The 230,686-nt window shown below is 70.3% G+C and carries 201 protein-coding genes, 4 tRNA genes, 3 rRNA genes, 1 other RNA gene and 1 pseudogene (2 of these 210 running past the window's edge); 66 read left to right on the forward strand and 144 right to left on the reverse strand.

Annotated features, from left to right (window positions below; genetic code table 11):
• Positions 1-892, forward strand: the 3' portion of a protein-coding gene (locus tag QK288_RS13370; protein ID WP_281264785.1) for an ABC-F family ATP-binding cassette domain-containing protein. It extends 752 nt beyond the left edge of the window; only the last 892 of its 1,644 coding nucleotides appear in the window; the start codon falls outside the window, past its left edge; the stop codon is at positions 890-892.
• A gap of 20 nt (positions 893-912) precedes the next feature.
• Complete coding sequence (locus QK288_RS13375) at positions 913-1,815, forward strand: L,D-transpeptidase (RefSeq protein WP_281264786.1); 903 nt, start codon at positions 913-915, stop codon at positions 1,813-1,815.
• A gap of 30 nt (positions 1,816-1,845) precedes the next feature.
• Here the strand turns inward: QK288_RS13375 and QK288_RS13380 are convergent, their stop codons facing one another.
• From QK288_RS13380 to QK288_RS13390, 3 genes are read right to left on the reverse strand one after another with little or no spacing between them, the layout of a single operon-like run.
• Positions 1,846-3,294 (reverse strand): hypothetical protein, encoded by a 1,449-nt coding sequence (locus QK288_RS13380; protein WP_281264787.1) that lies wholly within the window; start codon positions 3,292-3,294, stop codon positions 1,846-1,848.
• 9 nt (positions 3,295-3,303) lie between these two features.
• Positions 3,304-3,810: a gluconokinase gene (locus QK288_RS13385; RefSeq protein ID WP_281264788.1), complete on the reverse strand. Its 507-nt coding sequence runs from the start codon at positions 3,808-3,810 to the stop codon at positions 3,304-3,306.
• Positions 3,807-5,309, reverse strand: coding sequence for an SLC13 family permease (locus tag QK288_RS13390; protein ID WP_281264789.1), 1,503 nt, complete (start codon positions 5,307-5,309; stop codon positions 3,807-3,809). The genes QK288_RS13385 and QK288_RS13390 overlap by 4 nt, the downstream gene beginning before the upstream one ends.
• A gap of 202 nt (positions 5,310-5,511) precedes the next feature.
• On the opposite strand from QK288_RS13390, the gene QK288_RS13395 reads away from it, so the two are divergent.
• Entirely contained in the window at positions 5,512-6,222 is a 711-nt protein-coding gene (locus tag QK288_RS13395; RefSeq protein WP_281264790.1) for an FCD domain-containing protein, read from the forward strand.
• A gap of 85 nt (positions 6,223-6,307) precedes the next feature.
• Here QK288_RS13395 and QK288_RS13400 read toward each other — a convergent pair whose 3' ends face one another.
• The 5 genes from QK288_RS13400 to QK288_RS13420 form a co-directional block, all read right to left on the reverse strand.
• Positions 6,308-6,934 (reverse strand): GNAT family N-acetyltransferase, encoded by a 627-nt coding sequence (locus tag QK288_RS13400; RefSeq protein ID WP_281264791.1) that lies wholly within the window; start codon positions 6,932-6,934, stop codon positions 6,308-6,310.
• 58 nt (positions 6,935-6,992) lie between these two features.
• Positions 6,993-7,679 carry a uracil-DNA glycosylase gene (locus tag QK288_RS13405; RefSeq protein WP_281264792.1) on the reverse strand — a complete coding sequence of 229 codons (687 nt, stop codon included), beginning with the start codon at positions 7,677-7,679 and terminating at the stop codon, positions 6,993-6,995.
• Positions 7,680-7,687: 8 nt separating this feature from the next.
• Entirely contained in the window at positions 7,688-8,407 is a 720-nt protein-coding gene (locus QK288_RS13410; RefSeq protein ID WP_281264793.1) for a Type 1 glutamine amidotransferase-like domain-containing protein, read from the reverse strand.
• Positions 8,404-8,934, reverse strand: a complete 531-nt coding sequence (locus tag QK288_RS13415) for a phosphoribosyltransferase (RefSeq protein ID WP_281264794.1) — start codon at positions 8,932-8,934, stop codon at positions 8,404-8,406. The genes QK288_RS13410 and QK288_RS13415 overlap by 4 nt, the downstream gene beginning before the upstream one ends.
• A gap of 91 nt (positions 8,935-9,025) precedes the next feature.
• The gene (locus QK288_RS13420; RefSeq protein ID WP_281264795.1) at positions 9,026-9,802 is read right to left on the reverse strand and encodes an SDR family oxidoreductase; all 777 of its coding nucleotides are present in this window, start codon (positions 9,800-9,802) and stop codon (positions 9,026-9,028) included.
• An 86-nt stretch (positions 9,803-9,888) separates the two neighbouring features.
• On the opposite strand from QK288_RS13420, the gene QK288_RS13425 reads away from it, so the two are divergent.
• The 3 genes from QK288_RS13425 to QK288_RS13435 all read left to right on the forward strand — a co-directional run bounded on the left by QK288_RS13425 (position 9,889) and on the right by QK288_RS13435 (position 13,991).
• Positions 9,889-10,980, forward strand: a complete 1,092-nt coding sequence (locus QK288_RS13425) for an acyltransferase family protein (RefSeq protein ID WP_281264796.1) — start codon at positions 9,889-9,891, stop codon at positions 10,978-10,980.
• A gap of 140 nt (positions 10,981-11,120) precedes the next feature.
• Positions 11,121-12,452 carry a bifunctional o-acetylhomoserine/o-acetylserine sulfhydrylase gene (locus tag QK288_RS13430; RefSeq protein ID WP_281264797.1) on the forward strand — a complete coding sequence of 444 codons (1,332 nt, stop codon included), beginning with the start codon at positions 11,121-11,123 and terminating at the stop codon, positions 12,450-12,452.
• A 339-nt stretch (positions 12,453-12,791) separates the two neighbouring features.
• The gene (locus QK288_RS13435; protein ID WP_281264798.1) at positions 12,792-13,991 is read left to right on the forward strand and encodes a homoserine O-acetyltransferase; all 1,200 of its coding nucleotides are present in this window, start codon (positions 12,792-12,794) and stop codon (positions 13,989-13,991) included.
• A gap of 124 nt (positions 13,992-14,115) precedes the next feature.
• On the opposite strand, the gene QK288_RS13440 is transcribed toward QK288_RS13435, so the two are convergent.
• Positions 14,116-14,871 (reverse strand): hypothetical protein, encoded by a 756-nt coding sequence (locus tag QK288_RS13440; protein ID WP_281264799.1) that lies wholly within the window; start codon positions 14,869-14,871, stop codon positions 14,116-14,118.
• Positions 14,872-14,985: 114 nt separating this feature from the next.
• Between QK288_RS13440 and QK288_RS18855 the strand changes: the two are divergent.
• The 3 genes and pseudogenes from QK288_RS18855 to QK288_RS13455 all read left to right on the forward strand — a co-directional run.
• A pseudogene (locus tag QK288_RS18855) lies at positions 14,986-15,255 on the forward strand (histidine kinase); the annotation flags it as partial.
• 58 nt (positions 15,256-15,313) lie between these two features.
• Positions 15,314-16,636: a hypothetical protein gene (locus QK288_RS13450; protein ID WP_281264801.1), complete on the forward strand. Its 1,323-nt coding sequence runs from the start codon at positions 15,314-15,316 to the stop codon at positions 16,634-16,636.
• A gap of 90 nt (positions 16,637-16,726) precedes the next feature.
• On the forward strand, positions 16,727-17,398 hold the full coding sequence (locus QK288_RS13455; protein WP_281264802.1) for a response regulator transcription factor: 672 nt from the start codon (positions 16,727-16,729) through the stop codon (positions 17,396-17,398).
• Between the two features lie 139 nt (positions 17,399-17,537).
• Here the strand turns inward: QK288_RS13455 and QK288_RS13460 are convergent, their stop codons facing one another.
• The 3 genes from QK288_RS13460 to QK288_RS13470 form a co-directional block, all read right to left on the reverse strand.
• A complete protein-coding gene (locus QK288_RS13460; RefSeq protein WP_281264803.1) occupies positions 17,538-18,803 on the reverse strand; it encodes an MFS transporter in 1,266 nt (421 codons plus the stop codon).
• Positions 18,804-19,055: 252 nt separating this feature from the next.
• A complete protein-coding gene (locus QK288_RS13465; RefSeq protein WP_281264804.1) occupies positions 19,056-19,274 on the reverse strand; it encodes a hypothetical protein in 219 nt (72 codons plus the stop codon).
• A 70-nt stretch (positions 19,275-19,344) separates the two neighbouring features.
• The gene (locus tag QK288_RS13470; protein ID WP_281264805.1) at positions 19,345-19,467 is read right to left on the reverse strand and encodes a hypothetical protein; all 123 of its coding nucleotides are present in this window, start codon (positions 19,465-19,467) and stop codon (positions 19,345-19,347) included.
• 156 nt (positions 19,468-19,623) lie between these two features.
• Here QK288_RS13470 and QK288_RS13475 point away from each other — a divergent pair, with 156 nt between their 5' ends.
• Positions 19,624-21,345 carry an ATP-binding protein gene (locus QK288_RS13475; RefSeq protein ID WP_281264806.1) on the forward strand — a complete coding sequence of 574 codons (1,722 nt, stop codon included), beginning with the start codon at positions 19,624-19,626 and terminating at the stop codon, positions 21,343-21,345.
• 788 nt (positions 21,346-22,133) lie between these two features.
• Here the strand turns inward: QK288_RS13475 and QK288_RS13480 are convergent.
• Positions 22,134-22,442, reverse strand: a complete 309-nt coding sequence (locus tag QK288_RS13480) for a thiamine-binding protein (protein WP_281264807.1) — start codon at positions 22,440-22,442, stop codon at positions 22,134-22,136.
• Positions 22,439-23,746 carry a hypothetical protein gene (locus QK288_RS13485; protein ID WP_281264808.1) on the reverse strand — a complete coding sequence of 436 codons (1,308 nt, stop codon included), beginning with the start codon at positions 23,744-23,746 and terminating at the stop codon, positions 22,439-22,441. The genes QK288_RS13480 and QK288_RS13485 overlap by 4 nt, the downstream gene beginning before the upstream one ends.
• A gap of 61 nt (positions 23,747-23,807) precedes the next feature.
• Here QK288_RS13485 and QK288_RS13490 point away from each other — a divergent pair, with 61 nt between their 5' ends.
• The gene (locus QK288_RS13490; protein ID WP_348639020.1) at positions 23,808-24,521 is read left to right on the forward strand and encodes a YceI family protein; all 714 of its coding nucleotides are present in this window, start codon (positions 23,808-23,810) and stop codon (positions 24,519-24,521) included.
• Positions 24,522-24,537: 16 nt separating this feature from the next.
• Here QK288_RS13490 and QK288_RS13495 read toward each other — a convergent pair whose 3' ends face one another.
• Positions 24,538-25,326 (reverse strand): glycoside hydrolase family 16 protein, encoded by a 789-nt coding sequence (locus tag QK288_RS13495; protein ID WP_281264809.1) that lies wholly within the window; start codon positions 25,324-25,326, stop codon positions 24,538-24,540.
• Positions 25,327-26,087: 761 nt separating this feature from the next.
• Entirely contained in the window at positions 26,088-26,933 is an 846-nt protein-coding gene (locus QK288_RS13500; RefSeq protein ID WP_281264810.1) for an ADP/ATP-dependent (S)-NAD(P)H-hydrate dehydratase, read from the reverse strand.
• 24 nt (positions 26,934-26,957) lie between these two features.
• Here QK288_RS13500 and QK288_RS13505 point away from each other — a divergent pair, with 24 nt between their 5' ends.
• The 4 genes from QK288_RS13505 (at position 26,958) to QK288_RS13520 (ending at position 31,228) form a co-directional block, all read left to right on the forward strand.
• The gene (locus tag QK288_RS13505) at positions 26,958-27,590 is read left to right on the forward strand and encodes an HAD family phosphatase (RefSeq protein WP_281264811.1); all 633 of its coding nucleotides are present in this window, start codon (positions 26,958-26,960) and stop codon (positions 27,588-27,590) included.
• The gene (locus QK288_RS13510) at positions 27,587-28,669 is read left to right on the forward strand and encodes an NADH:flavin oxidoreductase/NADH oxidase (protein ID WP_281264812.1); all 1,083 of its coding nucleotides are present in this window, start codon (positions 27,587-27,589) and stop codon (positions 28,667-28,669) included. The genes QK288_RS13505 and QK288_RS13510 overlap by 4 nt, the downstream gene beginning before the upstream one ends.
• 160 nt (positions 28,670-28,829) lie before the next feature.
• Positions 28,830-30,191 (forward strand): hemolysin family protein, encoded by a 1,362-nt coding sequence (locus tag QK288_RS13515; protein ID WP_281264813.1) that lies wholly within the window; start codon positions 28,830-28,832, stop codon positions 30,189-30,191.
• Positions 30,188-31,228 carry a hemolysin family protein gene (locus QK288_RS13520; RefSeq protein WP_281264814.1) on the forward strand — a complete coding sequence of 347 codons (1,041 nt, stop codon included), beginning with the start codon at positions 30,188-30,190 and terminating at the stop codon, positions 31,226-31,228. The genes QK288_RS13515 and QK288_RS13520 overlap by 4 nt, the downstream gene beginning before the upstream one ends.
• Positions 31,229-31,357: 129 nt before the next feature.
• Here the strand turns inward: QK288_RS13520 and QK288_RS13525 are convergent, their stop codons facing one another.
• Positions 31,358-32,797 carry a GuaB1 family IMP dehydrogenase-related protein gene (locus QK288_RS13525; protein WP_281264815.1) on the reverse strand — a complete coding sequence of 480 codons (1,440 nt, stop codon included), beginning with the start codon at positions 32,795-32,797 and terminating at the stop codon, positions 31,358-31,360.
• A gap of 144 nt (positions 32,798-32,941) precedes the next feature.
• Here QK288_RS13525 and QK288_RS13530 point away from each other — a divergent pair, with 144 nt between their 5' ends.
• Positions 32,942-36,664, forward strand: coding sequence for a multifunctional oxoglutarate decarboxylase/oxoglutarate dehydrogenase thiamine pyrophosphate-binding subunit/dihydrolipoyllysine-residue succinyltransferase subunit (locus QK288_RS13530; protein ID WP_281264816.1), 3,723 nt, complete (start codon positions 32,942-32,944; stop codon positions 36,662-36,664).
• A gap of 25 nt (positions 36,665-36,689) precedes the next feature.
• Here the strand turns inward: QK288_RS13530 and QK288_RS13535 are convergent, their stop codons facing one another.
• Positions 36,690-37,130, reverse strand: a complete 441-nt coding sequence (locus tag QK288_RS13535; RefSeq protein ID WP_281264817.1) for a GNAT family N-acetyltransferase — start codon at positions 37,128-37,130, stop codon at positions 36,690-36,692.
• Between the two features lie 111 nt (positions 37,131-37,241).
• Between QK288_RS13535 and QK288_RS13540 the strand changes: the two genes are divergently transcribed.
• Positions 37,242-37,823: a hypothetical protein gene (locus tag QK288_RS13540; protein ID WP_281264818.1), complete on the forward strand. Its 582-nt coding sequence runs from the start codon at positions 37,242-37,244 to the stop codon at positions 37,821-37,823.
• Positions 37,824-37,902: 79 nt separating this feature from the next.
• Positions 37,903-39,318, forward strand: coding sequence for a LamG-like jellyroll fold domain-containing protein (locus QK288_RS13545; RefSeq protein ID WP_281264819.1), 1,416 nt, complete (start codon positions 37,903-37,905; stop codon positions 39,316-39,318).
• An 11-nt stretch (positions 39,319-39,329) separates the two neighbouring features.
• Here QK288_RS13545 and QK288_RS13550 read toward each other — a convergent pair whose 3' ends face one another.
• Both QK288_RS13550 and QK288_RS13555 read right to left on the reverse strand, forming a co-directional pair.
• Positions 39,330-39,572, reverse strand: a complete 243-nt coding sequence (locus tag QK288_RS13550) for a zf-HC2 domain-containing protein (protein WP_281264820.1) — start codon at positions 39,570-39,572, stop codon at positions 39,330-39,332.
• On the reverse strand, positions 39,569-40,324 hold the full coding sequence (locus QK288_RS13555) for a sigma-70 family RNA polymerase sigma factor (RefSeq protein WP_281264821.1): 756 nt from the start codon (positions 40,322-40,324) through the stop codon (positions 39,569-39,571). The genes QK288_RS13550 and QK288_RS13555 overlap by 4 nt, the downstream gene beginning before the upstream one ends.
• A 111-nt stretch (positions 40,325-40,435) precedes the next feature.
• On the opposite strand from QK288_RS13555, the gene aroA (QK288_RS13560) reads away from it, so the two are divergent.
• The 8 genes from aroA (QK288_RS13560) to QK288_RS13595 all read left to right on the forward strand — a co-directional run bounded on the left by aroA (QK288_RS13560) (position 40,436) and on the right by QK288_RS13595 (position 52,259).
• Entirely contained in the window at positions 40,436-41,809 is a 1,374-nt protein-coding gene (gene aroA / locus QK288_RS13560) for a 3-phosphoshikimate 1-carboxyvinyltransferase (RefSeq protein WP_281264822.1), read from the forward strand.
• A 4-nt stretch (positions 41,810-41,813) separates the two neighbouring features.
• Positions 41,814-42,872 (forward strand): ribosome small subunit-dependent GTPase A, encoded by a 1,059-nt coding sequence (gene rsgA, locus QK288_RS13565; protein WP_281264823.1) that lies wholly within the window; start codon positions 41,814-41,816, stop codon positions 42,870-42,872.
• A 326-nt stretch (positions 42,873-43,198) separates the two neighbouring features.
• The gene (locus QK288_RS13570) at positions 43,199-44,362 is read left to right on the forward strand and encodes a hypothetical protein (protein ID WP_281264824.1); all 1,164 of its coding nucleotides are present in this window, start codon (positions 43,199-43,201) and stop codon (positions 44,360-44,362) included.
• Positions 44,363-44,382: 20 nt separating this feature from the next.
• Entirely contained in the window at positions 44,383-45,165 is a 783-nt protein-coding gene (locus QK288_RS13575) for an inositol monophosphatase family protein (protein WP_281264825.1), read from the forward strand.
• A 588-nt stretch (positions 45,166-45,753) separates the two neighbouring features.
• A complete protein-coding gene (locus QK288_RS13580) occupies positions 45,754-48,465 on the forward strand; it encodes an AAA family ATPase (protein WP_281264826.1) in 2,712 nt (903 codons plus the stop codon).
• 400 nt (positions 48,466-48,865) lie between these two features.
• Positions 48,866-50,647 (forward strand): glutamine--fructose-6-phosphate transaminase (isomerizing), encoded by a 1,782-nt coding sequence (glmS, locus tag QK288_RS13585; protein WP_281264827.1) that lies wholly within the window; start codon positions 48,866-48,868, stop codon positions 50,645-50,647.
• A gap of 134 nt (positions 50,648-50,781) precedes the next feature.
• Complete coding sequence (locus tag QK288_RS13590; RefSeq protein WP_281264828.1) at positions 50,782-51,498, forward strand: M50 family metallopeptidase; 717 nt, start codon at positions 50,782-50,784, stop codon at positions 51,496-51,498.
• 221 nt (positions 51,499-51,719) lie between these two features.
• Positions 51,720-52,259 (forward strand): NUDIX domain-containing protein, encoded by a 540-nt coding sequence (locus QK288_RS13595; RefSeq protein ID WP_281264829.1) that lies wholly within the window; start codon positions 51,720-51,722, stop codon positions 52,257-52,259.
• Positions 52,260-52,331: 72 nt separating this feature from the next.
• Here QK288_RS13595 and QK288_RS13600 read toward each other — a convergent pair whose 3' ends face one another.
• Entirely contained in the window at positions 52,332-53,570 is a 1,239-nt protein-coding gene (locus tag QK288_RS13600) for an amidohydrolase family protein (RefSeq protein WP_281264830.1), read from the reverse strand.
• Positions 53,571-53,669: 99 nt separating this feature from the next.
• On the opposite strand from QK288_RS13600, the gene QK288_RS13605 reads away from it, so the two are divergent.
• Complete coding sequence (locus tag QK288_RS13605; protein ID WP_281264831.1) at positions 53,670-55,112, forward strand: PLP-dependent transferase; 1,443 nt, start codon at positions 53,670-53,672, stop codon at positions 55,110-55,112.
• Positions 55,113-56,420 carry an LLM class flavin-dependent oxidoreductase gene (locus QK288_RS13610; RefSeq protein WP_281264832.1) on the forward strand — a complete coding sequence of 436 codons (1,308 nt, stop codon included), beginning with the start codon at positions 55,113-55,115 and terminating at the stop codon, positions 56,418-56,420.
• Positions 56,421-56,556: 136 nt separating this feature from the next.
• On the opposite strand, the gene QK288_RS13615 is transcribed toward QK288_RS13610, so the two are convergent.
• The 12 genes from QK288_RS13615 to QK288_RS13670 form a co-directional block, all read right to left on the reverse strand.
• Positions 56,557-58,224 (reverse strand): APC family permease, encoded by a 1,668-nt coding sequence (locus QK288_RS13615; protein WP_281264833.1) that lies wholly within the window; start codon positions 58,222-58,224, stop codon positions 56,557-56,559.
• Positions 58,225-58,351: 127 nt separating this feature from the next.
• Positions 58,352-59,125: a hypothetical protein gene (locus tag QK288_RS13620; protein ID WP_281264834.1), complete on the reverse strand. Its 774-nt coding sequence runs from the start codon at positions 59,123-59,125 to the stop codon at positions 58,352-58,354.
• A gap of 117 nt (positions 59,126-59,242) precedes the next feature.
• Positions 59,243-59,620: a transfer-messenger RNA gene (gene ssrA / locus QK288_RS13625) on the reverse strand.
• A 96-nt stretch (positions 59,621-59,716) separates the two neighbouring features.
• Positions 59,717-60,193, reverse strand: coding sequence for an SsrA-binding protein SmpB (smpB, locus tag QK288_RS13630; RefSeq protein WP_144765472.1), 477 nt, complete (start codon positions 60,191-60,193; stop codon positions 59,717-59,719).
• Positions 60,194-60,309: 116 nt separating this feature from the next.
• The gene (gene ftsX, locus QK288_RS13635) at positions 60,310-61,224 is read right to left on the reverse strand and encodes a permease-like cell division protein FtsX (RefSeq protein WP_281264835.1); all 915 of its coding nucleotides are present in this window, start codon (positions 61,222-61,224) and stop codon (positions 60,310-60,312) included.
• The gene (ftsE, locus tag QK288_RS13640; RefSeq protein WP_281264836.1) at positions 61,221-61,979 is read right to left on the reverse strand and encodes a cell division ATP-binding protein FtsE; all 759 of its coding nucleotides are present in this window, start codon (positions 61,977-61,979) and stop codon (positions 61,221-61,223) included. Before ftsE ends, ftsX begins: the two co-directional genes overlap by 4 nt.
• Before the next feature lie 61 nt (positions 61,980-62,040).
• On the reverse strand, positions 62,041-63,150 hold the full coding sequence (gene prfB / locus QK288_RS13645; protein ID WP_281264837.1) for a peptide chain release factor 2: 1,110 nt from the start codon (positions 63,148-63,150) through the stop codon (positions 62,041-62,043).
• A gap of 132 nt (positions 63,151-63,282) precedes the next feature.
• Entirely contained in the window at positions 63,283-63,645 is a 363-nt protein-coding gene (locus QK288_RS13650) for a hypothetical protein (RefSeq protein ID WP_281264838.1), read from the reverse strand.
• 9 nt (positions 63,646-63,654) lie between these two features.
• Positions 63,655-64,659 (reverse strand): alpha/beta hydrolase fold domain-containing protein, encoded by a 1,005-nt coding sequence (locus QK288_RS13655; protein ID WP_348639021.1) that lies wholly within the window; start codon positions 64,657-64,659, stop codon positions 63,655-63,657.
• Positions 64,660-64,833: 174 nt separating this feature from the next.
• Positions 64,834-65,997 carry an MFS transporter gene (locus QK288_RS13660; protein ID WP_281264839.1) on the reverse strand — a complete coding sequence of 388 codons (1,164 nt, stop codon included), beginning with the start codon at positions 65,995-65,997 and terminating at the stop codon, positions 64,834-64,836.
• 182 nt (positions 65,998-66,179) lie between these two features.
• On the reverse strand, positions 66,180-66,614 hold the full coding sequence (locus QK288_RS13665; protein ID WP_281264840.1) for a 2'-5' RNA ligase family protein: 435 nt from the start codon (positions 66,612-66,614) through the stop codon (positions 66,180-66,182).
• Positions 66,615-66,659: 45 nt separating this feature from the next.
• A complete protein-coding gene (locus QK288_RS13670; RefSeq protein WP_281264841.1) occupies positions 66,660-67,823 on the reverse strand; it encodes a cysteine desulfurase family protein in 1,164 nt (387 codons plus the stop codon).
• A gap of 59 nt (positions 67,824-67,882) precedes the next feature.
• Between QK288_RS13670 and QK288_RS13675 the strand changes: the two genes are divergently transcribed.
• From QK288_RS13675 to glgB, 3 genes are all read left to right on the forward strand, one after another.
• Positions 67,883-69,910, forward strand: a complete 2,028-nt coding sequence (locus QK288_RS13675) for a glycogen debranching enzyme (protein ID WP_281264842.1) — start codon at positions 67,883-67,885, stop codon at positions 69,908-69,910.
• A gap of 301 nt (positions 69,911-70,211) precedes the next feature.
• Positions 70,212-72,212, forward strand: a complete 2,001-nt coding sequence (locus QK288_RS13680) for a maltotransferase domain-containing protein (protein WP_281264843.1) — start codon at positions 70,212-70,214, stop codon at positions 72,210-72,212.
• On the forward strand, positions 72,209-74,881 hold the full coding sequence (gene glgB / locus QK288_RS13685; RefSeq protein WP_281264844.1) for a 1,4-alpha-glucan branching protein GlgB: 2,673 nt from the start codon (positions 72,209-72,211) through the stop codon (positions 74,879-74,881). The genes QK288_RS13680 and glgB overlap by 4 nt, the downstream gene beginning before the upstream one ends.
• 179 nt (positions 74,882-75,060) lie before the next feature.
• On the opposite strand, the gene QK288_RS13690 is transcribed toward glgB, so the two are convergent.
• Both QK288_RS13690 and QK288_RS13695 read right to left on the reverse strand, forming a co-directional pair.
• Positions 75,061-76,050, reverse strand: coding sequence for a tetratricopeptide repeat protein (locus QK288_RS13690; RefSeq protein ID WP_281264845.1), 990 nt, complete (start codon positions 76,048-76,050; stop codon positions 75,061-75,063).
• The gene (locus QK288_RS13695; protein ID WP_281264846.1) at positions 76,047-77,789 is read right to left on the reverse strand and encodes a hypothetical protein; all 1,743 of its coding nucleotides are present in this window, start codon (positions 77,787-77,789) and stop codon (positions 76,047-76,049) included. Before QK288_RS13695 ends, QK288_RS13690 begins: the two co-directional genes overlap by 4 nt.
• Before the next feature lie 187 nt (positions 77,790-77,976).
• On the opposite strand from QK288_RS13695, the gene QK288_RS13700 reads away from it, so the two are divergent.
• Positions 77,977-79,788 (forward strand): hypothetical protein, encoded by a 1,812-nt coding sequence (locus tag QK288_RS13700; RefSeq protein ID WP_281264847.1) that lies wholly within the window; start codon positions 77,977-77,979, stop codon positions 79,786-79,788.
• Positions 79,789-79,853: 65 nt separating this feature from the next.
• Here the strand turns inward: QK288_RS13700 and QK288_RS13705 are convergent, their stop codons facing one another.
• The 10 genes from QK288_RS13705 to QK288_RS13750 all read right to left on the reverse strand — a co-directional run bounded on the left by QK288_RS13705 (position 79,854) and on the right by QK288_RS13750 (position 88,639).
• Positions 79,854-80,648 carry an alpha/beta family hydrolase gene (locus tag QK288_RS13705; RefSeq protein WP_281264848.1) on the reverse strand — a complete coding sequence of 265 codons (795 nt, stop codon included), beginning with the start codon at positions 80,646-80,648 and terminating at the stop codon, positions 79,854-79,856.
• A complete protein-coding gene (locus tag QK288_RS13710; RefSeq protein ID WP_281264849.1) occupies positions 80,645-80,953 on the reverse strand; it encodes a hypothetical protein in 309 nt (102 codons plus the stop codon). The genes QK288_RS13705 and QK288_RS13710 overlap by 4 nt, the downstream gene beginning before the upstream one ends.
• A 15-nt stretch (positions 80,954-80,968) precedes the next feature.
• Positions 80,969-81,925 carry a lytic transglycosylase domain-containing protein gene (locus QK288_RS13715; RefSeq protein ID WP_281264850.1) on the reverse strand — a complete coding sequence of 319 codons (957 nt, stop codon included), beginning with the start codon at positions 81,923-81,925 and terminating at the stop codon, positions 80,969-80,971.
• Positions 81,926-82,056: 131 nt separating this feature from the next.
• The gene (locus QK288_RS13720; RefSeq protein ID WP_348639022.1) at positions 82,057-82,614 is read right to left on the reverse strand and encodes a DivIVA domain-containing protein; all 558 of its coding nucleotides are present in this window, start codon (positions 82,612-82,614) and stop codon (positions 82,057-82,059) included.
• 49 nt (positions 82,615-82,663) lie between these two features.
• Entirely contained in the window at positions 82,664-83,662 is a 999-nt protein-coding gene (locus QK288_RS13725) for a phosphatidate cytidylyltransferase (protein WP_281264852.1), read from the reverse strand.
• On the reverse strand, positions 83,662-84,216 hold the full coding sequence (gene frr, locus QK288_RS13730) for a ribosome recycling factor (protein WP_281264853.1): 555 nt from the start codon (positions 84,214-84,216) through the stop codon (positions 83,662-83,664). Before frr ends, QK288_RS13725 begins: the two co-directional genes overlap by 1 nt.
• Before the next feature lie 46 nt (positions 84,217-84,262).
• Positions 84,263-84,982 carry a UMP kinase gene (gene pyrH, locus QK288_RS13735; RefSeq protein ID WP_281264854.1) on the reverse strand — a complete coding sequence of 240 codons (720 nt, stop codon included), beginning with the start codon at positions 84,980-84,982 and terminating at the stop codon, positions 84,263-84,265.
• 120 nt (positions 84,983-85,102) lie between these two features.
• Entirely contained in the window at positions 85,103-85,930 is an 828-nt protein-coding gene (tsf, locus tag QK288_RS13740) for a translation elongation factor Ts (RefSeq protein WP_281264855.1), read from the reverse strand.
• 84 nt (positions 85,931-86,014) lie between these two features.
• The gene (gene rpsB, locus QK288_RS13745) at positions 86,015-86,935 is read right to left on the reverse strand and encodes a 30S ribosomal protein S2 (RefSeq protein ID WP_281264856.1); all 921 of its coding nucleotides are present in this window, start codon (positions 86,933-86,935) and stop codon (positions 86,015-86,017) included.
• Between the two features lie 261 nt (positions 86,936-87,196).
• Positions 87,197-88,639, reverse strand: coding sequence for a sugar porter family MFS transporter (locus QK288_RS13750; protein WP_281264857.1), 1,443 nt, complete (start codon positions 88,637-88,639; stop codon positions 87,197-87,199).
• A gap of 400 nt (positions 88,640-89,039) precedes the next feature.
• On the opposite strand from QK288_RS13750, the gene QK288_RS13755 reads away from it, so the two are divergent.
• Positions 89,040-89,600 carry a M23 family metallopeptidase gene (locus tag QK288_RS13755; protein ID WP_281264858.1) on the forward strand — a complete coding sequence of 187 codons (561 nt, stop codon included), beginning with the start codon at positions 89,040-89,042 and terminating at the stop codon, positions 89,598-89,600.
• A 168-nt stretch (positions 89,601-89,768) separates the two neighbouring features.
• Here QK288_RS13755 and QK288_RS13760 read toward each other — a convergent pair whose 3' ends face one another.
• From QK288_RS13760 to rplS, 9 genes are all read right to left on the reverse strand, one after another.
• Positions 89,769-90,722 (reverse strand): tyrosine recombinase XerC, encoded by a 954-nt coding sequence (locus tag QK288_RS13760; protein ID WP_281264859.1) that lies wholly within the window; start codon positions 90,720-90,722, stop codon positions 89,769-89,771.
• 54 nt (positions 90,723-90,776) lie between these two features.
• A complete protein-coding gene (gene dprA, locus QK288_RS13765; protein ID WP_281264860.1) occupies positions 90,777-91,940 on the reverse strand; it encodes a DNA-processing protein DprA in 1,164 nt (387 codons plus the stop codon).
• Positions 91,941-91,996: 56 nt separating this feature from the next.
• On the reverse strand, positions 91,997-93,529 hold the full coding sequence (locus QK288_RS13770) for a YifB family Mg chelatase-like AAA ATPase (protein WP_281264861.1): 1,533 nt from the start codon (positions 93,527-93,529) through the stop codon (positions 91,997-91,999).
• Positions 93,526-93,879 carry a YraN family protein gene (locus QK288_RS13775; protein ID WP_281264862.1) on the reverse strand — a complete coding sequence of 118 codons (354 nt, stop codon included), beginning with the start codon at positions 93,877-93,879 and terminating at the stop codon, positions 93,526-93,528. Before QK288_RS13775 ends, QK288_RS13770 begins: the two co-directional genes overlap by 4 nt.
• Before the next feature lie 138 nt (positions 93,880-94,017).
• Positions 94,018-94,368, reverse strand: coding sequence for an Lsr2 family protein (locus tag QK288_RS13780; RefSeq protein WP_281264863.1), 351 nt, complete (start codon positions 94,366-94,368; stop codon positions 94,018-94,020).
• Positions 94,369-94,477: 109 nt separating this feature from the next.
• The gene (locus tag QK288_RS13785; RefSeq protein ID WP_214978948.1) at positions 94,478-94,801 is read right to left on the reverse strand and encodes a DUF2469 family protein; all 324 of its coding nucleotides are present in this window, start codon (positions 94,799-94,801) and stop codon (positions 94,478-94,480) included.
• 54 nt (positions 94,802-94,855) lie between these two features.
• Entirely contained in the window at positions 94,856-95,560 is a 705-nt protein-coding gene (locus QK288_RS13790; protein ID WP_281264864.1) for a ribonuclease HII, read from the reverse strand.
• The gene (gene lepB / locus QK288_RS13795; RefSeq protein ID WP_281264865.1) at positions 95,557-96,303 is read right to left on the reverse strand and encodes a signal peptidase I; all 747 of its coding nucleotides are present in this window, start codon (positions 96,301-96,303) and stop codon (positions 95,557-95,559) included. The genes QK288_RS13790 and lepB overlap by 4 nt, the downstream gene beginning before the upstream one ends.
• A 109-nt stretch (positions 96,304-96,412) precedes the next feature.
• Positions 96,413-96,769 carry a 50S ribosomal protein L19 gene (rplS, locus tag QK288_RS13800; protein WP_144765525.1) on the reverse strand — a complete coding sequence of 119 codons (357 nt, stop codon included), beginning with the start codon at positions 96,767-96,769 and terminating at the stop codon, positions 96,413-96,415.
• A 167-nt stretch (positions 96,770-96,936) separates the two neighbouring features.
• Here rplS and map point away from each other — a divergent pair, with 167 nt between their 5' ends.
• Entirely contained in the window at positions 96,937-97,719 is a 783-nt protein-coding gene (gene map / locus QK288_RS13805) for a type I methionyl aminopeptidase (protein WP_281264866.1), read from the forward strand.
• Positions 97,720-97,873: 154 nt separating this feature from the next.
• Here the strand turns inward: map and trmD are convergent, their stop codons facing one another.
• The 8 genes from trmD to aroA (QK288_RS13845) all read right to left on the reverse strand — a co-directional run bounded on the left by trmD (position 97,874) and on the right by aroA (QK288_RS13845) (position 107,321).
• On the reverse strand, positions 97,874-98,566 hold the full coding sequence (gene trmD, locus QK288_RS13810; RefSeq protein ID WP_281264867.1) for a tRNA (guanosine(37)-N1)-methyltransferase TrmD: 693 nt from the start codon (positions 98,564-98,566) through the stop codon (positions 97,874-97,876).
• Positions 98,567-98,570: 4 nt separating this feature from the next.
• Complete coding sequence (gene rimM, locus QK288_RS13815) at positions 98,571-99,176, reverse strand: ribosome maturation factor RimM (protein ID WP_281264868.1); 606 nt, start codon at positions 99,174-99,176, stop codon at positions 98,571-98,573.
• Positions 99,133-99,369: an RNA-binding protein gene (locus QK288_RS13820; RefSeq protein WP_281264869.1), complete on the reverse strand. Its 237-nt coding sequence runs from the start codon at positions 99,367-99,369 to the stop codon at positions 99,133-99,135. The genes rimM and QK288_RS13820 overlap by 44 nt, the downstream gene beginning before the upstream one ends.
• 4 nt (positions 99,370-99,373) lie before the next feature.
• Positions 99,374-99,787 (reverse strand): 30S ribosomal protein S16, encoded by a 414-nt coding sequence (gene rpsP / locus QK288_RS13825; protein ID WP_281264870.1) that lies wholly within the window; start codon positions 99,785-99,787, stop codon positions 99,374-99,376.
• Positions 99,788-99,955: 168 nt separating this feature from the next.
• On the reverse strand, positions 99,956-102,079 hold the full coding sequence (locus QK288_RS13830; protein WP_281264871.1) for an FAD-dependent oxidoreductase: 2,124 nt from the start codon (positions 102,077-102,079) through the stop codon (positions 99,956-99,958).
• Between the two features lie 2 nt (positions 102,080-102,081).
• The gene (locus QK288_RS13835) at positions 102,082-102,912 is read right to left on the reverse strand and encodes an SDR family oxidoreductase (protein ID WP_281264872.1); all 831 of its coding nucleotides are present in this window, start codon (positions 102,910-102,912) and stop codon (positions 102,082-102,084) included.
• A gap of 87 nt (positions 102,913-102,999) precedes the next feature.
• The gene (locus tag QK288_RS13840) at positions 103,000-104,157 is read right to left on the reverse strand and encodes an acyl-CoA dehydrogenase family protein (protein ID WP_281264873.1); all 1,158 of its coding nucleotides are present in this window, start codon (positions 104,155-104,157) and stop codon (positions 103,000-103,002) included.
• Positions 104,158-104,162: 5 nt separating this feature from the next.
• Positions 104,163-107,321, reverse strand: a complete 3,159-nt coding sequence (gene aroA / locus QK288_RS13845; protein ID WP_281264874.1) for a 3-phosphoshikimate 1-carboxyvinyltransferase — start codon at positions 107,319-107,321, stop codon at positions 104,163-104,165.
• Positions 107,322-107,439: 118 nt separating this feature from the next.
• Between aroA (QK288_RS13845) and QK288_RS13850 the strand changes: the two genes are divergently transcribed.
• Positions 107,440-108,579, forward strand: coding sequence for a glutamate--cysteine ligase (locus tag QK288_RS13850; protein ID WP_281264875.1), 1,140 nt, complete (start codon positions 107,440-107,442; stop codon positions 108,577-108,579).
• 69 nt (positions 108,580-108,648) lie between these two features.
• On the opposite strand, the gene ffh is transcribed toward QK288_RS13850, so the two are convergent.
• Positions 108,649-110,199 carry a signal recognition particle protein gene (gene ffh / locus QK288_RS13855; protein WP_281264876.1) on the reverse strand — a complete coding sequence of 517 codons (1,551 nt, stop codon included), beginning with the start codon at positions 110,197-110,199 and terminating at the stop codon, positions 108,649-108,651.
• A gap of 93 nt (positions 110,200-110,292) precedes the next feature.
• On the opposite strand from ffh, the gene lipB reads away from it, so the two are divergent.
• Positions 110,293-110,982: a lipoyl(octanoyl) transferase LipB gene (lipB, locus tag QK288_RS13860; RefSeq protein ID WP_281264877.1), complete on the forward strand. Its 690-nt coding sequence runs from the start codon at positions 110,293-110,295 to the stop codon at positions 110,980-110,982.
• Positions 110,979-111,962 (forward strand): lipoyl synthase, encoded by a 984-nt coding sequence (gene lipA / locus QK288_RS13865; protein ID WP_281264878.1) that lies wholly within the window; start codon positions 110,979-110,981, stop codon positions 111,960-111,962. Before lipB ends, lipA begins: the two co-directional genes overlap by 4 nt.
• Positions 111,963-112,048: 86 nt before the next feature.
• On the opposite strand, the gene QK288_RS13870 is transcribed toward lipA, so the two are convergent.
• A complete protein-coding gene (locus QK288_RS13870; protein WP_281264879.1) occupies positions 112,049-112,207 on the reverse strand; it encodes a hypothetical protein in 159 nt (52 codons plus the stop codon).
• A gap of 58 nt (positions 112,208-112,265) precedes the next feature.
• Entirely contained in the window at positions 112,266-113,135 is an 870-nt protein-coding gene (gene ftsY / locus QK288_RS13875) for a signal recognition particle-docking protein FtsY (RefSeq protein ID WP_281264880.1), read from the reverse strand.
• 204 nt (positions 113,136-113,339) lie between these two features.
• Between ftsY and QK288_RS13880 the strand changes: the two genes are divergently transcribed.
• On the forward strand, positions 113,340-114,371 hold the full coding sequence (locus QK288_RS13880; protein ID WP_281264881.1) for a TerC family protein: 1,032 nt from the start codon (positions 113,340-113,342) through the stop codon (positions 114,369-114,371).
• A gap of 108 nt (positions 114,372-114,479) precedes the next feature.
• Here QK288_RS13880 and QK288_RS13885 read toward each other — a convergent pair whose 3' ends face one another.
• The 7 genes from QK288_RS13885 to QK288_RS13915 all read right to left on the reverse strand — a co-directional run bounded on the left by QK288_RS13885 (position 114,480) and on the right by QK288_RS13915 (position 123,659).
• Positions 114,480-118,223 (reverse strand): AAA family ATPase, encoded by a 3,744-nt coding sequence (locus tag QK288_RS13885; protein ID WP_281264882.1) that lies wholly within the window; start codon positions 118,221-118,223, stop codon positions 114,480-114,482.
• A 66-nt stretch (positions 118,224-118,289) separates the two neighbouring features.
• A complete protein-coding gene (gene mutM / locus QK288_RS13890; RefSeq protein WP_281264883.1) occupies positions 118,290-119,261 on the reverse strand; it encodes a bifunctional DNA-formamidopyrimidine glycosylase/DNA-(apurinic or apyrimidinic site) lyase in 972 nt (323 codons plus the stop codon).
• 3 nt (positions 119,262-119,264) lie between these two features.
• Positions 119,265-120,059 (reverse strand): ribonuclease III, encoded by a 795-nt coding sequence (rnc, locus tag QK288_RS13895; protein WP_281264884.1) that lies wholly within the window; start codon positions 120,057-120,059, stop codon positions 119,265-119,267.
• 13 nt (positions 120,060-120,072) lie between these two features.
• On the reverse strand, positions 120,073-120,276 hold the full coding sequence (gene rpmF, locus QK288_RS13900; protein ID WP_058728177.1) for a 50S ribosomal protein L32: 204 nt from the start codon (positions 120,274-120,276) through the stop codon (positions 120,073-120,075).
• Between the two features lie 85 nt (positions 120,277-120,361).
• Positions 120,362-120,889, reverse strand: a complete 528-nt coding sequence (locus QK288_RS13905; protein WP_348639023.1) for a DUF177 domain-containing protein — start codon at positions 120,887-120,889, stop codon at positions 120,362-120,364.
• Positions 120,890-120,947: 58 nt separating this feature from the next.
• Positions 120,948-121,439, reverse strand: a complete 492-nt coding sequence (gene coaD / locus QK288_RS13910) for a pantetheine-phosphate adenylyltransferase (protein ID WP_281264885.1) — start codon at positions 121,437-121,439, stop codon at positions 120,948-120,950.
• A gap of 30 nt (positions 121,440-121,469) precedes the next feature.
• Positions 121,470-123,659, reverse strand: a complete 2,190-nt coding sequence (locus QK288_RS13915) for an ATP-dependent DNA helicase RecG (RefSeq protein ID WP_281267597.1) — start codon at positions 123,657-123,659, stop codon at positions 121,470-121,472.
• A 139-nt stretch (positions 123,660-123,798) separates the two neighbouring features.
• Between QK288_RS13915 and QK288_RS13920 the strand changes: the two genes are divergently transcribed.
• On the forward strand, positions 123,799-124,362 hold the full coding sequence (locus QK288_RS13920; RefSeq protein ID WP_281264886.1) for an RsmD family RNA methyltransferase: 564 nt from the start codon (positions 123,799-123,801) through the stop codon (positions 124,360-124,362).
• Between the two features lie 243 nt (positions 124,363-124,605).
• On the opposite strand, the gene thiL is transcribed toward QK288_RS13920, so the two are convergent.
• On the reverse strand, positions 124,606-125,595 hold the full coding sequence (gene thiL, locus QK288_RS13925; RefSeq protein ID WP_281264887.1) for a thiamine-phosphate kinase: 990 nt from the start codon (positions 125,593-125,595) through the stop codon (positions 124,606-124,608).
• Between the two features lie 25 nt (positions 125,596-125,620).
• Between thiL and QK288_RS13930 the strand changes: the two genes are divergently transcribed.
• The gene (locus tag QK288_RS13930) at positions 125,621-126,106 is read left to right on the forward strand and encodes a DUF3515 family protein (RefSeq protein WP_281264888.1); all 486 of its coding nucleotides are present in this window, start codon (positions 125,621-125,623) and stop codon (positions 126,104-126,106) included.
• A 97-nt stretch (positions 126,107-126,203) separates the two neighbouring features.
• Here QK288_RS13930 and QK288_RS13935 read toward each other — a convergent pair whose 3' ends face one another.
• The 6 genes from QK288_RS13935 to leuC form a co-directional block, all read right to left on the reverse strand.
• Complete coding sequence (locus QK288_RS13935; protein WP_281264889.1) at positions 126,204-127,292, reverse strand: D-alanine--D-alanine ligase family protein; 1,089 nt, start codon at positions 127,290-127,292, stop codon at positions 126,204-126,206.
• 32 nt (positions 127,293-127,324) lie between these two features.
• A complete protein-coding gene (locus QK288_RS13940; RefSeq protein ID WP_281267598.1) occupies positions 127,325-128,338 on the reverse strand; it encodes an NAD(P)H-dependent glycerol-3-phosphate dehydrogenase in 1,014 nt (337 codons plus the stop codon).
• Between the two features lie 115 nt (positions 128,339-128,453).
• Complete coding sequence (locus QK288_RS13945; RefSeq protein ID WP_281264890.1) at positions 128,454-129,323, reverse strand: lysophospholipid acyltransferase family protein; 870 nt, start codon at positions 129,321-129,323, stop codon at positions 128,454-128,456.
• A 1-nt stretch (position 129,324) separates the two neighbouring features.
• On the reverse strand, positions 129,325-130,692 hold the full coding sequence (gene murA, locus QK288_RS13950) for a UDP-N-acetylglucosamine 1-carboxyvinyltransferase (RefSeq protein WP_281264891.1): 1,368 nt from the start codon (positions 130,690-130,692) through the stop codon (positions 129,325-129,327).
• Positions 130,692-131,288, reverse strand: a complete 597-nt coding sequence (gene leuD / locus QK288_RS13955) for a 3-isopropylmalate dehydratase small subunit (protein WP_281264892.1) — start codon at positions 131,286-131,288, stop codon at positions 130,692-130,694. Before leuD ends, murA begins: the two co-directional genes overlap by 1 nt.
• Positions 131,288-132,724, reverse strand: a complete 1,437-nt coding sequence (gene leuC, locus QK288_RS13960; protein WP_281264893.1) for a 3-isopropylmalate dehydratase large subunit — start codon at positions 132,722-132,724, stop codon at positions 131,288-131,290. Before leuC ends, leuD begins: the two co-directional genes overlap by 1 nt.
• Before the next feature lie 182 nt (positions 132,725-132,906).
• Here leuC and QK288_RS13965 point away from each other — a divergent pair, with 182 nt between their 5' ends.
• Together QK288_RS13965 and QK288_RS13970 are read left to right on the forward strand one after the other, a co-directional pair.
• A complete protein-coding gene (locus QK288_RS13965) occupies positions 132,907-133,974 on the forward strand; it encodes an FUSC family protein (RefSeq protein WP_281264894.1) in 1,068 nt (355 codons plus the stop codon).
• A 49-nt stretch (positions 133,975-134,023) separates the two neighbouring features.
• On the forward strand, positions 134,024-134,434 hold the full coding sequence (locus tag QK288_RS13970; RefSeq protein ID WP_281264895.1) for a GNAT family N-acetyltransferase: 411 nt from the start codon (positions 134,024-134,026) through the stop codon (positions 134,432-134,434).
• 44 nt (positions 134,435-134,478) lie between these two features.
• Here the strand turns inward: QK288_RS13970 and QK288_RS13975 are convergent, their stop codons facing one another.
• From QK288_RS13975 to QK288_RS13985, 3 genes are read right to left on the reverse strand one after another with little or no spacing between them, the layout of a single operon-like run.
• Positions 134,479-135,081, reverse strand: a complete 603-nt coding sequence (locus QK288_RS13975) for a histidine phosphatase family protein (RefSeq protein WP_281264896.1) — start codon at positions 135,079-135,081, stop codon at positions 134,479-134,481.
• Positions 135,078-135,452, reverse strand: a complete 375-nt coding sequence (crcB, locus tag QK288_RS13980; protein WP_281264897.1) for a fluoride efflux transporter CrcB — start codon at positions 135,450-135,452, stop codon at positions 135,078-135,080. The genes QK288_RS13975 and crcB overlap by 4 nt, the downstream gene beginning before the upstream one ends.
• Positions 135,449-135,958, reverse strand: a complete 510-nt coding sequence (locus tag QK288_RS13985) for a CrcB family protein (protein WP_281264898.1) — start codon at positions 135,956-135,958, stop codon at positions 135,449-135,451. The genes crcB and QK288_RS13985 overlap by 4 nt, the downstream gene beginning before the upstream one ends.
• 356 nt (positions 135,959-136,314) lie before the next feature.
• On the opposite strand from QK288_RS13985, the gene QK288_RS13990 reads away from it, so the two are divergent.
• The 3 genes from QK288_RS13990 to QK288_RS14000 are packed head-to-tail and all read left to right on the forward strand — an operon-like array spanning position 136,315 to position 138,751.
• The gene (locus QK288_RS13990) at positions 136,315-136,572 is read left to right on the forward strand and encodes a BatC protein (RefSeq protein ID WP_243561894.1); all 258 of its coding nucleotides are present in this window, start codon (positions 136,315-136,317) and stop codon (positions 136,570-136,572) included.
• Positions 136,569-137,816: a cupin domain-containing protein gene (locus QK288_RS13995; RefSeq protein ID WP_281264899.1), complete on the forward strand. Its 1,248-nt coding sequence runs from the start codon at positions 136,569-136,571 to the stop codon at positions 137,814-137,816. Before QK288_RS13990 ends, QK288_RS13995 begins: the two co-directional genes overlap by 4 nt.
• Entirely contained in the window at positions 137,813-138,751 is a 939-nt protein-coding gene (locus tag QK288_RS14000) for a sucrase ferredoxin (protein ID WP_281264900.1), read from the forward strand. Before QK288_RS13995 ends, QK288_RS14000 begins: the two co-directional genes overlap by 4 nt.
• Before the next feature lie 64 nt (positions 138,752-138,815).
• On the opposite strand, the gene QK288_RS14005 is transcribed toward QK288_RS14000, so the two are convergent.
• From QK288_RS14005 to QK288_RS14040, 8 genes are all read right to left on the reverse strand, one after another.
• A tRNA-Glu gene (locus tag QK288_RS14005) sits at positions 138,816-138,891 on the reverse strand.
• A gap of 36 nt (positions 138,892-138,927) precedes the next feature.
• A tRNA-Glu gene (locus tag QK288_RS14010) sits at positions 138,928-139,003 on the reverse strand.
• Between the two features lie 127 nt (positions 139,004-139,130).
• On the reverse strand, positions 139,131-139,760 hold the full coding sequence (locus tag QK288_RS14015; protein WP_281264901.1) for an MBL fold metallo-hydrolase: 630 nt from the start codon (positions 139,758-139,760) through the stop codon (positions 139,131-139,133).
• Positions 139,761-139,926: 166 nt separating this feature from the next.
• On the reverse strand, positions 139,927-140,931 hold the full coding sequence (locus QK288_RS14020) for a LacI family DNA-binding transcriptional regulator (protein WP_281264902.1): 1,005 nt from the start codon (positions 140,929-140,931) through the stop codon (positions 139,927-139,929).
• Between the two features lie 21 nt (positions 140,932-140,952).
• Positions 140,953-141,390 (reverse strand): hypothetical protein, encoded by a 438-nt coding sequence (locus QK288_RS14025; RefSeq protein ID WP_281264903.1) that lies wholly within the window; start codon positions 141,388-141,390, stop codon positions 140,953-140,955.
• Between the two features lie 5 nt (positions 141,391-141,395).
• Positions 141,396-142,316 carry a carbohydrate ABC transporter permease gene (locus tag QK288_RS14030; RefSeq protein ID WP_281264904.1) on the reverse strand — a complete coding sequence of 307 codons (921 nt, stop codon included), beginning with the start codon at positions 142,314-142,316 and terminating at the stop codon, positions 141,396-141,398.
• Entirely contained in the window at positions 142,303-143,277 is a 975-nt protein-coding gene (locus QK288_RS14035; RefSeq protein WP_281267599.1) for a sugar ABC transporter permease, read from the reverse strand. The genes QK288_RS14030 and QK288_RS14035 overlap by 14 nt, the downstream gene beginning before the upstream one ends.
• A gap of 144 nt (positions 143,278-143,421) precedes the next feature.
• The gene (locus QK288_RS14040; RefSeq protein ID WP_281267600.1) at positions 143,422-144,636 is read right to left on the reverse strand and encodes an ABC transporter substrate-binding protein; all 1,215 of its coding nucleotides are present in this window, start codon (positions 144,634-144,636) and stop codon (positions 143,422-143,424) included.
• A 365-nt stretch (positions 144,637-145,001) separates the two neighbouring features.
• On the opposite strand from QK288_RS14040, the gene QK288_RS14045 reads away from it, so the two are divergent.
• On the forward strand, positions 145,002-146,327 hold the full coding sequence (locus QK288_RS14045; RefSeq protein ID WP_281264905.1) for a glycosyltransferase: 1,326 nt from the start codon (positions 145,002-145,004) through the stop codon (positions 146,325-146,327).
• Between the two features lie 73 nt (positions 146,328-146,400).
• Here QK288_RS14045 and QK288_RS14050 read toward each other — a convergent pair whose 3' ends face one another.
• Positions 146,401-147,705 (reverse strand): glycosyltransferase, encoded by a 1,305-nt coding sequence (locus QK288_RS14050; RefSeq protein WP_281264906.1) that lies wholly within the window; start codon positions 147,703-147,705, stop codon positions 146,401-146,403.
• A gap of 161 nt (positions 147,706-147,866) precedes the next feature.
• On the opposite strand from QK288_RS14050, the gene QK288_RS14055 reads away from it, so the two are divergent.
• The 4 genes from QK288_RS14055 to QK288_RS14070 all read left to right on the forward strand — a co-directional run bounded on the left by QK288_RS14055 (position 147,867) and on the right by QK288_RS14070 (position 151,809).
• The gene (locus QK288_RS14055) at positions 147,867-148,040 is read left to right on the forward strand and encodes a hypothetical protein (RefSeq protein ID WP_281264907.1); all 174 of its coding nucleotides are present in this window, start codon (positions 147,867-147,869) and stop codon (positions 148,038-148,040) included.
• 93 nt (positions 148,041-148,133) lie between these two features.
• On the forward strand, positions 148,134-149,072 hold the full coding sequence (locus QK288_RS14060; RefSeq protein ID WP_281264908.1) for a beta-1,6-N-acetylglucosaminyltransferase: 939 nt from the start codon (positions 148,134-148,136) through the stop codon (positions 149,070-149,072).
• Positions 149,069-150,601: an oligosaccharide flippase family protein gene (locus tag QK288_RS14065; protein ID WP_281264909.1), complete on the forward strand. Its 1,533-nt coding sequence runs from the start codon at positions 149,069-149,071 to the stop codon at positions 150,599-150,601. The genes QK288_RS14060 and QK288_RS14065 overlap by 4 nt, the downstream gene beginning before the upstream one ends.
• A complete protein-coding gene (locus tag QK288_RS14070; protein WP_281264910.1) occupies positions 150,598-151,809 on the forward strand; it encodes a glycosyltransferase family 4 protein in 1,212 nt (403 codons plus the stop codon). The genes QK288_RS14065 and QK288_RS14070 overlap by 4 nt, the downstream gene beginning before the upstream one ends.
• 85 nt (positions 151,810-151,894) lie before the next feature.
• Here the strand turns inward: QK288_RS14070 and QK288_RS14075 are convergent, their stop codons facing one another.
• The 25 genes from QK288_RS14075 to otsA all read right to left on the reverse strand — a co-directional run bounded on the left by QK288_RS14075 (position 151,895) and on the right by otsA (position 187,067).
• Positions 151,895-152,911 (reverse strand): glycoside hydrolase family 16 protein, encoded by a 1,017-nt coding sequence (locus QK288_RS14075; protein ID WP_281264911.1) that lies wholly within the window; start codon positions 152,909-152,911, stop codon positions 151,895-151,897.
• Positions 152,908-155,310: a PIG-L family deacetylase gene (locus QK288_RS14080; RefSeq protein WP_281264912.1), complete on the reverse strand. Its 2,403-nt coding sequence runs from the start codon at positions 155,308-155,310 to the stop codon at positions 152,908-152,910. Before QK288_RS14080 ends, QK288_RS14075 begins: the two co-directional genes overlap by 4 nt.
• Positions 155,297-158,857: a glycosyltransferase gene (locus QK288_RS14085; protein ID WP_281264913.1), complete on the reverse strand. Its 3,561-nt coding sequence runs from the start codon at positions 158,855-158,857 to the stop codon at positions 155,297-155,299. Before QK288_RS14085 ends, QK288_RS14080 begins: the two co-directional genes overlap by 14 nt.
• On the reverse strand, positions 158,854-159,825 hold the full coding sequence (locus QK288_RS14090) for a glycosyltransferase family 2 protein (RefSeq protein ID WP_281264914.1): 972 nt from the start codon (positions 159,823-159,825) through the stop codon (positions 158,854-158,856). Before QK288_RS14090 ends, QK288_RS14085 begins: the two co-directional genes overlap by 4 nt.
• A complete protein-coding gene (locus tag QK288_RS14095) occupies positions 159,822-160,646 on the reverse strand; it encodes a glycosyltransferase family 2 protein (protein WP_281264915.1) in 825 nt (274 codons plus the stop codon). The genes QK288_RS14090 and QK288_RS14095 overlap by 4 nt, the downstream gene beginning before the upstream one ends.
• Before the next feature lie 343 nt (positions 160,647-160,989).
• The gene (locus tag QK288_RS14100; RefSeq protein WP_281264916.1) at positions 160,990-163,722 is read right to left on the reverse strand and encodes an AMP-binding protein; all 2,733 of its coding nucleotides are present in this window, start codon (positions 163,720-163,722) and stop codon (positions 160,990-160,992) included.
• Positions 163,723-163,927: 205 nt separating this feature from the next.
• Positions 163,928-163,999: transfer RNA gene (locus QK288_RS14105), tRNA-Gln, on the reverse strand.
• 45 nt (positions 164,000-164,044) lie between these two features.
• Positions 164,045-164,968 (reverse strand): NAD(P)/FAD-dependent oxidoreductase, encoded by a 924-nt coding sequence (locus QK288_RS14110; protein WP_281264917.1) that lies wholly within the window; start codon positions 164,966-164,968, stop codon positions 164,045-164,047.
• Between the two features lies 1 nt (position 164,969).
• On the reverse strand, positions 164,970-166,457 hold the full coding sequence (gene gltX, locus QK288_RS14115) for a glutamate--tRNA ligase (protein ID WP_281264918.1): 1,488 nt from the start codon (positions 166,455-166,457) through the stop codon (positions 164,970-164,972).
• A gap of 137 nt (positions 166,458-166,594) precedes the next feature.
• Positions 166,595-166,711, reverse strand: a 5S ribosomal RNA gene (gene rrf / locus QK288_RS14120).
• Between the two features lie 134 nt (positions 166,712-166,845).
• Positions 166,846-169,973 (reverse strand): 23S ribosomal RNA (locus QK288_RS14125).
• 427 nt (positions 169,974-170,400) lie between these two features.
• A 16S ribosomal RNA gene (locus QK288_RS14130) occupies positions 170,401-171,922 on the reverse strand.
• Together the 16S, 23S and 5S rRNA genes form the textbook arrangement of a ribosomal RNA operon.
• 511 nt (positions 171,923-172,433) lie before the next feature.
• Entirely contained in the window at positions 172,434-173,204 is a 771-nt protein-coding gene (locus QK288_RS14135; RefSeq protein WP_281264919.1) for a fumarylacetoacetate hydrolase family protein, read from the reverse strand.
• 30 nt (positions 173,205-173,234) lie between these two features.
• Entirely contained in the window at positions 173,235-174,344 is a 1,110-nt protein-coding gene (locus tag QK288_RS14140; RefSeq protein ID WP_281264920.1) for a branched-chain amino acid aminotransferase, read from the reverse strand.
• A 15-nt stretch (positions 174,345-174,359) separates the two neighbouring features.
• On the reverse strand, positions 174,360-175,427 hold the full coding sequence (locus QK288_RS14145) for a 3-isopropylmalate dehydrogenase (RefSeq protein WP_281264921.1): 1,068 nt from the start codon (positions 175,425-175,427) through the stop codon (positions 174,360-174,362).
• Between the two features lie 10 nt (positions 175,428-175,437).
• Positions 175,438-177,027: a phosphoglycerate dehydrogenase gene (gene serA / locus QK288_RS14150; protein WP_281264922.1), complete on the reverse strand. Its 1,590-nt coding sequence runs from the start codon at positions 177,025-177,027 to the stop codon at positions 175,438-175,440.
• A gap of 147 nt (positions 177,028-177,174) precedes the next feature.
• Entirely contained in the window at positions 177,175-177,552 is a 378-nt protein-coding gene (locus QK288_RS14155; protein WP_281264923.1) for a hypothetical protein, read from the reverse strand.
• Positions 177,549-178,013, reverse strand: a complete 465-nt coding sequence (locus QK288_RS14160) for a hypothetical protein (RefSeq protein WP_281264924.1) — start codon at positions 178,011-178,013, stop codon at positions 177,549-177,551. The genes QK288_RS14155 and QK288_RS14160 overlap by 4 nt, the downstream gene beginning before the upstream one ends.
• Positions 178,014-178,074: 61 nt before the next feature.
• A complete protein-coding gene (locus QK288_RS14165) occupies positions 178,075-179,265 on the reverse strand; it encodes a mannitol-1-phosphate 5-dehydrogenase (protein ID WP_281264925.1) in 1,191 nt (396 codons plus the stop codon).
• 213 nt (positions 179,266-179,478) lie between these two features.
• Positions 179,479-180,504, reverse strand: coding sequence for a ketol-acid reductoisomerase (gene ilvC, locus QK288_RS14170; RefSeq protein WP_281264926.1), 1,026 nt, complete (start codon positions 180,502-180,504; stop codon positions 179,479-179,481).
• A 46-nt stretch (positions 180,505-180,550) separates the two neighbouring features.
• A complete protein-coding gene (gene ilvN / locus QK288_RS14175; protein ID WP_144763790.1) occupies positions 180,551-181,051 on the reverse strand; it encodes an acetolactate synthase small subunit in 501 nt (166 codons plus the stop codon).
• Positions 181,048-182,871 (reverse strand): acetolactate synthase large subunit, encoded by a 1,824-nt coding sequence (locus tag QK288_RS14180; protein ID WP_281264927.1) that lies wholly within the window; start codon positions 182,869-182,871, stop codon positions 181,048-181,050. The genes ilvN and QK288_RS14180 overlap by 4 nt, the downstream gene beginning before the upstream one ends.
• A gap of 47 nt (positions 182,872-182,918) precedes the next feature.
• Complete coding sequence (gene ilvD / locus QK288_RS14185; protein WP_281264928.1) at positions 182,919-184,613, reverse strand: dihydroxy-acid dehydratase; 1,695 nt, start codon at positions 184,611-184,613, stop codon at positions 182,919-182,921.
• Between the two features lie 80 nt (positions 184,614-184,693).
• A complete protein-coding gene (otsB, locus tag QK288_RS14190) occupies positions 184,694-185,491 on the reverse strand; it encodes a trehalose-phosphatase (protein ID WP_281264929.1) in 798 nt (265 codons plus the stop codon).
• Positions 185,484-187,067 carry an alpha,alpha-trehalose-phosphate synthase (UDP-forming) gene (gene otsA, locus QK288_RS14195; protein WP_281264930.1) on the reverse strand — a complete coding sequence of 528 codons (1,584 nt, stop codon included), beginning with the start codon at positions 187,065-187,067 and terminating at the stop codon, positions 185,484-185,486. The genes otsB and otsA overlap by 8 nt, the downstream gene beginning before the upstream one ends.
• 137 nt (positions 187,068-187,204) lie before the next feature.
• On the opposite strand from otsA, the gene QK288_RS14200 reads away from it, so the two are divergent.
• Together QK288_RS14200 and QK288_RS14205 are read left to right on the forward strand one after the other, a co-directional pair.
• Positions 187,205-189,727 carry a hypothetical protein gene (locus QK288_RS14200; RefSeq protein WP_281264931.1) on the forward strand — a complete coding sequence of 841 codons (2,523 nt, stop codon included), beginning with the start codon at positions 187,205-187,207 and terminating at the stop codon, positions 189,725-189,727.
• Between the two features lie 78 nt (positions 189,728-189,805).
• A complete protein-coding gene (locus tag QK288_RS14205) occupies positions 189,806-190,777 on the forward strand; it encodes a magnesium transporter CorA family protein (RefSeq protein ID WP_281264932.1) in 972 nt (323 codons plus the stop codon).
• Between the two features lie 27 nt (positions 190,778-190,804).
• Here QK288_RS14205 and QK288_RS14210 read toward each other — a convergent pair whose 3' ends face one another.
• Positions 190,805-191,956, reverse strand: a complete 1,152-nt coding sequence (locus tag QK288_RS14210) for an SLC13 family permease (protein WP_281264933.1) — start codon at positions 191,954-191,956, stop codon at positions 190,805-190,807.
• An 86-nt stretch (positions 191,957-192,042) separates the two neighbouring features.
• Here QK288_RS14210 and QK288_RS14215 point away from each other — a divergent pair, with 86 nt between their 5' ends.
• On the forward strand, positions 192,043-192,234 hold the full coding sequence (locus QK288_RS14215; RefSeq protein ID WP_281264934.1) for a hypothetical protein: 192 nt from the start codon (positions 192,043-192,045) through the stop codon (positions 192,232-192,234).
• A 99-nt stretch (positions 192,235-192,333) separates the two neighbouring features.
• On the opposite strand, the gene QK288_RS14220 is transcribed toward QK288_RS14215, so the two are convergent.
• From QK288_RS14220 to QK288_RS14235, 4 genes are all read right to left on the reverse strand, one after another.
• The gene (locus QK288_RS14220; RefSeq protein ID WP_281264935.1) at positions 192,334-193,494 is read right to left on the reverse strand and encodes a mechanosensitive ion channel domain-containing protein; all 1,161 of its coding nucleotides are present in this window, start codon (positions 193,492-193,494) and stop codon (positions 192,334-192,336) included.
• A gap of 87 nt (positions 193,495-193,581) precedes the next feature.
• Positions 193,582-194,499, reverse strand: a complete 918-nt coding sequence (locus QK288_RS14225) for a glycine betaine ABC transporter substrate-binding protein (RefSeq protein ID WP_281264936.1) — start codon at positions 194,497-194,499, stop codon at positions 193,582-193,584.
• A 14-nt stretch (positions 194,500-194,513) separates the two neighbouring features.
• Positions 194,514-195,491: a proline/glycine betaine ABC transporter permease gene (locus QK288_RS14230; RefSeq protein WP_281264937.1), complete on the reverse strand. Its 978-nt coding sequence runs from the start codon at positions 195,489-195,491 to the stop codon at positions 194,514-194,516.
• Positions 195,488-196,813: a glycine betaine/L-proline ABC transporter ATP-binding protein gene (locus tag QK288_RS14235; RefSeq protein WP_281267601.1), complete on the reverse strand. Its 1,326-nt coding sequence runs from the start codon at positions 196,811-196,813 to the stop codon at positions 195,488-195,490. Before QK288_RS14235 ends, QK288_RS14230 begins: the two co-directional genes overlap by 4 nt.
• Before the next feature lie 429 nt (positions 196,814-197,242).
• On the opposite strand from QK288_RS14235, the gene QK288_RS14240 reads away from it, so the two are divergent.
• On the forward strand, positions 197,243-198,790 hold the full coding sequence (locus QK288_RS14240; RefSeq protein WP_281264938.1) for an amino acid permease: 1,548 nt from the start codon (positions 197,243-197,245) through the stop codon (positions 198,788-198,790).
• Positions 198,791-198,862: 72 nt separating this feature from the next.
• Complete coding sequence (locus QK288_RS14245; RefSeq protein ID WP_281264939.1) at positions 198,863-199,168, forward strand: hypothetical protein; 306 nt, start codon at positions 198,863-198,865, stop codon at positions 199,166-199,168.
• Between the two features lie 18 nt (positions 199,169-199,186).
• Here QK288_RS14245 and QK288_RS14250 read toward each other — a convergent pair whose 3' ends face one another.
• On the reverse strand, positions 199,187-200,098 hold the full coding sequence (locus QK288_RS14250) for an aldo/keto reductase (protein ID WP_281264940.1): 912 nt from the start codon (positions 200,096-200,098) through the stop codon (positions 199,187-199,189).
• Positions 200,099-200,176: 78 nt separating this feature from the next.
• On the opposite strand from QK288_RS14250, the gene QK288_RS14255 reads away from it, so the two are divergent.
• Positions 200,177-200,761, forward strand: coding sequence for a TetR/AcrR family transcriptional regulator (locus QK288_RS14255; RefSeq protein WP_281264941.1), 585 nt, complete (start codon positions 200,177-200,179; stop codon positions 200,759-200,761).
• A 104-nt stretch (positions 200,762-200,865) separates the two neighbouring features.
• Here QK288_RS14255 and QK288_RS14260 read toward each other — a convergent pair whose 3' ends face one another.
• From QK288_RS14260 to QK288_RS14305, 10 genes are all read right to left on the reverse strand, one after another.
• Positions 200,866-201,483: a PepSY domain-containing protein gene (locus QK288_RS14260; protein ID WP_281264942.1), complete on the reverse strand. Its 618-nt coding sequence runs from the start codon at positions 201,481-201,483 to the stop codon at positions 200,866-200,868.
• A gap of 48 nt (positions 201,484-201,531) precedes the next feature.
• Positions 201,532-202,584 (reverse strand): HAMP domain-containing sensor histidine kinase, encoded by a 1,053-nt coding sequence (locus QK288_RS14265; RefSeq protein WP_281264943.1) that lies wholly within the window; start codon positions 202,582-202,584, stop codon positions 201,532-201,534.
• Positions 202,523-202,852 carry a hypothetical protein gene (locus QK288_RS14270; RefSeq protein WP_281264944.1) on the reverse strand — a complete coding sequence of 110 codons (330 nt, stop codon included), beginning with the start codon at positions 202,850-202,852 and terminating at the stop codon, positions 202,523-202,525. The genes QK288_RS14265 and QK288_RS14270 overlap by 62 nt, the downstream gene beginning before the upstream one ends.
• On the reverse strand, positions 202,845-203,522 hold the full coding sequence (locus tag QK288_RS14275; protein WP_281264945.1) for a response regulator transcription factor: 678 nt from the start codon (positions 203,520-203,522) through the stop codon (positions 202,845-202,847). Before QK288_RS14275 ends, QK288_RS14270 begins: the two co-directional genes overlap by 8 nt.
• A 136-nt stretch (positions 203,523-203,658) precedes the next feature.
• Entirely contained in the window at positions 203,659-203,871 is a 213-nt protein-coding gene (locus QK288_RS14280; RefSeq protein ID WP_281264946.1) for a hypothetical protein, read from the reverse strand.
• A 110-nt stretch (positions 203,872-203,981) separates the two neighbouring features.
• The gene (locus QK288_RS14285; RefSeq protein WP_281264947.1) at positions 203,982-204,827 is read right to left on the reverse strand and encodes a prolyl oligopeptidase family serine peptidase; all 846 of its coding nucleotides are present in this window, start codon (positions 204,825-204,827) and stop codon (positions 203,982-203,984) included.
• Complete coding sequence (locus QK288_RS14290) at positions 204,817-205,743, reverse strand: hypothetical protein (RefSeq protein ID WP_281264948.1); 927 nt, start codon at positions 205,741-205,743, stop codon at positions 204,817-204,819. Before QK288_RS14290 ends, QK288_RS14285 begins: the two co-directional genes overlap by 11 nt.
• On the reverse strand, positions 205,740-206,201 hold the full coding sequence (locus QK288_RS14295; protein WP_281264949.1) for an ImmA/IrrE family metallo-endopeptidase: 462 nt from the start codon (positions 206,199-206,201) through the stop codon (positions 205,740-205,742). Before QK288_RS14295 ends, QK288_RS14290 begins: the two co-directional genes overlap by 4 nt.
• A complete protein-coding gene (locus tag QK288_RS14300; RefSeq protein WP_281264950.1) occupies positions 206,198-206,638 on the reverse strand; it encodes a hypothetical protein in 441 nt (146 codons plus the stop codon). Before QK288_RS14300 ends, QK288_RS14295 begins: the two co-directional genes overlap by 4 nt.
• Positions 206,639-206,696: 58 nt before the next feature.
• Positions 206,697-206,769, reverse strand: a tRNA-Lys gene (locus tag QK288_RS14305).
• Between the two features lie 114 nt (positions 206,770-206,883).
• Between QK288_RS14305 and bcp the strand changes: the two genes are divergently transcribed.
• Complete coding sequence (gene bcp, locus QK288_RS14310; protein ID WP_281264951.1) at positions 206,884-207,354, forward strand: thioredoxin-dependent thiol peroxidase; 471 nt, start codon at positions 206,884-206,886, stop codon at positions 207,352-207,354.
• Between the two features lie 67 nt (positions 207,355-207,421).
• On the opposite strand, the gene QK288_RS14315 is transcribed toward bcp, so the two are convergent.
• Complete coding sequence (locus tag QK288_RS14315) at positions 207,422-207,844, reverse strand: hypothetical protein (protein ID WP_281264952.1); 423 nt, start codon at positions 207,842-207,844, stop codon at positions 207,422-207,424.
• Positions 207,845-208,111: 267 nt separating this feature from the next.
• Here QK288_RS14315 and QK288_RS14320 point away from each other — a divergent pair, with 267 nt between their 5' ends.
• Positions 208,112-208,360, forward strand: a complete 249-nt coding sequence (locus tag QK288_RS14320) for a WhiB family transcriptional regulator (RefSeq protein ID WP_017888820.1) — start codon at positions 208,112-208,114, stop codon at positions 208,358-208,360.
• A 300-nt stretch (positions 208,361-208,660) separates the two neighbouring features.
• Here the strand turns inward: QK288_RS14320 and QK288_RS14325 are convergent, their stop codons facing one another.
• Positions 208,661-210,160 carry a PAS domain-containing sensor histidine kinase gene (locus QK288_RS14325; protein ID WP_281264953.1) on the reverse strand — a complete coding sequence of 500 codons (1,500 nt, stop codon included), beginning with the start codon at positions 210,158-210,160 and terminating at the stop codon, positions 208,661-208,663.
• Between the two features lie 118 nt (positions 210,161-210,278).
• Here QK288_RS14325 and QK288_RS14330 point away from each other — a divergent pair, with 118 nt between their 5' ends.
• Complete coding sequence (locus QK288_RS14330) at positions 210,279-210,719, forward strand: Rv3235 family protein (RefSeq protein WP_281264954.1); 441 nt, start codon at positions 210,279-210,281, stop codon at positions 210,717-210,719.
• Positions 210,720-210,790: 71 nt separating this feature from the next.
• Here the strand turns inward: QK288_RS14330 and secA are convergent, their stop codons facing one another.
• The 6 genes from secA to mtrA form a co-directional block, all read right to left on the reverse strand.
• Positions 210,791-213,568 (reverse strand): preprotein translocase subunit SecA, encoded by a 2,778-nt coding sequence (gene secA / locus QK288_RS14335; RefSeq protein WP_281264955.1) that lies wholly within the window; start codon positions 213,566-213,568, stop codon positions 210,791-210,793.
• Between the two features lie 146 nt (positions 213,569-213,714).
• Positions 213,715-214,410, reverse strand: coding sequence for a ribosome-associated translation inhibitor RaiA (raiA, locus tag QK288_RS14340; RefSeq protein ID WP_281264956.1), 696 nt, complete (start codon positions 214,408-214,410; stop codon positions 213,715-213,717).
• A 211-nt stretch (positions 214,411-214,621) separates the two neighbouring features.
• Complete coding sequence (locus QK288_RS14345) at positions 214,622-215,272, reverse strand: phosphoribosyltransferase family protein (RefSeq protein WP_281264957.1); 651 nt, start codon at positions 215,270-215,272, stop codon at positions 214,622-214,624.
• Between the two features lie 92 nt (positions 215,273-215,364).
• A complete protein-coding gene (locus tag QK288_RS14350; protein WP_281264958.1) occupies positions 215,365-217,107 on the reverse strand; it encodes a GerMN domain-containing protein in 1,743 nt (580 codons plus the stop codon).
• Complete coding sequence (gene mtrB, locus QK288_RS14355) at positions 217,107-218,771, reverse strand: MtrAB system histidine kinase MtrB (RefSeq protein ID WP_281264959.1); 1,665 nt, start codon at positions 218,769-218,771, stop codon at positions 217,107-217,109. The genes QK288_RS14350 and mtrB overlap by 1 nt, the downstream gene beginning before the upstream one ends.
• Positions 218,772-218,776: 5 nt before the next feature.
• Positions 218,777-219,451 carry an MtrAB system response regulator MtrA gene (gene mtrA / locus QK288_RS14360; RefSeq protein ID WP_281264960.1) on the reverse strand — a complete coding sequence of 225 codons (675 nt, stop codon included), beginning with the start codon at positions 219,449-219,451 and terminating at the stop codon, positions 218,777-218,779.
• 280 nt (positions 219,452-219,731) lie between these two features.
• Between mtrA and QK288_RS14365 the strand changes: the two genes are divergently transcribed.
• From QK288_RS14365 to QK288_RS14385, 5 genes are read left to right on the forward strand one after another with little or no spacing between them, the layout of a single operon-like run.
• A complete protein-coding gene (locus tag QK288_RS14365) occupies positions 219,732-220,874 on the forward strand; it encodes a glycerophosphoryl diester phosphodiesterase membrane domain-containing protein (RefSeq protein ID WP_281264961.1) in 1,143 nt (380 codons plus the stop codon).
• The gene (locus QK288_RS14370) at positions 220,874-221,515 is read left to right on the forward strand and encodes a DUF4129 domain-containing protein (protein ID WP_281264962.1); all 642 of its coding nucleotides are present in this window, start codon (positions 220,874-220,876) and stop codon (positions 221,513-221,515) included. The genes QK288_RS14365 and QK288_RS14370 overlap by 1 nt, the downstream gene beginning before the upstream one ends.
• Positions 221,512-222,798: a DUF4350 domain-containing protein gene (locus QK288_RS14375; RefSeq protein ID WP_281264963.1), complete on the forward strand. Its 1,287-nt coding sequence runs from the start codon at positions 221,512-221,514 to the stop codon at positions 222,796-222,798. The genes QK288_RS14370 and QK288_RS14375 overlap by 4 nt, the downstream gene beginning before the upstream one ends.
• Positions 222,799-222,833: 35 nt before the next feature.
• A complete protein-coding gene (locus QK288_RS14380; RefSeq protein ID WP_281267602.1) occupies positions 222,834-223,790 on the forward strand; it encodes a MoxR family ATPase in 957 nt (318 codons plus the stop codon).
• A complete protein-coding gene (locus tag QK288_RS14385) occupies positions 223,790-225,121 on the forward strand; it encodes a DUF58 domain-containing protein (RefSeq protein WP_281264964.1) in 1,332 nt (443 codons plus the stop codon). Before QK288_RS14380 ends, QK288_RS14385 begins: the two co-directional genes overlap by 1 nt.
• 194 nt (positions 225,122-225,315) lie before the next feature.
• On the opposite strand, the gene QK288_RS14390 is transcribed toward QK288_RS14385, so the two are convergent.
• Positions 225,316-226,311, reverse strand: coding sequence for a stage II sporulation protein M (locus QK288_RS14390; RefSeq protein WP_281264965.1), 996 nt, complete (start codon positions 226,309-226,311; stop codon positions 225,316-225,318).
• Between the two features lie 48 nt (positions 226,312-226,359).
• Here QK288_RS14390 and QK288_RS14395 point away from each other — a divergent pair, with 48 nt between their 5' ends.
• Positions 226,360-227,229: an RDD family protein gene (locus tag QK288_RS14395; protein WP_281264966.1), complete on the forward strand. Its 870-nt coding sequence runs from the start codon at positions 226,360-226,362 to the stop codon at positions 227,227-227,229.
• A 153-nt stretch (positions 227,230-227,382) separates the two neighbouring features.
• Here the strand turns inward: QK288_RS14395 and ahcY are convergent, their stop codons facing one another.
• Both ahcY and QK288_RS14405 read right to left on the reverse strand, forming a co-directional pair.
• Complete coding sequence (gene ahcY, locus QK288_RS14400) at positions 227,383-228,861, reverse strand: adenosylhomocysteinase (RefSeq protein ID WP_281264967.1); 1,479 nt, start codon at positions 228,859-228,861, stop codon at positions 227,383-227,385.
• A gap of 193 nt (positions 228,862-229,054) precedes the next feature.
• Positions 229,055-229,276, reverse strand: a complete 222-nt coding sequence (locus QK288_RS14405) for a DUF3499 family protein (RefSeq protein ID WP_281264968.1) — start codon at positions 229,274-229,276, stop codon at positions 229,055-229,057.
• A gap of 57 nt (positions 229,277-229,333) precedes the next feature.
• On the opposite strand from QK288_RS14405, the gene QK288_RS14410 reads away from it, so the two are divergent.
• On the forward strand, positions 229,334-229,774 hold the full coding sequence (locus tag QK288_RS14410) for a metallopeptidase family protein (protein WP_281264969.1): 441 nt from the start codon (positions 229,334-229,336) through the stop codon (positions 229,772-229,774).
• A gap of 37 nt (positions 229,775-229,811) precedes the next feature.
• On the opposite strand, the gene QK288_RS14415 is transcribed toward QK288_RS14410, so the two are convergent.
• Positions 229,812-230,686: the 3' portion of a DUF5719 family protein gene (locus QK288_RS14415; protein ID WP_281264970.1), read on the reverse strand. Its footprint extends 523 nt past the window's final position; 875 of the gene's 1,398 nt are visible here — the last part of the coding sequence; the start codon falls outside the window, past its right edge; its stop codon occupies positions 229,812-229,814.

The raw sequence follows: 230,686 nt of genomic DNA on the forward strand, positions 1-230,686 counted from the left end.
CGAGATCGCCCGCCAGCACAAGCGGGACGCCTACGACGAGTACGCGTCGACGAAGGCGGATCTGGTGTCGCGGGCCCGGACGCAGCGGGAGTGGTCGAGCCAGGGCGTCCGGAACGCGATGAAGAAGGCACCGGACAACGACAAGATCCGGCGCAAGGCGGCCTCGGAGTCGAGCGAGAAGCAGGCGCAGAAGGTCCGCCAGATGGAGTCCCGCATCGCACGCCTCGACGAGGTCGAGGAGCCCCGCAAGGAGTGGCAGCTCGAGTTCACGATCGGCCAGGCGCCGAGGAGCTCCGCGGTCGTGGCGACCCTGTCCGACGCCACGTTCACGCAGGGCGACTTCACCCTCGGTCCGGTGTCGCTGCAGGTCGACGGCGGGGACCGCATCGGCATCACCGGCCCCAACGGCGCCGGCAAGTCGACGCTGCTCCGCGCCCTGCTCGGCAAGCAGTCGCCGACGGCCGGGACGGCGAGCACCGGATCGAGCGTCGCGGTCGGCGAGATCGACCAGGCCCGCGGGCTGTTCACCGGCACGGAGCCCCTCGCCGCGGTGTTCGAGGGACTCGTGCCGGAGCTGGCCACCGCCGAGGTCCGGACCCTGCTCGCCAAGTTCGGTCTCAAGGCGGACCACGTGGGCCGCGCGGCCGGCGAGCTCTCCCCCGGCGAACGCACGCGCGCCGGCCTCGCGCTGCTGCAGGCCCGCGGCGTGAACGTCCTGGTCCTCGACGAGCCGACGAACCACCTCGACCTGCCGGCGATCGAGCAGCTGGAACAGGCACTCGACTCGTACGACGGCACGCTGCTGCTGGTCACGCACGACCGGAGGATGCTGGAGACGGTCCGGCTGGACCGCCAGTGGCGTGTCGAGGCCGGCCGCGTCACGGAACGCTAGGACCGGACAGGAGGCCCGTGGTGCGACGGCGGACGTGGATCGTGACGAGTGTGGCCGGTGCTGCCCTCGTCGGTACCGTCGTGTGCGTCGGGCTCGTCCTGGTGCCGGACCGCGACCAGGCGAGCCCACCGACGACCGCCGCCGCCCGGCAGCCGACGCCGACGCCGACCCCCGCCGCCGTGCCTGCGGCACCGTCGGCGGCGGAACTCGCGGCGTTGCCGCTCGCGTTCCACGACGCGGTGATCCCCGGGCTCCTCGACGGCTCGGACGTCCACCCCGAGAACGGCTGGCAGATCGCGACCCCGAACGAGCAGCTCGTCGCGCTGTACGCCAGCCCGGACGCCGACGCTGCACCCATCGGGACGCTCTCGGCGACGGTGTCGACGGTGGAGCTCCCCGCCGCCACCGCCGTGTGGGGTCGCTCCGCAGGCGTCGACGGCGGGATGCTGCTCGTGTCGACCCCGGCGCGGAACCGCACGCCGGGTGACGGTGGCGTGTCCGACGCCCCGAGTGCGACGTTCGCGTGGGCCCGCGCCGCCGACTTCAGCCTCGTGGACACGGACCGGACGATCCGGGTCGACGTCGCGTCGGACACCGTCTCGGTCGTGGCCCGGAGCGGCCAGGTCGTGGCGAGCGAGCCGGCACGGCTCGGCACACCGGACGACCCGACCCCGACCGACACGGCGACCTACGTCGAAGCGGCGTACGTCGACGCGCGGGTGACCTACACGCAGGGCAACCCGATCATCCTGACCGGGGCGCACTCCTCCCGCATCCCGTCGTACGGGGGGAACGCCGCACTGACGGCGCTGCACTACTACCCGGACCCGACCGGCAGCTCGCACGGATGCGTGCGGATCTCCGCCGAGATGACGAAGACCCTCGCGGCGCTGCCGGTCGGTACCCCGATCCAGTTCACCTGATCGGGTCGAGACCGGCCGTGCGGCGGACCGCTAGGAGATGCGTATCGACCCAGCACCTTCGACACCGGTGACCGAAGTGTTCCCCCGCTCCGCTCGGACAGCAGCCTCGGCGTCGAACTCGGCGCCCGCCTCGACCGTCACACCTCGGATGTCGACGCGGCTCCGATCGCGACACACGAAGGTTCGGACGGCGAATCGTGTCCGATCCTGCAAGGTGATCTCGTCCTTCGGCTCCGGTTCGATGCGAATTCCCCGTGCAACGCCGATAGTGACCGCAGAATCGTCGTCGAGGATTCCCGACAGCTCGATCGCCGCATCCCCGGAATACCGCGTGGTGTCAAAGACGACCGCGGACTCGTCCTTGAGTCGCAGATCGGTCATCTGCAGGACGCCACTGGACATCGACGATGGTCGGAACTCGAAGAGCGCGGACTTGGTCAGTCGGACTCCATCCAAGAAGACGAAGGTACTCGTCAGCACCGCCCCTTCGCTGTCGAACGACGGCCGGCCGAACAGCTTGAGGTCGTCGAGGTTCAGTGACGCATCGTCGAGCAGCACCTCGCGGAGGTCGATCGTCGGCCGAACCGCTTTCTCGAGGACGAGGTCCACGGAGACCTCGACACCCTTCAGGACGATCTCGCCGTCGCCGAACGCCCGACGCAGCAGCAGTCGCCCGTGCCCGTCGAATCGCGCATCCGTGAAGTCGAGGAGCGCCCGGTCGCCGAGGTCGACGTCACGGAGGTCGACCTCGTAGTCGATCCTCGCGCCGGTCAGGTCGAATCGGCATCCCCTCCAGCGCGCGGGACTCCCGAGGAGGTGCGAGCGGATGAGGGCGAATCCGGTCGTCCGGACACTGGTCTCCGCATCCGCATCCGAACCGGTCATCACCGGCGAACGGAGGTACGCGCAGAGCACGTCGATGCAGGCCTGCCGCTCGCCCGGTTGATCGATCCCCGCCCAGTCGTCGGCGAGACTCGCGATCGCGTACAGCCCGGCGGTGCGCTTGATCGCCGACTGTCCGTCCGCCATGAGCTCGACCGCACCCACGAACCGTTCGCGGAGCTTCCGCTCCGTCTCGACGCGCAGCAGGCGCCCAGCTTCACCCGCGCGGTCCCGCTCCTTCTGGCGATCGAACTCGAAGCGTGCACGGTCCCGCGAGGCAGCTGCGAGTTCCTGCCGGTGCCGAGAAAGTCCGACGACCACGCCGATCACGGCGATGAAGCCGCCGAGGACGAAGAGGACGGACTGCGTCGCGGGGAGCAGCGCCCGCTGAAGATCCTCAGGAGCCAACTTCCCCGGTATCCACTCCCGGAGCGCGTACGCGGGCGCTTTCCAGAGGAGCCAAACGGCAGCTGCCACGAAGATGATCGTCACAGGGATGAGGACCCATGCGCTGAGCGCACGGGGCCCCTTCCACGATGCGTCGTGCGGTTCTTCGATCGCTCCCTGCGCCCCAGACTCGACGTGATCTTCGCTCACACCACGAGCCTAGAGCCCCAGCCGCTCGATCACCTCGTCGCGCTCCTCCTCCGGCGTGCGGTCGGCGGCGACGGTGATGTGCGCCTCGTCGTCCTGCGGCGGCTCCAGGGTCGCGAGCTGCGACGCCAGGAGCGACGTCGGCATGAAGTGCCCCGACCTGGCCGTCATCCGGTCCTCGATCAAGGAGTTGTCGCCGGCGACGTGCACGAACACCACGCCGGGCGCCCGGAGGACGTCACGGTACGAGCGCTTCAGCGCCGAGCACGTGACGACACCGTTCGTGCCGGAGTCCAGGTGGTCGCGGATCCAGCTCGCGACGACCTCGAGCCACGGCCAACGGTCGTCGTCGTCGAGCGGGATCCCGGCGTGCATCTTGTCGACGTTCACCTGCGGGTGCATCGCGTCGCCCTCGGCGAAGTCCCACCCGAGCTGCTTCGCGACCATCTCGGCCACGGTCGACTTGCCGGATCCGGAGACCCCCATCACGACGAGGACGCGGGCGTCGAGCTCGCTCATCGGATGAACACCCCCGCGAGCAGGACGCCGAGCAACCCGAACACCGAGATCAGGCACTCGAGCACCGTCCACGTCTTGAACGTCTGCCCCACCGTGGTGTTGAGGTACCCCTTCACCAGCCAGAACCCGGCGTCGTTGACGTGCGACAGGAACACCGAGCCCGCGCCGATCGCGAGCACGAGGAGCGACACCACCGGCGACGACAGGTCCTGCGCGATCGGGGCCATGATGCCGGCAGCCGTGACGGTCGCGACCGTGGCCGAACCGGTGGCGACACGGACCACCGCCGAGACGACCCATGCGACGAGGAGCACCGAGATCCCGGAGTCCTTCACCGCGTCGGCGATCACCCCGCCGATCCCGGTGTCGATCAAGACCTGCTTGAACCCACCGCCCGCGCCGACGATGAGCAGCACGCCAGCGACGGGCGGCAGCGCGCTCTCGAGCGACCGGGACACGGCCGAACGGTCCATGCCGCCGCCGATCGCGAAGAAGACGATCGCGTACAGCGCTGCGAGTCCGATCGCGACCATCGGCGAACCGAGGAAGTCGAGCAGGCTCACCCAGGCACCAGCGGCGTCGGGCATCGTCGCCTCGCGGATCGCCTGCGCGAGCATGAGGACCACCGGCAGCAGGATGCCGATCAGCGCGACCGTGAACGACGGGCTGCGCGGTTCGCTGATGACGCGGGTGAAGTCGCTCTTGCCGTTCGGCAGGGACGCGGTGTCCTGCGTGGCGGGGCCGCGCCGGGCCTCCCGTCCTTCGTGAGCCGGGTCGCTGCCACGCGAGCCGAACAGGTCGGGTGCCGGGATGTCGACCCAGCGGGCCGCGAAGCGGGCGAAGACCGGGCCGGCCAGGATGATGACCGGGATCGCGAGCACGATGCCGAAGGCGAGTGTCGTGCCGAGGTTCGCACCGACCGTGGAGATCGCGACGAGCGGGCCGGGGTGCGGCGGGACGAACGCGTGCATCGTGGACAGACCGACGAGGGCGGGAACGGCGATCTTCATGATCGGCACGTCGCTGCGCTTGGCGACGAGGACGATGATCGGGATGAGGAGCACCAGGCCGACCTCGAAGAACATCGGCAGACCGATCAGTGCGCCGATGAGCGCCATCGTCCACGGCAGCGCCGCCTTCGACGACTTCCGGACGAGGGTGTCCACCACCCGGTCCGCGGCGCCCGAGTCGACGAGCATCTTGCCGAACATCGACCCGAGCCCGACCAGGATGCCCACACTCGTCATGGTCGCGCCGAAACCGACGCCGAAGCTCGTCACGGCCTTGTCCGGTGCGAGTCCCGCGCCGATGCCGACGCCGACCGCGCCGACCGTCAGCGCGATGAACGGGTGGATCTTGAGCCACGTGATCAGGACGATGATCACGACGATGCCGATGAGCGCCGCGATCACGAGCTGCGAGACCGGACCGGACGGATCGACCGTGTCGGTGCCGGCAGCGAGCACGGTGCTCGCGCTGGTTGGTGCGAGGTGAGGCATCTGCGCCCCTTCCTGGAGACGCTTCCGCGCGGCTCCGTCGCCTTGGTTCCGGGTTTCGATGCCGTTCGGAGCGGCATCGAATAATCTGATTAATCAGACTATACGTCGGTCCTCCGCGCGGCACACACCCGTCGGGGCAGTCTGCCGGTCTGATGGAGCACACGTCGCGCCTGGTGCGCGATCCGTACTGCATGGAGGAACGATGACCACGCCCCGCGGACTGCACGCCCAGGTGCTCGACACCCTCGGTCAGCGGATCGTGTCCGGCGCATCGGCAGTGGGCGTCGTGCTGCGTCCAGAGGAGATCGCGACCGAGTTCGGCGTGTCGCGCTCCGTCGTGCGCGAGGCACTCCGCGTCCTGCAGTCCCTCGGACTCGTCGAGCCGCGACAGCGCATCGGGACCCAGGTGCTGCCCGTGACGTCGTGGGAGCTGCTCTCGCCGTCGGTCATCCGGTGGCGAGGCCTCTCGGACGGGTACTTCGTCCAGCAGCGCGAACTCCTCGAACTCCGGCTCGGGATCGAGCCCGTCGCGGCGTCGCTGCTCGCCGGGCGTGGAGCCGGGGCCGGCGCTCCGGTGCTGGCCGCGGCGCTCGAGATGGTCGCCGCGGCGGCGAGCGGGGACGGCCGCGCCTACCTCGAGGCGGACGTCCGCTTCCACCGCGCGCTCCTCACCGGGTCGGGCAACGCCGTGTTCGGGCACTTCGCCGGTACCGTCGAGGCGCTCCTCCGCACCCGTACGTCGGAGTCGCGCGACACGATCACCCGGTGGACCGGCACCGCTGCCGGTCGGCACGAGGCCGTCGGGCGAGCCGTGGTCGCCGGGGACGCCGACGCTGCCGCAGCCGCGGCGACCGCGATGGTCGGTGTGACGCGCGACGAGTTCATCGCCGAGGCCGCGGGGCGCTCCGCCTGACGCCGCGGCCCCGAGTCTCGGAGGCGCGGGCCCGAGTCTCGGCGTGAGCGACCGTTCTCGCGGCCCGGGGCCCGAGGAACGTCGCTCAGCCCGAGTCTCGGCCGCGGTGACCCGCACCCCGGCGCGTGCGCGGACCACGCAGGCGGAGGCGCATCGTGACGGTCCCGAGCCACCGGTCGTACTTGTACCCGACCTTGCCCATGCGGCCGATCTCCTCGAAGCCGAGCCGTCGGTGCAGCCTGATCGAGGCATCGGCTGACCGGTCGGCGATGACCGCGACCACCTCGCGCACTCCGGCAACACGGCACTCGTCGAGCAGCGCCTCCATCAGCGCGCGCCCGAGCCCCTTCCCGCCGGACGCCGGCCCGAGGTAGATCGAGTTCTCGACGACGTGGTTCGACCGGTCACGCGGGTTCCAGGGATCGACGAGCGCGTACCCGAGCAACTGCCCAGACGGGTTCACCGCGACCAGGAACGGGAGCTTCCGCCGACGGATCTCGTCGTACCGCTGCTTCCACGCCGCGAACGTCAGCACGGCGCCGTCGAACGTCACCGACGAGTTCCGCACGTAGTGCGCGTGGATCTCGCGGATGTCCGGCAGGTCCGACGGCTCGGCGGCGCGGATCGACCAGGCGAACGCGGTCTCGGACGGCGCGGGCGCACGCAGGTGGCGCGGCAGCACCCGCCGCTGGCGGTATTCCTCCTCGAGCACGGTCACGAGCCTACGGGTCGCGTCCGGCAGGCGGTCACGACACCGGCCTGGAGGCTCGTCACACCTGGGCGGGCAGCGTCCAGTCGACGGGGTCGGCACCCTGGGCGACGAGCAGCTCGTTCACCTGGGAGAACGGGCGGCTCCCGAAGAACCCGCGGGACGCACTGAGCGGGCTCGGGTGTGCCGACGCGACGATCGGCGTGTCCCCGAGGAACGGCCGGACGGACCCGGCCTGCGCGCCCCAGAGCACGGCGACGAGCGGGCGGTCCCGGGCGACGAGCGCGCGGACGGCCTGCTCGGTGACCCGCTCCCACCCCTTGCCGCGGTGGCTGCCGGCGTCCCCGGCACCGACCGTCAGCACGCGGTTGAGCAGCATCACGCCCCGCTCCGACCACGGCCGCAGGTCACCGTGTACCGGCGGGGTGACGCCGAGGTCGTCGTGGAGCTCGCGGTAGATGTTCGCGAGGCTGCGCGGCACCGGACGGACCCCGGGGTCGACGGCGAAGGACAGGCCGATCGGGTGTCCTGGCGTCGGGTACGGGTCCTGCCCGATGACCAGCACCTTCACCTGGTCGAACGGGTACTCGAACGCCCGGAGCACGGATGCGCCTGCGGGCAGGTACGGCCGCCCCGACGCCGTCTCCTCGCGGAGCCACGCACCGAGTCGGTGGACGTCGTCCTCGACCGGGGCGAGGGCATCGGCCCACCCGGGGTCGACCAGTTCGGCGAGCGGCTGAGCCTGCATCGGAGTCGCTACGCACCCATCGTGGCGACGGAGACCGACTCGTCTCCGGCGACCACGCGCCAGACACTGCCGGCTCCGCGGACCTCGAGCGCCCCCTCACCGACGACCAGGACGGTGTCCTCGTCGATGGCGAGCCCGGCGGTGACGAACTCGGCCTCGGCGCTGGCGATGAGCCGTGCGATCGTGCCGGCCTGCACGGCATGCACGTCGATCGTCAGGTCCACGAGCCCGAGTCCTTCGCGGAGCTCGACCTCGTCGAGGCCCTCTGATGCACCCTCGGGGCAGACCTCGACGCCACCGACGCGCCAGCCGCCGACGAGCGCACGGTCGGACGCGATCATCGCGCCCGCCGAGTACCCGAGGTACGGCAGGCCGTCGGAGACGAGCAGGCGGATCTGGTCGACGAGCGGCGCGATCGCGTCGAGGTAGTCGGGGGTGCGCCCGCCGCCGATGACCAGGGCGTCGATGTCACTGAGGACCGCCGTGCTGAACGGCTGCCCCGGAGCGACCTCGGTCACGAGGACCTCCGCCGCGCGGGCACCGCCGAGGACCTCCGCGATGTCGGCGGTCGACGACGGGCTCGCGCCCGTGGCGTCGGCGACGGAGAGCAGCCCGATGCGCGGGACGGTGCGGCCGACGGCGGCGGAACGGGCGGTCGCCTCGGCGAGGAAGGGCGCAGCGGCGTCGGAGGCGGCGAACGGTCCGCCGCCGACGAGGTGGATGCTCACGACTCGGCCGTCACCGGTGCGAGGGCGCTCCACGGGAAGGTGATCCAGCCGTCGACCCGTCGCCAGACGTGGTCGGGCTCGAGCACGGTGCCGGGCTTCGAGTACAGGCAGGCACTCCGCACGTCGGCGCCGGCCTTCGCGATGATGTCGACGACGAGCGCCAGGGTGCGCCCGGAGTCGGAGACGTCGTCCACGACGAGCACGCGCTTGCCGGCGAGGCTCGGGGCGTCGAGCGCTGGCGCGAGCACGACGGGCTCGTCCAGACGCTGTTCGACGTCCGTGTAGAACTCGACGTTGATCGAGCCGCACTCCTTCGTGCCGAGCGCGTAGGCCACGGCACCGGCGATGATGAGCCCGCCGCGGGCGACGGCCACGACGACCTCCGGCTCGAAGCCGGACGACAGGACGTCCTTCGCGAGGAGCCGAGCGGCGTCCCCGAACTCGAGCCAGCCGAGCACCTCGGGCCCGCTCGTCACGGTCACGACGGCCGGCGAGGAGGGCTCGGCGGGTTCGCTGCTGATCGGCATCCGTCCACGGTACCGGCAGGTACCCCGCCCCCGCGACCCGAGTTCCCCGCCCGGGCGCGTGCGGGGCGGGGAACCGCCGACGGCTGCCTGGTCAGGACTTGGGCGACAGGTGTCCGCGCGCCAGCTTGTGCTGGGCGGACTGCGCGACCGGACGGATCGTGACGAGGTCGAGGTTCACGTGCGCCGGCAGCTCCACCGCGTGCACGATCGCCTCGGCGACGTCGTCGGCCGTGAGCGGGTCCTCGACACCGTCGTAGACCGCAGCGGCCTTCGACTCGTCGCCGCCGAACCGCACGAGCGCGAACTCGTCGGTCTTCACGAGCCCGGGAGCGATCTCGACGACGCGGATCGGTTCGCCGTTCAGCTCCAGACGGAGTGCACCGACCAGGGCGTGCTCGGCGGCCTTCGCCGCGTTGTACCCGCCGCCGTTCTCGTAGGAGACGAACCCGGCGGTGCTCGTGACGGTGACGATGTCGGCGCCGCCCGTGGTCGACGCACGCTGCCGGAGATGCGGGAGCAGCGCCGCGATCACGCGCTTGGTGCCGATGACGTTGACCTCGAACATGGCGCGCCAGTCGTCGACGTCCGACTCCTCGACGGTCGCCGAGCCGAACGCTCCCCCGGCGTTGTTGACGAGCACGTCCGCGCCGCCGAGCTCCGCGACGCGAGTCGCCAGGCGCTCGACGTCGGCGGCGTCGGTGATGTCCGCCGTGAGCGTGTCGATCCCGAGCTCCGCGGCGAGCTCGTCGAGCCGGTCGGCACGCCGGGCGACGGCGAGCACGTCCCAGCCCCGTTCGCGGAACAGGCGGACGGTGGCCGCCCCGATCCCCGAGCTCGCTCCCGTGACGACCGCGCGTCGTGCTGCCATGTCCGTGCCTCCAGTGCTCCGTCGACGAATGTCACGACAACGGTACCCAGTACGGCGAAGGTCACGTTCCGGTAACGTCACGAGGGATGACCATGGACGCCGCCCCTCCCGCGCCCGCTGCGCCGACCACGAACCTCGAACCGGGTCGCGCGAAGCGGCGCATCCCGATGTGGGACACCGCGCGGTTCGTCGCCGTGACGCTCGTCGTCATCGGGCACGCGATCCAGCGGCAGACCACGGCGAGCGAGCACGCCCTGGCGCTGTACACGTTCATCTACGCGTTCCACATGCCGGCGTTCGGTGTCATCAGCGGGTACTTCTCGTCCGCCGACACCCCCACGGCGAAGCGCATGCGTCGGACGATCACCGACATCGTCGTGCCGTACATCATCATGCAGACGATCTGGACCGTCGTGCAGTCACTCGTCGAGGGCGGCAAGAAGTTCAACCCGACCCAGCCGACGTGGACGCTCTGGTTCCTGCTCGCGCTGGGGATCTTCAAGCTGATCCTGCCGTACCTGGCGCAGCTGCGGTGGCCGCTGTTCTGGGCGGTCGTCTTCAGCATCGGCGTCGGGTACTTCGACAACGTCGACTCCACGCTGTCCCTCTCCCGCGCGATCAGCCTGCTGCCGTTCTTCCTGGTCGGCTGGCAGGTGAAGCAGTGGGGACTGTTCGACCGCTGGTACGAGGCGCCACGGAGGATCGTCGTCCGGCTCCGGGTCGTGGCCGGTGCGGTGTTCGCGGCGTGGGCGGTGGCCTGCGCGGTGTGGATCCCGCAGTTCAAGGAGTTCGACCTGCACCACTGGTTCTTCTACGACGACTCGTACTCGGGTCTCGGCGAGGACGCGTGGTGGGCGGGTGCCGTGCGCTTCGGTCTGATGCTCCTCGCCGCACTGCTCACCGCGTCGTTCCTCCTGCTGGTTCCCCGGCGGAACGTCTGGATCACGCAGTTCGGCGCGGCGACGATGTACGTGTACCTGCTGCACACGTTCGTGCTCTACCCGGTGCGCGAGTCCGGCATCCTCGCCGGCCAGCACTCGGCGTGGCCGTACGTGCTCCTGATGGTCGCGTTCGCCTGTGCGGTGAGCCTCTTCCTGGCGCAGCCGTTCGTCAGGAGAGGCATGCGCTGGCTCCTCGAGCCGAACGTCCGCTGGCTCTTCCGGCGCGACCCCGCCTGACGCTCGTTACGTCACGAGACGGGTGCGGTGGTGCGGACCCGGCCACGTCCGTACCGTTGCCTCCGACGTGACGACGCGCCGAGCCTCCCGGCCGAGCGCACGGCGACCCGACGACCGACCGCACCGGACAGGAGCACGAGATGACCGAGAACGACGCCGCGCAGTGGCGGTTCGAGACCACGCAGGTCCACGCCGGAGCGCAGCCGGACCCGACGACCGGCGCACGCGCCACCCCGATCTACAAGACGACCTCGTACGTCTTCGCGAACTCGGACGAGGCGCGTGACCTCTTCGCCCTCGCGAAGCCCGGCAACATCTACTCGCGCATCATGAACCCGACGAACGACGTCCTCGAACAGCGGATCGCCGCGCTCGAGGGGGGCTCCGGTGCGCTCCTGGTCGCGAGCGGTCAGGCGGCGGAGACCTACGCCGTCCTCAACATCGCGCAGGCCGGTGACCACATCGTGTCCTCGTCGTCGATCTACGGCGGCACGTACAACCTGTTCAAGTACACGCTGGCCCGGCTCGGCATCGAGACCACCTTCGTCGAGGACCAGGACGACCCCGAGGAGTGGCGCCGCGCGGTCCGCCCGAACACGAAGCTGTTCTTCGCCGAGACGATCGGCAACCCGAAGATCAACGTGCTCGACATCACGACGGTCGCGGACATCGCGCACCAGGCCGGGGTGCCGCTCATCGTCGACAACACGATCGCGACGCCGTACCTGATCCGTCCGTTCGAGCACGGCGCCGACATCGTGGTGCACTCGGCGACGAAGTTCCTCGGTGGGCACGGCACGGTCATCGGCGGCGTCATCGTCGACGGTGGCACGTTCCCGTGGTCCCAGCACCCGGAGAAGTTCCCGGAGTTCAACACGCCGGACCCCTCGTACCACGGGGCGGTCTTCGCCGAGGCGGTCGGCAACTCGCTCGCCTACATCATCAAGGCGCGCGTGCAGCTCCTCCGCGACCTCGGTGCGTCGAGCTCCCCCGACACCGCGTTCGCGCTGCTGCAGGGCATCGAGACCCTGTCGCTCCGCATCGAGCGACACGTGGCGAACGCGCAGGAGATCGCCGAGTGGCTCGACCAGCACCCGGACGTGGCGACGGTGGCCTACGCCGGACTGCCGACCTCCCCCTGGTACGGCGCCGCGACGCGGTACGCACCGAAGGGCGTCGGGGCGGTGCTGTCGTTCGAGCTGAAGGGCGGCGTCGACGCGGGTCGTGCGCTCGTCGACAACCTGACGCTGTTCTCGCACCTCGCCAACATCGGTGACGTGCGCTCGCTCGTGATCCACCCGGCGTCGACGACGCACTCGCAGCTCACGCCGGAGCAGCAGCTGACCACCGGTGTGACGCCGGGGCTCGTGCGCCTGTCGGTGGGCATCGAGAACGTCGAGGACCTGAAGGCGGACCTCGAGGCCGGGCTCGCAGCAGCTCGTGCGGTCGCCCAGGCTGGTTTGCGCGCGTAGGCGCACGCCGGACCCGCGAGCTCGCCCCTCCGGACCCGCGCCTCCGGACCCGCCCCTCCGGAGCCGACTCGGAACGACGAAGTCGCTGTCGTACGACAGCGACTTCGTCGTTCCCACGCGTGCGCAACTGTTGCGTCCGCTTGCTTGCGACAACGTCGATGTCGTACGACAGCGGTCTTGTCGTCCCTTGCGGACGCAACCACCTTGCGGACGCAACCACCCTGCCGACGCAACGACGCCGCCGGAGACGACCCAAGCCTCCCGTCCGCCCCGATCCGGCCACGCAACCGACGTAACACGGCGCCCGGACGGTCCACGGACCGGGACAATGGACGGACCATGGACTGGCAGACGACTCCCGAGGACTCCGTCCCGTCCACCCTGGTCCCGGGGACCGCGCTCGGGGCGATCGGCAAACCCCCGGTCACGGGCGCATGGCGACCCGGTGACCACCCCGGCTCCCGGCAGTTCGTCGCGCTCGGCGAGCAGTGGGTCCGCGGCGGACGGCTGCCGAGCGTCCGGATCGCCTACGAGTCCTGGGGCACGCTGAACGACGCACGGGACAACGCCGTCCTCGTGTTCCACGCGCTGACCGGGGACTCGCACGTCACGGGTGATGCCGGCCCCGGGCACAAGACCGCCGGCTGGTGGGGCGACGTCGTCGGACCCGGTCGGGCGATCGACACCGACCGGTGGTTCGTCGTCGCGCCGAACATGCTCGGCGGCTGCCAGGGCTCGACCGGCCCGTCGTCGGTCTCTCCAGACGGCGTGGAGTGGGGTTCGCGGTTCCCGTTCGTCACCGTGCGCGACCAGGTCGCCGCACAGGTGCAGCTCGCCGACGCGCTCGGCATCGACCGGTTCGCCGCGGTCGTCGGCGGGTCGATGGGCGGCATGCACGCGCTCGAGTTCGCGGCGTCGGCCCCGTCCCGTGTCGCCCGACTGGCGATCCTGGCAAGCACGGCCCAGACCACGGCGGACCAGATCGCGGCGAACTCGCTGCAGCGCGCCGCGATCCAGATGGACCCGGGCTTCGCGGGCGGCGACTACTACGAAGCCGAACCCGGCGACGGACCGTCCAGGGGGCTGTCCCTGGCCAGGCGGATGGCGATGATGACCTACCGCGCGTCCGACGAGCTCAACGGGCGGTTCGACCGCTCGTGGCAGTCGGACGTGTCCCCGCTCGGCGACGACGGCCGGTTCTCGGTGGAGAGCTACCTCGACTTCCACGGCAACAAGTTCACCAGGCGGTTCGACGCATCGACGTACGTGGCACTCACGCACGCGATGGACTCGCACGACGTCGGCGCCGGACGAGGCGGCGTCGCGTCGGCCCTCGGTGCCATCACGGCGAGGACGCTCGTCGTCGGCATCTCGAGCGATCGGCTCTTCCCCGTCGAGGACCAGCACCGGATCGCCGCCGGCATCCCGGACACCCTCGACGGCGACCACGCGGCCGTCATCGACAGCGAGTTCGGCCACGACGGGTTCCTCATCGAGCACGCGGCGGTCGGTGCGCACCTCCGTCGTCTGCTGGGCTGAACCGACGTATTCATCGCATTCGCTATAACAAAACCGTTTCCAATCGGAACGACCGGGCGTGCCGAACACCCCCCAACGGGTGCCGCCCGTGGAATGATGGCTCCGAACCGATCAACCGTCGGTTTCACGACCTTCCCTGCACCCACACGAGAACAGCACCAGGACACCGATGGAACTCATCGCACAGGAACGTGACCGGCTCCTCCGGTCCACGACCCGTGTCGTCGGCATCGCCTGCACGCTGATCAGCCTGGTCGGCGTCCTCTGCTCGTTCGCCGTCCCGGCCGGTCCGCTCGCCGGCGGGATCGCCTGCATGGCGGTGATGATCGGTGCGCTCGTCGCGTTCGGCTGGAACGGCTCGACGTGGTGGACCGCACTCACGCTCGTGGCGGGCCTCGGCGCCATGGTCGTCCTCACGCCGAGCGTCGACGGTCTCGAGCGCACGGTGCTCGCGAGCGCGCTCGTCCCCCTCGCCGCCGGCGGCCTCTCCTCGCTCCTCATGGCGCAGCGCGGACACCTCGTCGGACTCGGTTTGACCATCCTCGGCGGCGTCGCGTCGATCATCGTGATGGCCTTCGCCGCCGGCGGACTCGTCTCCAACGCCGTCGGCGGGACCGTCCTCGGCTGGGTGCTCACCGCCGTCGTCGCGTACTGGATCTCCCGGAGCATCCCCCGCGTCGCGCGCCGCATCTACAGCATCGGCACCGCACACCGTGCGGAACGCCAGGCGAGCGAGACCGAGGCGCAGCGCCGCCAGGGTGCCCGGCTGCTCCACGACACCGTCCTCGCCACGCTCACCCTCCTCGCCCACTCCGGCGTCGGCGTCTCCGAGCAGGCGATGCGCGAGCAGGCCGCCGAGGACGCCAGGCTGCTGCGGCACCTCCGGCTCGGCGCGACACCGCAACCGCAGCAGTCCGGCGACTACTCGCTCACCCGAACCGAGGAGTCACCGCTCGGGCAGACGCTCGAGTCCGTGAAGCAGCGCTTCGGCCGGATGGGACTCGAGGTCAGCTGGCACGGCACCGGGCAGGTCCTCCTGCCGTCGAACGTCCTCGACGCGTTCCTGCTCGCCCTCGCGGAGTGCCTGGAGAACGTCCGTCGCCACGCCGGTGTCGCCGAGGCGCACGTCACGATCGTGCACGACAACGACATGGTCCGCGCGATGGTCACCGACTCCGGCGTCGGCTTCGAACTCGGCGCCATCGACGAGGAGCGTCTCGGCTTCAAGGAGAGCGTGGTGAACCGCCTCCGCGAGGTCGGCGGAGACGCCCGCCTCTTCTCCGCGCCCGGATCGGGCACCACCGTCGTCCTGGAGGCCCCCGATGAGTCGCGTCCCCGAGGACACGATCGGCCGCGGACTCCCCGGCGAGACCCAGCAGCCCGCTCCGCGGACCCGACGGGAGGCTCGGGAACGGTACCGGGGCACGGAACGTCGGCAGGCGCGCGGCCTCCCCTCCACCTCCACCGGTGCGCGGTCGCTGCGGCAGGCCGCGAAGCCCGGAGCATCGCTCGGCGCCGGGCACCTCGGGCTCGGCGCGGCGGTGCTCACCGCACTCGAGGCGATCGCGGGCATCGTCTTCTTCCTCGCACACTGGACGGACTTCTCCGACCCCTGGCTCCCCGCTGCCGCGTGGATGCTCTTCGTCATCGCGGCGGTCGGCGTCGGCCTGAGCGTCCTGACCTACGGCGAACGACTCACCGGGCTGGCCTTCGTGCTGATCTGCGTCGTCCTCGGGTGCGTCGTCACCCTCGACTTCATCGGCATCTGGCCCGAGCACGACCTCGCCCACACGGCCAGCGCCTCGATCGCCGCCGGGTTCGCCCTGCTCCCCGTCGCGACGCTCCGCCCGGCTCGCGAGGTCGCCGCGGCGATCACGGTGCTCGGGCTCGCGTTCATCGGCATGGCGGTCGCATCGACCCCGATCACGACCGACACCATCCCCGGGCTGTTCTCGCTGCTGGCGCTCGTGATCGTCCCGCCGTCGGTGGCGATCTTCGTCACGCACCGCTTCCGGCAGCTCGTGCAGCGTGAACTCGACCGGGTGCTCGTGCAGTCGAACGTCTCCGCACCGCAGTTCGCCGTCGGCATGCTCGCATCCGACGAACTCGCCCGACTCGACCTCGCCGCCGAGAAGCTCCTCGACGCCGTCGCGAACGGCACCGACCCGCTCCCCCTGTCGGACGCGTCCTCGTCGGTGGCGGCGTCACTGGCCACCGAGCTCCGCCTGCACCTCATCGAGGGCCGCCGCGAGACCTGGCTGTACCACGCCATCACCGAGTCGGACCACCTCGGCCGTGCCGTCAGCGTCGCCGACCCCGGGTCGCTCGCCGGGCACCTCTCCCCCGCACAGCGCGACGGACTGCTCCAAGCGCTCTGGCAGATGGTCGGCGACGGCCGCGGGCTGCAGCCCGGCGTCCCGATGGTCTCCGTCACGCTCGGGCCGGTCGGCTCGGACGGGCACCCGGTCTCCGACGAGGAGATGGACGTGCCGATCGTCATCGAGTCCCGCGGCGTCCCGCGCCGACGGCTCGGCCCGACGGCCTGGAGCGGTCTCGCCCGCATCGGGAGCTACACCGACACGGTGCGGGACGGGGCGCTGCACATCGTCGCCCACTGCGTCGTGAGCCGACATCCCACGATGTGACGGGTTGTCGGACACCCTGACCAGCCTGCGCTCGCCGAGTGGGCCCACCACCTAGGCTCTGCCACGCAGACCACGAGAAAGGACGCCAGCATGGCGACTCCAGAGGAACCGATCCGACTCGCACTCGTCGACGACCACAAGATGTTGCTCGGCGCCCTGACGGAGTGGATCCGTGGCGCTGCCGACGACATCACGCTCGTCGCCGCCGTCACGACCTGGCCCGAGCTGCTCACCAGCTCGTCGTTCCCGGTCGATGTGGTGCTGCTCGACCTGGACCTCAAGGACTCCATCCCGGTCTCGCTGAAGATCTCGACGCTCAAGACGGCCGGCGTGAAGACCGTCGTCATGAGCACGTACTCCGAGCCGAACGTGGTGCGCGAGGCACTCGGCTCCGGTGCCCTCGGGTACCTCGTGAAGAGCGAGGACGCCGAGATGATCGTCGAGGCGATCCGCTCGGCACAGCGCGGCGAGCAGTACGTCTCCGCCGAGCTCGACCTGGCGATCAACTCCGGTGACGTCGGTGGCGTGCCGAAGCTCAGCGCGCAGGAGCGCCGCGTCATGGCGCTCTACGGCGGTGGCGAACCGGTGAAGAGCGTCGCGTACCAGCTCGGCATCTCCGAGGAGACCGCGAAGAGCTACCTCAAGCGCATCCGTGAGAAGTACCGCGTGGCCGGCTTCGACGTCGGCACGAAGGTCGCCCTCCGGAAGCGTGCGATCACCGACGGCATCATCTTCGAAGACGGCAGCCCCCACGGCCTGTAGGTCCCTGGGCCCTTCGCCCGCGTTCGCCTGTTGCGATCGCCTGTTGCGATCGCACTTCGTGTCACCTCGACTCCGGTCGTTCCGAAACGGAGTGCGATCGCAGCGGTTCCGGGAGGTCTTCCGGGTCCGGCCGCGCGCGTCAGACGAGCGGGATCGGGGACGTGATCGGGCCGGTCGTGGGGTGCGGAGCTGACAGTGCCGCGCGGCGGTTCGACCGACGCTCGACGGCGTAGCTGATCGAGGTCATCACCACACCGAGCAGCGCGAGCACGATGCCGAGCCACCCCGGTGCCACGAAGCCGAACCCGGCGGCGATGACCGCGCCGCCAAGGGCAGCACCGAGCGAGTTCCCGATGTTGAACGCCGAGTGGTTCAGCGCCGCGGCGATCGTCTTGGCGTCTCCGGCGACGTCCATCAGGCGCGACTGCACCGCCGGCGGGATCGCCGACGAGGTCGCGCCGAGCAGGAACGCCCCGACGAACACGCCGACGGCCCACTGTGCGGTGAGCACCGTCACGAGCAGCGCGCCGATGAGTGCGAACATGCCGACGTAGATCGTGCGCTTGACGCTGTGGTCGGCCAGGTGCCCGCCGAGGACACCGCCCACGACCATGCCGAGGCCGACGACCACCAGCACCAGGGGCACCACCGACTCGGACAGCCCCGTGACGTTCGTGACGAGCGGCGAGATGTACGAGTAGACCGCGAAGAACCCGCCGAACCCGACCGCGCCGAGCCCCATCACGAGCCAGACCTGGGGCACGCGGAACGCTCGGAGCTCACGGCCGATGGACGCGTGTTCGTCGCGGGCCGAGCGCGGGACGAAGGCCGACACCGCGAAGAACGTCGCGGCGAAGAGCACGGCGACGACGCCGTACGCCACACGCCAGCCGGCGTTCTGCCCGATGAACGTGATCGCCGGGACGCCGATGACGTTCGCGACGGACAGGCCGAGGAGCACCATCGCGATGCCCTTGCCGCGCTTGCCGGAACCCATGATGTCGCCGGCGACGATCGAGGCGATGCCGAAGTACGCACCGTGCGGCAGGCCCGCGACGAACCGGGCGACGAGCACCAGCCCGAAGGACGGCAGCAGCGCGCTGGCGATCGTGGCGACGACGAACCCGACGAGCAGCACCATGAGGAGCCCCTTGCGCGGGAACTTCGCCGACATCGCGGCGATCGTCGGCGCACCGACGACCACGCCGAGCGCGTAGGCGCTGACGAGCCATCCGGCGTGGGCGATGCCGGCGTCCGGGTTCGCCGCGTACTGCGTCGGCAGGAGCGCCTCGGCGATGTTCGGGAGGAGCCCCATCGCGACGAACTCGGTCGACCCGATGGCGAACCCACCGAGGGCGAGGGCGATGAGCGCGAGCGCGCGACGCGCCGGCGTGAGCTGGGACATGGTGCCTGTTTCGGACGTGACGGACGGTTCGGGACCAGCCACGGAGTTCACGGAGGAGGGGCTGGAGGTGAGGCGCGTGGCGGAACGCGCCGGGCCTCCCGTCCGGGACGGCGTCGTCGCGACCGGCGTTCGCCGGTCCGCTCGACGGTGAACGGAAGAGACCGGTCCGACTGCACGGCCCGGTCGGATCAGTGTAGACCGCTCCAAACCATCGACGGAACCCGCGAGCCGAATCGATTCGATACCCGCCGTTCAGGCGGCGCGTCGCTCCGACTGCCGGTGGACGACCACGGGCGCGGGGGAATCGTCGCGGTGCACCCACCCGGCACCGCACTCGGTGCAGGTGGCCCAGGCGTTCTGGTCGTCGGAGTCCACGTCGATGACGACCGTTCGCAGGTCGCAGTCGGGGCACCAGCCGTCGTGCATCATCACGATCTCCTCGTCACTTCGGTGGCCGCCCGGTGCGACCATCTGCGCAACATGACACACCCGACCACCGACATCCTCGGCAGGGCGACGGCGTGTCGTCGAGACCGGGGGATCAGCCCGTCAGCGCGACGTTCTCGCGCTGCACGGCGTCGAGGAAGTCGTTGACCTCGATCGGCAGATGATCGCCCGGCTGGCGCGGGGCCGGTACCTCGAGCTGGATGAGCTGTGACGGCATCGGACGGGTCGTGGCTCTCGTTAGTTGCCACGAGCTGTTCACTGAAGCCGCCGGAAGCGGAAGCCCGGTCGACGGAGCATCGCGCACGAGACGTGCAGCGCGTCGAAACGCGGTCCACGGTCGCGACGCGGAGGCTCAACGTGCGACCATTCGTGCATGGAGAGCCCGCTTGTCCTTACTTCTCTGACGCTTCGATCCGGTCAAACCGTCGACCTTGACCGAGGTGTTACCGTGATTGTCGGGCCGAACAACGCCGGGAAGAGCACGCTTCTACGAGATATCAATATCCGGATGGCTAATAACGGCTTCGAGTCGAAGGTTCTTGCGTATCATACGACCGAACTTCCCGGCGGTGTCGCAAGGTTGCGCGAGTGGTTCGATGCCAACGGCTCCTACTACGAAGCGGGGGAACATCCTTTCGGCACTTTCAACGAGCCGATATGGCGCATCGGTAATCACATCGTGACAGCACAACAACTCGTCGACACCGCAGGACACCCGCTTGGCTTTAGCGGACTAGCTGTGGATAGGTTAGTGGGCTACTTGGATGCCGAATCCCGACTCGGCGCCTCCCAGGACACATCAGCGTACGACTCCTATACCAATGTGCCCACGTCGGCCTTGCAGACGCTTTATGCCCGGAGAGACCTGGAGAAGGAGCTTTCCGACCTCAGCGAAGCCGCTTTCGGAATCAAGTTGGTCGTGAATCGATATGCGGGCAGCTCTATCCGGCTTCATGTGGGCGAGGTTACAGTTGACGAGCAGATGCCCCCTACACCCGAATATCAGAAGCAGATAAACGGCCTCGAATTGGTTTACAATCAGGGCGACGGGATGCGCGCCTTCATCGGAATGGCGTTGAATATTCTTGCGGGGGCTGCACCCATTGTGCTATTGGACGAGCCGGAAGCGTTCCTGCATCCGCCGCAAGCTCGTATCTTCGGACGATTCCTTGCGAAGCAGTCGCGGTCGGGCCGCCAGATCATCGTCTCAACTCACAGCGAGGATATTGTCGCCGGACTCACTGACGACGTTGATGCGGATTTTCCCATTGCCATTCTCCGCCTCACTCGCGAGGACACGCTCAATCGAGTCGCGCAGCTCTCGCCAAGCACGGTCAAGTCACTCGCAGACGACCCATTGCTACGATATTACGACATGCTCAACGGTCTTTTCTCGCTTGGCGTCGTGCTCTGCGAGTCGGACCACGACTGCACCTACTACAGCGCGGTTGTGCAAGCAGCAGTCAACCACGATGACAACTCGGTTCGAGCTCTGACTCAGAGCCACTTCACGCAGGCGGGTGGGAAGTCCCGAGTGATGCGCGCCATCCGAGCATTCCGTGATGCAGCGATCCCCGTCGTCGCGGTCTTCGATATCGACATCCTTCAGCAACCGAACGAGACGACCGAACTAATCGAGAGCATTGGTGGTGATCCAGCGGAATACCAGGGATATCTGAACACCATCCGATCAGCAGTCAACAGTGATCGAACCGCGGTGGACCGTGGGCGTGCAGCGCAAGAGGTTGCTGAGCTCTTGCAAAACGGATCTGGCCCCCCGACGGGCGCAGAACTACGCAGGGTGAATGACATCCTCAAGCCTAAGTCAGGCTGGCGCAAGATGAAGGCCGCGGGCACATCGATGCTGGGCGGAGGAGACCTTCTCGCATACCAGGCCGTGGAGGGCAAGCTTGAGAAGGAAGGCATTTTCATCCTGCATCAGGGCGAGTTGGAGCGCCTGCACCCGACGCTCTCCCAGACCGACAAGGCCCGTTGGCTCCGTGAGGCGATCGATAGTGGAGCTTTCAAGCATTCGCCCGCACTCGATCTTCTTCGCCGCGCCGCCGCGTACATCAACATGAAGCAGTTTGCCTAACGAGGACCGTGGTTTCTCGCAAGGTAGCCCCTACCTGCCCGTCGTTCAACAGCGGATTCGCGACCAGTCCTGGTTTAGGCATACATCCTGCTCCCCACGAGCACCTGCGTGACGACGGGATGGGCCTCCGCCATATGCACATAGCCGCCCTCTTGCGCTGAGGCGACGGCGACGACTACCGGTCCCAGGAATGAATCCGGCACGGTGCCTGGTACACCGGCAACGACCGGACCAAACCTCCTAGTAATTCGATAGGTATCCGCAACGCCCCCGCTCCAGGGCTGCATCTGGGGTGGGGGCGTTTCGTCGTTCAAGGAGCGCAGGGGCGATCGCGGGACCCGCTCCACCATCCGCGCCGCTGCGTCGAGGAAACGCTCATGGGACCGACGCGACCGAACCGGCATTTTCCGACGTTGCCGCGAAACCAAGCCGCTCCGCTTATGAAGCCGTGCGCCGGAACATTTGCACGACCTTCCGGTGCCCGTCGTCGTTCACACGGGGTCATACCGTATGTGATGCCTGCGATGCCGCGCCCGACGCCTGCGAGCGGCGGATCGCCTCCATGTCCCGAACGAACTCGCCGTTGCTGTACGCCAAGCCCGACCAGCGCTTCCTGATCCCGTGCACGACCGAGCGTCACGCGTCCAGAACGCCAGTGGGGACGGATCCCCAGTGGATGCGTCCGAATCCCCCGAGCCGAGACTAAGAGACGGGTGAATGTCGTCCCAAGTTCGGAGCGCCCCCAGATTGGGGCACGATCGCAGGAGCGGACGCCGGACGCGACGTCGTCAGGAGTCGAGCGCAGCCTCGAGCCGCTCGAGTTTGCCGTCGATCTCGCCCGTGTGGCCAGGGCGGATGTCGGCCTTCAGCACGAGGGACACCCGGGTTCCGTACGCCCCGACGGCCTCGGTCGCACGCTTGACGACGTCCATGACCTCGTCCCACTCCCCCTCGATCTCGGTGAACATCGACGAGGTGCGGTTCGGCAGCCCCGACTCGCGGACGACACGGACGGCCGCGGCGACGGCGTCGTGGACGGACCCGTCGGACGAGGCCGAAGGACCACCGGACGGGGCGACGGAAAAGGCGACGATCATGGGTCCATCCTGCCCTCTGCGGCGACTCCCGGCCCGGACCCCGGCTCTCCCGGCGCCGATCCGGCGACTCCCGGCCCGGACCCGGCGAGCGCACCTCGCCGCGCCCGGAGCCCGATCCGGACGACGAGCACGAGGGCCCAGACGAGGATCGCGACCTCGAGGGCGTTCCGGATCGTGAGCACGACGAGGATCCACGGCTGCACGGTGAGCACCTGGTCGTAGTAGGCGGGGTAGATCAGCTGCGTCAGGAACGCCATGGGCAGCGCCGCCATCGCGATCGGCAGGAACCGTCGTGCACTCCCCCGGCCGGCGATCAGTCCCCACACGATCGGCACCGCGAACCACCCGATGTACTGCGGGGACCCGACCTTGTTCGTGGCGATGAGCGTCGCGACGAGCACCAGTGCGAGCAGCGGCGCGACCTCGGCTCGACGGGCGCCGCGGACGACGGCCCACGCGGCGAGCGCGATGCCGCCGAGGACCACGAGCGCCATCAGGGGCGTGGAGGCGGCTGCGGCCAGGTGGGTGCCGTTCCCCGAGACCTCGAAGGTGAGGATCTCCCGGTCGTAGAACACCGCGGCCCCCGGGACGTGCGCGGCGGCCGCCCACATGAACGGCGTCGCGAGCGGCGCCTCGATCTGGAGCGCCCGACCGCTCTGCTGTCCGACGAAGGACAGCAGGTGGGCGGCACCGCCGAACAGCACGTCGACGAGGACGACCAGCGCGGTGACGACGAGCGCACCGACGACGACCCCGCGCCGGTGCCCGCGCCGCACGACGAGCAGCACACCGACGAGCGCGGCCGGCCACACCTTGATCCACGCGGCGGCGGTGAACACGGCAGAGGCCACCGCCGGCCGGGACGCGACGAAGCACACGCCGACCATCGCCACCGCGGTCGCGACGGTGTCGATCCGCCCCAGGCCGATCGGCCCGAGCGCGAGGAGGAACACGAGCCACCACCAGACGACCCGCACGCCGAGCGCCCGGAACGGCCAGAGGAACGCGCACGCGGCGGCGCCGAGCAGGACCATCAGGACGAGCCACCCGGTGCCGATCGACGCCGCTCCGCCGATCGCGGCTGCGGCCATGGGGACGATCGCCAGGATCGGGTACACCCAGTCCGAGTCCATGCCGACCCAGTAGTGGGACGTGAGCCCGGTCTCGATCCACCGTCGGTAGGTGATCGTGACGTCGCCGAGCGGCAGGTTCGCGGTCGTCGCGGTCAGCCACCACAGCACGGCGTGCACCGCGACGAACGCGACGGCGAAGCCCACGACCTCGAACCACCTGGACCTCAGCACCCCAGGATCGTAGCGGCGCGATCCCCAGGACTTCCCGAGGATGACGTGTCACCGTCTGACGGTGACCACTCCACGCAAGCGCACCGGCAAGCGCAGGGCCACCATCTGGATCTCGATCGCGGCAGCCGTCGTGGTCCTCGGCGTCGTCGGGACCGTGATCGGTACGACGGTGTACTCGAACACCGAGAACGCCAAGGCCGAGGCGGAGCCGAGCGTCGCCGCGAGTCGTGCCCCGTCGACACTCGACGCGAGCGATCTCACCGGCGACTGGACCGTCGGCAGCGGCTCCGAGGCCGGCTACCGGCTGCACGAGGTCCTGAACGGTTCCGACGTGACCGTCACCGGGCGGACGGACAGCGTCAGTGGGACCGCGACGGTCGACGGCTCGTCGATCACGGCGGCGTCGATCGAGGTCGAGGTCGCCGACATCGCCACCGACTCCGCCCAGCGGGACTCGTACTTCCGCGATTCCGCGCTCGACACCGCCGCGTTCCCGAAGGCGACCTTCACGCTGACGAGCCCGATCGCGGATGCCGTCCCGTCCGGGAGTGGGACCACGACCGTACAGGCCGCCGGAGACCTGACGCTGCACGGCGTGACGAAGTCGGTCACCGCGACGCTGCAGGTCGGCCTGAACGGCGACGGCGTCGACATCTCCGGCTCGATCCCGGTCACGTTCGCCGACTACGGCGTGCAGGCACCGAGTCTCGGGTTCGTGAAGGTCGACGCGGACGGCGCGGTCGAGTTCCTCGTCCACGCGACACCCGCCGGATAGAGCACCCCGCCCCGCCTCACCGGTCCCAGGTCTTCACCCAGTCGATCTCGAGGTGCCCGGGCTTCCCGTAGTCCCCGATCTGGAACATGAACCGGTGCGCGGTGGTCGGCACGTGCTTGGTGACCGTGAGCACGAGCTCGCCGTCCACGAAGTACCGAACCGAGACGCCGGGGATCCACTCGGTCGTGTACGTGTGCCACTGCCGCCAGGTCGCGTCCGTGTGCAGGCCGATCGCGTTCCGCTCCTGACCGGGCACCATCGAGTGGCTGAACGCCCCGACGGTGCCCTGGAAGGTCCCCTCGGGGAAGTCCAGCTCCCCCTCCGACCAGACGTTCGACGTCGGCCACAGCATGAAGGCGGCGCCGTTGCCGTCCCCACCGCTCGCGCGGGCTCGCACGCTGAAGGTCCCGCCGACGTGCGACCAGGCTCCGTCCGGCGTGCCGAACGTGCCGGCGGCCCCGCGCTTCCCGTCCATCGCGACGTCCATGATCCCGTCGTGGGCGCTGATGACCTCGCCGGACCAGTACTTGTCGCTCATGCCGTCCGGGTAGGGCTGCCACGATCCGGCATACGTGGCCGCGAACTGTCCGCCGGCGGCCGCCGGGGTGTCGAAGTCCTCCGAGAACGTCGGGGCCGCACCACCGGCAGGGGGCGTGGGCGTCGGCGTCGGCGCTCCGGCGACGGTCGGCGCGGGCGACGCGGGGTCCCCGGCCCACGTGCGCGCGTCGGCGGTCGTGACGGCGCCGAGCGTCACCGCGGCGGCGATGACGGCGGAGAACACGAGCAGCGTCCGAGCGACCTTCATCGGTCGTCCCGGAGCTGGACGGGGTGCTGTGCGTACTGCATGGTCGTGGATCGCCTTCCGGGGACGGACCACCGTGTCTGATCGGTCGGGTGTCGTCCCTCGGCTGTCTGTCTACGCGCTCTCCGCCGGTCCCACGAGGCTCTGCGCCACCGCTGGCGGGATCGGTGCGGGCTCCCACGTGCGGTGCGTGTTCACGCTGCGGTTGCGTGTTCCCGCGACCCTGCACGCGCGGCTGCAACCGCGCCGTGACGCGCGCGAGCCGCGACACTGTCGCTGTCGTAGGACAGCGACAGTGTCGCTACCCCGCGCGCGCAACAGTTGCGCGCGCGGGGCGGCGACAGCGCGGACGTCGTACGACAGCGATCCTGTCGTTCCGAGTCGGGTCCACCGCCATCCATCGGACGGGAGGCTCGGCGCACGTCCGGCACCGAGCCTCCCGTCCGGCCGTGGTCGCGACGAGTGCGCGCCGCCGCACCGCGCACTCGTCGCCTCCGCAACCCGCGACGCTGCCTCGGCCCCGCGCGTCCCCTCGCGGGCTCGGCTCCGCGCGTCCCGTCGCGTCCGCAACGAGCGACAGCGTCGCTGTCGTACGACAGCGGTGCTGTCGCAACCCCGCGCCCACAACAGTTGCGCGCGCGGTGCGACGACAACGTGGACGTCGTACGACAGCGACGCTGTCGTTCCGAGTCGGGCTCCGATCGGTGCACAAGCGCACACAGGCACACGCGAGCCGGCCCGCACGGATCAGCCGACGGCGTGCGTCACACGGTCGCGTCCCCGGTGACGGCGAGGTCGCGGACCACGCCGGGCAGGGCCTCGATCAGGGCGGTCATCGTGAAGGGCCCGCCCCCGGACGCACGCCGCGCCGCGGTACCGTGCACGACGGCCGCGGCGGCAGCGAGGTGCGCGAGCTCCTCAGGACCGACCTCGCTCTCACCGGCCCGGCCGGCGACGAGCGCACCGAGCACCCCGCCGAGGACGTCTCCGGCGCCCGCGGCGGCGAGCCAGGGCGTGGCGGAGGACGCCACGAGCCGCACCGAACCGTCCGGCGTCACGACGTGGGTGTCGGAGCCCTTGAGGAGCACGACGCTCCCGGTCCGCTCGGCGGCGCGGAGTGCCGACCCCCGCGGGTCGTCCTCGACGGCATCCCGGGACACCTGCAGCAGCGCAGCGAGCTCGCCGGCGTGCGGGGTCAGCACCGCGAGCGGGCCGAGGTCGACGAGCGGGATGGCCCCGGCGTCGACGACCACCGGCACGCCGTCGTCGGACGCGTGCCGGAACGCGTCGGCGGTGGTCTCGTCGAGGTCGTCGAGGGAGTCCGCGGCGATGCCGGACCCGACGAGCCAGGCCTGGACACGACCGACACCGGACACGACCTCGGGGCGGCGGGCGAGCACGGAGTCCGTCGCACGGGCCGGCCCGACGTACCGGACCATGCCGATACCGGTGTGCACGGCAGCGTCGACACCCATGACCGCAGCGCCCGGGTAGGCGGCGGAGCCGGTCGCGACGCCGAGGACCCCCCGCCGGTACTTCGTCGTGTCGCCGGTCGGGACCGTGATCCACGAGGCGGCATCGGACGGGGAGACGGGGACGAAGTCGTTCACCACCCCCACGTTACGGTGGAGCGCATGAGCCTGTTCCTGCCTGGTCGTGTCGTCGTCTTCGACTACGGCGAGGTGATCAGCCGGACACCGCACGCCGCCAGGGACGCCCTGCTCGAGGCGACGGGGCTCGCCGCCGACGAGCTCTTCCCCGTGTACCAGGAGCTCCGTCACGACCTCGACCGTGGCGACCTCTCGGTGCTCGACTACTGGCGGGCCATCGCCGCCCGCACCGGTCGGACCTGGTCGGTCAGCGAGATCCACCGCTTCTGGGCCCTCGACTTCACCGGCTGGTTCGAGGTCGACCCCGACGTGCTCGACCTCGTGGAGGAACTGCACGAGGCCGGGACCCGCATCGCCCTGCTGTCGAACGCCGGGTTCGACTTCGGCGACCCCTACCGCCGCTCCCCGATGGCGTCGATGTTCGAGACCGTCGTGGTCAGCGCGGAGGAGCACGTGCTGAAGCCCGACCCGTCCATCTACCGCACCACGTGCGACCGGCTGGGAATCACCCCGGCGCAGATGGTGTTCGTGGACAACAGGGCCGAGAACGCCACCGGTGCGGAAGCGATCGGGGCGGTCGGCCACCACTACACCTCACCGGCCGGGCTGCGGAGCTTCCTCGAGCGCCTGTCGGAGACCGAAGGAGCCACCGCGTGACGCACGCCCTGTTCGAACCGATCACCATCCGCGACCTGACGGTCCGCAACCGCATCTGGGTCTCCCCGATGTGCCAGTACTCGGTCGAACAGCAGGACGGTGTCCCGACGCCGTGGCACCTCGTGCACCTCGGCGGGTTCGCGAAGGGCGGCGCGGGTGCGGTCGTCGTCGAGGCCACCGGCGTCGTGCCGGAGGGCCGGATCAGCCCGCAGGACCTCGGCCTCTGGAACGACGAGCAGCGCGACGCGTTCCGGCCGATCGTCGACTTCATCCACTCGCAGGGCGCCGCCGCCGGCGTGCAGCTCGCGCACGCCGGGCGCAAGGCCTCGACGTACCGCAGCTGGTCGCCGACGCAGGGCACCGTGCCGGCCTCGGACGGTGGATGGACCGCTGTGGCACCGTCGGCCGTCGCGTTCCCCGGCTACGACGTCCCGCGCGAGCTCGGAGTCGAGGACATCCGTCTGGTCGCGCTCGGCTTCGCCGCCGCGGCCCGTCGTGCGATCGAGGCCGGGTTCGACCTCATCGAGATCCACGCCGCGCACGGGTACCTGCTCCACGAGTTCCTCTCGCCGCTGAGCAACCACCGCACCGACGACTTCGGCGGGTCGCTCGAGAACCGCGCGCGGGCGCTGCTCGACGTCGTCGACGCCGTCCGCGCCGAGGTCGGTGACGGCTTCCCGGTCGTCGTTCGGTTCTCGGCGACGGACTGGACCGACGGCGGGCTGACGCTCGACGAGGTCGTCCAGGTGGCCCGCTGGGCGGCGGAGCACGGCGCCGACCTCGCCGACGTCTCGACCGGCGGCAACGTCGCGAGCGCGCCGATCCCCGTCGGCCCCGGCTACCAGGTGCCGTTCGCGGCCGCGGTCAAGCAGGGCGCCGGCATCGGGACGATCGCGGTCGGGATGATCTCGGACGCGTTCCAGGCGGAGCAGATCGTCGCGACCGGGCAGGCCGACGTCGTGATGGTCGGGCGCGAGTTCCTCCGCGACCCGTCGTTCGCGCTCCGGGCAGCCCGCGAGCTCGGTGTGCAGGTCGACTACGAGCCGCAGCAGTACCACCGAGCAACCGTCACGAAGTAGGGCGGATTCTCGGAAAGGCCGCCCGGCGCGGCACTACGATTGCAGACACTGTGGACGATCCTCCGAATCCTTCTTCGCCCCATCACTCATCCGGCGCTCACTCAGTGAGCTGCCCTGACTCGTCGTGTGCCCGCACCGCTTCCTCGCGGGGGTGGACCCGATGAGCGTCGTCGACATCGTCATGCTGATCGGCGGCATCCTGCTGACACTCGGCACCGGCGTCTTCGTGGCATCCGAGTTCGCGCTCGTGAACCTCGACCGCGCCGACGTCGAAGCACGCCGTGACCGCGGTGAGGCCGGCCTGGCACCCGTCATCGGTGCGCTCAAGGTCACCTCGACGCACCTGTCGAGCGCGCAGCTCGGCATCACGCTCACCACCCTGCTGACCGGCTACCTGCTCGAGCCCTCGATCGCCAAGCTCCTCGAAGCCCCGTTCCTCGCGATGAACCTGCCCGAGGGCATCGTCGAGACGGTCGGGTCGATCGTGGCGCTGGTCATCGCGACCCTGCTGTCGATGATCCTCGGCGAGCTCGTGCCGAAGAACTTCGCGCTCGCGCTGCCCCTGCAGACCGCGAGGCTCGTGGTCCCGCTGCAGATCGCCTTCACGACCGTGTTCAAGCCGGCCGTCGCCGTGCTGAACGGCACCGCGAACGCCGTGCTCCGCGCGATGGGGATCGAACCCCAGGAAGAGCTCTCCGGTGCGCGCAGCGCCGAGGAGCTCACCTCGCTGCTCCGCCGTTCCGCGTCGGAGGGCTCGCTCGAACAGGACACCGCGACGCTCCTGCAGCGCACGCTGTCGTTCTCCGAGCTCGACGCCAGCGACGTGATGACCCCGCGCCCCCGGCTCTCGACCATCCGCGTGTCCGAGTCCGCCGAGGACGTCATCGCGCTCGCACGTCGCACCGGCTTCAGCCGCTTCCCCGTCATCGAGGAGGACGCGGACGACGTCGTGGGCATCGTGCACGTCAAGCAGGCCGTCGCCGTCCCGCGCGAGAAGCGCGCGGAGGTCCCGGTCGGGGCGCTCATGACCGACGCCGAACGGGTTCCCGAGACGATGCCGGGCGACACCCTCCTCACCGAGGTCAGGGGTCGCGGCTACCAGATGGTGATCGTCGTCGACGAGTACGGCGGCACCGCAGGGGTCGTCACGCTCGAGGACCTCATCGAGGAGATCGTCGGCGAGGTGTCCGACGAGCACGACCGGGCACGCATCGACGTGGTCCGCTCCCGCAACTGGCTGACGTTCCCCGGGCTCCTCCGCCCGGACGAGCTCGAGGACCGCGCCGGGGTGAAGGTCCCCGAGGACGGCCCGTACGAGACCGTCGGCGGGTTCATCATGGCGACGCTCGGCCGGCTGCCGGTCGTCGGCGACGAGGTCTCGCTCGAGGACGGCGTGTTCCGCGTCGAACGCCTCGACGGCCGTCGGATCGACCGGATCCGCTGGACCCCGACCCCGACGGACACCCCGCCAGGAGGCGTCACCATCCCTGGCAGGGGCAGTCGGAAGGAGTCAGTCCGATGAGTTCCGATTGGTGGGGCATCTTCTGGCTCGTCGTGCTGCTGCTCGGCAACGCCTACTTCGTCGCGGCCGAGTTCGCCGTCATCTCCGCGCGCCGCTCCCAGATCGAGCCGCGCGCCGAAGAGGGCTCCCGCGCCGCACAGATGACGCTGTGGGCGATGGAGCACGCCACCCGCATGCTCGCGACCACGCAGCTCGGCATCACGGTGTGCTCGCTGCTCATCCTCAACGTCTCCGAGCCGGCGATCCACCACCTGCTCGAGGTCCCGCTGCACCTCACCGGGTGGAGCGTCGAGGTCATCGGCATCGTCGCGTTCGTGTTCACCCTGCTGCTGGTCTCGTTCTTGCACGTGGTGTTCGGCGAGATGGTCCCGAAGAACATCTCGTTCTCGATGCCCGACCGCGCCGCGCTGCTCCTCGTGCCGACGCTCTGGTACATCGGGCACGGCCTGCACTGGGTCGTCGTCGGCCTGAACGAGGTCGCGAACGCCGTGCTCAGGCTGTTCAAGGTCGAGCCGAAGGACGAGGCCGTCAGCGCCTACACCGTCGAAGAAGTGCAGACGATCGTGGAGCAGTCCCGTCGCGAGGGCACCCTGTCCGACGACGGCGGCACGCTCAAGATGGCGTTCGAGTTCACCGAGAAGAAGGTCAGGGACATCGCCGTGCCGATGTCCGAACTCGTCACCCTGCCCGAGGACGCCACCCCCGGCGACGTCGAGCGTGCCGTCGCGCAGCGGGGCTTCTCCCGCTACGTGCTGATCGGTGAGACGGGCGAGCCGACCGGGTACGTGCACGTCAAGGACGTGATCGACCTGCGTCCGGACGAGTTCGACGACCCGGTCCCGCCGAAGCGCATCCGGCAGCTCATCTCGCTCTGGACCGAGATGGACCTCGAGGACGCACTCGCGACGATGCGCGCGGCCGGGCGCCACGTGGCGCGGGCGTTCGACGCGGACGGTCGAACGACGGGCGTGCTCTTCCTCGAGGACATCCTCGAAGAGCTCGTGGGCACCGTCGAGGACGCGACCAGACGCCGCTGACCGCACGCTCCGCCCGCGACCGGCCGCGCGTTCCGCACGCGAAAGCGACAGATTCACGCAGGCATTCGGCACCGAACTGTCGCTTTCGTGGCAGAGACGGGCGCACAGACGGACGGGAGGCCGTGGCCGCTACCAGCTGACGGGAAGCGGCTTGCCCTCTTCGTACCCCGCGGCGGACTGGATGCCGACGAGCGCACGCTCGGAGAACTCGGCCAGGCTCGTCGCCCCGGCGTACGTGGCGGAGCTTCGGACACCGGTCGTGATCATGTCGAGCAGGTCCTCCACGCTCGGACGCTCCGGGTCGAGGTAGATCGTCGACGACGAGATGCCTTCGGCGAAGAGCGCCTTGCGCGCCCGCTCGTAGGGGTCGAGCCGTTCGAAGCGCTCGCGCACCGCCTTGGCCGACGCCATCCCCCAGCTCTCCTTGTACGCGGCACCCTTCGCGTCGCGACGGAGGACTCCGGGAGCTTCGAGCGTGCCCGCGAACCACGAGCCGATCATGACGGCGCTCGCGCCGGCGGCCAGTGCGAGTGCTACGTCGCGCGGGTACCGCACGCCGCCGTCCGCCCACACGTGCGCGCCGAGGGACCGGGCGGCCGCCGCGGTCTCGAGCACGGCGGAGAACTGCGGTCGACCCACCGCGGTCATCATGCGGGTGGTGCACATCGCGCCGGGGCCGACACCGACCTTGATGATCGACGCTCCGGCTTCGACGAGGTGGTGGACCGCGTCGGCGGTGACGACGTTGCCCGCGACGAGCGGGATGCCGAGGTCGAGCGCCGCGACGGTGCGGAGCGCGCGGAGCATGCCGTCCTGGTGGCCGTGCGCGGTGTCGAGCACGAGGACGTCCACCCCGGCCGCGGCGAGGGCCTGGGCCTTGGCGGCGACGTCGCCGTTGATGCCGATGGCGGCCGCGACGCGGAGTCGGCCGGACGCGTCGACCGCAGGACGGTAGATGCTCGACCGGATCGCGCTCGTCGGGCTCGTGGTGCCGACGACGCGACCGTGCCGGGTGACCGGAGCGAAGTCGGCACCGGCCGCGGTGAGGACGTCGTACACGTGGCGCGGGGTGCCGGCGTCCTCGGCGTCGATGCCCGTGGAGGCGCCGTGCAGCAGGTCGCGCAACGTGGCGTCGGGGCCGGCCGTGCCGAGGCGTGTGGCCGGCACGCACCCGAGGTACTCCCCCTCGCCGTCACGCACCACCACACCGCGTCCGGCGACCGGCAGGAGCTGTTCGAGGGTCTCGGCGACGGTGGTGTCCGCGCCCATCTCGATCGCGGTGTCGAACTCCACCGGTTGTTCCTTCACCCAGCGGATCGCGGCGTCGAGGTCCTGCAGGTGCATGTCCTGCGGCAGCACCCCGAGGCCACCACGACGCGCCAGGGTCGCCGCGAGTCGCGGGCCCGTGACCGAGTTCATGTTCGCGCTGACGATCGGGATCGTGGCGCCGCTGCCGTCGTTCGCGGAGAGGTCCACGTCGAAGCGGCTGGTCACCGCGGAACGGCTCGGGACCAGGAAGACGTCGGAGTAGGTCAGATCGTGCGTCGGCCGAGTCTCGTAGAACCTCATGCTGCCCACTGTACGGCTCGGCGACATGCCTCGGTCTGACACCGAACGGACATGTGGAAACGGCTACGCTTGACCCCTGTGTGGAGCAGGGTTGCCCCGCACGACACACACGAGCATCAATCGACGGAGAGTGGGCGATCGGCTGTGTCGAGCCATCTGACCGGAACTGACGAGACCGCGGGCGAATTCGGCGCGAACGAGTGGTTGGTGGACGAGCTGTACGAACAGTTCCTCGCCGACAAGGAGTCGGTCGACAAGTCGTGGTGGCCGGTCCTCGAGAGCTACCACCAGGCCGCCGGCAAGGGCGCGGGCACGGCACCAGCAGCACCGGCGCCCGCGGCACCCGCATCCGCAGCACCCGCGCCCACCGCTCCTGCAGCCGAGGCGAAGGGCGGGCAGATCCAGGCGAAGACCACGTCCAAGCAGCCATCGCCCCAGCCGATCCCGGCCGAGGCGAACGACGAGGCCGACGAGCACGACGAGACCCACGAGGACGTGGCCACCCCCCTCCGTGGCATGGCGAAGACCCTCGCGTCGAACATGGACGCCTCGCTCACCGTCCCGACCGCGACGAGCGTCCGCACGATCCCGGCGAAGCTGATGATCGACAACCGCATCGTCGTCAACAACCACCTGCGCCGTGCCCGCGGCGGCAAGATCTCCTTCACCCACCTGATCGGCTGGGCGATGGTCCAGGCGCTCAAGGACTTCCCGAGCCAGAACGTCTTCTACGAGGAGCGCGACGGCAAGCCCTTCGTGGTGCAGCCCGCGCACGTCAACCTCGGCATCGCGATCGACGTCCCGAAGAAGGACGGCACCCGCTCCCTGCTCGTCCCGAGCATCAAGCGCGCCGAGACCCTGACGTTCGGCCAGTTCCTCTCCGCCTACGAGGACCTCGTCAAGCGCGCCCGCGACAACAAGCTCACGCCGACGGACTTCCAGGGCACGACGATCTCCCTGACGAACCCGGGCGGCATCGGCACGGTGCACTCGGTCCCCCGCCTGACGAAGGGCCAGGGCGCGATCATCGGCGCCGGTGCGCTCGAGTACCCGGCGCAGTTCCAGGGGTCGTCGCCGAAGACGCTCGTCGAGCTCGGCGTCGGCAAGACCATCACCCTCACCAGCACGTACGACCACCGCGTCATCCAGGGCGCCGGCTCCGGCGAGTACCTGAAGAAGGTGCACGAGCGGCTCATCGGCCAGCACGACTTCTACGAGGGCATCTTCTCGGCGCTCCGCATCCCCTACAAGCCGATCCAGTGGGCGAACGACATCAACGTCGACCTCGCGCACCGCGTCGGCAAGACGGCCCGCGTGCAGGAGCTCATCAACAGCTTCCGGGTCCGCGGTCACCTGATGGCCGACGTCGACCCGCTCGAGTACCGCCAGCGCACCCACCCGGACCTCGAGATCGAGAGCCACGGGCTGACGTTCTGGGACCTCGACCGCGAGTTCGTCACCGGCGGGCTCGCCGGCACCACGAGCGCGCCGCTCCGCGACATCCTCGGTGTCCTCCGCGACGCGTACTGCCGCACCGTGGGCATCGAGTACATGCACATCCAGGACCCGGAACAGCGCCGCTGGGTGCAGTCCCGCATCGAGGTGCCGTATTCGAAGCCGTCGAAGGAGGAGCAGCTGCGCGTCCTCGGCAAGCTCAACGAGGCCGAGGCGTTCGAGACCTTCCTGCAGACGAAGTACGTCGGCCAGAAGCGCTTTTCCCTCGAGGGCGGCGAGTCCACCATCGCGTTCCTCGACACCCTGATCCAGGGCGCCGCGGCAGCCGGACTCGACGAGGTCGCGATCGGCATGGCCCACCGCGGTCGACTCAACGTGTTGACCAACATCGCCGGCAAGACCTACGGCCAGATCTTCCGCGAGTTCGAGGGCACCACGCTCCCCGGTGCCGTGCAGGGCCAGGGCTCCGGCGACGTGAAGTACCACGTCGGCACCGAAGGCGTGTTCAAGGCCTCTGACGGCTCGTCGATCCCCATCACGATCGCCGCGAACCCGTCCCACCTCGAAGCGGTCGACGGTGTCCTCGAGGGCATCGTGCGCGCCAAGCAGGACCGAAAGCCCGCCGGCGAGTTCGGCGTGCTCCCCGTGCTCGTGCACGGCGACGCCGCGATGGCCGGACAGGGTGTCGTCGTGGAGACGCTCCAGATGTCCCAGCTCCGCGGGTACCGCACCGGCGGCACGGTCCACCTGGTCATCAACAACCAGGTCGGGTTCACCACCCCGCCGGAGTCGGCACGCAGCTCGGTGTACTCCACCGACGTCGCGAAGACGATCCAGGCGCCGATCTTCCACGTCAACGGTGACGACCCCGAGGCCGTCGCCCGCGTGGCCGACCTGGCGTTCGCGTACCGCGAGGAGTTCCACCGCGACGTCGTGATCGACCTGGTCTGCTACCGCAGGCGCGGCCACAACGAGGGCGACGACCCCTCGATGACGCAGCCGCTCATGTACAACCTCATCGAGGCGAAGCGCTCGGTCCGCACGCTCTTCACCGAGGCCCTCGTCGGCCGCGGGGACATCACACAAGAGGAGTACGACGAGGCGCACCGCGACTTCCAGGACCGCCTGGAGCGTGCGTTCGCGGAGACGCACGAGGCGCAGACCGGCACCATCCCGGTGATCACCGTCGACGACGACGGCGCCGTGCAGGGCCTCGAGCGACCGACCGCGCAGCGCGACGACTCCGAGAACGACGTCCACGAGACCGCGATCTCGAAGGAGCTCGTCGAGCTCATCGGCGACGCGCACGGCAACCCGCCCGCCGGGTTCTCCATCCACCCGAAGCTGCAGGCGCTGCTGTCGAAGCGCACCGACATGACCCGCAAGGGCGGCGTCGACTGGGCGATGGCGGAACTCATGGCGATCGGGTCGCTCCTGACCGAGGGCAAGCCGGTCCGGCTCGCCGGCCAGGACGCCCGTCGGGGCACGTTCGTGCAGCGTCAGGCGGTGTTCCACGACCGGGTGAACGGCCAGGAGTGGCTGCCGCTGTCGAACCTCACCGAGGACCAGGCGCGCTTCTACATCTACGACTCGCTGCTCAGTGAGTACGCGGCGATGGGCTTCGAGTACGGCTACTCGGTGGAACGTCCGGAGGCGCTCGTGCTCTGGGAGGCGCAGTTCGGCGACTTCGCCAACGGCGCGCAGACGATCATCGACGAGTTCATCTCCTCCGCCGAGCAGAAGTGGGGGCAGCGCTCCGGCCTCGTCCTCCTGCTGCCGCACGGCTACGAGGGCCAGGGACCCGACCACTCGTCCGCTCGCATCGAGCGCTACCTGCAGCTCTGCGCCGAGGACAACATGGTGGTCGCCCGCCCGTCGACCCCGGCGTCGTACTTCCACCTGCTGCGTCGTCAGGCGTGGGAACGTCCGCAGCGGCCGCTCGTCCTGTTCAGCCCGAAGGCGATGCTCCGGCTCCGTCAGGCGACGAGCCCGGTCGAGGCGTTCACGAGCGGCACCTTCGAAGAGGTCATCGACGACGCGCAGGTCACCGACAAGGGTGCTGTGCGCCGCGTCGTGCTGCACTCCGGCAAGGTCCACCACGACCTGCGCGCCGAGGCGGACAAGCGTGAGCTGACCGACGTCGCCCTGGTCCGGCTCGAGCAGCTGGCGCCGCTCCCCCTCGAGCGGATCCTCGAGGTGCTCGCGAGCTACCCGAACGCCGACGTCGTGTGGGCCCAGGAAGAGCCCGAGAACCAGGGCGCGTGGCCGTTCGTGTGCATGAACCTCTCACCGCACCTGGACGGCCGGCCGCTGTCGGTGGCCGCCCGCCCCGCGAGTGCCGCTCCGGCGACGGGTTCGTCGAAGCGCTCCGCACAAGAGGCCACCGAGGTCATCACGAAGGCCCTCGGCTAGACCACGACCACGAGGCCGGGGTGCGCTACACGATCCGCGTGTAGCGCACCCCGGCCTCGTGGTATCCACGCTTCTGGTAGAACCGGTGCGCGCTGTCCGTCGCCGCGGCGCTCACCGCGGAGAGGCGACGCGCGCCCTGCTCACTCGCCCACGTCTCGAACGTGCCGATGAGCGCGGAACCCGTACCGAGCCTCCTGTCCGTCGGGTTGACCACCAGCAGCAACAGCTGCGCCGTCGGCTCGTCCGAGGCGTACGCCCACGTGACCTGCGCACCGGCGACGGCGACGGCTCGGCCGTCGTCGTCACGCACCAGCCACGTGCGGTGGCCGGCTTCCGGGGTGAGCCGTGCGAGCCGCGATCGCATCGCGGGTTCGTCGACGGTGTGACCGAGCAGACGGACGAGGGCGGTGACGTCAGCGACGTCCGCGTCGGACCAGGTGGTCATCGACTCGACGGAGAGGGTCATGCCGCGACCCTATCGACTGGTCGCGCATCGTGACGACTCGGTTGTGCCGACCCTTGATATTCATATACAATGTTGGCATATCAAGCACCACTCGAACCCATTGGAGCCGACATGCACCTCACCACACGTCACGGCCGCACCGCCGCGTGGATCGCCCTGCCCCTGGCCGTCGTCGCGAGCGGGGCCGTGATCGCCACCGCTTCGTACGCCGCCTTCTCCGCCACCACCGACAACGCCGCGAACTCTTGGCGCACCGGTGCTGTGTCGCTCACCGACGACGACAGCGGAGCGGCGCTCTTCACCGTAGACGACCTCGTTCCCGGCAGCACCGGCTCGAACTGCATCACGGTGACGTCGACCACGTCGAACCCGTCCGAGGTCCGGCTCTACACCGCAGCCCAGTCGGACGAGGACGCCATCGGCCAGCACCTCCAGATGACGGTCGAGCGCGGCGCCCTCGCCACCGCCGGGGACTGCACCACCTTCACGGGTGCGTCGACCGTGCACGACGGCACGCTCGCCGAACTGCTCACCGCCGGGTCGTTCGGCGACGGCGTCGACGACTGGAAGCCGGCGACCGGGACGTCCTCCACGACCTACCGGTTCTCGTACGCCCTCGCCGCGGACACCCCGAACACCGCGCAGGACTCCGCGGTCGGCACCACGTTCGTCTGGGAAGCGCAGACCGACTGACCCGAAGCGGACGACCCGACCCGAATCGTCGACCGACCCGAAGTCGACGGCCCGACCCGACGATCCCGAGGAGCACCCGATGGCACACACGTCCGCTCGTCGCACCACCCGGTGCACCGGCGACCTCGTCCTCCTGCTCCTCGGGATCGCAGCACGCACGACCCTCGCCACCGTGTTCCTGCTCGCCGTCTGGGCCGCGCTCCCAGCCGCACTCGACTGGCGCGTGACCACCGTCGTCTCGGACTCCATGGCCCCGGCCGTCCGGACCGGAGACGTCGTCGCAGCGATGCCGATCGAACCGGGGACGGCCTCCGTCGGGCAGGTACTCCTGGTCGAGGACCCCGACCACGAGGACCGCCAGCGACTCCACCGTCTCGAGCGCGTCGAGACCGACGGCGCCCTGCGACTCCGCGGGGACGCCAACCCGGAGCCGGACCGGACCGCGGTCGATGCGGACACCGTCCTCGGCGTCGGCGTGCTGCGCTTCCCGGTCGTCGGGCTCCCGAGCGTGTGGCTCCGCTCCGGCGACTGGGTGCAGCTCGCCGCGACGGGCCTCGGGGTGATCGCGCTCGTCCTGCTGGGGCGCGTCGACCGTGACCTCCGGACCGGAGTTCCTTGCCGCCGCTGCGGGACGCCCCGCTGGGACCTGCACACGACCGTCGTGCGAACCGGCCCCGACGCGCCTGGAGGGACGTCGCTCGCGCTCCCCCTCGCCGCGACCGTGGCACTCGTCGCGATCGCCGCGACCACGGCCGGCGCCGGGTTCAGCGGGTCGACCACGAGTGATGCCGCACTCGGCACGACGGACTCGTTCCCGTGCTTCCACCGCGGTGCCGCGGGTGCCGCCCTGGCGTGGGACTTCGCGGAACGCGGCGGCTCGACGGCGCTGGACTCCTCCGGCAACGGCCGCGACGGACTCCTGGGTGCCGGTGCCGCACGCACGAACGGCTCGTGCACCGAGAACCCCTTCGTCACGTTCTCCGACGGCTCGTCCCAGTCCGCCGTCGTCCACACGACGAGTTCGACGACAGCGCCGCCGACGTTCGCTGTCGAGCTGTGGTTCCGGACCGACCGACCCCAGGGCAGGCTGTTCGGGTTCACCGGGACACCGACGGGGACCACGGGCGCGTACGACCGCAACTTCTACGTCGGCACGGACGGGCGCCTGGTGTTCGGCGTGTGGGACACGTCCGTGGCGAAGGTCGTGCAGAGCCCGGGCCGGATCGACGACGGCACCTGGCACCACGCGGTGGGTCAGTTCACCGCGGGCCGGCTCGAACTCCACGTCGACGGCGTCCTCGCGGCATCCCGGACGGACGTGCTGACTGCCGTGTCCTACAACGGGTACTGGCGGGCAGGTCACGGCAGGATCGAATCGACGTGGCCCAACCCGCCGACCGACCCGACGTTCGTCGGCGCGATCGACTCGGTACGCGTCCACCACGGCACCCTCAGTCCCGCGCAGATCACCGCTCGCTTCGCAGCCGGCCGGTGACCGTCACGAGGTCAGTGCGTCGCCTGCTCCACCCGGATGCGCGCGAGGATCTCGCTCCGGAGCTGCTCAGGAGCGGACTCCTTGCAGGCACGACGGACCGTCTCCATGAGCACGACGTTGACGCGGTGCTCGGTCGTGCAGTCCTCGCAGCCGTCCATGTGCTCGCGGATGTCCGCCGCGTCCTCGCGGCAGAGCTCGTCGTGCAGGAACTCCTCGAGCTCCGCCTTGGCCTTCGAGCAGTCGCAGCCGCTCATCGCGCTTCCTTCCGTCCGTCGCGACCGGTGGTCGCAGCAACCTTCCGGCCCCGCCCGCGCATCGTCGCCGTCGACGCTGCGTCCGGGACGATGCCGGTCTCACGTGCGTGGTCCGCCAGGAGCCCACGGAGGAGCCGGCGACCACGGTGGAGGCGGCTCATGACCGTCCCCACTGGGGTCTTCATGATGTCGGCGATCTCCTGGTAGGAGAACCCCTCGACATCGGCGAAGTAGACGGCCATCCGGAAGTCCTCGGGGATGGCCTGCAGCGCGTCCTTCACGGCGGAGGACGGCAGGTGGTCGATGGCGTCCGCCTCGGCAGACCGGGCGGAGATCGACTGTGTGACGCTCTCCGCGCCGCCGAGCTGCCAGTCCTCGAGCTCGTCGATCGTGCCTTGGTACGGGTTCCGCTGGTTCTTGCGGTACGTGTTGATGAACGTGTTCGTGAGGATCCGGTACAGCCAGGCCTTGAGGTTCGTGCCCTGCTTGAACTGCCGGAACGCGGCGAACGCCTTGACGAAGGTCTCCTGCACCAGGTCGGACGCGTCGGCGGGATTGCGCGTCATGCGCATCGCGGCACCGTAGAGCTGGTCCATGAAGGGCAGCGCCTGGTCCTCGAAGAGCTTCCGGAGCTCCGCCTCGGAGACGGCGGTCGCATCGACGGCTTCGTCCTCCGCCTGCACGGCGTCGAGCTGCTCCTCGGTCTCCTCGACCAGGTCGTGCGGTGCTGCCTGTGGCTCGTCGGTCGTCATCGCGGGCCAGTCTAGAGCGAGCGAGGTGGCCGCGGCGGGCAGATGTGTCCGCGCGGGTGCGAGTGCTGTCGCCAAGGGTCCTCCCGATCGTTTCAGTAGTCTTGTGAACCGATGGCAGAGACGACGCATTCCCACGAGCACGACGCACCCGGAGCAACCCCGCCCTGGATCGCCCCGGTGGCGGCGGGCCCGCTCCACGGCGACGTCGCACTGCCAGGCTCGAAGTCGTTGACGAACCGCGAGCTGATCCTCGCCGCACTCGCCGACGGTCCGTCCACCATCCACCTCCCCCTGCACTCGCGCGACTCCGCCCTCATGGTGGCTGGTCTCCGGCAGCTCGGCGTCGGCATCGAGGAGGTCGAACCCGACGGCGCGCCGAACCCGTACGGCCCGGACCTCCGGATCACGCCGGCCCCGATGACCGGCGGCGTCCGCATCGACTGCGGCCTCGCCGGCACCGTGATGCGCTTCCTGCCCCCGCTCGCCGCCCTCGCCACCGGGCAGGTCACGATCGACGGCGACCCCTACGCACGCAAGCGCCCGATGCAGGCGATCATCAGCGCGCTCGTCGACCTCGGCGTGGACGTCACCGACGACGGCGACGGCGCGATGCCCTTCACCTTCACCGGCACCGGATCGGTCCGGGGCGGCACACTCACGATCGACGCGAGTGCCTCGTCCCAGTTCGTGTCGGGGCTGCTCCTCTCCGCACCCCGGTTCGACCAGGGGCTGCACCTGAAGCACGAGGGCGAGCGGCTCCCGAGCCTCCCCCACATCGAGATGACCGTCGAGGTGCTCCGAGCGCGCGGCGTCCGGGTGGACGAGCCCGCCATCGGCGAGTGGATCGTGCACCCGGGACCGATCGCCGCGCGCGACGTGACCATCGAACCGGACCTCTCGAACGCAGCGCCCTTCGCGGTCGCCGCACTCGTCGCCGGCGGGACCGTCCGGATCCGGACGTGGCCGACGGAGACGACGCAGGTCGGCGCCGACCTCGAGACGCTCCTGCCCCTGTGGGGCGCGACCGTGGCCCGAGACGGTGACGACGTGGTCTTCGACGGCGGCGTCGGGGTGCTGGGCGGAGCCTCCCTCCCGGGTCTGGACCTGGACCTGACCCGCGGTGGCGAACTGGCACCCGCGCTCGTCGCGCTCGCGGCGCTCGCCGACGGCCCGACGACCATCACCGGTATCGGCCACCTGCGCGGACACGAGACCGACCGGCTCGCCGCGCTCGCCTCCGACGTGAACCGGACGGGAGGCTCGGTGCACGAACTCGACGACGGCCTGCGGATCGAGCCGGCCCGGCTCCACGGCGCGGCGTGGGCCGCGTACGAGGACCACCGGATGGCGACGGCCGGCGCGGTGATCGGACTCGTGACGGAGGGCGTCGCGGTGGACGACATCGGGTCGACCGCGAAGACGCTGCCGCAGTTCCCATCGCTGTGGGCGGCGCTCGTGGCGACGGCCTCGTCTCCGGGGGTGTGACGCGATGAGCTGGTGGGACGACGTCGACGGTGACGCGGACGAGGACGAGCCGTACGGCCAGTACGACGAGTCGAGCGTCCGGGTCCGCCCGAACCCGAAGGGCAACCGGCCTCGCACGAAGACCCGCCCGACGTACGACGACGCGCCGAAGGGCTGGGTGACGAACGTCGACCGCGGTCGGTTCGGCGTGCTGGTCGACGGGGAACTCATCACCGCCACGAAGGCCCGTGAGCTCGGCAAGAAGTCCGTCGTCACCGGCGACACGGTGTTCCTGACCGGTGACGTCTCCGGCGCCGAGGGTTCGCTCGCGCGCATCGTCCGGGTCGCCGAGCGCACCACGCTCCTCCGCCGGAGTGCCGACGACAGCGACGAGGTCGAGCGCGTGGTCGTGGCGAACGCGACGCAGATGCTCATCGTCGTCGCGGCCGCCGACCCCGAGCCCCGGACCCGGCTCATCGACCGGTACCTCGTCGCCGCGTTCGACGCCGGGCTCGACCCGATCCTCTGCATCACGAAGACCGACCTCGCCGATCCGGCTCCGTTCCTCGCGCACTTCGCGTGCCTGGACATCCGGATCGTCACGAGCCGCCAGGACGACTTCCCGCTCGAGGCCCTGCACGAACTGCTCGACGGCGAGGTGACCGTGACCGTCGGGCACTCCGGCGTCGGGAAGTCCACGCTCGTGAACGCCCTGACCGGGTCCACGCGGGCGACCGGTGTCGTGAACGCCGTGACCGGGCGGGGACGCCACACATCGTCGTCGTCGATCGCGCTCCGGGTCGAGGACGGCGGGTGGATCATCGACACGCCTGGCGTCCGGTCGTTCGGGCTCGGGCACGTCGACCCCGCGAACGTGTTCCGGGCGTTCGCCTCGCACGCGATCCCCGTCGCCCCGTCCGAGTCCGGGCTTGAGGACACCGGCATCCCGCTCGACCAGGCGCACGACTGGGAGATCGTCGACCGGGTGAACGCCGGGGAGCTCGGCCCGACGGGCATCGAGCGACTGGACTCCTTCCGCGCGCTGCTGACCGGCATGGGCGCCGCCGACCCCGGTACGGACTAGCCGGACTGCAGCCCCACTCGCTCGTCCCGCCCCGCCCTTCGTCGTCCCTGCCCCGTCTTCCCCTCCCCGCCTTTCCCCTGCCCCGTCTTCCCCCTCCCCGATGGGTCACGACACCCCGCTCACGTCCGCCGAGCGGTCGCGAACCGTCGTCTCCGAAGCCGTCGACCGACGGAACGAGACCGATCGGCGAGGCATGGCCGGGGTGTCGTGACCGCTCGATCGACGACGACGATCGACGACGACGACGACAGTCCGATCCGGTGCGGGCCGGCGGCGCATCCGCTCCCGGTCGACAAGCGGGCAACGAAGTTGTACAGTTGCCACTCGTGTCTGAAGTTGCAAAGTACAACTTTGCGCCGACCCGCGTCGACGCTCCCGCCTCATTCGACCGCGCCGACGACGCCGCGTCCGCACACCGGGGCCACGCCGCTCCCCGGCCTCCGCATCGTGCACCCAACGTCCTCCGTCCGGCCGGCCTCGGCAAGACGCTCCTGACCTTCGCGACGCACATCCTCGTGCCGCTGTTCCTGGCGGCCGGCATGGGCCTGGCATACCTCGGCGCCTTCCACGCCCCCGCACCGAAGGACCTCCCCGTCGGCATCGTCGGCCAGGGAGCGACCGCGCAGGTGTTCGCGCAGTCCGTGACGGACCAGTCCGACGGCGCCCTCGTTGCACACGTCGTCGCCACCGACGCCTCGGCGAAGCAGCAGGTCCGGGATCGCGAGCTCGCCGCGGTCTTCGCCCCGACGACGACCGACGCATCGCTCTACGTCTCCACGGCGGCCAGCGAGACCACGGCCACCGCGGCGCAGAAGATCTTCATGCCGATCGCGTACGAGCAGCACCTGCCGTTCCACGTCGTCGACGTCGTCCCCTCGGGCGACCAGGACAGCACCGGTCAGGGCCTCTTCTTCCTGCTCGTCGCACTGAGCGTCGGCGGCTACGCATCGGCGATCGCGGTCGCAGCGTTCGCCACGAAGCTCCGCACGGTGTGGACCGCCGTCATCGGGCTCGCCACCGCCGGGGTCGTCGCGGGCATCGGGATCGTGATCGCCGGGCCGATCTACGGCGTCATCACCACACACCAGTGGCAGATCTTCTTGTTCGCGTGGATGTACGACGCGATCATCATCGGGCTCGGGATCGGCCTGCACCCGATCCTCGGACGCTGGACCACCCCGGTGCTGACGATGCTCTTCGTGATGCTGAACTTCACGTCGTCCGGCGGGATCTTCCAGCCGGCGTTCCAGCCCGGGTTCTTCGCGGCGCTCAACTCCTTCTGGTCCGGCGCCGCATGGCTCCAGGCAGCACAGGACCTGCAGTACTTCCCCGGCGCCTCGCTCGGTCGGAGTTCCCTCGTGCTGACACTGTGGCTGGTCGGTGCCGTGCTCCTCTGCGTCGTCGTGCACGGCCTCGTCGCCCGCCGCACCCGCATCGCCCGCGAGCGCGAGGTGTCCCGCCTCGAGGAGGAAGAGGTCGTCGCGGCCTGACCCCCGCTACGCTCGATCCCGTGGACCTCAGCGCCGACCTGGACTTCGCCCGTTCCCTCGCCGACACCGCCGACGCGATCAGCCTCGAGCGGTTCCGAGCGGCCGATCTCCACGTGTCGAAGAAGGCCGACAGCACGCACGTCACCGATGCCGACCAGGCCGTCGAGCGGGCCCTGCGGGAGCGGATCGCGGCCGAACGACCGGACGACTCGTTCCTCGGCGAGGAGACGACAGCGGACTCCGGCGCCGAGGCAATGAGCGAAGGACACCGTCAGTGGGTGGTCGACCCGATCGACGGCACCGCGAACTACCTCCGCGGCGTCCCGGTCTGGGCGACGCTCATCTCGCTCGCGGTGGACGGCCGCCCGGTCCTCGGCGTGGTCAGCGCCCCGGCGCTCGGCAAGCGGTGGTGGGCCGCGCAGGGGCTCGGTGCGCACTCGCTGGAGGGCGAGCTGCACGTGTCAGGAGTCACCGAACTCGGCGATGCGAGCCTCAGCTACAACAGCATCCAGCAGTGGGACGACGACGACCGTCTGCAGGCGCTGATCGACCTGTCGCGCAAGGTCTGGCGCACCCGTGCGTACGGGGACATGTGGTCGTACATGATGGTGGCCGAGGGCGTCCTCGACGTCGCCGGCGAGCCGGACCTCAGGCCGTGGGACATCGCCGCGCTGGTCCCCATCGTCGAAGAGGCCGGCGGCCGCATCACCTCGCTCGACGGCGATCCGGGCCCCTGGCACGGCAGCGCCCTCGCGACGAACGGCCTGGTCCACGACGCCGTCGTCGAGGTCATCCGCCGGTAAGCGATCCGATCACCCCCGTTCGAGTGTCGTCCTGACACGTGACGGGCACCCGTACCCCGGACGACGAGCTCGGTGACGAGCCAGTCCCGGAACTCCACGACGCACCGGGCGGAACCGATGCAAGCCGTACCCCGATCGCATACCACAGGGTACGGAGCACGACCCCCGGAGTCGGGGCAGGACCCCCCATTTTGGGGTGACCATGATTCACATTTCGTTGCGCTGACCGGACTACGGCCGTGACCGCTGGGTTATCTTTGCCGAAGACGACAGGTCAGGTGGCGTCTCGGGATCCCTAGTCCCGAAGCAGATCCGGACCGGTCGTGTTCGTCGAAGACCCTAACCCGAGGGGTGATACAGACGATGACATCATCGTTCCCGAGCAGGATCGAGTGCACCCTCACTCGACCGCATTCCAACCACGATCAGTCCGGCGCGCATCTGATTGCCGCCTCGCGTCCGAGCACCCGTGCGGTCACCCGCCGCACCACCGCCCGGATCTCCGCAGTGACCCTGGGCGCAGCACGCCCGGGCGCACTCCGTCCCGTCTCCACGCTCGCTTCCGGACCCGGAGGCCGGTGAGTCCCCATGGAACTCACCGGTCGACGTTCTGAGGTCGACCGGATCGCGGCCCTCGCTGTACTCCCTCGGGAGTCCGCGATGGTCGTGGTCGGCGACCCTGGCTCTGGACGCACCAGCGTCCTCGACGCGGTCTCGAACCGCGTCTCCATCCCCGTCGTCCGGCTCGGCGTCAACGGCTCTGAAGCCCGTTGGCCCATGTCCGGAGTGACATCCCTCTTCACCGCACTCGACGACCCGAGGGCCTCGGCGCACATCGCGCGGCTGGTCCGCAACGTCGACGAGGGCCTCGCCGCGGCGCACGACTTCCTCGACGCCGTGCACGCGCTGACGCTCCCGCCGACGCTCGTGCTCATCGACGACCTCGACCGGATGGACGCCGAGAGCCAGGAGCTCATCGCGTTCCTGGCCGGGCGACTCGCCGGCACCGCCATGCGCCTCGTGGCGACGGTCCGTCGTGTGCCGTCGAACGGTCCGCTCGCGGCCCTCCCGATGCTCCGGCTCCAGCCGCTGCAGCCGGACGAGGCGCTCGTGCTCGCCCGTGACATGGCGCCGGAGGAGGCGAACGACGGTGTCCTCGCCGTCCTCGCCGACGAAACAGGCGGCAACCCTGGCGCGCTCCGCGAGCAGATCGGTGCGCTCCGACGTGAACAACTCGTCGGCACCGAACCGCTCGTGCTGCCGCTGCGGCCGACCCCGACGACCTCCGCTGCGGCGGCGCTCGTCCTCGAAGCCGCTGCGGGACGCGATCTGGACGTCCTCGCACGACTGGCCCTCGTCCCGACGGCGCGCGTCGCCGCCTGGGACCGGGACGCGATCGACGACCTCGTGGGCGCCGGTCTCGCCACCGTCCGCGGGCCGTCGATCGCCGTCCGTGACCCGCTCGTGCGCTCCGCGCTGTACTGGAGCATGCCCGCACGGGACCGCCGCGAGGCGCACACCGCACTGGCGACGAGCGCAGCGGCGCACGACGACCGTTCGGCCGCCTGGCACGCGAGCTTCGTCGACGACGTCCCGGACGCCATCGCACTGCTCGCCGCCGCACGGTCGTACGCGGTGGACGGCGACGCCCACGCGGCGGTCGCCCTCACCGAGCGCGCCCTGCACATCGGCACCGCGTCCGAGACCGAACACGGCGCACTGCTGGGCGTTGCCGAAGCGCTGCTCGCGCACCGGCTCCTCGGCTTCGCGGCACGGTACCTGGCGGCGATCCGGCCGTTCCAGGAACTCCGCGACGAGGTCAGGCGTCTCCGTCTGCAGTACTCGGTGCAGTACCTCAGCGGTGACGCCGTGCACGCCGACGAGCTCTCGGTGCCCGTCGACACGGCCGACGACAGCGACGCGGACGCGCTCTCCGGGCTGCTCGCCATGGTCGCCTGCTTCCGCGCCGAGGCGTGGGAGATCGACCAGGCGCGCGATCTCCTGCACCGAGCCGAGCCCTTCGAGGACCGTGCCTCCGCGCACACCGCGGAGATCCTCGGCACAGCGCGCGAGCTCGTGGCGGCGGTCGACGGCACGCTGCCGCCGGACGCCGAACTGCACGACGGACTGGCCGCGCAGCGGCTGCTCGTCATGTCCGACCCGGCGTTGCTCCTCCTCGCACACGCCCTGAGCCTCGCCGAGCGCTACCGCAGCGCCCGGCGGGTGTTCGCCCTGGTGCTCGCCAGGACGACCGCCACCGCACCGGTGTGGCTCGAGGCGGCGCGGTACCTGTCCGCCGAGAACGAGGTGCGCTCCGGCAACTTCCGGCAGGCGCTCCGCGCGATCGACGTGTGGGAAGCCGGCTCGGCCGTCATCGAGCGCCTCCGCGAACCGTCCAGGGCGATCGCCGTCGCCTGGCGGCACTTCGCGGAGGGCCGCTCCGCCGACGCGCTCGACGTCGTCGACCACTGCCTGCGGCAGCGCTCCACCAACCGGCTCTGGGGGGCGACGGCGAAGCTGTACGCGCTCCGCGGCCGCGTGCTGCTCCTCGACGGGCGACTCGAGGAGGCCGCGTCCTCCCTCGAGGCGGCCGACGCGATCGGTCGCAGCCTCAGGAACCCCGCGGTGCTCCGGCACCTGGGCGACCTGGTCGAGGTGTACGTGCGGCTCGGACGAACCGACGACGCGCGCACCATCACGGCGCGTCTCGCCGCCGACCACCACGCCCGACCGTCGAGGTGGGGTGCGCTGGTCCTCGCGAGGAGCCTCGCGCTCATCGCGGACGACACCACCCGGGACACCTCGCGGCGTCGGGCGCTGGAGATCTTCCAGCCGGCCGACTCGCAGTTCGAGCGGGCCAGGACGTTGGCGGCGCTCGCCGCGATCGGCGCACCTGGTGACCGCGCACGACTCGGTGCGGCAGCCGCCGCAGCGTACGAAGCGGCGGGACTCCGCCGACCGCTCGCGACGCCGGCGTCGACGGTCGCCATGCCGTCGCTCGGCGGCAACGCGATCGGATCAGGTCCGTTCTCCGGCGGGGTGCGTTCCGGCGCCCTCCTCTCCGCGTCGACGCCGGTGACACCCGGCACGCCGCGGAGCGCCCCGGACGCCGCAGCGGTGCTCACGTCGCTGACGGCCGAGGAGCGTGCCGTGGTGCAGAAGGTGACGGAGGGGTACCGCAACCGCGAGATCGCCTCGTCGCTGTACATGTCGCAGCGGACGGTGGAGCTGCGGCTGACGCAGATCTACCGGAAGGTCGGGGCGCGGTCCCGGTCCCACCTGGTCGCGCTGCTCACGTGATCTGAACCACCGCATCCACACACTGGAGGCCCGGTGCCAGCTGGCACCGGGCCTCCAGTCCGTCTGCGGGTTGCGTGACACCGCACGCGACCGCGCGGATTCGCACGGTCCGCGCGAAGAACCGCAACAAGCGTCGCGGAGCGTTGTCCACCGGCCCCGCCGCCGGTGATGCTGTCCATGCACCGACCGCCGCGCCTCCCCCGGGAGGCCAGCCCACGGTACCCCGATCGGTACCCGAACCGTCGGCCCCGGTACGCCGTCGTCCGTCCTCGCCTGATCCGAGGACGGGCGGCGGTCCGGGCCGACGGCCCCGATCGCGTGGCAGACCCGAACGCGGCGGTCGGTGCCGCCCCGCTCCTGCACCGCTCCCCCACCGTCCTCCCACCCGAAGGGACATCCGATGTGCGGCATCATCGCGGCCCGCGTCACCGACGACGCGACCCCCTACCTCCTCGACGGCCTGGAACGGCTCGAGTACCGCGGGTACGACTCCGCGGGCATCGCCGTCCGCACGGCCACCGGTGGTACCGAGACCATCCGGTCGGTGTCCCGGGTGGGCGACCTCCGAACGCTCGTCGCTGCCCGATCGGGTGATGCCCTCACCGGCACCGGCATCGGGCACACCCGCTGGGCGACGCACGGTGGCGTCTCCGAACGGAACGCCCACCCGCACACGGACTGCTCCGGCCGGATCAGCGTCGTGCACAACGGCATCGTCGAGAACGCCGAGCGCCTCCGCGCGATGCTCGAGGCGCAGGGACACGTCTTCGCGTCGGACGTCGACTCCGAGGTCATCACGCACCTCGTCGAGCGTGCGCTCGCCGTGGACGCCGACCTGATGCTCGCCGTCCAGATCGCGACGGCACAGCTCGAGGGCTCGTGGGCGATCGTCGTGCTCGACTCCCGCACGAACCGCATGGTCGTCGCGGCGGAACGCTCCCCGCTCGTGGTGGCCCGAGCGTCCCGTGGCGACTTCGTCGCGAGCGACATCGGTGCGATCGCCGAGTGGTGCGAGACCTTCGTGGCGCTCCGCGACGGCGACGTCGTCGAGCTCGGGGAGTCCTGGAACTGGTCCTCCGCCGGGATCTCGGTGCCGGTGCCGTTCCCGACGCCGTCGCCGTTCGCAGCCGCGGCGCTCGACCTCGGCGACCACCCGGACCACATGGCGAAGGAGATCGAGGAGCAGCCGGCGGTCGTGGCCTCGATCGTCGACCGCATCGCCGGACGTGCGGCCGACGGGAGCATGTGGGTCGGCCTCGGGCTCCCCGGGTTCCACCGCCTCGCGATCGTCGCCTGCGGCACCTCCCTGAACGCCGGACAGGTCATCGCGACCGCGCTCCGCGGCATCGGCGGGGTGCCCACCGACATCGTCGTCGCGAGCGAGGCGGACCAGGCGGTCCTCGGACCGGGGACGCTCGTCGTCGCCATCAGCCAGTCCGGCGAGACCGCCGACGTCCTCCGCGCGCTCGACCGCTTCGATGACCGGTACCCGGTCCTCGCCCTGACCAACAACGTCCACTCGTCCCTGGCGCGCCGGGCCGACGCGGTGCTCGACTGCCACGCCGGCCCCGAGATCGGCGTCGCGGCGACGAAGACGTTCACCGCCCAGGTGGTGGTCGGGGTCGCGGCGATGATCTCCGCGCTGGTCGCGTCCGGGCGCATCGACCCGACACAGGCGACAGCCCAGGTCGCGGGTCTCCGCGAGCTCCCGGCACGCATCGAGCGAGCCGGACGGGTCGCCGCCGACCGGATCCCGCTGCTGGTCTCGAGCGTGAAGGGCGCCACCGGGTTCCTGTTCCTCGGCCGCGGCGTCGGCCTGCCCTACGCGGCGGAGGGCGCCCTGAAGCTCAAGGAGCTCAGCTACCGGTGGGCGGAGGCATACCCGGCCGGTGAGCTGAAGCACGGGCCGCTCGCCCTCGTCGACGACGGCACACCCGTCGTCGTCATCGACCACGGGGAGCACCGGCTGCAGGCCGCGATCGCCGAAGTCCGCGCGCGTGGCGGCTTCGTCATCACGATCGGCGGCCCGGGATCGGACATCCCCGCGCTCGGCCCGACCGGACCGTGGGGCCCCCTGGAGGCCGTCGTGCCGCTCCAGATGCTCGCCCGCGAACTCGCGCTGCGGCTCGGCTGCGACGTCGACAAGCCGCGGAACCTCGCGAAGTCGGTGACGGTCGAGTAGGCGTGCCGAAGCCCATGAACCGCCTCACGGTGTTCCTCCTCGTCCTCACCGCGATCGCCGTGCTCGCCACGGTCGTCGTGATCGTGCTGCTGCCCTCGGTGCCCTCCTAGGCTGCTCTGCCACAGTGGCGGCTGATGTCCACCGCTTCCTCCGCGTCCCTCGTCTTCGTCGCGATCCTCGTCGGCGCCGTGCTCCCGTTCGTCCCCGTGGTCGGACGGGTCGCGCGGATCGCCGCGACGATCGCCCACGAGGTCGGGCACTGCATCGTGGTCGTCCCGTTCGGCGGCCGGATCCGCCGGATCGACCTCCGCCCGGACGGGTCGGGTGAGGCCTGGGTCCAGCTCGGCGGTGTCCCCGGCGCGGTGCGCTGGCTGGTGCGGATCCTCAACCTCTACGCCGGGTACAGCGCGCCGCTCTGGGCCGGTGCGCTGTTGCTGACCGGGGTGCTGCACGGGTCGCGGTGGCTCCCGGTCGTCGTGCTCGGGGTGATCGGGCTCGTCGCGCTCGTGTTCGTCCGGAACTGGTTCGGGCTGCTCGTGGTGATCGGCTTCGACGTCCTGGCGCTGTGGGTCGCCCTCCGCCCGTCCGAGCTCACCGTGCTGGTCGTCGCGGCCGTCGGTGCACTGTTCGTGGTCGACGGCCTGCGCTCGGTCGTGCAGGTCGCCCGCTGGCTCCTCACCGGCGCCCGTGTCCAGACCGACTTCCACATCGCGGCGGCCGAGATGCGCCTGCCGGCCGGAGTGTGGTTCGTGCTGTTCGTGTTCGTCAACGGCGCGGCGGTGTGGCTTGCGCGGGGCCCCTTGCTCGAGGTCTGGGACACGATCGTCACCGGCGTCCGCGCGCTCGTCTAGCGCTGGCCCGCGCCGCGCTGCCCTGCGCGGCCCCGCCCCGCCCGCCCCGCGCTGCCGACTCGGAACGACACGCTCGCTGTCGTACGACATCGACTCTGTCGCTCGCACGCGGCTGCAACCGTTGCGCGCGCGGGGCGACGACGGAACCGCTGTCGTACGACAACGGCGTTGTCGTCCGTTGCGAGCGCAACCACCCGCGCACGCCTGCCACGATGGACACCATGTACGCAGCCGACGTCGCCCGCGCCCTCGCCGAGGCGCCCGCGAGCACCCTCCGCGACCGGTACCTCGCGTTCGTCAGGGAGCACGGGGACGCAGCGCTGTGGCGCGCGGGAGGCCCCGAGCACCTCACGGCGTCCTGCTTCGTGTTCTCGCCCGACCTGACGCACGTGCTGCTCTGCCTCCACCGCAAGGGTGCCTTCTGGGTGCAGTTCGGCGGGCACCTCGAACCGGGCGACACATCGCTCGCCGACGCCGCCCGCCGCGAAGCCCGAGAGGAGTCCGGCATCGCCGCGCTCGATCTCGACGCCACGCGCATCATCGACCTCGACCGGCACGACCTGCACGGCGGGTTCTCGTGCGCCGCGCACTGGGACGTCGGCTTCGTTGCGACCGTCCCCCGCGACACCGACACGACGGTCAGCGACGAGAGCGACGACGTCCGATGGTTCCCGGTCGACGACCTTCCCGAATCACTCCCCGACGGCTTCGCCCGCCGCCTCGACGCCGTCCTCACGACCACCCGGCGCGACCACGTCTGACGCCGAGCGGGATCCCGTTCGCACGTTTGACGGATCCGGTTCCCGATCACCGGGGATCGGGAACCGGATTCGTCACCGCGCAGAACGAACCTGCCCTGACTCCCACGGGTGCCGGGCAAGATCCGTCGGGTCGAACACCGCACCGCCGGCGACGACGAGCGACCGCGGCACCCGACGGACGAGCGCGTCCATCGGGTTCTCCGCGTCGACGAGCACGACGTCCGCGCGGGCACCCGCCACCAGGTCGTGCTCCTCGTCGGTGACGAACCGGGCGCCGTCCCGCGTGGCGAGCTCCACCACCCGCGTGATGTCCTCGTCGCGCGAGTACCCGCCGCTGCGGGCGTACTGCCAGGCGATGCCGAGCAGGTCGCCGTCGCCGTAGGGGCTCCAGAGGTCGCGGATGCCGTCCGTGCCGAGCCCGAACCGCACCCCGGCGTCGTCGAACTCGTGCAGGGGCAGCTGCCGCATCCGAACGGGCGCGACGGTCGTCATCGTCACCCCGAGCCCTGCCATCCGAGCGAGCAGGTCGCGCCGCCGGACCGGCTCGAGGTCCACGATCGCGAAGCCGTGCGCGATGTTGACCTTCCCCGGGGCGATGCCGAACCGCTCCACCCGGTCGAGCACCAGGTCGAACGAGAACGCACCGAGGTCCGCCGGCTCGTGCAGGTGGATGTCGATCCCGCACCCGTGCTCGGCGGCGATGTCGAACAGTCCGTCGAGCTGCCCGACCGGGTCGCGGTCGATGAGGGACGGATCGAGTCCCCCGATGTGCTCCACGCCGTCCGCCGCAGCCTGGCGCAGCAGGTCGAGCACGCCGGGTCGACGCAACACGCCGTCCTGCGGGAACGCGACGATCGACAGTTCGATCGCCCCGTCGAGTTCGGCCGCTGCCTCCCGCACGGCGTCGATGCCGCGCAGGCCCAGGCCGAGGTCGACGTCCACGTGCGTCCGGACCCGCGTCGTCCCGGTGCGGAGGTACTCCTGCAGCACCCGTTTCGCGATGCCGACGCTCGGGATACCGAGGTCGTCACGGCGTGCGCGCTCGTGCGCGATCCGCCCCTCGGTCGTCGGCTCCCCGCCGAACGACTCCCACGGGTGGCCCCACCAGCTCTTGTCCGCGTGCGCGTGGCTGTTCACCAGGCCGGGCAGCGCGAGCACGCCACGCCCTTCGACGATCCGCGTACCGTCCGCCGACGCCGTGCCGCTCGGGACCACCGAGTCGATGCGCGACCCCCTGACCACGATGTCCGAGGACGCACCTCCCCACGGCCGCACGTCTCGGATGACCAGGTCCACGTCGTCGTTCGCCACGCCCTCATGCTGCCACAGCGGATGTAACGGAGCGCCGCAATGGAGTATCCGCGAAGCGAAGCCTGCGAGAGTACGTGACAACCCACACGGAGGTGCCACATGTCGAACGACGACCACGGATTCGCGACCGAGCAAGTGCACGGCGGGTTCGTCCCCGACGCCGCACACGGTGCGAGGGTTCCCGCGATCCACATGTCGTCCGGCTTCCTCTTCGACGACTTCGAGCAGGCCCGCGAGCGCTTCGCCGGCACCGACGACGGGTACACGTACACCCGACTCGGCAACCCGACGAACGCCGACGTCGAGCGGCGGATCGCCCTGCTCGAACGCGGCGCGGAGTCGATCCTGGTGTCGAGCGGCCAGGCGGCAGCGACGGTGGCGTTCCTCGGACTCCTGCAGGCCGGCGACCACGTCGTCAGCGCCCGGAGCATCTACGAGGGGACGCGCGGCCTGCTGCTGCAGAACCTCGGCCGGCTCGGCATCGAGGTCGACTTCGTCGCCGATGCACGCGACCTGGACGCGTGGGCGGCGGCGGTCCGCCCGAACACCAAGGCGTTCTTCGCGGAGACGATCCCCAACCCGAAGAACGACGTCCTCGACATCACGGGCGTCGCGGACACCGCGCACCGGGCGGGCGTCCCGCTCATCGTCGACAACACCCTCGCGACGCCGTACCTGGTCCGACCGATCGACTTCGGTGCCGACATCGTCATCCACTCGGCGTCGAAGTTCCTCAGCGGCCACGGCTCCGGCCTCGGCGGCGTGGTCGTCGACGGTGGCACGTTCGACTGGTCCGCCTCGCCGGAACGCTGGACGCACCTGACGACCCCCGAGCGCGCGCTCGGTGGCCAGAGCTACGTGGAGAAGTACGGCAACCGCGCGTACGTCGTCTTCGCACGCGACGTGATCAGCTCCCGCATCGGCCCGACGCCGTCGCCGTTCAACGCGTTCCTGCTCCGCCAGGGCATCGAGACCCTGAGCCTGCGGGTGGAGCGGCACAGCGCGAACGCGCTGGCCGTCGCGGAATGGCTGGACCAGCAGGCGGAGGTGACGAGCGTCGACCACGCGGGCCTTGCCTCCAGTCCGTTCCATGACCTGGCGGAGCGGTACCTGCCCCGAGGAGCCGGGTCGGTGTTCGCGTTCACGCTCGCCGGCGGCGAGCCGGCCGCGCGCACCTTCATCGACGCGGTGCAGCTGTTCAGCCGGATGACCCACCTGGGCGACGTCCGCTCGCTCGTCCTGCACCCGGCCACGACGACGCACGCCGGGCGGACACCGGAGGAACGTGCGGAGCAGGGCATCGACGACGGACTGATCCGGCTGTCGATCGGCATCGAGGACGTCGCGGACCTGATCCGCGACCTGGAGCGCGGCTTCGCCGCCCTGCGGGGCGGTTCGGCGCGATCTGCTCAGAGGCGGCGCGCCAGCGACGCGCGGATCGCGCCGGACGAGCCTGCGAGTCCGGGGCGCGGCTCCGACACGGAGCTCGCCTCCCTGGAACACTCGGTCCCAGGGCGGCACGTGATCGCCGAGGAGCTCTAGATGGCGGACCTGCAACACTTCGGGTACTTCTTCTCGCGCGGGTTCGGCCCGCAGGCATGGGGCCGGTCCGACTGGGACTGGGGCCACGACTGGACGAAGCCCGACCTGTACCAGCAGTCCGTCCGGGCCCTCGAGCAGGCGGGGATGGACCTGGTGATCGCGGAGGACGCGATCTCGCTCGGGAACCCGTCGACGCTCGACCTCCGCATCCGCCAGGCCTACGGCGGCCCGAAGCACGACCCGCTGCTGCTCGCGCCGTACCTCTTCGCCGCGACCACGCACATCGGCATCGCACCGACGGTGAACGCCGGGATCACCCCGCCGTACCTCGCCGCTCGGCAGTTCGCCACGCTCGCACACCTGTCGTCCGAGCGCCTCGGGATCAACGTCGTCACGGACGTCGGCAGCGCCCGGCACGCGGGACTCCCACCGCTCCCCCACGACCAGGCGTACGACCGGGCCGAGGAGTGGATCACCCTGCTCCGCCGGTTCTGGCGCTCGTGGGGGTCGGACGGGTATGTCGGATCGCGCCCGGACTGGCACTTCGCCGACGGGGCCGAACTCGACGCGTTCCACCACGAGGGCGCGTACTTCACCGCCGACGGCCCACTCAACGCGTTGCCGCTCGACTCCGACCCGATCGTGGTCTCCCCCGGTGGCTCCGGTCGCGGCCTCGGGTTCGCCGGGACGCACTCCGACGTGCAGCTCGCGCTCGCGCCGTTGTCCGCATCGGCCGTCTCGGACTACCGCGCCCGGGTGATCGCCGCCGCGCTCGAGGCCGGCCGCACCGCCGCCGACCTGCGCATCCTGTTCGTCCTCAAGCCCGAGATCACGGTCTCGGCAGCAGAGGCCGACCGGATCGTCGACGCGTCGCGGCACCCCTCGGACGACGACCTCCGAACGGCGGCGATCGCGTGGTCGAGCGACTCCGAGACGGACCTGCTCGCGCTCGACCTCGACGCGCCGATCCCGGACGGCACCTTCGGGGACCACGTCTCCGCGGGGACGATCCGCGGCCTGGTCGGTGACACCCCGGACGCACCGCTCCGCGAACTCCTGACCAGGAAGGCCAGGAAGGGTCGGGTCTCGGAGCGCGCCGGCTTCGTCGGCACCGCTGACGAGTTCGCGGACTTCATCGAGGAGCTCGGGTCCGACGCGGACAACGACGGCATCATCTTCTCCGGCGACCTGCACCCGGCGCAGGTGTACCGGATGTTCGGTGACCTCGTCCCGGTGCTGCGGCAGCGCGGGCTGCTCCGGCGTGAGTACGGAGCCGGCGGGATCCGCGCGAACCTGTTCGACTTCTAGTCGCGTCATGCAACGGACGGGAGGCTCGTGGCGGCGCCGCCACGAGCCTCCCGTCCATCTGCTGGTCGCCTGACGGCCGCGAGTGCGCAGAAACGGCGAGCCGGCACCCGTACCGGTCGCCGTTCCTGCGCTCTCGTCAGTGGTGGACGGGTTCGACCACGGACGACTCCTCGGTGTCGCGGACGTCCTCGGCGGTCCGGAGGATCTCCTCACGCGGCGACGCCGAGTTGATCGCCCAGTAGTAGATCACCAGCGAGAACACCGCGACCACGACGATGTCGATCCACAGCGGGAACACCGGGTGTGTCAGCGGGCCGAAGTCGCTGAGGAACACGATGAGCCCCATCCCGATCAGGTACGGCAGCAGCCACTGCGCCGCCTTCCAGTCCCAGCGCGGCCGGACGCTCGACGCCCCGCGGAACACGTTGTTCAGGATGATCACCACGGCACCGATGAGGATCGCGACGCCGAGCTTCCAGTCGGTGTCCCACCCGGTCCAGAGGATGATGAGGTTCGCGACGATGAACGCGATCGGCGACAGGACCGTCGCCGCCGGCATCCGGTACGGCCGCTCGACCTCCGGGATGCGCTTGCGGAACGCGCCGAGCGCGAGCGGCGCCCCCGCGTACATCAGGACGGACGCGCTCGTGATGAGGCTGACGAGGCCCTGCCACGACGGGAACGGCGCGAAGCACGCACACCCGACGACGAACGCCACGATGAGGCCGACCCACGGCACGCCCTGCTTCGTCGTCCACTCGAACGCCTTCGGGAAGTAGCCGTTGCGGCTGAGCCCGTAGGAGATGCGGGACGTGGCCGTGACGTAGATGAGCCCCGTCCCGGCCGGCGAGATGATCGCGTCGATGAAGATGACCACGGCCAACCAGGTGATGCCAGCCGCCATCGCGATGTCCGCGAACGGACCGGTGTACTTCGTGAAGTCCGCGGTCGCCCACGAGCCCTGGATCGCGTCGGAGCGCAGCACGCCGAGGAACACGATCTGCAGGAGCAGGTAGATCACGAGCCCGATGAGCACCGACCCGATGACGGCGCGCGGGATGTCGCGCTTCGGGTTCTTCGCCTCGCCCGCGAGCTGGTCCGCCTGCTCGAAGCCGAGGAACGCGAAGATGATGCCCGACGTCGACACCGCCGCGAGGATGCCCTTCGCCCCCTCGGGCATGAACCCGTTGGCCGCGGTGAAGTTCGAGCCGTGGAAGCCGCTGAACGCCAGCACGATGATGACGAGCAGGGGGATCGCGACCTTCCACCAGGTCGCAGCGGAGTTCGTGTTCGCGAGGATCCGGACGCTCAGCATGTTGATCACGGTGACGACGGCCATCAGGACGATCGCGACCGCGATGCCCGCACCGGTGAGCAGCTGCTGGGTCTCGCCGTCGATCGTTGTCGTGTGCAACCACGGGTGGGCGAACTGCCAGTGCTGGGCGTACTTGATCATCGCCTCGACCTCGATCGGGGCGACGGTCACGGACTGCAGCCACGAGAACCAGCCGAACGATGCGCCGGCGACGCCACCGAACGCGATGTGGGGGAACCGCGCTGTTCCACCCGCGATCGGGAACATGCCGCCGAGTTCGGCGTGCACGAGTGCGAGGACGAGGATCGCGACGCCGCCGATGAGCCACGAGATGATCGCGGCGGGACCGGCGGTCTTCAGTGCTTCCTGCGAGCCGAAGAGCCATCCGGATCCGATGATCGAACCGGTCGAGGCCCAGATGAGGCCGATGAAGCCGACGTTGCGCTTGAGCCCTGAGTCGGGCAGCGCCTGTGCTGTCGATGTTGCCACTGTTGCTCCTGTCGAGATGACCACGACCCCTTCTTCAGGGGTCGTGGTCATCGACTCTGGCACTTGGTGGCGATCTCGGACGATTTGTTAACGAGGTGGAAACAAATGCCCTGTATAAGCACTCAGGCTACTTCTTCTTTGCCTTCTTCTTCGTCTTCTTGTCGTCCTTGTCCTTGGACTTCTTCTTCGACTGCTTCTTGTCGCCCTTGCCCTTGTCCTTGTCCTTGGACTTCTTCTTCGCCTGCTTCCCGTCGGCGGTGCCGAGCTCGTCCCGCTTCGGTGCCGACGGCTCCTCCGGCGCTTCGATCCCGTCCACGGGCTCGACGACGACCGCGGCACCGGTGTCGGCGAGGACGTCGACGGGCTGCTCGGTGAGCTCCGACGCCAACGCGTCCTCGACCCGCTCGACGGTGATCTCGGCGGCGTCCTCGGCGAGCCGGACGAGCGCGGACGCCGCTCGGAGGCGCGTCGTGCTCTTCCGGGCGAGCACATCGGCGCGTGCCCCTTCGAGGAACGCACGGAGGGACCGCTCGGCGACCGACCGACCACGGGGCGCGGACCGGTCGAGGCGGTCGAGCTCGCCGGCGACACCGGAGACGTCGTCCTCGACGTGCTCGTACCGCACCGACTCGATGAGTGCAGCCACGGTCGCGGCGGCCCGCTCGACGGCGGCGCTGCGCTGGTCGAGGACCACGAGCATCTCGAACGTCGACCCGTACGACACGGTCTCGAGGCGGACCGGCTCGGCACCGCGGCCGCGGATCACCAGGCGGGCGTCGGGGGTGGGCAGCCACGCCGTGAGTGCAGCGACGGTCGCGACGGACCCCACGATGCGCTCGTACTCGGCCAGGCCGACTCGTTCCTGCTCACGCAGCCGGACACGGATAGCGATCTCCTGCACGACAAGACCTTCCACTCACCGGCGCTGGCGTGTTCCTGCGCCTGGTGCGGAGCGTAGTCCTGCCGGGTGAACCGGAAGAGTGACCACGGTGTGACAGCGGCTGCGTCGCTTCGGCGTTGGTGGAGATGGGGGGAATCGAACCCCCGTCCATCGCTGCAATTCGACGTCTTCTACGGGCGTATCCGGATGATTCGTTCTGCTCGGCCCCGTCCTTTGCTACCGGCTTCTAGGACGACGGGCCCAGTCTCAGTGCAAGTCCCGCACGGCCCTGAGGCGCAACCGTGCAGCAAGTCCCCTGGATGACGCCGGAACTCAGGTTAGGAGACGATCACCTGGCCGACGGACTTCATGTGCTGGGCTGCTTACGCAGCGAGAGCGAAGTCAGTGCGCTTGGAATTGGCACTTGTTGTTTTCCACGGATCGTTAACGAGATAACCGTGGGTCCTCGGCCCGCTTCCCGTCGGCACACAGACGATGTCGAAACCGATCATCCCCATGAGGGCCGAACAGCGAGCCGCTGTCACACTGTGGAGTTCTGAATGCCTGCTCTCGCAGGCAGCTGTTCAGTCTACCGAGGAACGGCTCGTGCCGCTACTCTCCGAGGCGGTTCCGGCTGCGCATGGCCCGTTCGGCCTCACGCTTGTCGGTCTTCTCGCGCAGGGCCTGGCGCTTGTCGAACTCGCGCTTGCCCTTCGCGACCGCGATCTCGACCTTGGCACGACCGTCGTGGAAGTAGATCTGCAGCGGGACGAGCGTGTAGCCGCCCTGCTGGGTCTTGTGCGAGATCTTCACGATCTCCTGCTTGTGGAGGAGCAGCTTCCGCTTGCGCCGTGGGGCGTGGTTGTTCCACGTCCCCTCGGTGTACTCGGGGATGTGCACGGCGTCGAGCCACGCTTCTCCCCCATCGACGAACGCGTACCCGTCCACGAGCGACGCACGCCCTTCGCGGAGCGACTTCACCTCGGTGCCCGAGAGCACCATGCCCGCTTCGTACGTGTCCTCGATCAGGTAGTCGTGGCGCGCGCGACGGTTGGTCGCCACGATCTTCTCGCCGCGTTCCTTCGCCATGCGCGTCTCCTCTCGAACGGTCGCTGCGGGTGTGCAGCCCTACAGACTAGCGAACACCGGACGGGCGGCGCACCTTGCCGGCGCGCCGCCCGTCCGCACTGCATCGCAGCGCCCGGCTAGACCTTGAGGTACCGGCGGATCGCGATCGACGCCGAGACCGCCGCCAGGACCACCCCGATGACGATCACCGACGGCACGACGACCGCCGCGTCGCTCATCCCGATGAACGCCGTGCCGGTGAACCGCTTCGTCAGGTAGTTCCGGACGAAGAACCAGACCACCGCGGTGATCGCACCACCGGCCAGGACCGCTCCGATGGCCGCCGCGATCACCCCCTCGAGCACGAAGGGTGTCTGGATGAACCGGTTCGACGCGCCCACGAGTCGCATGATGCCGAGCTCTCGCCGTCGACTGAACGCCGACAACCGGATCGTCGTCGCGATCAGCAGCACGGCCGCGATGAGCATCAGCGCCGCGATGCCGATCGCGGTGTACGAGGACGCGTTCAACAGGTTGAAGATCGGTTGCAGGTAGCCGCGTTGGTCGACGACGCTCTCCACGCCGGCCACCTTCGACAGGCTCTCCCGCAGGACGTCCGCCTGCGACGGGTTCTTCAGGTTCACCCAGTACGTCTCGTTGAGGTACTCGGGCTTGACGAACTCCGTCGCCGGCGAGTCCTTGAACTGCTGCTTGAACCGCGTGTACGCGTCCTGCTGGTTCTGGTAGTAGTACTTCTCGATGTACGGCGCGAGGGTGGAGCCCTTCAGCTGCTCCTCGACCTGCTTCCGCTGGTCGTCGGTCGCCTTGGCGCCGGTGCAGTTGCCGGTCGTGTCGGTGTCCGTGCAGAGGTAGACCGCGACCTGGGCCCGGTCGTACCAGTACCCCTTCATCTGGTTGATCTGCATCTGGAGCAGGATCGCGGTGCCGACGAAGGTCAGCGAGATGAAGGTCACCAGGACGACCGAGACGACCATCGAGGCGTTCCGTCGGAGGCCGGAACCGACCTCGGACATGACGAGCCCGAGCCTCATCGGATGAGCCCCGGGATGGTCTGGATGCCGGTGGTGTTCGAGACGCCGGCCTGCTGGATGGTCGGGAGCGCCTGGGTCTGGTACCCGCCGGACTGCTCGTCACGGAGGACGGTGCCGCCGGAGAGCTCGATCACCCGTCGCTGCATCTGGTTCACGATGCTGGCGTCGTGCGTCGCCATGAGCACGGTGGTGCCTCCCTGGTTGATGCGTTCGAGGAGCGCCATGATGCCCGCCGAGGTCGTCGGGTCGAGGTTGCCGGTCGGCTCGTCGGCGAGGAGCACCGACGGCTTGTTCACGACGGCGCGGGCGATGGCCACACGCTGCTGCTCACCACCGGAGAGCTCGTGCGGCATGCGGGTCGCCTTGCCGTTCAGCCCGACGAGCTTGAGCACGTCGGTGACCGCCTCGCTGATGAAGCCCTTGCTCTTGCCGATGACCTGCAGCGAGAACGCGACGTTGTCGAAGACGGTCTTGTTCGGCAGGAGTCGGAAGTCCTGGAAGACCACACCGAGGTTCCGTCGGAAGTACGGCACCTTCCGCGAGGACAGGGCGCCGAGGCGTTGGCCGAGCACGTGGATCTGCCCGCGGGACGGCTTCTCCTCCTTGAGCACGAGGCGCAGGAAGCTGGACTTCCCGGAGCCGGACGCGCCGACGAGGAAGACGAACTCGCCCTTGAGGATCTCGAGGGTGATGTTGTCGAGCGCTGGACTCGGGTTGCCCGAGTACACCTTGGTGACCTGGTCGAATTTGATCATGACCGGATCAGGGTAGGTCGCCCCGCTTGGAAAACAAGCCAGGCGCGCGGCACGCTGGCGCTCAGGACTCCACGGATTGCTTCCGCCAGCGGATGCCGGCGTTGATGAACCCGTCCAGGTCGCCGTCGAACACCGCTGAGGGGTTGTTCACCTCGTGCTCGCTGCGGAGGTCCTTGACCATCTGGTACGGCGCCAGGACGTAGGAGCGGATCTGGTCGCCCCAGCTCGCCGTGATGTTGCCGGCGAGCTCCTTCTTCTTCGCGTTCTCCTCTTCCTTCTTCAGGAGGAGCAGGCGCGACTGCAGCACGCGCATGGCCGCAGCACGGTTCTGGATCTGCGACTTCTCGTTCTGCATCGAGACGACGGTGCCGGTCGGGATGTGCGTCAGGCGCACCGCGGAGTCGGTCGTGTTGACCGACTGCCCACCAGGACCCGACGAGCGGAAGACGTCCACGCGGATGTCGTTCTCCGGGATGTCGATGACGGCGGTCTCCGGCATGAGCGGGATGACCTCGACGGCGGCGAAGGACGTCTGGCGCTTGCCGGCGGCACCGAACGGCGACATCCGGACCAGGCGGTGCGTGCCGGCTTCGACCGACAGCGTGCCGAAGGCGTGCGGGGCGTCCACCTCGAACGTGGCGGACTTGATGCCGGCTTCTTCGGCGTAGGACGTGTCCATCACGGTGGTCTTGTAGCCGTGCTGCTCGGCGTACCGCAGGTACATGCGCATGAGCATCTCGGCGAAGTCCGCCGCGTCGACGCCGCCGGCCCCGGCGCGGATCGTGATGACGGCGGGACGGTCGTCGTACTCGCCGTCGAGGAGCGTCTGCACCTCGAGGTCGCCCATGGTCTTGGTGATCGCCTTGAGCTCGGCGGCGGCCTCGTCGGCGGACTCCTGGTCGTCGGCCTCGTTCGCCATCTCGACGAGCACCTCGAGGTCGTCGATTCGCCGCTCGGTGTCGGTGATCTTCTTGAGCTCCGACTGCCGGTGCGAGAGCGCACTCGTCACCTGCTGCGCGTGCTCGACGTCGTCCCAGAGGTCCTGTGCCCCCGCCTGCTCGCTGAGATCGGCGATGTCACGCTCCAGGCGGTCGACGTCGACCACCGAGCGGATGTTGCCGAAGGTCTCTCGGAGTGCGGAGAGCTGCTCGGTGAAGTCCAGTTCGACCATGGTCACCGATCCTACCGGCGCGCGTCCGACACGGCCGACCGTCCGGACAGGAGGCTCGGTGCACGTCCGCCCCGCCGGTCCCGGCCCCCGCCCCGCTGGTCCCGGTCCCCGCCCCGCTGGTCCCGGTCCCCGCTACGGCTTCTCGTCGACGAGGGCGACGAACCGACTGCCGATGCCCTCGACCTCGCGCCGGGTGAGCCCCGCCGTCGGGTCCGGCGCCTGGTACGGCGCGTGGTAGTCGCACATCAGGTAGTCCCAGTCCGGCCACCACTTCTTCGGCCGGGCGTCCTCCGCGTACCCGCAGACCACGCACTCGAGGCTGACCCAGACCTTCTTCTTCCCCGTGCGGTTCGCGCGGGACTGCACGAGCCAGGCGGGTGGGTCCTGCTCGATCGCCTCGAGCTCGGCTTCGCTCAGGCGTGCGGGGATCCCGTGACGGGTCGCCATCTCGAGGGGGATGTCGAGCCGGATGGCCGCTTCGCGTCGGGAGAGCATCCGACAAGACTAGGGCGCGATCGGAGACGGAGCGCCGAGCAGTCGCGTCGTCCAGTCGGCGAGGGCTGCGGTCGCGGTCCTCGAGATCGCGGCGTCGGGCACCATGCTGGTGAAGCCGTGGAACGCCCCTGGCCAGACGTGCAACTCCGCGTCGACACCGGACGCCCAGAGGCGGCTGGCGAAGGCGACGTCCTCGTCCCGGAACACCTCGGCACTGCCGCAGTCGATGTAGGTCTTCGGGAGCGCGGAGAGGTCCGTGGCACGAGCCGGCGCGGCGTAGACGGACACGTCGGCCGTGGCACGGCGGTCCCCGAGGTACGCATCCCAGCCGAAGCGGGTCATCCGACGGTCCGCGACCCCGACGCCGTCGATCTGCATGGTCGACACGGTGTCGTCGCGATCGTCGAGCATCGGGGACACGAGGATCTGCGCCAGCAGCTCCGGCCCCTTCCGATCGCGTGCGAGGAGCGCCGTGCCCGCTGCGAGACCACCGCCGGCGCTCTGTCCCGCGACGACGATCCGCGTCGGGTCGATGTCGAGCTCGGCGGCGTGCTCGGCCACCCAGACCAGGCCGGCATAGCAGTCCTCGACCGGGTAGGGGTCCGGGTACTCGGGTGCGAGCCGGTAGTCGACGCTGACGAGGACGACGTCGTGGTCGAGGAGCCAGCCGTCGTAGCCGTCGAGGTTCCCGAGGTGATGGCCGAAGACCATTCCCCCGCCGTGGATGGTGTAGACGGCCGCGGTCGTGCCGGTGCGCTCGATGCGCTCGATGATCGCGAGGTCGATCGGGTCGCCGAGGTGACCGGGAACCGTGACGTTCCGCCGGTGGTACCCGCGCGAGCGCAGGCGTTCGTCGAGGACGTGCTCGGGCACGTCGAGCTGCCGCATGTGGGGCAGCATCTCCTCGGTGACGGTGAAGGGGCCGCGGGCTTCGATCGCGGTGAGGAACGTCGCGAGTTCGGCATCGAACGGCGGACGGACGACGGGGTCGGACACGGGGGTTTGATCGAGCACGGGCGGACTCCTCCGATGAAGAAGTGGCGACTCCCGTGAGACGCGTGTGCGATCCGATCCGCCGGAGCAGAGCGGGTTTTTTCCCTCTACCGACGACAGTAGCGCACCGGGCACTGAACACAACGGCGGACGCCGACGACGTCGTCTGGAGCATCGACACTCGTCTTCGGAGACTCAGCGGGACGTCGTCCTGCGCTCGACGCCTCGAACCGACAGCACTCCTGCGATCGAGATCGCCAGAGCGGCCATGGCCGCTGCACCAGCCACGCCGGCCCCGCTCCCGACGATGAGCCCCGCCACACTCGTTCCGAGTGCCGAACCTCCGACAGCAGCCACGACGACGACGCCGTACGCGCTCGCGATGAAACGCGGCGGCACGACGACGTCGAGAGCACCGGACAGGACGATCGCCACCGGGCTCGACAGCCCACCGACGACGAACACCAGGGCGGCCAGGAGGACGATCCGATCGGCAGCGATCACCAACGTCGCGTATCCGCCGGCGGTCAGGGCAAGAGCGGTGAGGAGCTGCGCGCGCCGACTGCTCGGCACTGGTCGAGCACCGAAGAGCAGGGCACCGACGGCTTCTCCGAGTGCCAGGCACGCCAACACCGGCCCTGCCAGTTCGCCCCTGCCCGCCGCCTCCACGACGGCCGGCACGATCACCGTCAACGATCCCGTCGCCACACTCACCAGACCACCGATCGAGACGATCCGAACGAACGGCGTCGCACCGGCCAGCGGGAGTGACGAACGGGCAGGCGGTGTCGGCGTGGTCGTCCCCATCGACACTGCCAGCAGGGCGCCGGCGGCCCCGATGACCGCCGCGACGACCACGAAGTCCAGCTGCCGAGGCGCCGAGGCCACGAGCAGGCCCGCCACCACCGGTCCTGTCGCGAATCCCGCTTGGAACGCGACCGAGAGCAGAGCGTAGGCACCAGACCGTTCCGCGGGCTCGGAGAAGGAACGCGGGATCGAAGCTCGAAGGGCTGCCGCCAGCGCCGGGAACGAGACCCCGGCTCCGGCGAGGAGCGCCGGCTGTGCAGTCGACCCCGGCGATGCGGCCACCAAGAGCATGAAGCTGCTGCTGACGCCCGCTCCGATGCTCACGACCCAGCGGGCCGAGACGCGCGCCATCACCGCCCCCTGAACCGGGACGCCCACTGCGTTCGCCAGCCCGAAGGCGCCGGCAGCGACTGCCCCGGTGGCGAGGGACTCGCCGGGCGACAGGATCAGCGACAGCGGGATCATCCCCAGCGCGACGGCTGACAGGGCAACTGCTCCGACACCGATCACGAAGGGACGGTCAGCCAGCAGGCGTCGGTAGACGACGGTCATGTGGGCTCCACAAGAGGAGCCCACCCACCCGGGAGACACACTCCCCATGCGTCGACGGAGTCGCCGACTGCGCCGATGGTAGGCACACGAGGCAGGTCATGTCGACGTCTCGACAGCCGATCGCTCCGCGGGACGACTCGCCGCCGGTGCCGGAGCCGAGCCCCGTGCCTCCGGTTCGGCCGCTACGACCGGGCGGCGAGCTGGCAGTTCACGAGGACGCGCGCCTGGGGACCGGCGAGGGACGCGACCGCGAGGTTCGTGATGCTGATCTGCCGAGCGCCCGCTGACTGCGCACCGGGCACGATCGTCGCATGGGGCCGGTACCGCGTCCCCCAGAACTCGACATGGTCGGGTCGGAAGCCCGACAGCGGCTCGACTGATCCGGACAACGATCCGTGCAGTGCGTGGAAGACCGGGTGTTCGGCGAGCAGCACGGGGATGTCGCGGCGCGGGCCGAACATCGCGGGTGGTCCCAGGTCCACACCGAACGCCGACTGCAGCTGAGCAGCCTCGCGCACGATCGACGTCACGGCGGCCACAGCAGGGCCATCGACGACGAAGTTCGGCAGGACGGTCACGTGCACGGGCCAGTTCGCGCGGTCGACAGATGCAGGCAAGCGCTCAGGCGTTCCCACGACGACCAGCCGTTCCATCCCGCCCCGTCACCGCCCCATCGACGGCGTCCGAGAGGCCATCCCCGCAGCACCTGCGCGCGCCACCGCATCGGGCAGCGCCGCGAGTAACGCGTCGACGTCGGCATCGGTCGAGGTGTGTCCGAGCGTGATGCGGAGCGCACCGCGGGCCTCGTCCTCCGACAGCCCCATCGCGAGCAGCACGTGCGACGCCTCGGGGACGCCCGCTTGGCATGCCGACCCGGTCGACACGGCGACCCCTGCAGCGTCGAGCAGGAAGAGCAGCGAGTCGCCCTCGCACCCCGGGAAGGTGAAGTGCGCGTTGCCGGGCAGTCGGTCGACGGGGTCGCCGCGGAGCACGGCGGACGGCACGGCCTCGAGCACGCCGGCGATCAGGCGGTCACGGAGCACCCGGACGTCGGCGTGCGGTGCGGACGCGGCGACACCGAACGCGATCGCCGCCGGGGCGTCCTGCGTCCCGCTGCGGACCTGCCGCTGCTGTCCTCCACCGTGGATGAGCGGCTCGACGGTCGCGGTCCGCCCGAGGACGAGCGCACCGATGCCGACGGGCCCGCCGATCTTGTGCGCGGAGACGCTCAGGGCGTCCACCCCGGACGCTCGGAAGGAGACGGGGACCTGCCCGTAGGCGGCGACGGCGTCGGAGTGCACGGGGACGCCGGCGGCGTGCGCCAGCGCGACGATCGAGGTGACCGGCTGGATGGTGCCGACCTCGTTGTTGGCCCAGAGGAACGTGACCAGGGCGACGTCGTCGGCGGAGGCGAGCCGTGCCTCCAGTCCGGCGAGGTCCAGGCGACCGTCCACGTCCAACGGGACCACGTCGACGACCGCTCCGTCGTGGCGTTCGAGCCAGTCGACCGTGTCGACGGTCGCGTGGTGCTCCCCCGCGGCGACCACGATGCGGGGCCGCGGCCGGTCCTGCTGCCTGGCCCAGTAGAGGCCCTTGATCGCGAGGTTGATGCTCTCGGTCCCGCCGGAGGTGAAGACGACCTCCACCGGTTCGGCGTCGAGGGACGCAGCGACGCGCGCCCGGCCGTCCTCGAGCAGCATCTTGGCGCGCTGGCCGGCGCTGTGGATCGACGACGGGTTGCCGACGGTCGCGAGCGCGTCCGTGAAGGCGGTGAGCGCCTCCGGCAGGATCGGTGTCGTCGCAGCGTGGTCGAGGTAGACCGGCACGCAGGTACCCCCTTTTCGAGCGTTTTCAGGATACCCGCCGGTCCTCGTACCCTTGTCGGGTGCACGAGACCGCGATCGAGACACCCCAGGGGCTCCTCCTGGGCCCCGACGGCACCGCGCGCTTCTGCATGCGGTCGGCATCGGCGACCTCGGCGACGCTCGTCGTCGACGGCCGCGGATCGGTCGCCCTGGAGCGGGTCGACGGCACCGACCTGTGGACCGGGAGCGTCGACGGCGTCCAGGTCGGTGACACGTACCACCTGCTCGTCGACGGGCCCGAGGGACCGCGGCACGAGTTCGACGGCACGCGGGCGCTGCTCGACCCGTACGCGCGCGGCATCGTGCGGACCGACGGCGAGCGCCGCTGGTCGAGCGTCGTCGTGGACGGGTCCTTCGACTGGGGCGACGTCGGCAAGCCCGAGGTGCCGCTCGACCGCGTCGTCGTCTACGAGGCGAACGTCAGGACGCTGACGAGCGAGAACCTCGCCGTGCCGGAGCACCTCCGCGGAACGTACGCCGGCGTCGCGCACGAGAGCACCATCGCGCACCTGCACCGCATCGGCGTGACGACGCTGGAGCTCCTCCCGGTGCAGGCGTTCGACACCGAGCACTGGCTGCAGGAGGCCGGCCGCGAGAACGCGTGGGGCTACAACACCCTCGGGTTCTTCGCGCCGCACGCGGGGTACGCCTCGGCCCCTGCGCGCGAGCAGGGCGCTGACGGGGTGCTCCGCGAGTTCAAGGGCATGGTCAGGCTCCTGCACGAGGCCGGCATCCAGGTCGTCCTGGACGTGGTCTACAACCACACCGCCGAAGAGGGCCTCGGCGGCCCGACATCGTCGCTCCGTGGCATCGACGGCGCGAACCGGTACCGCTGGGCCGCCGACGACACGTACTACGACACCACCGGCTGCGGGAACACGCTCGACACCTCGGTGGAGGCCACCGCCGACCTCGTCGTCGACAGCCTGCGGTACTGGGCGCGCGAGATGCAGGTCGACGGGTTCCGCTTCGACCTGATGGCCGCCCTCGCCCGCGACGCCGACCACGTGTTCGACCCTGACCACCCCCTGCTGGAGCGCATCCGTCACCACGAGGACCTGCAGGACGTGCTCGTCATCGCCGAGCCCTGGGACGTCGGGCCGGACGGCTGGCGGACGGGGCACTTCGGTGAGCGTGTGAGCGAGTGGAACGACGGGTTCCGGAACACCGTCCGGCAGTTCTGGCTGACCGATGTGGCGCAGGAGCGGCGCACGGGGGTGCCCGGTGCCGGGATCGGTCCGCTCGCAGGGGCCCTGACCGGTTCGCGGAGCCTCTTCGGCGTGCCACGGGGGCCACTCGCCGGCATCAACTTCGTCACCGCGCACGACGGCTTCACGCTCCACGACCTGACGGCCCACGACCACAAGCACAACGCAGCGAACGGCGAGGACGACCGCGACGGGACGAACGACAACCGTTCGTTCAACCACGGGGTGGAGGGGCCGACCGAGGACCGCGGCGTCCGGGCAGCCAGGGGTCGTTCGATGCGGAACCTGCTCGGCACGCTCCTGCTCTCCGCCGGCGTGCCCATGCTGACCGCCGGTGACGAGCGGAGCCGGACGCAGCACGGCAACAACAACGCGTACGTGGTGTCCGACGACCTGACACCGGTGGACTGGTCGACGGACGAGGACGCCGAGTCGATGACCGAGACGGTCGCCGCGCTGACGGCGCTCCGGGCCGCCCACCCGGCGCTCCGACCGTCGCGGTACGGCGTCGACGGGCAGGTCACGCCGTCGGCGTCGCGGATGACGTGGTACGGCCCCGACGGCGGACCGATGACCGGCGAGTGGTGGGACCAGCCGATCCACCGTGCGCTGCAGTACTTCGTCGAGTCGACGCCGGAGCACGAGCCCTACGACCGGGTGCTCGTCGTGGTGCACGGCAGCGGGCGGACGCGCGATCTGACGCTGCCGGTGCGGGACGACGTGCTCGCCTACCGCCTGGCGTGGTCGAGCGAGAAGCACCGTGACCACGACCGGCATCGTCCGGCAGGCACGGTCTTCACCGCCTACGGCCCGGGCATCCACGTGTTCGAGATCGTCTGACGGGCAGCCGCTGGCCGCTGGCGTCCGCCCGCCCGCCCCGGTGGATGGTCGAATCGCGCGTAGGAAGTCGAATCGCGCGTAGGAAGTCGAATCGCGCGTAGGAAGTCGGAACTCCCGACCACCTACGCGCGATTCAGCTTTCGATCCCGACCGTTATGGGCAGGAACGTGCGCGGACGGCGGACGGGAGGCTCGGTGCCGGGCCGCCACGAGCCTCCCGTCCGTCGATCGGCAGCGACGTGTTCTCCACAGTCTCCGGGTTCCGGTGAACACGGAGGGCGCCGCCGGGTAGCGTCGGTTCCGTGGCCACCGCAGACCGACCCCGGCGTCCGAAGATCGGGCGCATCCCGATCACCGATCTCGCCCCGACGACGCCGAACGGCTTCCCGGGCAAGGCATTCGACGGCGAGGTGATCACCTTCGGAGCGACAATCTTCCGAGAAGGACACGGCGTCATCGGCGCCGACCTCGTCGTGGAGCGCCCCGACGGGGGGACCAGGACCGTCCCGTTGACCCTCGTCGCACCGGGGACCGACCGGTACGAAGCGACGGTGCAGGTCAACCACACCGGCGTGTGGGCCTGGCACGTCGAGGCCTACTCCGACGACTGGGAGACCTGGCTGCACGGTGCACGGCTGAAGATCGCGGCGGGCGTCGACACCGAAGCGACGCTGCTCGACGGTGCAGCACTGCTCGATCGGCTCGCCGCCGAGACCGACTCCCCCGCCGCTGCTCGCGCCGCTGAACGCGTCCGCGACGAGGACCTCGACCCCGCCGAACGGCTCGCAGCGGTCGACGACCCACGCATCACCGGCGAAGTCGCCGAGGCGCCCCTCACATCGCTCCGGACGCACTCCCCCGTGCAGTTGCTCGACGTCGAGCGGACGCGGGCCGGTGTCGGTGCCTGGTACGAGTTCTTCCCCAGGAGCGAAGGCGCCAAGCGCAACCCGGACGGCTCCTGGAAGAGCGGCGACTTCCGCACAGCGGCCCGTCGGCTCCCCGGCGTCGCTCGGATGGGCTTCGACGTCGTCTACCTCCCGCCGATCCATCCGATCGGGCACACCGCCAGGAAGGGCCCGAACAACACCCTCGACGCCGGCCCGAACGACCCGGGCAGCCCTTGGGCGATCGGCTCCGAAGACGGCGGGCACGACGCGATCCACCCCGACCTCGGGACGGAAGACGACTTCCGCGACTTCGTCGAGACGGCGAAGAACACCGGGATGGAAGTGGCGCTCGACTTCGCACTGCAGTGCTCCCCCGACCACCCGTGGGTGACCGAACACCCGGAGTGGTTCACGGTCCGCGCCGACGGCTCGATCGCCACGGCGGAGAACCCGCCGAAGCGCTACCAGGACATCTACCCGATCCAGTTCGACACCGATCCCGAAGGACTCGTCGCCGAGGTGGAACGGGTGCTCCGACACTGGATCGCGTTCGGGATCCGGATCTTCCGCGTCGACAACCCGCACACCAAGCCGCTGTGGTTCTGGGAGCGCGTCATCAGGGAGATCCGCGACGAGCACCCGGAGACGGTGTTCCTCGCCGAGGCGTTCACGCGTCCGGCGATGATGCGGGCGCTCGCCGAAGCCGGCTTCCAGCAGTCGTACACGTACTTCACGTGGCGGAACACGAAGGACGAGATCGCGGACTACTTCGACGAGCTCGCCCACGAGACGAGCACGTACCTGCGTCCGAACCTGTTCGTGAACACGCCGGACATCCTCACCGAGTACCTGCAGTTCGGCGGCCGCGCCGGCTACAAGGTCCGCGCTGCGCTCGCCGCGACCGGGGCTCCGACGTGGGGCATGTACTCCGGCTACGAGCTCTTCGAGGACGTCGCACGTCCGGGCTCCGAGGAGAACATCGACAACGAGAAGTACGAGTACAAGCCGCGCGACTTCGCCCTGGCCGAGGCAGAGGGCGCGAGCCTGGCGCCGTACGTGACGATGCTCAACCGGTTCCGCTCGGCGCACCCGGCGCTCCGGCAGCTCCGGAACCTGCACGTGCACGATGCCGAGGACGACGCGATCGTCGTCTACTCCAAGCACCTGCCCGGTCGGTTCATCCGGTCCGGCCGCGACGACACCGTGATCGTGGTCGCCAACGTGGACCCGCACTCGGCCCGCGAGACGACCGTGCACCTCGACCTCGCCGCCCTCGGCCTCGACCCCGAGCAGTCCTTCGACGTCCGCGACGTCGTCACCGGCCAGCGCTGGGTCTGGGGCTCGTCCAACTACGTCCGCCTGGACGCGTTCCAGGAACCCGTACACCTGCTCGTCGTGGAAGGACCGCACCGATGACCACCGACCCCCAACAGCCAGACCGCAGCACCGGTCAGGACCGTGGGCAGGGGCCGAGCGTGCCGCCGGTCCAGCCGCCGCCCCCGCCCGTGCTCCCCCGTCTGATGCCCGAGGACACCCCGCGGCCGACGCATCCGGCGAAGCACGTCGATCCCCCGACGGTGCCGGAGCCGATCCCTGTTCCGACGCCGCCCTCCGCTCGCTTCGAGTCGCCGCGATACGAGCCGCGGAGCTCCGCACCCGGCGAGGACATGCCGGGTGCCCGACTCCCGCGACGCGAGGCACCCGACCGCGGTGTGCAGGAATCGTCGACGCTGTCCGGGCACGCGGCCGACTCCGCGCACCCGCGCCACGTCACCGCGGGAGCGGTCCCGGATCCGGCTGCCTCGAGCGTGGCAGAGACCCTGCCCGATGCGGTGTCGCAAGCCGGAGCGGACGGGACGGACGCGCCCGAGCCGAGCCGAGCCTCCAGCCCGGTGGCCGACGCCGCGGCCGAGCCGCACCCCGCCCCCGTCGAGGAGTGGCTGCGAACCGCCGTCGCCGAGGGCCGCTGGTCCCAGCCGCACGACGTCCTCGGCCCGCACCCCGTCGACGGCGGGACGAGCGTCCGTGTCGTCCGACACCTCGCCCGCGCGGTCCGGCTCGTGCGACTCGAGGGCGACGACATCGAGCTGACGCACGAGGGCGACGGACTCTGGGCCGGCGCCACCGCCGAACCGCTCGGGCGCTACCGGGTCGAGGCCGACTACGACTACGACGAGAGCACCGACACCGACGACACCACCTGGACGACCGACGACGCGTACCGGTTCCCGCCGACGCTCGGCGAGCTCGACCTGCACCTGTTCGGTGAGGGCCGCGACGAGCAGCTCTGGCAGCACCTCGGCGCACACGTCCGCACGATGGACGGGGTCGATGGCGTCGCGTTCTCGGTCTGGGCACCGCGGGCCACCGCCGTGCGGGTGATCGGCGACTTCGAGGGCTGGGAAGGGCGCACGACCGCGATGCGGCGCCTGAGCGACCTCGGCGTCTGGGAACTGTTCTGGCCGGGCGCCGTCGAGGGACAGCGGTACAAGTTCCAGATCCTCACCGACAGCGGGTGGGTGGAGCGTGCCGACCCGTTCGCGCGGCGCACCGAGGTCCCACCGCTGACCGCGTCCGTCATCACGACCTCCGACTACGAGTGGTCCGACGGCGACCGGGCATGGATGGAACACCGTGCCAAGACGACCACGCACGACCGTCCGATGAGCGTCTACGAGGTGCACCTCGGCTCGTGGCGCCCCGGGCTGAGCTACCGCGAAGTTGCCGACCAGCTCATCGGCCACGTGCAATTCCTCGGGTTCACGCACATCGAGTTCCTGCCGCTCGCGGAACACCCCTTCGGCGGCTCGTGGGGCTACCAGGTCACCGGGTACTACGCGGCGACCTCGCGGTTCGGTTCACCCGACGACCTCCGCTACCTCATCGACCGGCTGCACTCCGCGGGCATCGGCGTGATCATGGACTGGGTCCCAGGGCACTTCCCGAAGGACGAGTGGGCGCTCGGCAAGTTCGACGGCCACGCGCTCTTCGAGCACCCGGACCCCCGCCGCGGCGAACAGCTCGACTGGGGCACCTACGTGTTCGACTTCGGGCAGCCGCAGGTCCGCAACTTCCTCGTCGCGAACGCGCTGTACTGGCTCGAGGAGTTCCACATCGACGGCCTCCGGGTCGACGCCGTCGCATCGATCCTCTACCTCGACTACTCCCGGACGGACTGGCTGCCGAACATCCACGGCGGCCGCGAGAACCTCGAGGCGATCTCGTTCCTGCAGGAGACGAACGCCACCGCGTACAAGCGCTACCCGGGCATCGTGATGATCGCCGAGGAGAGCACCTCGTGGCCCGGCGTGACACAGCCGACGGACGCCGGCGGTCTCGGCTTCGGCCAGAAGTGGAACATGGGATGGATGCACGACTCGCTCGAGTACGTGCAGCGCGAACCGGTGTACCGCAGCTACCACCACGACGAGCTGACGTTCTCGTTCGTGTACGCGTTCAGTGAGCAGTTCACCCTGCCGATCAGCCACGACGAGGTCGTGCACGGCAAGGGATCGCTGTACGGCAAGATGCCTGGGGACGAGTGGCAGAAGCTCGCGAACGTCCGCGCCTACCTGGCGTTCATGTGGGCGCACCCCGGCAAGCAGCTGCTGTTCATGGGCCAGGAGTTCGCGCAGTCGTCCGAGTGGTCCGAGGAACGCGGGCTCGACTGGTGGCTTCTCGACGACCCTGGCCACCGAGGGGTGCAGGACCTCGTCGCGGCGCTCAACCGCGTGTACAAGGACACCCCGGCGCTGTGGACGCACGACGCCACGTCCGAGGGCTTCGAGTGGATCGAGGGCGGCGACGCCCCGCACTCCACGATCGGGTTCCTGCGGAAGACCGGCGACGAGCGGCTGGCGGTGTTCGTGAACTTCTCGGGCGTGCCCGTCGAGCGTCGCTTCGGGCTCCCGGCCGCCGGGCAGTGGCAGGAGGTCCTCAACACCGACGCAGCCGAGTACGGCGGCTCGGGTGTCGGGAACCTCGGCGTCGTCACCGCGGAGGACACCCCGTGGGCAGGGCGCCCGGCGTCGGCGCACCTCGTGGTGCCGCCGCTCGGGGCGGTCTGGCTGAAGCTGACCCGCTGACCCACACGAACGGACGGGAGGCCCGGTGCCAGCTGGCACCGGGCCTCCCGTCCGTCGTCGTGGCACGCCCGGAACGCCGGAACGCCGCCCCAACGTCGAGACGCCGCCGAAATCGGCGGCGTCTCGGCAACTCCGCGGCGTCTCGGCAACTCGGCGGCGCCCCGCGCGGCGCCCCGCGACTAGTACAGCGCGCTCGCCAGGCGCCGACGCGCCGCGATGACGCGGGGGTCTTCCGCGCCGATGAGCTCGAAGTACTCGACGAGCCGGACACGCAGGGACTCACGGTCGCTGCCGAACACCGTCGGCACCAGGTCGAGCAGGCGCCCGAAGGCATCCTCGACGTGGCCGCCGCTGATGTCGAGGTCGGCGACGGCGAGCTGCGCGCCCACGTCGGACGGCCCCTCGCCCGCCGCTGACCGGATCTCGTCCGCCGTCCGGCCGTTCAACCGGTCGAGGAGCGACACCTGCGCGAGCCCGGCGACGGCCATCTGGTCGTGCGGGTCCTGCGCGATCGCGGTCTTGTACTCCTGAATCGCGGTGGCGTAGTCGCCCTGCTCGATCGCGTCGTACGCCGCCTGGTGGTGCGGCGGCAGCGGCTCCGGCTCCGGCTCGGGCTCGCCCTGTTCGACCGGCTCGGTGTCGGTGCCGGCGCCGTCGACCGTCACGCGACCGGAGACGCCGTTCTGCTCGGCGGCCTGGAGCACCTGCTCGTAGACGTCGCGGACCTGGGCCTCCGGGAGCGCGCCGACGAAGAGCCCGAGCGGGCGCCCGCCGATGACCGCGGCCACGGTCGGGATCGACTGCGCCTGGAACGCCTGCACGAGCTGCGGGTTCGTGTCGGCGTCCACCTTGGCCAGGACGACGCGTCCGGCGTACTCCTCGGTGAGCTGCTCGAGGATGGGCGAGAGCTGCTTGCACGGCCCGCACCACTCGGCCCAGATGTCGACGATCACCGGGACGATCGTGGACAGCTGCAGGACGTCCTGGAACGTGTCGTCGGTGACGTCGATGACGAGCGACGGGACGGTCAGGTCCGCACCGGTCTCGGAGCCGGTCCCTGGTGCGGCCGGGGCTGCCTGTTGGGCTGCCGGACGTTGGGCACGCTCGACCAGGGATGACAGGTCGACGGCTCCGCGGAGTCCGGACGGGGTCGGGGGGACGTTCGTCATTGCACCTCACTCGCTGCGGTCAGGCCCTGCGTGAACCCGAGCAGGACTATCTTGTCGTCCGACCCGACGGCCGGCACGGAGAAGAGCAGCTGGACGCCGTACGTGGCGCTGATGCCCTTCTTGCTGGAGTCGACCCCGGACAGGGCCTTCACCGCGCCCTCGGTGTTGACCTCGGCGCCGTCGGCGGTCGGGGTGACCTTCTCGATCTCGTTCAGGTTGACGGACACGAGCGCACCTGCCCCGTTCGTCGCCAGGGCGATGGCGGAGCCGTCCGGGGACTCGGACGAGTACTCGATCTTCGCGGTGTCCGGCAGGGACGCGGACTTCTTGTCCTTGTAGTCCTTGCCGATCTTGCCGCGCAGGTCGTCACCGTCCGCCTGGAAGAGGTCGGCGTACTTGCTGTCCGCGTCCTTCGAGAGGATGTCGCCGTACGCGGGCCCCACCGCGTCCGGGGCGAGCGCGAGGAGCTTCGAGTCGGACGCGAGCTGTGCGGTGCCGATCGAGACCGGGGCGACCGACGGGAGCTTGGCGTCGGCTTCGAGCGACACGTCGTACGCGACCTTGTAGTCGTCGCGCGCGGACTCCTGCACGAGCGTCAGGGCCTGCGGCGCCGTCTTCTGGTCGTCCGGGTCGGAGGCGACCACGAACACCGTGCGCGGCCACGTGTCGGTCTGCTGCGGGAGCGACACCGAGATGTCCGCGGCCGAGATCGCCGGCGGGGCCTGCACGTCCTGGTCCTTGTCGCGGATCTGGTAGTTGGCCTTGCGGAGCTCGAGCGCCGGTCCGGTGAACCGGGTCGCGGCGAGATCGGCGTCCTTGTCGGCGTCGGCCTTCGTCGCGACCTCTGCGATCCGTCCGACGATCCGGTTGATCTGCTGCCGAGTCGCGGCGGTCGGCTCGGCCTGTTCGGCGGCACCGGTGGCCGACGCCGTCGGGGTGGCGGTCGCCGTGGCGTCTCCACCGCCCTGCGGCCAGTACTCCGAGGAGCACCCCGCGAGCGCGAGCGTGCCGACGAGCACGACCGGCACAGCGATCATCGAGCGGCGCCCCCGGCGCGAGCGAGCCGGGACCTGGGCCCCTGCTGCCGCGGCGCGACGCGAGGCGCGCACGCGCGGCGGCCGGGTCCCACCGCTGCGACGCCGCGGACCACGGGAACGCCGCTGGTGGAGGAACGCCCAGACGAGCAGGACGATCCCGCCGAGCACGAACACGCCACCGGCCACCATGAGCGGCCCGACCGACGGGGTCGCGGTGTCACGCGGCCAGGTCACGGAGACGTCGGAGGGAGCGGCGGACTTGCCGTCGCCGACGAGGACCACCGAGACGTCCTGCGGCAGGCGCACGGTGAACTGCCCGGCGCCGTCGTACTCCTGGTACCAGAGGTCGCTGCCCTTCGGGTCGGGAACGGAGTCGTCGCTGCCCGTCGTCCTCGCGACGAGACGCTCGCCCTCCGCGTCGTAGCGGAGCGTGTTGTGCTTGGCGTCGCCCACCCACGCGTCGACGTCGGAGGTCTTGCCGTAGGCGGCGAAGACGGTCCCCGAGCCGGCGACGTTGATGCGCTGGTAGCCCGGGTTCGCGTTGAGCGTGGAGCCGGGGATGACGGTGACGGGCGCCGTGGTCATCGACGACGCCTGCGCCACGGTGGAGGACGGTGGCGCGAAGACGGTGCGTTGGGCGACGCCCAGACCGACGAGCAGCAGCCCGATCACGAAACTGACGATCGCCAGGACGAATCGCACGGATCTCTCTCCCTCCGCGCCGGGGTGGGGGGAATCGGCGCGCGAATCAACGGCCCAGGATACGCGAGAGAGGCTGGAGAGCGCATCCCTGCTCGCTGTCCACCGGCTCAGACGGGGTCCGTGCCGCACCACTACACTCGACGCGCGGGCGGTACGGCGCCGTCCGGAAGACCAGCAGGAGCGACACGTGGCGAACGACGAGGCAGAGTTCGGGACCGAGATGCGGGGGTACCGCAAGGACGACGTGGACCGCGCTCTGAACGACCTCCGCCGCGAGCTCATCAAGTCGAACAACGACCGCGCGGAGGCCGCGAAGGAGATCCGGCTCCTGCAGTCCCGCCTCTCCGACATGCAGGCGGAACTCGACGAAGCGGGCACCCCGACGTACAGCGGACTCGGCACGCGCCTGGAGTCCACGCTCCGGGTCGCCGAGGAGCAGTCCACCCGCTTGATCAGTCAGGCGGACATCGACGCGCAGCGCCTGCGGGCGTCCAGCCGTGCCGAGGCCGAGCGCACCGTCCGCGAAGCCCAGGAAGAGGCGCGCGACACCCTCGAGGACGCCAGGACCCGCGCCACGAACGAACTCGCCCGCGCTCGGGCCGAGGCCGCTGACACCGTCGAGCGGGCCCGCGCCGAAGCCGGGATGCTCACGCAGGACGCCCGGAACGAGTCAGCGGCGATCCGCGGTGCTGCGGTGACCGAGGCCGCGGAGACCCGTTCGATCGCGATCCGGGAGACGAACGCACTCCGCGCGGGTGTCGAGCACGAGGTCGCCGAACTCCGGGAACTCGCACAGCGCGAGTCCGCCGACGCCCGGAGCGCAGCAGCCGAACTGGACCGTGAGACCGAACACCGCCGCAGCGTCTTCGAGGCCGACCACAGTCGACGCATCGAGGACCTCGACCGCGAGGAGCGCACCCGCCGCGACGCCCTCGAGCGCGAGATCACCGACGGCCGGGCCGCGTGGGAGCACGAGCACGGCGAGCGTTCCCGTGCGCTCGAGCTCGAGATCGCAACGGGTCGGGCCGACCTCGCCTCCGAGGTGGACGGCCGCCGCGACGAGCTCGAGTCAGAGCTCGCCGACCGCCGCCGACTCCTCGACGAGGAGCTCGCCGCCGGCCGGGCCGAGTGGGATCGAGAACTGGCGTCGGCCCGCGCGGCCCTCGCGCAGGAGCTGGAAGCGGCTCGAGCACAGCTGCGCGTCGACCAGGAGCACACCGCTGCCGAGAACGAGCGGCTCGTGCAGGAGACCGCCGACCGCATCGCGCGCGAGACCGATGAGCACCGCGGACGCATCGAGCGGGAGCGTGCCGAGGCCACCGCGTCCGCCGAACGGCTCGCCCAGGAGCACGCCGCCGAGCTCGCCGCACGCCGTGAGCGCGAGCACGGCGAGGTCGACACCGAGATCGCCGAGCGCCGCAGTGCCGAGTTGGACGCGCTCGAAGCCGAGCGCACCGCGCTCCGGCAGGAGATCGACACCGCACGTGCCGGCCTCGCGAAGGAGCGCGACGAGGTCAGGGCCGAGATCGCCCGCGAGCGCGACGAGGCTCGGACGACCCTCGAGTCCGAGCTCGCAGCCCGCCGTGACGACGCCGAGCAGGACTACCTCCAGAAGCACCACGAGACCGTCACCGAGACGCAGAAGTACCTCGACGAGGCGAACCTCCAGCTCGCGGAGGCCACGCGCCGTGCGACCGAGGCGCGCGAGCGTGCCGAGCGGCTGCAGCAAGAGGCCAACGACCTGGAGCGCACCAGCACGTCCGACGCCGAGGAACGTGCCCGCACCGTCCTCGCCGAGGCACAGGAGCGTGCGCACCGCCTCGTGGCCGAGGCCGAGGAGCGCTCGGCCGCACAGATCGCCGAGGCGGAGGACCGCCTCGCCGCGATCCGCACCGAGCGCGAAGCGGTCGCCGGCTACCTCGAGAACCTCCGTGGCGTGCTGTCGCACGCCGCCGGCGTCGTCGAGTCCCCGGCAGACGCGGACGCCACCGACTCCTGAACCGGCCCGGACTGGAGGCCCTGCACCGGGCCTCCTGTCCGGTCACCGCCGACAGGCGGTCGGTCTCAGTGCGTGACGTGCGTCGGCAGCGGCGCGCTCCCGGGTACCACCAGGTCCGCGATCGCGTCCAGCACGATGCGCACGTACCGCTCCCCCACCCAGAGGTGCTTCGCACCCGCCACCGGGACGACGCGGACGTTCGGCGCGACGGCGAAGCGCCGCTCGGCCGCTTCCGGCTGCAGGAAGTCGTCGTGCTCCGGGACCAGGGCGACGACCGGCACGGTGACGTCGGCCCATCGTGCGAGCTCGTCGTCGCTCGTGCGGTGGAGCGGCGGTGAGAGCAGGACCACGCCCGCGACCGTGCCGGCATCGACGTGCTCGAGCGCGTGCTTGAGGATCACCTCGGTCCCGAAGGACCACCCGACCAGCCACGGGGTGGGCAGGCCGCGTGCGGCGACGTCGGCGACCGCTGCTCGGAGGTCGAAGCCCTCGGAGACACCGTCGCCGAACGTGCCCTCTGACGTCCCGCGGGGAGAGGTCACCGAGCGGAAGTTGAACCGCAACACCGCGATGTCCGCGAGCTCCGGCAACCGGGCAGCAGCCTTCTTCAGGACGTGCGAGTCCATGAACCCGTGCGCGGTCGGCAGCGGGTGCAGCGTGACGATCGCGCCGCGCGACGGACGGCCCCGTGGCTCTGCGAGCTCCCCGACGAGGGTGAGGTGGTCATCGGTGACGAGCTCGATGTCGGTCCGCACGGCTGGGAGCACCGTGCCGGACCGGATCTCGGTGTCCTCGGTGTCGTGTGTGTCCTCGGTGTCGTGTGTGTCCTCGGTGCCGGGTGCGTCCGCGGCGTCGCTCATGCCGTCCTCCAGCAGTGGTTGTGCCAGTGCCGACGCGACGCGAGGTCCGCTGCGTCGCCGAGGACACCGTCGGCGCGCCACACCACCACGTGTGCGACGCCGGGCTCGATGATCAGGCCGCACCCGGGGCAGAGGTAGTCCTTCTGCGCGGACGCTGCCGAGATCGGCTGGACGGCGTACTCACGCCCACGACGGACCTCGGTCCGCTTCCACCCGCTCATCAGGCGATCGAGGCCGACCGACTCCTCGACCTCGTCCGGGCGACGGTCACCCCGAGGGCGCCGCGGCCGGTTGCTGCGCGGCACCTGCGGGACCGCCGATCAGTACCAGTTGAAGGACTGGCTGTGACCCCACGCACCACACGGCGTGCCGTAGACACCGGAGATGTAGTTGAGTCCCCACGTGATCTGCGTCGCGGGGTTGGTCTGCCAGTCGGCGCCGGCCGAGGCCATCTTGCTGCCGGGGAGCGCCTGCGGGATGCCGTAGGCACCGCTCGGGTTGTACGCGTTGACGCGCCAGCCCGACTCCTTGTTCCAGAGGGAGACGAGGCAGTTGTACTGGTCGGTGCCCCACCCGCGGGCGGAGACGAGCTCGAGCGCGATGGCCTGCGCGCTGCCCGGGTCAGGGGTCGCGGCGACGGCGGCGATGCTGTTCGACGGGGTGACGGCCTTCTTCGCGGTCGACGTCGCAGCCGTGTCGTCGGTCTCGGTCACCGGCGGGGTGACGACCTTCGGCGCGGGCTTCGTGACTTCGTAGCCGTCACGGGAGACCTCGAACGAGCCGTACGTGCCGTGGGCCGTGTAGACCTGCGGGGCCGGGGCCTTCGTCAGCACGGGCGTCGAGACCGCAGCCTGGGCGACGTCGGCCTGCAGCGGGTTGAAGAGCGAGCCGCCGGCGAGGAACGCCACGGCGAAGAAGGACAGCGCGGGGATCGTCGAGCGACGGCGCATGAAGCCGTTGAGCGTCGTGTCGGCGGTCTTGGCCGTCGACGACGACAGTGCGAGCCCTGGGCGGCGCTGCGCGGTCGTGGCGCGCCGCTGCTTGACGATGCGCGGATCCGACGGCGTGGACGGAACTGCCTCTGCGTGCGCGACGGCCTGTGTGGCATCGCTGACGCGGTTGTCCGCCACGGACTTGGGAGCGATCACCGGCTGGGTGACCGCGGCCGCTGCCGCCGGGTTCGCCGTGGCCCGGTTCACTGCTGCCGGGTTCGCCAGTGGAACCGGAGTCTCCGCGGTGCGGATTCGGTTCAGTGCCGCGCGGCGTTCGCTGACCACGGGGTGGTCCTGCTGCTGCCGGGTTGCGCGGTCGGATCGAATGTCTGCCGTGTGCCTGCCCATGAGTCCGACCAGGATAACGGAACGATCACGGAAAGCGAAGCACCTGTTCCCCGCGCGTCGGCCTTCGGCTACCGGACGGCGAGCATGACCTCGACGACCGCGTCGAGCAGCGCGTCGACCTGGGCCTCGCGGTAGCCGCCGTGCTTCGGGCGGAACACGATCGACCGCACCTCGGTGAGGCTGAGCGGCTTGCCCTCTCGGAAGTACCCGCCGAGGCGCTTCGCGAAGGCATCGACGTCTTTCGGGTGGTAGCCGGTCGACAGGACGTTCACGCGGTGGAAGCGCTGCCCGTCCGGGCGGTCCAGCCGCTCGACGACGTCGGATGCCTTCGTGCGGGCCTCGGCGTACCAGGTCTTCTGCCCGACGTCGGCGATCTCGCGCTCACGCTCGCGGGAGGCGAACGCGTCCTCGAGTCGTTCGAGCGCGGCGTCCACGTGCTGCGTCGAGTACCCGCCCTTCTTCATCGAGAAGGCCGTCGCGCGGATCTTCGCCGCCTCGATGCCTGGTGCGCTGTCGTTCGCCGTGTAGGCGCGACGCGCGTCCTCGAGGAAACGCTCGACTTCGTCGATGTCGTAGCCGAGGACCGAGCGGGGGGCTGTCGGGAACGTCGTGGGCACGGGCGTCATTCTGCCAGTCCCCTTCCCTGGTGGAAGCTGGACGCGCGGACCGGGTCCCTCAGTGGTTGACGATCAGGTACAGCACGTACGCGACGGCAGCGGACGGCAGGATGCTGTCGATGCGGTCGAGGAGCCCACCGTGCCCGGGCAGGAACGACGAGATGTCCTTGATGCCGAGGTCGCGCTTGATCATCGACTCGGTCAGGTCGCCGAGCGTGGCCGACCCCGAGATCAGCACACCGAGGACGATGCCCGTCCACCACGGGAGCCCGAGCATGAGCCACGACACGATGATGCCGACGAGGATGCTCGCGGCGACGGAGCCGGCGAAGCCCTCCCACGTCTTCTTCGGGCTGATCCGCGGCGCCATGGGGTGCTTGCCGAGGTTCAGCCCCGTCGCGTAGGCACCCGTGTCGACCGCGACGACGACCAGGATGAACCCGACGACCCACAGCGGCCCGCCGTCCTGCGCGGACAGCAGCACCACGCATGCGCCGAGCAGGGTGACGTACGCCTGGACGAACAGCCCGTTCGTCAGGTCGCGGAACACGTTCCCTGCCGACGGGCGATCGCGACTGACCGCGACCTCCACCAGGCGCCAGACGCTGATCAGGACGATGCCGCCGAGGATCGTGAAGAGCGCCTGGACCTGGCCACCGAGGAACGCGGCCGGCACCATCGCGATGCCGGTGGCGACGCTCGGGATCCTCGGGACGTCGCGCCCCGCGAACCGCATCGCACTCGCGAGCTCCCACGCGGCGAACCCGATCAGGAACGCGGCGACGACCATGAACGCCGGGGTCCAGATCAGGAGCGAGCCGAGCATCACCACGGCGAAGGCCAGGGCGATCGCGATGGCTGCGGGGAGGTTCCTGCCGGTCCTCGCGGTCAGCGCCTCGTTGCGGGCGTCGAAGGACGCACGTCGTTGGCGGATCTGCGCCTCGAAGTCCGACCGCGCGGCGCGGGCCCTGGCATCGAAGTCGTGCCTGAGCCCCTTCGCCGGCGGCCGTGGGTCATCTGCTGTCGGGCGGTCGACGCCCTCGTCTCGACGCGGCATCAGACCTCGAGGAGTTCGGCTTCCTTCTTCTTCAGCGCGTCGTCGATCTGGTCGACGTGCTTCTTCGTGAGGACCTCGAGGTCCTTGTCACCGCGGGAGATCTCGTCGTCCGAGATCTCGCCCTTCAGTGCGTCGAGGTCGTCCTTCGCCTTGCGGCGGATGTTCCGGATGACGACCTTGTGGTCCTCGCCCTTCCCGCGGACGAGCTTCACGAACTCCTTGCGGCGGTCCTGGGTGAGCTCCGGGATCGTCACGCGGACGATCTCACCGTCGTTCGTCGGGCTGGCGCCGAGGTTCGGGAACGTCGCGATCGCGCGTTCGATCTCCTTGAGCGCCGACTTGTCGTACGGCGTCACGATGAGCGTGCGCGCTTCCGGCGTCTGCAGGGACGCCAGCTGCGCGAGCGGCGTCGGCGACCCGTAGTAGTCCACCGGGATCTTCTGGAAGAGCGCGGCGTTGATGCGGCCGGTGCGGACGGTTGCGAAGTCGTCCTTGGCGACGTCGACCGCCTTCGCCATCTTCTCGGTGGCCTCGGTCATGACATCACTGATCACGGTGGTTCTCCTTCGGTACGTCGTCGAGTCTAGTCAGCCGTGCAGGTCAGTTGCTGACCACCGTGCCGATGCGTTCACCCCGGATCGCGGCCTGGACGTTGCCGCCCGGCTCCATCCCGAACACGTGCATCGGCATGCCGTTGTCCATGCAGAGCGAGAACGCGGTGGCGTCGACGACCTTGAGGCCCTTCAGCAGTGCGTCCTGGTACGTGACGTGGTGGAGCTTCTCGGCCGTCGGGTCCTTCTTCGGGTCGGCCGAGTAGACGCCGTCGACGCCGTTCTTCGCGACCAGGACCTCTTCGGCGCCGATCTCGAGGGCGCGCTGGGCGGCCACGGTGTCGGTGGAGAAGTAGGGCAGGCCGGCACCCGCACCGAAGATGACGACGCGGCCCTTCTCGAGGTGTCGCTCAGCGCGCCGCGGGATGTACGGCTCGGCGACCTGGGTCATGCTGATCGCGGACTGCACCCGCGTCGCGGCACCGGCCTGCTCGAGGAAGTCCTGGAGCGCGAGCGCGTTCATCACGGTCCCGAGCATGCCCATGTAGTCCGCGCGGCCGCGGTCCATCCCGCGCTGCGAAAGCTCCGCGCCGCGGAAGAAGTTGCCACCGCCGACCACGATCGCCACCTCGACCTCCCGGGCCGCGATCGCGATCTCCTTCGCGATGCTGCTGATCACGTCCGGGTTGACCCCCAGGGAGCCGGCGCCGAACGCCTCTCCGGAGAGCTTCAGCAGGACCCGTCGTCGTCCGGTCTTCTCGTCGGTCATGTGCTCGCACCCTTCGTTGAGGAGTCTCGTGGGAATCTACTAGCGCCCGTGCGGTCGTGCTGCGGCGGGCGCGAAAACGGGGCCAGGAACCGAATGGTTCCTGACCCCGTCACGGGTTCGTTACGCGCCGACCTTGACGCGGGCGAAGCCCTGGATCGTGATGCCGGCGTTCTCGGCGGCCTTCGCGACGGAGATCTTGTTGTCCTTCGCGTAGTCCTGGTCCAGCAGCGCGATGCCCTTGATGAAGGCGTTGACGCGACCCTCGACGATCTTCGGGAGCGCAGCCTCGGGCTTGCCCTCCTCGCGGGTGATCGCCTCGACGGTCGCGCGCTCCTTCTCGATCGCCTCGGCCGGGACCTCGTCGCGCGTGAGGTACGACGGGTTGGCGAACGCGACGTGCTGCGCGATGGAGCGGGCCTCGGCGGCGTTGTCACCGTCGTAGGCGACGACCACGGCGATCTGCGGGGGCAGGTCCTGGCTCGTCTTGTGCAGGTAGATCTCGAAGTTCGAGCCCTCGACACGGCGGACCGTGCGGACCTCGAGCTTCTCGCCGAGCGCGGCGGCGCTCTCGTTGACGACCTCGAGCACCGTCTTGCCGTCGAGGGGGGCCTCGTTGGCGGCGGCGACGTCGGCGGCGCCCGCAGCGGCGACCGCGGCGAGGACCTTGTCGGCGAGGGTGGTGAACTTCTCGTTCTTCGCGACGAAGTCGGTCTCGGAGGCGAGCTCGACGACGGTGGCCGCACCGTTCTCGGCGGTCGCGACGACGACACCCTCGGAGGTCGCACGGTCATCGCGCTTGGCGACGGCCTTCGCACCCTTGATGCGGAGCAGCTCGACGGCCTTGTCGTAGTCGCCGTCGGCCTCGACGAGCGCGTTCTTCGCGTCCATCATGCCGGCCCCGAGGTCCTCGCGGAGCTTCTTCACGTCCTGAGCGGTGAAGTTTGCCATTCGAATGGCGTCCTTTCTGGACTATGCGTGTGTGGAGAGCGGAGTCGAGGGCGCCGAGCCGTGTGGCCCGGCGCCCTCTGACACTCACTCGGCGGGGGTGGTCTCCGCAGCGGCCTCGGCCTCGGCGGTCGGCTCGGCGTTCTTCGCCTCGTCGGCGATCGGCTCGCCGATCTCCTTCGCGGCGACCTGCGCGTCAGCGTCGTTCTCCTCGACGGGCGTCTCAGCAGCGGCAGCAGCCGGAGCAGCGGACTCGCCACCGAGGAGCTCCTGCTCCCACTCGGCGAGCGGCTCGGCGGCCTCGTCGTCGGAGCCACCGTTGTGGCGGGTCTTGAGACCCTCGGCAGCGGCGTCCGCGATGATGCGCGTCAGCAGGCCGACGGAGCGGATCGCGTCGTCGTTGCCCGGGATCGGGTAGGCGATCTCGTCGGGGTCGCAGTTGGTGTCGAGGATGCCGATGACCGGGATCCCGAGCTTCTGCGCCTCGTCGACGGCGAGGTGCTCCTTCTTGGTGTCGACGATCCAGAGCGCGCTCGGGGTCCGCGTGAGGTTGCGGATACCACCGAGGGTCTTGTGGAGCTTGTCCAGCTCGCGCTTCTTGATGAGGAGCTCCTTCTTGGTGAAGCCCTTCGTCGTGTCGTCGAAGTCGATCTCCTCGAGCTCCTTCATGCGCGCGAGGCGCTTGGAGACCGTCTGGAAGTTCGTGAGCAGACCGCCGAGCCAACGCTGGTTGACGTACGGCTGGCCGACGCGGGTCGCCTGCTCGGCGATGGAGCCCTGCGCCTGCTTCTTGGTGCCCACGAAGAGGATCGTGCCACCGTGCGAGACCGTCTCCTTGACGAAGTCGTACGCGCGGTCGATGTAGGCAAGCGACTGCTGCAGGTCGATGATGTGGATACCCGAGCGCTCGGCGAGGATGAAGCGCTTCACCTTCGGGTTCCACCGACGGGTCTGGTGTCCGAAGTGGACGCCGCTGTCGAGCAGCTGGCGGATGGTGACGACGGCCATGTGCCGTCCTCCTTCTGTGTTCTCGGCGCGCGGCATGGCCGTGCGCCCGTTGCGGTTGTGTCGATCTCGACCGGAGGTCGTGATCCCTGGTGCCCTGACATGCGGCCGCCAGCGCTTGCGAGCTGGACCGTTGGCCGGATGGTTTGCGTGGACACGCGAAGTCAGCGCGCTCAGCGCGCTGCTGGAGAGATACTAGCAGAGCACAGACGGGAGGCGCGGTGCGGGTCGGACCCGCACCGCGCCTCCCGTCCGGGGTTGCGGTCACGCCTTGGCGTCGACCGTGTCGCCTTCCGCGGTGATGCCCATCTCCTCGAGGGAGCGGCCCTTGGTCTCCGGGATCTTGGCGATCACGAAGAACAGTGAGATGAGGGCGAACAGCGCGTAGATGCCGTAGGTGACCGTCAGGTTGAAGCCGGACAGCACCGGGAACGAGATCGTGACGATGAAGTTCGCGATCCAGTTCGCCGCGGAGCCGACGCCGAGCGCCGTCGCACGGATGCGGTTCGGGAACATCTCGCCGAGCAGCACCCACATGAGCGGACCCCACGTGGCGCCGAAGGACACGACGAACAGGTTCGCGAAGATCAGCGCGATGATGCCCCACGCGCCGGGCAGCTGCGGCGCGCCGTTCACGATCGTGGCCTGCGAGAACGCGATCGCCACCATCGTCAGCGACACGAACATGCCGGCGGAACCGGCCACGAGCAGCGGCTTCCGTCCGACCTTGTCGACCAGGAAGATCGCGATGAACGTCACCGCGACGTTGACCACCGAGGTGATCGTCGAGATGAGGAACGAGTCGCTCTCCTTGAACCCGACGGCCTGCCACAGCGTCGTCGAGTAGTAGAAGATCACGTTGATGCCGACGAACTGCTGCAGCACGGCGAGGATGATGCCGACCCACACGATCGGCTGGAGCCCGAAGCGGTTGCCCTTGATGGAGCCCTTCTTCTCGTTGGCTTCCTTCTTGATGCCGTCCTGGATCTCCTCCAGGCTCGTGTTCACCGTGTCACGCGGGACGATCTTCGTCATGACCTCGCGCGCGTCGTCCGTCCTGCCCTTGGCGAGCAGGTAGCGCGGCGACTCCGGCAGGGTGATCGCCAGGATGCCGTAGACGACCGACGGGATCACGCCGACGAGGAACATCCAGCGCCACGCTGCGAGCCCGAGGACGGTCTCGGAAGCGCCGCCCGCGGTGACCGCGAAGACCTGGTCGGAGAGCAGCGCGGCGAAGATACCGAGCGTGATCGCCAGCTGCTGGAACGACGCGAGCCGGCCACGGATGGCCTTCGGCGACACCTCGGAGATGTACGCCGGCGCGATGACCGACGCGGTCCCGATGCCGAGACCACCGACGAGACGCCAGATGACGAGGTCCCAGGTGGCGAACGCGAACGCGCTGCCGATCGAGGAGACGAGGAACAGCACCGCTGCCCAGAACATGATCCGGGTGCGACCCCAGCGGTCCGCGAGGCGGCCGGCGAAGAACGCGCCGAACGCGCAGCCGATCAGGGCGGAGGCGACGGCGAACCCGCTGGCGGCCTCCGACAGGCCGAACTCGCCCTTGATCGCGTCGACCGCGCCGTTGATCACGGACGAGTCGAAACCGAAGAGGAAACCGCCCACCGCTGCTGCGATGGCGAACGCGGTGACCTTCCCCTTGAACGCACGGTCGGTGCCGTGCCCGGTGGACGTGTTTGCCACGATGCTCCTGGGTTCTGCCGCCGTGCGGGATGCTGCACGGTGCCCCGGCGGTCGGCTCGTTCGCCGTCCGAGCGGCGTTGCGTGGTCCGGAGCGGCCCCGACGATACTCCCTCGGCGGCGGGTGGTCATAACCGGGTTCCGAGGGAGTCGACTCGACTCGCCTCCGCCCGGCCCGCCCGACTCGGAACGACAGACTCGCTGTCGTACGACAGCGAGTCTGTCGTCGGTTGCGTCCGCAACAGTTGCACGCGCGTCCTGACGACACCGTCGCTGTCGTACGACATCGGTCTTGTCGCTGGTTGCGTCCGCGCGGGCCCTCCACAGCCTGGAGGCACGACTCACCTTCCACAGATCGGCATCGGCGGACCTGCGCTCGCGCCCGCCGCCCCAGGCTGGTCGGGTGATCCGACCCACCTTGGCACCCGCACTCGTCGCCGGAATGCTCGTCGCGCTGAGCGGGTGCGACGTCGGGACGAACCAGTCCCCCGACCCGCCGGCAGCGGCCCACCCGGCGACGACGATCATCGTCGGGGAGGCAGCGGCGCCCTGGGTGTGGCCCACCGGGGTGCGGGTGGTCGAGCGCGGGTGGGAAGCCCCGGCCGACGACTACGCGGCCGGGCACCGCGGGATCGACGTCCCGGCGGCCATCGGCACGGCGGCGGTCGCAGTCGACGACGGCATCGTCGCCTTCGCCGGGTCGGTCGCCGGGCGGCCGGTGGTGACGATCGACCACGGCGAGGGGCTCGTGAGCACGCTGGACTCGGTCGCCCCGGTCGTCACAGCCGGCGATTCCGTGCAGCAGGGGTCGGTCGTCGGACACGTCGCGGTCAGGCACTGTCCGGCGAGTTCGCCGTGCGTGCACCTCGGCGCACGCGTCGACGATCGGTACGTCGACCCGACGCCGTACCTGCCCGCGGCGGAGTGGCCCGTGTTGCTCCCCGAGTCGGCGTGGCCGGGATGACCGCGTTCGCACCCCGCCGTGATCATCGCGCCCGATCGTGACGGGGCGCGACGTCCACACCCGGGTGCAACGTCGCACCGTGCGGCGGTGCGGACGAGAACAGCACCGGACGGGGTGGCCCGCGGCGGCGGGACGGAGGGCGGCTCGCCCGGCGGTTGGACGGTCGGGTCAGGCGCGGGGATGTGCCGTGCGGTAGACCTCGCGGAGTCGCGCCGAGGAGACGTGCGTGTAGATCTGCGTCGTGCCGAGACTCGCGTGGCCGAGCATCTCCTGCACGGCACGGAGGTCGGCTCCCCCGTCGAGCAGGTGCGTCGCCGCGGTGTGCCGGAAGGTGTGCGGCCCGCTCGGCCCCTCCCCGGGGAGCCCCTCCAGGAGCCGCGCAACGATGCGGTAGGCGCTGCGGACCCCGAGCCGTCCACCGCGGTCCCCGAGGAAGAGCGCATCGTGAGCCGGCGTCCCGGAACCCGTGGCCTGAGTCGGGGCCGCAGCCGCCAGGAGCACCGGACGCCCCCGTTCGAGCCAGGCCTCGAGCGCGTCCCTGGCTGGCACCCCGAACGGCACCACACGCTCCTTGCCGCCCTTGCCGAGCACCCGGACGGTCAACCGTGACCGGTCCACGTCGACGAGGTCGATCCCCACGAGTTCGCTGACGCGGATCGCCGCCGCGTACAACAGCTCGACGAGCGCCACGTCACGCAGCGCTCCGGGATCGTCTCCCGCGGCCCGATCAGCCAGCCCGTCGAGGAGCCCTCGGACCTGGTCCTCGGTCACGACCCGTGGGAGGTGTGCGGCCCCCTTCGGCGCACGGAGTCGCACACCGGGGTCCACGGTGAGCACACCGCCCTCGGTCGCCCAGCGGGTGAACGCTCGGACCGACGAGGACCGACGCGCGATGCTCGACCGCGCGAGCCCCCGCTCGTTCGCGTCCCACAGCCAATCGCGGAGCACCTCGAGCGTCACCGCTCCGACGGAGTCGATCCCGTGGGCGTCGGCGAAGCGGAGGAGGTCCTCGAGGTCGCCCCGGTACGCCCGGACCGTCTGTTCGCTGAGCCCGCGGACGTCTCGCGCCTCCCGCAGGAAGGACGTGACCGCCCCGCCCAGGGTTCCGCGATCGCCGTCCATGCCGACCAGCGTAGGCGCGTCGGGACGCGACGGCAGGGCGGCACCCGCAACACGTCATGCGACGGTCCAGCCGTCCCGCTGTCGCCGCACGAGCCCCTGGAGCTCGGCGAGCGCGAGCGCATCGGCCGCCGCTGCCACCGACAGGCCCGACCGACGAGCCGCCTCCAGGTCACCGATCGGCCGTCGCCCGAGCGCGTCGAGCACCCGGACGACATCGGGATCCTCGACGGACGAACGCAACGGGACGGGCTCCTGCGAGTCCGTCCCGGCGTGGAACCCGAGTGCGGCCCGTGCCGGGTCGGAGGGCTCGACGGCGAGCTCCGCACGCCGGTCTGCGACGAGACGGTGGCACCCCACCGACGCAGGCGACGAGAACGCGCCGGGGACAGCGAACACGGGGCGTCCGAGCTGTGCGGCGTGGTTCGCCGTGTTGAGCGCCCCGGATCGCGCGGCGGCCTCGACGACCACGACCGCATCGCCCATGGCGGCGATCATCCGGTTCCGGGCGAGGAAGCGCCACCGGGTCGGACGCGTACCGGGGGGCGATTCGGCGAGGAGCATCCCCTGTCGGCTGACGTTCCGGAGCAGTTCGACGTGTCCGACGGGGTAGAGCTGGTCGATTCCACCGGCGAGTACCGCCACCGTGGGGGCGCCCGCGGCGATCGCCACGCGGTGTGCGACCGCGTCGATCCCGTACGCTCCCCCGCTGACGACGGCGCACCCGTCATCCGCCGCCGACGACGTGATCTCCGCAGCGGCCTCTGCCCCGGCGAGGGTGTTCGCCCTGGCGCCGACGACCGCGAGCGTCGGCCGTTCGAACACGGGGGCCCCCCGACCGCGGCACCAGAGCACGAGTGGCGCATGGTCACCGAGGTCAGCGGTCCGCTCGGGCCAGTCCGGATCACCGGGCACCAGCAGCGTCGCACCGACCGCCTCGGCACGCTCCACCGCACGTGCGACTTCGGTGCGGTCGAGACGCGGGCCCCAGCGCCGCAGTCCGGCATCGACCGTCGCTTGCAGCCCGAGGAGTTCGTCGGGAGCCACGGCACCGACGCACGCACGCACGACTGCTCCGCCCCGGCCGGACGCCTCGGCGTACACGAGTTCCAGCGCACGCGCTGCCCCGAGCGCCCCCACGAGGGCACCGGCACCGGAGTCGCCGGGTTCCGCCAACGCACTCCACGCGACCCGCGCCACCACCTCTGCGTCCTCCGTCACCGACGCCACCGGCCGAACACCGCTGAGGTCCACCCCGCCGAGCGAGGACCCGCCCGTCACAGCGCGCTCCGGAGTGCCGCCGCAGCACCGACCTGGCGTCGCGCTGGCCGGTCGACGCCGTCGAGGTCCGCGATCGTCCACGCCAGGCGCATCACCCGGTCCCAGCCGCGCATCGTCAGCGTCCCCAGGTCGAGCGCCCGGTCGAGCACCGCGGTGGAACCCGGCTCGGGCCGACCGTCCCCGCGCAACCAGGTGCCGGGCACCTCGGCGTTCCTGGACCACCCGGTGCCCTCGAGTCGTTCGGCCATCCGCACCCGAGCAGCGGACACGATCCCCCTGGCCTCCTCGCTGGTCGGCGTCGTGCCGTCGGTCCTCCGCATCTCGGCCGTCGTCATCCGGTGGACGTGCACACGGATGTCGATCCGATCGAGCAGCGGCCCGGACATCCGCCCGAGGTACCGACGGACCGTCGTCGGGGTGCAGTCGCACGGCGGCCCGCCGAGGTCCGCCCGGGTGCCGGCGTTCCCGCAGGGACACGGGTTCGCCGCGAGGACGACCTGGCACCTGGCGGGGAACTCCGCCGCTCCGGCTGCCCGGTGCACCGTGATCCGTCCGGACTCCAACGGTTGCCGCAGTGCGTCGAGCACCGCGCGCGGGAACTCCGGCGCCTCGTCGAGGAAGAGCACACCCCTGGTCGCCCGGGAGACCGCGCCTGGACGGATCGTCCCGGAGCCGCCACCGATCAGCGCGATCGCCGAGGCCGAGTGGTGCGGTGCCTCCCACGGAGGACGCGTCGTCCAGGAGTGGGCGCCGAGGCCCGCGATCGAGCGGACGGAAGCGACCTCCAGCGCAGCCGGCGGATCGAGGTCGGGCAAGAGCCCAGGCAGTCGCTCGGCGAGCATCGTCTTCCCCGCACCCGGTGGACCGAGCAGCAGGACGTGGTGGCCACCGGCGGCGGCGACGAGCATCGCGCGGACCCCGACCTCGTTGCCGACGACGTCAGCGAGTTCGGCGGCCGGGGGTGGCAGTGCCGGTGTCGTGTCCGTCATCACCGGCTCGACCTCGACCGGAGGCAGCAGCGCACCGGCGTCGATCGCGGCGCCACGGAGCGAGTCGACGCCCGTCACCGCGACGTCGGGGACCGCCTGCGCCTCGGCGAGGTTACCGACGGGCACCACCACCCGGTCGGCGCCGGCGTCCCGTGCCGCGACGGTCATCGGGATCACGCCGGGGACCGGACGGACCCGGCCGTCGAGCCCGAGCTCCCCGATGTAGACGACGCGCTGTGACACACCCGGTGCCGTACCGGTGGCAGCGAGCACCGCCATCGCGATCGCGAGGTCGAACCCCGAGCCGCGCTTCGGGATCGCCGCCGGCGTCAGGTTGACCGTGATGCGTCGCGCCGGCAGCGGACATCCGGCGTTCGCCGCCGCCGACCGGACGCGTTCGCGCGCTTCGCCCAGCGACGTGTCCGGGAGCCCGATGATGCTGAACCCGGGGAGCTGACTCGTCAGGTGGGCTTCGACCTCCACCAGCCGCCCGCTGACCCCGAGCAACGCGACCGCTGCGGAGCGCCCGATGTCGGTCACGCGATCGCCTCGACGTGCTCGACGACCGCGTGGTCCCCCATCACGTGCACCGCGATCGCATCGAGCCGGATGCGGTGCGCGTGCTCGGTCGGGTGCGCCGAGAACCAGAGCGGCACGAGCAGCCGGAGCCGCGCGAGCTTCTGGGCGGTCAGGGCTTCGAGCGGGTGACCGGTCGAAGCGGTCGCGCGGGTCTTCACCTCGACGAAGACCAGGTCGGTGCCCTTCCGCGCGACGATGTCGAGTTCGCCACGGGCACAGCGCCAATTGCGGTCCACGACGACGTAGCCCCGCTGTTCCAGCCAGTCCGCGGCGATGGATTCACCACGCGCTCCCAATGTCCCTGATGTCATGGGGCAAGCGTCGCCACCGGGTGCGACCGTCCGACCACGAATCGGAACTCTGTGCAGAAAATGCCGAAGCAATCGACCTGTGGAGGAACGACGAAGCCCGGTCGACCGTGATGATCGACCGGGCTTCGGGGACAGGGACTAGTGCGCCGCTGCGTACGCTTCCTGCACCTGGGTCGAGATACGACCGCGCGAGGAGACCTCGTAACCGTTCTCCTTGGCCCATTCACGGACCTTCGCGAGCTCTTCGGAATTACCGCGCTTCGGCGCCGACTTCGGGGCACCGGTGCCGCCGGTCCGGCGGCCGCTCACCTTGCGAGCGGCGGCGACGTAGTCGGAGATCGCCTCGCGGAACTTGTCGACGTTGTCGTTCGACAGGTCGATCTCGTAGGTGGATCCGTCGAATGCGAATTCGACGGTGCGTCCGTCACCCGGGGTGATCGGCGAGTCATCGAGATCGTCGACGAGCTGGACGGTGACCTTCTGTGCCATTGTGGCCTCCTGGCGCGTGGGGAAATTGAAATCCCGGCCAGAGTATCGCGGATTCCGTCCACCCGTGAAAAGGACAGCGCGTTTCCCAGCAATTCGGTCGAATTGACGATCACTCGTCGAGTGCGAGTTCCTTCGGCAGTTCGAGTTCTCGCGTGGTGAGTTCCTCGACATTGACGTCCTTGAACGTCAGCACCCGGACGGACTTCACGAAACGGTCGGACCGGTAGACGTCCCAGACCCAGACGTCGTTCATCGTCAGTTCGAAGTAGAAATCGTGCTCGGTGTCACGCCGGGCGAGTTCCACCTCGTTCGCCAGGTAGAAACGGCGCTCGGTCTCGACCACGTATCGGAACTGCGACACGACGTCGCGGTACTCACGGTAGAGGGCGAGCTCGACCTCTCGGTCGTAGTCGTCGAATTCGTCGTCATCCATTGCGCCCACAGTCTACGGCCGACGACCCCTCCGGGGACACCAGCGCCGGAGCACTCAGCGAACGAGCCCGTCGACCGACCCCAGCGACTCGAACCCGTCCAGCGCCACGCTCGACGCCGCGTGCAGCCAACTCTTCCGGTGCAGCGGATGCGCACCGACCGACCGGATGGCGTCGTAGTGCGCGGTCGACCCGTACCCCTTGTTCGACGCCCACGCGTAGTGCGGGGCATCGTCGTGCGCCGCCACCATCAGCGCGTCCCGCTCCACCTTCGCGACGATCGACGCCGCCGCGACCGAGGCGCAGTCACGGTCGGCCTTCACACGCACGGTGACGTCGAGCGGCGACGACCCCGGGGGGAGCGCCCGAGACAGCCAGTCGAACGACCCGTCGAGCAGCACGACGGCACCGTCGAACGACACTCCCGAATCGGCCAGCGACGAGAGCGCCCGTGCACCGGCGAGCCCCAGCGCCGGCACGATGCCCTGCTCGTCCACGTAGGACGCCGATGCCATCCCGACGGCGGTCCGCGCCCACCGGGTGACGACCGGCACGAGCTCGGTGCGGCGGGCGGCGGAGACGGCCTTCGAGTCAGCGAGCCCCTGGGGCACGCGCCGGACGTCGATGGTCACCGCAGCGGCTCCGACGGCGACGGGGCCCGCGATCGCACCCCGCCCGACCTCGTCGACGCCGATGACCGTGACGCGTCCGGCGGCGAAGAACGCCTTCTCGACGCGCAACGACGGCCGCACCGCGCTCACCGGTCCTTCTCCTCCACACCCGCGAAGACGTCGGGGTAGTCGTCGAGCCAGGTCCACCGGCTCGTCGGCCACGAGATCACGAATGCACGACCCGTGACGTCCGACAACGGCACGAACCCCTTCGACGGCGTGTCCCCGTTGTAGCGGGAGTCCTTCGAGTCGTAGCGGTTGTCGCCCATCACCCAGATGGTGCCCTTCGGCACGGTGACCGAGAAGTCGGTCCCGGACGCACGGGTCTCGCCTGCAGGCAGCTTGAGGTACGGCTCCTTGACCGGGACGCCGTTGACCGTCATCTGTCCGAGGTCGTTGCAGCAGGCGACCTTGTCACCCGGCAGGCCGATCACGCGCTTGATGAGGTGGTCGTCGCTGTCACCGGTGCCGAGACCGACCTGCGTGAGGAGCCAGTCGATCGCCTTCGCCGGCTGCGACTGCGGCGTGACGTTCGGCACCTCGGCTCCCGTCAGCCATCCGCCCGGGTCCTTGAAGACGACGACGTCGCCGCGCTTCAGCGAAACCGCGTCGGGAACGAGTTCGTTCACGATCACCCGGTCGTTGATCTGCAGCGTGTTCTCCATCGACGCCGACGGGATGTAGAACGAGCGGATCAAAAACGTCTTGACCAGGAACGAGACGAGCAGCGCTGCGACGAAGATGATGAGCAGGTCACGCAGGAAGGTGAGCACACCGTTCCGCTGTTTCGAGGAACGCGGCCGACGGCCCTCGGTCTCGGTCGTGTCGGTCATTCCACCCTCGAAGTCAAGAAACAGGGAGAGCCCCCCGTCGATGCACAACCGTACATCGACGAAGGGCCCGGAACGGCGATCCGCGAGCGGACCGTCGCTGTGAAGGCGATCAGTTGTCGCGCTTCTCCTTGATCTTGCGACGGGCCGCCTTGCCGCGGAGCTCGCGGAGGTAGTACAGCTTCGCGCGACGGACGTCACCGCGGGTGACGACCTCGATGTGGTCGATGATCGGCGAGTGCACCGGGAACCAGCGCTCGACGCCGACCTGGAAGCTGACCTTGCGGACCTTGAAGGTCTCGCCGAGGCCGTGGCCCTGACGGCCGATGACGACACCCTGGAAGACCTGGATACGCGAGCGCGTGCCTTCGATGATGTTGACGTGGACCTTGACGGTGTCGCCCGGGCGGAAGTCCGGGACGTCGGTACGCAGCGACGCTGCGTCGACGGAGTCGAGGAGCTGGCTCATGATTGGGTCACTCTCTGCGGACGCACACGGGTCGCCGCGGATCGGTTTCGGAAAAGAAGTGGTGTGTGCCCGGTGTCGGCGACTCCCCCGTGGCAGAGTCCAGCCAGGGCACGGCTATCGATTCTGCCACAGAAGAGCCGAGACACGAAACGCGGCAGGATGGACGCATGATCGAACTCCGCACCCCCGCCGAACTCGACGGACTCCGGGTCGCCGGCCGTTTCGTCGCCGACGTGCTCGACGAACTCCTCACCACCGTGGACGTCGGAGTGAACCTGCTCGACCTGGACCGAGTGGCCGCACGGATGATCGCGGAGCGTGGTGCCGTCAGTTGCTACGTGGACTACCACCCGTCGTTCGGCAACTCCCCGTTCGGCAAGAACCTGTGCACCTCGGTCAACGATGCCGCGCTGCACGGACTCCCTCACGACTCCGTCCTGCAGGACGGCGACCTCGTGAGCATGGACTTCGCGGCGAGCGTCGACGGGTGGGTCGCGGACTCCGCGGTGACCGTGCAGGTCGGCACCCAGGACCCCGAGGACCAGCGGCTGATCGACACCGTGGAGCGGGCACTGGCCGCCGGCATCGCACGGGCCACACCTGGTAACAAGCTCGGCGACGTGTCCCACGCCATCGGCGCCGTCGCACACGAGGGCGGCTACGACGTGAACCTGCAGTTCGGCGGGCACGGCGTCGGTCGGACGATGCACGGCGAGCCGCACGTCCCGAACGACGGCCGCCCCGGACGCGGACTGAAGCTCCGACCGGGGCTCGTCGTCGCGATCGAACCCTGGCTCATGCAGGGCACCGACGAGCTCTACCAGGACGACGACGGCTGGACGCTCAAGAGCGTCGACGGCTCGCGTGCCGCGCACGTCGAGCACACCGTCGCGGTCACCGCGGCGGGCCCGGAGATCCTGACCCTGCGTCGCGCCCAGCGCGCGGACTGACGGACGGGAGGCTCGTGGCGGCCTGGCCACGAGCCTCCCGTCCGATGCGCGTTCCGTCCCATCGCGCCCGCCCTGGAAAGCCGAATCGCGCGTCGGTGGCCGAAAAAATCGACCACCTACGCGCGATTCGGCCTCCTACGCGCGATTCGGCCCGCTACGCGTCCGGCAGCAGGTCCGGCCGGACGCGCCGCGTCCGCTCCACCTGCTGCTCGTGGCGCCACTCGGCGATGCGCCCGTGGTGCCCGCTGAGCAGGACCTCGGGGACGTCCAGATCGCGCCACGACGCGGGCTTGGTGTACGAGGGGTACTCGAGCAGGCCGTCCTCGTGCGATTCCTCGACGAGGGACTCCGGGTTGCCGACGACACCGGGGACGAGTCGCCCGACGGCCTCGATCATCGCCATCGCCGCGACCTCGCCACCGTTCAGGACGTAGTCGCCGAGGGAGAGCTCGACCACCGAACACCGCGACGACGCCCACGAGAACACGCGGGCGTCGATCCCCTCGTACCGCCCGCAGGCGAACACGAGGTGGTCCGAGTCATCAGCCAGCGACCGGGCGATCGACTGCGTGAACGGCGTGCCGGCCGGCGTCGGGACGACGAGCGTCGACGACCCGTCCGGCCGCAACAGCGCCGAGAGCGCCTGGGCCCACGGCTCCGGCTTCATGACCATCCCGGCACCACCGCCGTACGGGGTGTCGTCGACGGTGCGGTGCCGGTCGGTCGTCCACTTCCGCAGGTCGTGCACGTGCAGGTCGAGCAGCCCGCCCTGTCGTGCCTTGCCGAGGAGCGAGACGTCGAGCACCCCGAAGAACTCCGGGAAGATCGTGACGATGTCGATGCGCACGGGGCTAGGAGATCGTCTCGGGGCGCGACGTGTCCTCGGGGTCCTCGAACAGACCCGTCGGCGGTGTGACCGTCACGGTGCCGCCTGCGATGTCGACCGCGGGGACGATCGCGCCGACGAAGGGCACGAGCACCTCGCCACGGTCGGGGGTGTCGACGGCCAGCAGGTCCTGCGCGGGCAGGTGGTCGACGCGGGCGACCGTCCCGACCTGGACGCCGTCGCGCATGACACGCAGGCCGACCAGCTGGTGGTCGTACCAGGCGTCATCTTCGCCGGTCTCCTCGGAGGGGTCCTGATCGACCCAGAGGATGGCCCGTGCGAGGGTCTCGGCGGCGTCGCGGTCGGCGATCCCGGTGAAGAACGCGACCGGGTGGCCGTTGTACCAGCGGAGCTCGTCGATGGCGATGGTCTTCCCCGACCAGGGAGAGTCCTCGGGGACCTGGAGCGTGAAGACCGCTCCGCGCGTGAACCGACGATCCGGGTCGTCGGTGTAGAGCTCGAGCTTGAGACCGCCCTTGAGCCCGTGCGCCTTGGTGATGCGACCCACCCGGAGCTGGGTCGCCTCGTCAGGAATCGGTGTCGACCACGTCGACCCGCACCCGCTTGCCATCGGCGAGAGCCGTGACGAGGGTGCGGAGCGCCTTGGCGGTCCGACCGGCGCGTCCGATCACGCGGCCGAGGTCCTCGGGGTGCACACGCACCTCGAGGACCTCGGCCCGCGCGGAGGTGGAACTGGCGACGCGCACGTCGTCAGGGTGATCGACGATCCCCTTGACGAGGTGCGTCAGCGCGGATTCGAGCAAGGAATTACGCCTCGGTCGTCTCTGCGGCGTCGTCTGCCGACTCGGTCGGAGCGGCCGGGGCCTTCTTCTCCGACTTCGGCTTGAGGACGGCCTTCTTGGCGGTGTCGACGACGAAGGCCTGCTTCGGCTCCGCGACCTTGACCTTGGACTCGGTGTCCTTCTCGCCCTTGAACTTCGCCCAGTCACCGGTGAGCTTCAGCAGCGCGGCGACCTGCTCGGTCGGCTGCGCGCCGACGCCGAGCCAGTACAGCGCACGCTCGGACTCGATCTTGATGACCGAGGGCTCCTCGGTCGGGTGGTACTGACCGATCTCCTCGATGACGCGACCGTCGCGCTTGGTGCGCGAGTCGGCGACGACGACACGGTAGTACGGCGCCCGGATCTTACCGAGACGCTTGAGACGGATCTTGACAGCCACAAATGCTCCTGTTGCGTGTTGTTGTGGTTGAACCGGAACCGCGGGCGTGGGGGCACGCGCGGTGAAAGCTCGAGAGATTCGTGTACCGCTGGATAGAGGGTCGAGCGGACACGATTCGACCGTTCATTCTTGCAGGTTTCGCGGCGAGAAGCGAGTCGGGACGCGCCGTCACGGTGCGAGTGCGCGGACCGCCTCGAGTGCCTCGGACGTCGCGCGCACCGCGTCGACGCTCCGCGCGTCGCGCGCACCGCCCACGATCGCGTACGGCACGCCGGCGGCCTGGAGGCCCGGCTCGAGTCCGGCGGCACCGTCCCGGTCCGCGTGCACAGCGGTCTCCTGCCCCGCGCAGATCACGACGGAGTCCGCCGGGATCATCCGCTCGGCACCGTCCTCGTCGCGGATCCAGAGCGCACCGGGTTCGATCCGCAGGTACTCCTGGACGCCGCCGACCATCCGGACGCCCGCGTCGCGCAGCCGACCGAGCGCGACCCAGCGGGACGTCAGGCCGACACCCTGCCCGAACTTGCCCGAACGGCGGAGCACGGTGACCTGGTCGCCCGGCCGCAGCGTGCGCGACGCGACCGGCTGGCGCTGCGGCAGGTCTCCCACGACGTCCTGCGCGACCGGGACGTCCCACCGCTCGGCGAAGGACGTCGCACGGACCGCCTCGGAAGGCGACTCGGTGAGGAACGCCGCCGTGTCGACGCCGATGCCGCCGCCGCCGATGATCGCCACGGTGCCCGCGGGGACGCCGTCACGCAGGGCACGCTCGTACGTCAGGACGTGCGGCAGCTCCGCTCCCGGGATGTCGACGACGCGCGGGACCACACCGGGCGCGAGGACCACGGCGTCGCTGTCCACCAGGTCGGCAGCGGTGGCGGCACGTCCGAGGTGCACGGTCGCACCGCGGTCGTCGAGCTCGGCCCGGGCGGCACGGACGGTCGCGGCGTAGTCCTCTTTCCCGGGGATCAGCGCGGCGAGGCCGAACTGCCCGCCCAGCTCCGGCGCGGCCTCCCAGAGCGTGACGTGGTGGCCCCGGCGGGCTGCGTCCACGGCCGCGGCGAGCCCGGCTGGCCCACCGCCGACGACGTCCACGCGCTTGGGGTCGGTCGTGGGACGTGCCGGGAACGCGACCTCGCGCGCGGCGCGGGGGTTCACCAGGCAGGAGACCGGCTGCCCGACGATCGAACGATCGAGGCACGCCTGGTTGCAGCCGATGCAGGTGTTCACGAGCTCGAAGCGTCCGGCGAGGGACCGCGACACGAGCTGTGGGTCCGCGAGGAACGGGCGAGCGAGGGCGACGGCGTCGATGAGCCCGTCGGCCAGCACGGTCTCGCCGTCGCGGAGGTCGGTCATGCGGTTCGAGGCGATGACCCGCACGTCCGGGTACGCCGACGCGCGGACGACACGAGCGATCCGGGACGCCTGGGTCAGCCATGCGCCGTGCGGCACCGCGGCCTGCACGGTCGGTGTCCGGGACTCGTGCCACCCGATGCCGACGGAGATCCCGTCGAGCCCGAGCGGCAGCAGGTCGTGCACCAGGGCGTCGACGTCGTCGTCGGTCGAGGACCCGGGCATCAGGTCGGCACCGGACAACCGGATCGTGACGGCGATGTCCGGCACCGCTGCACGCACTGCCTGCACGACGGCGACCGGGAACCGCCGGCGTGCCGCTGCCGAACCACCCCACTCGTCGTCGCGGAGGTTCGTGAGCGGCGAGTGGAACTGGTTGATGAGGTAGCCCTCGGACGCCATGATCTCGACGCCGTCGAAGCCGATGTCCCTGGCGGATCGCGCGGCCGCGGCGAAGTCGGCGATCGTCCGCTCGACGTCCGCTGTCGTCATCGCCTCAGGGACGACCCCACGGGCGGCTGCCCACGGCAGCGCCGACGGGGCGATCGCGCGCTGCGGCTCGCCGTTCCGGTCGGTCATCCCGCCGACGAGCGCGTACCGCCCGGCGTGGAAGAGCTGCGCGAGGATCGTGCCGCCCGACTCGTGCACGGCGTCGACCGCCACGCGGAACCGCTCGTCGGCACCGTCGACGCCGAACACCGCGAAGTCCGGGCCGCCCCGGGCCTCGTCGTTGACCGCGATGCCGCCGGTGATGATGCACGCGGCTCCCCCGGCCGCACGTTCACGGTAGAACGCCGCCATCCCGGCACCGCCGTCGTCGTGCACCTCGAGTCCGGTGTGCATCGACCCCATGACCACCCGGTTGGGCAGGTGCAGCGGGCCGAGCGTCCACGGGGACGCGACGGTTGCGACGGCGGTGTCGGCAGCGGCGGTCGTCATGGTCAGGAAGCGTCCGACGCCGGGGGCAGCACGGCGTCCCGTAGCGGCGAGGTCGTGTCGGCCCAGTACGGCGGCGCGATGACGGTCAGCCCGCCGTCGACCGACAGCACCTGCCCGGTGATGTACGACGCCTTGTCCGACAGCAGGAAGTCCACGGCGTCGGCCATGTCGTCCGCGGTGCCCGGGCGCTGCAGCGGGAGCTTCTCGTAGACGGTCTCGATCGGCGCCTGGCCGGGGACCTTCGTGTAGAAGTACTCGAGCGAGTCGGTGTCGATGAGGCCGCCGTTGACCGCGTTCACGGTGATCTGGCGCGGGCCGAACTCGACCGCCATGTACTTCATGTAGGACTCGCTCATCGCCTTCGCGGCGCCGAGCGCGGCGTACGTCGGGAAGGCGCGGAGCGAGCCGTACGAGGTGACGACGACGATGCGGCCGCCCTTGTCCATGAGCTCGGCGGCACGCTGGGCCCCGAGGACGAACGAGCGGGCGTTCGTCGCGTAGCTGCGGTCCAGGTGGTGCAGCTTCAGGTCCGCGACCGGCTTGAAGGCGCTGGCCGCGGCGTTCGCGACGAAGTAGTCGAGGCGTCCGTACGTGTCGCGCACCAGGTCGAACAGGGCGTAGATCGACTCCGGCTGCTCGATGTCGACCTGCGCGGTGATGCCGTCGCCACCGGCCGCCTTGACGTCGGCGAGCGACTCCTCTGCGAGGTCGGCGTTGCCCTTGTACGTCACGACGACGGTCGCGCCGCGCTGGCCGAGCTTCTGCGCGAGCAGCCGGCCGATGCCGCGGGAGGCTCCGGTGATGAGCGCGATGGGTGCGGTGCTGTCGGTCACTTCAGTCCTTCTTGTTGCGTGAGCAGGATACGGACGGGAGGCTCGTGGCGGGCCCGCCACGAGCCTCCCGTCGGTTGCGTGGTGCCGCTAGAACCCGGCCTGGCCGGTCACGACGGCGCGACCGACGACCAGCTTCTGGATCTCGTTGGTGCCCTCTTCGAACCGCTGCGCACGGGCGTCACGGTAGACGCGCTCGATGGCGTTGCGCTTCCAGTAGCCCTGGCCACCGTGCACCTGGAGCGCCTTGTCGGTGACGCGGGCGAGCATGTCGACCGCGATCATCTTCGATGCGCTGGAGAGCGTGCCGGCGTCGGGGCGGCCTTCCTCGTACGCGCGGGCGGCCTCGAGCACGAGGGCTCGTGCCGCGGCGATGTCGGCGTAGTTCTCGGCGATGTAGAACTGGATCGCCTGGCGGGTGGAGAGCTTCTTGCCGAAGGTCTCGCGCTCGTTGGCGTACTCGACGGCGAGCTCGTTCGCACGCTCGGCGAGGCCCACGGCGCTCATCGCGACCGACACGCGGCTCGGGAGCAGGAAGCCTCCCAGTGCGACCTCCAGCCCCTGGCCCTCTTCGCCGAGCAGCGCGCTCGCGGGGATCGGGGTGTCGGTGAAGCGGAGGATCGCGTGGTCGGTGCCGCGGATGCCCATCGTGTCCGAGTCGTCGATCACCTCGGCACCGGGGAGCCCGGTGTTCGGCATGAGGAACGCGACGGTGCCGTCCTGGCCCGTCGTGCCCTCGAGCCGCGCCGCGATGAGCCAGTAGTCGCACTTGACGCCGAACGTGATGAGGTGCTTCTCGCCGTTCATCACGTAGGTGTCGCCCTCGCGACGGACCGTCGTGCGGATGTCCGCGCCGGTGCCGGCCGTGGCCTCTGTCAGCGTGAACGCGACGAGCTTGTCGCCGGCGACGGAGGGCTTGACGACCTGCTCGATCTGTTCCGGGCTCGCGTACGGCTGCATGGCGCGCCAGGTGCCGTTGATGACGTGCACGAGCATGCGGATCGACGCGTGCGAGCGCGACACGATCTCCATGATCTCGAGGTAGCGGGAGAACGGGATGTCCCGCCCGCCGAGCTCGGTCGGCGCCGCGAGGGACAGCCAGCCCTTGTCCTTGAGCTCCTGGAAGAGCTCAGGGCTCACCTGGCCGGTGCGCTCGATCTCGTTCGCCCAGTCCTCGCCGCGGCCGCGGACCCACTCGGTGACCTCGGCCTTGAGCTGCTGGAACTCGGCCTCGTTGAACGTGGTCATCTCGGTTACTTCTCCTTCGTCGCGACGAGCGCGGCAGCCTGCTCGCGCAGGACGTTCTTCTGGACCTTGCCGACCGCGTTCCGCGGCAGCTCGGCGATGTACTCGAGCCGCTCCGGCCAGTAGTACTTGGACACCCCGGACTTCTCGAGGTACTGCTGCATCGTCCGGAAGTCGAGCGGTTCACCCTCACGAGCGGACACGACGAACGCACAGGCGCGCTCCCCGAGGCGCTCGTCGGGCATCGCGACGATGGCGACGTCGGTGACGAGCGGGTGCTGGTAGAGCAGGTTCTCGATCTCGACGACCGGGATCTTCTCGCCACCGCGGTTGATGACGTCCTTGACGCGGCCGGTGATCGACAGGAAGCCCTTCGCCGACACCTTCGCGAGGTCGCCGGTCTTGTACCAGCCGTCCTCGGTGAAGACGTCGTCGGTCAGGTCGGGGCGGTCGAGGTACCCGTCGAACATCGTCGGCGAGTGCAGCTCGTAGTTGCCCTCGGTGTCGGCCGGCAGCTCGTTGCCCTCGTCGTCGACGATGCGGATCTTGATGCCGGGCAGCGCGCGGCCGTCGTGTCCGTAGGCGTCCGCCGGGTCGTCGGACGGGCTCGACAGCGCGCCGAGGCACGTCTCGCTCGTGCCGAACGCACCGAGGATCGCGGTGCCGAGCACGGTGCTGGCCCGCTGGGCGAGGGCGCGGGGAACCGCGGCTCCGGTCGGGACGAAGATGCGGAGCGCCTCGGGCTGCGGTGCACCCGCCTCGACCAGGTCGACCAGGTCGGTCAGGAACGGCGTCGCGCACTGCACGAAGGTCGCCCCGGCCGCACCGAAGGCCTGCTCGAGGGCGACGGTGCCGTCCCACACCGGCTGGATGACCTGCGGCGCACCGAGCCGGAACGCCAGCAGCATGCCGTAGAGGAAGCCGGTCTGGTGCGCGAGCGGCGACGGGATGTAGATCCGGTCGTCGCTCGTCAGCCCGGACTGCGCGACGTGCATCGCGGTGGCGAGGCCGAGCGTGCGGTGCGGGTGCTGCACGCCCTTCGGCTCGCCGGTGGTGCCCGAAGTGAACAGCAGCTGGCAGATGTCGTCCGGCGTCGGCGCGTGCGAGCGGATCTGCTCGACGTCGACCTGGACGCTCTCGAGCGCGGTGTCGAAGTAGCGCCAGTTCCACTCGCTCGCCGCGACGCGCTCGGCGGCGTCGGCGGGCAGCGGTGCCTGGTTGGTCGGGGTGTCGCCCTGACCGCGCGCTTCCGACCGGATCACGATGACGTGTTCGACCGAGAGACGGCGCTTCTGCGCCGTCGCCTCGTCGACCACGTCGAGGAGCTCGAGCGCTGGGCGACGCTTGCGGAACACGTTCGGCAGGAACACGACGCGGGCACGGGAGCGGGCCAGGGTCATCGTGGTCTCACGCGGGCCGAAGACCGGCATGATCGGCGTGGCGACGGCACCCATCTGGATCGCGCCGAGGGTGATCGACACGAACTCGCGCCAGTTCGGGAGCTGCATGGCGACGGACTCGCCACGGCGCACACCGAGCTCGAGGAGCAGCGCGGAGACCTTGTCCGCCTCGTCCTGGAGCTCCTTCCAGGTCGTGTTCACGGGTTCGGGGCCGCCGACCTCGATCACGGCGAGGCCGTCCGGGTCGGTCTCGGACAGCGTCCGGACCTTCTCGGAGAGCACGAGCGGGTCGGCGTCGACGCCGGTGAGCTCTGGCAGGTCAGCGGCACGGGCCGCGGCGTCGGTGTCCTCGCCGAGGTCGGTGTGCTGGTTCGACACGTCGGCACGGTCGGCGCGGGTGTCAGCTGCCGCCATCGCCGCCTCGGCGTCGCCGACCTCCATCTCGAGGCCGACGGAGTTCATCGCCTCGAGGAACGTCGGGTAGGAGATCCGGTACGCACGCGGATACGTGAGCGCGGAGACCCCGTCGGCCTTCGACGCGGCGACCGCGAGCGACATGAGCACGCGGTGGTCGTTGAACGACGACATCGACGCGCCGTGCAGCTCACCGGCACCCACACCGGTCACGCGGAGTTCGTCGGCGCCCTGCTCGGCACGTCCACCCATCCGGTTCAGCTGCAGCATGGCGGCGACGCGGTCCGACTCCTTGAGCCGGATGTGCGCCACGTTCCAGAGCCGGGTCGTGCCCTCGGCGAAGGTCGCCATCGTGGACAGGATCGGCAGGAGGTCCGGGATCGGCTGGCAGTCGATGTCGAGGGGCTTCAGCGGGGAGCCGTCGTGCTCGATCCGCACGAAGCCGGTCTCCTCGTCGATGCGCATCGGGACGCCCATCGCCGTCGCGAGGTCGAGGAACTCGCTCTCCGGGTGGTCGGTGTCCGCGGTGGTGAACGAGGTCATGCCGCGGAGCAGCACATTGGACTCGCGGATGCCGGCAGCGGCGATGCCGAAGGCGGCGGAGCCGATGTCCGGCGGGATGACGTAGTCGTGCGGGGTCGCCTGCTGGTTCGCCGGGATCCGGTACTCGAGCCAGTCGTCGGAGACCTCGACCCGCAGGCCGAACTGGCGCATCATGCGCACGGTGAGCTCCACGTACGGCTGCTCGTTGAGGCGGCCGCCCGTGATGTGGATGCGTGTCTCCTCTTCCGCGAAGGGCGCGACGAGGAGCAGGCCGGAAATCCACTGCGAGAGCGTTCCAGCGATCGTGACGTCGCCGCCGCGCGGGCGCTTCGGCTGGACGGTGACCGGCGGGCAGTCGTTGGTCGCTTCGAGCTCGACGCCCATCTGGGTCAGCGAGGTCAGCAGCGCCTTGATCGGTCGGCGCTGGAAGTACTTCATGCCCGACAGGGTCATCGGCTTGTCCGCGAGGGATGCCAGTCCGGTCATGAAGTAGAGCGTCGTACCCGACGAGCCCATGTTGAGGACGCCGTCGGCGCCGCGTGACCCGTGGTCGACGACGTCGGTCGCTTCGTACCGCCCACCGAGCCCGGTGACGTGGTACTCGTTCCCGCGGCGCTTGATGTCGATGCCGAGGGCACGGAGGGTGCCGACGGTCCACTCGACCTGCCGTGTCGTGCTGATCCCGGAGACGATGCTCGTCCCCTTCGCCAGCGACGCGAGGACCAGCGCGCGGTGCGCGTGGTACTTCGAGACCGGGATGTCGAGCTCTCCGATGAGCGGGGCAGAAGTACCTCGTACGACCAGCTGCATGCGTTCCTCTTCCCTGTTGAGCGCTTCTACGGTAGTCCTGATGGGGAAATCCTGAGAATCGAAACCGCACGATCGGGACGAGCGTTCCTTGTGCGTGTCCGACAAGGATCCGGGCAGGATGTTCAGCATGGACATCCGCTTCACCGAGTCCCCGGCATCGACCATCGGCGTCGAGTGGGAACTCCCACTGGTCGACCGCGACACCGGCGACCTGACCCCACGAGCCCCAGCGGTCATCTCCGCCGTCCGCGAGCGGCTCGGCTCGCACGAACAGGTCACCGAGGAGCTCCTGACCAACACGGTCGAGGTCGTCACGGGCGTCCACCACACCGTCGGGGGCGCGACGAACGAGCTCTCCGGCATCATCGGCGAGGTCATCGACGCCGCTGAACCGCTCGACGCGCAGGTCATGTGCTCCGGGACGCATCCGTTCGCGGTGTGGGACCAGCAGGAGATCACCCCCGACAGCGAGCACTACACGACGCTCATCGACCGCACCAGGTGGTGGGGCCGCCAGATGCTCATCTGGGGTGTGCACGTGCACGTCGGCATCGACGACCGCGACAAGGCGCTCCCGATCCTCGGCGCCATGCTCGCCTACGTCCCGCACGTGCAGGCGTTCACGGCGTCCAGCCCGTTCTGGGCCGGCACCGACACGGGCTACGCGTCGAACCGGGCCCTCATGTTCCAGCAGCTCCCGACCGGCGGACTCCCGCCGCAGCTCGGCGCGTGGGCGAACTTCGAGGAGGTCGTGGGCGACCTGACGCACACCGGCGTCATCGAGGGCGTGAAGGACCTGCGGTGGGACATCCGGCCGTCGCCGCAGTGGGGCACGCTCGAGAACCGGGTCTCCGACGGCATCTCGACCCTGCACGAGGTCGGTGCCGTCACCGCGCTCGTGCAGTGCCTCGTCACCGCCTGCTCGGACCGGCTCGACGCCGGCGAGACCCTGCCGACGATGCCTCCGTGGTTCATCCGCGAGAACAAGTGGCGCGCGGCCCGCTACGGCATGGAGGCGGAGATCATCACGAACGCCGCCGGCGACGAACGGCTCGTCACGGACGAGGTGCACGACCTCGTCGAGCGACTGGACCCGATCGCGGAGCGGCTCGGCTGCCAGGAGGAACTGCACCACCTCGACACGATGATCGAGCGCGGGGCGTCGTACCAGCGGCAGCTCCAGGTCGCGCAGGAGAACGACGGCGACCTGCGCGCGGTCGTCCGCCACCTGGTCGGGGAGCTGCGCGACTCCCTCTAGCCGCCCCGACACGGACGGGAGGCCCGGTGCCAGCTGGCACCGGGCCTCCCGTCCGTCTGGTGGTCGCGCCTAGCGACCCAGGAACTTCTGCAGGCTCGCCAGCTCTTCCTCGGTGGGCGCCTTGCCGTTCTTGCCGCCACCGAGGCCGAGGCCGGAGCCCTTCGGCGCCTGCTGCGGCGCAGCAGCCGCACCGGCGGCGAGGGCCGCACGCTTCGCGGGGTTGCCGACCTTCTTCTTCTTGCCGCCGCCCTGCTGCTGCTTCTTGCCGCCGTGCATGCCGGGGATCGGTCCCATGCCGGGCATCTGCGGGACGCCACCACGGGCGACGGTCTTCATCATCTTCGCCGCCTGCTCGAAGCGGTTCACGAGCTGGTTGACCTCGGTCACGGTAGAGCCGGCACCGCGCGCGATGCGGAGACGACGCGAGCCGTTCAGGAGCTTCGGGAGCTCGCGCTCCTGCGGGGTCATCGACTGGATGATCGCCTCGGTGCGGACGATCTCGCGCTCGTCGAAGTTGTCGAGCGCCTCGCGCATGCCCTTGGCGCCGGGGAGCATGCCGAGCATGCCCTTGATCGAGCCGGCCTTGCGGAGCTGCTGCATCTGCTGCAGGAAGTCGTTCAGCGTGAAGCTGTCCGTCGCGATCTTGTCCGCGACCTTGCGGGCCTCTTCCTCGTCGAACGCGCCCTGGGCCTGCTCGATGAGGGACAGGATGTCGCCGAGGTCGAGGATGCGGCTCGCCATGCGGTCCGGGTGGAACGGCTCGAAGTCGTCGAGCGACTCACCCGTGGACGCGAACATGATCGGGCGCCCCGTGACGCTGGCGACCGACAGGGCAGCACCACCGCGGGCGTCGCCGTCGAGCTTCGACAGGACGACGCCGGTGAAGTCGACGCCTTCCTGGAACGCGCGCGCCGTGGTGACGGCGTCCTGACCGATCATCGCGTCGATGACGAAGAGGACCTCGTCCGGGTCGACGGCCTTGCGGATGTTCGCCGCCTGCTTCATGAGCTCGGCGTCGACACCCAGTCGACCGGCGGTGTCCACGATGACGGTGTCGTACTGCTGGTCGACCGCGGCCTTGATCGCGTTCTTCGCGACCTTGACCGGGTCCCCGACACCGTTGCCGGGCTCTGGAGCGAAGACGTGCACGCCGGCCTGCTCGCCGACGACCTGGAGCTGCTGCACGGCGTTCGGCCGCTGGAGGTCCGCCGCGACGAGCATCGGCGTGTGGCCGTCCTTCTTGAGCCACTTGCCGAGCTTGCCCGCGAGGGTGGTCTTGCCGGCACCCTGCAGACCCGCGAGCATGATGACCGTCGGCGGCTTCTTCGCGAACTCGAGCCGCCGCTGCTGGCCGCCGAGGATGCCGACGAGTTCCTCGTTGACGATCTGGACGACCTGCTGCGCCGGGTTCAGTGCCCGGTTGACCTCGTCGGAGAGGGCACGCTCGCGCACCGATGCGGTGAACGCCTTGACGACCTCGAGCGCGACGTCCGCGTCGAGGAGTGCCCGGCGGATCTCGCGGACGGTGCCGTCCACGTCCGACGGGGAGAGCCGTCCCTTCGTCCGCAGGTTGCGGAAGGTCTCGGTCAGCCGATCAGAGAGGGATCCGAATTGCGCCATGATCCGACGATTCTACAGGCCCCGTTCCGCAGCGTCCTGTCACGCCGATGCGGGCTTGTTGGACGGAGTCCAGAAACGTCGTACGCTCGGAGCATGCCGGAACTCGAGGTCCTCCGTCCGCCAGGACTGCTCGACTACGCCGAGGGGCTCGCACTGCAGCGGACGCTCCACGCCGACGTCGTCGCTGGCCGCTCCCCCGGGGCACTCGTCCTCTGCGAGCACCCCTCCGTGTACACGGCCGGTCGACGCACCGAGCGGTCCGACCTGCCGACGGACGGCTCCCCCGTGGTCGAGGTCGACCGGGGCGGACGCATCACCTGGCACGGGCCCGGGCAGCTCGTCGCCTACCCGATCGTCCGGCTCGCCGACCCCCTCGACGTCGTGGCGTGGGTGCGCGACCTCGAGCAGGTCATCATCGACGCTGCAGCCTCCGCCGGGGTCGTCGCCGAACGGGTCGACGGCCGCAGCGGAGCCTGGGTCAGGAACCCGTCCGGCACGTTCGACAAGGTCGGCGCGATCGGCCTGCACGTCGCGGAAGGCGTCACGAGCCACGGCATCGCGATCAACTGCGGCAACGCGCTCGACGCGTACGCCGCGATCGTGCCGTGCGGGATCGCCGACGCCGGCGTGACCACCCTCGGCGCGGCGGCAGCGCGAACCGTGACCGTCGACGACATCGCCGACACCGTCGCACGTCGAGTCCAGGACGCGCTCGACGGCATGCACACCGGCGCACGCATCAGCGGCGCCGTCATCAGCACAGCCGAACGGATCCCCGCATGACCCTCGCTCCAGAAGGCCGCCGCATGCTCCGCGTCGAGGCCAGGAACGCCGAGACACCGATCGAGACCAAGCCGGCGTGGATCAAGACCCGCGCGACCCAGGGTCCGGAGTTCAAGGAGGTCTCCGCCCTGGTCAAGTCCGAGCAGCTGCACACCGTCTGTCAGGAGGCCGGGTGCCCGAACATCTTCGAGTGCTGGGAGGACCGCGAGGCGACGTTCCTCATCGGCGGTGCCCAGTGCACCCGCCGGTGCGACTTCTGCCAGATCGACACCGGCAAGCCCGAGCCGCTCGACCGTGACGAGCCCCGACGCGTCGCGGACTCCGTCGCCAGCATGGGCCTGCGCTACGCCACGGTCACCGGTGTCGCACGCGACGACCTCGACGACGGCGGGGCCTGGCTCTACGCGGAGACCATCCGGGCGATCCACGAGCACTCCCCCGGCACCGGCGTCGAGATCCTCGTGCCGGACTTCAACGGCCGCCCGGACCAGCTCGGGCAGGTGTTCGACGCCCGCCCGGAGGTCTTCGCCCACAACGTCGAGACGGTCCCCCGCATCTTCAAGCGCATCCGTCCGGCCTTCCGGTTCGAGCGCTCGCTCGACGTCATCACGCAGGGGCGCGACGCGGGCCTCGTGACGAAGTCGAACCTCATCCTCGGCATGGGCGAGGAACGTGCCGAGATCGAGGACGCCCTCCGGCAGCTGTACGACGCCGGCACCGACATCATCACGCTCACGCAGTACCTCCGTCCGTCGCCCCGGCACCTGCCGGTCGCGAGGTGGGTCAAGCCGGAGGAGTTCGTCGAGCTCCGCGAACTCGCCGAGGACATGGGTTTCGCGGGGGTCCTCGCCGGTCCGCTGGTCCGGTCCTCGTACCGTGCCGGACGGCTCTGGGCCCGAGCGACCGTCGCGCGCGGCGGCACGGTGCCGGCGCACCTCGCGCACCTGGTGGACGCCCCGGTGGGCCGCCAGGCGGTCTAGCGCCGGCCACGGACAGACGGGAGGCCCGTCACCAGCTGGTGACGGGCCTCCCGTCCGCGTGGTGCCCGTTCAGGGCACGCTGCTTGCTACGCGCGACCGCGGATGCTCCGCAGCAGCCAGCCGATGACGGCGAGGATGATGAGGACGATGCCGACCCAGAGCAGGAACTTCAGTGCACCGACGAAGATGCCGCTGAAGAGCAGGACGAGGCCGACGACGATCGCGATGATCAGGAGTGCGGGCATGTGAGGGCTCCTTCCGTGTACCTGGACGATCCCTGTACTGCCGAGACGGTACCCGGAATCAGCCGACCAGGTTCTGCACGAACACGTGCGGGGTGAACCCGGTCAGGTCGTTGATGCCCTCGCCCTGCCCGATCAGCTTGATCGGGATGCCCGTCTTCTCCTGCACGCTCAGCACGAACCCGGCCTTCGCGGAGCCGTCGAGTTTCGTGATGACGAGCCCGGTCACACCGGCACCCTCGATGAAGGCCTGCGCCTGCGCGAGCCCGTTCTGCCCCGTCGTCGCGTCGAGCACGAGCAGGACCTCGGAGATCTCGGTCTGCTTCTCGACCACGCGCTTGATCTTGCCGAGCTCGTCCATCAGCCCGGCCTTGGTGTGCAGACGACCCGCGGTGTCGATGACCACGATCTCGGTGCCCTCTCGCATGGCCTTCTCGACGGTCTGGTACGCCACCGACGCCGGGTCCTGGCCGGGTTGGGCGGGGCGGACCACGTCGACCCCGGCGCGCTGGGCCCACGTCGCGACCTGCTCGACCGCCGCCGCACGGAAGGTGTCCGCCGCGCCGACGAGCACCGTCCGGTCGTAGGTCTTCAGGAACTTGGCGAACTTGCCGATCGTGGTCGTCTTGCCGACGCCGTTCACGCCGACGACCAAGACCACCGCGGGACGCGCGCTGAGCTTCAGGGTGGTGTCGAGCTTCGAGAGCCGTTCCTCGAGCACCTCGCGGAGCATGCGCTGCAGGTCGGCGGGGTCGGTCGTGCCGTAGCGATCGACGCGGGCGTGCAGGTCCTCGATGATCTCCTCGGAGATGTCCGGGCCGAAGTCAGCGCCGATCAAGGCCGTCTCGAGGTCGTCCCATGTCGTCTCGTCGATGGTCTTCCGCTGGAAGAGCCCGCGCAGCCGGGAGGACAGTGACCAGGAACTCGCCATGTTCCCAGCTTAGGGCGCGGCGGCTGATGCCGGTCCCCGGTATGCTCGGCCTCACGAAGGGGAGTATTCCCTCTCGGTGACCCCGTCAGTACGGTCCGGAACGATCCGGACCCGGGGCGCCGGTCGCGATCGGTTGCAGCAGATCGCGGCGGAAGAGACCTTCAGGCCTCGGCGTACCCGGTACGCCCCCTGAAGGGAAACTCCTTGGACGTCCCGTTCCTCGTCTGGATCATCACCATCGCCGGCATCCTCGGCCTGCTGGTGTTCGACTTCTTCTCGCACGTGCGCAAGCCGCACGTGCCGCACATCCGCGAGTCCGCGTTCTGGTCCGTCGTGTACATCGCCCTGGCGATCGTGTTCGGCATCGGGATCTGGGTCTTCGGCGGGCACCAGGCCGGCGGTGAGTACTTCGCCGGGTGGCTGACGGAGAAGGCCCTGTCGGTCGACAACCTGTTCGTCTTCCTCATCATCATGTCGTCGTTCGCGGTGCCGAAGGAGTTCCAGCAGAAGGTCCTGCTCGTCGGCGTCGCGATCGCCCTCGTGGCCCGTGGCCTGTTCATCGCGCTCGGCGTCACGATCATCGACAACTTCTCGTGGGTGTTCTACCTGTTCGGGGCGCTGCTGTTCTGGCTCGCGTGGTCCCAGGCCCGCAGTGGCAACGACCACGGTGCAGACGAGGGCGATTCCCGCCTCATCCGGGTCCTGAAGCGGATCATCCCGACGTCGGACCACTACGACGGTGACCGCCTGACCACGAAGGTCGACGGCAAGCGGCTGTTCACCCCGATGCTGCTCGTCATGGTCGCCATCGGCCTCACCGACGTGCTGTTCGCGCTCGACTCGATCCCCGCGATCTTCGGTCTGACGCAGGACGCCTTCATCGTCTTCACCGCGAACGCGTTCTCGCTCCTCGGACTCCGACAGCTCTACTTCCTCATCGCGGGACTGCTCGAGCGGCTCATCTACCTCGGCCAGGGGCTCGCCGTCATCCTCGGGTTCATCGGCGTGAAGCTCGTGTTCCACGCCATGCACGTCAACGAGCTGCCGTTCATCAACGGCGGCGAGCACATCGAGTGGGCGCCGGAGATCCCGATCTGGTTCTCGCTCGGGTTCATCATGCTGACGATCGCGGTCGCGACGGTCGCGTCCCTCGTGGTCTCGAACAAGCGCCGTGCGCGCGGCCTGACCCCGACGGGCTCGCAGCCCACGGTGTCCGCGGAGGCCGACGCGAAGTAGCCGCGAAGTAGCCGCGAAAGCGACAGTTCCCCGCCGGAGTCCAGCGCGGAACTGTCGCTTTCGCGGTACTCCCCCGCGGGCCGGCGGGCAGCCGGGCCGGCGCAGCCGCTACGCGGCGTCGCGACGCTGGACGCGCTGGCCGACCACGGCCGAGACGCCGTCCTGCCGCATGGAGACGCCGTACAGCGCGTCGGCGATCTCCATCGTGCGCTTCTGGTGCGTGATCACGATGAGCTGCGAGGCCTCGCGGAGTCGCTCGAACACGGTCAGCAGCCGGCCGAGGTTCGCGTCGTCGAGCGCCGCCTCGACCTCGTCCATGATGTAGAACGGCGAGGGCCTCGCGGTGAAGATCGCCACGAGGAGCGCCACCGCCGCCAGGGACCGCTCGCCGCCGGACAGCAGCGTCAGGCGGTCGATCTTCTTGCCTGCTGGCTTCACCTGCACGTCGATCCCCGTCCCGAGCAGGTCGGTCGGATCGGTCAGCGTGATCGACCCGGACCCACCGGGGAAGAGGATCGGGAAGATGACGTCGAAGGCCTCGCGGGTGTCGTTGAACGCCGACTCGAAGATGGTCTGCATCTTCGCGTCGAGCTCCTCGATGATCGTCATGAGGTCGGTGCGGGTCTTCTGCAGGTCCTCGAGCTGCTCGGCGAGGAACGCGTGCCGCTGCTCGAGCGCCTGGAACTCCTCGAGCGCGAGCGGGTTCACCTTGCCGAGCTGACCGAGGTCGCGTTCGGCTGCCTTCAGCCGGCGCTCCTGTTCGGCGCGCACGTAGGGCACCGTCTCGACCTCGGTGAGGTCGACGTCGTCGGTCGCGTCGAACTCGGGCAGCGCGGGGCCGCCGGGCAGGGTCGACTCGGCGTCGACGAGCTCGGGGACGTCCACGTCCAGGTCCACGTCCACATCCACGGAGTCCACGTCGGCGGAGTCGAGGGAGTCCGCGTCGACGTCCTCGTCCTCGTCCGGAACGACCGCGGCTGCGGCGGCGGCCGCCCGCGAGGCATCCCGGTGCTTCCGCGCGAGCACCCGGGGGTCGATGAGCACGTCGACGGGTACGGGCACGTCGGGCCCGTACTCCGCCACCAGGACGGCCTCGACGAGCCCGAGCTCGCTCTGCGCCCGGTCGAGCACGCCGGACACGTGGAGCTTCTTCTCGTAGATCTCCATCTCGAGCGAGTGCACACCGTCGGTGATCGACTGCAGGCGATCCCGCAGCTCGCGTTCCTCGTTCCGGATCGTCTGCAGCTCGGTGTTGCGCTTCGACCGTTCGGACTCCGCGGTCGCGAGTTCCACGCGCGCCTCGGCCAGCGAGCGGTCGACCGCGCCGAGCACCTCCGGCAGGTCCGCGAGGACACTCTCGGCCGTCGCCATCTGTCCACGTCGGATGACCGCGAGCCGTGCCGCCTCCTCGGCCGCCGCACGCTCCGCCTCGAGCTGCCGGTCGAGCTGGTCGGCACGCGACCGTTCTGCCCTCGCCCGCTCGCGCACGGTGTCGATCTGGATGCGCTGTTCGATCTCCGCGGCACGCGCCGCCTCGAGCGCGTCCTGCAGCGCCGGTCGTTCGGTGGCGTCGACGGTCGGTCGCGGCGCACCAGCGTGCTCCTGCTGCGCCTGCTCCGCCTCGGCGAGGACGCGTTCCGCTGACTCGACGGCGCCGTCCGTCTCACCGAGCGCGGCCCGGAGTCGCTCGACCTCGGCGAGGGCGTTCTCCGCCTTCGCCCGGACCGACGCGCTCGTCCGGTCGTACTCCGCCACCGCAGCGGCGTGCGCGCGGCTCGTCCGGTCTGCGTCGTCCGCAGCGCGGCGCGCGTCGTCGACGTCGGTTCGTGCGGCCTGGAGGCTCGTGGCGAGCTCCGCCGCGGCCGTCGCGATGGCATCGCGACGCGTCACCGCATCGTCCCGTTCCGCGACGAGCTCGATGCGCGAGGTGGTGCGCTCACCGCCGCCGGTCACGCGGACCGCACGGACCAGGTCACCCGACCGCGTCACGACCGTCGCCTGCGGGGCGGCGGTGAGCACGGCCTCCAGATCGACGTCGTCCGAGTCGGCGACCAGCGTGTCCGCGAGGATCGCGGACAGCGCGGGCGGGCCGCTGACCAGGTCGAGGGCGCGGCGGACGCCAGCGGGTGCGGAGGAGCCGGCCGCGGTCCCTGCGGCGTCCGCGACGACCACGTCGATGCGACCGATGTCCTCGGTGCGGGCGTGTGCGACGGCGTCGAGGGCGGCTGCGCGGTCCTCGGCCAGGACGGCGTCGGCGAGTCCGTCGAGCGCCGCGGCGATGGCGGCCTCGAAGCCGGAGGTGACGGTGAGGTGGTCGGCGAGCCGGCCGACGATCCCGGCACGCCCCGCCTCGATGAGCGCCTGGGAACCGTCGCGGACGTCGATCGACATGCCGAGAGCGGCAACGCGCGCGTCGAGCGCGTCCCGCTCGCGTTCCATGCCGTGCAGCCGGTCGCGGAGCTCGTCGCGGGCGGTCTGCGTCCGTTCGAGCCGCTCGCGCGCGGCGTCGAGCGCAGTCTGCAGGGCATCGGCGTCGGTGTCCGCCGACGGGTCCGTCCCGACGTCCGCGAGGGCCGCCTCGGCGAGCCGGGAACGTTCGGTGGCCTCGGTGAGCGCGCGCTCCCGTCGCTCCCGGTCGGCGACGGCGGAACCGCGCTTGGACCGTGCCACGTCGACCGCACTGGCGAGCCGCTGCGCGTCGAGGTCGTGCTGGGAGACGAGCGCTGCCTGCGCGGCGATCCGCTCGTCGAGGGCGTCGAGGGTCGCACGGGCCTGCCGGACCCGGTCGGCGGCTGCTGCCATCCCCTGCTGCATCGCGGTGGCCTGGGCGTCGAGCCGGTCTCCTTCGGCCCGGACGCCGGCGACCTGCTCGGTGGTGATCGTGGGGCCCTGCTGTGGAGCGTCCGACTGCTGCGCAAGGAGTATCAGCCGCTGGTTGGCGAGGCTCGACAGGCCGCGGAGCCGTTCCTGCACGCTCTCCAGTCGGTGCACGACCGTGCGGGCGCGGTCGACGTCGTCGCCGACCATGCTCTGCTCGACGTGCTGCTGCCGGGCGCGGGTCTGGTCGAGGCGTTCGGTGAGGACGATGCGCTCGGACTTCCGGCCGGCCTCGACCTCCTGGTGCTCGTGCAGCTCGCGGCGCAGGCGGACGACGTCGTCCGCCAGGATCCGGGCCTTGGCGTCCCGGGCGACGGCCGCGACGGACTGGGCCTTGCGTGCGACCTCGGCCTGGCGACCGAGGGGCTTCAGCTGACGACGGATCTCGCCGGCGAGGTCGGACAGACGCGTGAGGTTCGTCTGCATGGCGTCGAGCTTCCGGAGGGTCTTCTCCTTGCGCCGACGGTGCTTCAGGATGCCGGCCGCTTCCTCGATGAACCCGCGGCGGTCCTCGGGGGTCGCGTGCAGGACCTTGTCGAGCTGCCCCTGGCCGACGATGACGTGCATCTCGCGCCCGAGGCCGGTGTCCGAGAGCAGTTCCTGCACGTCGAGCAGACGGCAGTTCTCACCGTTGATGGCGTACTCGCTGCCGCCGTTCCGGAACAGCGTGCGGGAGATCGTCACCTCGCTGTAGTCGATCGGCAGGAGCCCGTCGGTGTTGTCGATCGTCAGGAGCACCTGCGCCCGACCGAGCGGGCCACGGGTCGAGGTGCCGGCGAAGATGACGTCCTCCATCTTGCCGCCACGGAGCGTCTTCGCCCCCTGCTCCCCCATCACCCACGCGAGGGCGTCGACCACGTTGGACTTGCCGGAGCCGTTCGGGCCGACGATGCAGGTCACCCCCGGCTCGAACGCGAACGTCGTCGGTTGCGCGAAGGACTTGAACCCCTTGATGGTCAGGCTCTTCAAGTACATGGCGGTCTCCGGGTGTGTCGCTCGTCGCGCTGCTCGCTGGCTGGTGTCTCGCTGTTCGGCGTCAGGCTAACGCCTGCGAGCGCGCGGACGCGGCTGGCACACGGGGCAGATGTGGCTGGACCGGTTCATGAACGCCTCGCGCACGATCGTCGTGCCGCACCGCGGGCACGGCTTCCCCTGCTGGCCGTAGACGTGGAGCCGTTGCGAGAAGTAGCCGGACTGACCGTTCACGTTGACGTACTGGGCGTCGAAGCTCGTGCCACCGTCCTCGAGGGCACGCGCGAGCACGCTGCGGACCTCGTGGAGGAGCAGCAGCACCGATGCCCGCGGAAGACGGTCTGCCGGCCGGTCGTAGTGGAGCTTCGCGGCCCACAGCGACTCGTCGGCGTAGATGTTGCCGATGCCGCTCACGACGCCCTGGTCGAGCAGCACCCGCTTGATGCCGCTGGAACGCTTCCTCGCCATCTGCACGAACCGGTCGTCGTCGAACGCGGGGTCGAGCGGGTCGCGGGCGATGTGGGAGACCTGGGTCGGGATGCTCCGACGCCACGGGGCATCGGGCTGTCGGTCGTCCACGGCGCCGGCGAACCCTGCGGGGGCGCCGTCGATCGTGGGCACCATCGCGTCGATCGCCATCGAGCCGAACGTGCGCTGGTCCACGAACTCGAGCTCGACGGGAGACTCCTGCGTGCCGTCGCGGTCCGACCCACCCGGCTGGACGTCGATGACGATGCGGCGGTGCTTCGCCGCCGGGCGGTCGCGGCCGAGCAGGATCTGCCCGCTCATGCCGAGGTGTGCCACGAGCGCTTCTGCCCGGCCGTCGGCGCCCGGCTCGGCGAGCGGGAGCCAGATGAACTTCCCACGGCGGACGGCGGCGGCGATGGTCCTGCCTGTCAGGCGGTGTGCGAAGTCCTCGGCGGGGCCGTCGTGGCGCGTGAGGGCCCGTTCGTCGGCGACGTGCACGGCGAGGACCCGTGCGCCGCTGACCGCGGGTTCGAGGCCGGCGCGGACGACCTCGACCTCGGGGAGTTCGGGCACGCGCTAGGACCCGGCGGGCTCTGCGGCGCCGGCGGGCTCTGCCGCGCGGTCTGGCGCCGCCGTCGCGCTGTCGTCGGTGCTCCGGCCGGAGAGGCGCGTCCAGGCGTCCAGCGCCGCGGCCATCTCGGCGGTCTTCTTGCTCGACCCGGAGCCCGAGGCGATGTCCTCGCCCTGCAGCACGACGGTCGCGTGGAAGGTCTTGTCGTGGTCAGGGCCCTCTTCGGTGACCCGGTAGGCCGGGTTGCCGAGGGTCAGCGACGACGCGAGCTCCTGCAGGCTCGTCTTCGGGTCCATCGCGGCACCGAAACGGTCGGGGTCGATGAGCAGCGGCTCCACGAGGCGCAGGACGAGCGCGGTCGCTTCGTCCGGTCCGGCGGAGAGGTACGTCGCGCCGATGACGGCTTCGACGGTGTCGGCGAGGATCGACGACTTGTCGCGGCCGCCGGTCAGTTCCTCGCCCTTGCCGAGACGCAGGTAGGCGCCGAGGCCGTTGAGCCGGGCGATCTCCGCGAGGGCGACCGTCGAGACGAGGCTCGCCCGGCGCTTGGCCAGGTCGCCTTCGTCGAGACCAGGGAAGTCGCGGTAGAGCTTCACCGTCACGGCTTGACCGAGGATGGAGTCACCGAGGAACTCGAGGCGTTCGTTGTGCCCGATGCCGCCGTGCTCGTACGCGAACGAGCGGTGCGTCAGGGCGAGTTGGAGCAGCTCCGGGGACACGTCGACCCGGAGGAGTGCACGAAGACGAGCGACGTCCGACCCCGCGGGGTTGGACCCCGTGGAGCCGGACGTCGCTGCCATGCGTGCTACCGAATCAGACGTCGGCGACCTTGCGGCCCTTGTACTCCATGTACAGGGCGGTGCCGGCCGAGTCCTCGACGACCTTCGCGCGGTGCGGGAGGCTGTAGGTGACCTTGCCGTTCTCGATCGTCTTCACGAGCTGGACCGGCGCGGCCTTCCACTGCGAACGACGGGCGTGCGTGTTGGCACGGGATTGCTTGCGCTTGGGAACGGCCATGGTGGTTCTCTTTCGGTTGGTCGGTGGTCAGTCGGTGGAGGTGCTGTGAGCGCCGTGCTCGGTCTTCAGCTGTCGTTCTCGGACTTCAGCTGTCGTTCTCGTCGAACGTCAGTCCGTCGAGCGCAGCCCAGCGGGGATCCGTCGGCTCGGGAGCCGTGCGCCCCGTGTCTGCCAGGCGCTCCCCCGTCACCGGGTCGAGTCCTGGGCAGTCCGGTCGGCAGACCGGCTGGAACGGCAGTGACAGCACCACCGCGTCTCGAACGACCGGTTCAGAATCCACGTGGTCTTCGTGAACATGGAAGTCGAAATCCTCCGAGGCATCATACGCGAACAGCTCGGCGAAATCGACTTCGACCGGTTCGCTGATGTCGATGAGGCAGCGCGAGCACTGCCCGGTGGCCTCCGCCGAAGCGTGCCCGGAGACGAGCACGCCCTCGTGGAGGCCCTCGAGCCGGAGCTCGATGTGGATCGGAGCGCCCTCGCGAACGGCCACGACCCCTGCCCCGAGGGTCTCGGGGACGGTGATGTCGAGCGTGTGCTCGCGCATCTCGCCCGGGCGGTGCGCGAGGTCACGCACGCGCAGGGCGTAGGGGCTGTTCACGGGGGAAGACACGATCGACCATCCTAGCGCGGACAACGGCTGACGTCGAGGAGCGCGCTGCCGTGTCGTCTCAGCCGACGGCGTTCCGGAGTGCTTCGTCCACCACGACGGGCACGTACGGCGACACGTCTCCGCCGAGCGTCGCCACCTGCCGGATGAGCGAACTCGAGACGTGGGCACGCGACGCCTCCGGCAGCAGGAACACCGTCTCGACGTCGGCGAGGTGCCGGTTCATGATCGCCATCGGGGTCTCGTACGCGACGTCCTCGCCCGAGCGGACGCCCTTCACCAGGACCGTCGCGCCGACCTGCCGGCAGTAGTCGACGAGGAGCCCGGCGGTCCACTCCCCGACCCGGATGTTCGCCGGCGCATCGGTCTCGGCCAACGACTCCTCGATCAGCCGGACACGATCGACGGCGTCGAACATCGCGGTCTTCTTGTCGGGGTTGTGCACGACGAGCACGTGGACCTCGTCGAAGAGTCCTGCCGCCCGACCGATGACGTCGAGGTGCCCGAGGGTCACGGGGTCGAAGGAGCCGGGGACGACCGCGATCTGCGTCATACCCGCGACGATACCTGCCCCGCCGCCGGTTCAGTTCTTGCCGAGGAAGGCCGCGTCGGACTCGTCCAGACGCCGGGCGAGGGCGTCTCGGAGCTCGGGCTGCCCGTCGAGCGACGGGTCGATCCCGAGCAATCGTTCGGCTTCTTCCCGCGCATCGACGATGATGTCGGCGTCCCGCACGACCCGGAGCAGGTTGAGGGACGACCGCCCGCCGGACTGCCGCTCCCCCAACACGTCGCCTTCGCGGCGGAGCTCGAGGTCCACGCGGGCGAGCTCGAAGCCGTCGTCAGACCCTTCCACTGCATCGACCCGCTCGCGCGAGGTGGTCTCGAGCTCGGCGGAGGTGACGAGCAGGCAGACGCCCGCGTACTGCCCACGACCGATGCGGCCGCGCAGCTGGTGGAGCTGGGAGACGCCGAACCGGTCGGCGTCGAGGATCGCCATCATCGACGCGTTCGGCACGTCGACACCGACCTCGATCACGGTGGTCGCGACCAGGACGTCGATCTGGCCGGCCGCGAACGCCGTCATCACGCGGTCCTTCTCGTCGCCGGTCATCCGGCCGTGCAGGACCTCGATCCGACGTCCGTCGAGGACCGGCATCGTGCGCATCCGCTCCGCCGTCGCGAGCACTGTGGCAGGCGCACGCTTCGGTGTGTCGTCATCCGCGTCGACTTCCGGCTCGCCGTCGTCCTCGGCGTGGGCGTCGTCGATCGCCGGGCAGACCACGAAGGCCTGCCGGCCGGCGCCGAGTTCCTCGGCCATGCGGGTCCAGATCCGCGACTCCCACCCGGGGTGCTCGGCGAGCCCCACCGTGAAGGTCTCCACCCCCGCGCGACCCGACGGCATACCGGCGATCGTGGAGACGTCGAGGTCGCCGAAGACGGTCATCGCGACGGTGCGCGGGATCGGCGTGGCGGTGAGGACGAGCACGTGCGGCGGCCGCTCGCCCTTCGTGCGGAGTGCTTCACGCTGCTCGACACCGAACCGGTGCTGCTCGTCGACGACCACGAGGCCGAGCTCGGCGAAGTCCACCTTGTCGCCGAGCAGCGCGTGCGTGCCGACGACGAGCCGGGAGCTGCCGGACGCCGCCGCGAGGAGCGCACGACGGCGTTCGTCGGTGGACTGCGACCCCGTGAGGATGACCGGGCGGAGTTCGGCGGCGAGGTCGGGGCCGAGGAACTTCACGATCGAGCGCAGGTGCTGCGCCGCCAGGACCTCGGTCGGGGCGATGAGTGCCGACTGCCCGCCGGACTCCGCGACCGTCAGCATCGCGCGGATGGCGACGAGGGTCTTTCCGGAGCCGACCTCGCCCTGGACCAGACGGTGCATCGGCCACGACTCCGTCAGGTCGTGCGCGATCTCGTCGCCGACGGCGCGCTGGTCGTCGGTCAGGGTGAACGGCAGCGTCGCGTCGAAGCGCTCGAGGATCCCACCGGGCGACGCGGTCCGCGGGGTCGAGGCCGTCGCACGTGCGGCGATGCGGCGCTGGACCAGGGCGGTCTGCAGCACGAACGCCTCTCGGTAGCGGAGGGCGTCCTGCGCACGCTTGAAGTCGGACACCTTCTCCGGGCGGTGCAGCAGTTCGAGCGCACGACGGAACGGCACCAGGTCGAGCCGGGTCCTGACGCCGGACGGGATCGGGTCGGCGATGTCCGGCAGGGTGTCGAGCACCACCGCCATGGCCTTCGCGATCTGCCACGAGGACAGCGACGCGGTGGCCGGGTAGATCGGGATCGGCTGCCGCGAGAACCGGATCGCTTCCTCGGACTCGGGGTCGGCGGTTGCACGGGGGTCGTCCGCGTCGAACAGTTCGTAGTCGGGGTGCGCGAGCTGCCGGGCGCCGCGGTAGTCGCCGACCTTGCCCGCGAATATCCCGCGGGCGCCGACGACGAGGTCCTTCGTCCGCCAGCCCTGGTTGAAGAACGTGAGCGTCAGCAGGCCCTTGCCGTCACCGATCTTCGCTTCGAGGATGGAGCCCCTGCGCTGGCGCATCGTGCGTTCGCGGACGTCGACGACCTCGGCGACGATCGTCACCGATTCCCCGATGGCGAGCGAGTCGAGCGCCGTCAGGGCACCGCGCTCGGCGTAGCGACGTGGCGCGTGCTCGAGGAACTCCCCCACCGTGCGGTACCCGAACGCCTTCTCGACGGCCTTGGCGGTGCGGCCGCCGAGCACGTTCGCGAGCTTCGTGTCCAGCGGCGCCGGACCCCACTGCAGGTCGGACGGGGCTGCCGGCGCGGCGGATCCTGAGGTGACCACACGGCAACGGTACCCGGCACGACCGACGTGCACCGAGCCTCCAGGACGACCTGTGGAGAACGTCGGAACGCGACCTGGTGGCCGCTACGGTTGCTGCATGACCCGCATCATCGCCGGCGCCGCCGGTTCCACGACGCTCCGGGTGCCGAAGTCGGGCACCCGACCGACGAGCGACCGGGTGCGCGAAGCGCTGTTCTCCTCGCTCGAGTCGCGCGGGCTCGTCGACGACACGGCCGTGGCCGACCTCTACGCGGGGACGGGTGCACTCGGGCTCGAAGCGGCCTCGCGCGGCGCGGTCGAGGTGGTCCTGGTGGACCGGGCTGCTGCTGCCGCGGCGGTCTGTCGCGAGAACGCGCGCACCGTGCAGCAGCGGGTCCCTGGTGTCCGCATCGACGTGCACGCGCAGCCGGCCCTGGGGTTCCTCCGCGGGACCGTCCGGACGTTCGACCTGGCGTTCATCGACCCGCCGTACGACGTCACGGAGTCCGAGATCGCCGAGGTGCTCGACGCGCTCGTCCCCCGGCTGACGCGCGACGCCGTCGTGATCGTCGAACGCAGCAAGCGGTCGCCGGAACCGACCTGGCCCGCCGGCCTCGAGCCGTTCAGCAAGCGCAGTTACGGCGAGACCGTCGCGTGGGAGGCCGTGGTCGCCACCGCCTGACGCTGCCGACGGGCGGCGCTGCCGACTCGGAACGACACCGCCGTTGTCGTACGACAGCGATCCTGTCGCTCCTTCCACGCGCAACAGTTGCGTGCGCCGGGCAACGACACCGCCGTTGTCGTACGACAGCGACTCTGTCGCTCCTTGCACGCGCAACCACCGCGCGCGCTCGCGCACCGCCCCCGCGCGCCGCGCACCGCACCGCACCCGCGCACCGCCCCGAGCGCAAGCGCCCGCGCCCCCTCAGCCCGCGACGCCGTCCCAGTCCGCGTACGGGTCCCACCCGGTCGTCGGGACGCCGACACCGTCGCGCACGAGGTCGGCCGCGCCGCGCTCCAGCACGACACCGATCCGCCGGAACCCCCCGGGCAACACGGCGTCCGCCGGGAACGTCGCGAGCAGCCCGTGATCCTCGCCCCCGTGCAACGCCACGTCGTCGAGCGCCGCGGAGATCTCCAGCGTCACCCGACTCGACCGTGCAAGTCGCCCGGCGTCGATCGCGAGCCCGTCCGACAGGTCGAGCATCGCCGTCGCACCGGCAGCGGCGGCGAGCGGCCCGTCGGCGATCGGCGGCACCGGTCGGCGCTGGCGCCCGACGTCCGGGTCCTCGTCGAGTCCGGTGGCGACCACCGCGGCCCGCGACGGCTCACCGTGCGCGTCGACACCGGACCGGAACAGCCGAGCGAGCCCCCGCGCCGCGCGACCGAGCTCACCCGAGACGGCCAGCACGTCGCCGACGCGTGCCCCCGACCGCAGCACCGGAGCACGGTCCTGCAGGTCGCCGAAGGCGGTCACGGCGACCGTGAACGCCGATGACGTGGACAGGTCTCCCCCGACGACCCCGCACCCGGGAGCGAGCGCGTCGACCGCGAGCCGGAACCCGTCCGCGATGCCCTCGAGCACCGCGACGGGCGTGTCCTGCGGTGCGGCGATCGCGACGACCAGTCCAGAGGGCACCGCACCCATCGCGGCGACGTCCGAGAGGTTCGTCGCCGCGGCCTTCCACCCGACGTCCGACGGCGACGACCACGCCCACCGGAAGTCCGGACCGTGCACCATCATGTCGGTCGTCACGACGAACCGGCCATCGGGAGCCGCCACCACGGCGCAGTCGTCCCCCGGCCCGACGAGGGGCGACCCCTGCGGCAGCCGCGACGTCACCCGGTCGAGCACGACGAGTTCACCGAGCTCCCCGACGGTCGGTCCGGTCCAGGGCTCGTCCTTCGCGTCCACACGAGAACGGTAGCCTGGACTCTCGATGGACACTGTGCGCCGCCCCCTGCGGATCCTCGCCGGACTCGGCGTCGTGGTCGCCCTCGCCGCCGGACTGACCGGGTGCACGAACGCCGTCACGATGACCGCAGCCCCGTCGGCGAACGCCGCAGCGTGTGCAGCCGCCCAGGTCCGCCTGCCGGACACGGTCGACACGAAGTACCAGCTCCGCAACACGAACGCCCAGTCCACCGCTGCGTGGGGCGACCCCTCGGCGGCGCTCTACCACTGCGGTGTCGCTGTCCCGACGGTCTCCGACCTGCCGTGCTTCTCGAAGGGGTCGGTCGACTGGATCCGCGACGACGAGGGGAGGCAGATCGTCTACACGACGTTCGGGCGTGACCCCGCGGTGCAGGTCGTCATCGACTCCACGAAGACCACGGACCAGGTCCTGCAGGACATCGGCAACGCCGTCGAGACGCTGCCGAAGGACGGGCACGAGTGCCTCGACCCGTCCGACGTGCAGGGCTGACGCGACCCACCACCGGACGGGAGGCTCGTGGCGGGCCCGCCACGAGCCTCCCGTCCGTTCCGGTGCGCGCTGATGCCCCGGACGGTCCGAGACCGCGTCAGCGGACGGCGGCGCGACCCAGCTCGATGAGCTCGGCGACGAGCTCCGGGTAGCTGACCCCGGTGGCCGCCCAGCAGCGCGGGTACATCGAGAACGGGGTGAAGCCCGGCATCGTGTTGACCTCGTTCACGACGAAGCCGTCGTCGGTCAGGAAGCAGTCGACGCGGGCGAGTCCGGAGCCGCCGATCGCCTCGAAGGCGCGGGCACCGATGGAGCGGATCTCGTCGGTCTCGGCCTCGGTCAGCGGCGCCGGGCAGAGGAGCTGCTCGTCCCCGCCGAGGTACTTCGACGCGAAGTCGTAGAAGCCGTCCTCGGCGACGACGATCTCGCCGGGCAGGCTCGTGCGCGGCGTGCCGTTGCGGCCTTCGAGGACGGCGACCTCGACCTCGCGACCGACGACGCGGGGTTCGACGATGACCTTGCTGTCGTGCTCGAACGCCAGGTGCATCGCCGCTGCCAGCTGCTCGGGTCCGTCGACACGGGACACACCCATGCTCGAACCGGCCCGGGCGGGCTTCACGAAGAGCGGCCAGCCGTGCGCCGCGATCGTCTCGGCGACCCCGAGTTCGTCGGCCTGCCACTGCCGACGGAGCACCGTCGTCCACGGGGCCACGCGGAGCCCGGCGTGCTCGAGGACGGCCTTCGCGACGTGCTTGTCCATCGCGAGCGCACTCGCCAGGACGCCGTCCCCGGCGTACGGCAGCCCGGCGATCTCGAGCATGCCCTGGACGGTGCCGTCCTCGCCGAACGGACCGTGCAGGATCGGGAAGACGATGTCGACGGGGATCGTGGTGACGGTGCCGTCCTGGTGCTCGACGGTCAGCTGCCGCGGCTCGGCGGCGCTCGGGAACCGGACGCGCGTGCCGTTGTCCGGCACCGTCGGCAGGTGCTCGCCGACGAGGGCCCACTGCTCCGGGTCGTCCGGCTGCAGCGTGAAGGCACCGTCCTTGGTGATCCCGACCGGGACGATCTCGTACGCGGTGCGGTCGACCGCGTCCATGATCCCGCCGGCGGTCACACAGCTGATCTCGTGTTCGCTCGACCGGCCGCCGAACAGGACGACGACGGTGGTGCTGCTGGTGGTCATGGGCGCTCCTGGTTGCAGAGTGGCCGGACCGGTCACTCGCCCTGGGGCTCGTCGGTCTCGGTGAGGTGCGGCGCGATGTTGCGCGGATCGAGCCTACCGGCGAGGACCTCGCCGACCTGCCCGACGATGGGCATGTCGACGCCGTTCGCCCGCGCGAGTTCGAGGATCGGCGCGACGGACGCCAGCCCCTCCGCGGTCTGGTTCATCTGCCGGACGACCTCGTCGAAGCGGTACCCCTGGCCGAGCAGTCGCCCGGCGGTGTTGTTCCGCGACAGCGGCGACTGGCAGGTCGCGATGAGGTCGCCGAGCCCCGCGAGACCGGACAGCGTCGAGGGCTGGGCGCCGAGCGACACGGCGAACTCCGTCATCTCCGCGAGCCCGCGGGTGATGATCGACGCCTTCGTGTTCTCGCCGTAGCCGACGCCGTCCACGATGCCGATCGCGACGGCGATGAGGTTCTTCAGCACCCCGCCGAACTCGGTGCCGATGACGTCCGTGTTGATGAACGACCGGAAGTAGGGGTTCGTCGCGACCGCGGCGACCGCACTGGCGGTGTCGGCACTCGTCGAGGACACCACGGCCGCGGTCGGCTGCCGTCGCGCGATCTCGAGCGCCAGGTTCGGACCACTGGCCACCGCGATGCGGTCCTGGTCGATCTCGAGTCCCTGGAGCAGGACCTCGCTCATCCGGAGACCGGTGGCCTTCTCGACGCCCTTCATCAGGCTGACGACGGGGACGTCGGCCGGGAGCAGTTCGCGGATGGCCTCCAGGTTCGACCGCAGCGTCTGCGACGGCACGGAGACGTAGACCTGCTGCGCGCCCTGCAGCACGGCGGCCAACGAGGTCGACGCGGTCAACGTGCGCGGCAGGTTGATGCCGGGCAGGTAGTCCGAGTTGCGCTTGGTCTCGGTGATCTCCCGGGCGACCTCGGGTCGACGCGCCCAGACGACGGTCTCGGCGCCGCCCTCGGCGAGGACCTTCGCGAACGTGGTCCCCCAGCTGCCGGCACCGATGACCGCCACGCGGGGCTTGTCCGTGGACTGCATGACCACGCGGATCGCGGCGGTGTCGACCGCGCCACGTGCGGCAGCCGTGGGATCCGGGTGGTCGTCGTGCGGGCGGAGGCCTGGTGCGCCGGCACGCGTGCCGGTGCTGGGTGCGTCACTCAAACTTGCCGGTTTCCTTCTGGTTCTTCGTCGACGGGTCCCACCGGGTCGCCGGCGCCTGCTCGCCACGGAGTTGCTCGACGAGCTCGGTGATGCGGTCCATCAGGACGGCGGTCGCCTCGGTGAGCAGCTGCTGGTCGATCGGGCGTCCACGGAACGCCGACAGGTCGACGGGGTCGCCGAACACGACGTCCACGCGCGACGGCGGGAACAGCCGGAGCTTGTTCGAGTACCGCGCCATGATCTGCTGCGTGCCCCAGTGCGCCATCGGGATGAGCGGCACGTCGTTCTCGAGCGCGATCCGCACCGCGCCGGTCTTGCCGCGCATCGGCCACAGGTCGGGGTCGCGCGTCAGCGTCCCCTCCGGGTACACGATCACGGCGCCGCCGCGCTCCATGAGGGACCGGCCGCCGCCGAGGGGATCGCTGATGCGGGTTCGACCAGACCGCTCGACCGGGATCTGCCCCATGCCGCTCATGAGCTTGCCGAACACGGGGACGCGGAACAGCGACGCCTTCGCCAGGAATCGCGGCTGCCGGCGGCTGAGGTACACCGCGGTGCCCACGACGAGCGGGTCGATGTTCGTGTAGTGGTTCGGCGCGAGGACGAACGCCCCCTGCTCCGGCAACCGGTTCCGGCCGTGCCAGTGGTAGCGCGCGGTGAACCGGAAGGTCGGGATCACGAAGAACGCGGTGATCCGGAACGCCAGGTTGAGGTCACCACGCTTCCACCGACGGCCGGGGTTCGGCAGGCCGGTGGTCACACGGTCGAGGTCGCGGCCGGGCGTGCCGTCGGGCCTGCCGCGGTCGCCGCCGGGCACGCCACGGTCGTTGCCCGCGGGCGCGCCGCGGTGGTCGTCAGCCATCTCAGCCAGCGAAGTCGAAGTCCGCCCCGAGCTTGCGCAGCTTCGGGATGAAGTGCTCGTACCCGCGGCTGATGATGCCGACGTTCGTGATGTGCGACTCCCCCTCGGCGGTCAGTGCCGCGATGAGGTGGCTGAAGCCGCCGCGGAGGTCCGGGACACGCACGTTCGCGCCGTGCAGCTTCGTCGGGCCGGTGATCACCGCTGCCTGCTCGAACGGACGACGGGCGACCCGGCGGTCGTGCCCGGGGAGCCCTTCCTTGTGCACGACGATGTCGGCACCCATCTCGTTGAGGGCCTCGGTGAAGCCGAAGCGGTTCTCGTAGACGGTCTCGTGCACGATGCTCTGACCGTCGGCCTGGGTCAGCGCGACGACGAGCGGCTGCTGCCAGTCCGTCATGAAGCCGGGGTGCACGTCGGTCTCGATGACGACGGGCTTCAGGACCTCGAGCTCCCGGTAGAACCGGATGCCGTCCTCCTGGATGTCGAACCCGCCGCCGACCTTCCGGAAGACGTTGAGGAACGTCATGAGCTCCTGCTGCTTCGCGCCCTCGACGAAGATGTCGCCGTTGGTCGCGAGTGCGGCGGAGGCCCAGCTCGCTGCCTCGTTGCGGTCGTTGATCGCGCGGTGGGTGTAGCCGCGGAGCGACTCGACGCCCTCGATGAAGATCGTGCGGCTCGGCTCGACCGTGATGATCGCGCCCATCTTCTGCAGGATCGCGATGAGGTCCATGATCTCTGGCTCGATCGCGGCGTTCCGGAGCTCGGTCGTGCCGTCGGCGAGCACCGACGACAGCAGGACCTGCTCGGTCGCACCGACGCTCGGGTACGGCAGCTCGATGTTCGCGCCCTTGAGGCCGTTCGGCGCCGTGATGTGGATGCCGGAGACCTGCTTGTCCACGACCGCACCCATGGCGCGCAGCGCGTCGAGGTGGAAGTCGATCGGGCGGTCGCCGATGCGGCAGCCACCGAGGTCGGGGATGAACGCCTCGCCGAGCTTGTGCAGCAGCGGGCCGCAGAACAGGATCGGGATGCGGCTCGACCCGGCGTGCGCATCGATCTCGGCGAAGTGCGCCGACTCGACGTTCGACGGGTCGAGGATGAGCTCGCCTCGTGCAGGATCCGTGATGCGCACACCGTGCACCTCGAGCAGCGCGCGGACGACCTTGACGTCGGAGATGTCCGGGACGTCCTTGAGGATCGACGGGGTGTCGCCGAGCAGGGAGGCCACCATGGCCTTCGTCGCGAGGTTCTTCGCGCCGCGGACCTCGATGCGTCCGACCAGCGGCTTGCCGCCGCGGATGACGATCTCGTCCGACTTCAACCCGACGCGTGCCCCAGCTGCTGCTGCGTCCTGTACGAGAGAGTTCACTACTTCACCGGCAATGTTTTCGGCCGCCAGTTTCCACGGCGGGATTCGAACTCCGTGATCGAGGTCTCGTCACGGAGGGTGAGCCCGATGTCGTCGAGCCCTTCCATCAACCGCCAACGAGTGTAAGCGTCGATCTCGAATGCCACGTCCACATCGCCCAGCGACACGCGCTGCGCCGCGAGGTCCACGGTCGCCTCGATGCCCGGGTTCGCCTCGATGGCGGCCCACAGGCGCTCGACTTCCGGTTCGGTCACGATTGCGGTGACCAGGCCCTGCTTGCCCGCGTTGCCCTTGAAGATGTCCGCGAACCGGGGCGAGATGACGACCCGGAAGCCGAAGTCGCGGAGTGCCCAGACGGCGTGCTCGCGCGACGACCCGGTGCCGAAGTCGGGACCGGCGACGAGCACCTTCGCGCGGTCGAAGGGCTCCTGGTTCAGCACGAACGACGGGTCCTGGCGCCACCCGGAGAACAGCGCGTCCTCGAAGCCGGTCTTGGTGACGCGCTTGAGGTACACGGCGGGGATGATCTGGTCGGTGTCGACGTTCGACCGCTTCAGCGGTGCGGCGATCCCGGTGACGGTGCCGATCTTCTCCATCAGACTGCCCCTTCCAGAGCGGTTGCTGCTTCGGTTTCCAGGTCCCACGGACTCGACAGCGTCCCCCGGACGGCGGTGGCGGCTGCGACGAGCGGCGACACGAGGTGGGTTCGGCCGCCCTTGCCCTGACGTCCCTCGAAGTTGCGGTTCGAGGTCGACGCGCAGCGCTCCCCGGGCGCGAGCTGGTCGGGGTTCATGCCGAGGCACATCGAGCAGCCGGCGAAGCGCCACTCGGCCCCGAAGTCGGTGAACACCTTGTCGAGCCCCTCGGCCTCGGCCTCGAGCCGGACCCGCGCGGAGCCGGGCACCACCATGACGCGGACGCCCTCGGCCTTTGTGCGCCCCTTGATGACGGACGCGAACGCGCGGAGGTCCTCGATGCGCGAGTTCGTGCAGGACCCCATGAAGACCGCGTCGACGGCGATGTCCTTCATCGGCGTGCCCGCGGTGATGTCCATGTACTCCAGCGCGCGCTGTGCCGCTGCCTGGTCGTTGGGGTCGGTGTAGTCGGCGGGGTCGGGCACGGACTCGGAGAGCGAGACGCCCTGGCCCGGGTTCGTCCCCCAGGTGACGAAGGGCTCGAGCGCGTCGGCGTCGATGAACACCTCGGCGTCGAACACCGCGTCGTCGTCGGTGTTCAGCGTGTCCCAGTACGCGACGGCCTCGTCCCAGTCGGCGCCGGTCGGGGCGTGGTCGCGGCCCTGGACGTAGTCGTAGGTGATCTGGTCGGGACCGACCATGCCGGCGCGGGCACCCGCTTCGATCGACATGTTGCAGATCGTCATGCGCCCCTCCATCGAGAGCGCCCGGATCGCCGAACCGCGGTACTCGAGCACGTAGCCCTGTCCGCCGCCGGTACCGATCTTCGCGATGACCGAGAGGATGATGTCCTTCGCCGTCACGCCGGGGCGCAGGGTGCCCTCGACGGTGATCGCCATCGTCTTGAACGGCTTGAGCGGCAGCGTCTGCGTGGCGAGCACGTGCTCGACCTCGCTCGTCCCGATGCCGAACGCCATCGCGCCGAACGCACCGTGCGTCGAGGTGTGGGAGTCGCCGCAGACCACGGTGATGCCCGGCATCGTCAGGCCGAGCTGCGGGCCCACGACGTGCACGATGCCCTGCTCCTTGTCGCCGAGCGAGTGCAGGCGGACGCCGAACTCTTCGCAGTTGCGGCGGAGCGTCTCGATCTGGGTGCGGCTCGTCGGATCGGCGATGGGCCGGTCGATCGCGAGCGTCGGGGTGTTGTGATCCTCCGTCGCGATCGTCAGGTCGAGGCGTCGCACCGGGCGGCCGGCCTGGCGGAGACCGTCGAACGCCTGGGGGCTCGTGACCTCGTGCACGAGGTGGAGGTCGATGTAGAGGAGGTCGGGGTTGCCGTCCTCGCCCTTGACCACGACGTGGTCGTCCCAGACCTTCTCGGCGAGTGTCCTACCCATGACCTCGACCCTTCCGTTCGCATCGGTTCGATGCCGCTGACGCGGCGCGATCCGGCGAGTCTAGCACTGGTATACCAACGCGTCCGACGCCGGTGCGGCCCGCATCGCGGCCGATTTCCGGCCGGACTGGAGGCTCGACTCGCGTTCTCCGACACCTGTCGCGGTGGGAGAATGGCCGGGACATGACGACTCCGACGCACTCCGCCCGCACGGTCAACCTCGAGGGCGCGACGCGCGCCGCGATCGCGGGCGCCGCTCCCCTCGCACTGCTCATCGCCCTCGGGATGCCGGGGTACGCGGCCTTCGCGATGTTCGCGGGGTTCACCGCGATCTTCGGCGCCACGGAGCCGTACCGGCAGCGCGCCGTGACCACGGGAGTCGCCGGGGGACTGCAGGCCCTGTGCATGTTCGCAGGGATCGCCGTCTCGATCGTCGGTGCGCCCCTCTGGTTGCAGGCGGTCGGGCTGGTCGTCGTGCTCGTCGTCGCGGTCTGCACGCTGAGCACGCTCCGGTCGATCCCGGCGCAGCCGATCTTCCCGACGTTCGCGTTCTTGGTGTCCTCGCTCGTGCCGCTGAGGCCGTCGGACCTGCCGCTCGTCGCGACGATCATCGTGTGCTCCGTCGCGTGGGCGTGGCTCGTCGCGATGTCCGGGTTCGTCATCCGGCGCGTGTGGCACCCGCGCGCGCCGCACCGCTTCCGACCGCTCGCCCCGATGAAGGAACGGGGCTTCGGGATCCTCCGCACCCCCGCGCTTTGGGAGACCGTCGCGCTCAACGTCGTCGGGGCCCTGGTCGCCGGTGCGATCGCGGAGACCATCCCGGGGCTCGGGCACCCGTACTGGGCGGTGATCGCCGTCGTGTCGACGCTCCCGGCCATCCGGCAACGGCACACCGTCCTCCGGGCGTTCCAGCGCTTCATCGGCACGATCGGGGGCACGGTGATCGCGGTCGGGATCCTGCTCCTCGAACCCGGAGCGTGGTGGATCGTGCTCATCGCGGTCGTCGGACAGTTCTTCGCGGAGATCTTCGTCGCGCGGAACTACGCGGTCTGCCTGCTGTTCCTCACGCCGCTCGCGCTCGCGGTGTCCTGGTTGAGCCTCCCCGAGGCGCCGGAGCTCCTCGCCCTGGACCGCGTCGCACAGACGACGCTCGGAGCACTGGTGAGCGTCGCACTGCTGTTCGTCGGGCGCGCGATCGAACGGCGCCGCGGTCGAGCCCTCGGCGCGACGACCTCGATCCGCACGGTCTGACCGGGCGGACGCGTCGGCGGCTGTCGGCGGGGCCCGGCAGGATCGACACATGGACGACTACCGACTCGTCGCCGGGCCGCCGCCGCTCGACGACTACCTCCGCCTCCGCCGCGACTCCGGCCTGACCCCGGTCCGGGCCGACCAGGGCGCCGGCGCGATCAGCGGGAGCTGGTCAGCCTGCCACGTGGTCGACGCCGCGGGAACGCCGGTCGCGATGGGTCGCGTGCTGGGCGACGGCGGCTGGTACTTCCACATCGCGGACGTCGCCACCGATCCCGCGCACCAGCGGCGTGGCCTCGGTCGGCGCGTGCTCGAGTGGCTCATCGCGGACATCCGGTCGCGGGCACCTGAGGGCGCCTACGTGTCGCTCATCGGGGACCCGCCCGGGCAGCGGCTGTACCGCTCGCTCGGGCTCGACGACGTCGCGCCGAGCCTCGGGATGGCCGCCGTCCTGCGGTAGTCGGGACGGCCGTCAGTCGGTCTGGGCGTCAGGCGGGCTGGACGTCAGTCCGGCTGGACGTTCCAGGAGTCGATGACCGGACGCCCGTGCTCGTACCCCAGCGTGCTGACGGACGCGGTCCCGAGCTTCAGCACGGCACCGTCCTGCGGCGCGAGCCGGATCCACGCGGCGCCGATCGCACGGAGCACGTGCCCGTGGGCGATGAAGACGGCGTCCTGCCCCTCGGCGAGCACCGGGCGGGCACGGTCAAGCACCCGTTCGGCCCGGACACGGACCTCGGCGGCGTTCTCACCCGGTGTGTCCCCCGCGGGCACGCCGTCGGTCCAGAGGTCCCACGGCCCGTGCCGGAGCACCTTGATCTGCGGTGTCGTGAGGCCCTCGTACGCGCCGTAGTCCCACTCGTACAGGTCCTCGTCGACCTCGGGGTCCACGCCGATGAGCGCGGCGGTGTCGCGGGCACGTTGCAGCGGGCTCGACAGCGCGAGCGCGAAGTCGCGGTCCGCGAGGTACCGGCCGGCACGCTTCGCCTGCTCGACCCCGTTCTCGGTGAGCGGGATGTCGGTGCGGCCGGTGTGCTGCCCGCTCTTCGACCACTCCGTCTCTCCGTGACGGACGAGGACGAGTTCGCCGGGGCGTTCCGAGGTCATGTGTTCCTTCCGAGCAAGAGGCCGAGCGCGGCTGCGCCGACCGAGACGACGAGCATGCCGAGGCCGTTCAGGACGGCGAGCCGGGTCTTGCCGGATCGGAGGAGCTGCACGGTCTCGACACTCGCCGTCGAGAACGTCGTGTACCCACCCATCATGCCCGTGCCGAGGATGGCGACCGCCGGGAGCGCCAGCGTCCCGGCCTGCCCGAGGCCCGTCAGGAGCCCGAGGACCAGCGACCCGGAGACGTTGATGACGACGGTGCCGAGCGGGAAGCCGCTGACCCTGGCCTTCACGAGCCCGTCGAGTAGGAAGCGGAGCGCCGCCCCGACTCCCCCGCCGACGGCGACGAGCAGCACTTCGAGCGCGCTCATCGGGTGGCCGCCCGTGGCCGCAACAGCGTCGACACCCAGAGCCCGGCGACGACGGCGAGCAGTCCGAGCACGACCGTGAGCAGCGCGTACCCGCTCCCAGCACCCCACCGTCCGTCCCCGAGCAGCTGCGCGGTGTCGTCGGCGAGCGTGCTGTACGTCGTGAACCCGCCGAGCACCCCTGTGCCGACGAAGAGCCGCAGGAGCCGACGCCGACCGACGTCCGGCCCGCGGTGCGCCAACGCCTCGAGCAGCAGCCCGAGGCAGAACGCCCCGACGACGTTGATCGCGAGGATCGTCCAGCTGATCCCGTCAACGGCGGGGACGAGGTCGGCCAGCACGGCGCGGATCGCGGTCCCGATCGCCCCGCCGAGCGCCACGACGCCGAGGTACCCCCAGCGCAGGTGTGGCGGACGACCGGGTCTGGTGTCGGACTCCTCGACCTCGACGCCCGGGTCGATCGGGATGTTCCCGGAGTCGGTGAGGTGCCGTCGGGGTTCGTCGTCCACGGAGGTGCTCCTATCGCCGAGCACGCCGGAGGTCGTCCGCGCGTGCGGTGTTCTCGGGATAGGGACCGTTGGTGACCGATCGGTCACGGTTGGGTCCGGCAGGCCCCACTGCCGGGTCAGACGACTCCCCCACCTTACCGGGACTCCGCAACACGCCGTCTGCCACGGTCCGCACGGCGATCGAGTGCGCCGAAACGGCGACCTGGGCCCGAGATCGGTCGCCACTTCTGCGCACTCGATCCCCCGGGAGTCCGCGACCCCGACCCTGCTTGCGGGACGAACCTGGACCACCGCCAGCCGGACGTCCTACGCTCGGGCACAGACGGCACCCGGCCGCACGACGGAGAGGGACGCACATGAGCATCAACGACGACGACATCACCACGGATCCCCAGAGCGCGGGCGAAGGCCCCGCTGACGGCGGCGCCAACCCGAACGGACACGACGGCGGTGCCGACGGCTCCGCAGACGCCGGCGAAGGCCCGGCCGACGGCGGCGCCAACCCGAACGGACACGACGGCGGTGCCGACGGCTCCGCAGACGCCGGCGAAGGCCCGGCCGACGGCGGCGCCAACCCGAACGGACACGACGGCGGCGCGGACGGCTCCGCGTGAGCCGAGGACCGGACACGACGGAGACGGCGCGCGCCCTCGAGCGGTGCATCGCCGTCCCCGTCGCCCGGTTCGCCGACGAGTACTGGGGTCGCCGCGCGCTCTTGAGCAGCGCCGCTGACCTCGGCTCGACGTTCGACGACCTGTTCTCCACCGAGGCCGCCGACGAGCTGCTCTCGGTCCGAGGACTCCGGACGCCGTTCATCCGGATGGCGAAGGACGGCACCGTGCTCCCGCAGAGCGCCTTCACCGCACCCGGTGGCTACGGCGCCGAGGTCGGCGACCAGGTCAGCTCCGAGAAGGTCCTCGCCGAGTTCGCTGCCGGCTCGACGATCGTCCTGCAGGGCCTCCACCGCACGTGGCCGCCGATCCAGGAGTTCACGCGACGGCTCGTCGCGGAGCTCGGGCACCCCGCGCAGGTCAACGCCTACATCACGCCGGCATCGTCGCGCGGCTTCGACCCGCACTACGACGTGCACGACGTCTTCGTCCTGCAGATCGCCGGGGCGAAGCGCTGGGTGATCCACGAGCCCGTGCACGAGCTCCCGTTCGCCGACGAACCGTGGAGCGACCGACGCGGCGAGGTCGCCGCGCGGGCAGCAGGAGCACCCGCGATCGACACCGTGCTCCGTCCAGGTGATGCGCTCTACCTCCCTCGCGGTTGGCTGCACTCCGCGACCGCACTCGGCGGCACGACCATCCACCTGACGATCGGCATCCCCGCCGTCACCCGGGCCGACCTCGCGCGGGACCTCATCACCCGTGCGCTCCGATCGGACCGACTCCGCGCATCGCTGCCCCTCGGTGTCGACCTCGGCGACCCGGACCAGATCGCGACGGACGTCCGCGCCGCTGCCGAGGACCTCATCGGGTTCCTCGAGTCGGCGTCGGTCGGCTCGGCCGTCGACGAGGTCGCGCACACCGTCGGGTCGCGGTTCCGTCGCTCCACCCGTCCGGAGCCGGTCCGCCCGTTGCAGACGGTCGACCTCCTCGGCACGCTCTCGGGCGGCGATCGGGTGCGGTGGCGCGAGGGACTCCACGCCGACGTCCGCGACGAGGGCGAGCGCGTGGCCGTCGTCCTGCCGACGACGACGATCCGCCTGCCGGCATCGTGTGGTCATGCCGTGCGCACGCTGCACGCCGGAGGGACGCACACCGTCGGGTCCCTGCCGGGCCTCGACGAGGACGACGCCGTCGTCGTGGTCCGTCGGCTCCTCCGGGAAGGCGTGCTGGTACCGGCGTCGTGACCGAGTGGCGACGCACGGGTCCGGCCGATCCCCGACTCCCCCGCTCGGCCGGTGGGCCGGCGTGCAGCGACCGCTCCCGGTCCCGCGACGAGGACCTCACCGCCACCGCGTCCCCCGGTCGCCGCTGGTTGCTCGTCGAGGTCGCGGGTGCGTGGGGCTGGAACGTCTGGGCCGACTCCCCCGCACTCCCGCCCGAGACCGGCATCGCCCTCGCGCGCCGGGTGCAGCGTGCCGGGATGCGCATCCTCGCGATCCGCCGCCCCGGCCGGTCCCGTGGTGCCGGCCGGTGGCGCTGGGCAGTCGTCGACACCGGGCTCGCGACCGTGCGGTGGGGTGAGGCCGACGGCCCGGACGAGCTGCTGTCGCTCCCGCTCGACGGCAGCACCGGAACGCCATCCGACCGGCCCGTCTTCGCCGTGTGCGCCCACGGCCGGCACGACGAGTGCTGCGCCGTGCGCGGACGGTCGGTCGCAGCCAAGCTGGCGGAGGCGTTCCCCGAGGAGACCTGGGAGTGCTCGCACCTCGGTGGTGACCGGTTCGCGGCGACGACGATGCTGTTCCCGTACGGGCTGAACCACGGACGCGTCGACGAACTCGATCCCGTCGCGATCGCCGAGGCGTCGACGCGTGGGATCGTCGTCCCGGACGGCTTCCGCGGACGGTCGCTGTACTCCCACGTCGAACAGGCTGCCGTCGCCGCAGCCGCGGCACGCTCCGGAGACCACCGCATCGATGCCTTCCGGCCGCGCGGTGTGCGCGCTCCGGAGACGCTCGACCACCCGGCCGGATGGTCGGTCGAGCTCGACTCGGACGCCGGAGCCGTCGTGGTCACACTCGATCGTGTGCACTCGGTCCCGACGTTCTCGACGTGTCGGGCGACGGTCGCCGTGGAGATCCCGCGCTTCGTCGTCCGCGACGTGGCCACCGCGGGGTGACCGGCATGCGACACCAGGCCGGGAACGACGAAGGTCCCCGTCCGTGTGGACGAGGACCTTCGGTTGGTGACCCCAGCGGGATTCGAACCCGCGTTACCGCCGTGAGAGGGCAGCGTACTAGGCCGCTATACGATGGGGCCGCGGCACACGTTGTCGGACTCGGGCTAAGCCACCTGTGGTGACCCCAGCGGGATTCGAACCCGCGTTACCGCCGTGAGAGGGCAGCGTACTAGGCCGCTATACGATGGGGCCGTTCCGACAACTCGACAAGTATGGCACAAGCGGTCCGACCTGCCAAAACGAGGCGTGTCGCCCGGGTGTGCCGTCATGCCGCAGCGTGCATGCACGTGCCGAGCCGAGCCTCCAGTCCGGTCCCCGCTCAGATCGTGAGCGACTCGCCCGGCTGCAACAGGACGAGTGAACCGGCGGGCTCGACCATCTCGCGGAGCCGGCCGGTGTGCATGCCGTAGCCGATGTCGGACAGGGTCGCCTCGTGCACGGGGTAGGCGCGACGGGGTGCGATCGCGGCGACGTAGTCCATCATCTCGGCGACCTTGAGCCACGGGGCGCCGACGGGTGCGGCTAGGATCTCGACCGGTACGCCGGGGACGGTGTAGCTGTCGCCGGGGTAGAACAGCCGCCCGTTCACCATGACGCCGGTGTTGTCGATCACCGGGACGGACGAGTGGATGACGTTGTGCCGGGTGCCGTGGAAGGTCAGCGCGAACGGCCCGACCGACCGCGAGGACCCGTCCGTGACGACGTCCACCTCGAAGTCCGGCAGCGCGGCTGCGACTCCGCCCGGACCGAAGACCACCGCGCCGGGGTTCCGGGACAGGATGCCGGACAGCTGCGCCGGGGTGACGTGGTCGGGGTGCTCGTGGGTGAGCACGACCGCGACGACATCCGTGACGTCCACGTCGCGCGTGAAGTTCCCCGGGTCGATCACCAGCCGCGCCCCGTCGACGTCGACGATCTGGCAGGCGTGCTCGAGCTTCGTGACCTCCATGCTGCCGAGCGTACGCGGGGTGCTGATGTGGTTCCGTTCGCCGCCGCACAACCGAAAGCAGTCCGCGCCGCGCGTTCGCGTGGTGCGGACTGCTTTCCGTTGTGCGAAGGCCCGCGGCGGCGGGCAGCGCCCGCCCAGGACCGCGGCGGCGGGCAGCGCCCGCCCGTCAGGACCGCGGCGGCGCCGTCGACGACCGCACCACGAGCGACGCCGGCGACGGCGGCACCGGACGGACCGCGGCGCCGTCGACCTCGGCGAGCACCGCGCGGGCGGCGAGACGCCCCTGCGCCTCGGGGTCCTGCGTGATCGTCGTCAACCCGACAGCTGCGCCGTACTCGTGCCCGTCGATGCCGATCACCGACAGGTCGTCGGGCACGGACAACCCGACCCGCGATGCCGCCGTCATCACGCCGAGCGCCATCTCGTCCGAGGCGCAGAACACCGCGGTCGGTCGATCGGCACCCGGCGCGAGCAACGACAGGCCGGCGTCCACCCCGCCGGCGAACGAGAACCGTCCGTCCGCGATCCACGACGACGGCACCGAGAGTCCGGCGCCGTGCATCGCGTCGACGAACCCGTCCCGCCGCCGGTACGGCACCGCGACGTTCATGCCCGCCTCGTCCTGCCCACCGACGTACGCGATCCGCCGGTGCCCGAGCCCGACGAGGTGCTCCGTCGCCATGCCGGCGACCTCGACGTCGTCGATCCCGACGTTCCGGAGCCCGGGAGCCGGGCCGCCGATGACGATGGTGGGCAACGAGCTCACCTGCAGCTCGCTCCGCTCGGTCTCGTCGAGCACGAGCGACAGCAGCACGAGGGCGTCGACGCGCTGCCGCAGCATCGACCGTCGGAAGGCCCGGTCACGGTCTCCCCCGGGGCCGCCGAGGTTGTAGAGCACGAGGTCGTACCCCGCCCGCCGCAGTTCGGCATCGACCCCGCTGAGCGCCTTGACGTAGAACCAGCGGTCGAACACCGGCACGACGACGCCGACGGCACGCTGCCGCCCGGTGGCGAGCCCGGCCGCCGCCGAGCTCGGGACGTACCCGAGCTCGTCGGCGACCCGGCGCACATGGTCGATCGTGGTGTCGGCCACGGTCGGGAGTCCGCGCAGGGCGCGGGACACGGTGGCCTTGGACAGCCCGGTGACGGTCGCGATCTCCTGGATCCCCATCGGACACAGCCGGGAGGCCGGTCAGCCGTCCGCGCCGTGCGTCGCGTCCCCCGCGTCACGGGTCACGGGCCCGGCGCCGGTCCGCGCGACGGCTCGCGTGCGATGCGGTCGCGGCGCTCGCTCGTCGAACCCGACGTGCACGTGGTCGCGGAACACGGTCTCGACGGGCGCGCGGCCACCGGGGACGTGCACCCCGACCGGGTGCTCGTCGCGGCGGAGGACGCGGTCGGCGGCCAGGGCCTCGGCGGCCTCCGACCGACGGACCACCCGGACCCGCCAGCGGTCGAGCGCGACGAGCACGAGCACGCACGCCAACAGGGTGAGCGCCCAGCCGAGCGCCGGTCGGCCGGTGAACTCGCAGAACACGGTGACGGCGAGGAACGCGACGCCGAAGAAGCCGACGAAGCCCATGGCCTCCTCGATCGGTGCCGACGGTCGACGCGGTGCGCGGTACTCCATGGCGATCAGCCCTTCACACCGCCGGCGGTGAGGCCGGCCACGATGCGCCGCTGGAAGACGAGCACGAGGATCACGAGCGGGATCGTGACGATCGTCCCCGCTGCCATCACCGCCGTGTACGGCTCCTGGTGCGGCTGGGTCCCGGCGAACGACGCGATGGCGACGGTGACCGGCTGGGTGGCGTCCGACGAGAGCTGGGACGAGATGAGGTACTCGTTCCAGGACGAGATGAACGCCAGGATCGCGGTGGTGAACACGGCGGGTGCGGCGAGCGGCAGGATGATCCGCCGGAACGCCTGCACGCGGGTGCACCCGTCGATGCGCGCCGCTTCCTCGAGGTCCCACGGCATCTCACGGAAGAACGACGCAAGCGTGTAGACGGTCAGCGGCAGCACGAACGAGATGCTCGGCAGGATGAGCGCCTGGTACGTCCCCATCCACCCGATGTCCGTGAAGAGCTGGAACAGCGGGGAGATCAGCGCGACGCCCGGGAACATCGACGCCGCGAGGATCGCGCCGGCGATGAGGGACTTGCCCTTGAACTCGAGCCGGGCCAGCGCGTAGGCCGCCGAGGTCCCGACGAGCAGCGCGATGATCGTCACGACGCCGCCGATCAGCAGGCTGTTCAGCAGCGCCCGGCCGAGGTGGTTGCCGAGCTCGGTGGAGAACGCCGTCGCGTAGTTGTCGAGCGTCACGTGCGTCGGCCACGGAGTGGCGTCGAACGTGAACCCGACGTCGCGGAAGCTCGTCACCACCATCCAGTAGAACGGCAGGAGGCACCACACCGCGATGATGATCGCCTGGATCGCGGTGCGGACCCGGGGCCGGTGTGGCGCTGGACGCGGACGTCGGCGCGGTCGATCGACCGCTCGCGCGAACGCGTCGACGACCGGGGACGGTCTGCTGCGAGGGTCACTTGAGTTCACCCTTCTGCTGGGCTGCCTGCGTCTGCACGACGTTCGCGCCGAGGAACCGCACGAACAGGAACGCGACGATGAAGATGATGAGGAAGGTGATCGTCGACAGCGCTGAGGCGGAGTTGAACCCCTGCCTGATCTGGTCGACGACGAGGATCGACAGGGTCGTCGTGGCGTTGCCGGAACCACCGCCGCCGCCGGTGAGGATCGCCGGGAGGTCGTACATGCGCAGCGCGTCGAGCACGCGGAACAGGATCGCGACCATCAGCGCCGGCTTCAGGAGCGGGAGCGTGATGAGCATGAAGCGCTGTACGGTCGAGGCGCCGTCCATCTTGCCGGCCTCGTAGACCTCCTCCGGGATGAGCTGCAGGCCCGCGAGGATGAGCAGCGCCATGAACGGCGTCGTCTTCCACGTGTCCGCGATGATGACCGCGAACCGCGACGCCCACTCGCCGCTGGTCCAGAGGATCTGGTGGCCGATGACGTGGTTGAGCACGCCGTTCGCGTCGAAGATGAAGTACCAGAGCTTCGCGGTGACGGCGGTCGGGATCGCCCACGGCACCAGGATCGCGGCGCGGACGAGCGCGCGGCCCTTGAAGTTGCGGTTCATGATGATCGCCATCCAGACGCCGATGAGCGTCTCGGCGAGCACGGTGACGACCGTGAAGAAGAACGTGTTGCCGAACGACACCCAGAACTGGGCGCCGAGGCTGCCAGGGGGGCACGTGACGTTGCCGCACTGCTGGCCGAGCCAGTGCACGTAGTTCGTGACGCCCGCGAAGCCGCCCTCGACGAACAGGCCCGTCGCCTTGTCGAGTCCGGCGTCGAGCTGGAACGACTGGATGATCGCGCTGACGACGGGGTAGCCGATGACGACGGCGAGGAGCACGATCGTCGGGCCGATCAGGTACACGGCCCATCGGCCGTGTTCGGCGTTCAGTCCGCCGCGCCGCCGCTTGGGCGGCTCCAGACCCTGGGGGTTCGGGATGGCGGCTGGGATCTCGGTTGCTGCTGACACTGACGGCCTCCTTGCCGGTGTCGGGACGCAAGTAGGGGCGGACTGGAGGCAGGGGTACGGGTGACCCGTGCCTCCAGTCCGATGCGGCGCGAGCCGCTAGTTGCTGGTGGTCGCCGCCTTGAGGGCGGCTTCCATGTCCTTCATCGCCTCGTCGACGCTCTTCGAGCCCTTGAGTGCCGCGTAGGAGTTGTCCTGGATCGCCTTCGTCACGGCCGGGTAGTACGGCGTCACGGGACGGGGCTCCGCGCTCTGGATCGACTTCAGCAGGGTGGGCAGGTACGGCAGCTTCGCCGTCAGCTCGGAGTCCGTGTAGAGGTCACCGAGCACCGGAGCGAGCGAGCCCTGGGTCGCGAAGAACTTCTGCGTGTCGCTCGACATCAGGAACTCGAGGAAGTCGTGCGCCGTCGCCTTGTGCTTCGAGTACGCGCTGATCGCGGCGTTGTGACCGCCGAGCGTCGATGCACCGACGCCGTCGGCACCCGGGATCGGGGCGATGCCGAAGGTGTCCTTGACCTTCGACGAGCCGTCGGTCTTGGCGAGGCTGTAGACGTACGGCCAGTTGCGGAGGAACAGCAGCTTGCCGTCCTCGAACGCCGTGCGGCCCTGTTCCTCCTGGTAGGTGATCGCCTCGGCCGGGATGTTCCCGTCCTTGAACGCGTCGACCAGGTTCTGCAGACCAGCCTTGGCCTTCGTCGTGTCGACGTCCGGCGTGCCGCTCTTGGAGAGGATCGACCCGCCGGCGCCGTTCACGGCCTCCGAGGCGTTGACGGTGAGGCCCTCGTACTTCGCGAACTGGCCGGCGTAGCAGCCGATGCCGTTGTCCTTGGCGATCTGGCAGTCGTCCATCATCTCCGACCACGTGGTCGGCGGGGTCTTGACGAGGTCCTTGCGGTAGTAGAGCAGCGCGCCGTCGGACGTCTGCGGTGCCGCGTAGAGCGTGTCGTTGTACGTCGCCGTCTTCACGGTGGCGGGCAGCAGCTTGGACGTGTCGACCTTCATCGATCCCGTGAGCGGCGTCAGCCAGCCCTTCGCGGCGAACTCCGCGGTCCACACGACGTCCACGTCGACCACGTCGTAGCCGTCGTCCTTCGCCTGGAAGTGCTGCACGAGGTCGTCGTGCTGCTGGTCGGCCTGGTCGGACTGCTCCTTGAACGTGACCTTCTCGTCCGGGTGCGCCTTGTTCCACTTGGCGATCAGGGGCCGGACCACGTTCGAGTTGTCCTTGCCCTGAACGTACGTGATCGGGCCGCGGCTGTCCTGCCCGCTCTTGGCGTCGTCCGAGGCCGAGCTCCCGCTCGAGCAGCCGGCCAGGGCGAGGCCGATCACGGCGACCCCGGCCACGGATGCGAGTCGCACCTTCGCGCGTGTGTTCTTCACAGCGTTGTCTCCTCATCGAGATCACCAGGAGTCGTCGTCTCGGGTACCGGACGACGACCACCTGGAGCAGGCGACGCTGCCTGCTGGGAGTGGAAGCTACGCCCGGGATCAGCGTTTTGCAACCGGTTGCATCGAAGCCGTGACCTGAGCGTGACCTCTGGAGTTGCCCAGACTTTCTGGGTGAGCGCTCACCCGCGGTTCCGACGATGTCGCGCCGGGCTGCGGAACCCCGCATGATCCCCGCCAGTGCTGGTGCCCGCCGTTGAGGGACACTGCCGGACCGACGTAGCGTCCGGGTCATGACCCAGCTCTCCCCCGTCACCGTGCCCGGCCCGCGTCGGGTCGTCAGCGTCGACCTCGATGCTCCGCTGCCACGGCTCGTCGCCGACCAGACCGGCTCCTCCGCGCTGGTGGTCGGCTACCGCGGCGGGTTCCCCGTGACGACCCTCGACGTGCTCCTCACCGAGGACCCCGCCGACGCCGCGCGGGCCCTCGCCCCGCTCGTCGCGGACGAGCACAGCGTCGGCGGTGCGGCGACCCCGGTTCCGGACGCTGACCTGCCGATGATCTCGATCGTGGTGTCGACGATCGTCACCCGGGTGGAGGACATCGGCAAGCTGCTCGACTTCCTGGAGGACCTGGACTACCCCGACTACGAGGTGGTCCTCGTCGACAACCGCGTGAAGGTGCCCGAGATCGACGCGCTCCCCGGACTGCTCGAGGGCCGCGACGTCCGACTCGTCACGGAACGCCGCCCCGGCTGCTCGATCGGCCGGAACAGCGGGGTGGCGGCCGCGCGCGGCGAGATCATCGCGTTCACCGACGACGACGTCCGCGTGGACCCGCAGTGGCTCCGGTCGATCGGCACGCGCTTCGTCCGCGAGCCGGAGGTCGCCGCCGTGACGGGGATGATCCTGCCCGTCGAGCTCGAGACGCCCGCGCAGATCTGGTACGAGGCGTACTACGGCGGCTTCAGCGGCGAGCGCACCTTCGACCCGGTGACGATCGTCCCGGACGACGTCCCCGGCGTCATGCGGCACGCGCAGGCCTCTGCCGTGAGCCCGGACGGCACCGTCCGCAAGCACTTCGCCGTGTACGGCATCGGCGGGTACGGCGCCGGGGCGAACTGGGCGGTCCGTCGTTCCGCGTTCGACGCCGTCGGCGGCTTCGACCCCGTGCTCGGCGCCGGCGTCCCCGCGCGTGGCGGCGAGGACCTCGCGATCTTCATCGACATCCTCTGGGGCGGCGGCCGCATCGGCTTCGAACCCCGCGCGGTCGTGCACCACCGGCACCGCCAGACCCTCGAGGGACTGCACGGGCAGCTGCACTCGAACGGCGTCGGGTTCACCGCGCTGATGTGCGAGCTCATCGCGAAGGACCGCCGGCACGCGCTGGTCCTGGCGCGGCTGATGCCCCGCGCGGGCAAGATCAAGCTCTCGCAGCTCGTGTCGCGGCTCGCGGGGAAGCGCGATGCGGCCGCCGAGACCATCACCGAGGCGTCGACCACCCGCATCCCCCGGTCCCTGGCGTACCACGAGTTCCGCGGCTTCCCGCTGGGCCCGGCGGCGTACTTCAAGAGCCGTCGGTTCTGGCGCGAGGTCGAGGAGGGGCGCTTCCGCCCCTAGCGCGCCGCGGCGCCCGCGCCGGCCGCCCGCCGCCCGCTCCGTGGGCGATGGAGCGCGGCCCGCGGGCGCGCGCCTACGCGCGGGAGCGCAGACGTCCGCGCACGTAGCGCCACGGACCGCCGAGCGCCGCCACGAGCTCGACGCGCTTGAGCCCGGCGGTCGCCGCGCGGAACTCCTCGTCGACGGGCCACCCGCCGACGGCGTCGACGGCCGCGGACACCTCTCCGGCGCCCTGGCCGAGCGCGCCGAGCTGCCGCAGGGCACCGAACGCTCGTCGGAAGACCGCGAACGCCGTCCGCGGGCGCAGCATGAGCTTCGCGACCCACGCGCCGAGCCCGGTCCCGTACCCGAGGGCCTGAGAGCGCAGCGCCGCGCGGTCGGGGCGGTGCCGGTGCCACACGATCGCGGAGGGCTCCACGGCGAGCGCCCCGCCGGAGAGCAGCACCCGGGTGAACAGGTCGGGGTCCTCCCCCGCGCGGGACGGTGTCCCCGGGCCGAGCGCGACGTCGAACCCGCCGAGGGCGAGCGCTGCCGAGCGACGGAGGGACATGTTCGCGCCGGTACCGAACGCCCCGACCGAGAACGGGAAGAGCGGCAGGTCGGCCGGCGGTGCCGCGGTGCGGAACACCCGGCGGTCGGTGTTCCGCGCCCAGGTCACCCGCTCGTCGAAGTAGCGCTGCGTCGGGGTCCGGAGTTCACCGCTCGGCACGAGGCCGGTGACGCAGACGACGTCCGCGTCGCGGGCGTAGGCGTCGGCGAGCGCAGCGAGCCAGCCCCGGTCGACGACCACGTCGTCGTCGACGAAGGCGACCACGGCCCCTGACGCGAGGGCGAGACCGGCGTTCCGTGCGCGCGAGACGCCGGGTCGGGCCTCCAGGACGTAGTGGAGGCGAGCGTCCGCGAACGAGGCGACCACGTCGCGGGTCGCCGTGGTGGTCGGCGCGTTGTCGACGACGAACACCTCGAAGTCGGGGTGGTCGGACGCCAGGACGGACCGGACGCACCGACGGACGTCGTCCGGTCGGTCGCGGGTCCCGATGACGACCGAGATCCGGCCGTCGGTCGGTCCGAGCGGAACGGACGGGAGGCTCGTGGTGCGCAGGGCGCGGAGGGCCGGTCCCAGCTCGGCCGGGTCCACGTCGCCGGTCGCGTCGACCGCGACGTCGACGAACCCGGCGACCTCCCGTCCGTCACGGACGAGGAGTCGGGCGCGGCGGAAGCCGTCGGCGCCGGCGAGTTCGACGGCGGACGCGGCGAGCGCCTGCTGCCGGTCGACGGCGCCGACCCAGGCCGCGCCGGTCCATGCGGGCGCGTCCGGCGACGGCATCGCGGGCGTGAGGGTGAGCACGCTGGTCGTGGTCGCCTGGTGGTCGCTCATGTCCCCGATGCTCCGGGCACCCTCGCGCGCGGTCAACGGCGTGCCCGCCGGGATGCGGCGACGGTCGTCCCTCTTGCGGTTTGCCGCCACGTCAGCGGTCCGGTCCCCGTAGGATCGCTCGAGACGACCCGACGGCAGCACGTCGGGCACGAGGAGGACGAATGCCGCTGGGCCCCGCGACCGAGCTCGGTGTCGTCGTCTCGTCGGAGCAGCGCGTGGTCGTCGTCGACGCCGCGACCTGCGTCTGCGGGCACGTCCAGGACGCCCACGAGCACTACCGTCCCGGCACCGACTGCGCGCTCTGCGACTGCCCGGAGTTCCGCCGGAAACGCTGATCACGACGGGGCGGTGCGGGAAACCGCCGCTTCCCCGCAGAGGGCCTCCGGTCGCCTTGTCCGGCCCGGAACGGCGCGGTTAGCGTCGCGTCCATGGCCATCCCCAGCACGGTGCCCGCGTGCATCGTCCTCGCTCACGAGGACCCAGCGCACGTCCGCCGCCTCGTCGAGGCGCTGGACCCGTTCCCGGTGTTCCTGCACTGCGACGCGCGGACGCCGGAACCGGTCTTCCGCGCGATGACGGACGGGCTGCCGGAACGGGTCGTGGTCCTCCCCAGGATCCGCACCGGCTGGGCGAAGTGGGAGAACGTCGAAGCGGAGGTGTCCGGGTACCGGGCGGCGCTCGCCACGACGGACGCCTCGCACGTCGCGGTGCTCACGGGCAGCGACTACCCCCTCGCGGACGCGGCCGAGATCACCGGACTCCTCGCAGCGCACCGGGAGCAGTCGTTCCTCGCCGTGCACCCGCTGCCGTTCCCGGCGTGGGGGCGCGACGGTGGTGTGGCCAGGCTCCGGTACCGGCACTGGGCGTGGCGGAAGACGATGCTGCGGCTCCCGGTGCCCCGGCGGATGCCACGGGACGTCGTCCTCGCCGGCGGCTCGCAGCTCAAGGTCCTGGCTCGCCACCACGCGGCAGCGGTCGTCGACGTCGTCGACCGGCGTCCTGACCTCGTCCGCTTCTGGCGACGGAGCTGGATCGCCGACGAGACCTTCGTGCCGTCGATCCTGAGCTCGCCCGCGCTGACCCCGGGGTTCGCCGACGAGCACGTGCCGCACTCGCTGTGGTGGATCGGGTGGGACGGCACGGCGATGAAGAGCCCGCCGTGGTTGACGATCGTCGATGCCGGGCGGCTGCTCGAGCGTCGGACGGGCTCGGACGTGGACCTGCCGCACGTGTTCGCGCGGAAGTTCTCGACCGAGCGGAGCACCGACCTGCTCGAGGTCGTGGACGAGGCGTTCGGGTTGCGACGTCGGGCGTCCCCTGCGGCGCCGGTCGTCTCACCGCCGACGCCGGAGGTGGTCGCACCGTGACCGTGCCCCCGCAGACCCGGCGCGAGGCGCGCGAGGCCCGTGAGGCCTCCGCGGCCGCGTCCGCAGCGTCGTCGTCGGCGTCGTCCGACGCCGCGCTCGGCGCGGTCGACACGGGGAGCGTCGCCGTCCGGAAGGGTGCGAACGCGCTCTTCGGCCGTGGGCTGCTCTACGTCGTCGTCTGGTCGATGCAGCTCGTCGTCTCGTCGCTCATCTCCCCCGTCCTGGCGCACCTCATGCCGCCGGCGGAGTTCGGTGTGCTCGCCTCCGCGATCGCGCTCTACCAGGCGCTCGTCGTGCTGGCAGTGGCCGGGATCGACCAGGCGTCGGTGCTCCAGCGGGCCGAGGACGGCGACGACCGGCGTGCACGAGGACTCCTCGCCGTCGGCATGGTCACCGCGAGCATCGTCACCGTGGTCGCACTCACCACGATCCCGGTCTGGGCCGACGCCGCCGGGTTCATCGGCAACCACCCGCTGCTCCTCGTCGCGGTGCTCTGGACCGGGCCGGCCGCGATCGTGCAGATCTCGCTGGCGCTCCTCGTGGCGCAGGACCGCATCAAGGTGTTCGCGGTGACGAGTCTCCTGTCGTCGATCGGCGGCTCGATCATCGGCCTCGGGCTGCTCACGCTCGTGCACGCCGACGCGACGACGTACGCCTGGGGCGGGGTCGTCGCGCAGGGCGTCGCGATGGTCATCGGGATCGCGGCGACGCGGCCGCGCCTGGCCGGGCTGTTCGACGGCGCGACGAACGCCCGCGCGTTCAAGCTGGGCATCCCGATCGCGCTCGGCAACCTGTCGTACTTCGTGCTGAACGCCGGCGACCGTGTCGTCGTCCAGCGGCTGCTCGGCCCTGAGGAGGTCGCGCGCTACCAGATCGCCTACGTCGTCGGCTCCGCGGTGATCCTGCTCCTGTCGTTCACGAACCAGGCATGGGCACCGCACTTCGCCGCACTCCGCGACGCCGTCGCCCGCCGGCAGCTCGCCATGCACTCCCGCGACGAGCTGTACCGGATGCTCGCGCCCGTGCTGCTGGCCGTCACGCTGGTCTCCCCCGTGGCGCTGCCGATCCTCGCACCGGCGTCGTACCGCGTCGAGGAACTCACCGTCGTGGTGTTCGTGGTCGCGATCACGGCGTTCCCGGTGGTCGCGAGCGGAGCCACCGGTCGTCTGTTGCTCGTGGAGCGGCGCGGCGTGGCGGTCGGCGTGATCGCCGCGATCGCGGGCGCCGTGAACATCGGTGCGAACCTCGCACTGGTCCCGCTGTTCGGCATCGCCGGGGCAGCGATCGCGACGGTGGTGGCCTACGTGGTCCTCGCCGCGATGCAGCTGTTCGTGCTGCCCGACCGACGCGAGTGGCGTGGGCCGGGTCTCCGGATCGTGCTCCCCGTGCTCGCAGCCCTGACGGTCGCGGCGGCATCGCTGTTCGTGCCGCAGGACGTCTTTTGGAACTGGTTCCGCATCATCGGTGTCCTCGGGTGTCTCCCGTGGTTCCTCCGTCGGCTGCGGGCAGCACGAGGAGGTGCGTCATGACCCGACGGAAGCACACGCAGGACGGCTCGAGGCGACTCCGCATCGGCGTCGTCACGACGGGACTCGCGATCACCGGGGGGCTGGAACGCTGCGTCCTCGAGGACACGGCCGAGCTCCTCGCCGCCGGCCACGAGGTCGAGATCTGGCACCGCAACGCCCACTCGCCACGATCCGAGGACGGACGCGCGCCGTTCGAGGCCATGGGTGTGCCGCTGCACGACGCGGTCGACTACCGCTTCGGCATCAGGACGGCCGTCCGCGACGCCTGGCGGTTCGCTCGCCAGGGTCTGCGGCTCCGTCGTGCGAACCTCGACGTCCTGTGGTTGAACCGGCCGGAGTACCTGCCGTTCGGGCGGGTTGCGTCGCTGGTGTCCGGTGTACCCCTCGCGGTCCACCTGCACCACGCGCCGAACTACAACCGCATCGGGCCCATGGCGGGTGGCCGGACCGAGTTCCTCGCCGTGTCGAAGGCGATGGCGACGGCATGGGGCGCTGCCGGCGCGCCTGCCGACCGGATCACGATCGTGCCGAACGGCATCGACACCGACGACTTCCCCGCAGCGACACCGGCAGACGTGCACCGTGCCCGTGCGGTGCTCGGCATCGACGACGCCACACCGACGGTCCTGTACTACGGCCGGCTCACCCGTGCGAAGGGCGTGCTCGCGCTGCTCGAGGCGTGGGCACGCGTGCTCGAGACCGCTGCGGCACGGCAGCCGGAGACGGTCCCCGCGTCCGCGTCGTCCGGGCGACGCCTGCCGCGCCTCGTGCTCGCCGGCGCCCTCTACCCGGACGAGGCCGACGCCGTGAACCGCGCCGTCGCCGAGCTCCCCGAGGACTCCGTGCTCGTCGTGCCGGAGCGGGACGACGTGGTCCCGCTCCTGCACGCCGCTGACCTCGTCGTCGCGCCGTCCATCGAGCCGGAGGGCTTCGGTCGGGTCGTCGTCGAGGCGATGTCCACCGGGCGGCCCGTCGTGGCCGCGGCGTCCGGTGGCACCGGGGAGATCCTCTCCGACGGGTGGGAGCGCTTCACCGTCGACCCGTCGGACACCGAGGTGCTGGCGAAGCGGGTCCTCGACGTCCTCGACGAGGCGGTCCACGACCCCTCCCTCGGGGAACGGTGCCGCACGTGGGTGCTCGACCGCTACGGGCGGGCCCCGCACGTGACCGCCCTGCTCGACGCACTGCAGGCACGCGCGCGGCGCTGAGGCCCTGACCGACGGGGACCGCCGTGACCGGCATCGGCGCGACGGTACCGGCGCAACCGGGCCGGCGCGGCGGTGCCGGGTCGGCTCAGTTGCCCGAGGTGTCGGCGGTCCAGGTCCCGTCGTCGGGCACCGGTCGGCCGCCGGACGGCAGGGTCGCCTGCGGCTCGGCCCCGTCCACGGGAACGTCGATCGTCATCCAGTCGATGAGGAGCGACCCGGCGGCGCTCCGCGGCGGGTGTCCGGCGTTCGAACCGGCCTGCACGACCAGGTGCATGCGCGACGTGGGGATGCTCTGGGTCGTCGTCGCCACAACGGCGTCGTCGACGAGGAACGACATCCGCGCGGGGGTCCACTCGATCGTGTAGGTGTGCCAGTCCGCCAGGGACGCGGCCGTCTCGTACTGGACACACTTCTCCGCGGGGTCCTCGAGGCAGTGCACGTTGAGGGAGGCCGGCGCGCCGAGCGCTCCCTCGGGGAAGTCGATCTCGCCGTCCGACCAGACGTTCTCGTCGCTCCAGAGCAGCACAGCGACCCCGTAGCCGTCGACCTCGTCGCTCTTCATGCGGATGCTGTAGCGCCCGGCGGTCTGCCCACCCCACCGTCCGTCGACCAGGGGCACGATCCCACCGGCGAGCGGGGTGCCGCCCTTGGTGGTCCGGAGGCGCATGTCGAGCATGCCGTCGTGCGCGGTGAGCGCCGACGACTGGTACCGCCCGGTCCCAGCGGTGTCCGCGAACCCGTGGTAGACGGAGAACCGGTCGGCGTAGTCCGCCTCGAACCCGCCCGTCGGGGTGCTGTCGTCGAAGTCCTCCGAGAAGACCCGGTTCCACCCGCTGCCGTCGCTCGTCGGCATGCTCACCCCGCTCGGATCGGCGCCGTCTCCGGTCGCGGTCGTCGTCGACGCCGCGACCACCCCGGCCGCGACGACCAGTGCTCCGACCGCGAAGGCGGTGCGCCGTCCACCGGCGCGGAACGGCACACGGTGCCGGGCGATGCCGGAACCGTGTGCCGGCGCCGCACCGTGTGCCGCCGCAGCCAGCTGGTCGAGCGGACGGACAGCGTCGACGTCGCGGTCGCCGACGCGATCGTCGTCGGTCGTCATCCCGCTGTCGCCCACGCGCGGACTTCCGAGAGCCCGACGTTGACGGTACTGCCGGAGACCCCCGTGGTCGTGAAGCGGACCCACGTCACGTTCCTGGCGGTGAAGTCGACCGTCAGCGCCGAACCGTCGTTCGGGAGCGCGCCGACGGCGACCTGGCTGCCGTCCGAGAACGTCAGGGTCCCGCTCGTGACCTGGTCGTTGGCGTTCGGTCGGTCGTACAGGACGATCCGCTGCAGGGCGACCGGCTTCGACCAGTCGAGCTGGTACCAGATCCCGGTCCGCCCCCACGGCACGACCCACTCGGCCGACGGGTTCGCCGGGTAGCCGGACAGCACGCCGTCGACCGCCTTCGCGACGGTCTGACCGTCCGCCGGGTTGTCCGCCACCGCCGACGGCGTCGCCGAGCCGGTGACGTCCGACAGCGTCGGCGTCGGCGTCGGCGTCGGGGTCGGCGTCGGGGTCGGGGTCGGCGTCGGCGTCGGGGTCGGGGTCGGGGTCGGCGTCGGGGTCGGGGTCGGGGTCGGCGTGGGGGTCGGCGTCGGCGTGGACGTCGAGGTCCCCGCCGGTGCCCACGCCCGGATCTCCGCGAGCCCGATGTTCTGCGTGCTCGCGCTCACGGCCGTGACCGTGAACCGCACCCACGTGACCTGCCGCGCGGCGAACGTCACCGACTGCACCGTGCCGCCGTTGGCGAGTGCCGGGACCGTCACGCTCGACCCGTCGGAGAACGTCAGCTTCCCGCCGGTGACCTGGTCGCTGCTGTTCGGCCGGTCGGCGAGATCCACCTGGGACAGGGTCGTGCCGCCCGCCCAGTCGAGCTGGATCCACGTGCTGGCACGGCCCGATGGGGCGACCCACTCCGCCGACGGGTTCGCCGGGTACCCGCTGACGACGCCGTCGACCGCCTTCACCGCGGTCTGCCCGTCAGCGGGGTTCTCCGCGCTGGCCGTCACCGTCGCAGCCGCCGTGACGTTCGTCGGTCCGGACGTCGGCGGCGGGGTCGTGGTGCCTGCCGGTGCGTACGCGCGGATCTCGGCGAGCCCGATGTTCTCCGTGGTGGTGCTGACCGACGTCACCGTGAACCGCGCCCACGTCACCTGCCTGGCGCTGAACGTGACGGTCTGCACCGCTCCACCGTTCGGGAGCGCCGGGACGGTGACGCTCGACCCGTCGGAGAACGTCAGCGTGCCGCCGGTCACCTGGTCGTTGCCGTTCGGCCGGTCCGCGAGGTCGATCGACGACAGCGTCGTGCCGCCGGACCACCCGAGCTGGATCCACGTGCCCGCACGACCAGACGGAGCGACCCACTCGGCGGTGGGCGCGTCCGGGTACCCGCTGACGACCCCGTCGACCGCCTTCAGCGCGGTCTGACCGTCAGCGGGGTTCTCCGCGCTGGCCGTGACCGTGGCGCTGCCCGTGACGTCGGTCCGGCCCGGATCGACGGGATCGGTGGGTTCGGTCGGGGCGGTCGAACCGGCGGTGTACTCGCGGCTCAGCCACGACGACTCCGGTCGGCTCGAGCAGGCGTCGGCGGACGCACACGTCAGGTCGTCGTAGGGCGCGTACGTGTAGAATGCGTCGGACTTCGCGGCCGTCTGCGCCGCGGTGAGGTTCGACGGCCGGTCTGAGATCGGGTACCCCATGTACCCGGTGAAGGTGTGCGAGCCGCTGTACTGCTGCTGCACCTCGTCGGTGAGGTACCCGACGGTGTGGTGGTCACTGTGGTCGCCGTCGCCGTACGACCCCTCGTAGTCGAGGGTGTGGATGTCGCTCGGCGCGAAGTCCTGCACGATCCCGAGCAGCGTCGACCGCAACTGGGCCAGCGTGTACGTCGCGCTGTGGAACGCGTCCGCGACCGTGCTGATCGAACTGCTGTCGCCCGTGTACAGTCGCTGCAGGCTCTGGTAGCCGTCGCCCCAGAACCCGTTCCCCTCGACGTTGCCGTCCGGGAGCTCCATGAACACCAGGCCGATCCGGGGGTCGGCCGTCAGGGTCTCGGTGTGGAGCGTCCGGCCCGCGACGACGAGGGAACCGGTGGTCCAGTCGGACGCGACGCCCGCGATCTTCGCGTAGGCCGCCTCGAGGCCCTCCTGGCGGCTCTCCCAGTAGTACCTGGGGTAGCCGGCGTCACCGGCCGTGACCACGACGGAGCGGACGCACCGCCCCGCGTCGATGTCTTTCCGGAGCGCGGTGCCCTGGAAGAACAGGTCGTCGTCGGGGTGCGCGACGACGTTGAGCACCCGACCGGCGCTGCAGTCGGCCGTCGGCGTCGCCGCTCCGGCCGTCTCCGCGAGCCCCGGACCCACCACGAGTGCCGCGACGACCGCGAGCACGGCCGCGGCGGACGCGGCGATCGTTCGCCGTGTCCGCCGGGGCCCTCGTCTGTCACCTGGTTGCATGACGCATCCCTTCGCGGGTCAGTTCGTACATCGCCGTCGTGCCCGACGACCACACGCGCTTCCAGTACGGCGAGGACGCCATCGCCCGGGCGAGCTCCTGGTAGTGCGCGTCCGTCTGGTACCCGTAGCGCTCGCCGTAGGCGCCGAACGGCTCGGCGACGAGGGCGTAGTACTGGGTCGCCGGCCACGTGTCGACGAGCTTCGCCGTGATGTCGGACACGTCGGCCTCCGGGTCGTAGGTGGCGGACGGGTCCTGGTAGTTGCCGAGGGCCTCACGGGTCAGGTAGGAGACGTCGAAGTACCGGGCACCGGTGTTGCTCGGCACGGCGATCGCGGATCCCGTGAGGAGCATCACCGAGCCCTTCGGCGCGGTCCGGTCGTAGTACTGCGTGGCTGCCGATTCGCTGCGCGTCATCACGCGGTTCCAGTCGAGTGCGGTCTGCCCGAACGCCCCGATGGCCACGAGCGCGGCGATGCCGGCTCCCGCGACGACGGCGCGCACACCGGCCGGGCGCATCACCCGGCGCACGGCAGAGCCTGCCCACGCCAGCCGTCCGGTCGGCATCGGCAGCGCCGCGGCGAGGATCGCGATCCACGGGGTGGCGAAGAGGACGACGCGGAAGATGCCCTCCTGGCCGTAGTTCGTGGCGACGAGCAACGAGACCGGGCTCGCCGCCGCGAGGAGCAGCCCCCAGTGCACGCGGTCGCGACGGAGCAGCACCGTGACCAGGGCGGCGAGCCCGAGCACCACGAGTGCGGCGGCCGGGACGTCGAACGCCAGCCGCGTGACGAGCGGCTGCGGGAGGAGGGTCGATCCGTGGGACGGCGGCTGCACGTTGTCGAACACGCGCCCGACGTTCGCGAGGGACAGGAACTTGTCGAGCACGTTGCCGTTCATGACCGCGAACACGACAGCGGGCACGAGCACGACCAACGGCAGCCACCACGGGCGGACCAGGCGGAAGACGACGAGCACCACGAGCGCAGCGACCGTCAGGTACGGCGAGATCTGGTGGGTCACGGCCAGCACGATGCCGATGGCGGCGATCCCGACGATCCGGGACAGCCCGACCTTCCGGGCCCGCGGCTTCGCGGCGACGATCCCGTCCACCGACGTCGTGTCGACGCTGCGGAGCGGTCCGGTCGCGAGCACGAGGATCACGAGCGACAGCAGGATGCCGACCGACTGCGGCGAGAAGTAGGTCGTGTTGAGCGACCCGGTCATCGCGATCAGGAACGCCGCGATCCACGGACGCCGTGGTCCCGGGAGCCAGTGCGACGCGAGCACACCCGAGGCGATCGTCGTGCTGAAGGCCAGGAGGACGGGGACCCACGCGGCGATGACCATCGCGTTCTGGATCCCGCCCACGTCGGCCACCCATGCACCGGCGGCGAAGAGCCCCGACCACGTCTGGAAGATGTCAGCGGCGGGGTTCGTCCCACCGTACTGCCGGATGTACTCGAGCACGCCGATGTGCCGAGCGGCCGCCATCACCGTGGGCATGCCGTACGTGATGGCCTGCGCCAGCTGGATCGCGCCGCCGAACACCACCACGGGGACGGCGACGGCACGGCCTCGGACCAGCGCGACCACGGCCGCGGCGACGACGATCGCCAGTCCCACGACGAGCCCGGCGCCGAGCCTGCCGAACAGGCCGTCCCTGATCGGGTCGCCCGTGTGCGTGAGCGCGGTGACGACGACCACGGCGAGCCCGGCCAGCGAGAGCGTCGTGACCGTCGCGGTGGTCCCCCACCGGCGCCGCGTCGGAGCGTCGTCGGCGACGTACCGTGCCCGGCGGAGCTCGGCGAGGTCACGTGGCACGGCGACCGCCACCGCGAGCGCCGTGCCCACGACCACCACGACGAACGGAGCCACCGGGTCCCAGACGTGGAACGTCGCCATCGTGTAGCCGATGCCGATCGTGGCGACGAAGGACCCGGTCACCGCGAAGACCGCGAAGCGTGCGAGGGGCATCGGCCGCAGGAAGAGCAGCGGCGCGACGCCGAGCAGCGCGAAGAGGAACACCGCTGTCGCGCTCGCACGGAGCACCGGGACGCCGACGAGCTGTCCGACCGCGGCGAGGACGAGGACGCCCACCAGGAGGCCGGACGCGACGAGGCGCGCAGCGGGCCCCATCGCACCGGTCGGGACCTCCCGGACCGGTCCAGCGGTCTCGAGACCACGCTGCAGCTCGTGCCGACCGTGCGCCGTCCGGTCGATCGTCCCGGCGCCGCCGATCCGTTCGCGCAGCGCGAGGAACGGCGCCGTGAACGCCGACCGTCGTTCGACCCCGCGGAGCCGACGTTTCGTCGCGGCGAACTCGGCGTCGACGACGTCGAGCGGTTCGGACGCGGCGGACCCGTCGACGGCAGCCGCACGGTCCCCCTGCTCGAGTCCGAGGCGCGCGAAGGCGCTGATGGCCTCTGGAGCAGCGTCGATCGACGCGGCGAGCGTCTCGCGGTCGAAGGCGTTCTTGGTCATCCAGGCTCCGAGTCCGTGGCCGTTCGCTGCGGCGGCGCGGCGCAGCGACGCGACGTCGTCTGCCGATCGCTGCCACGCGATCGCGGCGGGTTCGACCGCGATCGCGGCACCCGCGAACAGCAGTCGTGTGAAGAGGTCGAGGTCGTCCCCGCCGCCGACGCGGGTGCCCGGTCCGAAGGCGGTGTCGAACCCGCCGATCCGGAGGGCCGTCGCGCGGTGCACGGCGAGGTTCGCCCCGGTGCCGTACGCGGACGCGGCGAAGGGGTGCAGTGGGAGGTCACCCGGGTCGTCGCCGAGCCGCAGGACACGGCGACGGATCGTCCTGGCCGCCGGGGTGCGCTCGTCGTGCCACCGCTGCGCCGGCGTGCGGAGCTCCGCGCTGGGCACGAGGCCGGTCACGCACGCGACGTCGGGGTCCGTGGCGAACGCGGTCCCGAGGGCATCGAGCCACCCGGCGTCGACGACGGCCCCCTCGTCGACGAACGCGACGACCGCACCGGTCGCCGCGAGCAGGCCGGCGTTCCGCGCTGCGGCGAGCCCGCCGGACGGTGCGGCGATCGTGGTCACCGTGCGGCCGTCGATCGTCACGACGGCGTCGTCACCCGGCTCGGCCGCGTGCGAGACCACGACGACGTCGAAGGACGGGTACCGGCAGGCGAGCACCGAGCGCATCGTCGAGTCCGAAGCACCGTCCGTGCAGAGCACGACGGTGACGGACGGCAGCACCAGACCTGCTGCCGTCCCGGACACCGACGAGACCCGCGCTGCCGGCGCCGGCATCGGCCGGATCGCGCGCTGCAGGGAGCGGACGTCGATCGTCGCGCCGATGCGGCGGCGCTCGGTGATCTCCGCCTCGACGAACCCGAGGGGCTCGCCGTGGTCGCGCACGAGCAGCCGGGCACGCCGGTACCCCTCGGCCCCGTCGAGCGCGATGACGTCGCGGTGGCTCGAGGCGTGCACGTCCGCGCGGTCGACCTCGCCGACCCACAGGGCGCCGTCCCACGTGGGGAACAGCGGCCCCGTGGTGATCGGCGAGACGACCATCGCCAGGGTCGCACGCGTCACGGTGCACCCACCGGCTGCACGGCGACGGGGACGGGCGTGGGCGACGCCACCACGACGCCGCCGAGGAACCGGCCGACGGCGTAGCCGGTCACGGTTCCGAGCACGCAGGTGACGATCGCGACCGCACGGGTCCCGCCGCCTCGCCCGAGCCGACCGAGTTCACGGAACAGCGCCTTCGGCAGCACCTTCGTCAGGTAGGTCGACTCGCTGGACAGCGAGTCCTTCGCCCCGACGCGACGGCTGAGGACCGCCTTCGAGATGCCCTCGTAGTAGCTCCGGCGCCGCACGTACCGCATCGCGACGCGGTCAGGGGACACACGGTGCGAGACGTTCGACCGCGGCTCGAAGCGGATCCTCGCGGTCGGATCGGCCTGCGCGATCCGGATGCAGAGCTCCGTCTCCTCGCACCCGAGCGGCTGGTTGCCGACCCGGCCGATCCCGGACCGGAACCCGCCGGCGGCGAGGAGCACGTCACGGCGGAACGCCATGCTCGAGCCGATCACATTGCGGACGTCGCCCGGTTCGGTGGGCAGTCCGGTGTAGCTGCAGCCGACGATCCACAGGAGCTCGTCGGGGTAGGGACCCGCACCGGTCGCGGTCGGCCACGACGGGGTCGCCCGACCGCCGACGCCGACGACGTCCGGCAGCGAGAGCGCCTCGACGAGGTGGGCCAGCCAGTCGTCGTCGGCGGTCGCGTCGTCGTCGAGGAAGGCAACGACCTCCGACTCGGCGAGCGCCACGCCGGTGTTCCGCGCGCCGGACAGGCCCCGGTCCTCGGAGTTCTCGACGACCAGCAGCTCCGGCCAGCGTGCCTTCGCACGCAGGAACAGCTCGGGCTCGTGGTCGATGACGACCACCACCTCGGTTGCGTTCGGCTGTCGCTTCGCGGACTCGACCGAGTCCTGCAGGTCGCCCCAGCGCTGCTGCGTGTACGCGCAGATGACGACCGCGACCGTCGGGACGCTCACGCGGCTTCCTCGTCCAGTGCCGGCACGGCGGTCGGGACGACGCGGGGCGTGACCGGGGTGAGGCGCGCGCGTGCCTGCGCCTCGGAGGCGCGGCGACGCTCGTGCATGATCGACTTCAGCACGCGGATGCCGTCGGTCACGGCGTTCAGATTGCTGGTGCCGTGGACGCGGAGCTTCTCGTGGCTCGGCACCTCGGAGATCGCCAGGTCCGCGGCGGACCAGCGGCAGGTCAGGATCGTCTCGATCTCGAAGCCGTCGCCCCACAGCATCGAGCCGTCGGTGGGCTTCGGCAGCGTCGAGGACAGCAGGCCGATCTTGGGCAGCGTGTCCGCCCAGAAGGCGTTGTAGCCGTAGCAGAGGTCCGTGTAACGGGCGCCGAGCAGCAGGTTGCAGACCACGTTCAGACCGCGGTTGCCGAGGCTGCGGACGATCGTGATGTCATCGCTGCCACCGCCGAGGGCGTAGCGCGTGCCCTTGGCGACGTCGGCACCGGCGACCAGCGCGTCGACGAAGCGCGGGATCTCGTCGGGGTCCGCCGAGCAGTCGGCGTCGAACATGACGACGACGTCGCCGGTGACGGCCTCGAACCCGCAGGCGAGCGCGTTGCCCTTGCCCTTCCGGGTCTGCTGCACGACCTTGATCGTCGGCATGAGGCGCTGGGCGGTCGCGATGGTGTCGTCGACCGAGTTGCCGTCGACCAGGATCACCTCGTACACCGGCGGGAGCTTCGGGAGGATGATCTCGAGGTTCCTCGCCTCGTTGCGCGCGGGGATGACGACCGAGACGCGAGGGTCCAGGGGACGGATCGTGCTGGCGGACATGGTGCTCCTGTCGGGTTCAGGGCTGCAATCGGGAAGACCGTCACGGCGACGGTCGATGGCCCTCGGGGTACGCGAGGACTCAGGACGCGGGTACGTCAGCTGCGGTGCACGGCGGTGAGGGTGCACCGTCGTTCCCGTCGGGAGCGGGGGTACGCCGTTCCCTGGGGATTCCCACCTTTGTCGGGGCGGGGTGACGGGTCAATGCGATCGGTGATCCGTTGCGGGGCCGCGGGTGCGGATACGGAAACCCGCAAGCGGGCTGCGGTGGGTCGTCGGGTCGCCCCGGGACGGACGGGAGGCTCGTGGCGGGGTCGCCACGAGCCTCCCGTCCGTCCCGGGGCCGTCAGGGCCGGGTCGGGTCCGTCCCGAGGGCGGCGCGCAGCTCCGCTGCGAGCTCCGCGACGTGCGGTTCGCGCAACAGCGACGTGTGCTCCGCCTGGATGTGCACGGTGCGGTTGTCCCCGCGGAGCACCGAGGACCAGCGCTCGACGTCCGGGTTGTCCTCCGCGAGCACGAAGGTCGACCGCCCGTGGAAGGGCGTCGGCGTGTGCCGGCGCACGATCATCTCGGCGTGGTCGAACATCGCGTCGAAGTCCTTCTGGCCGCCGTAGCGCAGCACCCCGGCGCCGTAGGCCCGTGCACGACGCACGAAGAGGTCCCCGTACGGCACGCCGGACGGCAGCACGCGCTTCACGGCGCGGTCGAGACCGTGTCGGAGCGCGCGGACGGCGGCGTTCCGCGGTTCACGGGGCTCCATCCTGGCGAAGTTGAGCTGCGCGGCCTCGGTCCGGGTGCGGGGCAGGTACGAGTCGAGCAGTGCGAGGTGTTCGATCTCCTCCCCCGCCTCGGTGAGGAGCCGTGCCACCTCGAGTCCGACGATGCCACCGAGCGAGTGCCCGACGATGATGTACGGGCCGCGCGGCTGCACGATGCGCATCAGGGCGATGTACCGCCGGGCGCTCTGCTCGATGCTGCGGTCCGGGATCGCGCGCCGCTCCAGGCCGTGCTGCTGGATCGCGTAGACGTCGTGCTCCGGCAGGTATCGGGAGAGCGGCAGGAACGTCAGGCCGAGCGCGCCGCCGCCGGACAGGCAGAACACCGGCGGGCGTCCAGGGGTCCGCGCCTCGGACACCTTCACGATGTCCGGGTGGCTCGGCAGCGCGCTGGTGCCAGAGCGGACGTGCCGTGCGAAGGTGCGCAGCGTGGGGTGCTCGAGCAGCTCGGACGCGCGCATGTCGACGCCGAGCCGGGCGTGCACGATCGCGAGCATCTCCTCGGCGGAGAGCGAGTCGCCGCCGAGTGCGGAGAAGTCCTCGTCGAGGTGCACACCGCGGAGGCCGAGGACCTCCGCCCAGATCTGCCCCACGACGAGCTCCCACTGGTCGTACTCGCCCTCCACCATCTCGGTCTCGATCGACGGCGCACCGGGGAGCAGCGCGCGGTCGACCTTGCCGCGCTCGTTGCGGGGCAGCTCGGGCATCGGGACGATCGACGCGGGCACCATGTACTCCGGCAGCCGATCACGGAGCGCACGGCGGATCGCCGCGGGTGCCGGGGTCCGACGTCCAGAGCGACCGACGACGTAGGCGACGAGGCGGGTGACGGCCGGCGGCTCGACGAGCGCGGTGACGACGACGTCGTGCACGTCCTCGACGGCGCGGAGCGCTGCCTCGACCTCGCTGGGCTCGACGAGGTACCCGCGGACCTTCACGGCGTCGTCGGAGCGGCCGAGGAGCACCAGGCTGCCGTCGGCCTCGAGCTTCGCGAGGTCGCCCTGACGCCACGTCGGCGTGCCGTCGTCCGTCGCGCCGAGGCGTTCGGCGGTCTTGTCCGGTGCGCCCCAGTACCCGGCGGAGAGGCCGTCGGACTCGATCACGAGCTCGCCGGTCTCGCCGAGGTCGGCCGGGGTGCCGTCCTCGCGGACGATCCTGGCGGTCTTGCCGGGGAGCGGGAACCCGGCGGGGATCACGCCGGGAGCGACGTCGTCGCCCGGAGCGACCGAGCAGTACGCGACGCACCCCATCTCGCTCGCGCCGAAGCCGTTCCAGATCACCGTCCCGGCGTCGAGCACCGGGCGCGCGGCGACGACGTCCGTGCCGGTGGTCGGTTCGCCGACGGTCATCAGGAAGCGGAACGGCAGCCGTGCGCCGCCGGGGACCGCCTGCTTCGTCTGGACGATGGACCGGAGGAGGTGCGGGGTGCAGACGAGCACGTTCACGTCCTCCTCCGGCATCCGCTCGAGGAGTCGTTCGGTGCCGAGGTCCCGCGGGTCGAGGAGCACGATGGCACCGCCGTTCAGCAGGGTGTCGAAGGCCATGAGGTAGCCGGCCGCGAAGGACAGCGGGAGCACGAGGCCCATCCGGTCCCCCGGTCGAAGCCCGAGTGCGACGGCGTCCTGCTCGGCGTTCTGCAGCTGCTGCCGGTGGGTCATCGCGACGCCCTTCGGCATGCCGGTCGACCCGGAGGTGAAGACCAGCACGAGAGGGTCTGTCCCACGTCGCTCCTGTTCGGCGACGCCGGTGCTCCGCGCCACCGCATCGGCGCTGGCCGTGCGGTCCGCGGCGTCCGCCGACGCGTCGAGCAGTGCGTCCAGGTCGTGGACCGGGCCGGCGTCGCCGATGACCGAGGCGGCGAGGTCCGCGTGCTCGGCGTCCGCGAGGACCTCAGAGACGCCCGCGAGCTCGACCACGTGGCGCAGCCGGGCTTCCGGCAGGTGGTCGTCGAGGACCACCACGACGCGGTTCGCCATCGTCAGCGCCAGGACGGCCACCACGGCCTCGGTCGTCTGGCCGGCCATGACGCCGATCGGGACGGGAGCACCGCCGGGGACCGCGCCGACGCCGGCTCCGGTCCGGTCGTCGGGATGCAGCCGCTCGGCGAGGACCGCGGCGAGCGACGACGCGAGCGCATCCGCCTCGGCGAACGTGCACGCGCGGCCGTTGCCGGCGAGGGCCGGCTCGTCCGGGTACGCGGTCACGACGCGTGCCCAGCGGTCGAGGACCGAGTGGTCGTCCGCGGCGGGGACCACAGCGGTGTGGTCCCAACGGTGGTGGAGCAATGCGTCGGTGGACGTCACGGCAGTTCCCCTGGATCGTCTGTTGACCGCCCGTCCGGTACGGCCACTCGGACAGTAAGTCGACGAGTGGTCCCCGTTCCAGGGGTGACGACGGCGGGTGCGGACATCCTGCGGTTCTGCGCATCCTTGCGGGTGCCGCTGAACGTGCCGTGAACGGAGCACGAAAACGGCCCCCGGGACATCCCGGGGGCCGTTCTCACATCTGCTGGGGTACCTGGACTCGAACCAAGAACGACGGTACCAGAAACCGCTGTGTTGCCAATTACACCATACCCCAAAAGACCTGTCGGTCTTCCGTCCCCGTTGTCCGGGGCACGGTCATCTACTGTACAGCATCCCGGAGGTCCGCAAGACCACCGACGAGGTCGCGGTGCACCGCGGCGGCGGTCGTCGCACCGTGCCCGGCGGCGACGATGAGCTGCTCGGGCCCGGGCGGGGTCACGTCGCCGACGGCGTACAGCCCGGGGACCGTCGTGCGTCCGACGCGGTCGACCACCACGAGTCCCTCGGCGTCGCGGTCGAGTGCCGCGTCGACCCAGTCCAGGTCGACGTGCCACGTCGGCCGGACGAACCCGCCCGTGCGCGGCTCCACGTGGCCGTCTGCGAGGCGCACGCCGGTCATCCCGGACCGGTCCCCCTCCAGGTCGGCAACGGGCCGCTCGTCGATCCGCACGCCCGCGTCGGCCAGCCGTCGGCGACCCTCGGCGTCGAGGGGCGCGATGCCGTTCGTGTACACGACGAGGTCGTCCGTCCACGCCGCGATGAGCAGCGCCCGGTCGACGACGTCGGCGGTCTCGCACACGAACGCCAGGGGTTCGCCGGACCGCTCGTAGGCATCGCACTCGACGCAACTGTGCATCGCGGTGCCGTAGAACGCCCGCAGGGACGGCAGCGCCGGGAACTCCTCACGGAGCCCGGTCGCGATGACCACCGTGCGCGCCGTCTCGTCCACCTCGGCGCCGCGCCAGGTCCCGTGCACGCGCCAGCCGCCGCCGTCCGGTGCGACACGGTCGACGATCGCCTGCACGACCGTGGCCTCTGCGTACTGTTCGACCTCCGCGCGTCCGAGCTTCCGGAGCTCGAGCGGCGACACCCCGTCGCGAGTCAGGAAGCCGTGCGACCGCAGGGTGGCGGCGTTCCTGGGACGGTTCGCGTCGAGCAGCAGCACGGACCGCTTCGCCCGTACCAGGTTGAGCGCGGCGCTGAGACCAGCGGGCCCCGCACCGATCACCGCGACGTCGTACACGTCAGCGAGCCGAGAGTGCGCGGAGCCGTGCGAGCGTCGAGTCCTTGCCGAGGATCTCCATCGACTCGAACAGCGGCGGGCTGATCCGACGACCGGAGACCGCGACACGCAGCGGACCGAACGCCAGGCGCGGCTTCAGGCCGAGACCGTCGATCAGCGCGACGCGGAGCGCACCCTCGATCGCCTCGGTCCGCCAGTCGTCGAGCGGCTCGAGCGCGGCGATGCTCGCGGTGAGGACCTCGGTCGGGTCGCCCTTGAGGCTCGCGAGCGCGTCCTCTTCGACGACCAGGTCGCCGTCCGCGGTGAACAGGAACCCGAGCATCCCCGGGGCCTCGCTGAGCAGCTGCATGCGCTCCTGCACCAACGGCGCCGCGGCCTCGAGCACGTGCTCCTGCTCGGGGGTGGCCGGGTCCGAGAGGTACTCGGTCAGGTACGGCTTCAGGCGGTCCCGGAAGTCCGCCGGCTCGAGCAAGCGGATGTGATCACCGTTGATCGACTCGGCCTTCTTGTGGTCGAACCGGGCCGGGTTCGGGTTCACGTCGGCGACGTCGAACGCCTCGACCATCTCGTCGATCGAGAACACGTCGCGATCGGGACCGATCGACCAACCGAGCAGCGCGAGGTAGTTGATGAGCCCCTCGGGGATCATGCCGTTCGCCCGGTGGTGGAAGAGGTTCGACTCCGGGTCGCGCTTCGAGAGCTTCTTGTTGCCCTCGCCCATCACGTACGGCAGGTGCCCGAAACGCGGGATGAACTCGGCCATCCCGATCTCGAACAGCGCCTCGTAGAGGGCGATCTGTCGCGGCGTCGACGACAGGATGTCCTCGCCGCGGAGCACGTGCGTCACGCCCATGAGCGCGTCGTCGACCGGGTTCGTGAACGTGTACAGCGGCTTGCCGTTCGGACGTACCACCACGAAGTCCGGGAACGTGCCCTGCCTGAACGTGATCTCGCCACGGACCAGGTCGTCGAAGCTCAGATCCCGGTCCGGCACGCGGAGCCGGAGCGCTGGCTCACGGCCCTGATCGCGGAACGCCTGGCGCTCGTCGTCGGTCAGGTCGCGCTCGTGGTTGTCGTAGCCCTGCTTGGGGTCGCGACCGGCCGCGACGTTCCGCGCCTCCATCTCCTCCGGCGTCACGAAGGACTCGTAGAGGTGGCCGGCGTCCTTGAGCTTCGCGATGGCGTCCACGTAGACGTCGGACCGCTCGGACTGCCGGTAGGGGCCGTGCGGTCCCCCCACCTCGACGCCTTCGTCCCAATCGAGCTGCAGCCACCGCAGCGCCTCGATGATCTGCTGGTACGACTCCTCGCTGTCCCGTGCCGCGTCGGTGTCCTCGATGCGGAACACGAGCTTGCCGCCGGTGTGGCGGGCATAGGCCCAGTTGAACAGAGCCGTCCGCACGAGGCCGACGTGGGGCGTCCCCGTCGGCGATGGGCAGAATCGGACGCGGACGTCGGAACCGGTGGCGGTGGTGAATGGCGCAGTCATGACGCCGACGATCCTATCGCGGGCGACCCCGGCGGCGGCGGGCGTGTGGACGGCGTTGGATCGGCGCTGGATCGGTCGTGGAACGCAGAAAACCCCTGACCAGTACTGGTCAGGGGTTCCCTGGTGTTGCAAAAGAAGTCCGGCGGCGTCCTACTCTCCCACAAGGTCCCCCTTGCAGTACCATCGGCGCTGAGAGGCTTAGCTTCCGGGTTCGGAATGTGACCGGGCGTTTCCCTCTCGCTATGACCACCGGAACACTGTCGACCATGATCTGGTCTCAACATGTTCCTTCAAGCCGTTGCTGAAGTATTCAGTTGATTCCCGATCGTCTGTCGGGAACCACAAAGTGGACGCGAGCCCCAACACCGAAGTGTCGGGAAATAGTTGTGTTGTCAAGTCTTCGGCTTATTAGTACCGGTCAGCTCCACGGGTCGTTAGTCCCCGCTTCCACATCCGGCCTATCAACCCAGTAGTCTGCTGGGAGCCTCTCACACTCAAGGTGCATGGAAATCTCATCTCGAAGACGGCTTCCCGCTTAGATGCTTTCAGCGGTTATCCGGTCCGAACGTAGCTAATCAGCGGTGCCCTTGGCAGAACAACTGACACACCAGAGGTTCGTCCATCCCGGTCCTCTCGTACTAGGGATAGATCTTCTCAAATTTCCAACGCGCGCAGCGGATAGGGACCGAACTGTCTCACGACGTTCTAAACCCAGCTCGCGTACCGCTTTAATGGGCGAACAGCCCAACCCTTGGGACCTACTCCAGCCCCAGGATGCGACGAGCCGACATCGAGGTGCCAAACCATGCCGTCGATATGGACTCTTGGGCAAGATCAGCCTGTTATCCCCGAGGTACCTTTTATCCGTTGAGCGACAGCGCTTCCACAAGCCACTGCCGGATCACTAGTCCCGACTTTCGTCCCTGCTCGACCTGTCAGTCTCACAGTCAAGCTCCCTTGTGCACTTACACTCGCCACCTGATTGCCAACCAGGTTGAGGGAACCTTTGGGCGCCTCCGTTACTCTTTGGGAGGCAACCGCCCCAGTTAAACTACCCATCAGGCACTGTCCATGAACCCGATCAGGGTCCTACGTTAGACATCCAAAGTGACCAGAGTGGTATTTCAACAATGACTCCACGAACACTAGCGTGCCCGCTTCACAGTCTCCCACCTATCCTACACAAGCCACTCCGAACACCAATACCAAACTGTAGTAAAGGTCACGGGGTCTTTCCGTCCTGCTGCGCGTAACGAGCATCTTTACTCGTAGTGCAATTTCGCCGAGTTCGCGGTTGAGACAGCTGGGAAGTCGTTACGCCATTCGTGCAGGTCGGAACTTACCCGACAAGGAATTTCGCTACCTTAGGATGGTTATAGTTACCACCGCCGTTTACTGGGGCTTAAATTCAGAGCTTCGGTCGAAACCTAACCCCTCCTCTTAACCTTCCAGCACCGGGCAGGCGTCAGTCCGTATACATCGTCTTGCGACTTCGCACGGACCTGTGTTTTTAGTAAACAGTCGCTTCCCACTGGTCTCTGCGGCCTTCAACGCTCACGGAGTAAATCCGGTCACGTGTCCGGCCCCCCTTCTCCCGAAGTTACGGGGGCATTTTGCCGAGTTCCTTAACCACGATTCTCTCGATCTCCTTGGTATTCTCTACCTGACCACCTGAGTCGGTTTCGGGTACGGGCGGCTGCAACCTCGCGTCGATGCTTTTCTCGGCAGCATAGGATCACTGATTTCCCCTAACGGGTACGCGTCGGATCTCAGGCACACAGACGACGGATTTGCCTATCGTCAGCCCTACATCCTTACACCAGGTTCACCTTACGGATACCATCGCCTGGCTCAGCTACCTTCCTGCGTCACACCTGTTCATACGCTAACCGCACCAGCATGGGGTCGAGCGTTAGACCGCACCGCTTCACCCCGAAGGGATCCGCTGGATACGGGTTAGGACTCTTAGCACCACTGGATTAGCTTGGGCGGTTGTTCGCCGGTACGGGAATATCAACCCGTTGTCCATCGACTACGCCTGTCGGCCTCGCCTTAGGTCCCGACTTACCCAGGGCGGATTAACCTGGCCCTGGAACCCTTGGTCTTTCGGAGGACGGGTTTCTCACCCGTCTTTCGCTACTCATGCCTGCATTCTCACTCGTGTGGCGTCCACGGCTGGATTACTCCGCCGCTTCACTCGCCACACGACGCTCTCCTACCACTCCGCACGACTGAACCACGAAGGCTTGTCTAACATGCGAAATCTACAACTTCGGCGGTGTGCTTGAGCCCCGTTACATTGTCGGCGCGGAATCACTTGACCAGTGAGCTATTACGCACTCTTTCAAGGGTGGCTGCTTCTAAGCCAACCTCCTGGTTGTCTATGCAACTCCACATCCTTTCCCACTTAGCACACGCTTAGGGGCCTTAGTTGGTAGTCTGGGTTGTTTCCCTCTCGACGATGAAGCTTATCCCCCACCGTCTCACTGCTGCGCTCTCACTCACCGGCATTCGGAGTTTGGCTGACGTCAGTAACCTGTTGAGGCCCATCGGCCATCCAGTAGCTCTACCTCCGGCGAGAAACACGCAACGCTGCACCTAAATGCATTTCGGAGAGAACCAGCTATCACGAAGTTTGATTGGCCTTTCACCCCTATCCACAGCTCATCCCCTCCATTTTCAACTGAAGTGGGTTCGGTCCTCCACGACGTCTTACCGTCGCTTCAACCTGGCCATGGATAGATCACTTCGCTTCGGGTCTAGGACATGCGACTGAATCGCCCTATTCAGACTCGCTTTCGCTACGGCTGCCCCACACGGGTTAACCTCGCCACATATCACTAACTCGCAGGCTCATTCTTCAAAAGGCACGCCGTCACCCCTACAAGGAGGCTCCGACGGTTTGTAAGCAAACGGTTTCAGGTACTATTTCACTCCCCTCCCGGGGTACTTTTCACCTTTCCCTCACGGTACTTGTCCGCTATCGGTCATCTGGGAGTATTTAGGCTTATCAGGTGGTCCTGACAGATTCACACGGGATTTCTCGGGCCCCGTGCTACTTGGGATACACATCCGGCCATAACACCATTTCGTCTACGGGGCTGGCACCCACTACGGCCCGGCTTTCAAACCGGTTCGACTATGATGCGCTGTAACCGCCCCAGTCCGGCAGAACTGAGTGACGTGTCCCACAACCCCGACCATGCAACGCCCGCCGGCTATCACACATGATCGGTTTAGCCTCATCCGCTTTCGCTCGCCACTACTCACGGAATCACATGTTGTTTTCTCTTCCTGTGGGTACTGAGATGTTTCACTTCCCCACGTTCCCTCTACCCGCCCTATATATTCAGGCGGGAGTCACCAGGTCGACAAGTCGCCTGGCGGGGTTTCCCCATTCGGAAATCCTCGGCTCACAGCTCGATTATCAGCTCCCCGAGGCTTATCGCAGATTTCTACGTCCTTCTTCGGCTCCAGATGCCAAGGCATCCACCGTTTGCTCTTAGAAACTTGACCACAAAGATTAAAATTGCGATCGACTCGACAACACGACCACCCAGAGGGCAGTCCTTGTTGCGAGCGATCTAAGATGCTCGCGTCCACTGTGTAGTTCTCAACATACGATCGGCACCACACTCCCCCAGCCGTAACAGCTAGCTTCATGTGGCCCATCGAAGAACCGAAACGGATTCCTCCGCCGGCCCAACCCCCACCACCACTCTCGTGGGAGGCGGGAAGCCTGGTCCCTCAGGACCCAACAACGTGCACCAGCCAGCCCGCTCACCCCCGACCCCTTCCAACCCGACCCGAAGGCCTGGCGTACTAAGACCGGAAGCTGCGCTCCCGACTGCACTGTCAATGTTCCACCCATGAGCTACCCGTCGGACACGTTCGGTCCGAATCGGGCGCCTGGACACCGCAAGCGGTGCCAGATGCTCCTTAGAAAGGAGGTGATCCAGCCGCACCTTCCGGTACGGCTACCTTGTTACGACTTAGTCCTAATCACCGATCCCACCTTCGACGGCTCCTTCCACAAGGGTTAGGCCACCGGCTTCGGGTGTTACCGACTTTCATGACTTGACGGGCGGTGTGTACAAGGCCCGGGAACGTATTCACCGCAGCGTTGCTGATCTGCGATTACTAGCGACTCCGACTTCATGAGGTCGAGTTGCAGACCTCAATCCGAACTGAGACCGGCTTTTTGGGATTCGCTCCACCTTACGGTATCGCAGCCCTTTGTACCGGCCATTGTAGCATGCGTGAAGCCCAAGACATAAGGGGCATGATGATTTGACGTCATCCCCACCTTCCTCCGAGTTGACCCCGGCAGTCTCCTATGAGTCCCCGGCATAACCCGCTGGCAACATAGAACGAGGGTTGCGCTCGTTGCGGGACTTAACCCAACATCTCACGACACGAGCTGACGACAACCATGCACCACCTGTACACCGACCACAAGGGGGCGACCATCTCTGGCCGTTTCCGGTGTATGTCAAGCCTTGGTAAGGTTCTTCGCGTTGCATCGAATTAATCCGCATGCTCCGCCGCTTGTGCGGGCCCCCGTCAATTCCTTTGAGTTTTAGCCTTGCGGCCGTACTCCCCAGGCGGGGCGCTTAATGCGTTAGCTACGACACAGAAACCGTGGAAAGGTCCCTACATCTAGCGCCCAACGTTTACGGCATGGACTACCAGGGTATCTAATCCTGTTCGCTCCCCATGCTTTCGCTCCTCAGCGTCAGTTACGGCCCAGAGATCTGCCTTCGCCATCGGTGTTCCTCCTGATATCTGCGCATTCCACCGCTACACCAGGAATTCCAATCTCCCCTACCGCACTCTAGTCTGCCCGTACCCACTGCAAGCCCGAGGTTGAGCCTCGGGATTTCACAGCAGACGCGACAAACCGCCTACGAGCTCTTTACGCCCAATAATTCCGGACAACGCTTGCACCCTACGTATTACCGCGGCTGCTGGCACGTAGTTAGCCGGTGCTTTTTCTGCAGGTACCGTCACTTTCGCTTCTTCCCTACTAAAAGAGGTTTACAACCCGAAGGCCGTCATCCCTCACGCGGCGTTGCTGCATCAGGCTTTCGCCCATTGTGCAATATTCCCCACTGCTGCCTCCCGTAGGAGTCTGGGCCGTGTCTCAGTCCCAGTGTGGCCGGTCACCCTCTCAGGCCGGCTACCCGTCGTCGCCTTGGTGAGCCATTACCTCACCAACAAGCTGATAGGCCGCGAGTCCATCCCCAACCAAAAAATCTTTCCACCACCAGACCATGCGGCCGGCGATCATATCCAGTATTAGACGTCGTTTCCAACGCTTATCCCAGAGTCAGGGGCAGGTTACTCACGTGTTACTCACCCGTTCGCCACTAATCCACCCAGCAAGCTGGGCATCATCGTTCGACTTGCATGTGTTAAGCACGCCGCCAGCGTTCGTCCTGAGCCAGGATCAAACTCTCCGTAAAAAAATTACAACCAACACCGAAGTGCCAGCGAGTTGATCTTGACTGTTGACTGTCTACTGACAATCTTCAATCCAAAAGGAATTGTCTCCGACTCGACCAGCAAAACCGGCCGAGCACGGGGTCAATAAATTGGCATTGACAATGTGCACGCTGTTGAGTTCTCAAGGACCAGACGCGCCGAGCTTCTTCTCCCCGGAGGGAATGCCCGCTCGGGCAACTTCGGTACTGTACCACTACTTCAGTGGCGGTCTTTCGACCGGCTTCATTGGAGTGGGTGGTCCCGCTTGAGGTCGGCTCGGCTGGACTGCATCACCGGGGCTTTCGCTCCGGGTGACCGTCTCGGCTTCTCCGCCGCACCTTTGGGGTGACGAGTAAGAACTCTACGCACGATCCGCGGATCGGGCAAACCGGGGCTGCACGACGGCGTGTCGCCCGGAACGACGGGGAACAGGTGTCGTCGAACGACGAAGGGCCCCACATCCGGGTGGATGTGGGGCCCTCGGTCTGGTCGTCACTTGCGGGCGATGACCGGGTTCTTCAACGTGCCGATGCCGGAGATCGTCACCTCGACGACCTCGCCGTCGCGGATCTCCCCCACGCCGGCGGGGGTCCCGGTGAGGATGACGTCCCCGGGCAGGAGCGTCCAGATCGACGACACGAACTCGATGAGCGACGGGATGTCGTGCACCATCTCGCTCGTCGACGCCACCTGGCGCAGGTCGCCGTCGACGCGGGTCTCGAGACGGATGTCCGACGGGTCGATCTCGGTCTCGATCACCGGGCCGAGCGGGCAGAACGTGTCGAACCCCTTCGCCCGGGTCCACTGGCCGTCACGGGCCTGGAGGTCACGGGCGGTCACGTCGTTCGCGATCGTGTACCCGAGGATGACACTCGCGAAGTCCTCGCGCGTGACGTTCTTCGCGAGCGAACCGATCACGATGGCGAGTTCGCCCTCGTGATCGACGCGGCCGACGCCCTCCGGCAGACGGATGGGATCGTCCGGGCCGATGACCGAGGTGTTCGGCTTGAGGAACACCACGGGGTCGTCACCCGACACGTCGTCCATCTCGTCGGCGTGCTCGGCGTAGTTGAGTCCGACGCCGATGACCTTGGAGCGCGGGATCACCGGTGCGAGGAGCTTCGCTTCCGACAGGGGCACCCGCTCCCCCGTGGTCTCGAAGCCCTGGTACATCGGGTCTCCCGCGAGCACCACCAGAGCGCGCTCGTCGAGGATGCCGTACCGGGGGTCTTCACCCTTGCTGCTGAACCGTGCGATCTTCACCGTTCGACCCTACCGACGCCGAGCCCGGGATCAGGACGCGTCGGTCAGCTTGGTCATCCACCCGTGCGGGTCGGGACGACGGCCGGACTGGATGTCGGTGAGCTCTTCTCGGAGGGACATAGTCAGTTCGCCAGCACCGACCGTGGGCGATCCGATCGTGAAGCCGTCGCCGCGGAGTTCGGCGATCGGGGTCACCACGGCGGCGGTACCGCACGCGAAGGCCTCGGTGATGGAGCCGTCCGCGACGCCGTCATGCCACTCGTCGAGGGTCACCCGACGCCGCTCGACCCGCAGGCCGCGGTCTTCCGCGAGCTGCAGGATCGAGTCGCGCGTGATCCCTTCGAGGATGGAGTCCGAGTCGGGCGTCACGAGCGTGCCGTCCGCCTTCACGAGCACGACGTTCATGCCGCCGAGCTCTTCGAGGTACTTGCCCTCTTCGGAGTCGAGGAACATCACCTGCTGGCAGCCGTGCTCGTACGCCTCTTGCTGGGGCAGCAGCGAGGCGGCGTAGTTGCCGCCGGTCTTGGCCGCACCGGTGCCACCCCGACCCGCACGGGCGTAGTTCGACGACAGCCAGATGGACACCGGCTTCGGCCCGGACGTGAAGTAGGCCCCGGCCGGGCTCGCGATGCAGTGGTAGGACACCGCCTGGGCCGCACGGACCCCGAGGAACGACTCCGTGGCGATCATGAACGGCCGCAGGTACAGGCTCGTCTCCGGGGCACTCGGCACCCAATCGACGTCGGTCCTGACCAGTTGCCGGATCGACTCGACGAACACCTCGACCGGCAGCTCCGGCAGCGCGAGTCGGCGCGCGGAGCGCTGGAACCGCTCGGCGTTCGCTTCCGGTCGGAACGTCCACACCGAGCCGTCGGCGTGGCGGTACGCCTTCAGGCCCTCGAAGATCTCCTGCGCGTAGTGCAGCACGCTGGCGCTGGGGTCGAGCGAGAGCGGCCCGTACGGGTGGATCGAGGCGTCGTGCCAGCCGGCGTCGAGCGTCCACTCGACGGTCGCCATGTGGTCGGTGAAGTGCTTGCCGAACCCCGGGTCCGCCAGGATCGTCTCGCGCTCCGCCTCGGCACGGCGCTCAGCGGACGGGGTGGTGGAGAACTCGAGTCCGAAGACTGTCTCGGTGCTCATCGGTGTGGCTCCCTTTCAGGCGGTGGTGGTGCGCGCTGTGGCCGCGGCGGCGATGGCGTCGCCGATCTCGGCCGTGCGACGCTGCGTGGTGCCCCGGTCAGCCAGGTCCGCTTCCACCGCCCGTGTCACCGCCGTCGCCAGGTCACCCCGACCGATGTGGTCGAGGAGGAGTGCGACGGAGAGGATGGCGGCCGTGGGATCGGCCTTCTGCTGGCCCGCGATGTCCGGCGCGGATCCGTGCACCGGCTCGAACATGCTGGGGAAGGTGCCGTCCGGGTTGATGTTGCCCGAGGCCGCCAGACCGATGCCGCCGCTGATCGCGCCGGCCAGGTCGGTGATGATGTCGCCGAAGAGGTTGTCGGTGACGATGACGTCGAACCTAGCAGGCTCCCGCACCATGTGGATGGTGACGGCGTCGACGTGCTGGTAGTCCACGGTGACGTCCGGGTACTCCGCCCCGACCGCGGCCACCGTGCGCTGCCAGAGCGCCCCGGCGTTCACGAGCACGTTGCTCTTGTGCACGAGCGTCAGGTGCTTGCGGGGACGACGGTCCGCCAGGTCGAACGCGTACCGCACGGTGCGCTCGACGCCGTACGCCGTGTTCACCGAGACCTCGGTCGCGATCTCGTGCGGCGTGCCGACGCGGATCGCTCCCCCGTTGCCGACGTAGGGCCCCTCGGTCCCTTCCCGCACGACGACGAAGTCGACGTCCCCCGGGGAGGCCAGCGGTGTGACGACGGAGTCGTAGACCTTCGTCGGACGCAGGTTGACGTAGTGGTCGAAGGCGAACCGCAGCTTCAGCAGCAGCCCACGCTCGATGATGCCGCCGGCCAGGCGGGGATCACGGGGATCCCCGCCGACCGCGCCGAGCAGGATCGCATCGTGCGCCGCGACAGCAGCCATGTCCTCGTCCGTCAGGATGTCGCCGGTCTCGAGGAACCGGGTGGCTCCGAGCGAGAACGGGGTCTCCTCGATGACGAGGTCGTCCGGTGTGACGGCGTGCAGGACCTTGAGGGCCTCGTCCACGACCTCTGGTCCGATGCCGTCACCACGGATGACGGCGAGCTTGAGCGTCTGCGTCATGAGTGCTCCCCTAGAGCGTGATGTCGATCTCGCGGAGCGAGGAGGCGTCGATCGTCGAACGGACGTGCTCGAGGATGTCCGCCGGCACGGGCGAGTCGACGGTCAGGACGCTGAGCGCCTGACCACCGGCCGAGTGCCGCGCGATCTGCATGGCGGCGATGTTGATGCCCGCCTCGCCGAACTCCTTGCCGTAGACCGCGACGATGCCGGGCCGGTCGGTGTAGTCCATGACCACGTGGTGCTTGTCGAGTGCGACCTCGACGTCGTAGCCGTTGATCTCCACGAGCTTCTCGACCTGCTTCGGGCCGGTGAGCGTGCCGGAGACGCTGATCGCCGGGCCTTCGGACTGGGCGCCACGGATCGTCAGCACGTTGCGGTACTCCGGGCTGTCCGAGTCGGTGATGAGCCGCACGCTGACCCCGCGCTGCTCCGCGATGAGCGGGGCGTTGACGTAGGACACCTGGTCGCTCACGACGTCGGTGAAGACGCCCTTGAGTGCCGCCAGCTTGAGGACGCTGACGTCGAACTCGGCGAGCTCGCCGTGGACCTCGACGTCGATGCTGGTCACCGGCGAGGTGGCGAGGGCCGTGAAGACCTGGCCGAGCTTCTCGACGAGCGGGATGCCAGGGCGCACGTACGGGTCGATGACGCCGCCGGCGACGTTCACCGCGTCGGGGACGAGCTCCCCGCCGAGCGCGAGCCGCACCGACTTGGCGACCGAGACGCCCGCTTTCTCCTGTGCTTCGTCGGTGGACGCTCCGAGGTGCGGCGTGACGACGACGTTCGGCAGCGAGACGAGCGGCGAGTCCGTCGGGGGCTCCGACACGAAGACGTCGAGCCCGGCACCGGCTATCTGGTTCGACGTGAGCGCACGGTGCAGCGCGTCTTCGTCGATGAGGCCACCGCGGGCGACGTTCACCACGAAGGCCGTCGGCTTCATGATGGCGAACTGGTCATCCGAGATCATGCCGAGGGTCTCCGGCGTCTTCGGCATGTGGATCGTGACGAAGTCGGCGCGCCGCAGCAGGTCGTCGAGGGAGACGAGCTCCACCCCGAGCTGCTGCGCACGGGCGGTGGTGACGTAGGGGTCGTACGCGATGACCGAGACGCCGAAGGCCTGCAGGCGCTGGGTGATGAGCGCGCCGATGCGGCCGAGGCCGATGATGCCGACGGTCTTCTCGTAGAGCTCGACGCCGGTGTACGCGGAACGCTTCCACGCGCCGGCCGCGAGCGACGCGTGCGCCGCCGGGATGTGCCGCGCGAGCGACAGGATGTGCCCGACCGTCAGCTCGGCCGCCGAGATGATGTTCGACGTCGGGGCGTTGACGACCATCACGCCGGCCGTGGTGGCCGCCTTGATGTCGACGTTGTCGAGGCCGACACCCGCACGGGCGACGACCTTGAGGTTCGGGGCTGCGGCGATCGCTTCGGCGTCGACCTTGGTGGCGGAGCGCACCAGGATGGCGTGCGCGTCGGCGAGGGAGGCCAGGAGTGCGGATCGGTCGGTGCCGTCCACGTTCCGGATCTCGAAGTCGGGCCCGAGGGCGTCGACTGTGGCGGGCGAGAGTTCTTCGGCGATCAGGACGACCGGCTTCGGCACAGCTGCTGTTTCCTCACACGAGACGGGCGGTATCCCACCATCGTATCGACGCGAGCAGGCCGTTACGACCGCGGCAGCAGCCCTGTGGAGAACCACAAGACGGGATGGAGGCCCGTGGCGGCGTCGCCACGGGCCTCCAGTCCGGTGTCAGGAACCGATGCGGAGCGTCGAGGACACGTACTGCAGGAGCGTGAACCAGAGCGCGGAGACCGCGCAGAGCGCGGCGACGAAGACGACGACCGTGCGGACCAGGTCCATCCGGCGCGACACCAGCCAGGCGGCGACGAAGGCGGCCGGCGCGATCAGCACGTCGAGGACGAGCGCCACCCACGGCGTCGACGTCTCGAGGCCGGTGCCGCCGTTCTTCCGGACGAACTCGTTGAAGTCCGACACGGACTTCGAGACGCCGACGAGGTTGCCGACGGCCTGCCAGGTGACGTACGCCAGGCACACGGCCGCGACCCCCCAGACGACCGCCTTGCCGACGGTGACCGTGCGCGGCCGCTCGGAGACGGCGGCGCTCACCCGAAGCTCCTGGTCATGATGAACGGCCACGGGATCAGGACGACCGCCCCGATGAGGAGCCAGACGAACTTGGTGCGGTTCCTGCTCCCCTGCCCGAGCCAGAGCGTGGCGGCGAACCAGAATGCGGGAGCCATGATCGCGAGGACACGCATCACCTCGGACACGATGCCCGCGACACCGGAGCCCGTGACGGTGAGGAGACTCGCGCTGACGAGCCACGCCACCGTGTAGAGCAGGTAGATGCCACCGAACACGCCCATGCCGACGAGTGCGCTCGAACCGAGCGGTTCCTCGGGGTCGTGCTCGCGGCGTGCCTTGACGCGGACCGGGTTGTGCGCGGCGTCGACGTGGGTGGCGTCGTCCGCGTCGCCCCACTGCAGGGCTGCGTCGTCGTCGTGGTCGAGCGCGCCGTCCGGCGGGGACGCCGCGGCGTCGTCGTGTGCGGGAGGTGCCGGGGTCATGCCCACGATTCTACGAGAGACGCGGCGACCTCGGGACCGGACGCCCGGCTGACGACGCCGGTCAGGCGTCGGCGGCCTGGGACTCGAGCACCTCGGCGACGACGTCCCGGACGGACGGGAACAGCGGGTGGCTCTCCATGAGACCGGTGAGGATCTCGGTGAGCGCGTGTGCCGTGGCCCCCGACCGGAGCAACGCGTGCAGCTCGATCGACTCGGGGTCGTTCTCGTCGTCGAACTCGAGCGCGACGCGGACAGCGCCGAGCAGGTGCTCCACGGGGAGTCCGCGCTCGGCGAGCTGCGCTGCCGGCCCGACGAAGCGTTCGCGGCGCCCGAGCTTGCGGAGCGGGTTCCGACCGACGCGGACGGTGGTGTCCGGCAGGTGGGGGTTCGCGATCCGGGAGAGGTTCGCGGCCACGTAGTGCGCGTGTTCCTCGGGGTCGAAGCCGTGCTTCGCGATGAGGAGCGCCGTGGTCTCCGCGAGGACGCCGTCGACCTCGGCCTTCACGGCGGTGTCCTCGAGCGCTTCGCGGATGAGCCGGATCCCGCGGACGTAGCCGTGGTAGGCAGCCGTCGCGTGGGCCGTGTTCACCGTGTAGAGCTTGCGCTCGACGAACGGCTGGAGGTCGTCGACCCAGGTCACGCCCTCGATCTCCGGGGGCTCGGCGTCCGAGCTCGCGAAGGGGGTGCGCTCGATGACCCACTCGTAGAACGGCTCGAGCACGACGTCGAGTCCGCCCGACTGCCCGAGCACACCGGACTGGTCGGGGACGATGCGGTCGATCGCGCAGTTCGCGAAGACGGCGGCGATGTCGCGGTCTTCGAGGATCGGGGCGCGACGGATGCTGGCGTGCAGGGAGTCCGTCGCGTTGAAGGCGTTCTCGCAGGCGACGATGGTGACGTCACCGCGCTCGAGCGGCCGCGCCGCGAGCCCTTCGGCGATGACCGGCGCGACGAGCGGCAGCGTGCGGGCACCGACGGCCGTGGTGACGACGTCCGCCTCGGCGATCGCCCGGACGACGGCGTCGCGGTCGGTCTTGCTGCTGAGCGCACGGAACCCGTAGACGAGGTGCTCGACCGGCATCTCGCCGACCTCGTGCACCACGAAGCGACCGGCTTCGTTGAGGGCATGGACGACCCGCTCGTCGACGTCGACGAAGGTCAGCTCGTAACCGCTGGCCACGAGGAACTGGCCCACGAATCCGCGCCCGATCTTGCCGGCGCCGATGTGGACCGCTCGCTTCGTCACCGCCATCCGTCGATCATCCCATGCCGATCGGTACGGTTCTGCCACGGTGCGGGCGCCACGGACGACGCATGTCGCGCAACGCGCTGCGCGTCGCCTGAGGGACGCCGGTCGACGGCGTCGGAGGTGTTGGAGTGCTGCTGCATAACGTTCGGGTCACATCGAGAGGCGGCGGTGCACGGGTGCACACCGCCGCCTCGTCGTCGAGTGGTCTGGGGAAGACTACCGCGCTGCGGAACCGTCGACGTAGTCGGAGTCCGACTGCTTCCACGCGAACAGCTTGCGCAGCTCGCGACCGGTCGCCTCGATCGGGTGGCCCTCGCCCTTCTCGCGGAGCGCCTTGAACTCCGGGGCGCCGGCGTCCTGGTCGTCGATGAAGCGCTTGGCGAAGGTGCCGTCCTGGATGTCGGCGAGCACCGCCTTCATGTTCTCCTTGACCTCGGGCGAGATCACGCGGGGGCCGGAGACGTAGTCACCGAACTCGGCGGTGTCGGAGATCGACCAGCGCTGCTTGGTGAGGCCGCCCTCCCAGATGAGGTCGACGATGAGCTTGAGCTCGTGGAGCACCTCGAAGTAGGCGATCTGCGGCTGGTAGCCCGCCTCGACGAGGGTCTCGAAGCCGTACTGGATGAGCTGCGACGTGCCACCGCAGAGGACGGCCTGCTCACCGAACAGGTCGGTCTCGGTCTCCTCGGTGAAGGTGGTCTTGATGCCGCCGGAGCGGAGGCCACCGATCGCCTTGGAGTAGGACCACGCGAGGTCCCAGGCGGAGCCGGACGCGTCGACCTCGACGGCGACGATCACGGGGACGCCACGGCCGGCCTCGTACTCGCGGCGCACGGTGTGGCCGGGGCCCTTCGGTGCGACGAGCGACACGTCCACGCCCTCCGGCGCCTCGATGTAGCCGTAGCGGATGTTGAAGCCGTGGCCGAAGACGAGGGTCGCGCCCTGCTTGAGGTTCGGCTCGATGTCGTCCTTGTAGACGATGCGCTGGACCTGGTCCGGCGCGAGGATCACGACGACGTCGGCCCACTTGGTGACCTCGGCAGGGGTGAGGACCTCGAAGCCCGCCTCTTCGGCCTTCTGGCGGCTCTTCGAGCCCTCCTGCAGACCGATCTTCACCTCGACGCCGGAGTCGCGGAGGTTGAGGGCGTGGGCGTGGCCCTGCGATCCGTAGCCGATGACCGCGACCTTCTTGCCCTGGATGAGGGTCAGGTCGGCGTCGGCGTCGTACACGATGTCAGTCACGGTGCGTGATCTCCTTGGTTGTGGTTCGTTCGGGGCCGGGTGGCGCTCAGCGCACCCGGTCGGTGATGCTCTTCGGTCCGCGGCCCATGCCGAGGAGGCCCGCTCGGGCGAGCTCCTTGATGCCGTAGGGCTCGAGCACGCGGAGGATCGCCTGGATCTTGCCGGGGTCACCGGTCACCTCGACGATGAGCGAGTCGTTCGCGACGTCGACGACCTGGGCGCGGAACAGGTTCACTGCTTCGAGCACGGCCGAGCGCGTCTGGTTGTCGACACGGACCTTCACGAGCATGTGCTCGCGCTGGACCGACTGCGAGAAGTCGAGTTCGACGATCTTGATGACGTTGACGAGCTTGTTGAGCTGCTTGGTCACCTGTTCGAGCGGCAGGTCCTCGACGTCGACGACGACCGTGATGCGGGACAGGCCAGCGACCTCGGTGTTGCCCACGGCGAGGGACTCGATGTTGAAGCCGCGGCGGGCGAAGAGCCCGGCGACGCGGGTCAGCAGACCCGGCTTGTCCTCGACCAGGAGGGACAGGACGTGGCTCATGCGGTCTCCCCCGTCATGTCGGCGTCTTCCTCGTCCCAGGTGGGAGCGAGGGCCTGGGCGTACTCGATGGACGAGTTGCTGACCCCCTGCGGGACCATCGGCCAGACCATCGAGTCACGGCTCACGACGAAGTCGATCACCACGGGCCGGTCGTTCGTCTCGAGGGCGAGCTTGATCGCCGCGTCGACCTCGTCGGCCTTCTCGACCCGGATGCCGAGCGCACCGTAGGCGTCGGCGAGCTTGACGAAGTCCGGCACACGACGCGTCGAGTGACCGGTCTCCAGGTCCGTGAACGAGTGGCGGCCGTCGTAGAACAGCGTCTGCCACTGCCGGACCATGCCGAGCGACGAGTTGTTGATGATCGCGACCTTGATCGGGATGTCGTTGATGACACAGGTCGCGAGTTCCTGGTTCGTCATCTGGAAGCAGCCGTCGCCGTCGATCGCCCAGACCACCCGGTCGGGCTCGGCGACCTTCGCCCCCATGGCAGCGGGGACCGAGTAGCCCATCGTCCCGGCGCCGCCGGAGTTCAGCCACGCGTTCGGGCGCTCGTACTGGATGAACTGCGCCGACCACATCTGGTGCTGGCCGACCCCGGAGGCGTAGATGCCCTCGGGTCCGGTGAGCTCGCCGATGCGCCGGATGATCGCCTGCGGGGCGAGCAGTCCGTCGGTGGGCTCCGCGTACCCGAGCGGGAAGTCGACCTTGAGCTGGCGGAGCTTCGTCCACCAGTCGGCCGTCGATGCGCGGTCCTCGACGGGGATGCCGCCCCACGCGTCGAGCAGGTCGATGAGCACCTCGCGCGCGTCGCCCACGATCGGGACGTCGGCGAAGCGGATCTTCGAGATCTCGGCGGGGTCGATGTCGACGTGCACGACCTTGGCGTCCGGCGCGAACTCGTCGGCCTTGCCGGTCACGCGGTCGTCGAACCGGGCGCCGAGCGCGACGATCAGGTCGCTGTCCTGCAGGCCGAGCACCGCGGGGACGGTGCCGTGCATGCCGGGCATGCCGAGGTGCTGCGGGTGCGAGTCCGGGAAGGCCCCGCGAGCCATCAGCGTCGTGACGACGGGCGCACCCGTGGCCTCGGCGAACGCGAGCAATTCGGCCGTCGCGCGCGAGCGGACGACGCCGCCGCCGACGTAGAGCACCGGACGCTCGGCACCGGCGAGGAGCTGCGCGGCCGCGGTGATCTGCTTGCCGTGCGCCTTGGTGACCGGCCGGTAGCCGGGCAGGTCGATCTTGGGCGGCCAGACGTACGGCGCCGACTTCTGCTGGGCGTCCTTCGTGATGTCCACCAGCACGGGACCCGGGCGTCCGGTCGTCGCGATGAGGTGCGCGGCGGCCAGGGTCGCCGGCACGTCGGCCGGGTCGGTCACGAGGAACGAGTGCTTCGTGATCGGCATGGTGATGCCGACGATGTCCGCTTCCTGGAAGGCGTCGGTGCCCATCAGCGTCGAGAACACCTGGCCGGTGATCGCGATGAACGGCACCGAGTCCATGTAGGCGTCGGCGATCGCGGTGACGAGGTTCGTCGCGCCGGGACCGGACGTCGCGATGGCGACGCCGACCTTGCCGGACGCGGACGCGTAGCCCTCGGCGGCGTGGCCGGCGCCCTGCTCGTGTCGGACCAGGATGTGGCGGATCGTCTTCGACGCCATGAGCTCGTCGTAGAACGGGATGATCGCGCCGCCGGGCAGCCCGAAGACGTCGGTGATCCCGAGGTGCTCGAGTGTCCGGAGGACGGCTCCCGAGCCGGTCAGGACCTCGGGAGTGCGACGCGCTCCGGTGGCCGCGGACAGCGGTGTGGCTTCCGTGGGCATGAAGGGTTCCTTGCCTGGAGAGATGGCGGTGGTGCGGGTGTCGAACGCTAGCCCGTGACCGCGCCCTTGGCGGCGGACTGCACGAGCTTGGCGTACTTCGCGAGGACTCCGCGGGTGTAGCGCGGGGGCAGCGGAGCCCAGCCGTCACGGCGGGCTTCCAGCTCGGCAGGCTCGACCAGTAGGTCGAGCGAGCGAGCCGCGATGTCGACACGGATGCGGTCGCCATCGCGCACGAATGCAACTGGACCTGCGTCCACTGCTTCCGGTGCGATGTGGCCGATGCACAGGCCGGTTGTGCCGCCTGAGAATCGTCCGTCGGTCAAGAGTAGTACATCCTTGCCGAGGCCAGCGCCCTTGATGGCCGCGGTGATGGCGAGCATCTCACGCATGCCGGGGCCGCCCTTGGGGCCCTCGTACCGGATGACGACGACGTCGCCCTTCTGGATCCTGCCCTCGGTGAGGGCGTCCATCGCCGAGCGCTCGCGGTCGAACACGCGCGCCGGCCCTTCGAACACCGATGCGTCGAAGCCCGCGGTCTTCACCACGGCGCCCTCCGGCGCGAAGGAGCCCTGCAGGATCGTCAGGCCACCGGTCTCGTGGATCGGGTTGTCGAGCTTGCGGAACACCTCGCCGTCGAGCTCCGGCGGGTCGATCTCGGCGAGGTTCTCGGCGACGGTCTTGCCCGTCACGGTCATGCAGTCGCCGTGCAGCAGGCCGGCGTCGAGCAGCGCCTTCATGATCACGGGGATGCCGCCGTTGCGGTCGACGTCGACCATGACGTACTTGCCGAAGGGCTTCATGTCCGCCAGGTGCGGGACCTTGGAGCCGATGCGGTTGAAGTCGTCGAGGCTCAGCTCGACCTCGGCCTCGTGCGCGATCGCGAGGAGGTGCAGCACGACGTTGGTCGAGCCCCCGAGTGCCATGGCGACGGCGATGGCGTTCTCGAACGCCTCCTTCGTCAGGATCTGTCGGGCGGTGATGCCGTGCTCGAGCATGTTCACGACGGCCTCGCCGGAGCGGTGCGCGTAGTAGTCGCGGCGGCGGTCGGCGCTGGGCGGCGCGGCGGAGCCGGGGAGCGACATCCCGAGCGCCTCGGCGACCGAGGCCATGGTGTTCGCTGTGTACATGCCGCCACAGGCACCTTCGCCGGGGACGATCGCGCACTCGATCTTCTTGAGCTCTTCTTCGCTCATCGTGCCGGCCTTGCACGCGCCGACGCCCTCGAAGGAGTCGATGATCGTGACTTCCTTCATCGAGCCGTCGGCCTGCTTCACGTAGCCGGGCATGACCGACCCCGCGTAGAGGAAGACGCTCGCGAGGTCGAGCCGCGCGGCGGCCATGAGCATGCCGGGGAGCGACTTGTCGCAGCCGGCGAGCAGGACGGTGCCGTCCAGGCGCTCGGCGTTCACGACGGTCTCGACGCTGTCGGCGATGACCTCACGGGAGACGAGGGAGAAGTGCATCCCCTCGTGGCCCATCGAGATACCGTCCGACACCGAGATGGTGCCGAACTGCAGGGGGTACCCGCCGCCGCCGTGGACGCCTTCCTTGGCGCCCTGGGCGAGCCGGTCGAGGCTCAGGTTGCACGGGGTGATCTCGTTCCAGGACGAGGCGATGCCGATCTGCGGCTTCTCCCAGTCCTCGTCCCCCATCCCGACGGCACGCAGCATCCCACGCGAGGTGGTTGCTTCGATCCCGTCGGTGACGACTCGGCTCCGCGGCTTGACGTCGATATCAGGCATGGAGTGAGTCTAGGACCGATTGGGATACCAGTGGCGCACTTTCATGCGTACGCATCGGCCTGGAGGCTGTGGTCACGTCCTCAGCGCACCGCACGCAGTCTCGCGAGCTGCTTCAGGACGTCGGTCAGGGCCGCCGGATCGGCGACCCGGTGGCCGGCGAGCGTGTCGCCCTCCCCCACCTTCACACCGACGTCGCCGTCGCGGAGCACCCGGAAGGCGTCCTCGTCGGTGACGTCGTCCCCGGCGAAGAACACCGCCTCGGCACCACGGAGCTCGCGGAGCCGGTCGATGGCGTCGCCCTTGGTGACGTGTCGCACAGCGAACTCGAGGATGTCCTTGCCGCCGCGTTCGAGGACGTCGGCGTCGGCCTCGTGCGCCGCCGCACTCGCTGCGGCGTTCGCCTCGGCCGCGACCTCGGCGCTCACCCGGCGCGTGTGCACGCCGTGCCCTGCCGGCTTGTGCTCGATGACGACCCCGGGGAAGCGCTCCCCGACGGCGTCGAGCGCCGCACCGATCCGCACGACGCGGTCGTGCTCCTCGGCGGTCAGTGCCTCTTGGTCGTGGCCGTCGACGCGCCACTCCACGCCGTGCGAGCCGACGAGCGACATGTCCTCCGGCGCCTGCGTGACCCGGGCGAGCGAGTCGAGCGGGCGGCCGGAGACGAGCACCACCTCGGTGTCCTTCGCGCGCTGCAGCGTCAGGACCGCCGCCCAGCTCCCCGGCAGGGCACCGACCTGACCGGGGTCGTCGGCGAATGGCGCCAACGTGCCGTCGAAGTCCAGCGCGACCAGCAGCGTGCTGGACGCCGCCAGGTCCGCGAGGGCCGTGTCGAGCTCCGGAGCCGCCGTCTCGTCGACGTTCGTGGACTGGTCACGCATCACGGGCCTCCCGGGTGTCCTCCGCTGCACGCGCGGTCTGCGCGTCCTGGTCGAAGATCGACATGTTGTCGGTCTGGGCCTCGCGGTGCCGTTCCGCACCGGTCGGGTCGATCCGCGCGTTGCGCGGAGCGTGCCGGTCGAGTGCCTCGAGGAACGAGCGCGACCAGCGGGCGACGTCGTTGTCGCGGACGCGCTTCCGGAGCGCGCGCATCCGCGTCGAGCGCTCGCGCTTCGGCATCTCGATGGCACGCTGGATCGAGTCCTTCAGGGCGCCGATGTCGTGCGGGTTGATGATCACCGCCTGCTTCAGCTCGTCGGCGGCGCCGGCGAACTCGGAGAGGATCAGCACGCCGTCGTTGTCGAAGCGGGTGGCGACGTACTCCTTCGCGACGAGGTTCATGCCGTCCCGGAGCGCGGTCACGAGCATGATGTCCGCGGCCAGGTAGAGCGCCACCATCTCCTCCCGCGGGTAGCCGTGGTGCAGGTACGAGATCGGCTGGTGCGTGATCGTGCCGAGGTCGCCGTTCAGCCGCCCGACGCTCAGTTCGATCTCGTCGCGGAGCATCCGGTACGTGTCGACACGCTCCCGGCTCGGGCTCGCGACCTGCACGAGCGTGGCGTCCTCGACCTTGACCCGGCCGTCCTGGATGAGCTCGCCGAAGGCCTTGATGCGGTGCCGGATGCCCTTGGTGTAGTCGAGCCGGTCGACGCCGAGCAGCACGGTCTTCGGGTTACCCAGCCCCTGCCGGATCTCGCGGGCGCGCTCCTGCACCTCGGGGCGGCGGGCGATCTCCTCGAAGCTCTCGGCGTCGATCGAGATCGGGAAGTGCCGTGCCTCGACGTGGCGGACGGTGACGCCCTTGCGGCTCCGCGGGGCGTTCGGGTCGTCGACGGGGACGTCGATCGTCGAGCCCTTCGTCGTGTAGCCCTTGATGTGCCGCACCGCGCGGAGGAAGTCGCTGGCGTCGTCGTGCCGTTGGAACCCGATCACGTCCGCCCCGAGCAGGCCGTCGAGGATCTGCGCACGCCACGGCAGCTGCGCGTAGATGCCGACCGGTGGGAACGGGATGTGGTTGAAGAAGCCGATCGTCAGGTCCGGGCGGAGCTCGCGGAGGAGCGCCGGGACGAGCTGCAGCTGGTAGTCCTGCACCCAGACGATGCCGTCCTGCTCGACGATCTCGGCGATCTGCTCGGCGAAGCGCTTGTTGACGCCCTTGTAGGAGTTCCACCAGTCGCGGTGGTAGCTCGGGTGCTCGATGACGTCGTGGTAGAGCGGCCAGAGCGTGTCGTTGCTGAAGCCCTCGTAGTACTCCTCGACCTCGCTCGTGCTGAGCGGGACCGGGACGATGTGGATGCCCTCGTTGTCGAAGGGGTCCACCTCGACGTCCGGCTGCCCCACCCAGCCGACCCATGCGCCGTCGTTCGCGCGCATCACCGGCTCGAGCGCCGTCACGAGCCCGCCGGGCGAGTGCCGCCAGCCCTCGTTGCCCTCGTCGTCCACGACGCGGTCGACGGGCAGGCGGTTGGAGGCGACGACGAAGGAGTACTTGGCGGAAGAGCTGTGGGGTGCTGGCACGGGTCCGAAGTTACCAGCGTGCCGACAGCTGATTCCCGGAGGATCCGCGGCTTCCGATATGCTGCATCCCGTGTCGGGGGAACACGGCGTGCCGGAGGGGCTGGTGCGCGGCCGCCCGGCCGGAGAGGACTCCCGCCGTGAGCGACACCCCACCCGTCCCCCCTCGAGAGCCCGACGCACCTCGAGAGTCCGACGCACCTCGAGAGCCCGATGCGCTCGGCCGACTCCTCCGCTCGATCGGCGGTCGGGACTGGCTGGCCGCAGCGATCGCCGGCGCCGGCGCCTGGGTCGCGGCCTACGTCGTCGCGGGGATCTCGCTGCTGCTGACCGTGGCGATCGTCGCCGTCGGGTCCGGGTCGTCCGGAGGCGCGTCGATCGACGGCGGATTCGTGCCCGACTCGGGCACGGCGTCCTCCGCTCCCGACCTGCAGAGCCTGCTGTCCGGCATCAGCGTGCTGCTCGGGGCTCCTGCGCAGCTCGTCGCCCTCGCCGACTTCGGACGACTGCACGTGTCGGGGTCCGTGCCGCTGTTCGGCCTCTCGGGCTCCGCGTCGCTCGGCGTCGCACCGGCGCTCGTGCTCGCGGCGCAGGTCGTCATCGCCGTCGTGCTCACCCGCCGGATTCGCAGCCGCTCGCTGGGCGTGCCGCAGCTCCTCGTCACCTCGGCGGTGACCGGGCTGGTGCTCACCGCGTTCACGACGCTGGCCGGGCTCGTGCTCGCCATCAGGTTCCCGGCGTCGTCCGGGGTGTCGATCAGCGCCGTGCACGCGATCGGCATCGGCAGCATCCTCGGCGCGTTCGTCATCGGCGCGGTGTCCGCGCTCCTGGCCCGCCCGTCCGTGCTCGCACGAGGCCGGGTGCTCGCCGTCCGCACGTTCGGCACCGCTCGCGTCGCCGTCGGGCAGGTCGGGTTCCTGGTCGTGCTCGTCACGGTCGTCCTGGTGGTCGTCGCGCTCGTCGTCCAGCCGTCGTGGGGGTCGGCGCTGCCGCTCGTCGTCGGGAACCTGGCGTCGGCGATCGTGTCGCTCGGGTTCCTCGGCGGTGTCGGGGTGTCCGGCTTCGGCAGCGGCGCACAGACCGCCTCCGCGTTCGGCGGCGCGTCCGGCTGGCTCTGGCTGCTCGTGCTCTTCGTCGCCCTGACCGCCGTCGCCGCCGGCCTCGCACTCGCCGTCCGACGGAACGACCGCGTCAGGACCACCCTCGACTGGGTCGTGTCACCAGCGGTCTGGCTCGTCGTCGGCGTGGTCGTGTTCGTGCTCGGTACCGGGGTGTTCTCGTACTCGGCGACCGGGTCCAGCGTCGTCGGCGGCTCCGGGTCGATGGGCGTCGCGCCGTGGACCCCGGTCGTGTTCGCCGCGTGGGGTGCGGCGATCGAGGTCGTCGCGCGGTACCTGGCTCCGGTGCTCGTCCCCCGCCTGGGATCGCGGATCGTCCTGTTCACGTCGCGCCTGGTCGGCGCGGACCCGCGCCCGGTGACACCCGGCTGGGCAGCGCCGGCGGCCGGCGCGGCGCCGACGGGCGCGGCGCCGACGGGCGCGTCGGGTCCCGCTTCCGCCCAGGCCGCGGGGTGGTCGGGTGTCCCGGCCGCGGGGGACCAGCCGGCCGCCGATGCCTCGCAGCCGTTCGTCGGCGCATCGCACCCGTCCGCCGGCGCGTCGCAGCCGTTCGTCGGGCCGGATGCGGCGAGCGCCGCTGCGCCCATGTCGCCGCGTGCCAAGAAGGTCCTGGTCCGGTCGCTCGTCGCCGGTGGCGCCGTCGTGGTGGTGGTCGTCGCCGGCGCGGTGACCACCGGGATCCTGCGCTCGAACGTGTGGGGCCCTGCGCCGACGGTGCGCAGCTACGTCGACGCGATCGCCCGGGGCGACGCCGCGACCGCCGAGCGGATGAGCGAGGTCCCCGAGGACGCCGCGATGCTCGACGCCGCCGTGCTGAAGAGCGCGAAGAACCGCCCGAGCGACGTCCGTGTGGGGCGGGTCGCGACGAGCGGCGACCGTGCCGTGGCCACCGTGAGCTACACGCAGGGCGGCAAGAACCGCTCCGGTCAGGTGGAGCTCCGTCGGACCGGGACGAGCTGGCTCGTGAAGGACGAGTGGCGTGTCACCGCTCCCCTGGCGGAGTCCGTGTCGATCACCGCCGCGTCCGCGCTCGAGGGCGCCCCGGTCACGGTCGGCGGGAAGCGGGTCGGGACGATCTCGGACGGGACCTTCCGGTCGCTCGCCTACCCGGGCACCTACCGGGTCGAGGTCGGCGGGACGAAGTACTTCACCGGGGGCACGAAGACGCTGTCGATCGGCGGCTCGTCGAGCCCGTACGTCGACTTCACCCCGAAGCCGACGAAGCAGCTCACGACCGACGCGGAGAAGTTCGTCACGGACGAGATCACGGCGTGCGCCGCGAAGACCGACGTCGACGCGCTGAGCGGCTGCCCCTGGTACGGACCGTACGACGCGGACGGTGCGGTCGAGTACGAGGTGAAGACGATGCCGGAGCTCAAGGTGGAGACCTCGGGTTCTGGCAGCATCCAGGTGACGAGCACCTCGGACGGTGTGATCGGGTACGACTACACGTCGTACTTCGGGGACAGCGGACACCAGGAGGACACCTTCGACGTCTACGAGTTCCTGAAGGTCGAGGACGGCAAGCTGGTCTCGGCGTACTGAGCCGGACCTGTACGGACTGCGCGCTCGGCGAGGCTTCCCCGCCGGGCGCGCAGGCGTCCCGTCACTAGGCTGGCGCGCATGGTCAGCACTCGCTCGTGGCGGAACGGATCGGCAGCCGAGCGGGACTTCCCCGTCGAACGCGTCTCGGACCTCGTCGCCGAGGATGACACGTTCGTCTGGATCGACTACACGGACCCGTCCGCGGCGGACCTCGAACACGTCGAGGTCGAACTCGGCATCCACGCGCTCGCCGTCGAGGACGCGGTCGAACGCGGGCAGCGCCCGAAGCTCGACCGGTACCGCGACAGCCTGTTCCTGGTCGTCTACGACATCGCCGGGCGGAACGCGGACGGCTCGGTCGTCGTGCACGAGGTCAAGGCGTTCGTCACCCCCCGCGCGCTCGTCACGATCCACGGTGCCGACTTCGACATCGGCGAGGTCTCGAGTCGCCTCGACGCGAACGCCGACCAGGCAGACCACGGGGTGCCGTGGCTGGTGTGGGGGCTGCTCGACGCGGTGGTGGACCACGCGTCCGCGGTGGTCGAGGACATCGAGCAGGACATCGACGAGCTCGAGGACGACCTGTTCGAACGCGGCAACCCCCGCGAGCAGCAGATCCAGCGCCGGTCGTTCGCGCTCCGGAAGGGACTCGGGGTGATCCGTCGGCTGGTCGTCCCGACGAAGGACAGCGTCGCGTCCCTGCTCCACGGGGACGCCGAGACGATCGCCGACGGCATCCGTCCGTACTTCCGCGACGTCGAGGACCACCTGGTGTCGATCGCCGACTCCGCCGACCAGCTGCGGGACGCGGTGTCGAGCGTGCTGGACACGAACCTCAACCTGGCGTCGAACCGGCAGAACACCGTGATGAAGAAGGTGACGAGCTGGGCGGCGATCATCGCGATCCCGACCGCCATCACGGGGTTCTTCGGGCAGAACGTGACGTTCCCCGGCGAGGGGCAGTGGGGCGGCCTGTTCGTCTCCGTGGCGCTCATCGTCGTGTCGAGCCTGGTGCTCTACCGCGTGTTCAAGCACCGCGACTGGCTGTAGCGCCCGACGCGGACACCGAGCGGCGCGCTACACCCCCAGGGCGAGCACGCCGGCGACCACCGTCAGTGGCGCGACGACGCAGCCGAGCGCCATGTACTTCCCCCACGACAACCGGATGCCCTCGGCGGACAGCCGAGCGTGCCAGAGGAGCGTGGCGAGGGATGCCCACGGCGTGATGAGGCACCCGGCGTTCACCCCGATGAGCAGCGCCGCGTAGCGGAGGGCCTCGTGGCCGGCGGCCGGCTCGAGCACCAGGTACGCGGGCAGGTTGTCCATCACGTTCGCGGCGACCCCGCCGGCACCGGCGAGGAGCAGCAGCGACCCGGTGTCGGTGCCGCCGGAAAGCGCGCGCACGATCGGGTCGGTCACCCCGGTGGCGTGCAGCGTCTCGACCACGACGAACAGCCCGGCGGCGAACACCAGCGTCGACCACGGCACCCGCGACGGCCGCAGCTCGCCCGGTGCGCGGAACGCCGCGACGACCACGAGCACCACAGCGGCCGCGAGTGCCGCGATCCAGACCGTCACCCCGGCGGTGAGCGCGACGACGAGCGCGACGAGCACCACCGACGCGGCGGTGAAGAACACCGGGTCGGCCGGGCGACGGACGTCGACGGGCGTGTACCGGCCGAACAACCGCCCGCGGAAGACGACCAGCAGCACGGCACACGGCACGACGACGCCGGCGAGCGCCGCCCACACCATGAGCCCGGCGAACGGGATCGGCCCGTCGAGCCCGATGCGGTCGACGGCGAGCAGGTTCGTCAGGTTCGAGACGGGGAGCAGGAGTGACGCGGTGTTCGCGAGCCACACGGTGGTCAGCGCGAACGGCATCGGCGGGAGCCCGACCCGACGGGCCAGGGCGATCACGATCGGGGTGAGCAGCACCGCGGTGGTGTCGATCGACAGGAACACCGTGCACAGGACGGCGAGGACGACGACCGCTCCCCACAGCCCGATGGTCCGCCCACCGCCGATGCGTGCGGCGACGTCCGCGAGGCGGTCGAACACGCCGGCGTCGGCGGCGAGTTCGGACACGATCGTGAGCCCGAGCACGAACCCGAGCACGGGCACGACCCGGTCGGCGAGCTCGGCGAGTTCGGGCAACGGGAGCAGCCCGAGTGCGACGCACACGGCGCCGACGACCAACAGACCTGCCCCGATGACGGCTTGACGCACGATGACTCCTCCATGAGCGGCCGCGATCGGCGGCGCTCCAATGTACAGACCAGTAGCGTGGACGCCGACGACGACAGGAGGAATCCGTGCGCAAGTTCTTGTTCAACGGTGCGGTGTGGAGTTCGATCATCAGCGGCTACAGCGTGCTGCAGACCACCAGGCAGGGGCCGCGTGACTGGCGTCTCGCCCTGACGTGGGTTGCCTGGTTGGCCACCACGATCGTGGCGATCGGCACGGTCGTCGAGGACGACCGTGCCGTCCGAGCGCGTCAGCCGTGAGCTGAACGCACCATCAGACGGACGGCCCGACCGGGCCGTCTGACGGACGGGAGGCCCGGTGCCAGCTGGCACCGGGCCTCCCGTCCGCGCGGAACGCGTCTACTGCTCCGACCGCGGGATGTGCGCGGTCTGGATCGGACCGGTGAAGAGCGCTGCGCGGTCGTCCTGGTCGGGTGTGAAGAGCGCGGAGTCGGACGCCGTCGACGCGGTCCGCCGGCGCGGCGCGACCTCGTCGACCATCTGCACGCGCTGGATCGGGAGCGCGTCCGGGTGGGTGCGCTGGATCCAGTCGACGAGTTCCTCGCGGATGTAGCAGCGCAGGTCGAACAGGGACGGGGCATCGTGCGACGTCGCGAGCACCCGGACCCGCACGTACCCCTGCACCGCGTCGGTGACCTGCAGCACCTTCACGCGCTGGTCCCAGAGCTCGGTGCGGGACAGGATCCGGTCGAGCTCGACGCGCATCTCCCCCGGGCGCACCCGCCAGTCCAGGTCGAACTCCACGGCACCGAGCAGTTCGCTGTTCGTCCTGGTCCAGTTCTCGAACGGCGTCGATGTGAAGTAGGTCGAGGGCAGCACGAACCGGCGGTCGTCCCACAGGTGCACGACGACGTACGTCAGGGTGATCTCCTCGATGCGCCCCCACTGCTGCTCGACCACGACGACGTCGTCGACCCGGATCGAGCCGGAGAACGCCAGCTGCATGCCGGCGAACACGTTGCCGAGCGTCGATTGCGCCGCGAGACCAGCGATCACCGAGATGAGCCCGGCGGAGGCGAGGACACTGGCACCGGCGGCCTCGACCCCGGGGAACGTCAGCAGGATCGCGCCGACGCCGATGATCACGAGGACGGCGACGGTGAGTCGGCGGAGGATGAGGACCTGCGTGCGGATCCGCCTGGCGACGCGGTTGTCCGGCACGTCGACGCGGTACTTGTGGAGCCCGAGGCTCTCCAGGAAGATCGCGAGGCCGCAGGCGAACCACGTGCCGACGCCGATCGTGACGACGAGGAACACGTGCGAGACGGTCGCGCGCCACTCGTACGCGGACGTCGCGGGGATCGAGGACGCGAACGCCGTCCAGAGCAGCGCCACGAGCAGGAGCGTCCTGGTGGGGTGCTTCGTGCGCCTGGACAAGGAGGCCGCCCAGCGCTCGTGGCGCCCGAGCGCCCGGAAGACGAGGTGCAGGACGAGCGAGGCGACGGCGGTCACGAGCAGGGCGAACCCGATCGAGACGAGGAGTCGGAGGAGGATGTCCATCCCTCCATGCAACCAACTGGACGACGCCCGTCGCCCAGCCGGCCACAAGACGACGGGAGGCACCGTGCCTCCCGTCGTCTTGAACTGTTACTTCGACGACGTGAGCGAGTCCACGTAGTCCTGGTGCTCCGACGCCCACTTCTTCGTGATCGCCGGGTACTCGCTCGCCTTCGCCCCGCTGTTGACCAGCGCGTTCTCGAGCGAGTAGAGCGTGTCGGAGTCCATCGAGAAGTCCCGCATCCACTTCGACGCCTGCGGGAAGTCGCTGGCGAAGTCCTTCTTGGCGATGGTGTGGATCTCCTCGTTCTTGCCGAGCGCGCCCTTCGGGTCCTTCAGGTCCTTGATCGGGAACGCGTCGTACGCCCAGTGCGGACGCCACAGCGTCACGACGACGTCCTCCTGCTTCGCGATCGAGGCCTTGAGGTCGGCGAGCATCGCCGGCGTCGAGCTCGTGACGAAGTCCATCGAGCCGAGGCCGTACTGCGGGATCACCTTGTCCTGCACGACCGCGGTCTCACCGGCGGCCGGCTCGATGCCGATGATCTTGTTCCCGAAGTCCGACGCGTTCGCCTCGAGGTCCTCGATGGAGTCGATCTTCGAGTACTCGGGCACGGCGAGCTCGAGCGACGCCTGTTCGTTCCAGGCACCGAGGTCGGTGAGCTGGTCGCCGTACTTGTCCATGTACTGCTTGTGCGTGTTCGGCAGCCACGTGTCGAGCACGACGTCGTAGTCACCGGACGACAGCCCCTGGTAGGCGGGGGCGACGTCGGCGTTCGTGAGCTGGACGTCGTAGCCCTTCTCCTCGAGGACGTACTTCCAGAGCTGGCTGGCTGCGGTGTCCTCGTCCCAGCCGTTGAAGACGACGATCGACATCGACTTCTGGTCGCCGTTCGCGACGTTGCCGGTCGCGCCGTAGTACCCGGGGGGCATGCAGGCGCTCAGGCCGACGGCGGTGGCCGCGGCGAGGGCCGCTGCGGCGATGGTGCGCTTGGTCCGCTGCATCATGGTGTGGTCCTTCCTCATGCGTCGACGGGCTGGCGGTCGGGGGTGGTGCTCGCGGTGGCTGGTGCCGCCGTGGCGGCGGCCTGCACGGGCGCGGCGATGGACGCCGGCTTCTGCTTGCGACGCCACGGCCGGGAGGCTCCCCCAGCGTCGCCGCCGAGCGCTGCGGTCAGGCGGTCCAGCAGGATCGCCAGGACCACGACCGACAGACCGGCCTCCGCTCCGAGCCCCACGTCGATGCGGTTCAGCGATGCGACGATCTGCTCCCCGAGGCCGCCGGCGCCGACCATGCCGGCGATGACGACCATCGAGAGCGACAGCATGATGACCTGGTTGACGCCGGCCATGATGCTGGCCTTGGCGAGGGGCAGCTGGATCTGGCGGAGGATGCGCCACGGGCTGGAGCCGAACGCGGCGCCGGCCTCGACGACCTCGCTCGGGACGCCGCGGATGCCGAGCTCGGTGAGCCGGACCCCAGGAGCCATCGCGAAGACGATCGTCGCGACGATGCCGGGGACGACGCCGACGCGGAAGAGCAGCAGCGCCGGGATCAGGTAGACGAACGCCGGGGTCGTCTGCATGAAGTCGAGCACGGGGCGGATCACCCGGCTGGCGGCGTCGGAGCGCGCGGCCCAGACCCCGAGCGGGATGCTGAAGACGACCGCGAGCCCGGCGGCGACGATGACGAGCGCCAGGGTGTCCATGGCGTTCGTCCACTGCCCGACACTGACGATGAACAGCAGGCCGATCGCGGAACCGAGGGCGAGCTTCCAGCCCTTCAGGGCGAAGGCGAGCGCGACGAGGACCAGGGTGACGACCCAGAACGGCGGGGTGGAGAGGAAGTACTCCATCCACGCGTCCATCCAGGTGAAGACGTAGCGGACCACGTCGAAGAACCCGGAGAGGTACGTCGTGATCCAGGTGACGACGGCGGACACCCAGCTGCCGAGGGGCAGGTGGAAGTCCCCGAAGGAGTTCGTGCCGGGGGTGATCACGCGTGATCTCCTTCCGTGGTCGCGGCGAGGGTCTCGTCGAGGTCGTCGTTCGAGATCCGGGTGACGGGCTCGAGCGTCTGGATCGGGCTCGTCGTCGTCGGGACGTTGCCGAGGGCGGCGAGGAGCGTCACGCGCGGCACGACGCCGAGCAGCCGTTGCTCGTCGTCGACGACCGCGATGGGCAGCGGCGACTCGACGGCGAGCTCGAACAGGTCGGTGAGGGCCGTGTCCGGTGCGACCTGGGCGAACTCGGTGTTCACGATCGCGTCGAGGTTCGTGTCGCCGGCCTTGACCTGGCGCATCACGTGCCGGTCGCGGACCCAGCCCTCGAGCTTCCGGCCGCGGCCGGTGACGAAGACGGCGGCGGTCTGCAGGTCGCGCATGACGCGGAGCGCGCCACGCGGGCCCGCGGTGAGCGGGACGACGGCGCGGGCCGGTTCCATGACGCTCGAGGCGGTGAGCACGCGGGCGCGGTCGACGTCCTGCACGAACTGCGCGACGTAGTCGTTCGCCGGGTCCGTGAGGATGTCCTCCGGGGACCCGATCTGCACGATGCGTCCGTCGCGCATCACGGCGATCCGGTCGCCGAGGAACATCGCCTCGTTGAGGTCGTGCGTGATGAACACGATCGTCTTGCCGAGACGCTGCTGCAGGTCGACGAGCTGTTCCTGCATCTCGCGACGGATGAGGGGGTCGAGGGCGCTGAACGCCTCGTCCATCAGCAGGACGTCGGTCTCGGCGGCGAGTGCACGGGCGATGCCGACGCGCTGCTGCATGCCGCCGGAGAGCTCGTCCGGCTTGGCGTCGGCCCAGACGTCGAGCCCGACGAGGTCGATGACCTCGCGGGCCTTGCGGAGTCGCTCGGACTTCTCGACACCGTTGACCTCGAGGCCGTACGCGACGTTCTCGATCACCGTGCGGTGCGGCAGCAGGGCGAAGTGCTGGAAGACCATCGACACGCTCGACCGGCGGATGTCGCGGATCTCCTTCGGCGCCGCCTTGGTGACGGTGCGGCCGCCGATCTCCACGGTGCCGGCGGTCGGCTCGAGCAGCCCGTTCAGCATCCGGATGAGGGTCGACTTGCCGGAGCCGGACAGGCCCATGACGACGAAGATCTCGCCTGGCTGGACGTCGAACGACGCGTCGATGACGGCCGCGGAGCCGAACTCGCGGACGTCGTCGCGGGAGGCGCCGGCAGCGAGACGGCGAACCGCCTCGGCGGGGCGTCGCCCGAAGACCTTGGTGATGTCACGGACCCGGACAGCGGGTGCCGTCGCAGGGGTGTCCGGCGCGGATGCGTGCCGGCTCTCGGGTGGGGCGATGGTCAACGGTGCTCCTCGCACGACCGTGGCGCGCGGCGCACGACGGACGTGTTGTGGTTGCGAACGGGTCGTCCGGCACCCTGTTCGTCGCGACCGCTGCAAGCCGTGCGCGAAGGGCGCAGGGCGAGCGATCACGCACGCGGGGGTCGTACTCGGGACGACCCCGGTCCGGCCGACCGTACGGCCCCCGCTGTGTTGCCCGGAGGACGCGTCCTGATCGTCGGTGTCCCCTGAGGGGACGTTCAACGCTATCGACCGTTGTCCCCCGTCGCGAATCGACGTCCGCCGGAGGACCGGCACCCGTGTACCCCGGGCACGGCGTGTCGCGCGGACCCATGCGGGTCGCGATCGTAACCGTCTCGTTACATTTCAGGCTCCTCGGAGATTTGTGTGCCGCCCCTGCTGCACCGCGCATGTAGCGTGGCGCGCATGACAGCGCAGAACGACACCGGGGTGGACCGCGCGCCCGCGAACGACTTCTCGCACGAGCAGGAGGGCTACCAGCACGGTCTGAAGCCCCGCCAGCTGCAGATGATCGCGATCGGCGGTGCGATCGGAACCGGCCTCTTCCTCGGTGCCGGCGGGCGACTCCACACGGCGGGACCGGCACTGGCGGTCGTGTACCTGATCGCGGGGGTGTTCGGGTTCTTCATCCTGCGTGCGCTCGGCGAGCTCGTGCTGCACCGCCCGTCCTCGGGGTCCTTCATCTCGTACGCCCGCGAGTTCTACGGCGAGAAGTTCGCGTACGCCGCCGGCTGGATGTACTTCCTCAACTGGGCGATGACGTCGATCGTCGACACGACCGCCGTCGCCGTCTACCTGAAGTACTGGTCGGCGTTCACCGCCGCTCCGCAGTGGCTCCTCGCGCTCATCGCGCTCGTCGTCGTCCTCGCCGCGAACATGGTCGCGGTCAAGGTCTTCGGCGAGCTCGAGTTCTGGTTCGCCATCATCAAGGTCGCCGCGCTCGTCGCCTTCCTTGTGATCGCGCTCATCTGGCTCATCTGGGCGTTCCCGGTCGAGGCCGGCGGCCAGCAGGTGCAGACCGGCTTCTCGATCTGGGCGGACAACGGCGGGCTCCTGCCGAACGGCCTGCTCCCGACCGTGCTCGTCGTGCAGGGCGTCGTCTTCGCGTACGCGGCCATCGAGCTCGTCGGCACCGCGTCCGGCGAGACGCAGAACACCGAGAAGGTCATCCCCCGCGCGATCAACTCCGTCGTCTTCCGCATCGCGGTCTTCTACGTCGGCTCGATCGTGCTGCTGTCGCTCCTCCTGCCGTACACGGCGTACAAAGAGGGCGAGAGCCCGTTCGTCACGTTCTTCTCATCGATCGGCAACCCGCAGGTCGGCGCGATCGTCGGGTCGATCATGAACTTCGTCGTGCTCACCGCAGCGCTGTCGTCGCTGAACGCCGGCCTCTACTCGACCGGCCGTGCGCTGCACTCGATGGGCATGAACGGCTCGGCGCCGAAGTGGACCACGAAGATGACCCGCGGCGGTGTGCCGTACGCCGGCATCCTGCTCACCGCGGCGTTCACCGTCGCCGGTGTCGTCCTCAACTACTTCATCCCGAGCCAGGCGTTCGAGATCGCCCTGAACATCGCGAGCCTCGGCATCATCACCGCGTGGGGCACGATCATCCTCTGCCAGATGCGCCTGCGGTCCTGGGCGAAGCAGGGCCTGGCGAAGGAACCGTCGTTCAAGCTCCCCGGCGCTCCGGTGACCTCGTGGTTGACACTCGCGTTCCTGGCGTCCGTCATCGTACTGATGGCGATCGACTACCCCGTCGGCACGTACACGATCGCGTCGCTCGTGATCGTGATCCCGCTGCTCATCGTCGGCTGGTTCCTGCAGCGCGACCGGATCCTGCGCATCGCGTCCCTCCGCGAGGGCGTCACCGGCCCGTACCCGATCACCGGCCGCGACCCCGCGAACCAGGTGCGTCGCGGAGACGACCGCGACGGGGGCGATCAGGCCTGATCGTGTCCGCATCGCGCAACGCGGCGTCCCGGTGATGCCGAGAGGTCCGGCACCCGTCGGTACGATCAGCGGGTGCCGGACCTCTCCCCTTCTCCCGAACTCGACCTGCAGCTCACGTGGCGGGGCGCCTTCGGACGCGTCCGAGTGTTCCGCGACCGGGTGCACGCAGAGACGAGCTACGAACGCGACGCGCTGACGACGGTCCCCATGGACGCCGTGCAGGGGTGGCGCATCGAGCCGTGCGACTTCGACGCAGTGTGCGTCGAGTTCCTCACGCCCGACGACACCTACCGCGTGCTGCTCGACACCTCGGACGAGGGGGTCGCGGCCCTGGCACTCCGCCGGACCCTCGGCACGCCGGCGCCGGCGGCGAACTGACCCGGTGACCCAGCCGCGTCACGGCCAGCTCGGCGCGTCGATGCCCGCGGCGACCCGGTCGCCCCAGACGGCGTCGAGTGCGGCTGTCTGACCCGCGTCGAGCACCACCCCGCCGACGGCGACGTTCTCCTCGAGGTGCTGGACGCTCGACGTCCCGGGGATGAGCACCACGTTCGACGCGTGCCCGAGCAGCCAAGCAAGTCCCACCTGCGCCGGTGTCGCTCCGACCTCGGCCGCGACCCGCACCACCGCGGGCTCCTCCCCCACCTTCGGCAGTCCCGGGAAGGCACCACCGAGCGGGAAGAACGGCACCCACGCGATGTCCTCGGCGACGCAGAGCTCCAGCAGGTCCTCGAACTCGCGGGCGACGAGCGAGTAGGCGTTCTGCACGCACACGATGCCCGCCGGCACCGCACGGCGGACGACGTCGGCCGTCACCGCGCTGAGCCCGATGCCACCGATGAGGCCCTCGTCCCGCATCGCCACCATCTCCGCGAGCTGGTCGTCGAGGTCGACCAGCTGCTCCCCCTCGGCGCGGAGCCCGGGGCCGGTGTCCGCCCGACGCAGGTTGACGACGTCGATGCGTTCGCGCCCGAGCGTGCGGAGGTTCGACTCCACCTGCGCGCGGAGCTCAGCCGGGCGCTGGGCGAGGGCGAGGGGCACCGGTGCGTCGACGCGCACGGCCCCGACCTTGCTGACGACCGTGATCGCGTCGGAGTCGCCGAACGCCCGCCGGATCACGTCGTTCGCGACGCTGTTCCCGTAGAAGTCCGCCGTGTCGACGTGGTCGACGCCCAGCTCCGCGGCGCGGTGGAGCAGCGCGACGCCGGCCGCGGGGTCGCCCTCGAACCGCTCGAGCGCCATCGCGCCGTAGCCGATGCGTGTGACGGTGCGGCCGCCGAGCGAGCCGGTGTCCAAGGGTGCTGACATGGGGAGCCTCCGGTAGTCTGTCCAGCAAGCGGAGGTCCCTCCGCTTGCGTTTCCATCCTAAACGGAGGCAGCTCCACTTTGTCCAGCCCCGACGCGCACGTGTCCCGTCGCCCCCGCGCCGACGCCGCGCGCAACCGCGAGAAGCTCGTCGATGCGGCTCGAGCGGCGTTCACGACTGCCGGCGAGGACGCCTCCCTCGAAGCCGTCGCCCGCTCCGCCGGGGTCGGGATCGGGACGCTCTACCGGAACTTCCCGACACGCGAGGACCTCGTCGCCGCCGTGTACGCGGTCGAGCTCGATGCCGTCCTCGGCACCGTCGACGGCTTCCTCGCCGAGCTCCCCGCCGAACGGGCGCTCCGCGCCTTCGCCGACCGGTACGCCGGGTTCGTCCAGACCAAGCGCGGTATGGCGGAGACCGTGCGGGTGGGGGCGATCCGCGGAGCGGCCGAGACCGTGCACACCCGTGAGCGCGTGAACGCCGCCGTGCAGCGGTTCCTGGACGCGGGAGTGACCGACCGTACCCTCCGCACCGACGTCGTCGCAGATGACGTCACCGCGGCCCTGATCGGCGTGCTGCTGTCCACGCGGGACACGACCGATCCGGCGCAGACCGGCCGGCTGCTCGACATCGTGGTGGACGGACTCCGCCGGCACGATCGGTAGGCGTCCCCACGCGCCAGCGGCCCCTGCACCGTCGGCCGCTGCACCGTCGGGCGCTGCACGTCGGGCGCTGCACGTCGGGCGCTGCACCGTCGGGCGCTGCCGGGTCAGTCGTCCGTGTCGACGACGTTCGTGACGACGTCGCCGGAGCCCGCGTCGATGCGGATGCTGTGCTTGGTCCCGGAGTCGTCCCGGACGTCGCCCTCCCAGACGACCGTGCCGGCGTGGTCGTCGAGGCCGAGTTCCGTGACCGCCCCTGCCACCTCGTCCGTGAGACGCGCTGCAGCATCCCGGACGTCGATCTTCGCGGCGTCGACGAAGCGCTGGTTCTCGGCACGGTCGTCGGCGTCGGCGTCGTCGGTCACCGGGTCGCCCGTGGTCGCGGTGCCGTCGGCGTTCGTGTGGACCTCGTGCTCGGCCTGGTCGGAGGTCACGACGAGGACCTCCCACGCGGAGCCGTTCTGCTCCTGCTCGACCGAGATGACGGTCCCGGAGCCGACGGCGTCGCGAGCGGTCGCGACCGCGGCGAGCAGGGCGTCGTTCGACGCGGCGACCGTGGTGGCCGATCCGGACGCCGCCGCGCTGGACGATCCCGACCCGGACGAACCGGATCCGGACGGATCGCCCGAGCCGCTCGCGCACCCGGTCACGGCGAGGGCGCCGGCGACCAGGACGGTGGCGGACAGGGCGAGGCGGCGGGTGCGGGGCATGTCGGTGAGGTTCATGCGGCAAGCCTGGCGGGAGGGTGCTGAAGCAGTCCTGAAGCCCGCTGGTCATCCACCGAGTGCGATGCGCACGACGAAGCGGGCACCGCCGAGCGGCGCGTCCTCGATCACCACGGATCCACCGTGCGCGCGCACCGCGTCCCGCACGATCGCGAGTCCGAGCCCCGATCCCCCGTCGTCGCGGCTGCGGGCCTCGTCGAGGCGCACGAACCGCTCGAACACGCGGTCGCGTTCCGGTCCCGGCACCCCGACGCCGTCGTCGTCCACGGTGAGGACCGCCCACGTGCCCTCCGCACGCACGCCCAGCGCGATCCGTCCCGACGCGTGCCGGACGGCGTTGTCGACGAGGTTCCGCACGACGCGCGACAGCACAGCAGGATCGCCCAGCACCCTGGCCGGCCCGACCCCGGATCCGTCGATCGACACGAGCCCGGCGGAACGCACCCGGGAGACCTCGGCCAGCACCAGATCGTCCAGGTCGACCGCGCGGCAGTCGGCGACCCCGCGTTCGTCGAGCTTCGAGAGCACGAGGAGTCCGTCGACCAACCGCGCGAGGCGGTCGTTCTCGGCCGTGACGACCTCGGCGAGCTCACCGACCCCGATCCGGTCCGGGTGCGCAGCCGCCACCGACGCGTGCTGCCGGACGGACGCGATCGGCGACCGCAGCTCGTGCGACGCATCCGCGACGAACTGCCGTTGCGCCGATGCCGACCGGTCGAGCCGCTCGAGCATCGCGTTCATGGTGTCCGCGAGCCTGGCGACCTCGTCACCGGTGTCCGGCACGGCGATCCGGGCGCCGCGAGCGTCGCCGCGGACCGCGTCGACCTCGCGCCGGATCCGGTCGACGGGGCGGAGCGAGCGCCCGACGACGATCCAGGTCCCGACGCCCATCAGCGCGACGAGGACGGGGACGCCGACCGCGAGCAGGGTGGTGACGGCCGTCGTCGCCGTGTCCGCGGACTCCAGCGACGAGCCGAACACGATCGTCGCCTCGGTGCCGTCCGGCAGGTCCACGTCGTCGGACACGAGCAGCCACCGCTCACCGTCGTGCGTCCAGCGGCTCGTCGCCGGTCGGGAGCGCCGGCGGGTCGGCGTCGTCACCGTGGGCCAGGACCTCCCCGTCGTCGCCGACGACCTGCACGAGGACGTCGTCGTAGCCGTCCACCGCGGCGGCACCGTCCGCCTCGACCCGGGCGGTCGCCTGTTCGAGCCCGCTCTCCGCACTCGACCTGACCCCCTCGACGAGCACCAGCCGGAGGACCACCACGAACGCGGCCGATCCGACCACGAGCGCCGCGAGGACCAGCGCGACCGCGCCGAACGTCGTCCGCGCGCGGAGACTGCGGAGCCGCCGGCGCCGTTCAGGCACCGTCGGCCGCCAGCCGGTAGCCAGCACCACGCACCGTCTCGATCGAGTTCCGCCCGAAGGGCCGGTCGACCTTCCGACGCAGGTGTCCGACGTACACCTCGACGATGTTCGGGTCGCCGTCGAAGTCGACGTCCCAGACGTTCTCGATGACCTCGCGCTTCGAACAGACCTGGCCGGCACGGCGGGCGAGGAACTCGAGCACCGCGAACTCGCGGCTCGTCAGGTCGAGCCGGTGCGCGCCCCGCGCGACGGTCCTGGCCGCAGGGTCGACCACCAGGTCCCCCACCGCGAGCACGCTCGGTCGCTCGCGCGCTCCACGGCGGACGAGGGCGCGGATCCGCGCGACGAGGACGGGGTGCGAGAACGGCTTCGTGACGTAGTCGTCCGCGCCGGCATCGAGGGCCTCGACCTGGTCCCACTCGCCGTCCTTCGCGGTGAGCATGAGCACCGGCGTCCAGTTCTCCTCGGCGCGGAGCTGGCCGCAGACCGCCCACCCGCTCATCCCGGGCATCATCAGGTCGAGCACGATCGCGTCGTAGCCGAACTCCCGCGCGTGCCAGAGTCCGTCGACACCGTCGTGAGCCACGTCGACCGCCCACCCTTCGGCCTCGAGCCCACGGCGGACACCGTCGGCGAGCCGCACCTCGTCGTCGACCACCAGCACACGCATGTCCTGCATTCTGGCGGCCGGCGCTGAAGCGCGCCTGAAGCGGTGGTCCCGACCAGGGCCGGACTGGAGGCACGGTGCGGGCCCGCCGCGCGCCTCCCGTCCGACCGACGGTCCGGACACGGCGGCCCAGGCGCCGTCAGACCAGCAGCAGGATGCCCGCGACGATCGACGCGGCGGTGATCGCCAGCGCGACCAGCAGGAGCACGAGGTGGACCGTGTAGAACGTGGTCGGGCGCCCCGACGCGTCGCGCGCCCTGGTGTCCTTCGCCACGCGCTGGAAGAAGCGCGGCCAGGCGATCAGGTTGAACAGGGCACCGACGAACAGGACGACTGCGGCGAAGACGAGCACCCGACGAGTCTACGCAGCAGGTGTCGGAGATCGGTGGTGCTCGGCCGCCCCCAACGCGGCCGAGTCCCACCGGGTGATCGCCACACGCTGTGTAGCAATTGCTACAGACCTTACACGGTGGGGGTGACCACGTCGAGCCATCCCGTGGGATCGACGTCCCGTTCCGCTCCGTGCCGAGCACCACGGACGACGTGCAGGCGCGCCGGCGCCGGCCACGCGGCGACGAGTCGTTCGCTCGTCACGAGCGGCACGGTGGTGTCGGCGTCGCCGTGGACGACGACGAGCGGTGGGGTGACCAGCGGGCGTCGCGCCGGTCGGAGCGACACGGGTGCTGGCTGCCCCGCCAACCGGCAGAGGACGGGCGTGGCGAGGACGGCCCGCGCCGCGGTGGCCACGATCCTGCCGAACACGCCCCCACCAGCACCGTGTGCGATCGTCTCGGACCAGTCGACGAGCGGGCCGGTGAGCACGACAGCGCGGACCGCCACCGGGAGCGGCTCTGCAAGCGCCCTGAGCCACAGGGACGCACCGAACGACCAGCCGAGCAGGGTGACCTCCTCGGCGCCGCGATCCGCTGCGAAACGGATCCACGCGAGGGCCTCTGCTGCCTCTCGGGCACCGAACGCGTGCCGCCGTGCCGGTCGCCGAGCGGAGTGCGACGCGAACAGGCAGGCGGAGCCGAGCTCCCGGAACGCTGGCGCCACCTCCTGGTGTCGGAGCGGTTGCGACCCGAGCCCGGGCAGGAACAGCGCCCACCGCCCGCCGTCGTCGGGTCCGGGCGCGATCCACCCGGGCAGGTCGTCGATCGACACGCTCGTCAGTGACGGGTCCGGGACGATCTCGGGGGTGTCGTACAGCGCGGCCGCGCGCCTGCCCACGAAGGACGCTGCCGCGACGGAGAGGCCACCGAGCGCCGCGACCGCGACCGCGCCGCGCTTGACCGCCCTAGGCCACATCGAGCGCGGCCTCCGCACGCGCGAGCACCGCGCGCTCCCGGTCGGTCAGGGCTGCCCGGGAGCTCCGGACACCGTCGTTGATCTCGACGATCAGCCGGCTGAGTCGGGTGGCGGGGTCGGCCGACACCGGGTACTCGTTGTCCGTGCCCACCCGGGCGTGCAGTGACTCCAGCGCGCGGATCGCCGTCGTCACCGCACGGGACCGACGCGCCTGTGCGACACGGTGTCCGATCACCAGGAGCAGCATGCCGGACGCGACGCAGATCACCGCGCCGGGCGTGGTGACGTCGTACGGCGGCGAGAGCGTGCGGGTCAGGGCGACGTCGCCGAACACGTGCGCCAGGTCCATCACCACGACGACGACCATCCGGACCACGCCGAACACGCCGCCGACGACGAGCACCCACAGCCCGACGAGGTCGGTGCGGGTCCTGGCCTCGCGCACGTGCAGCACGCAGATGATGCCCGTCGCCCCGAGCGCGACCCCGAGGTAGAGCGTCTGGGCGATCGAGTACACGGCCGCGGCGGGGTGCGTCCCCGCGACGAGCATGAACGTCGTCGTGGTCGCCGGTTTGTCGAGCACGACGAACGCGGTCACGATGACGACGCCGACGACGATGCACGACACGACGATCGCGTTCCGGAGCCACGGCCCCGCGGCGCCGACGGCCTTCGCGACGCCCCAGAGCAGTGTGCTCGTACCGGCGATCATCAGGCAGTCGCTGACGACCGTGACGACGTTGACCCCGCCGAACAGCGGGTCCAGCCACAGGTAGAGCGGGTCGACGTTCGTGACGATGGTCGCGCAGAACAGCAGGAACGTCACCGCGAGCGTGCGGTCTTGGCCGCGCTGCAGCACGAAGAGCGCGACGGCCCCGGCGACGAGCAGGACGGCCTGGACGACCGACAGGATCACCCGAAGACCCCGCGGAAGGCGCTCGGGCGGCTCCGGTGGTCCCGGATCAGCTGCGCGAGCCGGTCCGCGAAGAGCTCGGCCTCGCGCTCGAACTCGTTCTCGAACAGACCGCGGGCCATCGCACGCTCGACCTTGTACTCCGGCAGGTCCGGGATGACGTCGCGGATGTAGGCCGACTGCGCGGAGACCTCGTGGTGCGCGTGCAGGACGTGCCCGAGCTCGTGTCCGATCACGAACGAACGGAAGGTCTGCGACGGCGTCGGCGAGATCATGATGAGGTGCTCGTGCTCGAGCGTCGCGACGAACCCGCAGACCGGCTCGGTCGCGAGGAACGCCTCTTCGCGCACGACGACCGGCTTGCCGACGAGCTCGGACGCGGCGGCGACGGCCTGGTCCACGCCGGACCAGCGCTCGTCGCGCCCGCGCGCCCAGAACGCGTCGATGCGGGACGCGGTCACGGCTCGATCCCGCGCTGCGACTCCTCTTCGATCACCGCAGCGATCCGTCGGAGTGCTTCCGGCGAGAGCTCGCCGGGGAACGTCCGTGCCGCGAAGCCGCTGACGCGCGCCGAGCGGAGCGACCGGACGAGGGCGAGCTGGGCGCCGATCCGCTCGGGGACCTCGCTGTCCTCGAGCAGGAAGCGCTCGTCCACCTCGAAGAAGCCGGCGAGGAGCTGCAGGAGCTCGGTGTCCCGGTTGCGACGGCCGTCGCCCGAGATCATGTACGTCCACTTCGCACGCGAGAGCGATCCCCCGCGGGCGTCGACGTAGTCCTCGATCGCGGAGAACGGCACCGGAGCACCGCGCTGCGACTCCTCGAAGTCGAGCAGGAGGTTGAGACGGCGAGCAAGCTCGGCGGCGTCGAGGGCCCCACCCTTCGGCTCCCTGGTGATCATCGTTCCCGACCCCCTCGGATACACGGAAACCCCCGCCGAAGCGAGGGTCCCAGTCGTGTGCACCCCCTCGGACTTGAACCGAGAACCCACTGATTAAGAGTCAGTTGCTCTGCCAATTGAGCTAGAGGTGCATGCCCAGATCACTCCGGACTCCGTCACAGCTTGTGTGCCGCAACGGGAATCAACAATAGCATGGGTTTTGCGCGCCCGTGACCACCTCCGGGTGCCGACCGAACAGGAGCACCATGACCGACCGTCTCGCCGCCGGCGACACCGCCCCCGACTTCACCCTGCAGGACCAGGACGGCACCGAGCACACCCTCGGATCCCTGCGTGGACGCAAGGTCATCGTGTACTTCTACCCCGCTGCGTCGACCCCCGGGTGCACGACCGAGGCCTGCGACTTCCGCGACAACATGTCGTCGCTCCAGGCGGCCGGGTACGAGGTCCTCGGCGTGTCGAAGGACGAACTCCCTGCGCTCAAGAAGTTCCAGCACGAGCAGGCGCTCACGTTCCCGCTCCTCAGCGACCCCGACCTCGCCGTGCACAAGGCGTACGGGGCATGGGGCGAGAAGAACAACTACGGCAAGGTCGTCACCGGCACGATCCGTTCGACGATCGTCGTCGACGAGGACGGCACCGTGCAGCTCCCGCTCTACAACGTGAAGGCGACCGGCCACGTGGCGAGCCTCCGGAAGAAGCTCGGCCTGGTCTGACACCAGGACGGACGGGAGGCGCGGTGCCAGCTGGCACCGCGCCTCCCGTCCGTTCTGCAGTGGCCGTCTACTCGACGCGACGCGCGAGCGCGGACGTCACCGACTTCGACAGCACCAGCGTGATCGCGAGCAGCGCGGGGATGAGCAACGCCCACCCGACGGCCGGCACCCGGAAGACGCCCTGGAACGCACCGATCGCGAGTGCGCCCTGCATGACCTGCCAGACGATGATCCCGCTGCGGACCCAGGCGCGGCGGTGCCAGAGGCCGACGAGCATCGACCCGAGCCAGAGCGCGGCGATCGCGGTGAGGACGGTCAGGGCGATGCCGGAGGCGAGGCTCGTGGCCGGCGAGACGAGCACCTCGACGAGCAGCACGACGGTCACGACGACGAGTGCGGCGAACTCGAGCGCGAGCACGACGAGGAGCACGATCATCGCCCTGGACCTCGGCTCGTGGACGTCCGGGGTGGTCGGGGTGGTGTCAGACACAGTGTTCCTCCAGCAATGCAACCCTTGATTTGGCCATACCAGTATGGAACGATGTTCGAGGTCGTTTGGACGGCACGATGTGGTGTGCGTCTCCCGTGGTTCGACGCTCTTCTTCCGAGCGTTCTGCGGGCGTCAGACTCTCCCCGCGCGGAATCGCCTCCCCACAGGTTCCCCCCGCACGTCACATGACCATGTGCAGAGTTCTCCAGCCCCGAACCACGGCCCCGGCCTGCCGTTCGAGCATCGATTTTCAAGGAGCACCACCACATGGATTGGCGTGACAAGGCTGCCTGCCTCACTGCGGACCCCGAGCTCTTCTTCCCCGTCGGGAACACCGGGCCGGCCGTGGACCAGATCGAGAAGGCCAAGTCGGTGTGCGCCCGTTGCACCGTGACCGAGATGTGCCTGCAGTACGCACTCGAGAACAACCAGGACTCGGGCGTCTGGGGCGGGCTCAGCGAGGACGAGCGTCGCGCGCTCAAGCGCCGCGCCGCTCGCGCCCGTCGCGCTTCCTGACGCGCTGACCTGACGCCCGCCGCACCCCTCGGGGTGCGGCGGGCGTCGTCGTGCCCGGGGGCGCGTCGTGGGCGCCGCGGCCTTCGCAGCCGCCTGGAGGACCGGTGCCGGTCCGGCGGACCCGGCCCGAGCCTCCCGGCTATCGCTTCGCACCCCGCTGCGGACACCGCGCCCCCGCACGACGGGGCGCGACGTTCACAGCTGGGCGCGACCGCACAACCGAAAGCAGTCCGCACCACGCGCTGACGTGGCGCGGACTGCTTTGCGTTGTGCAGACGGTCGCCCGGAAGCACCGCCGCGCTACGCGGCCGCGGTCTCCCAGCGGAACGGGATCGAGATGGTGACCTCGGTGCCGCTGCCGGTCAGCGTGTGCCAGTCGATCGTGCCGCCGAGCTCGCCCTGGATGAGCGTTCGGACGATCTGCGTGCCGAGGCCCGAGCCGACCTTGCCCTCCGGCAGGCCGACACCGTTGTCGCGCACCTGGATCGACAGGTGGTCGTCGCTGCGGTTCGCCACGATCTCGACCTCGCCGTCGCGGCCGTCCAGCCCGTGCTCCACGGCGTTCGTCACGAGCTCGGTGAGGCCGAGCGCCAGCGGGGTGGCCGCCTCGGACGGCAGGACCCCGAACTCCCCCGTCTTCTTCGGGTGGACCGTGGTGTTGTGCGACGCCGCGACCTCGGTCACGAGCTTCAGCACAGAGTCGAAGACCTCGTCGAAGTCGACGTTCTGGCTGAGGCCGGTCGACAGGGTGTCGTGCACGACGGCGATCGCCGCGACCCGGCGCATCGCGTTCTGCAGCGACGTCCTGGCCTCGTCCGAGTGGGTGCGGCGCGCCTGGATCCGCAGCAGCGACGCCACGGTCTGCAGGTTGTTCTTCACCCGGTGGTGGATCTCCCGGATGGTGGCGTCCTTGGTGATGAGCTCCCGCTCCTGGTGCCGCATCTCGGTGACGTCGCGGCAGAGGACGACCGCGCCGATCCGCTCGCCGTGGTCACGGAGCGGGATCGAGCGGAGCGACACGGTGACGCCCTTCGACTCGATGTCCGCGCGCCACGGGGCCCGGCCGGTGACGACGAGCGGCAGGGACTCGTCGACGTCGAGCTGCTGGCCGAGGAGCTCCGTGGTGACCTCGGCGAGGGACTTCCGCTCGAGCTCCCCCTCGAAGCCCATGCGGTTGAACGCGCTGAGGCCGTTCGGGCTCGCGAACGTCACGACCCCGTTGGTGTCGAGGCGGAGCAGCCCGTCACTGGCGCGAGGAGCACCACGACGGGGTCCGGCCGGGGCGCCGAGGTCCGGGAAGTCGCCGGTGGCGATCATGCCGAACAGGTCGTTCGCGCTGGCGGTGAAGTTGAGCTCCTGCCGGCTCGGCGTCCGCATCTCGTCCTGGTTCGAGTGGCGCGTGACGACCGCGATGGGACGCTCGGTGGTCTGCTTGCTCTTCGGGCTCAGGCGCCGAAGCACCGGGATGGCACGCACGCGGGTCGGGGTGTCCTCGTACCAGTCCGGCTCGGCGGAGTCGACGACCCTCGCGCTCACGAAGCTCTCGGTGACCTGCTCACGCCACTCCTCGCGGATCTCCTGGCCCACGATGTCGCGGTAGAAGAGCGTTGCGGCAGACGACGGACGGGCGTGCGCGACGGCCACGAAGGAGCCGTCCTCGGCAGTCGGAACCCACAGCACCATGTCCGCGAAGGACAGGTCGGAGAGGAGCTGCCAGTCCCCGACGAGCAGGTGGAGCCACTCCACGTCCGCTTCGGAGGATCGGCCTTGTGCGAGGACGAGATCACTGAGGGTCGACACCGGCCCAGTCTAGGTGCGGCGGCCTGTGGACAGTTCGCCGCCGTCCACAGGCCGAACGTGTGTGAATCTCTCATCTCACATGCACCATACGCTCGCCCCACCAACGAAAGGGGCCGGGGTGGCGCGGGAAGCACAGCGGATCGACGACGATGCGCGGAAGGTCGATGCACAGGCGGTCGTCCCAGTCGCTCCGCCGGATCCGGGGGCCGACGACACCGCACTCGCCGATCCGGCCGACACGGCTCGAGCGCTGGCATTGTGCGTCGCGGAGATCCTGACCGGAGCGCGGGAGGTCGACAGCATCGCGCGGTGGATCACCGACGACGTGCACCGGCACCTGCAGCAGCGGGCCGCGTACGCCGCACGCGCACGGTCAGCGACCCGGCGGGCACACGCACGTGCGACGATCCGGGCCGGCAGCGTCGTCGTGAGCCGGCCACGGGACGGGGTCGCCGAGGCGAGCGTCGTGGTCCACACGCGGAGTCACGCGCGCGCCGTCGCGATCCGGCTCGAAGAGCGGGCCGGGAGATGGCGGGCGACCGCCGTCGGCATGCTCTGAACCAGCGCGCAGACGGACGGGAGGCCCGGTGCCAGCTGGCACCGGGCCTCCCGTTTCGTCGGTGTGTCGCGTCAGCCCTTCTTGGCTGCCTGACGACGCTCGGCTCGGTTGGTCGACGCCTGGCCGGAGGCCGTGGCCGCCGATCCGAACGCGGAACCCTTCTCCGGGCCGGCTGCGGCCTCTTCCTCCGCCTGGGCACGCTGCGCGAGGGCCGTTGCAGCCTGCTCGAGGCGACCACGCTCGTCACGGACCTCGACCTCGCCGTCGATCGACGGAGCGGAGTACTCGAGGCCGGAGACCTCGTCCTCGCTGAGGCCCTTCGCTTCGATGACCGCGTTCTCGCCGTCGGACTGGACCTGCACCTCGAGGTTGAACAGGAAGCCGACGGACTCCTCGCGGATCTGGCCCATCATGCTCTGGAACAGCGCGTAGCCCTCGCGCTGGTACTCGACCAGCGGGTCGCGCTGGGCCATCGCACGGAGGCCGATGCCGTCCTTGAGGTAGTCCATCTCGTAGAGGTGGTCACGCCAGCGGCGGTCGACGACCGAGAGCACCACGCGACGCTCGAGTTCGCGCATCGCCTCGTCACCGAGGGTCTCCTCGCGGTTGGCGTAGGCGAGCTTGGCGTCGGAGAGGATCTCGCGACCGAGGAACTCCCGCGTCGCCTTGCCCTTCGAGCCGGCCTCGGTGATGACCTCGTCGATGGTGATCGAGATCGGGTACAGCGTGCCGAGCTCGGTCCACATCGCGTCGAGGTCCCAGTCGTCCGGGCTGCCTTCCCCGGTGTGGGTGTCGATCACGTCGTCGATGACGTCCTTGAGGAACGTCTGCGTGCGCTCGTGGAGGTCGTCGCCCTCGAGGATCTGCCGACGGTCGCCGTAGATCGCCTCGCGCTGGCGGTTCAGGACGTCGTCGTACTTCAGGACGTTCTTGCGGATCTCGGCGTTGCGGCCCTCGACCTGCGACTGCGCCGAACGGATCGCACGGCCGACGAGCTTGTTCTCGATCGCGAGGTCGTCGGGGACGTTCGAGCGGCCCATCAGGCTCTCGGCAGCGCCGGAGTTGAACAGGCGCATCAGGTCGTCGGTCAGCGACAGGTAGAACCGGCTCTCACCGGGATCGCCCTGACGGCCGGAACGACCACGCAGCTGGTTGTCGATGCGGCGGGACTCGTGACGCTCGGTACCGAGGACGTACAGGCCGCCGGCTTCGCGGACCTTGTCGGCCTCTTCCTTGATCTCGGCCTTGACACGGTCGAAGACCTCGTCCCATGCGGCCTCGTACTCGTCCGGGGTCTCCGTCGGCGAGAGGCCCTTGGCGTGCATCTCCTGCACGGCGAGGAACTCCGCGTTGCCGCCGAGCATGATGTCGGTCCCACGACCGGCCATGTTCGTCGCGACGGTCACGGCGCCGAGGCGACCGGCCTGGGCGACGATCGCGGCTTCACGCGCGTGGTTCTTCGCGTTGAGGACCTCGTGCTTGACGCCCTTCTTCGCGAGGAGCTTCGAGAGGTACTCCGACTTCTCGACGCTGGTGGTGCCGACGAGGACGGGCTGGCCCTTCTCGTGGCGCTCCGCGATGTCCTCCGCGACCTGCTCGAACTTCGACTTCTCGTTCTTGTAGACGAGGTCGGTCTGGTCGATGCGCTGCATCGGGCGGTTCGTCGGGATCGGGACCACGCCGAGCTTGTAGGTCGACATGAACTCGGCCGCTTCGGTCTCCGCGGTACCGGTCATGCCCGAGAGCTTCTGGTACAGACGGAAGTAGTTCTGCAGCGTCACCGTGGCGAGCGTCTGGTTCTCGGCCTTGACCTCGACGCCCTCCTTCGCCTCGATGGCCTGGTGGATGCCCTCGTTGTAGCGACGGCCCATCAGGATGCGGCCGGTGTGCTCGTCGACGATGAGCACCTCGCCGTTCATCACGACGTAGTCCTTGTCGCGCTTGAACAGCGCGTCCGCCTTGATGGCGTTGTTCAGGAACGAGATCAGCGGGGTGTTCGCCGACTCGTAGAGGTTGTCGATGCCGAGGTAGTCCTCGACCTTCTCGATGCCGGGCTCGAGGACACCGACCGTGCGCTTCTTCTCGTCGACCTCGTAGTCCTCGCCGGGGACGAGGCGCGTGGCGATCGACGCGAACTCGGTGAACCAGCGGTTCGCCTCGCCGGAGGACGGGCCGGAGATGATGAGCGGCGTGCGCGCTTCGTCGATGAGGATCGAGTCGACCTCGTCGACGATGGCGAAGAAGTGGCCGCGCTGGACCATGTCGGCCGCCTGCCACGCCATGTTGTCGCGGAGGTAGTCGAAGCCGAACTCGTTGTTCGTGCCGTAGGTGATGTCGGCGGCGTACTGCTCGCGACGCTCGGCCGGGGACTGGTTCGCGACGATGCAGCCCGTGGTCATCCCGAGGGCGCGGAACACGCGGCCCATGAGCTCGGATTGGTACGACGCGAGGAAGTCGTTGACCGTGATGACGTGCACGCCGCGGGACGGGATCGCGTTGAGGTACGCGGCCGTCGTGGCGACGAGGGTCTTGCCCTCACCGGTCTTCATCTCGGCGATGTTGCCGAGGTGGAGCGCCGCACCGCCCATGAGCTGGACGTCGAAGTGCCGCATGCCGAGGGTCCGCTTCGACGCTTCCCGCACGGCGGCGAACGCCTCCGGCAGGAGGTCGTCGAGGGTCTCCCCGTTGGCGTAGCGCTCGCGGAGCTCCTTCGTCTCGTCCTGGAGTTCCTCGTCGGTGAGGCTCGCGAAGTCGTCCTCGAGGTCGTTGATGGCCGAGGCGTACGCCTTCAGCCGGCGGAGGGTGCGCCCTTCACCGACGCGGAGGACCTTCTCCAGCACGTTTGCCACGTGAACTCCTTACGAGTGGACGCACCCGGTCGGCGCGTCCGATTCAGCCAGTCATGCTAGCAACCCGCTCGATCCCTCCGCTGGGAGCCGCACACGTGTGCGCGGCCCGCGAACGGACCGCGCACACGTCGACCTGGCGGTGGGGATCAGGCGATCGCCGCTGCCGGCGTCCGTTCGGCGGGGGCATTTGCGCCGTCGCCGTCGATGCCGATCACGCCGTAGTCCCATCCCTTGCGGCGGTAGACCACGCTCGGGCGGCCGCTCTCCGCGTCCACGAAGAGGTAGAAGTCGTGCCCGACGAGCTCCATGTAGTAGAGCGCGTCGTCGACGCTCATCGGCGCGGCCTGGAAGACCTTCTCGCGGATGACCACGGGGCAGTAGACGTCGTCTTCTTCCTCGTGGTGGTCCTCGTCGACCACCGTGATCGCTCCGGTCGCGACGTCGTCGATCAGCTTGCCGTCCGCCGGCGTGACGCCCATCCCGTCGAAGGCCGTCCCGGAGGCCTCGGCGACGGATGTCGGGCGGTGACGCCCACGGTGCACCTTCCTGCGGTCACGCGCTCGGCGCAACCGCTCCATGATCCGCGCGAATGCCAGATCGAACGCCGCGTACTTGTCCGATGCCGCCGACTCCGCCCGGACGAGCGGACCGGGGCCGATCAACGTCAGCTCGACACGGTCCTCGCCCTGGCTGCCACCGCTCTTCTCGTGGTGGCGACTGATGCGCACCTCGAAAGCGAGGGCGCGGTCGGCGAGCACGTCGATCTTGTCGGACTTCTGTTCGACGTAGGTGCGGAATCGGTCGGTGATCCCGACGTTCCGGCCCGTGATCGTCACGTCCATGCGCGGCTCCCATCCGTACTTCGGCGCGTCGCCTCCATCCGGCGAACCCGAACGCCTTGTCCCGGAGGCTAGACCCGCCGGGACCCCCGCGTCACCCGTTGCTGGCGAGTCGTGCCGGACACCCACCGGATGCCCAGACACCGACCGGATGCCCAGACTCCAACCGGATTTTCGGTGGATACCGGGTGTTCACCGATCCCGCCGTCGCGCATCAGCTGTCCACGCTCGCGGTCGCGACGCATCGCGTGACCCGTCCGCCGGCAGCCCGGACGGCGCGGATGGCCTCGGCCATGGTGACGCCGGTGGTCACGACGTCATCGACCACCACGACGTCGCGTCCGGCGAACCGCGACGCGGACAGGGTGCCGACGGTGGCGGCGACGCGTTCGACCGCGGTGCGTTCCTTCTGCCCGTCCGCGTCGCCACGCCCACGTCGGAGCGGCCGTGTCCCGCGGACACCACCGCGCGCGAGCAGGAGCACGACGGTGTCGAACCCGCGCCGACGTCTGCCCCGTGGGGACGGCGGGACCCGGACCACGACGGTCCCCGGCGGCGACGCGGCCAGTGCCCGCCGGACGAGTTCAGCGGTCGGACGTCCGAGCAGGGCTGCGACGTCGACCCGGCCGCGCAGCTTCAGTTCGAGGAGGAGCGTGCGGACGAGTCCCTCGTACTCGAACGCGGCGTCGAGACGGACGCCTGCGACCAGCCGGACCCGCCGGGGCCGACGTGCGAGGTCGGCTCGACAGGCCGGACACACGGCACGATCCCGGGCGCCGCACCCCAGGCACGACACGGGCAGGAACAGCCCGACGACGGCGAGGACCGCATCGCGCCAGGGGGCGGGACCAGTTGTGGAGGGCATGCCACGATCCTCACCGCACCCGGCGCCGGGCGGGAAGTGGACCGCCGGACGGTGGACGAGCCTCCAGTCCGGTGCACTGTGGAGGAGGCGGGCTAGCGCTGCGTCCCCAGCACGTCCGCGGTGACCCCGATGCGATCCCAGCCGCCACCAGTGGACTGCAGCACCTGCCCGTCCATCGTCCGCAGCAGCAGCGATCCCCCGCTGCCCCCGGTGATCGCGGTGGCCGTGCCGTCCGGACGCTGGAGCGTCGTGGACTGCCCGCCGATCGTCGAGCGGACCACGGTCTGCCCGGTCGAGGTCTGCCCGAGCGACGCGACGTCCAGGTCGCTGACCCACGTGGCACCGATCGCGGTCCCCGACGCCGCCTGCAGCCGCACCGGTGCACCGAGCGCCGTCGGCGTCCGGTCCGAGTCGCGGATGATCGCCATCACGTACAGTCCCGGCCCGTCGTCGGTGTCGATGAGCGCGAGGGCCCTGGCCGAGTCACGGGACACCTGGAACGACACCAGCTTCCCGTCCGGCAGCGTCGACGACACCTGGTGCGGGTCGCCGCCGAGACCGTACGCGGTGATGCTCCTGGTGTCGGACCGTTCACCGACCCAGACGAACCCGGCGTCGTCGATGGACGGCGCGATCGTGGAGCTCCTGGTGTCGATCCGGAGCTCCGGCTTCCCGCTGCGCACCACGAAGATCCCGTCGGCGTTGCCCACGGCAGCTTCCGAACCGGCGGCGCTGAGCGAGATGGAGGTCGGCCGGAGCTTCGCGATCGTGCTCCCCATGCCGCCCCCGAGCGCCGTGACGTCCCCGGTGCCCGGCGCCGCGTACCCGACCGTGTCGCCGTCGTCGACGAGCGGTCGGGGGTCGACGTCGGGGTTCAGCACCGCCGAGGTGCCGCTGGAGTCCGGGACCGAGAAGCTCGCTCCCTCGGCCGTCAGGTCGACGGACGAGATGGTCGCCACGGACGACAGCGACCGAGCGAGCTGCTCGCGCATGCGGACCTTGTCCACCGTCGTCGCCCGCAGGGCGTCGCGTGACAGGTCGACCTGGGCGTTGCCGCTGTCGACGGTGACCGCGTTCAGCGAGAGCTGCGTGCCCTCGGGGAACGACGTCACGACGGCGCCCTTCATCCACCCGGCCGGACCGGCGAGCAGCGCGCTCACGATCCGGGTGCTCGTCGACGACCGGGCGAGGAACCAGCGCTCGTCGGGGATCAGGTACCGGTACGTCGGGTCGTAGAAGTACAGCGCGTGCGCCTGGAACACCTGCTCGAAGCTCACCGGCGACAGGATGATGCCGTCGGGCGCGTAGCTGATCCGCCACTCGCCCCCTTCCTTCACGAACTGGAAGGTGAGCGTCGACGAGGTGGGGCGGACCGCCGGGGTGTACTCGCCGTCGCCGTCGACGGTCGCGCTGGCGGTGAGCGTGTAGGTGAGCTCGCGGGTGCCGACCCGTTCGACGTCGCCGTCGCCCTGCCGGACCGTGACGCTCTGCCGCGGGTTCCACTTCTGCGAGAACGAGTCGCTGAGGAACTCCCTGGCGATCGCGTAGTTGTCCTGGGCGCCGGTCGCGGCGTCGATGAACTTCTCGAGGACGGTGTCCTGGTCCTGCCCGTCCTGCGGACCGCTCGGCCGGAAGTCCACCCCGGAGACGGAGTCGCCCTTGAGGCTCTGGCCGTCGCGGACCGGGCCACCGGTGGGGATCGCCGCGCACGCGGTGAGCGCGACGAGCGCGACCGCGGCGAGCGCGACCGCGGCGAGCGCGACGCCGACGGTGCGGCGGACACGCGTGCGCGCGCCCGTGCCGGCACCCGTGCCGGTGATGGTGCGGCGCGGCATCATCTGGAGCCTCCTTCTCGGGGACCGTCGTAGGACTCGTCGAGCTCCGGCAGCGGGATCGCCGACGTCGCCGTGACCTCCTGCCCCTTGCGCGGGACCGTGAGCACGAACGCGGACCCCTCGCCCGGCCGGCTCCACACGTCGATGCGGCCACCGTGCAGGTTCGCGTCGCCGAGGCTGATCGCGAGGCCGAGCCCGGTCCCGCCGATGGTGCGCTTGCGGCTCGGGTCCGCTCGCCAGAAGCGGTCGAACACGCGAGCGGTGTCCTCTGCTGGCATGCCGACCCCGTGGTCGCGGACGGCGATCGCGACGGTCTTCGCGTCGCTGTCGACGACCACGTGCACCGGTTTGCCGTCCCCGTGCTCGATGGCGTTGCCGACGAGGTTGCGGAGGATGCGCCGGATGCGCCGGGCGTCGAGCTGCATCGTGGTGTGCCCGCCCGGGGTCGCGAGCCGGAGGTCCACGCCGACGCGCTCGGCGAGCGGACGGAACTCGTCGACGATGTCGGTCGTGAGCGATGCCGGCACGACGGGCTCCGTCTCGAGCTCGACGGCCTGCGCGTCGTACCGGGAGATCTCGAGCAGGTCGGCGAGCAGGAGCTCGAACCGCTCGATCTGGTCGTGGAGGAGCTCGGCCGACCGTCCGACCGCCGGTTCGAACGCGTGCCGGGCGTCGTAGAGCACGTCGCCGGCGAGCCGGATCGTGGTGAGCGGGGTGCGGAGCTCGTGTGAGACGTCGGACACGAAGCGCTGCTGCACGCGGGAGAGTTCCGCCAGCTGGGTGATCTGGCGGCTCACGGCATCGGCCATGCCGTTGAAGCTCCGCGCCAGGACCGCGACGTCGTCCTCGCCCTTCACCGGGATGCGTTCGTCGAGGCGGCCGGCGGCGATCTTCCGACTGGTCTCGGCCGCACCCCGGATCGGCACGACGACGAGCCGGACGACGAGCGACGTCACCAGGGCGATGAGCACGATGAGCGCGACACCGCCGATGGACAGTGTCTGCGACACGAAGTCGAGGGTCTGCTGTGCGTCGGAGAGGTCGTAGACCAGGTAGAGCTCGTACTGCCCGGCGCTCGGGATCTGCAGCGTCGACCCGACCGCGAGCCCGGGTTCGCTCCGGCCGGCGTCGTCGAGCCGGACCGGCTGCAGGCTGAGGTTGCCGGTGTTCTTCCCCACTTCCTTCCGCAGGGCGTCGGTGATGACGGCGTCCGGGAAGTCGGGGCTGGCGAGGTTCTGCAGCGTCTGCGACGTGGACTGCTTCGGCGAGCGCTCGATCGCGATCCTGGTGCCGCCTGGGCTCGTCGTGTTCGACAGGATCGCCTGTTGCGCCTCGTTCTGCAGGGTCTCCAGCTCGGACTGGTTGTTGTCCTCGGCCGCGGTGGCCGCGTCGAAGATGCCCTGCGCGACGTTCGTCGCACGGGCCGACTCCGCCTCGATCTGGTCCCGGCGCTGCGAGTAGACGTTCGTCGAGATGCTCACCATCACGGCGGTGCCGATGATCGCGACCGCGAGACCCGTGGTGGCCACCGTGATCGCGACGGACCGGACCATCAGGGAGCGGCGCCACAGGAACGCGACGCCGCGCCAGAGTCGCCTCGCCCACGACCGCATCCGTCGGCGCGCGCGCCCGAGGGACGTCAGGCCGGCCGAGGACGGCGGCACGGTGGTCAGGCTCCCCCGGCGCGGTAGCCGACGCCACGGACGGTGGACACGATGCGCGGGTTGTCCGGGTCGTGCTCGATCTTCGCGCGGAGGCGCTGGACGTGCACGTTCACCAGGCGGGTGTCCGCCTTGTAGTGGTAGCCCCAGACCTGCTCGAGCAGCATCTCGCGGGTGAAGACCTGGTTGGGCTTCTCGGCGAGCGCGCGGAGCAGGTCGAACTCGAGCGGCGTGAGCGCGATGACGGCGTCGCCGCGACGGACCTCGTGCCCCGGGACGTCGACGGTGAGGTCCCCCACGTGCAGCACGGCGGCATCGGACGCCGTCGGGCGCAGACGGGTGCGGATGCGGGCGACGAGTTCCTTCGGGTTGAACGGCTTCACGACGTAGTCGTCCGCACCGTTCTCGAGCCCGGCGACGACGTCGGAGGTGTCGCCCTTCGCGGTGAGCATGATGATCGGCGTGCCGCTCTCGGCGCGGATGCGACGGCAGACCTCGATGCCGTCGATACCGGGGAGCATGACGTCGAGGAGGACCAGGTCGGGCTTCGTCGAGTGGAAGGCGTCGACGGCGTCGTTGCCGTCAGCGCTGAACTCGGGCTCGTAGCCCTCCGAGCGGAGGACGATGCCGATCATCTCGGCGAGGGCCTGGTCGTCGTCGACGACGAGGATGCGCGGTGTCATGTGATGTGGACTCCGGGTGCGGTGCGGGGGTGCCCGGGCAGGCACCTCCCGTTCACGATAGCCGAGCCCCCATCAGGCTGCGTTTTCCGACAGGATGGGAGGGACCGCGTGTTGCCTCGCGCGGCCGACGTGAGGGGGCGGTTCGATGGCCGGCGACGAATGGCGCGTTCCGGGGACGGGTGCACAGCCGGGAGGCCCCGGTCCGGTCCCGACGCCACCCCCGTTCCCGGGTGGGTCCGCTCCACTGCCCCCACCGCCACGTCCGGCCGCGTCGCGTCCGGTGATCCCGCTGCGGCCGCTCGGCCTCGGCGACGTCCTGGCCGGTGCGTTCACGGTGTTCCGGCGGAACGCCCGCGTGCTCCTGCTCTGGAGCCTGCTGCTCTCCGGCGTGCTCGGGCTGGTGTCCACGCTCGTGTCGACGCTCGGCCGACAGTCGTTGCAGTCCAGGATGTTCTCCGCGGTGGACGGCTCCGGATCCGGTGACGCCGACACGATCTTCGCCGGGTCCGTGCTGCTGTACCTCGTGCTCTCCGTCGCGGTGCCCTTCCTCGCGTGGCTCGCCCGCGGGTTCCTCGTCGCACCGGTCGCCGTCGACACCGGGCAGCGCGTGCTCGGACGGCGAGGCACCTTCCGCGGGCTCTGGTCGCTGCTCGCCGGGCGTCGACTCTCGGTCGTCTGGTGGATGCTCCTGCAGCTCGCCGCCGGGCTCGTCGTCGGGGTGCTCTTCGGCGTGGTGGTCGTCGGGTTCGTCGGTGCCCTGACCGCGAGCAACAGCGGCGTCGGCGGCTTCGTGCTCGGGATCATCGGGATGGTCCTCGGCTTCATCGTGCTCGTCACGTTCCTCGACACACGGTTCGCGTTCACCGTCGCGACGATCGCGCTGGAGGGCCGCGGGGTGTTCGCCGCGGCGGCGCAGTCGTGGCGGCTCACCCGCGGGGCGTTCTGGCGCACGTGCGGGATCCGGCTGCTCGTGACGGTGGTGTTCTCGTTCGCGGCCGGGATCGCGAGCACGCCGCTGACGATCGGGGCCGCGCTGTTCTCGGGCGTGTTCGACCCGCTCGGGCAGACCGGCACGGGCTCCGGCGTCTCGGCGGGTGCCGTCGTCGCGCTCGTGGTCGGCAGCCTCCTGGTGATCGCCGTGCAGTGCATCACCGACGTGCTGAGCGCATCGGTCACGACGTTCCTGGCGATCGACCGACGGATCCGGACCGAGGCGCTCGACCAGCGGATCGCGTCGCACCTGGAGACCGGGCAGCCCGTCGACCCGTTCGCTCCGGCACCGCCCGTGTCCCGGCCGCCGTGGCCAGGGGCCGGCCCGTGGCAGCAGGGCTGGCCAGGGCAGCAGGACCCGCGGCAGCCGCAGCAGTACGGCTGGCCGCAGGCGCCGCAGCAGTGGGGTCCGCCACGACCCGGCGGGCAGTGATGGCGGCGGTCGACCCCGACGAGGCCCGTCGACTCCTCGAACGCGAACTCGGTCGTGCCGAGTACGACGGCGCGCACGTCACGTGGTGGGACCGGTTCTCGCGGGGGTTCTTCGAGTGGCTCGGCTCACTCCGTCCCGACGGCATCGGCTCGCCCGCGTTCGGCCGGACCCTGCTCGTCATCGCGATCGTGGTCATCGTCGCGGTGGTCGTCCTCGTGGTCGTCGCCCGCGGCCTCCCCCGGCGACGGGCCCGTCTGCGCGCCGAGCGCCTCGGTGGGGTGCTCGACGACGACGACCTGCGCTCGGCGGCCACGATCGCCGAAGCCGCTCGCGCCGCACTGCGGTCGGGTGACTGGTCGACCGCGGTCCTCGAGGGCTACCGTGCCCTGGCCCGCGGACTCGGCGAGCGCGACCTCGTCCCAGACGTCCCCGGTGCGACCGCTCGGGCGATCGCGGTGCGGGCCGCGGTCGTGTTCCCCGCGTCCGAAGCCGCCCTGCACGACGCCGCGAGCACCTTCGACGCCGTCCGGTACCTCGGGGCCGAGGCCGACGAACGCGTCGCCCGGCAGGTCGTCGAGACGGAGAGCGCCATCAGGGGCGCCCGACCGGCACGCACGACGACACCGGCGGTGCCCGCGTGAGCGCGACGACGAACGCGCCCCCGGTCGACAGGGCGCCCGCAGCAGCCACCCCTGATCGCCGCGGTCCACGGTTCGTGTTCTGGATCGTGGTCGTGCTCGTCGGGGTGCTGCTCGCGGCACTGACCGCGATGATCGGCACCGGCAACGGCCCGTCGAACGCCCCGCTCGACCTGTCCTCGGCGACCGCGAGCGGCTCGAAGGCGCTCGTGCGGGTGCTCGAGCAGCAGGGCACGGACGTGGACGTGGTGCACGACGCCGACCGGCTCGGCAGCGGCACGGCGTCGGTCGGGGGCACGGTGTTCGTCGACGACTCCGCCGGGGTCCTCGCCCCTGCGGTCGCTCGGCGCATCGCCCGCACCGTTCCCGACGTGGTCCTCGTGACGAGCGACCCGGCCGTGCTCGAGGCCTTCGGGGTCGACGCCGAACCCGCCGCGTCGATCGACACGACCGACACGGTGTCGACCACGTCGTGCGACATCGCCGCCGCCCGCTCCGCCGGCCGGGTGACCACGACGGGGACCGGCTACACGGTGCCCGCGTCGGCCGGGGTCCGCTGCGCGCCGACCGGGACGGGAGCCGACCGCACGTGGGGCCTCGTCGAATCCCGGACCGCCGCCGGGAGCGTCACCCTCGTCGGCACGACCGCCGCGTTCCGGAACGACACGATCACCACGGCCGGCAACGCGGCGCTCGCGCTCGGGCTGCTCGGCGGCGACGACCACCTCGCCTGGTACGTGCCGACCGCCGGGACCACCGACGCAGCACCGACCCTCGGCGAACTCGCGCCGCCGTGGGTGCCGAGTGCGATCGCGATCCTGGCGCTCGTCGCGGTGGCGGCCAGTGTCTGGCGGGGTCGCCGGCTCGGCCCGCTCGTCGTGGAGCAGCTCCCCGTCGTCGTCCGCGCCTCCGAGACCACCGAGGGCCGCGCACGCCTGTACGCCAGGACCCGCGACCGCACGCACACCCTGGACACGCTCCGGCTCGCCGCGATCCGCCGCATCGGCCGGACGCTCGGGTTCCCCCGATCGGCGCACGTCGACGACGTCGTCCACCGCGCGGCGACCGCGACGGGCCTGCCCGCGCGGCACGTCGGCGCGGTGCTCGTCGGTGGACCGACGACCGACGACCGCGCGCTGGTCGATGGAGCCGATGCGCTCGACCAGCTCGAGCGCGCCGTGAGCCGAGCCGTCTCCGGGGACGCACCACGGGCCTCCCGTCCGGCTGCCCCGGCCCCGTCAGCAACCGCACCTGCCACCGATCCCCGACCAGGAGGACGACCGTGACCGACCACCCCACCAGCGCACCCGGCGCACCCACCGTGACGGCGGACCCGCTCCGCGACGCCTTCGGCCGGGTCCGCGCCGAGGTCGGCAAGGCCGTCGTCGGACAGGAGGGCGCGGTCTCCGGCATGATCGTCGGCCTGCTCGCCCAGGGGCACGTCCTGCTCGAGGGCGTCCCCGGCGTCGCGAAGACCCTGCTCGTGCGGAGCCTCGCCGCGGCGATGTCGCTCGACACGAAGCGGATCCAGTTCACCCCGGACCTGATGCCCGGTGACGTCACCGGCTCGCTCGTCTACGACGCCTCGACGAGGACCTTCCCGTTCCGCGAGGGTCCGGTGTTCACGAACGTGCTGCTCGCCGACGAGGTCAACCGCACCCCGCCGAAGACGCAGTCGGCGCTCCTCGAGGCCATGGAGGAACGCCAGGTGAGCGTCGACGGCACGGCGAAGCCCCTCCCCGACCCGTTCTTCGTCGCCGCGACGATGAACCCGATCGAGTTCGAGGGCACCTACACGCTGCCGGAGGCGCAGCTCGACCGCTTCCTGATGAAGCTCACGCTCGACGTGCCGCCCCGTGACGTCGAGTGGCAGGTGCTCCGCCGGCACGCCGACGGGTTCGTGCCACGCGACGTCCGGTCCGCCGGCATCGTCCCCGTGGTGGGCGCTGCCGAGGTCACCGCCGCACAGCGTGCCGTCCGCGGCGTCGGCGCTCGGGACGACGTCCTGGCGTACATCGTCGACCTCGCCCGTGCGACCCGGCAGGCGCCGTCCGTCCGGGTCGGCGTGAGCCCACGTGGAGCCACGGCACTGCTCGCCGCCGCGAAGGCCTGGGCATGGATCACCGGCTACGACGCGATCACCCCCGACCACGTGCAGGCGATGCTGCTGCCGGTGTGGCGGCACCGGCTCCGGGTGGCCGCCGACGCCGAGCTCGAGGGCGTGGGCGCCGACGGGGTCCTGCAGCAGGTGCTCGAACAGGTGCGGGTGCCGATCTAGTGGCGATCTCCGGCCGGTTCGTCGCGCTCCTCGCCGTCGCGATCGTCCCCACCGTGCTGCTCGGCAGCGGATGGGGCGGTCTGGCGTGGGTGCTCGTCGTCGTGCTCGCGGCCGCGCTCGACCTGCTGCTCGCCGCCGACTTGCGCACCGTGCGCGTCGATCGGCGGATGCCGCGGCTCGCCAGACGGGACACCACCGCGGACGGCACCCTCGTGCTCACGAACGACGGGACGAGGACGCTCCGAGCACTCGTGCGCGACATGTGGGAGCCGTCTGCCGGGCAGGCACCCCGGCGCATCACCATGACCGTGCCCGGTGGTGAGCGTCGGACCGCGCGGATGCGCTTCGCGCCGTTCCGTCGTGGCCGTCGGAGGAGTTCCGGCGTGGCGGTGCGGGCGTTCGGACCCCTCGGGCTCGCCGCCCGGCAGCGTGTCCTCGCGGCACCGGCCGAGCTCGTCGTCACGCCGCCGTTCCGCTCCCGCCGACACCTGCCGTCGCGCCTCGCCCGGCTCCGGGAGCTCGACGGCGAGACCACCCTGCAGCTCCGCGGGCACGGCACCGAGTTCGACTCGCTCCGTGACTACGTCCGCGGCGACGACGTCCGATCGATCGACTGGCGGGCGACGGCCAGGCGGCAGGACCTCGTCGTGCGGACCTGGCGCCCCGAGCGGGACCGGCGGGTGATCGTCGTCGTCGACGCCGGTCGGGCAGGGGCTGGTCGGGTCGGCGACGAACCGCGTCTGGACACCTTCATCGAGGCCGCGCTCCTCGTCGGCGCCCTCGCTGCTGCGGCCGGCGACCGGGTGGACCTCGCCGTGGTCGACGACGGTGTCCGCGGGCGCGTGCACGGCGCGACGCGAGCCGACGTGGTGCAGCGGTTCGGGGAGACGCTCGCGCTCGCGGAGCCGGGCCTCGCCGCGACCGACTGGGCAGCGGTGCCGGCGCTGGTGGCCTCCGTCACGACGCAGCGGTCGCTGGTGGTCCTCGCGACCAGCCTCGACTCCGTCGGCGCATCAGGGGACCTGCTCACGGTGCTGCCGGCGCTGGCGCGGCGGCACGCGGTGGTCGTGACGGCCGTCGACGACCCGGCGGTGGCCCTGATGGCTCGCGGTCCAGGGGGCGACGAGCGGGACGGACGTGCACCGGGCCTCCCGTCCGCCGGTCGGGACGTCTACCGCCGCGCTGCGGCGGAACGCTCGCTGCTCGATGCCGACGGCGTGGCGGAGGTCGCGCGCCGGGCGGGCGTCGAGGTCGTCCGTGGCACGCCGGAACAGGTGCCGCCGCTGGTCGCGGACGCCTACCTGCGTGCCAAGGCGGCCGGGAGGCTCTGAGCGCCTCCGCCGTCCGGGTCCCGGCCAGGGGCGGCTGGTCCGGGTCGTGGCCGGGTGTCGGTGCGGATCGGTCTCCGGGGCGGGTCCGGGTCACCCGAGGGCATCGAGTGCGCGGACGTGGTGACCAGTGGGGCCGCTCGGTCACCACGTCTGCGCACTCGATGCCTGCGGGGGGGCGATCCGGTACGGAGCGGTCAGCCGGCGACGATGGCGGAGGCGCCTCGGTCGAACTCCTCGACGTCGCCCCGCTCCCCCGCCAGAGCCGCGCGACGACCGATCACCCACTGGTAGGACAGGACGACCGCCAGCGCCACGGTCCCGATCCCGATCTTCACGGGCCACGGCCAGTCCTGGCGCGTCACCGTCCCCTCGACGATCCCGGACAGCAGCAGGGTCAGCACGAGTCCGATCGCGACGGCGATGAGGGCGCGTCCGTCCTCGGCCAGGGCCTGCGCACGGGTGCGCTGTCCCGGTGCGACCCATGACCAGAAGATCATCAGGCCGGCGCCGCCCGCCAGGAAGATCGAGTAGAGCTCGAGCTGCCCGTGCGGGGCGATGTAGAGGAAGAAGTCGCCGAGACGCCCCTGCGAGTGCATGATCGCGCCCGAGACACCGAGGTTCAACGCGTTCTGGCCGATCGAGTACGGCACGAAGAGCCCGGTGATGCCGAACGCCACCATGCTCGCGGCGATGTACGCGTTGTTCGTCCACACCTGCGCCGTGAACGCACCGAGGCCGTGGTCGGAGTAGTAGTCCACGAAGTCCTGCGTGGCGTACTGCCGCAGGGACTCCTGGGTCCCGAACGTGGCGACCGCGCCGGGCGTCGTCGTGATCCACACGCCGGAGACGAGCGCGATCACCGCCGTCGCGACGGCCACCCAGATCGTCACCCAGCGGATCCGGTACAGCGCCGCCGGGAGCTGCAGGACGAAGAACGAGGTGAGCATCGTCAGCGGGTCGGTCGGCGCGCCGGTGAAGCGGAGCCGTGCGCGGAAGAGCGTCAGGGAGAGCCGGTCGCCGGTGGCGGAGCGCGGAGCGACACCACGGATCCGGGCGAGGTCGGTCGCAGCGGACTGGTAGCCGGTCACCAGGCGGTCGACGTCCTCGCCGCTCGACGGCCGACGGCGCGCCAGCCGGTCGAGCTCCTGCCACTGCTGGCGGTGGACGTCGGCGTACGCGTCCAGGTCCATGCGGTGTCCCCCTCGTGCCGCTTGCGGTGTGTCCGACAGAATGTTCCCATGCCGACGCGCGCCACGCCCAGGGACCTCGCCGACCGCCGCTTCGTGCGGACGCTCGACGAGACCACCGACGAACTGGTCGTGGGCGAGGCCGTCGCGCTCGACGTCGTGCCGGCCGGCATCATCGCGCGGCTCGCGGCAGCGCTCCTCGACGGGCTCTGCCTCGTCGCGCTGTACGTGATGCTGCTGATCGGGATCGCCAGGGTGTGGCCGTCGGGTGTCGACGAGGCATGGCTGGCCGCCGCGCAGATCGCCGTCCTGGTCGTCGTGCTCGTGCTCGTGCCCGCCGCGATCGAGACGGTCACGCGGGGGAAGAGCGTCGGCCGCTACGCCCTCGGAACCCGCGTGGTGCGGCTCGACGGCGGCGCCGTGACGTTCCGGCACGCGTTCGCCAGGGCGCTCGTCGGGCTGCTCGAACTCTGGTCGACGCTCGGGTCCCTGGCGCTGCTCGTCGCGCTCTTCGGCTCGCGGCCCCGGCGTCTCGGTGACCTGCTCGCCGGCACGGTCGTGCAGCACGAGCGCCTCGCGCGGTCCACCGACCCGGTCGTGCTGCTGCCCCCGTCGCTGCAGGCATGGGCCGCGGTCGCCGACGTCCGGGCGCTCCCCCAGCGGCTCGAGAACCGGCTCGGCGCGTTCTTCCGGGGCGCGGCCTCGGTGCAGCCCTCCCTGCGGCTCGCGACGGCGACGGCGTTGGCGGCCGAGGTCGCCGAGTACGCGCACCCCGTGCCGCCCGTGCCGGCGGAGGAGTTCCTCGCCGGGGTCGTCGCGCTCCGTCGTGCGCGGGACCGGCGGGCGTTCGGGTCCCGCGCGGCGACGCTCGACGCGGCAGCCGCGACCGCTGGTGCGCGCCCGCCGGGTTTCCCGCGCTGACGCGGCGCGGGGCCGGCGCGGGGCCGGCGCGGCGCGGGGCCGGCGCGGCGCGATCGCGCCCCCGCATGAACATCGCGCCCCGCTGTGACGGGGCGCGACGTTCGTGACGGGGCGCGATCGGGCGAGCGGCCACGCCGGCCGACGCCGACCGCGTCAGTAGCGGTAGTGGTCCGGCTTGTAGGGGCCCTCGACCGGGACGCCGATGTACGACGCCTGCTCCGGGCGGAGCGTCGTCAGCTGCACGCCGAGCGCTTCGAGGTGCAGGCGCGCGACCTTCTCGTCGAGGTGCTTCGGCAGGACGTACACGCCGGTCGGGTACTCCGAGCGCCGGGTGTGGAGCTCGATCTGTGCGAGGACCTGGTTCGTGAACGAGTTGCTCATCACGAACGACGGATGCCCGGTGGCGTTGCCGAGGTTCATCAGACGGCCCTCGCTGAGCACCAGGATCGAGCGTCCGGTCGGCAGCCGCCACTCGTGCACCTGCGGCTTGATCTCGATCTTCTCGGCGCCGGGCAGTGCCTCGAGGCCGGCCATGTCGATCTCGTTGTCGAAGTGTCCGACGTTCGCGACGATCGCCAGGTGCTTGAGGCCGAGCATGTCGTCGACGCCCACGACGCCGAGGTTGCCCGTGCACGTCACGACGATGTCCACCTGGTCGATGACGTCCGACAGGCGAGCGACCTGGTAGCCGTCCATCGATGCCTGCAGCGCACAGATCGGGTCGACCTCCGACACGATGACGCGCGCGCCCTGGCCGCGGAGCGCTTCCGCCGCCCCCTTGCCGACGTCGCCGTAGCCCACGACGAACACGACCTTGCCGCCGATCAGCACGTCGGTCGCGCGGTTCAGACCGTCGGGCAGCGAGTGCCGGATGCCGTACTTGTTGTCGAACTTCGACTTGGTGACCGAGTCGTTGACGTTGATCGCCGGGAACTTCAGCTCACCGGTGCGTGCCAGCTCGTACAGCCGGTGGACGCCGGTGGTGGTCTCCTCGGTCACGCCCTGGATGTCCGCGGCGATGCGGGTCCAGCGGTCCGAGGACTCGGCGAGCGAGGCGGCGACCGTGTCGAGCACGATGCGGTACTCGGCGCTGGCGTCGTCGCCCGCTGCGGGTACGGCACCGGCGGCCTCGGCGTCGGCACCGGTGTGCACGAGCATCGTCGCGTCACCACCGTCGTCGAGGATCAGGTTCGGGCCAGCCCAGTCGGCTCCGGCGGCAGCGGCCTCGGCGCTCCAGTCGAAGATCCGGTTGGTGCACCACCAGTACTCCTCGAGTGTCTCGCCCTTCCACGCGAACACCGGGACGCCGGCTGGTGCGTCCGGTGTGCCGGTCGGGCCGACGGCGATCGCGGCGGCGGCTTCGTCCTGGGTGGAGAAGATGTTGCAGCTCGCCCACCGGACCTGGGCGCCGAGCGCGGTCAGGGTCTCGATGAGCACGGCGGTCTGCACGGTCATGTGCAGCGACCCGGCGATACGCGCGCCGGCGAGCGGCTGCGATGCGCCGAACTCCTCGCGGAGCGCCATGAGCCCCGGCATCTCGTTCTCGGCGAGGCGGATCTGGTGACGACCGGCCTCGGCGAGGCCGAGGTCGGCGACGCGGAACGGAGCTGCGGCCTGGGTTTCGGTGGGCATGTGGTCCAGTCTCCCACGGTGATCGTGAGCGGCGTCACGGGCGCGGACACGGCCTCCCGTCCGGGGCCGGCGCGATTCGCTGAGGCGCCGCTCCGCGCTCGAGACACCGCAGGATCCGGCGGCGCCTCGTGCCGAGCGGGGCGCTTCGAGCAGGTGGGGGCCGGTCCGGTGCGTGGTCGCCTCGGGGTGCCGGTCAGTCCGCGGCGCGCTCCTCGCGGAGCGGCTCGCGCCGGATGACGTGCCAGCCCTGCGGCACCCGCAGGCGCGCGGCGTGCCGCGCGCAGAGGTCGTAGCCGTGCGGCTCGACGCGGGTGGACAGCGGGCCGACGACGACCATCGAGTCGCCGTAGTCGTACGTCAGGGTCGACGATGCGCTCGCGCCACAGGCGACCTTGCTGCAGATCCGTACGTCCATACCGTCGACGACCCTACCGAACCAGGCGGTGGACGGCCCGCCGCGTACGATGTGGGGATGCGCCGCAAGCCCCGTCTCGTCACCCCGGTCGACCGTGGCCGAGGGCGCTCACGCCACGGTCGGGGGTACCGGTCGAGCGTCACCGGTCCTGACCTCGCTCCGATCATCACGCGGGCGGAGGCGTTCGACCGCATCGTCGGCGACACCGCGCACTACCTGCTCGGGCTGTGGCCGGACGAGCTGCACGGCGTCGTCTTCCAGGTGGCGGACATGCCGACCGACCCGACGCTCCCCGACAGCATGCCGCGGTGGCGGGTGGACCACGCCGAGCGCCGGGTGACCGTCTTCCGGATCCCCGTCGAACGGGTGACCCGCTCCCCCGAGAAGGACGACGTCGACCGACGGATCATCGTGGAGACCGCGGTCTTCCGTGCCGTCGCCGAACTCATCGACAAGGACCCGTGGGACCTGGCTCCCGACCGCTACCGCCACTGGTGAGGCCCTGGGCGCGCCCGCGCGGGACGCAGGCAGCGCGTCAGGGGTAGACGCGCACCGGGGTGGAGACCTCGGTCTCGGGGCGGATCGGGAAGCCGGCCACGCCGTCGTCACCCTGGTACGTGATCCCGGCGACGAGGCCCTTCGCACCGGTGATCGTCAGTTGCTTGGCGGTGTCCACGCCGACCGTCTCGGTGGAACCGGACGGCACGCGGACGGACTTCCGGTCGTCGCCGGACCGGATGACGACCGTCGCGTCCTCCGTGGTCGGGTTGACGACGTTCAGCCGGGCACCGTCGCCAGGCGCGACCGACGTGATCGCCTTCGCGCCGAGCGGCTCGGCCGAGGCGAACCACCCGAGGTCCGTCCAGTCGTGGTCGGTCGGCGTCGTCGTCCTGGCACCCGCCACGACGGGCTCCGTCGAGCTCACCGAGAACGAGTACCGGCCGTCCGGGAAGTCGTCGAGCGAGACGTCGGTGACCACGCCAGGCTCCGCGGTGGTGTTCACCGTCGTGCCGCCGCCGTCCGCGGTGGTGATCCCGAGCGTGACGCGAGCGGCCTTGTCACCGGGGACGAACAGCCGGACGATCGGGGCCGCATCAGCGGTGTCGTCGCCGCGCTGGGCTTCCTGGGCTCCGCGGAGGACGACGCCGGGGATGACCTGGCTGCGCGACGGGGCCGCACCGCCGGAGACGATGTCGAACCCACCGGGGGTCAGCGTGCGGACGACGGTCTCCTGCATGTGCGCGACGATCTGCCCGCCGGAGGAGGTGACGTGCACCACCGTCGAGCCCTGGTCCGAGACGAACCCGGACAGCGGCACGACCTTCTGCGAGTTCGGCGCGACGACGATGCCGGTGGTGCCGGGAGCACTGACGGTGCCCGTGCCGTCGTAGATCGACAGGTCGACGGTGG

This window comes from Curtobacterium sp. 9128, assembly GCF_900086645.1.
Taxonomy (GTDB): Bacteria; Actinomycetota; Actinomycetes; order Actinomycetales; family Microbacteriaceae; genus Curtobacterium.

Coding starts and splice junctions, on each gene's coding strand:
- QK288_RS13385 (WP_281264788.1), bottom strand. CDS start 3,810: ATGAGCGAGCTCGACGCCCGCGTCCTCGTCGTGATGGGGGTCTCCGGA.
- QK288_RS13390 (WP_281264789.1), bottom strand. CDS start 5,309: ATGCCTCACCTCGCACCAACCAGCGCGAGCACCGTGCTCGCTGCCGGC.
- QK288_RS13395 (WP_281264790.1), top strand. CDS start 5,512: ATGACCACGCCCCGCGGACTGCACGCCCAGGTGCTCGACACCCTCGGT.
- QK288_RS13405 (WP_281264792.1), bottom strand. CDS start 7,679: ATGCAGGCTCAGCCGCTCGCCGAACTGGTCGACCCCGGGTGGGCCGAT.
- QK288_RS13415 (WP_281264794.1), bottom strand. CDS start 8,934: ATGCCGATCAGCAGCGAACCCGCCGAGCCCTCCTCGCCGGCCGTCGTG.
- QK288_RS13420 (WP_281264795.1), bottom strand. CDS start 9,802: ATGGCAGCACGACGCGCGGTCGTCACGGGAGCGAGCTCGGGGATCGGG.
- QK288_RS13425 (WP_281264796.1), top strand. CDS start 9,889: ATGACCATGGACGCCGCCCCTCCCGCGCCCGCTGCGCCGACCACGAAC.
- QK288_RS13430 (WP_281264797.1), top strand. CDS start 11,121: ATGACCGAGAACGACGCCGCGCAGTGGCGGTTCGAGACCACGCAGGTC.
- QK288_RS13435 (WP_281264798.1), top strand. CDS start 12,792: ATGGACTGGCAGACGACTCCCGAGGACTCCGTCCCGTCCACCCTGGTC.
- QK288_RS13450 (WP_281264801.1), top strand. CDS start 15,314: ATGAGTCGCGTCCCCGAGGACACGATCGGCCGCGGACTCCCCGGCGAG.
- QK288_RS13455 (WP_281264802.1), top strand. CDS start 16,727: ATGGCGACTCCAGAGGAACCGATCCGACTCGCACTCGTCGACGACCAC.
- QK288_RS13460 (WP_281264803.1), bottom strand. CDS start 18,803: ATGTCCCAGCTCACGCCGGCGCGTCGCGCGCTCGCGCTCATCGCCCTC.
- QK288_RS13465 (WP_281264804.1), bottom strand. CDS start 19,274: ATGGTCGCACCGGGCGGCCACCGAAGTGACGAGGAGATCGTGATGATG.
- QK288_RS13470 (WP_281264805.1), bottom strand. CDS start 19,467: ATGCCGTCACAGCTCATCCAGCTCGAGGTACCGGCCCCGCGCCAGCCG.
- QK288_RS13475 (WP_281264806.1), top strand. CDS start 19,624: ATGGAGAGCCCGCTTGTCCTTACTTCTCTGACGCTTCGATCCGGTCAA.
- QK288_RS13480 (WP_281264807.1), bottom strand. CDS start 22,442: ATGATCGTCGCCTTTTCCGTCGCCCCGTCCGGTGGTCCTTCGGCCTCG.
- QK288_RS13495 (WP_281264809.1), bottom strand. CDS start 25,326: ATGAAGGTCGCTCGGACGCTGCTCGTGTTCTCCGCCGTCATCGCCGCC.
- QK288_RS13505 (WP_281264811.1), top strand. CDS start 26,958: ATGAGCCTGTTCCTGCCTGGTCGTGTCGTCGTCTTCGACTACGGCGAG.
- QK288_RS13515 (WP_281264813.1), top strand. CDS start 28,830: ATGAGCGTCGTCGACATCGTCATGCTGATCGGCGGCATCCTGCTGACA.
- QK288_RS13520 (WP_281264814.1), top strand. CDS start 30,188: ATGAGTTCCGATTGGTGGGGCATCTTCTGGCTCGTCGTGCTGCTGCTC.
- QK288_RS13525 (WP_281264815.1), bottom strand. CDS start 32,797: ATGAGGTTCTACGAGACTCGGCCGACGCACGATCTGACCTACTCCGAC.
- QK288_RS13535 (WP_281264817.1), bottom strand. CDS start 37,130: ATGACCCTCTCCGTCGAGTCGATGACCACCTGGTCCGACGCGGACGTC.
- QK288_RS13540 (WP_281264818.1), top strand. CDS start 37,242: ATGCACCTCACCACACGTCACGGCCGCACCGCCGCGTGGATCGCCCTG.
- QK288_RS13545 (WP_281264819.1), top strand. CDS start 37,903: ATGGCACACACGTCCGCTCGTCGCACCACCCGGTGCACCGGCGACCTC.
- QK288_RS13550 (WP_281264820.1), bottom strand. CDS start 39,572: ATGAGCGGCTGCGACTGCTCGAAGGCCAAGGCGGAGCTCGAGGAGTTC.
- QK288_RS13555 (WP_281264821.1), bottom strand. CDS start 40,324: ATGACGACCGACGAGCCACAGGCAGCACCGCACGACCTGGTCGAGGAG.
- aroA (WP_281264822.1), top strand. CDS start 40,436: ATGGCAGAGACGACGCATTCCCACGAGCACGACGCACCCGGAGCAACC.
- rsgA (WP_281264823.1), top strand. CDS start 41,814: ATGAGCTGGTGGGACGACGTCGACGGTGACGCGGACGAGGACGAGCCG.
- QK288_RS13580 (WP_281264826.1), top strand. CDS start 45,754: ATGGAACTCACCGGTCGACGTTCTGAGGTCGACCGGATCGCGGCCCTC.
- glmS (WP_281264827.1), top strand. CDS start 48,866: ATGTGCGGCATCATCGCGGCCCGCGTCACCGACGACGCGACCCCCTAC.
- QK288_RS13590 (WP_281264828.1), top strand. CDS start 50,782: ATGTCCACCGCTTCCTCCGCGTCCCTCGTCTTCGTCGCGATCCTCGTC.
- QK288_RS13595 (WP_281264829.1), top strand. CDS start 51,720: ATGTACGCAGCCGACGTCGCCCGCGCCCTCGCCGAGGCGCCCGCGAGC.
- QK288_RS13605 (WP_281264831.1), top strand. CDS start 53,670: ATGTCGAACGACGACCACGGATTCGCGACCGAGCAAGTGCACGGCGGG.
- QK288_RS13610 (WP_281264832.1), top strand. CDS start 55,113: ATGGCGGACCTGCAACACTTCGGGTACTTCTTCTCGCGCGGGTTCGGC.
- smpB (WP_144765472.1), bottom strand. CDS start 60,193: ATGGCGAAGGAACGCGGCGAGAAGATCGTGGCGACCAACCGTCGCGCG.
- ftsX (WP_281264835.1), bottom strand. CDS start 61,224: ATGAGGCTCGGGCTCGTCATGTCCGAGGTCGGTTCCGGCCTCCGACGG.
- ftsE (WP_281264836.1), bottom strand. CDS start 61,979: ATGATCAAATTCGACCAGGTCACCAAGGTGTACTCGGGCAACCCGAGT.
- prfB (WP_281264837.1), bottom strand. CDS start 63,150: ATGGTCGAACTGGACTTCACCGAGCAGCTCTCCGCACTCCGAGAGACC.
- QK288_RS13650 (WP_281264838.1), bottom strand. CDS start 63,645: ATGCTCTCCCGACGCGAAGCGGCCATCCGGCTCGACATCCCCCTCGAG.
- QK288_RS13660 (WP_281264839.1), bottom strand. CDS start 65,997: ATGACCGTCGTCTACCGACGCCTGCTGGCTGACCGTCCCTTCGTGATC.
- glgB (WP_281264844.1), top strand. CDS start 72,209: ATGACCACCGACCCCCAACAGCCAGACCGCAGCACCGGTCAGGACCGT.
- QK288_RS13690 (WP_281264845.1), bottom strand. CDS start 76,050: ATGACGAACGTCCCCCCGACCCCGTCCGGACTCCGCGGAGCCGTCGAC.
- QK288_RS13705 (WP_281264848.1), bottom strand. CDS start 80,648: ATGAGCGACGCCGCGGACGCACCCGGCACCGAGGACACACACGACACC.
- QK288_RS13720 (WP_348639022.1), bottom strand. CDS start 82,614: ATGACGCCCGTGCCCACGACGTTCCCGACAGCCCCCCGCTCGGTCCTC.
- QK288_RS13725 (WP_281264852.1), bottom strand. CDS start 83,662: ATGCCGCGTCGAGACGAGGGCGTCGACCGCCCGACAGCAGATGACCCA.
- pyrH (WP_281264854.1), bottom strand. CDS start 84,982: ATGACCGACGAGAAGACCGGACGACGACGGGTCCTGCTGAAGCTCTCC.
- tsf (WP_281264855.1), bottom strand. CDS start 85,930: ATGGCAAACTTCACCGCTCAGGACGTGAAGAAGCTCCGCGAGGACCTC.
- rpsB (WP_281264856.1), bottom strand. CDS start 86,935: ATGGCCGTCGTCACCATCCGCCAGCTGCTCGACAGCGGCGTCCACTTC.
- QK288_RS13760 (WP_281264859.1), bottom strand. CDS start 90,722: ATGGACGGCGATCGCGGAACCCTGGGCGGGGCGGTCACGTCCTTCCTG.
- QK288_RS13775 (WP_281264862.1), bottom strand. CDS start 93,879: ATGACATCAGGGACATTGGGAGCGCGTGGTGAATCCATCGCCGCGGAC.
- QK288_RS13780 (WP_281264863.1), bottom strand. CDS start 94,368: ATGGCACAGAAGGTCACCGTCCAGCTCGTCGACGATCTCGATGACTCG.
- QK288_RS13785 (WP_214978948.1), bottom strand. CDS start 94,801: ATGGATGACGACGAATTCGACGACTACGACCGAGAGGTCGAGCTCGCC.
- lepB (WP_281264865.1), bottom strand. CDS start 96,303: ATGACCGACACGACCGAGACCGAGGGCCGTCGGCCGCGTTCCTCGAAA.
- rplS (WP_144765525.1), bottom strand. CDS start 96,769: ATGAGCCAGCTCCTCGACTCCGTCGACGCAGCGTCGCTGCGTACCGAC.
- map (WP_281264866.1), top strand. CDS start 96,937: ATGATCGAACTCCGCACCCCCGCCGAACTCGACGGACTCCGGGTCGCC.
- rimM (WP_281264868.1), bottom strand. CDS start 99,176: ATGGCAAGCGGGTGCGGGTCGACGTGGTCGACACCGATTCCTGACGAG.
- QK288_RS13830 (WP_281264871.1), bottom strand. CDS start 102,079: ATGACGACCGCCGCTGCCGACACCGCCGTCGCAACCGTCGCGTCCCCG.
- QK288_RS13840 (WP_281264873.1), bottom strand. CDS start 104,157: ATGACCACGTTCAACGAGGCCGAGTTCCAGCAGCTCAAGGCCGAGGTC.
- aroA (WP_281264874.1), bottom strand. CDS start 107,321: ATGCAGCTGGTCGTACGAGGTACTTCTGCCCCGCTCATCGGAGAGCTC.
- QK288_RS13850 (WP_281264875.1), top strand. CDS start 107,440: ATGTTCAGCATGGACATCCGCTTCACCGAGTCCCCGGCATCGACCATC.
- ffh (WP_281264876.1), bottom strand. CDS start 110,199: ATGGCGCAATTCGGATCCCTCTCTGATCGGCTGACCGAGACCTTCCGC.
- lipB (WP_281264877.1), top strand. CDS start 110,293: ATGCCGGAACTCGAGGTCCTCCGTCCGCCAGGACTGCTCGACTACGCC.
- lipA (WP_281264878.1), top strand. CDS start 110,979: ATGACCCTCGCTCCAGAAGGCCGCCGCATGCTCCGCGTCGAGGCCAGG.
- QK288_RS13870 (WP_281264879.1), bottom strand. CDS start 112,207: ATGCCCGCACTCCTGATCATCGCGATCGTCGTCGGCCTCGTCCTGCTC.
- ftsY (WP_281264880.1), bottom strand. CDS start 113,135: ATGGCGAGTTCCTGGTCACTGTCCTCCCGGCTGCGCGGGCTCTTCCAG.
- QK288_RS13885 (WP_281264882.1), bottom strand. CDS start 118,223: ATGTACTTGAAGAGCCTGACCATCAAGGGGTTCAAGTCCTTCGCGCAA.
- rnc (WP_281264884.1), bottom strand. CDS start 120,059: ATGGCAGCGACGTCCGGCTCCACGGGGTCCAACCCCGCGGGGTCGGAC.
- rpmF (WP_058728177.1), bottom strand. CDS start 120,276: ATGGCCGTTCCCAAGCGCAAGCAATCCCGTGCCAACACGCACGCCCGT.
- coaD (WP_281264885.1), bottom strand. CDS start 121,439: ATGACGCAGATCGCGGTCGTCCCCGGCTCCTTCGACCCCGTGACCCTC.
- QK288_RS13920 (WP_281264886.1), top strand. CDS start 123,799: ATGACCCGCATCATCGCCGGCGCCGCCGGTTCCACGACGCTCCGGGTG.
- QK288_RS13930 (WP_281264888.1), top strand. CDS start 125,621: ATGGACACTGTGCGCCGCCCCCTGCGGATCCTCGCCGGACTCGGCGTC.
- QK288_RS13935 (WP_281264889.1), bottom strand. CDS start 127,292: ATGACCACCAGCAGCACCACCGTCGTCGTCCTGTTCGGCGGCCGGTCG.
- QK288_RS13940 (WP_281267598.1), bottom strand. CDS start 128,338: ATGCAGTCCACGGACAAGCCCCGCGTGGCGGTCATCGGTGCCGGCAGC.
- QK288_RS13945 (WP_281264890.1), bottom strand. CDS start 129,323: ATGGCTGACGACCACCGCGGCGCGCCCGCGGGCAACGACCGTGGCGTG.
- leuD (WP_281264892.1), bottom strand. CDS start 131,288: ATGGAGAAGATCGGCACCGTCACCGGGATCGCCGCACCGCTGAAGCGG.
- leuC (WP_281264893.1), bottom strand. CDS start 132,724: ATGGGTAGGACACTCGCCGAGAAGGTCTGGGACGACCACGTCGTGGTC.
- QK288_RS13965 (WP_281264894.1), top strand. CDS start 132,907: ATGACGACTCCGACGCACTCCGCCCGCACGGTCAACCTCGAGGGCGCG.
- QK288_RS13970 (WP_281264895.1), top strand. CDS start 134,024: ATGGACGACTACCGACTCGTCGCCGGGCCGCCGCCGCTCGACGACTAC.
- QK288_RS13975 (WP_281264896.1), bottom strand. CDS start 135,081: ATGACCTCGGAACGCCCCGGCGAACTCGTCCTCGTCCGTCACGGAGAG.
- crcB (WP_281264897.1), bottom strand. CDS start 135,452: ATGAGCGCGCTCGAAGTGCTGCTCGTCGCCGTCGGCGGGGGAGTCGGG.
- QK288_RS13990 (WP_243561894.1), top strand. CDS start 136,315: ATGAGCATCAACGACGACGACATCACCACGGATCCCCAGAGCGCGGGC.
- QK288_RS14015 (WP_281264901.1), bottom strand. CDS start 139,760: ATGGAGGTCACGAAGCTCGAGCACGCCTGCCAGATCGTCGACGTCGAC.
- QK288_RS14020 (WP_281264902.1), bottom strand. CDS start 140,931: ATGGGGATCCAGGAGATCGCGACCGTCACCGGGCTGTCCAAGGCCACC.
- QK288_RS14025 (WP_281264903.1), bottom strand. CDS start 141,390: ATGGAGTACCGCGCACCGCGTCGACCGTCGGCACCGATCGAGGAGGCC.
- QK288_RS14045 (WP_281264905.1), top strand. CDS start 145,002: ATGACCCAGCTCTCCCCCGTCACCGTGCCCGGCCCGCGTCGGGTCGTC.
- QK288_RS14050 (WP_281264906.1), bottom strand. CDS start 147,705: ATGAGCGACCACCAGGCGACCACGACCAGCGTGCTCACCCTCACGCCC.
- QK288_RS14055 (WP_281264907.1), top strand. CDS start 147,867: ATGCCGCTGGGCCCCGCGACCGAGCTCGGTGTCGTCGTCTCGTCGGAG.
- QK288_RS14060 (WP_281264908.1), top strand. CDS start 148,134: ATGGCCATCCCCAGCACGGTGCCCGCGTGCATCGTCCTCGCTCACGAG.
- QK288_RS14070 (WP_281264910.1), top strand. CDS start 150,598: ATGACCCGACGGAAGCACACGCAGGACGGCTCGAGGCGACTCCGCATC.
- QK288_RS14075 (WP_281264911.1), bottom strand. CDS start 152,911: ATGACGACCGACGACGATCGCGTCGGCGACCGCGACGTCGACGCTGTC.
- QK288_RS14080 (WP_281264912.1), bottom strand. CDS start 155,310: ATGCAACCAGGTGACAGACGAGGGCCCCGGCGGACACGGCGAACGATC.
- QK288_RS14095 (WP_281264915.1), bottom strand. CDS start 160,646: ATGTCCGCCAGCACGATCCGTCCCCTGGACCCTCGCGTCTCGGTCGTC.
- gltX (WP_281264918.1), bottom strand. CDS start 166,457: ATGACTGCGCCATTCACCACCGCCACCGGTTCCGACGTCCGCGTCCGA.
- QK288_RS14140 (WP_281264920.1), bottom strand. CDS start 174,344: ATGAGCACCGAGACAGTCTTCGGACTCGAGTTCTCCACCACCCCGTCC.
- QK288_RS14145 (WP_281264921.1), bottom strand. CDS start 175,427: ATGACGCAGACGCTCAAGCTCGCCGTCATCCGTGGTGACGGCATCGGA.
- QK288_RS14160 (WP_281264924.1), bottom strand. CDS start 178,013: ATGACCCCGGCACCTCCCGCACACGACGACGCCGCGGCGTCCCCGCCG.
- QK288_RS14165 (WP_281264925.1), bottom strand. CDS start 179,265: ATGGCGGTGACGAAGCGAGCGGTCCACATCGGCGCCGGCAAGATCGGG.
- ilvN (WP_144763790.1), bottom strand. CDS start 181,051: ATGAGCCACGTCCTGTCCCTCCTGGTCGAGGACAAGCCGGGTCTGCTG.
- QK288_RS14180 (WP_281264927.1), bottom strand. CDS start 182,871: ATGCCCACGGAAGCCACACCGCTGTCCGCGGCCACCGGAGCGCGTCGC.
- ilvD (WP_281264928.1), bottom strand. CDS start 184,613: ATGCCTGATATCGACGTCAAGCCGCGGAGCCGAGTCGTCACCGACGGG.
- otsB (WP_281264929.1), bottom strand. CDS start 185,491: ATGCGTGACCAGTCCACGAACGTCGACGAGACGGCGGCTCCGGAGCTC.
- QK288_RS14205 (WP_281264932.1), top strand. CDS start 189,806: ATGGTCAGCACTCGCTCGTGGCGGAACGGATCGGCAGCCGAGCGGGAC.
- QK288_RS14220 (WP_281264935.1), bottom strand. CDS start 193,494: ATGGACATCCTCCTCCGACTCCTCGTCTCGATCGGGTTCGCCCTGCTC.
- QK288_RS14225 (WP_281264936.1), bottom strand. CDS start 194,499: ATGATGCAGCGGACCAAGCGCACCATCGCCGCAGCGGCCCTCGCCGCG.
- QK288_RS14240 (WP_281264938.1), top strand. CDS start 197,243: ATGACAGCGCAGAACGACACCGGGGTGGACCGCGCGCCCGCGAACGAC.
- QK288_RS14250 (WP_281264940.1), bottom strand. CDS start 200,098: ATGTCAGCACCCTTGGACACCGGCTCGCTCGGCGGCCGCACCGTCACA.
- QK288_RS14260 (WP_281264942.1), bottom strand. CDS start 201,483: ATGAACCTCACCGACATGCCCCGCACCCGCCGCCTCGCCCTGTCCGCC.
- QK288_RS14275 (WP_281264945.1), bottom strand. CDS start 203,522: ATGCGTGTGCTGGTGGTCGACGACGAGGTGCGGCTCGCCGACGGTGTC.
- QK288_RS14285 (WP_281264947.1), bottom strand. CDS start 204,827: ATGTGGCCTAGGGCGGTCAAGCGCGGCGCGGTCGCGGTCGCGGCGCTC.
- QK288_RS14300 (WP_281264950.1), bottom strand. CDS start 206,638: ATGATCACCAGGGAGCCGAAGGGTGGGGCCCTCGACGCCGCCGAGCTT.
- bcp (WP_281264951.1), top strand. CDS start 206,884: ATGACCGACCGTCTCGCCGCCGGCGACACCGCCCCCGACTTCACCCTG.
- QK288_RS14320 (WP_017888820.1), top strand. CDS start 208,112: ATGGATTGGCGTGACAAGGCTGCCTGCCTCACTGCGGACCCCGAGCTC.
- raiA (WP_281264956.1), bottom strand. CDS start 214,410: ATGGACGTGACGATCACGGGCCGGAACGTCGGGATCACCGACCGATTC.
- QK288_RS14345 (WP_281264957.1), bottom strand. CDS start 215,272: ATGCCCTCCACAACTGGTCCCGCCCCCTGGCGCGATGCGGTCCTCGCC.
- QK288_RS14350 (WP_281264958.1), bottom strand. CDS start 217,107: ATGCCGCGCCGCACCATCACCGGCACGGGTGCCGGCACGGGCGCGCGC.
- mtrA (WP_281264960.1), bottom strand. CDS start 219,451: ATGACACCGCGCATCCTCGTCGTCGACGACGACCAGGCCCTCGCCGAG.
- QK288_RS14370 (WP_281264962.1), top strand. CDS start 220,874: ATGGCGGCGGTCGACCCCGACGAGGCCCGTCGACTCCTCGAACGCGAA.
- QK288_RS14390 (WP_281264965.1), bottom strand. CDS start 226,311: ATGGACCTGGACGCGTACGCCGACGTCCACCGCCAGCAGTGGCAGGAG.
- QK288_RS14395 (WP_281264966.1), top strand. CDS start 226,360: ATGCCGACGCGCGCCACGCCCAGGGACCTCGCCGACCGCCGCTTCGTG.
- ahcY (WP_281264967.1), bottom strand. CDS start 228,861: ATGCCCACCGAAACCCAGGCCGCAGCTCCGTTCCGCGTCGCCGACCTC.
- QK288_RS14405 (WP_281264968.1), bottom strand. CDS start 229,276: ATGGACGTACGGATCTGCAGCAAGGTCGCCTGTGGCGCGAGCGCATCG.
- QK288_RS14410 (WP_281264969.1), top strand. CDS start 229,334: ATGCGCCGCAAGCCCCGTCTCGTCACCCCGGTCGACCGTGGCCGAGGG.